Origin of the sequence: Enterobacter sp. MGH 4, assembly GCF_000534735.1 — a bacterium.
GTDB classification, from domain to species: Bacteria; Pseudomonadota; Gammaproteobacteria; order Enterobacterales; family Enterobacteriaceae; genus Enterobacter; species Enterobacter intestinihominis.
In genome coordinates this window covers 151,022-381,707 of sequence record NZ_KI973293.1, presented here as the reverse complement: position 1 = coordinate 381,707, position 230,686 = coordinate 151,022, and the positions used below count along the sequence as shown (strand labels likewise).

Here is a 230,686-nt window from a genome sequence, read left to right as displayed (position 1 = left end):
GGCCGGAGAGCATCATCTCTTTCACGTTCAGCACCTTCTCACCTTTCACCCGCAGCCAGGTTTCGCCCTGCTGGCGGTTAAGGTGATAGTCACCCATGTTAATACCGAAGCTAATGCAGCGATCGTCTGCGCCACGCACCGGCATGGTGAGTGCATCATCGGCATTCACCACGCAGACTTTGGCATTTTCATAGACACGCAGCTTGGCCGCGCGGTACTGCTGCAAGCCGAACGGGTATCTGTCCATATGATCTTCGGTAACATTAAGGATCGTCGCCGCCGCCGCATGCAGGCTTGAAGTGGTTTCCAGCTGGAAGCTGGAAAGCTCAAGTACAAACAGCTCACACCCTTTATCGAGCAGCATCAACGCGGGCAGGCCAATATTACCGCCCACGCCGACATTTTTGCCCGCCGCTTTCGCCATCTCACCCACCAGGGTGGTGACGGTGCTTTTACCGTTTGAACCGGTAATGGCAACGATCGGGGCCTGCGCCTCCCGGCAGAACAGTTCGATATCGCCAACAATCTCAACGCCTGCATCCGCCGCGGCACTCAGCGAAGGATGCGCCAGCGCCATGCCCGGGCTGGCAACAATCAGATCGGCGACCAGCAGCCACTCATCATTCAGACCACCCAGGTGGCGTTCAACCTGCTCCGGCAGCTTGTCCAGACCCGGCGGAGAGACGCGTGTATCCATCACGCGCGGCGTCACGCCACGCGCAAGGAAAAAGTCCACGCAGGAGAGGCCGGTAAGGCCCAACCCGATGATAACGACTTTTTTGCCCTGGTAATCTGCCATGATTAACGTACCTTCAGCGTTGCCAGGCCAATCAGCACCAGCATCAGCGAAATAATCCAGAAGCGCACAATGACGCGCGGCTCCGGCCAGCCTTTCAGTTCATAGTGGTGGTGAATCGGTGCCATACGGAAGATGCGCTGGCCGCGCAGCTTGAAGGAACCGACCTGCAAAATCACCGACAGGGTCTCAACGACAAACACACCGCCCATAATCACCAGCAGGAACTCCTGACGCAGCAGCACGGCGATAATGCCCAGCGCGCCGCCCAGCGCCAGTGAACCGACGTCGCCCATAAAGACCTGCGCCGGATAGGTGTTGAACCACAGGAAGCCCAGCCCCGCGCCGACAATCGCCGTACAGACGATCACCAGCTCACCAGCGTGTCGCAGGTACGGGATGTGCAGGTAGTTTGCAAAGTTCATGTTACCGGTCGCCCACGCCACCAGCGCGAAACCGCCCGCGACAAACACGGTTGGCATGATGGCCAGGCCGTCCAGACCATCGGTCAGGTTGACGGCGTTGCCGGTGCCGACGATCACAAAGTAAGCCAGCAGAATGTAGAACAGCCCCAGCTGCGGCATCACGTCTTTGAAGAACGGCACCACCAGCTCGGTGGCCGGGGTGTCTTTTCCTGCCAGGTAAAGCGCGAAGGCCACACCCAGCGCAATTACCGACATCCAGAAATACTTCCAGCGCGCGATCAAACCTTTGGTGTCTTTGCGCACGACTTTGCGGTAGTCATCAACAAAACCGATGATCCCGTAGCCAACCAGAACAGTCAGCACGCACCAGACGTAGGGGTTAGACGGATAAGCCCACAGCAGAACGGACACCACAATCGCGGTCAGGATCATGATCCCGCCCATGGTCGGCGTACCGCGCTTGCTGAAGTGTGATTCCGGACCATCGTTGCGTACAACCTGGCCGAAAGAGAGTTTTTGCAGACGGGCAATCATGCGCGGGCCCATCCACAACGAGATGAACAGCGCAGTCAGCAGGCTGACGATGGCGCGAAACGTCAGATAGGAAAAGACGTTAAAGCCTGAATAATATTTGACCAAATGTTCGGCCAGCCAAACTAACATGTCCCGTTCTCCTGTAATGCGTGCACAACCTCTTCCATGGCGGCACTACGTGAACCTTTAACTAAAACAGTCACAATCTGTTTTTCTGTAATCAATGCCTTCAGGCGTTCGATCAGTGCAGATTTATCGGCAAAATGTTCGCCAACTTCACTGGCATCGGAAATGGCCTTGCTCAGCGTGCCTGCGCTCAGTACGCGGTCAAGCCCGGCGGCTTTCGCCGCTTCGCCAACCTGTACGTGGCAGGCTTCGCTTTCATCACCCAGCTCGGCCATATCGCCAACAACCATCACGCGATAGCCCGGCATCTCAGACAAGACCTGCACGGCCGCCGTCATGGAGCCGACGTTAGCGTTGTAGGAGTCATCCAGCAGGAGTTTGTTTTCAGCCAGCTGGATTGGGAACAGACGCCCCGGCACGGCTTTTAAATTCGCCAGACCAGTTTTTATCGCAGCGTGTGAGGCCCCTACCGCCATTGAGAGCGCTGCCGCAGCAAGCGCATTGGCGATGTTATGACGACCCGGCAGAGGCAGCAGCACGTCGATGTCGCCCGTTGGGGTCGTGAGGGTGAACTCGGTGCCGTGTGACGTCACATGAATGTTGGTCGCCGAAAAATCACTGTTTGCCGCATTCGGGGAGAAGCGCCAGGTTTTGCGTGAACCAATGATGCTCTGCCAGTTCAGCCAGTCATTGTTATCGGCATTCATAATGGCGATGCCGTCATCCGGCAGGCCGGTATAAATTTCACCTTTCGCTTTCGCCACACCGGCCAGCGAACCAAAACCTTCAAGATGTGCCGCCGCCAGGTTATTCACCAGCGCCGCTTCCGGACGCGTCAGGCTCACGGTCCAGGCGATTTCGCCTTGATGGTTAGCCCCTAACTCAATCACCGCATATTCATGCTCGTGGGTCAGGCGCAGCAGCGTCATCGGTACACCGACGTCATTATTAAGGTTGCCCGCCGTATAAAGCGTGTTTCCGCACTGGCTAAGGATCGCCGCCGTCATCTCTTTAACGGAGGTTTTGCCCGACGAGCCCGTCAGCGCCACGACGCGTGTTGGCACCTGCTGGCGAACCCATGCCGCCAGCTCACCAAAGGCCAGGCGCGTATCTTTCACCACAATCTGCGGCAAATCGATATCGAGCTTACGGTTGACCAGCAGCGCACCCGCGCCGTTATCTTTAGCCTGTTGCGCAAAATCGTGGGCGTCAAAACGTTCACCCTTCAGCGCCACAAACAGGCAGCCCGCCGTCACCTTACGGGTGTCGGTGGTCACAGCCTCAATGGTCAGATCCTGACCATGCAGCATCCCCTGCAATACCGCAGCGGCCTGGCTTAACGTAATGCTAATCATGCCACCACTCCCAGCAGACGCGCTGCCGTCACGCGGTCTGAGTAATCCAGACGACGATTGCCGACGATCTGATAATCTTCATGACCTTTACCGGCCAGCAGAACCACATCGTTCTCCTGCGCCTGCATAATGGCGTTAGTCACGGCCTCCGCACGGCCTTCGACCACGCGCGCACGACCCGCATCCAGCATGCCCGCCAGAATGTCGTTGATAATGGCCCTCGGCTCTTCGGTACGCGGGTTGTCATCGGTCACCACGGGAATATCCGCGAACTGCTCAGCGATGGCGCCCATCAGCGGACGTTTGCCCTTGTCGCGATCGCCACCGCAGCCAAACACGCACCAGAGCTTGCCTGCGCAGTGCAGACGCGCCGCTTCCAGCGCTTTTTCCAGCGCATCCGGCGTATGGGCGTAATCCACGACCACCGTCGGCTTGCCCGGTGCGCTGAACACTTCCATGCGGCCACAGACCGGTTGCAAACGCTCAGCCGTTTTCAGCAGATCCGCCATCGGGTAATCCAGCGCCAGCAGCGTCGCCAGCGCCAGCAGCAGGTTACTGACGTTGAAAGCCCCCATCAGGCGGCTTTCAATTTCACCTTCGCCCCAGGTGGAAGCAAAGCGGATCGTCGCCCCGCTATCGTGGTAGTTCACTTCGACTGCCTTCAGCCAGCGGCCACGACAGTTCGGATTAATGCGATCTTCCATCGACACCGCCACCGCATCTGGCAGTTTTTCCAGCCAGCGGCGACCGACTTCGTCGTCGGCGTTAATGATTGCCTGCCCGTGGTGGTGAGTGGAATAAAGCAGCCATTTCGCCGCTTCGTAGTGCTCCATATCACCATGATAATCAAGGTGATCGCGGCTCAGGTTTGTAAAGACAGAGGCGGCAAATTTCAGTGCCGCCACGCGATGTTGTACCAGACCATGGGAGGAGACCTCCATCGCCGCGAAGGTCGCCCCCTGCTCTGCAAGGCCTGCCAGCACACGCTGCACGTCAACCGCCGAGCCTGTAGTGTTTTCCGTCGGGCTTACTTTGCCCAGAATACCGTTCCCCACCGTGCCCATGACGGCACCGGTTTCACCCAGCAGCTGAGCCCATTGCGCCATCAGCTGAGTGGTGGTGGTTTTTCCGTTGGTTCCTGTCACGCCAACCAGCTTTAACTGGTCGGAAGGTTCGTTGTAAAAACGTCCTGCCAGCGCGGAGAGACGCTCATTCAGCTGGCTGAGATAGATGACCGGCACGCCGTGCATTTCACGGATCTCACCGTCTGTTGCCTCATCTTTGGCCTCAGCAATAATGGCAGCAACACCTTGCGCAATCGCCTGCGGGATATAACGACGCCCGTCCGCCTGATGACCTACCACTGCCACAAAAAGATCGCCAGAAGCCGCTACGCGGCTGTCCAGTACCATCTCTCGCAGTGCTCGCGCAGGTAGCATAGGCACCCACGGAGCAAGAAGGTCGCGCAAATTACGATCTGCCACCTGTTCCCTCGCCTTGATTAATTACAAATTCACTTTTTTCGCCCGTCGCCAGCGCATCCGGTTCAATGTTCATGGTGCGCAACACGCCGCCCATAATAGCCCCGAACACAGGCGCGGAGACGGCGCCGCCGTAGTATTTACCCGCCTGCGGATCGTTGATGACGACCACCAGCGCAAAACGCGGATTGCTTGCAGGCGCTACGCCTGCGGTATAGGCAATGTATTTGTTGATATAGCGGCCGTCCGGCCCCACTTTTTTCGCTGTACCGGTTTTGATGGCGATACGATAGCCCTTAATCGCGGCCTTCACGCCACCACCACCGGGCAGCGCGACGCTTTCCATCATATGTACGACGGTACGAACGATAGATTCCGGGAAAACACGTTCCCCCGGAACCGGTGGATCAACTTTGGTGATCGACAGCGGGCGATAAATGCCATAGCTGCCAATCGTTGCGTAGACTCGCGCTAACTGTAAGGGAGTTACCATTAGCCCGTAGCCGAAAGAGAAGGTGGCCCTCTCTATGTCAGACCACCGTTGTTTTTGAGGATATAAGCCACTGCGTTCTCCGACCAACCCCAAATTGGTCGCCTTTCCCAGCCCAAAACGTGAGTAAGTATCTACTAACGCTGAGGACGGCATCGCTAACGCCAGTTTTGACACACCGACGTTACTCGACTTCTGTAAGACCCCGGTCAGGGTCAGTTCGCTGTAACGTGCCACGTCTTTTATTTCGTGGCCGTTAATTCGATAAGGGATCGTATTCAGAACGGTATTTTCGTTGACGATGCCCCGCTGTAGAGCCGTCATCACCACCATAGGTTTTACGGTTGAACCGGGTTCAAACACATCGGTGATGGAGCGGTTACGCATCGCATCTTTTGCTGTACCGGCAAAATTATTCGGGTTGTATGAGGGACTACTGGCCATCGCCAGCACTTCACCTGTCGCCACATCCACCAGCACGGCACTGCCCGATTCCGCCTTGTTAAACGCGACGGCGTTGTTCAGCTCACGATAGACCAGCGCCTGCAAGCGCTCATCAATACTCAGGGCCAGGTTGTGCGCGGCCTGGCTGTCTGTCGAGGAAATATCTTCAATTACGCGACCATAGCGGTCTTTACGCACGATTCGCTCGCCAGGCTGGCCGGTAAGCCACTTGTCGAAGCTTTTTTCAACGCCTTCAATCCCCTGGCTATCCACGTTGGTGAAGCCAATCAGGTGCGCGGTGACTTCGCCGGAAGGATAATAACGGCGGGATTCTTCCCGCAGATGAATGCCGGGCAGCTTGAGTTTTTTAATGTAGTCAGCCATATCAGGGTTCACCTGACGGGCAAGATAGATGAAGCGCCCTTTCGGGTTGGCGTTAACGCGTGACGCCAGCTGATCCAGCGGCATTTTCAACGCGTCTGAGAGCGCCTTCCAGCGGTTATCAAGGGTGATCCCGCCTGCGTCATGCAGCTCTTTAGGATCGGCCCAGATCGCCTTCACCGGTACGCTCACCGCCAGCGGGCGGCCGGAGCGGTCGGTGATCATCCCACGAGAGGTAGAAACTTCCTGCACGCGCAGAGAACGCATATCCCCCTGACGCACCAGCATGTCAGGCGCGATGATTTGTAGCCACGCCACGCGTCCCAGCAGGAAACCCAGCGCCAGTAAAATGCAGCCGCAAAGCAACGCAAAACGCCAACTGATAAAGTTGGCCTGTTCTTCCTGGCGTTTTGGTTTAAGCGTTTTTGCCGCTGCTTTCATGCGTCGCGTTTTCCCTTATTTTTGTACTACGATATTTTCCTGCGAAGGATCAACATGCTGTAATTGCAGTTTTTCCGTTGCGATCCGTTCAACCCGGCTGTGATCGCCGAGCGCGTTTTCTTCAAGGATCAGATTTCGCCATTCAATATCCAGCGCATCGCGTTCCAGTACCATCTGTTCGCGCTGCGCAGTTAATAAACGGGTATGGTGAGCGGTGGTTACCACCATGACTGCCGTCACAATGATGCAAATGAACAAGCAGAGTGGCAGCTTCCCAAACCGCAAAAGATCGTCGCCGATCACGCCAGGCAAGGCATGGCGCTCGTTGCTTCCTAACGATCCCTTAACTTTGCTTAGGGTCTCTGTCACTCTGCTGATCATGCGTTCGTCCTCTCTGCAATACGCAGCACTGAACTACGGGCACGTGGATTCTCTGCCACCTCTTCTTCGCCCGGCATCAACTTGCCTAATGCTCGCAACTGACGGCCTCCCAGCTTTCTGAGTTGTTCTTCCGTCATCGGCAGCCCAGCTGGAACCTGCGGACCGCGGCTCTGTTCACGCATAAAGCGCTTAACGATGCGATCTTCCAGCGAATGGAAGCTGATGATGGATAACCGCCCACCCGGGGCCAGCACGTCGAGCGAGCTTTTTAGCGCCAGCTCTATTTCCTCCAGTTCACTGTTTACCCAGATACGAACCGCCTGGAAGGTACGGGTCGCAGGATGTTTGTGCTTGTCCTTCACTGGCGTTGCCGCCGCGATGACTTCTGCCAGCTCTTTGGTACGGGTCATTGGCTCAACGCGGTTGCGCTCCACGATGGCGCGCGCAATACGTTTGCCAAAGCGTTCTTCGCCGAAGGTTTTGATCACCCAGGCAATATCCGCTTCGTCAGCAGTTTGTAACCACTCGGCGGCAGACTGGCCGCGAGTGGGGTCCATACGCATATCCAGCGGACCGTCGCGCATAAAGGAGAAGCCGCGTTCTGCATCATCAAGCTGTGGTGAAGAGACGCCAAGATCGAGGAGGATCCCGTCGATTTTGCCGGTCAGGCCGCGCTCGGCGACATAATCCGCAAGCGCAGAGAAAGGTCCATGCACGATGGAAAAGCGAGGGTCATCGATGGTTTGCGCAACGGCAATCGCCTGCGGATCGCGGTCAATTGCCAGCAGGCGCCCTTCCGCTCCAAGCTGAGAGAGGATCAAACGCGAGTGGCCACCGCGACCAAAAGTGCCATCAATATAGATGCCATCTGGACGAATATTCAGGCCGTTAACGGCCTCATCCAGCAGCACCGTTGTATGTTTATAATTTTCCATCATATTTATAGAGACAAGTCCTGCAGCCGTTCCGATAATGTTGCGGAATCAGACTGCTCAGCGTCGATATCTTCCTTGACCTGTTGATACCAGGTCGTTTCGTCCCACAGTTCAAACTTGTTGAACTGCCCGACCAGCATCACTTCTTTAGTCAGACCGGCATGTTGCCGCAACACAGGCGCAATCAATAATCGCCCGGCGCTATCCATCTGACATTCACTGGCATGTCCCAATAACAACCGCTGTACGCGGCGTTCCTGCGGGTTCATGCTCGACAGTCGCGACAGCTTTTGCTCAATGATTTCCCATTCAGGCAAAGGATAAAGCAGCAGGCAGGGGGAGTTGATGTCAATGGTGCAAACCAGTTGACCCGAAGCGTTCTCAATCAGCTGGTCACGGTATCGGGTTGGTACCGATAAACGCCCTTTGCTGTCGAGATTGACTAACGTTGCTCCACGGAACATGCCAGCCTCACCCCTCCTCACCACTTTAACCCACAAATTCCCACCTGAAGGAGTTTACGGAGCGAGGGAAAAGCTTGTCAAGCCAGGACTCTCTCTGTACGGACCCGAAAGCATCCTATTTACAGAGCAAGAGTGACCTGGCTAATAACTAAACAACTGGCGAGGCAAAATTAACGTTATGAATATTTGTAAGAAAAAAACCGAATATGCACACGAGCGTTAAGACTCACTCAATATCATCGCAGGGAAATATAAAGTGTCAGTTTGCGACGCGGGCAGCATTTTAAGGCATATCGCCGGGGGATAACAGCACCAGTTTAATCCCGAGGCAATATGGATTCGTTCGTGTGCATTGAGGCCTGGAGGGAGAGTGAAAAATGGCTGAATATTCATCGGCTGGCGCCTGTTTGTAACAAAACAATACAAAGAAATGTCAGTCAAAAATTTATAATTGTGCTTTTTAACACCAAAATGGATTCAGAAAAATAGCAGGCTATGAATCTTAGAGATAAATCCTAATTTTTATCCGGGAATTATTTATCGCAATAAATTCGCCGCAAAAGGGGCAGTTATACCGCCCCTGTGGAAATATTAATGGCGGCTCAAAATTCCGCGCCGATAGAGATTACGTTTGATACGCGTAAGTCCGGGTTTCGGCTTGCGGGGTTCATCCAGGCTTGCCAGAACAATCTCCAGCACGCGCTCGGCGACGTCGCGGTGACGCTGAGCCACGGCCAGCACTGGGCATTGCAGGAAGTCGAGCAGTTCGTTATCACCGAAGGTAGCAATCGCCAGATCGGATGGCAGCTTGCCATCGCGACGTAACGTCACGTCCATCACTCCCTGCAACAGAGCAAACGAGGTGGTAAACAACGCCTGCGGCATCGGGTGCGTTTCCAGCCATTTCTCGAACAGCTGGGCAGCCGCTTCGCGCTCATAACTGTTGGCATAGAGATAATGAACGTCACGCGGATCGTCTTTCCATGCCGTACGGAACCCTTGTTCACGCAGGAAGCTTACCGAAAGTTCAGGCAAAGCGCCAAGATACAGCACCGTTTCAGCCGGGAAGGTACGCAGCTCGGCAGCCAGCATTTCTGCATCGTCCTGATCGGCACCCACGACGCTGGTGAAATGTTCACGATCGAGCGCACGATCCAGCGCCACTATCGGGAACGGATCGTTCGCCCAGCGCTGATAGAACGGATGCTCGGGTGGTAAAGAGGTCGACACGATGATGGCATCAACCTGACGTTGCAGCAGATGCTCAATGCAGCGCATCTCGTTGTCGGGCTGATCCTCGGAGCAGGCAATCAACAGCTGATAGCCCCGCTGACGAGCCTGACGTTCCAGATAGTTGGCGATGCGGGTATAGCTGGTGTTTTCCAGGTCCGGGATCACCAGGCCAATAGAGCGGGTGCGCCCGGCACGTAAACCTGCGGCGACAGCATTCGGATGGTAATTATGCTCACGAACGACTGCCATCACTTTCTCAACGGTCTTATCGCTGACACGATACTGCTTTGCTTTACCGTTAATCACATAGCTGGCCGTGGTTCTCGACACGCCGGCGAGCCGGGCGATTTCATCCAGTTTCACAATTGCCCCTCAAAAAAAGAAAAGAGTCCATGGCCCTGTCAAGGTTATGGTTAAATATTTTAACATCTAAACGCAGAATAGCCTTCACGGCAACCGCTTTTGTCTGCGTTGTCGGCGGATTACGCAAAAAAAAGCCCGGCTTTGGCTACCGGGCTGAAAGAGGCGAACCTATTGCGCTACTCACGCATGATTTTATCGCCGCGCGAGAGGCCAACAACGCCAGAGCGCGCAACTTCAACAATTTTTGCCACATCCCTGACAGAGGCCAGGAAAGCGTCCAGCTTATCGCTCGTTCCGGCAAGCTGGACAGTATATATAGAAGGCGTGACGTCAATAATCTGCCCACGGAAAATATCCGTGTTGCGCTTGACCTCTTCACGGCCGTAACCGCTGGCCTGAATTTTCACCAGCATCACTTCACGTTCGACGTAAGCACCCTGCCCCAGCTCGCTGACGCGCAGTACGTCCACCAGCTTGTGCAATTGCTTTTCGATCTGCTCAAGCACTTTCGCATCGCCGACAGTCTGGATCGTCATGCGCGAGAGCGTAGGGTCATCGGTCGGTGCCACGGTCAGGCTTTCAATGTTATAGCCGCGCTGGGCAAAGAGCCCAATAACCCGCGACAGTGCGCCCGACTCATTTTCCAGTAATACAGATAATATCCGGCGCATATCAGGTTCTCTCCGTTTTGCTTAACCACATTTCATCCATACCACCGCCACGAATATGCATCGGATAAACGTGCTCTGTGCCATCGACGATAACGTCCATGAAGACGAGGCGATTGTTTTTAACGTGCTCAAGCGCTTCGCCGAGCTTCGCTTCCAGCTCTGACGGATTGGTTACCCGCATGCCAATATGACCATAGGCTTCAGCCAGACGGACAAAGTCCGGAAGTGATTTCATATAGGACTGGGAGTGACGGCCCGAATAAATCATATCCTGCCACTGTTTTACCATGCCGAGGTAACCGTTATTCAGGTTCAGCACCAGCACTGGCAGTTCATATTGCAGCGCAGTGGAAAGTTCCTGAATATTCATCTGTATACTGCCGTCACCCGTTACGCAAATAACCGTTTCGTTTGGCAACGCCAGCTTTACCCCCAGCGCGGCGGGCAAACCAAAGCCCATCGTGCCGAGCCCGCCTGAGTTGATCCAGCGACGCGGTTTATCAAACGGGTAATACAGCGCAGCAAACATCTGATGCTGGCCCACGTCAGAAGTGACATACGCATCGCCATTAGTCAGACGCCAGATCGTCTCGATCACCGCCTGCGGTTTGATGTTCTCACTTTGCGTGTCGTATTTAAGGCACTGACGGCCACGCCATTGCTCGATTTGTTGCCACCAGTCGCGGATCTCGTCCAGCGGTTGAGAGGCGGTCTCCTGCGCCAGCAGATCCAACATTTGATCCAGCACCTGTCGTGCGTCTCCCACGATCGGCACATCCGCCGGCACCGTTTTAGAGATAGAAGTAGGATCGATATCAATGTGCAGCACCGTCGCATTCGGGCAGTATTTCGCCAGGTTGTTCGTGGTGCGATCGTCAAAACGCACGCCGACGGCAAAAATCACGTCAGAATTGTGCATCGTCATATTGGCTTCGTAGGTGCCGTGCATACCCAGCATCCCCAGCGCCTGCCGATGCGTGGCAGGGAACGCCCCCAGCCCCATCAGTGATGACGCGACAGGAAGATTAAGCTTCTCGATCAGTTCGCGTAGTTGCGTTTCGCAGGCTGCATTGACGGCGCCTCCCCCCACATAGACCACCGGTTTTTTCGCAGCCAGCAGCGTTTGCAGCGCACGTTTAATCTGTCCTTTGTGCCCTTGCGTGGTCGGATTATACGAACGCATGCTCACCGACTCAGGCCAAAGGTAAGGCAGTTTATTCCCCGGATTGAGAATATCTTTTGGCAGATCGACAACCACTGGCCCAGGACGACCGCTGGCGGCCAGCCAGAAGGCTTTTTTCAGTACGCCCGGGATATCTTCAGTTTGTTTAACCAGAAAGCTGTGCTTCACCACGGGGCGTGAGATCCCCACCATGTCGCACTCCTGAAACGCATCATAGCCAATCAGCGACGTCGCCACCTGTCCGGAAAGAATGACCAGTGGAATAGAGTCCATATACGCAGTCGCTATGCCGGTAATGGCATTGGTCGCCCCCGGCCCGGAAGTGACCAGCACAACACCCACTTCGCCCGTGGCGCGGGCCAGGCCGTCAGCCATATGCACAGCAGCCTGTTCATGACGAACCAGAACATGATCAATACCGCCTACCGTGTGCAGCGCGTCGTAAATATCGAGAACCGCGCCTCCGGGATAGCCGAACACTTGTTTCACGCCCTGATCGATAAGCGATCGGACGACCATTTCCGCGCCAGACAACATCTCCATGCTTTGCCTCCAGGCTTTTGTTATAGACGGTCTACAGAATTCATTTCCGCGCCGTCTTCTGACAGGGTAAACCCATCTTATAATGTGCAGAGTGATGGATACCTTAACCGCTCGTTATGAGGCAGGCAATTAGCAAACGGGATGCGGGAATGGGCAATAAAAGCAGAAAAAACAGCTGACAGACACGAATATGGTGAATTCGTCTGGTATGAGTGGAGACAATAATAATTCATCTCTTAAAAAGAGGATGGATCAGGAAATCATCTATTTTTGAGCATGCATAAGTAACTGAAAAAACGAACACAGAACATAATATCGCCAGTTTTAAAAACCGCAGAATAAACCGCATGACGCCATGCGGTTTATTCACCAGAACCTAGCGACGGCAAATATTGATCAGCAGCTCTTCCATCCACTGATGCCCTTTATCCCGACCCGCAGCCTCATGCCAGGAAAGATAACAGGTACGGCTATTAAGCTTGAGCGGCAGAGGTAAAATTTGCAGATTTAGTGAATCGGAGAACTCTTCAGCAAGCCAGCGCGGCGCAATAGCGACTAACTGCGTCTGAGAAACGACATTTAATACGCTGACCATGGCCATTCCCTGATAAGCCACGCTGGCTTGTTTATCGGCGGTGTCATACCACGGCTGACTGAATGAGGCATATCTGTCAAGAGCAACAACGGCGTGTTGCTCACTGTAAACATCGTTTTCACGCAGCGGCGAATTCATACGGGGATGTTTTTTACTGGCGACTAACACCATTTCGTCTTTGAACAACGGAACACAGGCAAACTCTGGACGGCGGAACTCTTCGTATCCCAGAACAAACTCTGTTTCCTGATAACGAAGCTGGTGTTCAGTGTTTTGATTTAATGATGATTTAAAAACGAGATGAATATTTGGGGCGATCTGTTCAACTTTATTATATATAACAGACGTCAAATAATTATCTAACGGACTGCAAACACAGAGATGGAAAACCCGCTCACTGCTTAAGGGTTCAAAGCCCGAACCGGGAAGTTCATTTTGAACCAGCTGTAGCGCCTGACGAATCGAACCGAATAGCTGAAATGCACGCGCTGTGGGCTGAATTCCCCTCCCATAACGAACGAATAACTCGTCGTTAAACATCACCTTAAGTCTGGCTACGGCATTACTCACGGCAGGCTGAGACATTCCCAGAGATTGCGCTGCTCGCGTAATATTCTGCTCCTGCATCACTGCATCGAATACAGTTAACAAGTTAAGATCCACTGTGCGTAACTGAGGCTTAACCCCATCATAAGTCTGTGGTTGGTTAATATTATTTTCTGGCATTTCTGACTCCACCGTCACGCTAAATTCCCTTTGCCCAGGTACAGTAATAACTTCGAAAAATATGATTTACCATGCATATACAACAAGCGAAAGGAAATTATTTAAAATTCGGAATATATAAAGAGCCCCATTCACCGAGCGGCTTTACGCACCCCATAAATGAAGAGTTAAAAATCGTTCAAAAGATATCTCAAACTTTATTGTGAGCATGAAACCATAAACCAGACAAATACACAATCAACGCTCTCATTAATAATGACTTAAGCGTTATTAAACTATTAATAGTATACAACGCATATTCATTAACAAATTGATATCAATTTTGATAACTTACTTACCCGTAAATCATTCATGAAGTCTATAAATCAATGATATGAAACACATTCCATTTCATAGCATGTTGATGAAAATAGTATGTTCAATTGCTACCAATTATATTCAAATTATTCCAGAGATGAATCCCCAGTCCAATAATAGACAATAAAATCGGTTAGCCACGCAAAAACCAGCACAATTAGCTAATGTATTCTCCCTGCGTTGGGTCCCCGTTTTGTCGGGGAGGGGTTGACATGAGTCGGCGTATCCAGTACCACTAAAAGCATATCGCATTCACCTGGAGCAGGATTCATGATTCGCACCCTTCGTTTCACCGGTCTACTACTACTAAACGCATCCACTGTGCGCGGTAGACTGGCGGGCGAAATTCAGCGTTGAATCGTCTTCAGTAAAACTAAAAACCCGCGCCACTGCGCGGGTTTTTTTATGCTCGTAGCAAGGCGCCCTAAGACTGACAAGGACCTAACCCATGAGCCAGCAAGTCGTTATTTTCGATACTACTTTACGTGACGGTGAACAGGCATTACAGGCGAGCCTGAGTGTTAAAGAAAAACTGCAAATTGCGCTGGCCCTGGAACGCATGGGTGTAGACGTAATGGAGGTCGGTTTTCCTGTCTCCTCGCCGGGTGATTTTGAGTCAGTGCAGACCATCGCCCGCACCATCAAAAACAGCCGCGTGTGCGCTCTGGCTCGCTGCGTTGAGAAAGATATCGATGTGGCCGCGGAATCCCTGAAAGTTGCAGAAGCTTTCCGTATCCATACTTTTATAGCCACCTCCCCCATGCACATTGCAACCAAGTTGCGCAGCACGCTGGATGAAGTGATCGAACGTGCGGTGTATATGGTTAAACGGGCGCGTAACTACACTGACGACGTGGAATTTTCCTGTGAAGATGCAGGCCGCACGCCGATTGACGATTTGGCCCGTGTAGTGGAAGCCGCTATTAATGCCGGAGCCAGAACCATCAACATCCCGGATACCGTCGGCTACACCATGCCGTTTGAGTTTGCCAACATCATTACTGGTCTGTATGACCGCGTACCAAATATTGATAAAGCCATTATCTCTGTACACACCCACGATGACCTGGGCCTGGCCGTTGGCAATGCTATCGCGGCGGTGCACGCCGGCGCGCGTCAGGTAGAAGGCGCGATGAACGGCATCGGCGAACGCGCAGGCAACTGTTCGCTGGAAGAAGTGATCATGGCGATCAAAGTGCGCAAAGACATCATGGACGTGCACACACGCATCAATCACAACGAAATCTGGCGCACCAGCCAGACCGTCAGCCAGATTTGCAACATGCCGATCCCGGCCAACAAAGCGATTGTCGGTACGGGCGCGTTCGCTCACTCTTCCGGTATTCACCAGGATGGCGTGCTGAAGAACCGTGAAAACTACGAAATCATGACTCCGGAATCCATCGGTCTGAACCAGGTTCAGTTGAACCTGACCTCACGCTCTGGTCGCGCGGCAGTGAAGCACCGTATGGAAGAGATGGGCTACAAGGACAGCGATTACAACATGGATCAGCTGTACGACGCCTTCCTGAAGCTGGCGGACAAGAAGGGCCAGGTGTTCGATTACGATCTGGAAGCGCTGGCATTCATCAACAAACAGCAGGAAGAGCCAGAGCACTTCCGTCTGGACTACTTCAACGTCCAGTCCGGCTCAAGCGACATCGCCACCGCCTCCGTGAAGCTGGCCTGCGGGGATGAAATTAAAGCGGAAGCCGCCAACGGCAACGGCCCTGTGGATGCCATTTACCAGGCGATTAACCGCGTCACTGAGTACGACGTAGAGCTGGTGAAATACGACCTGACGGCTAAAGGGCACGGTAAAGACGCCCTGGGTCAGGTGGATATCGTCGTCAATTATAACGGTCGCCGCTTCCACGGTGTGGGTCTGGCGACAGATATCGTCGAATCCTCCGCGAAAGCGATGGTGCATGTCCTGAACAACATCTGGCGCGCCGCCGAAGTCGAAAAAGAGTTGCAACGCAAAGCTCAGAATAAAGAGAACAACAAGGAAACCGTGTGATGTCGAAGAATTACCATATTGCTGTGTTGCCGGGTGACGGTATTGGCCCGGAAGTGATGGCACAGGCGCTGAAAGTACTGGAAGCCGTTCGTTCGCGTTTTGCGATGAAAATTACCACCAGCCACTACGATGTGGGCGGTATTGCGATTGATAACCACGGTACACCATTGCCGAAAGCCACTGTGGAAGGCTGTGAAAATGCCGATGCCGTGCTGTTTGGCTCCGTGGGCGGCCCTAAGTGGGAACATTTGCCGCCAGCAGAGCAGCCGGAGCGCGGTGCGCTGCTGCCGCTGCGTAAACATTTCAAACTGTTCAGCAACCTGCGTCCGGCGAAGCTGTACCCGGGGCTGGAAGAGTTTTGCCCGTTGCGTGCGGATATCGCGGCCAACGGTTTCGACATTCTCTGCGTGCGTGAGCTGACCGGCGGCATCTACTTCGGTCAGCCAAAAGGTCGCGAAGGCAGCGGTCAGCATGAGAAAGCGTTTGATACCGAGGTCTATCACCGTTTTGAAATTGAACGTATCGCCCATATCGCGTTTGAGTCAGCGCGCAAACGCCGCCGTAAAGTGACCTCTATTGATAAAGCGAACGTGCTCCAGTCTTCCATTTTGTGGCGCGAAATCGTCAGTGAAGTCGCTAAGCGGTACCCGGACGTTGCGCTGTCGCATATGTATATCGACAACGCAACGATGCAGCTGATCAAAGATCCGTCTCAGTTTGACGTGTTGCTGTGCTCCAACCTGTTCGGCGATATTCTCTCTGATGAATGCGCCATGATCACTGGCTCCATGGGCATGCTGCCCTCGGCCAGCCTGAACGAAGAAGGCTTTGGCCTGTACGAACCGGCGGGGGGCTCCGCGCCGGATATCGCAGGCAAAAACATCGCCAACCCGATTGCGCAGATCCTCTCCCTGGCTCTGCTGCTGCGCTACAGCCTGGATGCAGGCGATGCAGCAACCGCAATTGAAAACGCCATTAACCGGGCGTTAGAAGAAGGCGTCCGTACCGGTGATTTAGCACGCGGCACGGCGGCAGTCAGTACCGATGAAATGGGCGACATCATTGCCCGCTATGTCGCTGAAGGGGTGTAATCATGGCTAAGACGTTATATGAGAAGTTGTTTGATGCGCACGTTGTTTACGAGACGCCAGACGAAACCCCACTGTTGTACATCGACCGTCATCTGGTACACGAAGTGACGTCTCCTCAGGCATTTGACGGCCTGCGTGCGCACAAGCGCCCGGTGCGTCAGCCGGGTAAAACCTTTGCCACGATGGATCACAACGTTTCCACCCAGACCAAAGACATTAATGCATCTGGCGAGATGGCGCGTATCCAGATGCAGGAGCTGATTAAGAACTGTAACGAGTTTGGCGTGGAGCTGTACGATCTGAACCACCCCTATCAGGGCATCGTCCACGTAATGGGGCCTGAACAGGGTATTACTCTGCCGGGCATGACCATTGTCTGCGGCGACTCCCACACCGCGACGCACGGCGCATTTGGCGCCCTGGCGTTCGGGATTGGCACCTCTGAAGTGGAACACGTTCTGGCAACGCAGACCCTGAAGCAGGGCCGCGCCAAAACCATGAAGATTGAAGTGAAGGGGAAAGCCGCGCCGGGTATCACCGCGAAAGATATCGTGCTGGCGATTATCGGCAAAACCGGCAGTGCAGGCGGTACCGGTCACGTCGTTGAGTTCTGCGGCGACGCTATTCAGGCGCTGAGCATGGAAGGTCGTATGACCCTGTGCAACATGGCCATTGAGATGGGTGCCAAAGCAGGCCTGGTGGCCCCAGACGACACCACCTTCAACTATGTGAAGGGGCGTCTTCATGCGCCGAAAGGACAGAATTTTGACGACGCGGTTGCGTACTGGAAAACCCTGAAAACGGACGAGGGGGCAATTTTTGATACCGTTGTGACGTTGCAGGCGGAAGAGATCGCCCCGCAAGTCACCTGGGGCACCAACCCGGGCCAGGTCATTTCCGTCAACGACTGCATTCCTGACCCGGCTTCCTTCGCCGATCCGGTCGAGCGCGCGAGTGCGGAAAAGGCGCTGGCCTATATGGGACTGAAACCCGGCGTACCGCTGACCGACGTGAGCATTGATAAAGTGTTCATCGGCTCCTGCACTAACTCCCGTATCGAAGATTTACGCGCTGCGGCAGAAATTGCAAAAGGCCGCAAAGTGGCACCGGGCGTGCAGGCGCTGGTTGTGCCGGGCTCCGGTCCGGTGAAAGCCCAGGCGGAAGCGGAAGGTCTGGATAAGATCTTTATCGAAGCAGGCTTCGAGTGGCGCCTGCCCGGCTGCTCCATGTGTCTGGCGATGAACAACGACCGCCTGAATCCGGGCGAGCGCTGTGCCTCCACCAGCAACCGTAACTTTGAAGGCCGTCAGGGCCGCGGTGGGCGTACCCATCTGGTCAGCCCGGCAATGGCCGCCGCTGCGGCAGTCACCGGTCATTTCGCCGATATTCGCAGCCTGAAATAAGGAGACAATCATGGCAGAGAAATTTACCCAACATACGGGCCGTGTTGTCCCGCTGGACGCCGCTAACGTCGATACTGACGCGATCATTCCTAAACAGTTTTTGCAGAAAGTGACGCGCACGGGTTTTGGGGCGCATCTGTTCAACGACTGGCGCTTCCTCGATGATAAAGGCGAAGTGCCGAACCCGGAATTCGTCCTGAACTTTCCGCAATACAAAGGCGCCTCCATTTTGCTGGCGCGGGAAAACTTTGGCTGCGGATCGTCGCGTGAACACGCGCCATGGGCATTGACCGACTACGGTTTTAAAGTGGTTATCGCCCCAAGCTTCGCGGATATCTTCTACGGCAACAGCTTCAACAACCAGCTGCTGCCGGTGACGCTTAGTGACGAACAGGTCGATGAACTGTTTGCGCTGGTGCAGGCAAATCCGGGGATGTCGTTTGAAGTGGATCTGGAAGCAGAAGTGGTGAAAGCCGGTGACAAGACCTACAGCTTTAGCATTGATGCGTTCCGTCGCCACTGCATGCTGAACGGTCTGGATAGCATTGGCCTGACGCTGCAACACGAAGAGGCTATCTCCACCTACGAGAAAAAACAGCCTGCGTTTATGGGCTAAAGGCAATGGCCCGCAGGGCGCGGGCCATTGATAAGGGTGCGTTGAGGCGTAACCACTCTGGAGAGGCGGGGAAAAACCCCGCCAATACCGCTAACGTTTTGCTTCGTAAGCCAACACTGCCGCCAGCTCTGTTTTCTCCTGTCTGAAGTGCAGCTCACACAGCGAGTCGCGCACCATCCAGGTGAAGATCAACAACGTCGTACAGATCAGAAACAAACCTAACAGCAGAGTACGTTTTGGCATTCCAGCCTCCTTATTGCTTTTCGGCAATGAAGAGACTAACCTCGCAATGTTGGTTGTGAAGTTTGTCTCCCCATCAGTTTTTTGATGTGGGACTCTCCACTGTTTGCCTCTTGCGAAAGCCTGAGGCAAACAGCCTCAAGCACCCGTCACGCACTCTATGCGCCTTCTCTGCTCCTGTCAGAAAATCGTTTCATTTCGTGAAGCCGCCTTCCAGAATCAAACGTCTTTAACCCGGCACGTTAATACAAGCGTGATGACCGAGATCGCTGCGATCACCCAGTACACGGATGCATGTCCATAGCTTTGCGACAGCGCCCCCTGAATCACCCCTGCCAGAATCACGCCGGTAGAGATACTGTTAGTAAACAGCGTGGTCGCGGAGCCTGCTCGCCCCGGCATTAAATCCTGGAACCAGAGCATGCCGATCCCGGCAACGATTCCGATAAATACCGCGTTAAATAGCTGTAACGCCAGCAAAGCTTCCCGCGAATGGAAAAGGATTAACCCCGCGTAGAACACTACCCCAGCCGCCACGGCGACGACCATCATCCGACGCTTTCCGAAACGTTTTACGTAGTAACCCGCCAGAATCATCGCCGGGATCTCCAGCCCGGCAGCGGTGCCCATCAGGATCCCCGCGAGCTTGTCGGGCAGTCCCAGATCGCTGCTGATCCACAGCGGCATATCGATAATGTACATGGTGTTGCAGGTCCACATCAGCGTGGAGGCGATAAACAACATGCGGACGTTTTTATCCTGCCAGCCGCTTACCTGGGTGATGGGCTTGTCCGTCACCTGCTCTACGCGCGCCACCGATGGCAGCACAAAGGCAATCAGCGCCAGGCTGATGGCAAAAATTCCCGCCGCGATGGTGAACATGACGGTGAAACCGTAGTTCAGCGCCAGCATGAACGCCAGCGGGGGGCCGATGACCCATGCGAGAGAGAGCTGCGCACGCATCACCGAGCTGAACATCACCACTTCCCGCGCCGAGTTGTCGGCGTACTCCCGGGCCAGGGCGAAGAGCTGCGGCATGGCGGTGTTCGCCAGAGAGGCCAACAGCACGCCACAGGTGATAAGCGTCAGGTAGTGACGATTAAAGGCAAACAGCAACGCGTTGCCCACGGCCATGGCGCAACAAAAGAGGATCAGCTTGCGGCGATCGCCCTGGCTGTCGGATCGTTTCGCCAGCCACAGGCTGACGAGGATCCCGGCAATGGCGTTGACGGTGTAGAACAGGCCTACCCAAAATGGCTGCGCCCCAACCTCACGACTGAGAAACAGGCTCAGCGTCGGCACCTGTAGCGCACCGGCCACGCCCATCATGAAGGCCACCAGCATAAAAGCGGCGTACACGCCGTTCAGGCGTCGCCCCATCGTCATCAACCAGAGCATGCGCAAGTCCTTATGAAAGCGAATCGAAATTGGGTGAAATAGTAAACGAAAAAAGCCAGCAAAAACATTTTGCTGGCGGGTGATTAGCACCAATACTCAGTCACACATGATCGAGGCGAGTTAGCGAGAAGAGGTCGGTTTCGTAACGTCCCACTGCATCAGATCTTCCAGTATTCTCAGCCGCTGCTCTGCGCACTGGCGGGCCAGCCAGGACACTCCCTTTGTCGCTGAAAAATAGTGCTGATAAAACTGACGTGCGGTAGACCTCTTCATAATTTACCTCCTCGCTTCATCGATAAGGATTATTGGCTTAATATAGGGATTAATAAATTGCTGATTTTTTGTCAGGAGTTCCTCTTTTATGCCTTCTGGTCGTCTGCAACAACAATTTATCCGCCTCTGGCAGTGCTGCGAGGGGCAATCGCAGGAGACCACGCTGAACGAGCTGGCTGAGCTCCTCAACTGCTCCCGGCGTCATATGCGTACCCTCCTTAACACCATGCAGCAGCAGGGCTGGCTAAACTGGGAGGCCGAAGCCGGACGCGGTAAGCGCTCGCGCCTGACTTTCCTCTATACCGGCCTGGCGTTGCAGCAACAGCGGGCGGAGGATCTGCTGGAGCAAGACCGCATCGATCAGCTGGTCCAGCTGGTGGGCGATAAAGCCGCCGTGCGCCAGATGCTGGTCTCGCATCTGGGACGCAGCTTTCGTCAGGGACGCCACATTCTGCGAGTGCTTTACTATCGCCCAATGAAAAATCTGTTGCCCGGTACGGCGTTACGTCGCTCTGAAACCCACATGGCCCGGCAGATTTTTAGCGGTCTGACGCGGATAAATGAGGAAAACGGGGAACTGGAAGCGGATATTGCCCATCACTGGCAACAGGTGTCTCCGTTGCACTGGCGCTTCTTTTTACGCCCCGGCATTCATTTCCACCATGGACGCGAGCTGGAGATGCGCGACGTTATCGATTCCTTAGAGCGCGCCCGCACGCTGCCGCTCTATTCGCATATCGCGCGGATCCACTCCCCAACGGCCTGGACCCTGGATATTGAGCTATCGCAGCCGGACAAATGGATTCCGTGGCTTCTGGGCTACGTGCCCTCGATGATCCTGCCTGCCGAGTGGCGATCCCTGAACAATTTTTCCAGCCAGCCGATTGGTACGGGCCCCTACTCCGTTTCACGGAACAACAGTAATCAGCTGAAGATCCGCGCCTTTGATGATTACTTTGGCTATAGGGCGCTGATCGACGAAGTCAACGTCTGGGTGCTACCGGATCTCAACGAAGAGCTGAGCGCAGGCCTGACGCTGGAAGGGCCAACAGCCGGTGAAAAGGCGTTCGAAAGCCGCCTGGAGGAGGGCTGCTACTACCTGCTCTTCGATAGCCGCAGCCATCGCGGGGCGAATCACGACGTACGCAGGTGGATCAGCCATGTTCTGGCGCCCGCTAACCTGATTTATCACGCAGAGGAGCAATACCAGACCTGGTGGTTCCCGGCCTATGGCCTGCTTCCGCGCTGGCACCATGCGCAGCCAGTACGCAGTGAAAAACCTGCCGGACTGGAGACCATCACCCTCAGCTACTATCGCGATCACATTGAACACCGGTTTATCGCAAGGATCATGAGTAAGCTGCTGGCAGCCGAGGGCGTGACGCTGGCGATACAGGAAGTGGACTATGATGAATGGCACCGTGGAGATGTTATCAGCGATATCTGGCTCAACAGTGCGAACTTCACGCTGCCGCTTGATTTTTCGCTCTTCTCTCACCTGTATGAAGTGCCCCTGATTCAGCACTGTATCAATCGGGACTGGCAGCGAGACGCCGCACGTTGGCGGGCAGGAGAAATGGATCTGGCCGCCTGGTGTCAGGAGCTGCTGGCCGGGCAGACGATCGTACCGTTGATTCACCACTGGCTGCTGATCCAGGGTCAGCGCAGCATGCGCGGCCTGCGAATGAATACCCTGGGCTGGTTTGATTTTAAATCCGCGTGGTTTGCGCCGCCGGAGCCATAACGCTTTCGTAATATTCACCAAATCATTACAATAGCGCCGTTCTCAACGGGGTGCTGCATCACTGATGTGCGCTGAGATAATACCCGTCGAACCTGATCCGGATAACGCCGGCGAAGGGATTTGAGGCTGTCTCTCAAAATCCTTTGCCACTCAACCCTGAGGTGCAAAGTGTTAAAAAACGTTCTTCCTCTGCTGGCGCTGTTTGCGCTGCCTGTTTTTGCTAAGCCTGTCCTGACGGTCTACACCTACGACTCCTTCTCCGCCGACTGGGGCCCCGGCCCGGCGGTGAAAAAAGCCTTTGAAGCCGACTGCAACTGCGAGCTGAAATTCGTGGCACTGGAAGATGGTGTCTCTCTGCTTAACCGGCTGCGTATGGAAGGCAAAAACAGCAAAGCCGACGTGGTGCTCGGGCTGGATAACAACCTGCTGCAAGCCGCCACTCAAACCAGACTGTTCGCCAAAAGCGGCGTGGCGGCAGATGCCGTCAACGTGCCGGGCGGCTGGAAAAACGACACCTTCGTTCCCTTTGATTACGGTTACTTTGCGTTTGTCTACGATAAAAACAAGCTGAATAATCCGCCCAAAAGCCTGAAAGAGGTGGTCGAAAGCGATCAGAAGTGGCGCGTGATTTATGAAGATCCGCGCACCAGCACGCCGGGTCTGGGGCTGCTGTTGTGGATGCAGAAAGTCTATGGCGACAAAACGCCTGAGGCGTGGCAGAAACTGGCAGCGAAAACCGTTACCGTCACCAAAGGCTGGAGCGAAGCCTACGGCCTGTTCCTGAAAGGCGAAAGCGACCTTGTGCTGAGCTACACGACTTCTCCGGCCTACCACATTATCGCCGAGAAGAAAGACAACTACGCCGCCGCGAACTTTGCTGAAGGACATTATTTGCAGGTGGAAGTGGCCGCCCGCACCGCCGCGAGCAAACAGCCGGAGCTCGCCGAGAAATTCCTGAAGTTTATGGTTTCACCGGCATTCCAGAATGCTATTCCGACAGGAAACTGGATGTACCCGGTCACTGATGTTGCGCTGCCGGCAGGTTTTGAGCAGCTGAACAAACCGCAAACCTCCCTGGAATTTACGCCGCAGCAGGTTGCCACCCAGCGCGCCGCATGGATAAGTGAATGGCAACGCGCCGTCAGCCGCTGATCCCCGGCTGGTTAGTTCCCGGGCTGCTCGCCGCTATACTGATGGTGGTTGTCAGCCTGGGAGCATTCCTTGCGCTGTGGTTTAACGCGCCAGAGAGCGATTTGCTTGCCCTCTGGCACGACAGCTATCTCTGGCACGTCATCCGTTTCTCCTTCTGGCAGGCGTTTCTCTCCGCGCTGCTGTCGACGCTCCCGGCCATTTTCCTCGCCCGCGCCCTCTATCGCAGACGTTTCCCCGGCAGGCTTGCCCTGCTGCGGCTGTGCGCGATGACGCTGATCCTGCCCGTGCTGGTGGCGGTGTTCGGCATTCTGAGCGTCTATGGTCGGCAGGGATGGCTGGCATTCCTTTTCAACCTGCTTGGTCTGGAATGGACCTTCTCGCCATACGGCCTGAAAGGCATTCTGCTGGCGCATATTTTTTTCAATATGCCGATGGCCACGCGCCTCTTTTTACAGGCGCTGGAAAACATTCCCGGTGAGCAGCGTCAGATTGCCGCCCAGCTTGGCATGCGCGGCTGGTCGTTCTTCCGCTTTGTCGAATGGCCGTGGCTGCGACGCCAGATTGCCCCGGTTGCCGCGCTAATCTTTATGCTCTGCTTCGCCAGCTTCGCGACCGTACTTTCTCTCGGCGGCGGGCCGCAGGCCACCACCATTGAGCTGGCGATCTATCAGGCTTTAAGTTACGACTACGATCCGGGCCGCGCCGCGCTGCTGGCGATCGTGCAGATGGTATGCTGTCTGGCACTGGTGTTACTCAGCCAGAGGCTAAGCAAAACGATCCCCGCAGGAAGCAATAACATGACAGGCTGGCGCGATCCGCAGGACAGCCTGTATAGCCGCGTCGCGGATTTTATGCTGATCGCACTGGCACTCCTGCTTTTGCTGCCCCCGCTGCTGGCCGTTATCGTTGATGGACTGAATCGCAATGTGTTGTCGGTACTGCAACAACCTGTCCTGTGGCAAGCGACGTGGACCTCCTTGCGCATTGCGCTGGCAGCCGGGCTACCGTGCGTGATCCTGACCATGATGCTGCTATGGAGCAGCCGCGAGCTGTACGCGCGCCATGCCCGCCAAGCCGGACACGCGCTGGAACTGACGGGTATGCTGATCCTGGCGATGCCGGGCATTGTGCTGGCGACCGGATTCTTTTTACTGTTCAACAGCACCCTCGGCCTGCCGGAAAGCGCCGACGGCATCGTCATTTTTACCAACGCACTGATGGCCATCCCTTACGCGCTCAAGGTACTGGAAAACCCGATGCGCGACGTCAACAGCCGCTACAGCTTGCTGTGTCAGTCGCTGGGCATGCAGGGCTGGCAGCGTCTGAAGGTGGTAGAATTGCGCGCACTGAAACGCCCGCTCGCCCAGGCGCTGGCGTTTGCCTGCGTGCTGTCAATTGGCGATTTTGGCGTAGTGGCGCTCTTCGGCAACGAGGATTTCCGCACGCTGCCGTTCTGGCTTTATCAGCAAATCGGCTCCTATCGTAGCCAGGACGGCGCCGTCACGGCGCTGCTCCTGTTGCTGCTGTGCTTTGCGTTATTTACCGTTATCGAAAAACTTCCGGGGCGTGATGTTAAAACTGACTGATGTAACCTGGCTTTATGAGCACCTGCCAATGCGTTTTACCCTCTCCGTTCGTCAGGGAGAGCGAATCGCAGTGCTTGGCCCCAGCGGGGCCGGAAAAAGTACCCTGCTCAATCTGATTGCCGGTTTTCTGCAACCTGCCAGCGGGTCGATCGTCATTGATAACGGCGAGTTTACCTACGCTCCGCCGGCTAAGCGCCCGGTGTCGATGCTGTTTCAGGAAAACAATCTATTCAATCATCTTACGGTCTGGCAGAACATCGCGCTGGGTATGGATCCGGGGTTAAAGCTCAGTGCTGCGCAGCGTCAGACGCTGGAGGCGATCGCCGAACAAATGGGCCTGTCTGCGTTTATCAACAGACTTCCGGGGGAGCTTTCCGGCGGCCAGCGCCAGCGCGTGGCGCTGGCACGCTGTCTGGTGCGCAAGCAGCCGCTGCTGCTGCTCGACGAACCCTTTTCGGCGCTCGACCCGGCTCTGCGCCAGGAGATGCTCTCGCTGGTTGAGGAGGTGTGCGAGCGCGAACAACTGACGATGCTGATGGTTTCGCACAGCATTGAAGATGCCGCACGCATCGCGCCGCGATCGGTGGTGATCGCAGAGGGACGTATTTTGTGGGATGGAGAAACAGAAGAACTTCTGAGTGGTAACGCAGGGGCATCTTCATTGTTGGGCATTCGTGCGGTCTGATGCCCTCACCCTGGCCCTCTCCCACGGGGAGAGGGAAAACACCTTAACGGCTCACCACCTTCAACAGGATCTCGCCGTACACCGGCATCAGCGGGTGGCGGATTAGCGCCACCAGCGCTACCACCGCCACGCCGAGCGTAAGTGGGGCCAGCCAGAGCAGGCGCGTGCGCGGGAGATAGCGGGTCAGGCGATCGACGCTCGCTTTCGCGCTGCGCCACAGGCGCCAGCAGAGCCAAACCGCCAGCCACAGCAGCACCGCCGTACCCAGCAGAAGCCATTTAAACTCACCGCTTTGCATACCGTCAGGAATATCAATCGCCGCGCCCGCCAGGATACCCGGCAGGAAGTAGAACGGCGGCCAGAAGACGCAGCCGATAATGTTCGGCACCACAAACTTCGCGACGGGCAGATCCAGCATCCCGGCCACCATCGGCACCAGTGGACGCGTTGGCCCAACGAAGCGCCCCACGAGGATGGTGAACATGCTGTGCTGGTGCAGCGCATGCTCGGTTTTATCCAGCAGCGCTTTGTTTTTTTTCATGAACGACCAGCGGTGCAGCGGCTTCTTAAAGCGCCAGCCCAGCCAGAAGGAGATCCAGTCCCCCAGCAAACAGCCGATAATACCGGCCATCCACGCCTGCCAGAAATTGACCTCGCCGCTGCCGATAAGCGCCCCAAGCCCCGCCATCATCACGGTGCCGGGCAGGATCAGCCCGACCAGCGCCAGCGACTCCAGAAACGCCACCAGCGCCACGGCGATGAGCGAATACATAACGGACTGGGTAATAAAATGTTCCAGCAATGCCTGCATAACTATTCCGGTCAGAAAACGAATCAGCGATTCTGCTTAGCGCCCTGCACCGCGTCAAGGCATCAATTGTCTGAATAGTTTACAAGATGCGCCTGAAGTTCACCTGAATGTTTACCGATTATTCACATCCCGCACGGAATTCGCTCGGGCTGGCACCGGTGCACTTCTTAAACACGCGAGAGAAATAGAGCTGATCTTCAAAGCCGACGTTACGCCCGACGGTGGCGATAGGCATTCGGGTGGTGCTGAGCAGCAGTTTCGCCTGGCTGATGCGCTGATCCTCGCGCCAGCTGAGTACGCTCACGCCAAGCTGCTGGCGGAACAGATGCGACAGCCGTGACGGCGACAGGCACACATGCTGGGCGACGCTGGCAATATCAAACTGGCTGTCGGCAAGGTGGTCGCTGATGTACTGGCAGGCGTCGCGGACGCGGTTGTCCAGCGGCGGATTAAGCGACTCGTTGATGGCCTCCATGCGGCGCAGCAGTACCTGTTCAAGCAGGTTGATGGCCAGCAGTTCGGCGTAGCGCCCTCCCGCCTGCCCTGCCTCAATAATCTGTGCAAACAGCTCACGGAACTGCGCCAGATGCGCCTCATCCGGGCGATAAAAACCGGTTTGCGCGAAAATGGCCGGCCACGAGAGCCACTCCTGCCAGTAGGCGCGCGGACGGAAATAGACCCACTGGTGATACCACTCTTTGGCATCCGGGTGGCGCCCGTAGTGGTGGATCTCCCCCGGCGGGAACAGCAGCATATCACCAGGGCGGCAGATAAACTGCCGATCGCCGTTTTTAATCACCCCTTCCCCGCGAACGGTCAGGTTCAGAATATACCCTTTCATTCCGAGCGGTCGATCGACGTAGAAATCGAGATACCCCTCGGCCTCAATGGGCGTCAGCCCCGCCACCAGATGGGCGTTAAATGAGTATCCCGGCAGCAGGGGATCGTTTTGCGGTTCGGCCATAGATTCAGTTCTCCCAAGGGTCCTGAAGGAAACCAATTGTCCATATCGATAAAAGCAGTATAAAAATGGCCCGCGAAAAGATCCAAAAAGCATCACGCCTCTTTTACGTCCGCCATGTTTCAGCCTTTTCCCCTGATTTCTCCGCCAGCACGGGCGGATAAGCAGTAACAAAAGTGTCTATAAGTACGGCAGAAATGTCCAAATTGAATATTTGCACGGCGTCACACTTTCAATAGTAACAGCAATTTAATCCATAAGATTAGCGGATCCTGCCTGACGATCTTTGTCCTCAGTCTCTAATGTTCTTCCATACCTGTTTTGGATGGAGCAACACCATGGCAATTGCAATTGGCCTCGATTTTGGCAGCGACTCAGTTCGCGCGCTGGCAGTGGACTGTACGACTGGCCGGGAGATAGCAACCAGCGTTGAGTGGTATCCGCGCTGGCAAGAGGGGCGCTACTGCGATGCGCCGAACAACCAGTTCCGTCACCACCCGCGCGATTACATTGAATCAATGGAAGCGGCGATCAAAACCGTGCTGGCGGAGCTGACGGATGCCCAGCGGGCCGACGTCGTGGGGATTGGCGTCGACAGTACCGGTTCAACGCCGGCCCCGGTTGATGCAGAAGGCCGCGTACTGGCGCTTCGCCCGGAGTTTGCCGATAACCCGAACGCCATGTTTGTGCTGTGGAAAGACCATACCGCCGTGGAAGAGGCGGAAGCCATCACCCGCTTATGCCACCAGCCGGGCAAAACCGACTACTCGCGCTACATCGGCGGGATCTACTCCAGCGAATGGTTCTGGGCAAAAATCCTGCACGTTACCCGCGCGGACGCGTCGGTCGCACAGGCAGCGGCGTCATGGATTGAGCTGTGCGACTGGGTTCCCGCCCTGCTTTCCGGCACCACTCGCCCGCAGGCTATTCGCCGTGGCCGTTGCAGCGCCGGGCATAAATCGCTGTGGCATGAAAGCTGGGGTGGTCTGCCTCCGGCAGAGTTCTTCGATGAACTCGACCCGATCATCAACAAAAACCTGACATACCCGCTGTTTACCGACACCTTCACCGCCGATATTCCGGTCGGCATGCTCTGTGAAGAGTGGGCGAAACGCCTCGGTCTGCCGCAAAACGTGACCATTTCCGGCGGCGCTTTCGACTGCCATATGGGCGCCGTGGGCGCGGGTGCGCAGCCTAACACGCTGGTGAAAGTGATTGGCACCTCCACCTGCGACATTCTGACGGCGGATAAAACGACCGTTGGCGACCGCGCGGTGAAGGGTATCTGCGGTCAGGTTGACGGCAGCGTGGTGCCTGATTTTATCGGCCTCGAAGCGGGTCAGTCCGCGTTTGGCGATATCTACGCCTGGTTTGGCCGGGTGCTCGGCTGGCCGCTGGATCAGCTGGCGGCCGCGCATCCTGAACTGAAAAACCAGATTACCACGAGCAAAAAACAGCTCCTGCCGCAGCTCACCGAAGCCTGGGCAAAAAATCCGTCTCTCGATCACCTGCCGGTGGTGCTGGACTGGTTCAACGGCCGTCGTACGCCGTTTGCCAACCAGCGTCTGAAAGGGGTGATTACCGATCTCAACCTGGCGACCGACGCGCCCGCGCTGTTTGGCGGCCTGATCGCCGCCACCGCGTTCGGCGCGCGCGCCATCATGGAGTGCTTCACCGGGCAGGGCATTGACGTGAACAACGTGATGGCTTTGGGCGGTATCGCCCGTAAAAACCCGGTGATCATGCAGGCCTGCTGCGACGTGCTCAACCGTCCGCTGCAAATTGTGGCCTCCGATCAGTGCTGTGCGCTGGGCGCAGCGATTTTCGCTGCCGTGGCCGCAGGCGTCCATGCGGATATCCCGGCCGCGCAACAGCATATGGCGAGCGCCGTCGAAAGTACGCTTCAGCCGCAGGCTCAGCAAGCACAACGCTTTGAACAGCTTTATCAGCGCTACCAGCAATGGGCAAAAAGCGCCGAACTTCACTATCTCCCTGTCGCCGCCCCGGCCAAAAGTACCGCGGACACTACGGCAACCCTGACACATTAAGGACACGATAATGACCATTTTTAATAATTATGAAGTGTGGTTTGTGATTGGCAGCCAGCATTTATACGGACCGGAAGCGTTGCAGCAGGTGACGAAACACGCGGAGCACGTTGTGAATGCGCTGAACGCGGAAGCCAAACTGCCGTGCAAACTGGTGCTGAAGCCGCTGGGTACTACGCCGGACGAAATCACTAACATCTGCCGCGATGCCAATTACGATGACAAATGCGCTGGCCTGGTGGTGTGGCTGCACACCTTCTCGCCAGCCAAAATGTGGATCAACGGCCTGGCTATCCTCAACAAACCGCTGCTGCAATTCCACACTCAGTTCAACGCCTCCCTGCCGTGGGACAGCATCGACATGGACTTCATGAACCTGAATCAGACCGCGCACGGCGGTCGCGAGTTCGGCTTCATCGGCGCACGTATGCGTCAACAACATGCCGTGGTGACCGGCCACTGGCAGGACGGCCAGGCACAAAAACGCATTGGCTCCTGGATGCGTCAGGCGGTCTCTAAGCAGGATACCCGTCACCTTAAAGTGGTGCGTTTCGGCGACAACATGCGTGAAGTTGCCGTAACCGACGGCGACAAAGTGGCCGCGCAGATCAAGTTCGGCTTCTCCGTGAATACCTGGGCAGTGGGCGACCTGGTGCAGGTGGTGAATGACATCAGCGATGGCGACGTTAACGCGCTGGTGGACGAGTACGAAAGCAGCTACCGCCTGACGCCTGCGGCACAGGTCAACGGCGACAAGCGCCAGAACGTGCTGGATGCCGCACGCATTGAACTGGGCATGAAGCGCTTCCTGGAACAGGGCGGCTTCCATGCCTTCACCACCACCTTTGAAGATCTCCACGGCCTGAAACAGCTCCCGGGTCTGGCGGTACAACGTCTGATGCAGCAGGGCTACGGTTTTGCGGGCGAAGGCGACTGGAAAACTGCCGCTCTGCTTCGCATCATGAAGGTGATGTCAACCGGTCTGCAGGGCGGCACCTCTTTTATGGAAGACTACACCTACCACTTCGAGAACGGCAACGATCTGGTGCTCGGCTCGCACATGCTGGAAGTGTGTCCGTCTATCGCCGTTGAAGAGAAACCGATCCTCGATGTGCAGTACCTCGGCATTGGCGGCAAAGCGGATCCGGCCCGTCTGATCTTCAACACCCGTACCGGCCCGGCCATTAACGCCAGCCTGATCGACCTCGGCGACCGTTTCCGCCTGCTGGTGAACTGCGTCGATGCTGTGGAAACTCCGCATTCTCTGCCGAAACTGCCGGTCGCGAACGCCCTGTGGAAAGCGCAACCTGACCTGCCAACCGCGTCGGAAGCCTGGATCCTGGCCGGCGGCGCGCACCACACCGTCTTCAGCCACGCGCTTGGCCTGAACGATATGCGTCAGTTTGCCGAGCTGCACGACATCGAACTGACCGTGATTGATAACGACACCCGTCTGCCAGCCTTTAAAGACGCGCTGCGCTGGAACGAAGTCTATTACGGTTCAAAACGCTAAGCCCTGAATGCCCGGTGGCATTTCGTTTACCGGGCCTACGGTTCTGTAGGCCGGATAAGCGCAGCGCCATCCGGCAGGAGACGACAATGTTAGAAGATCTCAAACGTCAGGTACTCGAAGCCAACCTGGCGCTGCCAAAACATAACCTGGTGACCCTGACTTGGGGCAACGTCAGCGCCGTTGACCGGGAAAAAGGCGTGTTCGTGATCAAGCCTTCGGGCGTGGATTACACGGTGATGACCGCGGAAGATATGGTGGTGGTCAGCATCGAAACGGGTGAAGTGGTTGAAGGCGATAAAAAGCCCTCCTCCGATACGCCCACTCACCGCCTGCTGTATCAGGCCTTCCCGACCATCGGTGGGATTGTGCATACCCATTCGCGTCACGCGACCATCTGGGCGCAGGCGGGTCAGCCAATTCCGGCCACCGGCACCACCCACGCGGACTACTTTTACGGCACCATTCCCTGCACGCGTCTGATGACCGATGCGGAGATCGGCGGTGAGTACGAATGGGAAACCGGGAACGTGATCGTCGAAACCTTCGAAAAACAGGGTATCGACGCGGCGCAAATGCCCGGCGTGCTGGTGCACTCCCACGGTCCGTTTGCCTGGGGTAAAAACGCGGAGGACGCGGTGCACAACGCGATCGTGCTGGAGGAAGTCGCCTACATGGGGATCTTCTGCCGCCAGCTGGCGCCGCAGTTGCCGGATATGCAGCAAACCCTGCTCGATAAGCATTATCTGCGCAAGCACGGCGCGAAGGCGTACTACGGGCAGTAAAACATTGTCCGGTGGCGCTGCGCTTATCGGGCCTACGGATCCTGTTGGCCGGATAAGCGTAGCGCCATCCGGCAAAACAGGCACTGTATAAAACCCCAGCAAACACCCCTCAACCAGGCTATAATCAGGCCTGGTTTTGTTTTGTGGGATAGCGGCGTGGCACAGGCGCAAGAAGGCTTTTTACTGACCCGACACTGGCGGGATACCCCTCAGGGCACCGAGGTTGCGTTCTGGCTGGCGACGGATAACGGCCCGCTGCACGTTACCCTGCCGCCTCAGGAGTCCGTGGCGTTTATCCCTGAACACCACGTCGAGAAGGTAAAGCAGCTGCTGCGCGGTGAAAACGGCTGGCGCCTCACGCCTCTTGAGCTAAAAGACTTCCACCGCCAGCCGGTTTATGGCCTCTACTGTCGCGCCCATCGCCAGCTGATGCGCTATGAAAAATTGCTCCGCGAAGCGGGCGTGACGCTCTATGAAGCGGACATTCGCCCGCCGGAACGTTTTCTGATGGAGCGGTTTATCACCGCCCCCGTCTGGGTGGACGGCGCTGAGCAGAACGGTTGTCTCGTGAACGCGCGCCTGAAGCCTAACCCGCACTATCGCCCGCCGCTGAAGTGGGTCTCGCTGGATATCGAAACCACCCGTCACGGCGAGCTTTACTGCATCGGCCTTGAAGGCTGCGGGCAGCGGGTTGTCTATATGCTCGGGCCCCCGAACGGCGATGCGTCCGCGCTGGATTTTCATCTGGAATACGTTACCAGCCGACCACAGCTGCTGGAGAAGCTTAACCAGTGGTTTGCCGAGCACGACCCGGATGTATTGATCGGCTGGAACGTGGTGCAGTTTGACCTGCGCGTGTTGCAAAAACATGCCGAGCGGTACCGCATTCCCCTGACGTTAGGGCGCGGAAACACGGAGCTGGAGTGGCGAGAGCACGGTTTTAAGAACGGCGTATTCTTCGCACAGGCTAACGGTCGCCTGATAATCGACGGCATCGAGGCGCTGAAATCCGCCTTCTGGAACTTCTCTTCCTTCTCGCTGGAAGCGGTCGCCCAGGCGCTGCTCGGTGAAGGTAAATCCATCGACAATCCCTGGGACCGAATGGACGAGATCGACCGGCGCTTTAATGAGGATAAGCCGGCGCTCGCTACTTATAACCTGAAAGACTGTGAGCTGGTAACGCAGATTTTCCATAAAACCGAGATCATGCCCTTCCTGCTGGAACGCGCAACGGTAAACGGTCTCGCGGTCGACAGGCACGGCGGCTCGGTAGCGGCCTTCAGCCACCTCTATTTCCCGCGGATGCATCGGGCGGGCTATGTGGCCCCTAACCTCGGTGACGTGCCGCCGCAGGCCAGTCCCGGCGGTTACGTGATGGATTCACGGCCCGGGCTGTATGATTCGGTGCTGGTGCTGGATTATAAAAGTCTGTACCCGTCGATTATCCGCACATTTCTGATTGATCCGGTAGGGCTGGTCGAGGGGATGGCGCAGCCAGACGATGCGCACAGTACTGAAGGTTTTCTCGGGGCACGCTTCTCGCGCGAAAAACACTGCCTGCCTGAGATCGTGGGAAACATCTGGCACGGCCGCGACGAGGCGAAACGCCACGGCAACAAGCCGCTCTCACAGGCGCTGAAAATCATTATGAACGCCTTTTACGGCGTGCTGGGTACCAGCGCCTGCCGCTTCTTTGATCCCCGTCTGGCGTCGTCCATCACCATGCGCGGGCACGACATTATGCGCCAGACCAAAGCGCTGATTGAATCCCGGGGCTATGACGTGATTTATGGCGATACCGACTCCACCTTTGTCTGGCTGAAAGCGGCCCATTCAGAGGACGCCGCCGCGCAAATCGGCAAAGAACTGGTCGCCTACGTGAACGACTGGTGGCGCGAAAATTTGCAAAAAGAGCGGTTAACCAGCGCGTTAGAGCTGGAGTTTGAAACCCATTTTGCCCGCTTTTTAATGCCGACCATTCGCGGAACCGACCAGGGCAGCAAGAAGCGCTACGCCGGGCTGATTCAGGAAGGTGACACGCAGCGGATGGTGTTTAAAGGGCTGGAGACGGTGCGCACCGACTGGACGCCGCTGGCACAGCAGTTCCAGCAGACGCTCTACCTGCGGGTGTTTCGCAACGAGCCCTATCAGGACTACGTGCGCGACACCATCGCCAGCCTGATGGCGGGTGAGCTGGATGACCAGCTGGTGTATCGCAAGCGCCTGCGCCGCCCGCTGGCGGAATATCAGCGTAACGTTCCTCCCCACGTACGCGCCGCGCGGCTGGCGGATGAAGAGAATGTTCGCCGGGGCCGTGCGCCGCAGTATCAGAACCGGGGAACGATCAAATACGTCTGGACAACTAACGGCCCGGAACCCGTTGATTACCAGCAGTCTCCGCTCGATTACGATCACTACCTGACCCGCCAGCTTCAGCCGGTAGCGGAGGGAATTTTACCGTTCATCAATGACGACTTTGCTACACTAGTGACAGGACAACTTGGGCTATTTTGACGCGTGACGAAACCGTTGCCATCCAGTACCATAGCGCCCTTTCCATTCCCGGACCCATTTTTCGACGACCGTCTTTTTTGACGGGGTCGAACTATTGCCTGCAATTAAAGATTAGAGCCGAACAACTATGCCTTTTACACTTGGTCAACGCTGGATCAGCGATACAGAAAGCGAACTTGGATTAGGAACCGTCGTTGCCGTCGATGCGCGCATGGTTACCCTCCTTTTCCCTGCTACCGGTGAAAACCGCCTGTACGCTCGCAATGACTCCCCTGTTACCCGCGTAATGTTCAATCCGGGCGACACCGTGACCAGCCACGAAGGCTGGCAACTGAAGGTTGAAGACGTAAAAGAAGAGAATGGACTGCTCGCCTACATCGGTACGCGTCTTGATACCGACGAGACGAATGTCATCCTGCGTGAAGTGCTGCTCGACAGCAAACTGGTGTTCAGCAAGCCGCAGGACCGTCTGTTTGCCGGGCAAATCGACCGAATGGATCGCTTCTCCCTGCGCTACCGCGCACGTAAGTTCCAGAGTGAGCAGTACCGCATGCCGTGGAGCGGCCTGCGCGGTCAGCGTACCAGCCTTATTCCCCATCAGCTGAATATCGCCCATGACGTGGGCCGTCGCCATGCGCCTCGCGTGCTGCTGGCTGACGAGGTGGGTCTGGGTAAAACCATCGAAGCAGGCATGATCCTGCACCAGCAGCTGCTCTCTGGCGCTGCCGAGCGCGTGCTGATTGTGGTTCCAGAAACGCTGCAACATCAGTGGCTGGTTGAAATGCTGCGCCGCTTTAACCTGCGCTTCTCCCTGTTCGACGATGAGCGCTATGCCGAAGCCCAGCACGACGCGGACAACCCGTTTGAAACCGAACAGCTGGTCATTTGTTCCCTGGACTTCGTGCGCCGCAGCAAGCAGCGCCTGGAGCATCTGTGCGACGCTGAATGGGATCTGATGGTCGTCGACGAAGCGCATCACCTCGTCTGGAGCGAAGACGCGCCAAGCCGTGAATACATGGCGATTGAGCAGCTTGCCGAGCGCGTACCGGGCGTTCTGCTCCTGACCGCCACGCCGGAGCAGCTGGGTCTTGAGAGCCACTTCGCCCGTCTGCGTCTGCTCGATCCCAACCGTTTCCACGATTTTGAGCAGTTTGTTGAAGAGCAGAAAAACTACCGCCCGGTGGCGGACGCCGTCGCGCTGCTGCTGGCCGGTAATCGTCTCTCTAATGATGAGCTTAACACTCTCAGCGATCTGATTGGCGAGCAGGATATTGAGCCGCTGCTTCAGGCCGCGAACAGCGACAGCGATAATGCGGGATCCGCGCGTAAAGAGCTGATCGACATGCTGATGGATCGCCACGGTACCAGCCGCGTGCTGTTCCGTAACACCCGTAACGGCGTGAAAGGCTTCCCGAAACGCGAGCTGCACACCATCAAACTGCCGCTGCCGACCCAGTACCAGACGGCGATTAAAGTCTCCGGCATTATGGGCACCCGTAAATCTGCGGAAGATCGCGCGCGCGACATGCTCTACCCGGAACAGATTTATCAGGAATTCGAAGGCGACACCGGCACCTGGTGGAATTTCGATCCGCGCGTGGAGTGGTTGATGGGCTACCTCACCGCTCACCGTTCCCAGAAAGTGCTGGTGATCTGCGCCAAAGCCGCTACCACATTGCAGCTGGAGCAGGTTCTGCGTGAGCGCGAAGGCATTCGCGCCGCCGTGTTCCACGAAGGCATGTCCATAGTTGAGCGCGACCGCGCTGCGGCCTGGTTTGGTGAAGAGGACAGCGGCGCGCAGGTTCTGCTGTGCTCTGAAATCGGTTCTGAAGGCCGTAACTTCCAGTTCGCCAGCAATCTGGTGATGTTCGATCTGCCGTTTAACCCGGATCTGCTGGAGCAGCGTATTGGCCGTCTGGATCGTATCGGGCAGGCGCACGATATTCAGATCCACGTGCCGTATCTGGAGAAAACCGCCCAGTCCGTGCTGGTGCGCTGGTACCACGAAGGGCTGGACGCGTTTGAACACACCTGCCCGACCGGCCGCACCATTTACGATCAGGTCCATGGCGATCTGATCGGTTACCTGGCCGCGCCTGAAAATAGCGAGGGCTTTGATGAGCTGATTAAATCCTGCCGTGAGAAGCACGACGCACTGAAAGCGCAGCTGGAGCAGGGTCGCGATCGCCTGCTGGAGATCCACTCCAACGGCGGTGAAAAAGCGCAGCAGCTGGCCGAAAGCATTGAAGAGCAGGACGACGACACCAGCCTGATCAGCTTCTCCATGAATCTGTTCGACATCGTCGGTATAAACCAGGACGATCGCGGCGAGAACATGATCGTGCTGACCCCGTCCGATCATATGCTGGTGCCGGATTTCCCGGGCCTGCCGGAAGACGGCTGCACTATCACCTTTGAGCGTGATGTGGCGCTGTCCCGCGAAGACGCACAGTTCATTACCTGGGAGCACCCGCTGATCCGCAACGGTCTGGATCTGATCCTCTCCGGCGATACCGGCAGCAGCACCATTTCCCTGTTGAAGAACAAAGCCTTGCCTGTGGGCACGCTGCTGGTGGAGCTGATCTACGTTGTGGAAGCGCAGGCGCCGAAACAGCTTCAGCTTAACCGCTTCCTCCCGCCAACGCCGGTGCGTCTGCTGCTGGATAAAAACGGTACGAATCTGGCCGGCCAGGTGGAGTTTGAAAGCTTCAACCGTCAGTTGAGCGCGGTGAACCGCCATACCGGCAGCAAGCTGGTGAATGCGGTGCAACAGGACGTGCATGCCATTCTGCAACTGGGTGAAACCCAGGCCGAAAAAGCGGCCAGAGTGCTGATTGATGCGGCGCGCAGCGAAGCCGATGAGAAGCTTTCTGCCGAGCTGTCGCGTCTGGAAGCGTTGAAAGCGGTGAACCCGAACATTCGTGACGATGAGCTGGCCGCAATTGAGAGCAACCGCCAGCAGGTGCTGGAAAGTCTGAATCAGGCGGGATGGCGTCTCGACGCCCTGCGTCTTATCGTTGTGACGCATCAGTAAGCGGAGCGCAAAATGGTAATGGAGCCCTACAATCCCCCGATGGATCCGTGGCTGGTCATTCTGTATCAGGACGAGCACATTATGGTGGTTAACAAGCCGAGCGGCCTGTTGTCCGTGCCGGGGCGTCTGGAAGAGCATAAAGACAGCGTGATGACGCGTATCCAGCGCGATTATCCCCAGGCCGAGTCTGTCCATCGTCTGGATATGGCGACCAGCGGCGTGATTGTGGTGGCTCTTAATAAGGCGGCAGAACGTGAGCTGAAGCGTCAGTTCCGCGAGCGCGAGCCGAAGAAGCAGTATGTCGCCCGCGTGTGGGGCCATCCGGCGCAGGCGGAAGGGCTGGTGGATTTACCGCTGATTTGCGACTGGCCGAACCGGCCAAAGCAGAAGGTGTGTTATGAAACCGGCAAGGCTGCGCAGACCGAGTATGAAGTGCTGGAGTACGCGCCGGATAATACCGCGCGCGTCCTGCTGAAGCCGATTACCGGGCGCTCCCATCAGCTGCGTGTGCATATGCTTGCGATGGGTCACCCGATTCTGGGTGACAGATTCTATGCGCCGCCGGAAGCGCTGGCGTTAGCGCCGCGCCTGCAACTGCATGCGCAGACGCTCACCATCACCCACCCTGCTTTCGGCAACGCCATGACGTTCAAAGCCCCGGTGGACTTCTGAAAAAATGGCCCGACACTGTCGGGCCATTTTTTTATTTAAAACCTTTCTGCTCTTTAATCAGCTCGTAGGCTTTCTGGATTTCCTGCGCTTTCTGTTTCGCCATCTCCATCATCTCAGGCGGCAGGCCTTTCGCCACCAGCTTATCCGGATGGTGCTCGCTCATCAGCTTACGATAGGCGCGTTTGATGGTCGTGACATCGTCAGAGGGCTTCACGCCGAGGACATTACAGGCATCTTCAAGCGTAGGGCCACGCTGCGCCTGCTGCCAGCCGCCACCGGACGATTGCTGTTGATAACCGCCGCCAAAGTGCGCGCCGCCCTGCATCATGCGCAGGAACTGATCGAACTGCATGCGGGAAATGCCCAGCTCTTCAGCAATTACATACAGGACGTCCCGTTCATTCGGATGCAGAGAGCCATCCGCGAAGGCGGCCTGGATTTGAATTTCCAGAAACATCCGAATTAAATCAAAGCGCCCGAAGCAGATGCTACGGAACTGCCGCATTTTTTCACGCAGCGGGTAGTTATCCGCTTTACCAATCCGGAATGCATTCTGCGCCGCGACGCGGGATTCGCCGTGCAGATTCATGCGATCCATAAAGACGCTGGCAACCTGAATATCGGCTTCCGTTACGCGCCCTTTTGATTTGGTTAAGTGCCCCATCACCTCGAAGGTGGTGGAGAAGAAGAGTGACTGGCGCTCGCGCTGGTTGGCAAACCAGGCCATTTTGCGGCTGCGTGCTTTATCAAACATATGGCCGATAATGAGGCCAAGAACAACACCCCAGAATCCGGCACCCATAATAATTGCGAACGCAACGCCGATTATTTTACCCCAATACTGCATATACTCCCCGAATGGTCATGTTCCTGGCCGACGCAACGCCATCATTACAGTGGTCGCGCCACGGTCAATTGAGGGACATCGCCTATAATTTGCATTATCATACTCGTCATTCGATAGCGAGCCTAACACTCTGGCGCGCAAACGGGCAGGATTAACGCTGGTACTGCGCTGATGAGTAAGATAGTCTCTGAGCGTTTGTAAGCCGTAGCCACTGATGACGGAACAATAAAATACAACGTATGAAAAAACGTATCCCCACCCTTCTGGCCACAATGATTGGCACCGCCCTGTACAGCCAACAGGGGCTCGCAGCCGATCTCGCCTCGCAGTGTATGCTTGGCGTCCCAAGTTACAATCGCCCACTGGTGAAAGGCGATACGAATGACTTACCCGTCACCATTAATGCCGACAGCGCAAAAGGTAATTATCCTGACAATGCAACCTTTACGGGCAATGTCGATATTAACCAGGGTAACAGCCGTCTGCTGGCTGACGAAGTGCAATTGCACCAGAAGCAGCCGGAAGGTGCTCAGGCGCCTGTCCGTACGGTGGATGCGCTGGGTAATGTGCACTATGACGACAATCAGGTCATCCTGAAAGGTCCGAAAGCCTGGTCGAATCTGAATACCAAAGACACCAACGTCTGGGAAGGTGATTATCAGATGGTCGGTCGTCAGGGGCGCGGTACCGCAGACCTGATGAAGCAGCGCGGCAAGAACCGCTACACCATTCTCGAAAACGGCTCGTTTACGTCCTGTTTGCCAGGGTCAAATACCTGGAGCGTTGTGGGCAGCGAAGTGATCCACGACCGTGAAGAACAGGTTGCAGAGATCTGGAACGCCCGTTTTAAACTCGGCCCGGTGCCCATTTTCTATAGTCCTTACCTGCAACTGCCTGTGGGTGACAAACGTCGTTCAGGCTTCCTGATCCCGAACGCCAAGTACAGCACGTCGAACTACTTTGAGTTCTACCTGCCGTACTACTGGAACATTGCGCCCAACATGGACGCCACAATCACGCCGCACTACATCCATAAGCGCGGTAACATCATGTGGGAGAACGAATTCCGCTATCTGACCAAAGCGGGCGCGGGCCTGATGGAGTTTGATTATCTGCCATCAGATAAGGTGTTCCAGGACGAACATCCGAGCGAAGGTGATAAGCACCGCTGGATGTACTACTGGAAGCACGCCGGGGTATTGGATCAGGTGTGGCGCTTCAACATCGACTACACCAAAGTCAGCGATCCGTATTACTTCAACGACTTCGACTCTAAATACGGGTCCAGTACCGACGGTTACGCCACGCAGATATTCAGCGTGGGCTACGCCATTGAAAATTTTGACGCAACGGTGTCGACCAAGCAGTTCCAGGTGTTTGATACGCAAACAAACAGCACCTACGGTGCAGAGCCGCAGCTGGACGTGAACTGGTACCAGAACGATGTGGGTCCTTTCGACACGCACGTTTACGCTCAGGCGGTCCATTTCGTCAACACCAACTCGGATATGCCGGAATCAACGCGTCTGCATATCGAGCCGACGATCAATCTGCCGTGGTCAAACGACTGGGCAAGCCTGAATACCGAAGCCAAGCTGATGGCCACCCACTATCAGCAGAAAAATCTGGACTGGTATAACAAACGCTATGGCACCGATCTTGAAGAGTCGGTAAACCGTACGCTTCCGCAGTTCAAAATGGACGGGAAGCTGATTTTCGAACGTGACATGGCTCTTCTCGCGGATGGATACACCCAGACGCTTGAGCCACGTATGCAGTATCTGTACGTGCCTTATCGCGATCAGAGCAAAATTCAAAACTACGACTCGTCCTTCCTGCAATCAGACTACAGCGGCCTGTTCCGCGATCGTACCTACGGCGGCCTTGACCGTATTGCGTCTGCTAACCAGTTAACGACCGGCGTCACAACGCGCGTTTATGATGATGCTGCCGTTGAACGTTTTAACGTTTCTGTTGGTCAAATCTACTATTTCACCGAGTCTCGTACCGGTGATGACCACATTAACTGGGAGAAAGACAACAAAACGGGCTCACTGGTATGGGCGGGCGACACCTACTGGCGTATGACGGATCGTTGGGGTCTGCGCGGTGGTGTTCAGTACGATACACGACTGGACAATATCGCGACGGGCAGCGCTGCCATCGAATATCGTCGTGATGAAGATCGCATGTTGCAGTTGACGTACCGTTACGCCAGCCCGGAGTATATCCAGGCGACATTGCCAAACTATGCGAATACAGACCAATACAAAGACGGTATTTCACAGGTGGGTACCGCCGCGAGCTGGCCTATCGCCGATCGTTGGTCAGTCGTCGGAGCCTACTACTATGACACGAATACCCAAAAACCTGCTGACCAGATGCTGGGTCTGCAATATAACTCCTGCTGTTACGCAATACGTGTCGGTTACGAACGCAAACTTAACGGCTGGGATACGCAAAACAGTCAGGGCAAATACGATAACGTGATTGGCTTTAATATCGAGTTGCGCGGCCTGAGCTCTAACTACGGTCTGGGCACGCAGCAGATGCTGCGCTCGAACATTCTGCCGTATCGTAGTTCATTGTAATGTGCTTGATTTACAACGTAATCCGCTTTGCGGTTAATTGAAATGGAAAAAGTATGAAGAACTGGAAAACGCTGCTACTCGGTGTCGCTATGGTTGCGAATACCAGCTTCGCGGCCCCACAGGTTGTCGATAAAGTCGCGGCTGTGGTTAACAACGGCGTCGTGCTTGAAAGTGACGTTGACGGTTTGATGAAATCTGTAAAGCTCAACTCGGGCCAGGCAGGTCAACAACTTCCGGATGACGCTACGCTGCGCCACCAGATCCTGGAACGTCTGATCATGGATCAGATTGTCCTGCAAATGGGCCAGAAAATGGGTGTGAAGATCTCTGACGAGCAGCTCGATCAGGCGATCGCTAACATTGCAAAGCAGAACAACATTACCCCGGACCAGATGCGTAGCCGCCTGGCCTATGACGGCATCAGCTATGCCACCTACCGTAATCAGATCCGTAAAGAGATGCTGATTTCAGAAGTGCGTAACAATGAAGTCCGTCGCCGCGTCACCATCCTGCCTCAGGAAGTGGATGCCCTGGCGAAACAGGTGGGTAATCAGAATGATGCCAGCACTGAACTTAACCTGAGCCACATACTGATCCCACTGCCGGAAAACCCAACCTCCGATCAGGCGGCTGAGGCGGAAAGTCAGGCGCGCGCTATCGTTGAGCAGGCGCGTAATGGCGATGACTTCGGCAAACTGGCGATCACCTTCTCTGCTGACCAGCAGGCGCTGAAAGGCGGCCAGATGGGCTGGGGCCGTATTCAGGAGCTGCCATCCCTGTTTGCCCAGGCGCTGAGCACGGCGAAGAAAGGCGACATCGTCGGTCCAATCCGTTCCGGTGTGGGCTTCCACATTCTGAAAGTGAACGACCTGCGCGGTCAGAGCCAGAACATTTCGGTTACCGAAGTGCATGCGCGCCATATCCTGCTCAAACCGTCTCCAATCATGACTGACGATCAGGCCCGTGCGAAGCTGGAACAAATCGCCGCAGACATCAAGAGCGGTAAAACCACCTTCGATAAAGCGGCAAAAGAGTTCTCTCAGGATCCTGGCTCTGCAAACCAGGGCGGTGACCTGGGTTGGGCGGCAGCGGATATTTACGATCCAGCTTTCCGCGATGCGTTAATGAAGCTGAATAAGGGTCAGATGAGCGCGCCAGTGCACTCCTCCTTCGGCTGGCATCTGATCCAGCTGATGGACACGCGCAACGTGGACAAAACCGACGCGGCGCAGAAAGATCGTGCGTATCGCATGCTGTTTAACCGTAAGTTCTCTGAAGAAGCCGCAACCTGGATGCAGGAACAACGCGCCAGCGCTTACGTGAAAGTGTTGAGCAACTAATGAAACCGCATCGTGTTGTGATCACTCCCGGCGAACCCGCCGGGATTGGGCCTGACCTTGTGGTTCAGCTCGCCCAGCGCAGCTGGCCGGTAGAGTTGGTGGTCTGCGCAGATGCAACACTGCTACAAGACCGGGCAGCCTTGCTCGGTCTGCCTTTAACGCTCCTCCCTTACGTTGAAGGCCAACAGCCCGCACCGCAGCAGGCTGGTACTCTCACCCTGCTTTCAGTTCCGCTCCGTGCACCTGTTGTCCCCGGTGAGTTACACATCGAAAACGGCCACTACGTTGTCGAGACGCTGGCGCGCGCCTGTGACGGTTGCCTTCAGGGCGAATTTGCCGCCCTGATCACCGGTCCGGTGCATAAAGGCGTAATCAACGACGCGGGCATTCCATTTACCGGGCATACCGAATTTTTCGAAGAGCGTTCGCACAGCCCGAAAGTGGTGATGATGCTGGCAACCGAAGCAATGCGCGTTGCGCTGGTAACAACGCACCTGCCGATCAAAGCCATTCCGGATGCCATTACGCCTGAACTCCTGCGTGAGATCATTGGCATTTTGCATCATGATCTGCAAACCAAATTCGGTATTCCACAGCCGCATGTGCTGGTTTGCGGCCTGAATCCGCACGCGGGTGAGGGCGGACATATGGGCACTGAAGAGATCGACACCATCATTCCGGTGCTTGAGGAGATGCGGGCGAAGGGGATGAACCTCAGCGGGCCACTGCCTGCCGACACCCTTTTCCAGCCCAAATACCTGGATAAAGCCGATGCCGTACTCGCGATGTACCACGATCAGGGTCTGCCCGTGCTAAAATACCAGGGATTTGGTCGCGGGGTGAATATCACCCTCGGCTTACCCTTTATTCGAACGTCCGTTGACCACGGTACTGCGCTGGATCTGGCAGGCCAAGGAAAAGCGGATGTCGGCAGTTTTATCACGGCGCTTAATCTCGCCATCAAAATGATTGTTAATACTCAATGACTAATCGAGTCCATCAGGGCCACTTAGCCCGTAAACGCTTCGGGCAAAACTTCCTCAACGATCAGTTTGTGATCGACAGTATCGTTTCTGCCATTAATCCGCAGAAAGGCCAGGCCATGGTCGAAATCGGCCCGGGTCTTGCCGCGCTGACCGAGCCGGTAGGCGAACGCCTTGACGAACTGACCGTTATCGAACTCGACCGCGATCTGGCCGCGCGTCTGCAAACGCACCCTTTCCTCGGGCCGAAGCTGACGATTTATCAGCAGGATGCGATGACCATGAACTTTGGCGAACTGTCAGAAAAAATGGGACAGCCGCTGCGCGTGTTCGGTAACCTGCCGTACAACATCTCCACCCCGCTGATGTTCCATCTGTTTAGCTATACTGATGCCATTGCCGACATGCACTTCATGTTGCAAAAAGAGGTCGTTAACCGTCTGGTTGCAGGGCCGAACAGTAAAGCGTATGGTCGTTTAAGCGTGATGGCGCAATATTACTGCAACGTGATCCCGGTATTAGAAGTGCCGCCTTCCGCGTTCACGCCACCACCAAAAGTGGATTCTGCGGTTGTGCGCCTGGTGCCACATAAAACGATGCCGTATCCGGTCAAAGACCTGCGCGTGCTGAGCCGTATCACGACAGAAGCCTTTAACCAGCGCCGTAAAACGATTCGTAACAGCCTTGGCAATCTGTTTACCGTTGACGTGTTAGCTGAGTTGGGCATCGACCCGGCAATGCGTGCGGAAAATATTTCCGTAGAGCACTACTGCAAGCTGGCTAATTACATAAGCGACAATGCGCCGCCGAAGGAGAGCTAAGCCATGATTGATTCGCCCCGCGTCTGTGTTCAGGTTCAAAGCGTCTACATTGAGTCCCAATCCACACCGGATGAAGAACGTTTTGTCTTTGCTTATACCGTAACCATTCGCAATCTGGGGCGGACGCCTGTGCAACTGCTCGGGCGCTACTGGCTTATCACCAACGGCAATGGCCGCGAAATTGAAGTCCAGGGTGAAGGTGTGGTCGGTGAACAACCCCATATCGCCCCTGGCGAAGAGTATCAGTACACCAGCGGTGCGGTCATTGAAACGCCACTGGGTACCATGCAAGGCCATTACGAAATGGTCGATGCCGACGGTAATGCTTTCCGCATTGCTATTCCTGTGTTCCGTCTCGCCGTACCTACACTTATTCACTAATCTAATGTCTACATATCTGATTGGCGACGTTCACGGTTGCTACGATGAACTGATCGCATTATTAAAACAGGTCGATTTTACTCCCGGGCAGGACACGCTCTGGCTTACAGGCGATTTAGTGGCGCGCGGCCCTGGCTCCCTTGACGTCCTGCGTTACGTCAAATCTCTGGGCGACAGCGTGCGGCTGGTACTGGGCAACCACGATCTGCATCTGCTGGCCGTATACGCCGGGATCAGCCGTAATAAGCCGAAAGATCGCATTACCCCCCTGCTGGAAGCACCGGATGCCGATGAGTTGCTCAACTGGCTGCGTCGCCAGCCACTGCTACAGATTGACGAAGAGAAAAAGCTGGTGATGGCTCATGCCGGCATCACGCCTCAGTGGGATCTTGAGACGGCAAAAACCTGTGCGCGCGACGCCGAAGCGGTGCTGGCGAGCGACTCCTACCCGTTCTTCCTCGATGCGATGTACGGCGACATGCCGAATAACTGGAGTGATGACCTCAGCGGCCTGGCGCGGCTACGTTTTATCACCAATGCTTTTACGCGGATGCGCTACTGCTTCCCGAACGGGCAGCTGGATATGTATTGCAAAGATACGCCGGAAAATGCCCCTGCGCCGCTTAAGCCATGGTTTGCGATTCCGGGCCCCGTGACAAACGAATATAGCGTGGTATTTGGGCACTGGGCATCACTGGAAGGAAAAGGCACCCCGGAAAATATCTATGCGCTGGATACCGGATGCTGCTGGGGCGGGGATTTAACCTGCTTACGCTGGGAAGATAAAACCTACTTTGTCCAGCCATCCAACCGACAGCTGGATTTAGGCGAGGGAGAGGCGGTCGCCTCCTGAAGATGTTTATCCTCTCCCTTTGGGGAGAGGATAAAAACGTTAACGACGTTCCAGAATTTCGAAGCAGTAGCTGTGCGAGTTCTGCGCATCCGCATCGTGAAACTCACTGAATACGGACTCCCACTCGTCCGGATCGTAATCCGGAAAATGGGTATCCCCTTCCACTTCCGCATCAATGTGCGTCAGATACAGTTTCTGCGCTTTTGGCAGGAACTGCTCATACACGCGACCACCACCGATCACCATGATCTCTTCGGCATCGCCGCAGGCGGCAATCGCTTCATCAACGGATTTCACCCACTGCACGCGATCGTCAGTGCCCGGCTGGCTACTGATCACAATATTCTTACGACCCGGCAATGGACGACCAATCGACTCCCAGGTCAGGCGGCCCATCACTACCGGCTTGTTTAACGTAGTACGTTTAAACCATGCGAGATCGGCAGGCAGGTTCCACGGCATGGCGTTTTCCATGCCGATAACGCGGTCTACCGCCAGCGCTGCAATCAGACTGATCATTGAAAATTTCCCGGATGCAAAAAATTGCCGCCACTATACGGAAAGCTTAATCTTTCGTCGACTGGCGGCAGGGTAAAGAATTAGAAATTTTTTAATATTGCTGGCAACTCCACTTCACGCAGAGGGTTTACTCTCCGGTTCATCCGCAGGATCACCGGTATGCTTGCCCTCTTCCGTCCCTTGCCAGCCGTGGCGCTGAACCAGCGACAGGTGATTACGATCCTCGTTGATGATTTCCGTCAGCATGGTGCTGGTGCGTTTAAACACCGCTGCGCGTTCGGTTGCCGTACTGCTCGCCATCGCCACCATCTCTTCCACCATCTCATGGTTAAAGCGGCGGAACAGATCGGCACGTTCACGCGCTTCATACGCACCAAGCCCCAGACTTTCCAGCGCCATGCGGCCAGATTTGAGCGCCCCTTCGAAGGTTTCACGTTCAGGGGCTGCCACCCCCGCCTGACGCAGCTGGATGTAGTGATCCACATCGCGCGCACGTGAGATAATGGTCAGATGCGGAAAATGTTCTTTAACCAGCTCAACCATCTGCATGCTGGTCTCAGGATCGTCGATGGCGTTAATCAGCACCTCGGCTTTCGCCGCCCCGGCGGATTCCAGCAGGTCCGCCCGGGTCGCATCACCATAAAACACTTTCATATCGAATTTACGCAGCGTATCAACATGGTCAGGATCGTGATCGAGGATAACCATTTTCACACCGCTGGAAAGCAGTAAACGGCCGGCGATCTGCCCGAAGCGGCCAAATCCGGCGATGATCACGCGAGGCTGCTCCTCGTCGATCTCATCGGCTTCTCGCTCCTGTTCGCTTCCCGTTTTTTCCAGACGCGTCAGCAGCACCAGCAGAATTGGCGTTGCGGCCATCGACAGCGCGACCGCCAGCGTCAGCGCTTTTGCCCATTCCGGATCGAGTACATTTGCCATTTGCGCGGCGCCAAAGACCACGAAAGCAAACTCACTCCCCTGCCCCAACAGCACGGCAAACCAGCGGCGTTGCGGTTTTGGCACGTTTAACGGTCGGGCAATCAGCCACAGCATCGCCATTTTAATGACCAGGAAACCCACCAGCAGAATGATGATGCGCAGCGGGTGGGTTACCAGCGTCCCGAAGTCGATAGACATCCCGACGCCGATGAAAAACAGCCCAAGCAGCAATCCTTTAAACGGCTCGATATCGCTTTCCAGCGCGTGACGATATTCGGAGCTTGCCAGTAAGACCCCTGCGAGGAAAGCGCCCATCGCCATCGACAGCCCAGCCTCTTCAAGCAGCAATCCAAAACCAAACACCAGGAATAACGCAACGGCGCTGAATACTTCGCGCAGGCCAGAGCGAGCCACAAAGCGCAGCAACGGACGCGTTACGTAGCGCCCCAGAAGAATTACCAGCGCCAGCGCACCGACAACCTTCAGCGCAGATAAGGCAAATGCCCCCAGCGTCGTTGAAGCGCCGCTGGTTGCCAGCAGCGGGATCATCGCTACCAGCGGGATGGCGGCAATATCCTGGAACAGCAGTACGGAGAAGGTGCTGCGCCCCATTTGCGAGACCGTCAGGTTACGTTCGTTCATTGCCTGCATGGCAATCGCCGTCGAGGAGAGCGCCAGCGTCATGCCAATCAGCTCTGCGACTTTCCACTCCATCCCCAGCAAAATGCAGAACCCGCCCAACAGCAGACCGCAGGCCAGCATTTGCAAAGCGCCACCGCCAAACACCGAGGCGCGCAGTTTCCACAGCCGCTGCGGATCCAATTCCAGGCCAATCACAAACAGCATCAGCACCACGCCGATTTCCGCAAAATGCAGGATTGACTCGGCATCCGTCACCAGCCGAAAGCCCCAGGGGCCAATCACACACCCGGCAATCAGATAGCCGAGCACCGAGCCCAGCCCCAGACGGACCGCCACGGGCACAATTAATGCCGCCGCGCCGAGGTAAATCAGCGCCTGTATCATCGTATGGCTATCCATTGTGCCCCTCCTGCCACTCGAGTAAGCGTTGTTTGTAGTGACGAGCCTGCGCCTGCAAGGTTTCATCGTCGCAGACAAAGGTACAGTGCATTGCAAAAGGCGGAAGCCAGTTCAGGCCACAGTAAAGGGCGGTAGCCTGGAGCGGCTGCGCCAGCACGTCAAATCCGGGGAAAGTGCCAATCTCAAAGTGGCTTTCACCCCCACCGGTGGTTACAGCCCACATCAGGCTTTTTCCCTGAAGCGCTTTGCCGTTATGTCCGTATGCCCAACCGTGCGACAAGACTTTGTCGATCCACAATTTCAGCAGCGGAGGTGTGCTGTACCACTGCATCGGATGCTGCCAGACGATCAGATCGGCACGAGAGAGCGCCTCCTGTTCGGCGGCGACATCGATACTGAAATCAGGATAGAGTTGATAGAGGGAACGTATCTCAACGTTTTCGAGCGTCCTTGCCTGCTCAAGCATCCGTTTATTCGCATGCGAATGTTGCGGATAGGGATGCGCATAAATTATCAAAACCATGAATATGCCTGTCTTTTACTTTTCTTGTAGCATTGAGTGTAGACAGTTACCACCCCGACTTAAAGGGGCTATCTAACGGTTAAAAGTAAAACGCAAGTATTGGCAACCCATCCCACCTTACCAGCGACAGTGGCGCTAAACACGAAGAGCGATACGCGAGACAAATTCATCCTACAAAATAGTTATGGCCATTCATATTATCAACAGATATTTTTAGCGAAACTTAAGTCATTATTTAATAAATCAACCTGTACATAACCTATTGAAAAAATAATAATTTTATGCTTTTTTTTGTTTTAAGCTCACGCTTTAAGACGGACTAAATACGTTTTACGCACGTTATCTAATGTTCCTTCTCACTCAAATGGATGTGTACATGAGCAACAATTTCTTTAGATTAAATCATACAACCAAAACTCTTGGAAAGATATTTCCTGCCTTGTTGATATGCACCCCTGCGGTTGCATTTTCTGCAACGATTGACCAATCAACTTCTGTTCCTCAAGATTTCTCAGCCGATGCTGAATATATTATTAATAAAAACGTGACGATCTCCTCCGCTGGTAGTGAAGCGGCGGTATCGGTCTCTGGGTTTACTCTCACCAATGTCACTAACGAAGGGAATATTTCTGGCACGGGAAATGGCCTGAATATAAATACTGGTGTACAGCGCATTGTAATTAATAACGACATCGGCGCAACCATTTCCTCCACCACCGCGAATGCGGTGAATATTCAGTCACTACTCGGTGATTTTAATAACAGTGGAAACATTACTGGCTCGGAAAATGGCATTTTTGTCAGTGAAAACTCCTCCGCAGTAAATATTACCAATACCAGCACCGGAACGATAAAAGGAAAAACAGGTCTTAGTACTCAGGTTGGCATTGGCATTAATAACAGTGGCGAAATTATCGGTACAAACGGTGATGCTATTACGGCAAATGATGGCAACACTAAGATTTTTAACAGTGCCACTGTGCAGGGAACCCAGTACGGAATCAATGTAAAAGATACAGCAAAATTAGATATCAAAAATAGCGGAACGATTAGTGGTGAAACAAACGCTATTATGTTTGCCAGCGATAAAAATAACACGCTACTGCTCGACACTGGCTCCAACCTCATCGGTGACGTAATATCCACAAATTCCAGAGGAAATACCCTGACGTTGATCGGCACCGGTACGGAAGACAGTAACTTCGTGGGTCTGAATGAAGGCGACGGTTTTGCCAGCGTAAAAATGGAGGGTGAAAGCTGGGCACTGTCGGGCGATCTCGACATTATTGGCTCTGGCGACTCCTTGCTGATAGAGACTGGCGCGTTAACCCTGTCGGGTGCGGTATCGAATACCGGTAATACGCGGGTGGCCAAAGACGCCTCGCTGCAACTGGGCGATGGCGAAAAAACTGCGGCGCTCAGCGGTGGGCTCACCAACAATGGTACCGTCATTTTTAATCAGGGTAGCGATTTCACTTTCGCCACCGACATGACCGGTAGCGGTAACGTCGAAAAAGTTGATTCCAACACGCTGACCCTGACAGGCAAAAATAGCTATACAGGGAATACGGTTCTGCACGGTGGCACCACGCTGGTCTCCACCGGAGCAACGCTCGGCGTCAAGGGCAGTAACGCCACCGTTACCGTTGAAAACGGCGCGACCTTTGCCACCGCAGGCGAAGTGAACAACAACATCGCGATTCTTAGCGGCGGTACGCTGGCGGCATGGAATGCAGTCCAGGGTAACTCCACGCTCAGCGCTTCCGGTGTTGATACCATCAACGGCAACGTGGCTAATGGCGGCACGCTGTTGCTGAGTGCGGCTGATAATAGCGTTGGCAATAATTTTACGATTAATGGCGACTACACCGGCTCTGACGGTAGCCAGATTGTGATGAACAGCACTCTGGGTGAAGATAACTCACCAACTGACCACCTCACCATTACGGGCAGCAGCTTCGGTCAGTCCGGCGTCAGCATTACCAACATTGGCGGCGCAGGCGCGCAAACCCTTAACGGTATGGAAATTGTCAGCATTGGCGGCAGTTCCGAAGCCCAGCTGACGCTGGCAAAACCGGTCGTCGCAGGCGCTTGGGAGTATAACCTCTACCAGCACAGTGACGGAAACTGGTATCTGGAATCAAAGGCGACGCCTTCTGATGATCCTTCCGACGACACCGATGACGGTGGCAATAATGATGACGGCGGTAACACCGACGGCGGTGGCAACACCGATAATGGTGGTAACACCGATGACGGTGGTAACACAGATGACGGTGGTAACGCCGATGATGGTGGTAACACCGACAACGGCGGCAACACTGACAACGGCGGCAACACCGATAACGGCGGCAACACTGACAACGGTGGCAACACCGATAACGGCGGCAACACTGACAACGGCGGCAACACCGATAACGGCGGCAACACTGACAACGGCGGCAACACCGATAACGGCGGCAACACCGATAACGGCGGTAACAGTGCCCCGGAAGTTATGGCACCTGAAGTGGGTGCTTACTTAGGTAACTACCTTGCCGCGCAGAGCATGTTCCTGCATAAGCGCGACGATCGCGACCAGCTCACTTTCCGCAATGAAGACGATCTGAACACATGGATGTACGTTAAGGGTCGCTATCATGAGAACGATGCGGGTGGCGATAAAGTCAGCTACGACACCACCACCACCGTTCTGCAAGTCGGCAGCGATTTCATGAGCAAGCCAATGGATAACGGCATCCTGCGTGCCGGTGGTATGTTCGGTGCAGGCCAGGCGAAGACCCACTCTGATGCGAAGCACAACGTGCGTGACGCACAGGGTAAAGTTGATGGCTTCAATGTTGGGCTTTACGCCACCTGGCAGGAAGATCAGAAATTACGTCTGGGCAGCTACGTTGATACCTGGGCCGCTTATAGCTGGTACAACAACAAAGTCACCAGCAATCGTAACGATGAAGATTACGATAGCGAAGGTTTCGCCGCGTGTGTTGAAGTCGGCCACGCGTGGGTTATCCAGTCTGAAAATGAACGTACATGGAAGATCGAGCCACAGGCGCAGGTGATCTACAGCTATCTCGATCAGGAAAATCACACCGATCGCGACGGCGTACGCGTAACCACGCTGGACAATGACAGCGTCTTTGGTCGTCTTGGCGTTAAAGCAAGCTACTTCCAGCAGAAGGACGTCAAGGCCTGGCAGCCATACGTCGCAGTTAACTGGTTGAAAGGTGCTGGTCAAAACGATCTGGCATTCAACGACGAAACCGTCAGCAACGATACGCCAGAAGATCGTGGTCAGTTAGAGCTGGGCATAACCGGCAACCTGAACGAAACCACAACGATCTCCCTGCGTGCCAGCGGTGAGTGGGGTGAAAACAGCTATGCCGCTTACGGCGGTCATATTTTGTTAAACCATCGCTGGTAATCGATCATTCTGACGCAAAAAAAGCAGTGGCATGTGCCACTGCTTTTTTTTTAGTTATCCAGCTCACCCATTGATTTAACCTGGTCACGGTTAATCTGTTCAGTTTGACCGGTTTCGGCGTTTTTGTACGATACCAGACCGGTATCGTCATCCACCTGCGGTTTCCCGTCAGTAACGATAGTTTTACCATCGGTGGTTTTTACGGCCTGATTTGACGAACAGCCCGCCACGGTGAACATTGCAGTGGCAGCCAGAACGGAAGCGATCAGTAGTTTATTTTGCATGGTGTTTTCCCCTGCTCTCAGTTGAATTTTCGTTATCGACCTAACCATTTTAGGCTAACTGACTGAAAGCGGATGAAAAACCAGAAGGTTCTTAAGATGGGTAAAGAAAACCGTAGGGCGGGTAAGCGAAGCGCCACCCGCCACTTGCCCGGCGGCGCTAACGCTTGCCGGGCCTACGCAGATTACTTGCTAATCTGAGCGTGCATTTCCTGCACCGAAATCACCTTCTCGGTGGCATCCGCATTCAGCGCCATGGCCGTCGCGAAACCGCCGTTCAGGGTGGTGTCGTAATGCACTTTATACTGGAGCGCGCTGCGGCGAATCAGCTTGGAGTCTTCAATCGCCTGGCGACCTGCGGTGGTGTTGATGATGTAGGTGTACTCACCATTCTTGATACGGTCCTGAATGTGCGGACGACCTTCATGCACCTTGTTCACCAGACGCGGGTTGATCCCAGCTTCACCCAGCACAATTGCCGTGCCGTGGGTTGCATCCAGCTCGAAGCCCTGTTTAAGCAGCTTGGCGGCCAGGTCAACCACGCGCTCTTTATCGCCTTCGCGAACGGAGAGCAGCGCACGGCCCGATTTTCTCATGGTGGAGCTGCTGCCCAGCTGTGCCTTGGCAAACGCTTCTGCGAAGGTGCGGCCCACGCCCATCACTTCCCCGGTAGAGCGCATCTCTGGCCCTAACAGTGGGTCAACGCCCGGGAATTTGTTGAACGGCAGCACCACCTCTTTCACCGAGTAGTACGGCGGGATGATTTCTTTCGTGACGCCCTGCTGAGCCAGCGTCTGGCCAGCCATCACGCGCGCCGCCACTTTCGCCAGCGGAATACCGGTCGCTTTAGAGACGAACGGTACGGTACGCGCCGCACGCGGGTTGACTTCAATCAGATAAACTTCGTTGTCTTTCACTGCGAACTGAACGTTCATCAGGCCGCGAACCTGTAGCTCGAAGGCCAGCTTCTGCACCTGCTGACGCATCACATCCTGAATCTCCTGGCTCAGGGTGTACGCAGGAAGAGAACATGCGGAGTCACCGGAGTGCACACCAGCCTGCTCGATGTGCTCCATGATGCCGCCAATCAGCACCATTTCGCCGTCGCAGATAGCGTCAACGTCGACTTCAACCGCGTCGTCGAGGAAGCGGTCGAGCAGCACTGGCGCATCGTTGGAAACGCTCACCGCCGTCTGGAAGTAGCGACGCAGGTCGGCTTCGTCATAGACGATTTCCATCGCACGGCCGCCCAGTACGTAGGATGGACGCACCACCAGCGGGTAACCAATCTCTTTCGCTTTCTCAACGGCCATTTCAATCGCGGTCACGGTGGCGTTCGCCGGCTGTTTCAGCTTGAGACGATCAACTGCCTGCTGGAAACGCTCGCGGTCTTCCGCACGGTCAATCGCGTCCGGGCTGGTGCCGATGACCGGCACACCTGCTGCTTCCAGCGCACGCGCCAGCTTCAGCGGAGTCTGGCCGCCATACTGCACGATCACGCCTTTCGGCTTCTCGATGCGCACGATTTCAAGCACGTCTTCCAGGGTTACCGGCTCGAAGTAGAGGCGGTCGGAAGTGTCGTAGTCGGTCGAGACGGTTTCCGGGTTACAGTTGACCATGATGGTCTCGTAACCGTCTTCGCGCAGCGCCAGCGAGGCATGCACGCAGCAGTAGTCGAACTCAATGCCCTGGCCGATACGGTTTGGACCGCCGCCCAGCACCATAATCTTGTCGCGGTCGACGGACGGGTTCGCCTCGCACTCATCTTCATAGGTGGAGTACATGTACGCGGTATCGGTCGAGAACTCTGCCGCACAGGTATCCACGCGCTTGTAAACCGGGTGCAGGTCATACTGGTCGCGCAGCTTGCGGATCTCCGCTTCACGTACGCCCGCCAGTTTAGCCAGACGCGCATCGGCGAAGCCTTTGCGCTTCAGCATGCGCAGGAAGTCTGCGTCAAGGCCGTTGATGCCCAGCTCTGCCACTTTCTCTTCCAGACGCACCAGCTCTTCAATCTGCACCAGGAACCAGCGGTCGATGTTAGTCAGGTTAAATACGCCGTCGACGGAGAGGCCCGCACGGAAGGCATCGGCGATGTACCAGATACGCTCTGCGCCCGCGTCTTTCAGCTCGCGGCGGATTTTGGTCAGTGCTTCCGGGTCGTCCAGGCTGACTTTCGGGTCAAAGCCGGTCGCGCCCACTTCCAGGCCACGCAGCGCTTTTTGCAGGGATTCCTGCTGCGTGCGGCCAATCGCCATGACTTCACCAACGGATTTCATCTGGGTAGTCAGACGGTCGTTCGCGCCGGCGAATTTCTCGAAGTTAAAGCGAGGAATTTTGGTCACAACGTAGTCGATGGACGGTTCGAAGGACGCTGGCGTGCGGCCACCGGTGATGTCGTTCATCAGCTCGTCAAGGGTGTAACCCACCGCCAGTTTCGCCGCCACTTTCGCAATCGGGAAGCCGGTGGCTTTGGAGGCCAGCGCGGAGGAACGGGACACGCGCGGGTTCATTTCGATAACAATCAGACGGCCGGTTTTCGGGTTCACCGAGAACTGCACGTTCGAGCCGCCGGTTTCCACGCCGATTTCACGCAGTACCGCCATCGAGGCGTTACGCATGATTTGGTACTCTTTGTCGGTCAGCGTCTGAGCTGGCGCAACGGTGATGGAGTCGCCGGTGTGGATCCCCATCGCATCGAAGTTTTCGATGGAGCAGACGATGATGCAGTTGTCGTTTTTATCACGCACCACTTCCATCTCGTACTCTTTCCAGCCAATCAGCGATTCATCAATCAGCAGCTCTTTGGTTGGGGAGAGATCCAGACCGCGTTCGCAAATCTCTTCGAACTCTTCGCGGTTGTAGGCGATACCGCCGCCGGTGCCGCCCATGGTGAATGATGGACGGATGATGCACGGATAGCCCACGTCAGCCGCGACGGCCAGCGCTTCTTCCATGTTGTGTGCGATACCGGAACGCGCGGTGTCGAGGCCAATTTTTTTCATTGCTACGTCGAAGCGACGACGGTCTTCTGCTTTATCAATCGCGTCGGCGGTTGCACCAATCATGGTCACGCCGAACTCTTCCAGCACGCCCTGACGCTCCAGCTCCAGTGCACAGTTCAGCGCCGTCTGGCCGCCCATGGTCGGCAGCACCGCATCCGGACGCTCTTTCTCGATAATTTTGCGTACCACTTCCCAGTGAATCGGCTCAATGTAGGTCGCATCTGCCATTTCCGGGTCGGTCATGATGGTGGCCGGGTTAGAGTTGACCAGGATGACGCGGTACCCCTCTTCGCGCAGGGCTTTACACGCCTGCGCGCCGGAGTAGTCAAATTCGCAGGCCTGGCCGATCACGATCGGGCCAGCGCCAAGGATCAGGATGCTTTTTATGTCTGTACGTTTTGGCATGGTCTTCTCAGCTCCTGATTATTTAGCAGTCTTACGGTATTGCTCGATAAGTTCGATGAAGTGATCGAACAGCGGCGCGGCATCGTGTGGGCCCGGGCTGGCTTCAGGGTGGCCCTGGAAGCTGAACGCAGGCTTATCGGTGCGATGGATACCCTGCAAGGTACCATCGAACAGTGACTTATGCGTCACGCGCAGGTTAGCTGGCATCGTCGCTTCATCCACAGCGAAGCCGTGGTTCTGCGCGGTGATCATTACCGTGTTGTTGTCGATATCTTTCACCGGGTGGTTACCACCATGGTGGCCGAACTTCATCTTGACGGTGTTCGCTCCGCTCGCCAGCGCCAGCAGCTGATGGCCGAGACAGATGCCGAATACCGGGATATCGGTTTCAAGGAAGGACTTAATGGCGTCGATAGCGTAGTCACACGGCGCCGGGTCGCCAGGACCGTTAGAGAGGAAGATGCCGTCCGGGTTCATCTTCAGAACATCTTCCGCAGACGTTTGTGCCGGGACGACCGTCAGGCGGCAGCCACGGTCAACCAGCATACGCAGGATGTTGCGCTTGGCACCAAAATCGTAGGCCACCACGTGGAACGGCAGCTCGCTTTCCGGTTTCGCTTCCGGCAGGTCGCCTTCCAGCGTCCAGCTTCCCTGCGTCCAGCTGTAGGCTTCTGTGGTAGTCACTTCTTTCGCCAGGTCCATCCCGTTCAGGCCCGGGAAGGCTTTCGCTTTTTCCAGCGCCAGCGCCGCATCGAGGTTGTCCCCTGCGATGATGCAGCCATTTTGTGCACCCTTCTCGCGCAGCAGACGCGTCAGCTTACGGGTATCGATATCGGCAATCGCCACAATGTTATGGCGCTTCAGGTAAGAAGAGAGGTCTTCGGTGTTGCGGAAGTTGCTGGCAATCAGCGGCAGGTCGCGAATGACCAGGCCTTGTGCATGTACCTGAGAGGATTCTTCGTCAGCCGCATTGGTGCCGACATTGCCGATATGAGGATAAGTAAGAGTAACGATTTGGCGAGAATAGGAAGGATCAGTGAGGATTTCTTGATAACCGGTCATTGAAGTATTGAAAACGACTTCCCCAACCGCCGAACCCGTTGCCCCTATGGCCCGACCGATAAACTGGGTTCCGTCTTCCAGAACCAATAGCGCTGACTTAATCAAAACACCCTCCAGAGAATATTCACTCACTTTATTTGCATATTAATTCATAACCATGTCATGGATCAATGCAAATGTGTTGCCAGCGGATTTTTGGCAAACGGCGGCATTCTGGGGATTTGCCATGTAAAAGTCAACTTAAAACGGGGATTTTGTTTATTCTTTTGCAGGCCTGATGGCTTGATTTCAAATTAAGCGGCAAAAAGATCAACTAAATCACTGTGGAAACCGCTTGCGCAGGCAGTTTAAAAGAAACAATCGTCTTGCGGGAATAAAAAGTGGACCAGATGGTCAAAATTTACAGTACAGCAACATAAAATAGCATGAAAACACTTACTTTAAATGATTTAAATGCAATAATCCTTTGAAATAGATAAAATAAAAGGGCAATAAAATATTGCCCTATGCAATCAAACAGTTACGACTGCAATAACCACATCACGATGGGTAATAACACTTACAAATTGTTGAGTTCGAGCACATCTCGCATATCAAAAAGACCATTTGGCTTACCTTTTAGCCACAGTGCAGAGCGTACCGCCCCGTTTGCAAACGTCATGCGGCTGGATGCTTTATGTGTGATTTCGACCCTTTCACCAATATCGGCGAACATAGCGGTATGTTCGCCGACGATATCACCCGCGCGAACGGTGGCAAAACCAATGGTGCCAGGCACGCGCTCGCCAGTGTGACCTTCGCGAGAATAGACCGCGATGTCTTTCAAATCTTTATCCATTGCATAAGCAATCGCTTCGCCCATCGCCAGCGCCGTGCCAGATGGGGCATCGACTTTATGGCGGTGGTGCGCTTCAATAATCTCAATGTCGGTATAGTCGCCCATCACCTTCGCTGCCTTTTCCAGCAGTTTCAGCATAACGTTAACGCCTACGCTAAAGTTCGCGGCGAAGACAATTGCAATGTCGGCGGCTGCTTCCTGAATGGCCTGTTTACCGGCATCATCGAAACCGGTGGTGCCAATCACCATCCCTTTACCGTGCTGGCGGCAAAACGCCAGGTGAGTCAAAGTGCCTTCCGGACGGGTAAAGTCGATGAACACGTCAAAGTCTTCTTTCACCGCCTCCAGGTTGCTCTGCACGGTAACGCCTGTCTTGCCCGCGCCTGCCAGCTCGCCTGCATCGGAGCCCAGCAGGGATGAACCTTCACGCTCCAGCGCCGCGCCAAGTGCCACGCCATCCATCTGTAGTGCCGCCTGAATCAGCTGGCGACCCATACGTCCACCCGCGCCCGCAATGGCGACACGGATCTGTGCATCATGCATAGTTATTCTCTTACGTTAAAATGATGTAAACCGTTTTCAGATTAACCAGCCTTCGCTAAGGCTGCCAACTGAAAACACCAATAATTAGAATTTAACGTGAAACCGACTCAGATATCAGTAAAAGACATGATTTTGTCGTCACGATAAGATACGAAGCAAAAAAAAGGCCAGCACAGAAGGTGCTGGCCTTTCATCAGAAAAGAAATTATTCCACTTCGCGGGCGTCGATTCGCAGCTCTTTCGGCACTTCAAAGACAATGTTCTCTTCACGGCCTTCCAGCGGCACCGCTTCGCCACCACCCAGCTCTTGCAGGCGGGCAATGACGTTTTGCACCAGAATATCCGGCGCTGAAGCACCTGCGGTAACACCGACGCAGGCCGCGTTTTTCACCCACGCTTCCTGAATGTCCGTTGCGTCGTCGATCAGAAACGCCGCTTTCCCCATACGCTGCGCCAGTTCGGCCAGACGGTTAGAGTTAGAGGAGTTTTTTGAACCGACCACCAGCACCACGTCCGCCTGTTCAGCCAACGCGCGCACGGCTTCCTGACGGTTGGTGGTTGCGTAGCAGATATCATCTTTGCGCGGCCCGACGATTTTTGGGAAGCGCTGGCGCAGGGCGTCAATCACGTCTGAGGTGTCGTCCACGGAAAGCGTCGTCTGGGTCATAAACGACAGACGCGCTTCGTTTTTCACATTCAGCGTAAAAACGTCTTCCGGCGACTCAACCAGATACATGCCCCCTTCCGGGTTGCTGTACTGACCCATGGTGCCTTCAACTTCCGGGTGACCGGCATGGCCAATCAGAATCGACTCTTCACCACGACGGCTTGCACGCGCCACTTCCATATGCACCTTGGTCACTAACGGACAGGTGGCATCGAATACGGTCAGATCGCGGCTTTTGGCTTCGTTACGTACGGCCTGGGATACGCCGTGCGCGGAGAAGATGAGGATTGCGCCGTCCGGCGCTTCGCTGATCTGCTCGATAAAAATCGCACCGCGCTCGCGCAGGCTGTCGACCACGTAGCGGTTGTGCACCACTTCGTGACGCACGTAAATCGGCGCGCCGTAAATCTCCAGCGCATTTTCAACAATGCTGATAGCGCGGTCTACACCAGCGCAAAAACCGCGCGGGTTAGCCAACAGGATCTGCATTTCAGGCCTCCAGCGCCGGATCGATCTCCAGCACTTCTACATCAAAATGAACGGTACGCCCGGCAAGCGGATGGTTGAAATCAACGGCAATGGAGTCACCGTTGATTTCGCGGATCACGCCAGGCATTTCGCTGCCGTCCATAGCGGTAAAGAGCATAATTGCCCCGATCTCCGGTTCACCCGCATCCATAAACTCACGGCGCGAGAAGTACTGAATCAGATCCGGGCTTGGCACACCGAATGCCGCATCCGGTTCCAGTGAGAACGCTTTTTTCTCACCCTCTTTCAGCCCGAGAAGCTGTTGTTCGAGGCCTTCAGACAGGGAGGTGTCGCCCAGACGAAACAGCGCCGGTTTGCCATTGTTGCGGGTGGATTCGGCCGTGGAGCCGTCATCCAGCTTCAGCGTGAAATGAACGAGAACCGCGCTGTTGCTCTGTACGGATTTAGACATGCAAATTGCTCGCTTGTTTTGGGTCACCTGTTGCCCGGTGGCGCTACGCTTACCGGGCCTACGGGGCCACAAATTCTGTAGGCCGGGATCGCTACGCGTCACCCGGCTGGTTTTGTTACGCCTGCTCTTTCGCGGCCGGTTTAGGCAAGAAGCCTTCCAGCACGATTAACGCTGCACCAACGCATATTGCGCTATCGGCGAGGTTAAAGGTCGCAAAGTGCCAGTTGCCGACGTAGAAGTCGATCATATCGACTACAAAGCCGTGCCACAGGCGGTCAAACAGGTTACCCAGTGCGCCACCAATGATCAGCGCGTAGGCGATGTTATTCAGCTTTTGCGTGGCCTTCGAGCGGTACATCAGCACCGCGAGCACGACGCAGATACCCATTGCGATACCTGCGAAGAACCAACGCTGCCAGCCACCGCTGTCGGCAAGGAAACTAAACGCCGCGCCGTAGTTGCGGGCGTAGTGCAGGTTAAGCGACGGGAACAGCGGGACCGTATCCCCCAGAGCGAAATTCTGGAGGATCAGGAACTTGCTGCCCAAATCAATAATCAGCACCACTACCACCAGCCACAGCCAGCGCAGTCCTGTTGAACAGAGAGTTTTACTCATCAGGCAAACTTACGTTTTTCGCCGTCGCCGGCGACGTTGCTTACACAGCGTCCGCAGATGTCTGCGTGTTCCGCCACCTGGCCGACATCGGAAGTGTAATGCCAGCAACGCGGGCATTTTTCACCATCGGCTTTGCTCAGTGCGACCTTCAGTCCTTTGAGCAGTTCGCTCTGCTGAGCATCAGCAGATGCCTCGGCATAATCCGCAACTTTCGCACCGGAGGTCAACAGGACAAATCGTAATTCATCGCCCAGCGCGGTCAGCTTCGCGGCCAGCTCAGGCTCTGCGTACAGGGTCACCATCGCTTCCAGAGAGCCACCGACTTTCTTGTCAGCGCGCGCCTGCTCGATAACCTTGTTCACTTCGCCACGCACTTTCAGCAGCTCGTCCCAGTAGGCGTCGTTCATTGCTTCAGTGCTGGAGAGGTCGAACAGACCTTCGTACCACTCGCCGGTGAAGACATACTTCTCACGGTCACCCGGCAGGTAACCCCAGATTTCATCTGCGGTGAAGGACATGATCGGCGCCATCCAGCGTACCAGCGCCTCTGCGATGTGGAACAGCGCGGTCTGGCAGCTACGACGCGCCACGCTGTCCGCTTTCGCGGTGTACTGGCGGTCTTTGATGATATCGAGATAGAACGACCCCATCTCAATGGAGCAGAAGCGCATCAGGCGCTGCACCACTTCGTGGAAGTCGTAAGACTCATAGGCTTTCAGAATATCTTCCTGTGCCGCTTTCGCGCAGCCTACCGCCCAGCGATCGAGCACCACCATCTCTTCCGGCTTCACCATGTCTTTTACCGGATCAAACCCGTTCAGGTTCGCCAGCAGGAAGCGCGCGGTGTTACGGATACGACGATAGCTGTCAGCAGCACGTTTCAGGATCTCGTCAGACACCGCCATTTCGCCCGTGTAGTCGGTGGATGCCACCCACAGGCGTAGAATATCCGCGCCCAGCTTGTTCATCACGTCCTGCGGAGAAACGGTGTTACCGATGGATTTGGACATCTTACGGCCCTGACCATCCACGGTGAAGCCGTGGGTCAGTACCTGGCGGTAAGGTGCTTTGCCCTTCATGGCGGTGGAGATCATCAGGGATGACATGAACCAGCCGCGGTGTTGGTCGGAGCCTTCCAGATACATGTCGGCAGCGTGACCGGCGAACTCAGGGCGCACGTCAACCACGGAGGAGTGGGTAGACCCGGAGTCGAACCACACGTCCAGGGTATCCGGCACTTTCTCGTAGTTGTCCGCGTCAGCGCCCAGGATGTCACGGGAATCGAGATCCCACCACGCCTGAATGCCGTCAACTTCAACGCGCTTCGCCACCTCTTCCATCAGTTCCAGGGTGTTCGGGTGCAGTTCCTGCGTCTCTTTATGCACGAACAGCGACATCGGCACGCCCCATGTGCGCTGACGGGAGATACACCAGTCAGGACGGTTAGCCACCATGGATTCGATACGCGCCTGGCCCCAGTCCGGGATCCACTGCACGCCTTTGATCTCTTTCAGAGACTGCTCGCGCAGGCCTTTCTGGTCCATGCTGACGAACCACTGCGGGGTCGCACGGAAGATAATCGGGGTCTTATGGCGCCAGCAGCACGGATAGCTGTGCTGCATTTTCTCAACGTGCAGCAGCGCGCCGCTGGTGCGAAGCATGTCAACGATGATGTCGTTGGCTTTAAAGACGTTGATACCGTCCAGCGCCGGGTAGGTGCCAGGCAGGTAAGAGCCATCCGGACCGACCGGGTTGGCGATTTCCAGACCGTATTTCAGGCTGATGTTGTAGTCGTCAGGACCGTGGCCGCCGGCGGTATGCACCGCACCGGTACCGGCGTCCAGCGTGACGTGGTCGCCCAGGATCGCCGGAACGTCGAAGTCCAGGAACGGGTGTTTGAAGCGCATCAGCTCCAGCGCGTCGCCTTTTACGGTACCCAGCACGCTGTAATCAGTGATGTTCGCGCGTTTAAGCACGCTTTCAACCAGATCTTTTGCCAGGATAACCGCGCGACCATCAATTTGTACCAGCGCGTACTCAAACTCACCGGACAGGGAAATGGCACGGTTGGCTGGTAACGTCCACGGGGTGGTGGTCCAGATAACCAGCGAGACTGGACCGCTTACGCCTGGCAGGCCAAATTTAGCTTTGATCGCATCCTGATCGACCGCTTCGAACGCCACGTCGATAGAAGGCGAGGTTTTGTCGTAATACTCTACTTCCGCTTCTGCCAGCGCAGAACGGCAGTCCACGCACCAGTGCACCGGCTTAGCGCCTTTATGCAGGTGACCGTTGCCGATGATTTTACCCAGCGCACGGATAATGTTGGCTTCGGTTTTGAAGTCCATGGTCAGGTACGGGTGCGACCAGTCGCCCAGCACGCCCAGACGGATGAAGTCAGCGCGCTGACCGTCAACCTGGGTGGCAGCGTATTCGCGGCATTTCGCGCGGAACTCTGCGGCGGTGAACTTCTCACCTGGCTTACCGTACTCTTGCTCCACTTTCAGCTCGATTGGCAGACCATGGCAGTCCCAGCCCGGAACATAAGGCGAGTCATATCCCGCGAGTCCTTTGGACTTCACGATAATGTCTTTCAGAATCTTGTTTACAGAGTGACCAATATGAATGCTGCCATTCGCATAGGGAGGGCCATCATGCAGAATGAAGGTTTTTTTGCCTTTTTTGGCTGCACGAATGATGCCGTACAGGTCATCATCAGTCCAACGCGCCAGCATTCCCGGTTCGCGCTTGGCGAGATCGCCGCGCATCGGGAACCCTGTTTCCGGCAAATTCAGGGTTGATTTATAGTCACTCATCAGATTCTCGGTTCCGTATTTATCACGTAGGCAGTTAAGCCGGTTCTAAAGCCCAAAAAACTCGCGGGCCGTTAATTCATCTCGCGCGATTTGCGCCTTAAGTTCATCCAGCGAAGCGAATCGCTGTTCATTGCGTATTTTTTTACGCAGTATCACATCTATATGGCGACCGTAGAGGTCCATTACAACGTCCAGCAGGTGTACTTCTAACTGTTGACGCACACCGGAAACCGTTGGACGTGTACCAATGTTGGCAACACCGTAGAAAGGCTTCTCACCCAGTCCTGCCACTTCCACCGCATAGACCCCTTTAACCGGGGAGACCTGACGACGCAGCGGTATATTCGCCGTCGGAAAACCTATCGTGCGGCCCAGCGCATCGCCATGGACCACACGACCTGAAATTGTGAACGGATGACCCAGCAGCGTTTCTGCCGTGTCCAGTTCATCGTTCGCCAGAGCCTGACGTACCGCCGTGCTGCTGACGCGCACCCCGCCCTCACAGAAGGTCATCGTACTGGTGACGTCAAACCCGTACTCCAGGCCAGCCTTCTGTAATAACAAGAAATCGCCCTGACGACCAGCGCCAAAGCGGAAATCATCGCCCACGGCGAGAAACTGCACGCCAAGCTGCCTGACCAACAGATCGCTGACAAAGTTTTGTGCGGTCAGCGCGGCAAACCGACGGTCGAAGCGTACGCACAGGACGTAGTCCACGCCGGACTCCGCCAGGTAGCGTAACTTCTCACGCAGACGCGTCAGCCGCGCGGGGGATTTCTCGCCAGCAAACAGCTCCAGCGGCTGCGGTTCGAAAATCATCACCACAACGGGCAGGCCACGCGCCTCCCCTTCTTTACGCAATCCCTGCAACAGCGCCTGATGCCCACGATGCACGCCGTCAAAATTACCAATGGTCAGTACGCACCCGTGCGGGGCTTGACTGAGATTATGTATGCCGCGTATCAGCTTCATGACTGGCTCAAAACAGTGAAAATCGCCAAAGTATACCTTGTACGGCGGTTAAGGTTAACCGGCGATTGTTCACGCGAAACAGAAAGCCGTATGATTTCATCAGGCTGACCTTTCACAGCAAAAAAATCTGCCCGAGAACTGCGATTTTTATGCCGAAAGGCTGTATTCACGAAAGACAAGCTGGTAGAATCCTGCGCCATCACTACGTAACGTAGCGTCGCTCATTAACGGCGCTTATTTGCACAAATCCATTGACAAAAGAAGGCAAAGAGGGCATATTCCTCGGCCTTTGAATTGTCCACATAGAACATATTTGGGAGTTGGACTTGGCTAATATCAAATCAGCTAAGAAACGTGCCGTTCAGTCTGAAAAGGCTCGTAAGCACAACGCAAGCCGTCGCTCTATGATGCGTACTTTCATCAAGAAAGTATACGCAGCAATCGAAGCAGGCGACAAAGCTGCAGCGCAGAACGCATTTAACGAAATGCAACCAATCGTGGATCGTCAGGCTGCTAAAGGTCTGATCCACAAAAACAAAGCAGCGCGTCATAAAGCAAACCTGACCGCGCAGATCAACAAACTGGCTTAATCGCTACTTGTTGTTGCTTGTTTGAAAGAACCCGCTTAACGCGGGTTTTTTTATGTCTTCAGATTGCCGGCGGCGTAAACAGCGCCGAGTAGTCGCGGTTGCAGATTCGCTGCACCGCCGGGTGCTGAATCATCCTTTCGGCGAATATGGCGTGATACTCTTCCATCACGTTATCCACCCTGCCAATCTCGGTAATCTTGTCGTCTGAATAGAGATCGTGCGCGTACAGCGTCGGGGCAACGAAGATAGCGTTGTGCGCCTCGCCAAAAGCCTTCATCAAAGCCGCATCGTCGAACTCACCGAGGATCTCCACGTTCAGCCCCTGCGAGTTAAACCAGTTCAGCAGCTTACGTCCGAGCATAGACCGCCTACCCGGCACCAGCAGGCGGCGCTCTTCCAGGCAAGCAGGAAACGGTTTTTCCGGCGGCGGATTAATGCACCAGAAACTGACGCCGCATTCGCCAATTTTCACCGAGAGCAAGCCTTCCTGCTGCGTGGAGTCGATTGGGCAGTCCGAGATAATCATATCCAGCTTATGCTGGCTCAGCTGTTCCAGCAGCATCTCGTGAGTGGACTCAAAGCAGCGTAAATGAATCTGTTCATCTTCCACCACCGCCGCATCCAGCACACCGCTTACCAGCCGTTTGGACAACGCATCCGCCACGCCCACGTCAAAGAGCAGGTTCGACTCTTTGCGATAGTTAACGATATCCAGCATCTCCTGGCTCAGGGTGAACATCTTGTCCGCATAGCGGAACACCAGTTCGCCCAGCTCGCTCGGCTCAATGCCACGTCCTTTCCGCTTAAAAAGCTTGCCCTGTAAGCGCTCTTCCAGGGCTTTGATTTGCCCGGTAATAGTTTGTGGTGTCAGGTAGAGCGCCTCTGCCGCTCCCACGACCGAGCCCTGCTTGTAGACATGCCAGAAGTAATAGAGATGGTTATAGTTCAAATGAGACATCACGTTTTCACTCCCTGATAGTTTATCGGGAGAAGGCTTCCCTTCTCCCGGTTTCCTGTTATGCCTGGACAGCCTGTCCGGACAACTTCACCTTCAACAAGGTATAACCAATAACCGCGGCCAGTAACGACCCGATAAGAATGCCGAGTTTCGCCCAGACGATAAGCTCAGGCGCGCTGGTGCCAAACGCCAGCGTCGAGATAAAGATCGACATGGTGAATCCAATACCGCACAGCACGCCGATGGCCATAATCTGACTAAAGGTGGTTCCGTTTGGCAATGACGCTAGCTTCAGCTTCAGCGCCAGCCAGCAGAACAGGCTGATACCCAGCGGCTTACCGATAAACAAACCAGCGATGATACCCAGCGGCAGCACAGAGGTGAGTCCGTCCAGGGTAACACCGGCCAGGGAAACACCCGCGTTGGCAAATGCAAACAGCGGCAGGATCATAAAGCCCACCCACGGATGAAGCACATGCTCCAGCTGTCTGGCAGGCGATTTGCCGTCCTGCTCCTTCAGCGGAATAAAGAAGCCAACGATGACGCCCGCCAGCGTGGCATGCACGCCAGACTTCAGCACCGCCGTCCACAGCACCATCCCCACCAGAATATAAATACCCGTGCGTCGGACGTTGAAGACGTTCAGCAACGCCAGCACCGCAATAGCCACGGCCGCCACGCTCAGCGACAGAACCGACAGATCGCTGGTGTAGAACAGCGCGATAATCACGATAGCGCCCAGGTCATCGATAATCGCCAGCGCCATCAGGAAAATTTTCAGTGCTACCGGGACGCGGCTACCGAGCAAGGCTAAGACCCCGAGCGCAAACGCGATATCCGTTGCGGCCGGGATCGCCCAGCCGTCACGCGCAACCGGATCCTGCCACGCAAACGCGAGAAAGAGCAACGCGGGAACGATCATCCCGCCAATCGCCGCGATCACCGGAAACGCCGCGCGCTGTCGGCTGGCAAGAGAACCGATCACCAGCTCACGTTTGACCTCCAGGCCTACCAGCAGGAAGAACACCGCCATCAGCGCATCGTTGATCCACAGCAGCATGTTCTTGTTAATTTCCAGCGCCCCGACCTTCAGCTCGACGGGGGTTTCCAGAAATGCGTGATAGAGATCGCGCGTCATGCCCATATTGGCGAGCAGCATGGCGGCTGCAGCAGCAATAATCAGGATGACGCCGCCGGATGCCTCACTGCTAAAGAAACGGTGTAGTAATTTCACGTTTAAACTCTCTTTTACAACAATACCTCGGTAAAACCATAATATCAGCGCAAACAGATCGGTAAAAACAGATTAATATTGGTTATAGATTCAGTTTAACCGAGGAATAACGCTATAAAGCAAAAAGCCCGGAATCGCTTCCGGGCTTTAAAGGATAGTAACCAGCTGGCAGGTTAGCGGGTTAAATCGTCGAAGAATTTTTTGACGCCATCGAAGAAGCTTTTGGAGCGCGGGCTGTTTTTCTCACCCGTCGGGCCACCAAAACTCTCCTGAAGCTCTTTCAGCAGCTGTTTCTGCTTGTCGTTCAGGCCGACCGGCGTTTCAACGACCACGCGGCATAACAGGTCACCCTGCGCGCCACCGCGAACGGATTTAACGCCTTTGCCGCGCATGCGGAACAGCTTCCCGGTCTGGGTTTCGCCAGGGATTTTCAGGTTAACGCGGCCGTCCAGCGTCGGCACTTCGATTTCGCCGCCCAGCGCCGCCATCGCAAAGTTGATCGGCACTTCACAGTACAGGTTGTTACCTTCACGCTCGAAGATGGCGTGCTGTTTAACCTGAACCTGAACGTACAGATCCCCTGCCGGTGCGCCGTGCTCGCCAGCTTCCCCCTCACCTGCCAGACGGATGCGGTCGCCCGTATCTACGCCTGCCGGGATCTTAACGGACAGCGTTTTGGTTTTCTCCACGCGACCGTGACCGTGGCATTTGGTGCACGGATCTTTAATCAGCGTACCGCGACCATGACAATGCGGACAGGCCTGCTGCACCGCGAAGAAGCCCTGGCGCATCTGCACCTGACCGGAACCGTGACAGGTTGGACAGGTCTGTGGCTGAGTCCCCGCTTTCGCGCCGCTGCCGTGGCAAACGTCACACTCTTCCAGCGTCGGGATACGGATCTCTTTGGTTACGCCACGAACCGCTTCTTCCAGTGTCAGGTCCATGTTATAGCGCAGATCTGCGCCGCGCGCCGCGCGCTGACGACCACGACCGCCGCCGAAGATATCGCCAAATACATCGCCAAAGATGTCGCTGAAATCAGCGCCGCCGCCGAAGCCGCCGCCACCAAATCCACCGCCGCCCATGCCGCCCTGTTCAAAGGCCGCGTGACCATACTGGTCATAAGCCGCACGTTTTTGTGCATCGGTCAGGACTTCATAGGCTTCTTTAATCTCTTTAAATTTGGCTTCAGCCTCTTTGTCACCCTGATTACGGTCAGGGTGGAATTTCATGGCCAGGCGCTTATATGCCTTTTTGATTTCACGCTCTTCCGCAGTTTTCGGAACGCCTAAAATCTCGTAATAGTCTTGCTTTGCCATTGGTTTTTTTAAGCCCCTTAACATGCGAGCACGGGCGTGGAGAATACTCCTACGCCCGTGCCGATTAATTACCCTGCATCAGGGCGATTATTTTTTATCTTTCACTTCTTCGAACTCAGCGTCGACAACATCGTCGTCTTTCGCGTTGTTCTGGGAAGCATCAGCGCCCGCCTGCTGCTGTGCGTGCTGCTGCTGAGCGATTTCCATCAGCTTCTGAGAAACCTGTGCCAGCTCCTGCATCTTCGCTTCAATGTCCGCTTTGTCTTCGCCTTTCAGAGACGTTTCCAGCGCGCTCAGTGCAGTTTCGATCGCAGTTTTGTCTTCCGCTGGCAGTTTATCGCCCGCTTCTTCAACCTGCTTACGGGTGCTGTGCAGCAGATGGTCACCTTGGTTACGGGTCTGAACCAGCTCTTCGAACTTACGGTCGGATTCCGCGTTAGCTTCGGCATCACGAACCATTTTTTCGATTTCCGCTTCGTTCAAGCCAGAAGATGCCTTGATGGTGATCTTCTGCTCTTTACCGCTGTTTTTGTCTTTCGCAGACACGTGCAGGATACCGTCAGCATCGATGTCGAAGGTGACTTCGATCTGTGGCATGCCGCGTGGTGCCGGGTTAATACCGTCCAGGTTGAACTGACCCAGAGATTTGTTATCCGCCGCACGCTTACGCTCACCCTGAATCACATGGATGGTTACCGCAGACTGGTTATCTTCAGCGGTAGAGAACACCTGGCTGTGTTTCGTCGGGATAGTAGTGTTTTTGTTGATGAGCGGAGTCATCACGCCACCCATGGTTTCGATACCCAGTGACAGCGGAGTAACGTCCAGCAGCAGTACGTCTTTCACTTCACCCGTCAGAACACCACCCTGAACCGCAGCACCGATAGCAACCGCTTCGTCCGGGTTCACGTCTTTACGTGGCTCTTTACCAAAGAATTCAGCAACTTTCTTCTGAACCATTGGCATACGAGTCTGACCACCTACCAGGATAACGTCCTGAATATCAGACACGGACAGGCCAGCGTCCTGCAATGCAACTTTCAGTGGCTCGATAGAACGGTTCACCAGATCTTCTACCAGGCTTTCCAGTTTCGCACGGGTCACTTTGATGTTCATGTGTTTTGGACCGGTCGCGTCTGCGGTGATGTACGGCAGGTTCACGTCGGTCTGCTGAGCGGAAGACAGTTCGATCTTCGCTTTCTCAGCGGCTTCTTTCAGGCGCTGCATGGCCAGCGGGTCGTTACGCAGGTCAATGCCCTGATCTTTCTTAAACTCGTCAACGAGGTAGTTGATCAGACGGGTATCGAAGTCTTCACCACCCAGGTGGGTATCACCATTGGTTGCCAGAACTTCGAAGGTTTTTTCGCCGTCAACGTCGTCGATTTCGATAATAGAGATATCGAAGGTACCACCACCCAGGTCGTAAACCGCGATAGTACGGTTGCCAACTTCTTTATCCAGACCGTAAGCCAGCGCAGCTGCGGTTGGTTCGTTGATGATACGTTTTACTTCCAGACCTGCGATACGGCCAGCATCTTTGGTTGCCTGACGCTGAGCATCGTTGAAGTAAGCAGGTACGGTGATAACAGCTTCAGTTACCGGTTCACCCAGGTAATCTTCCGCGGTTTTCTTCATTTTCTTCAGCACTTCAGCAGAGATCTGCGGAGGTGCAGTTTTGGTGCCTTTCACATCAAGCCATGCATCGCCGTTATCGGCTGCGATGATTTTGTAAGGCATGATGGAAACGTCACGCTGAACTTCTTCGTCCTGGAAGCGGCGGCCAATCAGGCGTTTGATTGCAAACAGGGTGTTTTGCGGGTTTGTCACTGCCTGACGTTTAGCCGGCTGACCAACCAGAGTTTCACCATCCTGGGTATAAGCAATGATAGAAGGCGTGGTGCGATCGCCCTCGGCGTTCTCCAGCACACGTGCAGTAGTGCCATCCATAATCGCTACACAAGAGTTGGTAGTACCCAGGTCGATACCAATAATTTTACCCATCTAAACGTCTCCACTAAAAATTCAGTCAACATGTGGTTGTGTACCTGTAATAAGGGCAGAACGTGCTTTTTCAACTGCCCAGATTTGATTTTTTTCAGGTCCACACACTGCGGTTGCTTACAAGATGGGGTCACAACGGCATCCATCAAGGGGGAAGGATAAAAAATTTTTTAATTTCACCCCGATGAGATCATAGACGGCGCCGATGCCGCCCATTATGATGCCGCGCCCCGTCAGGGAGAACTGGCGCGGGTTTAACCATTTCACCATATTAATGATGATTTTTTTGAGGACTTATGGGCAACACTAAGTTGGCTAATCCGGCTCCGCTGGGCCTGATGGGTTTTGGCATAACCACCATTCTGCTGAACCTGCACAACATCGGGATGTTCCCGATGGACGGCGTAATCCTGGCGATGGGCATTTTTTACGGCGGTATCGCGCAAATTTTCGCGGGCCTGCTGGAATATAAGAAAGGCAATACCTTCGGCTTAACCGCCTTTACCTCTTACGGTTCGTTCTGGCTGACGCTGGTCGCCATTCTGCTGATGCCTAAAATGGGCCTGGCAGATGCTTCAAACGCCCATTTCCTGGGCGTGTACCTGGGACTGTGGGGCGTGTTCACCCTGTTCATGTTCTTCGGCACCCTGAAGGCGAACCGCGCGCTGCAATTCGTCTTCCTGAGCCTGACCGTGCTGTTCGCTCTGCTTGCCGCGGGTCACCTGGCGGATAACGAAGGCATCGTTCACGTTGCCGGCTGGGTCGGTCTGGTGTGCGGCGCAAGCGCTATCTACCTGGCAATGGGTGAAGTGCTGAACGAGCAGTTCGGCCGCACCGTATTACCGATTGGTGAAAAACACTGATCCCTCTGTCGTGCCCGCGTCGCGGGCACGACATCCCTCTGACTGGCGAAGCCACATCCCCAATACCAGCCCCATCAGCGATAACGCCAGCACGTACCATGCAGGTGCAAGGGGTGACAGCCCCATCAACACCGTGACCACAATCGGGGTCAGCCCACCGAAAATGGCATACGAGACGTTATAAGAGAAAGAGATGCCGGTGAAGCGTACCTCCGGCGGGAAGGCGCGGACCATTACGTACGGTACGGCGCCAACGACGCCCACGCACAGCCCGACGATGCCGTACAGCAGGAACAACTGTTCAGGATGGCTGCCCGCAAGATGGTAGAATGCCCAGCTCGACGCGGCCAGCAGCAGGCTGCCGACAATAAAGGTCACGCTGGCACCGAAACGATCCGCCGCCAGTCCCGCGGCCAGACAGCCAAAGCAGAGCATAATTGTCGCGATACTGTTCGCCTGTAACGTCACAGCAGGCGCAAAACCGTACTGTTTTTGCAGCCAGACCGGCGACATCAAAATGACCACCACGATACCCGCAGACAGCAGCCAGGTCAGAAGCATCGACACGACTACCGCTTTTTTATGCCGCACTACTACGGTTTTTACCGGCAATTCTTGCGCCAGCGCCTTCCGCTGCTGCATTTCCAGAAATACTGGCGTCTCCTGCAACCAACGTCGCAGGTACATTGCCACCAGCCCAAACGCCCCGCCCAGCAGGAACGGGATACGCCAGCCCCAGTCGTGAACGGCCTGTTGCGTCATGCTGGTATTGATGATGGTTGCAACCACGGAGCCAAGCAGGATCCCGATCGTCAGTCCTGCGGTCAGGGTTCCGCACGCAATGCCGATGCGGCGCACCGGGACGTGCTCAGCGACAAACACCCACGCGCCCGGCACTTCCCCGCCGATGGCCGCGCCCTGAAGAATACGCATCAGTAGCAGCAATAACGGGGCGATAATGCCCATCGACTCATAGGTAGGCAAAAGGCCAATCGCCAGCGTCGGCACGGCCATCAGCAGGATGCTGAGGGTAAACATCTTCTTGCGCCCAACCAGATCGCCAAAGTGCGCCATAACAATGCCGCCCAGCGGACGCGCCAGATACCCGGCAGCGAAAATGCCGAAGGTTTGCACCTGACGCAGCCATTCAGGAATATCCGCCGGGAAAAACAGCGCCCCCACGACGGCGGCGAAGAAGACAAAGATGATGAAGTCGTAAAACTCCAGCGCGCCGCCCAGAGCAGCGAGCGTGAGGGTTTTGTAGTCCTGTCGATTCAGAGGTCGGGTGTTATGTGACATAGCGAACCATTGTGCATGTGTTGTGGATTATTTTTTACAGCAATCGTAAAGAAAAAATTACTATATCGTAAATCCATTTACACGCTACTGCGGCTGGCGCTAATGTCACATTTAAAGCATTTTCAGGAGATTGTTTCGCGGCGAGCGCTTTTAGGGCGAAATGCTGCTACCACGTTGCCGTCAGTTTCCACGTACGGACCGTCAAGCAGTTGTATACAATACGGTACACTTGCAAAGATACCGTGGACGATAACGCTGCCGTCTTCGGCTTTTACTCCTTCCAGCGTTTCTTTTATCGACTTCGGCTGCCCCGGCAGGTTCAGGATCAGCGCCTGTTTGCGGATCACTCCGACCTGACGGGAAAGAATGGCCGTCGGGACAAAGTGTAGACTGATCTGGCGCATCTGTTCACCGAAGCCCGGCATTTCACGATCGGCGATAGCCAGCGTCGCGTCCGGCGTTACATCGCGGCGCGCGGGGCCGGTTCCGCCCGTCGTCAGCACAAGGTGGCAGCTCATCTCATCCACCAGCTCACACAGGGTCTGCTCGATGATCGGCTGCTCGTCCGGGATCAGGCGAGTCTGGATCTCAAACGGGGTAGTGAGCGCGCTGCCCAGCCACGCTTCCAGAGCAGGGATGCCTTTATCCTGATAAACACCGCTGGAGGCGCGGTCAGAAATCGACACTAAGCCGATGCGTAAGGTATTCATATCCATTCCATTCAAAAAGTACTGATTAAAGGGAATGATACACGCAGAGAGAAAATTCAGACAGAGGCGGGGGAAAGAGGCGTGACCGGGAACCCGGTCACGCAGAATGATTACAGCAGGTCGCCGATCATTTTTTCCAGTTTTTCCTGGTCGATAGCAAACTTACGGATACCGTCCGCCAGTTTATCTACGGCCATTGGATCCTGGTTGTGCTGCCACAGGAACTCGGACTCGGTGATGCGCTCTGGGCGCGCTTTCACTTCACCGGTGTAGGACAGTTTACGCTCGATAGCTCCTTCGCTTTCTGCCAGCTCTTTCAGCAGCGCAGGGGCGATGGTCAGGCGGTCACAGCCAGCCAGCTCAATGATTTCACCGACGTTACGGAAGCTTGCGCCCATAACAACGGTCTCATAGCCGTGCTGTTTGTAGTATTCGTAGATTTCCGTCACGGAAATCACGCCTGGATCTTCAGACGCCGCATACTCTTTCTTGTCGGTGTTGGCTTTGTACCAGTCCAGAATACGGCCCACAAACGGAGAAATCAGGTATACGCCAGCTTCGGCACATGCACGCGCCTGTGCGAAGGAGAACAGCAGAGTCAGGTTACAGTTGATCCCTTCTTTTTCCAGCTGTTCAGCGGCGCGAATGCCCTGCCAGGTAGAGGCCAGTTTGATCAGGATACGGTCGTTGCTGATGCCCGCATCGTTGTACAGTTTGATCAGGCGTTTTGCTTTGGCAATAGACGCTTCGGTGTCGTAGGACAGGCGAGCATCAACTTCAGTAGAGATACGGCCAGGAACGAGCTTCAGGATTTCCAGACCGATGTTTACTGCCAGTTTGTCAGTCGCATCCACAACCTGCTGCGCGCGGTCATTGCTCTGTGCTTTTGCCCAGGTCACCGCCTCGTCGATCAGTTTGCGATACTCAGGGATCTGCGCGGCGTTAAGGATCAGAGAAGGGTTGGTTGTAGCATCCTGCGGCTGGTACAGCTTCATTGCCGCAATATCTCCGGTGTCAGCGACGACAGTGGTGAACTGACGAAGGGAGGTCAATTTATCCGTCATGATAGTGTTTCTCTTTTAACGTTCCCTGTATAATTCACACTACCGACAGCCTGCCAGCAGCGGAAAAATGACAGGTTTACTTGTTAGGGGGATGTAACCGGTCTGCCCTGATGATAACACGAGTGAGAGGCAGCGCAACCGCAGACAGTGCGCTTAGGCAGAGTATGATAAACTCAGAATATTAACAGGCTGCTAAGTAACAGCATGCACAATCAGTGGTAGCGCTTACATATTCACGTTGGCATCAACAAGAGGGACGTTAGTGCCTGATTTCTTTTTCTTTATTAACGAAGTCCTCTGGGGTTCTATCATGATATACCTGCTTTCAGGAGCAGGTATCTGGTTTACGTGGCGCAGCGGACTGATTCAGTTTCGCTATATTCGCAAATTTGGCAGAAGTCTGAAAAACAGCGTCACACCACAGCCGGGCGGCCTGACCTCGTTTCAGGCGCTCTGTACCAGCCTGGCCGCGCGCGTCGGCAGCGGTAACCTGGCCGGTGTCGCGCTGGCAATCGGCGCGGGCGGTCCGGGCGCGGTATTCTGGATGTGGGTGACGGCGATTATCGGTATGGCCACCTCCTTTGCTGAATGCTCGCTTGCGCAGCTCTACAAAGAAAAAGACGGCAACGGTCAATTTCGCGGCGGCCCCGCCTGGTATATGGCTCGCGGACTGGGAATGCGCTGGATGGGCGTCCTATTCTCAATCTTTTTACTGATGGCCTATGGTCTTATTTTCAATACCGTTCAAGCTAATTCCGTCGCCCACGCGCTGCGCTTTGCCTTCAATTGTCCGGAGTGGCTGACGGGCAGCGCGCTTGCCCTTCTCACCCTGCTGACCATTGTGACCGGGCTCAGAGGGGTTGCCCGCCTGATGCAGTGGCTGGTTCCGCTGATGGCGCTGCTGTGGGTGTCAACCAGCCTGTTGGTATGCGCGATACATATCGACGAAGTGCCGAACGTCATCGTCACTATTTTCCAAAGCGCGTTCGGCTGGCGCGAAGCGGCTTCCGGCGCGCTGGGTTACACCCTTAGCCAGGCGCTCACTGCGGGTTTTCAGCGAGGCATGTTCTCCAACGAGGCGGGAATGGGCTCCACGCCGAATGCCGCCGCAGCGGCCGCATCCTGGCCCCCGCATCCCGCCGCGCAGGGCATTGTACAGATGATTGGCGTCTTCACAGACACCATTGTTATCTGCTCCGCCAGTGCGATGATAATGTTGCTGTCCGGCGCCGTTGAACATCCATCCGGCAGTACAGCAGGCATTCACTGGGTACAACAGGCGCTGGTCTCACTCGTCGGCGGTTGGGGCGCAGGCCTTGTCGCCCTTGTCGTGGGGCTTTTTGCCTTCAGTTCTATTGTGGTGAACTATATCTATGCCGAGAACAACCTTATTTTCCTGAAAGTTGACTCGCGTCTGGCCCGCAACATCCTTCGCGCGGGTGTGCTGGCGATGGTATTTGTCGGTTGCCTGCTCAGCATGCCGATGATCTGGCAACTGGCGGATGTCATTATGGCGCTGATGGCCATCACCAATTTGACGGCAATTTTGCTTCTTTCACCGGTTGTAGCGCTGATCGCGCGCGATTATCTGCGTCAGCGCAAGCTCGGCGTACAGCCCGTCTTTGACGCCTCACGCTATCCCGAAATCGAATCACAAATTGCTCCTGGCACCTGGGATGATTTGCCGCGGCAATAACAGCTATCGATCAATTCAGGGCGATTTTTTGTTAAAGTCGCTCTAAATTTCCTGCAAGGACTGGATATGCTGATTCTGATTTCACCTGCCAAAACGCTCGACTACCAGAGCCCGCTCGCCACTGAGCGTTATACCCAGCCGGAATTGCTGGACTACTCGCAACAGCTGATCCACGAGGCGCGTAAGCTTTCGGCTCCGCAAATCGCTTCGCTGATGAGCATCAGTGATAAACTCGCCGACCTGAACGCCACCCGTTTTCATGAGTGGCAGCCTGACTTCACGCCCGCCAACGCCCGCCAGGCGCTATTGGCCTTTAAAGGTGATGTCTACACTGGCCTGCAAGCAGAAACGTTTAGCGAAGCCGATTTCGATTTTGCCCAGCAGCATCTGCGCATGTTATCCGGCCTGTACGGGGTGCTGCGCCCGCTGGATCTGATGCAGCCGTATCGTCTGGAGATGGGTATCCGCCTGGAAAATGCTAAAGGCAAAGATCTGTACCAGTTCTGGGGCGATGTCATTACCGATAAGCTTAACGCGGCGCTGCAAGCCCAGGGGGACAACGTGGTGATCAACCTGGCCTCCGATGAGTACTTCAAATCGGTGAAGCCGAAAAAGCTGGATGCGGACATTATCAAGCCGGTGTTCCTCGACGAGAAAAACGGCAAATTTAAAGTGATCAGCTTCTACGCCAAAAAAGCGCGCGGTCTGATGAGCCGTTTCATCATTCAAAACCGCCTGACGAAGCCAGAGCAGCTCACTGGCTTTAACAGTGAAGGGTATTTCTTCGACGAGGCATCGTCAGTAAAAAACGAGCTGGTGTTTAAGCGTCACGAGCAATAAAAGACAACCCCGCCAGCTGGCGGGGTTTGTGTTAATGGTGCTTCCGGTCCGGCCCCGGGCGATGATCGTCATGACGGTGATGATCGTGACGATCGCGATGTTCATCGTGCGGACGCCAGTGGTTATCGCGCCAGTCATAGTGCGCTTTCCACCAGTCATGGTCGCGCCAGCGGCCGCCATCCCAGTAGTGTCCGTTATTATCCCGATCGCCAATTTGCAGTTTTACCGCAGGGACGAGGGTGATCTCAGCTGCCTGCACCGCCATGGGAGCGACCAGCATCAGTGAAAGCGCGATAAGTGCAGGTTTCAGTGTAGACATAGGTGACTCCTTATTCTTCTTGCCCAACGTGGGCCGATGTAAGGAGAGTACGTGATGGGAACGGTGGATGTTATTCTCTGCAATCCTAAACCCTAAGTGACCGCATTTATTGGGAATTTCTGCTTTTTTCCTGCTGTTTTTCTCCTTATTTTCTCCATAAAAAAGCCGGGTGGCGGCTTCGCCTTACCCGGCCTACTTTCTGAAATGTTCCAGGCCCGGTAAGGCGTAGCCGCCACCGGGCAATAAACTCACGCTCGGGTCATCATCAGCTTACGCAGTGCGGCAAAGTCTGCGGGCAGCTCATGGGACAGCAACGGCAGGTCGGCGCGCTCGGCCAGCTCTTTTGGCAGCGGCAGCGTTTCACCCAGGATCGCTTCCACGCTCTCTTTGAACTTGGCCGGATGGGCGGTACCGAGGAACAGGCCATACTCACCCGGTTGAAGCTGATCGCGCAAGGCACGATAGGCAATCGCCGCGTGCGGCTCAGAGGTATAGCCCACCGCTTTCAGCTCGCGCATGGTGGCTTTCGTGGTTTCGTCCTTCACCGCTGCGTAGCCCAGGTCGCCCAGACGCCAGACCTTACGGCGGAACAGCTCTTCCACACGCGGCCAGTTGTTAGGCTGTGACACATCCATCGCATTGGAGAGCGTGGCCTGCGTCGCGTTCGGCGCCCATTTTCCGTCCTTCAGGAAACGCGGCACGGTGTCGTTGGCGTTGGTAGCGGCGATAAAGCGCTTCACCGGCAGGCCGAGTGATTTCGCCAGCAGGCCCGCCGTCAGATCGCCGAAGTTCCCGCTTGGCACAGAAACTACCAGCTGATTGCGCGCGTCCTGCGGCAGCTGGGCCACCGCTTCGAAGTAGTAGCAGATCTGCGCCAGCAGACGGCTGATGTTGATGGAGTTGGCAGAGTTCAGCCCCAGCGCCGCCTTCAGCTCTTCGTCATCAAAGGCCTGCTTCACCAGCGCCTGGCAGGCATCGAAATCGCCGTCGATCGCCACGGTTTCAATGTTGCCCCCAAGAGTGCAGAACAGTTTTTCCTGAAGCGGGCTGATTTTGCCTTTCGGATAGAGGATCACCACGCGGACGTTTTTCAGGCCGTAGAACGCATGAGCCACCGCCGCACCGGTATCACCTGAGGTCGCGGTCAGGATGGTCACCGGTTTGTCGCCGCTGATGTGGGTCAGCATCTGCGCCATAAAGCGACCGCCGAAATCTTTGAACGCCAGCGTCGGGCCGTGGAACAGCTCCAGGCAGCCAACGTCAGGCTCCACCTGCTTCACCGGGGCCGGGAAAGCAAACGCCGCGCGCACGCGCTCTTCGAGCAGCTCCCGCGGGATTTCGTCGCCAATAAACGCAGACAGAATTTTGGTGCTGCGGGTGACAAAGTCCTGCTTAAGCAATTCATCGATTTCAGTCAGTTGAAATTCCGGCAGGTCGTGGGGGAAGAACAGCCCCTGATTTTTGCCCAAACCCTGCGTTACCGCCTGCGCAAAGCTGACCTGCTCGTTATGATCTTTAAGGTTGTAGAGTTTCATTCGTTATCCCAGTACTCGTGCGCCAGCCGTGTCCAGACGGCAAATATGAACAAAGCCTTCCTGATTTTGCAGGTAGTGTTTAGAGAGCCAGTCCGCCACGCGCTGCGCGGTGTCTGGCTTGTCGCATAAGGCGAACAGCGTCGGGCCGGAGCCGGAGATGCCGCACGCCTGTGCGCCGATATCCATGGATGCCTGTCGCGCTTCGTTAAAGCCCGGCAGCAGCTTCGTGCGATACGGCTCGGCAATAACGTCTTTCATCAGTTTCGCCGCCAGCTGCGGCTGTCGGGTATAGCAGGCATGAATAAAGCCCGCCAGATGACGCCCGTGGGCGATACAGTCCTGACGACGATACTGCGCCGGCAGGATCGCACGCGCTTCGGCGGTAGAAACCTTAATGCCCGGATAGGCAAGCACCCACAGCCACTCATCAAACCCTGGCACCTGCTGGCTGATGATGCCATTTTCTTCAATCATCAGCTGCATGCCGCCAAGGAAGCACGGCGCCACGTTATCATAATGAATGCTGCCGGAGATGCGCCCTTCCAGCTCGCCCATCAGCGCCAGCAAGCGGCTGTTGTTCAGCGGCTTGCCGCAGTGCTCATTCATCGCCACCAGCGCGGCGACCACCGAGCAGGCGCTGGAGCCGAGTCCCGAACCAATCGGCATGCTCTTTTCCAGCGTCATGGCGACCGGCACGTTTTTACCAATCTCCTGACAGAAGCGTTCCCAGCACTGATAAACGATATTCTCACGCGGTTCAGGCGGCAGCTTGCTGGCAAAACGGCCGACGTTATTCAGGCTGAAGCGCTCTGCCGCCTCAACCGTTACCGTATCGCCCAGCAGCGAACCATCCACCGGCGTAACCGCCGCGCCCAGCACGTCAAATCCGACGCTCATATTGGCGCTGGAAGCCGGGGCATATACTTTAACCATCTTAAACTCCTAACTTCCATGACAGGGTACGCAGCAGATCGGCAAACACGCCCGCCGCCGTCACATCATTCCCTGCGCCATAGCCGCGAAGTACCAGCGGCAGTGGCTGATAATAATGGCTGTAGAACGCCAGGGCGTTCTCGCCGTTTTTCACCTTGTACAGCGGATCGTTGCCATCCACTTCGGCAATCTTCACGCGGCAGACGCCGTCTTCTTCAATATTGCCAACATAGCGCAATACCTTACCTTCATCACGGGCTTTCGCAACGCGGGCGGCAAAGGCGTCGTCAAGCTGCGGTAACCTGGCCATAAAAGCGCTGACGTCGCCGCTGTCATCAAATTCTGCTGGCAGCACCGGCTCAATCACGATATCCGAAAGCTCCAGCTCGCGGCCGGTTTCGCGCACCAGGATCAGCAGCTTACGCGCCACATCCATACCGGAGAGGTCGTCGCGCGGATCCGGCTCGGTGTAGCCCAGCTCGCGCGCGGCGCGGGTGGCTTCCGACAGGCTCATCCCTTCGTCCAGCTTGCCGAAGATAAACGACAGGGAGCCGGAGAGGATGCCGGAGAAACGCTGTAGTTCGTCGCCCGCGTTCAGCAGGTTTTGCAGGTTCTCGATGACCGGCAGGCCTGCGCCCACGTTGGTGTCATACAGAAACTTGCGGCGCGACTTGCTCGCCGCCAGACGCAGCTGGTGATAGTAATCCATCGACGAGGTGTTGGCCTTTTTGTTCGGCGTCACCACATGGAAACCTTCGCGCAGGAAATCCGCGTACTGATCGGCCACAGCCTGGCTGGAGGTACAGTCGACGATCACCGGGTTAAGCAGGTGATACTCTTTCACCAGACGGATCAGACGACCCAGGTTGAACGGCTCTTTCGCCTCTTCCAGTTCCGCCTGCCAGTTTTCCAGGTTCAGACCGTGGACGTTAGTCAGCAACGCTTTCGAGTTCGCAATTCCGCAGACGCGCAAATCGATATGTTTCTTCTTAAGCCACTCCTGCTGGCGCTTTACCTGCTCCAGCAGCGCGCCGCCGACGCCGCCGACGCCCACCAGGAACAGCTCAATCACCTGGTCGGTGTTGAACAGCATCTGATGCACCACGCGCACGCCGGTAGTGGCGTCATCGTTATCCACGACAACGGAAATTGAACGCTCTGATGAGCCCTGGGCAATCGCCACGATATTGATATTGGCCCGCGCCAGGGCGGCAAAGAATTTGGCGGAGATTCCGCGCAGGGTGCGCATGCCGTCGCCTACCACGGAGATCACGGCCAGACGCTCCTGAATCGAGAGCGGCTCCAGCAGCTCTTCTTTCAGCTCCAGGTAGAACTCTTCTTCCAGCGCGCGACGGGCGCGCAGGCAATCGCCCTGCGGGACGCAGAAGCTGATGCTGTATTCGGAAGAAGACTGCGTGATCAGCACCACGGAGATCCCATTACGGGACATGGCCGCAAACACGCGTGCCGCCATGCCAACCATACCTTTCATACCCGGGCCAGAGACGCTGAACATCGCCATGTTATTAAGGTTCGAAATGCCTTTTACCGGCAGGTCATCTTCATCAGCGCTGGCGCCAATCAGCGTACCCGGCGCCTGCGGATTACCGGTATTTTTAATCAGGCAAGGGATCTGGAACTGGGCAATCGGGGAGATGGTACGTGGGTGAAGCACTTTGGCGCCGAAGTAGGAAAGCTCCATCGCTTCCTGGTACGACATCGACTTCAACAGCCTGGCGTCCGGCACCTGGCGCGGGTCACAGGTATATACACCATCAACGTCAGTCCAGATCTCACAACAGTCTGCACGTAAACAGGCCGCCAGCACGGCAGCGGAGTAGTCAGAGCCGTTACGCCCCAGCACCACCAGTTCGCCCTTCTCGTTACCGGCGGTGAAGCCTGCCATCAGGATCATGTGGTCAGACGGGATTTTGCTCGCCGCAATGCGGCGTGTCGACTCGGCAATGTCGACGGTGGATTCAAGGTAGTGCCCCACAGCCAGCAGTTTTTCAACCGGATCGATGACCGTCACGTGGTGACCGCGCGCTTCCAGCACGCCTGCCATGATGGCGATAGAGAGTTTTTCACCCCGGCAAATCAGCGCCGCGTTGATGCTGTCCGGGCATTGACCCAGCAGGCTGATACCGTGAAGAACGTGTTTAATCTGGGCAAATTCGAGTTCAACGGTGGTTTTCAGCTGCGCCAGCGGGAAGCCAGGCTGGGCGTCTGCCAGCCCCTGAAGCAGTTCAGCGAAGATACGTTCGGCGTCGCTGATGTTCGGAAGTGCATCCTGGCCACCGATGGTTTTTTCAATCATCGCCACCAGGTGGTTCGTGATTTTTGCCGGGGCAGAGAGCACGGTAGCAACCTGCCCCTGACTGGCGTTACTTTCCAGGATATCGGCAACACGCAGAATACGCTCTGCATTTGCCACTGATGTACCGCCGAACTTCAACACTCGCATGGTTCTACCTCATTTCCTTTAGCCGAAAAAAAAGCCCGCACTGTTCAGGTGCGGGCTTTTTTCTGTTTTTCCTGTACGCGTCAGCCCGCATCGTTACCTGTGGTAATGATGATGGTTGTAGTAATGGTGGTGATGCTGATGCGTTTCATGGATGTTGTGTACTCTGTCATTATTATCTGTCTGTGCTCTATTCTTTTAGGGTTAAAGGATCGGACACCTTAAGTCAATGAATTTTTAATTTGATCACAATTCGGGACATTCTCACGTCCCGCTGCGTGCAGATTTATTTTCATCGGAATACCCCAGATGCAACCCCAGACATCAGCAGGATCGGCCATAATAAAAACCTATGACACTATTTTACTCGGCTAATTTTTTTTCAATATCATGAAGCAATCGGTGCAGCATTGCCGTGTCGCGCTGTTCAAGACGCCCCAGGCGCTGCTGTAACCAGTCCACCATTTTTTGATCGTCAGCGACGCCCAGTTGCTCGAGAAGCTTATCTGCACGAATACGCAGCGCCGCCAGCTGGTTTTCATCCGTTACTGACGCTGGCGGCTGAGAAATTTGTATTAAGGATGCTAATTGATAGCAGTACACCATCACCGCCTGCCCCAGATTGAGTGACGGATAATCCGCCACCATCGGCGCGCCCGTCAGCACGTCAGCCAGTTCCAGTTCTTCGTTAGTCAGCCCGGAATCTTCTCGCCCAAACACCAGCGCGGCTTTCTCCAGCCACTGGCTTTTTTCTTCCAGCATTGGCACCAGTTCAGCAGGCGTGGCGTAATAATGAAACTTCGCCCGGCTGCGCGCGGTCGTCGCGACGGTAAACGAAATATCGTGCAACGCCTCAGCGAGCGTAGCGTAAGTGGTTATATTATCGAGAATATCACCCGAACCGTGCGCCACCCATCGCGCAGCAGGCTCCAGATGTGCCGCGCTGTCTACGATACGCAAATCGGTAAAACCCATGGTCTTCATGGCACGCGCCGCAGCGCCAATATTTTCAGCTCTTGCTGGTGCCACCAGCACAATCGACAGATGCATTTATGCTCTCTTTTTAATCAGTTAGCAGGTAAAAATGTGATTCACTTCAACATATTACGCAGCACGAATTTACAATTTTGCAACACAAATCACCGAAATAGCGTTTCATAACAATTAAAAAAAGCTAAACTATTTTGTGGCTGAACAATCAGTTAGAATGTTAACAGAAGTCCATTATCCTTATGTTTTGTAATGATAATGACCTTATGAATACTCTTTTCCGATTGGATTCGTACCGTTTATCAATCAATGTCCGCAACTAGTTGGTTTATTGAAAAATTGTGACAAAGGCTAGCATTCAGCTACGATGATTTCATCAAACTGTTAACGTGCTACAATTGAACTTGATATATGTCAACGAAGCGTAGTTTTATTGGGTGTCCGGTGTCACTTAGCCTGTTATGTTGCTGTTAAAATGGTTAGGATGACAGCCGTTTTTGACACTGTCGGGTCCAAAGGGAAAGTACCCACGACCAAGCTAATGATGTTGTTGACGTTGATGGAAAGTGCATCAAGAACGCAATTACGTACTTTAGTCACGTTAAGCCGATCATGTTAATTTGCGACATGCATCAGGCAGGTCAGGGACTTTTGTACTTCCTGTTTCGATTTAGTTGGCAATTTAGGTAGCAAACATGCAGACCCCGCACATTCTTATCGTTGAAGACGAGTTGGTAACACGCAACACGTTAAAGAGCATTTTCGAAGCAGAAGGCTACGATGTCTTTGAAGCGACCGATGGCGCAGAGATGCATCAGATCCTTTCTGAAAATGATATCAACCTGGTGATTATGGATATCAATCTGCCGGGCAAAAACGGGCTTCTTCTGGCGCGCGAACTGCGTGAACAGGCGAACGTCGCGTTGATGTTCCTGACAGGCCGTGACAACGAGGTTGATAAAATTCTTGGTCTGGAAATCGGCGCGGATGACTACATCACCAAGCCGTTCAACCCTCGCGAGTTAACCATTCGTGCACGCAACCTGCTGTCCCGCACCATGAATCTGGGTACGGTCAGTGAAGAGCGTCGTAGCGTCGACAGCTACAAATTCAACGGCTGGGAACTTGATATCAATAGCCGTTCGCTGATTAGCCCGAACGGTGAGCAGTACAAACTGCCGCGCAGTGAATTCCGCGCGATGCTGCACTTCTGCGAAAACCCGGGCAAGATCCAGTCCCGTGCAGAACTGCTGAAGAAAATGACCGGTCGTGAGTTGAAGCCACACGATCGTACCGTTGACGTAACCATCCGTCGTATTCGTAAACATTTCGAATCTACGCCTGATACGCCGGAAATCATCGCCACGATCCATGGTGAAGGCTATCGTTTCTGCGGTGACCTCCAGGAGTAATCCTCCCGTCACGCAGTAAAAAACGGCGCTTTTGCGCCGTTTTTTTTATCAATGCCACGGCATAATCGGCACCGCGCTAATCGCGTTTTTCGGTGAGCCTTCCACGACTTTGTCGGAATAAGCCAGATAAGCCAGTGTGTTACGCTTCGCGTCATAAAAACGGACCACCTGTAGCTTTTTGAACACCAGCGAGGTCCGTTTCTGGAATACAACGTCGCCCTGCGCTTTGCCGTTTTTAATTTTGTCACTCAATTCCACCGGACCAACCTGCTGACAGGAGATGGCCGCGTCAGACGTGTCTTCAGCCAGCCCCAGGCCGCCTTTAATCCCGCCGGTCTTCGCCCGGCTGACATAGCAGGTGACGTTTTTAACGTCCGGATCGTCAAAGGCCTCCACCACAATTTTGTGGTCCGGCCCAAACATTTTAAACACGGTGTCCACGGAGCCAATTTGCTCCGCCTGTGCCACGCGCCCTGCCATCAGCGCCATTGCTGCAAAGACTAAAACCTTGTATTTCATATTGTTACCATTCATAAAAATTACGCTGAGCGATTATTCAACAGGTTAGATAAAAATGTAGCAAGATCACAGGATTAGAATATATCCGCACTTAAATCACCACAAAAAGCATTTATGCGCAAAAAAAACACTGAATGCTAAAACGTCAAAAAATGCTATTATCCGCTAACCTGTAAACAGGCACCTGCGGCAGTTTTAAGGATGAGGATAGTATATGGATCAGGCTGGAATTATTCGCGACCTGCTCACCTGGCTGGAAGGTCATCTCGACCAGCCTTTGTCACTGGATAATGTGGCGGCAAAAGCAGGCTATTCCAAGTGGCATCTGCAAAGGATGTTCAAGGATGTCACCGGTCATGCTATCGGTGCCTATATTCGCGCACGTCGTTTATCAAAGTCTGCTGTCGCGTTGCGCCTGACCGCGCGACCAATCCTGGATATTGCCCTGCAATATCGTTTCGATTCACAGCAAACCTTCACTCGCGCCTTTAAAAAACAGTTCTCGTTAACGCCAGCGCTTTATCGCCGCTCGCCGGACTGGAGCTCCTTTGGTATGCGTCCGCCGCTGCGTCTGGGCGAGTTTGCGATGCCAAAATATGAAATCATCACCCTGCCGGAAACGCACCTGGTCGGCACCACGCAGAGCTACTCCTGTTCCCTGGAGCAGATCTCCGAGTTCCGCCATCAGATGCGCGTTCAGTTCTGGCGCGAATTTTTAAGCCACGCTCCGGCGATCCCGCCGATTCTGTATGGCCTGAACGAAACGTATCCAAGCCAGGAAAAAGACGACGAGCAGGAAGTGTTCTATACCACGGCGCTGACGCCTGACATGGCGAACGGTTACATTCATGGCTCGAAGCCTGTCGTGCTGGAAGGCGGCGAGTATGTGATGTTCTCATACGAAGGGTTAGGAACGGGCGTTCAGGAGTTCATCCTGACCGTTTACGGGACCTGCATGCCAATGCTGAATCTGAATCGCCGTAAAGGTCAGGACATTGAGCGCTACTATCCGGCGCAAGATGCAAAACCGGAAGAAGGCCCTATCAATCTGCGTATGGAATTCCTGATTCCGGTACGTCGTTAACGCTGCAACTCATCCAGTGCAGGGGCATCAAGATGCGAAATGTCCCCTGCCATCTCAACCACCCACCCCGATGCCAGCCAGGCACTTTCCTGATAGTCGATACGGGAAATGGAACAGTTGCGCAGACGCAAACGGCGCTCGGCGTAAGCCGGCAGCCCCAGAATGGTACTCACCAGGCAACCCAGCGCGATACCGTGGCTCACCAGCAGCGGTCGGCTACCTGCCGGGAGTTTCAGGCACTCGGCCAGCGCGGCATGCATGCGCACGCTCAGCTCCTGCATGGATTCCCCCTCAGGGATGCGACCATCTTCAGTGCCGTTCACCAGCGTGCGACGCCAGCCTTCTTCGGTTTCCGTCAGCGTATCGATAGGGCGTTTTTCCAGCACGCCCATATCCAGCTCGCGCAGGCGCGGTTCAAGGGTCACGTCGCAGCCACAGGCATCGGCGATGATGCGTGCCGTCTGCTGCGTGCGGCCTAAATCACTGGAGATGACGTGAGTGATACCCAGCGTTCTGGCGCGCTCCGCCACCTGCCACGCTTGCTGCACACCTTTGTCGGTGAGAGGACTGTCTGACTGGCCTTGAATACGTCGCTCGGCGTTCCACTGCGTTTCACCGTGGCGAACAAGGTATACCTGTAACATGCTTTTTTTCCGTTATACTGCGATGAATTTTTTAAATCGAGCTTAATTATGCACCATGTTGTCTCTGCTACCACCAATCCTGCCAAAATTCAGGCAATTCTAAGGGCATTTGAAGAGATCTTCGGCGAAGGATCCTGCCATATTGATGCCGTCGGCGTCGAGAGCGGTGTGCCGGAACAGCCGTTTGGCAGCGAGGAAACACGCGCTGGCGCACGAAATCGCGTGGCGAATGCAAAAGCCGCCGCGCCAGATGCTGACTTCTGGGTCGCGATTGAAGCAGGTATCGACGAAGGGGCGACCTTCAGCTGGGTTGTCATCGAAAGCCGCGAGCAGCGCGGCGAAGCGCGTTCAGCCACGCTGCCGCTGCCGGAGGTCATACTGGAGAAAGTCCGCGCGGGTGAGGCGCTGGGGCCGGTAATGTCGCACTACACCGGCATTGATGAGATTGGTCGTAAAGAGGGGGCGATTGGCGTCTTTACCGCGGGCAAGCTCACCCGTTCGAGCGTTTACCACCAGGCCGTTATTCTGGCGTTAAGTCCGTTCCATAACGCGATTTATCGTTAAGTTTGTAGGCCGGATTAGGCGAAGCCGTCATCCGGCGTTTTTAAGCAATACCGCTTCCAGCCACTGACGCAGTTCAACCGGCGCCGACTTCAGGCTGTTTGAACCCCGGGTAATCGTCGCGATGCCCGCGCCCAGCTCGTTTTTCAGTTCACGCTGGCTCATTTCGCCACGCAGCAGTTCCTCAATAATGCGTACCCGTGTACCCAGCGCTTCACGCTCGTCTGGCGTCAGCATCAGCTGTAGCAAGGGTAAATGCAGATCTTTGTCGTAAGACTGGCGGAGCAACTCCACAAAACGAAGCCACTCCTGATGACGCTGTTCGGCCATGGCCGAGGAATACGGGGAATGCTGGGTCATGTTATGCTGCCTCTTGTACTCATTAGCGAGTACAGCATAACACAACCCGCGCCGATCAGTAACGTCTCTGCCACTCGGCATCGCTCATCAGGGCATCTTTCTCCCCCATGAAGTGCCGATAGTAGGCGTCATACGCCAGCACGTTCTTCACATATCCGCGCGTTTCCGAGAACGGAATGCTCTCGACGAACGCCACGGCGTCGAGCCGCCCTGCGCTGTTGCCAAGCCATGTCCGCACGCGGCCTGGCCCGGCGTTGTACGCGGCTGACGCGAAGATGCGGTTATTACCGAACTGCTGATAGACGTACTGCAAGTAGCTGGTACCGATGTTGATGTTGGTCTCCGGATCCAGCAGCTGGGACGGGCTGCTGTAGCCTGGGATATTAAACATCTTCACCGTGTGCGTCGCGGTGCCCGGCATAATTTGCATCAGGCCGCTGGCCCCCACCGGCGAACGCACTTTCGGGTTCCAGGCGCTTTCCTGACGGGCAATGGCCATCGCGTAGCTTTGCGGAATATCTTTGCCGCTGGTGTAGCGATCGAACAGATCCTTATAAGCCAGCGGGAAACGCTCTTCGAGATGATCCCACAGCTTGCCGGCGATCGTCGCCTGCACGCTCAGATCCCACCAGCGATTATCAAACGCATAGCGGGCAAGCTGCGCCTTCTCGTCGGTGGTACGGCTGGTGACCAGGTTGGCCCATTCGCTGCGCGCGGTATTATCCAGATTCCAGTACATCAGCTCGCGCACGCGCGCCATTTCCGGACCCTGCGTCAGCGCCTGGTTCGCGTTGGCTGGCGCTTTGTCGATCTTCAGGGTGTACTCCTCGCCCAGACGCTGCGCCGCCGCCATCGGGTAAAAGCCGCGCTGCTGCATCAGGGAGTGGAGGATCGCTTTGGCTTCGTCTTCACGACCACGCTCCAGCAGCAGGTCCGCCTGCCAGTAACGCCATTCATCTTTCTCTTTGGCATCCATCGGCAGGCGCGCCAGCCAGGTATTGAGGCCACGACGATCGCCCGTTCCCAGCGCCATGCGCACGCGACGCTCCACCAGCGAGACAGAGTTTGAACGCATTACCGCATCGTCACGCCAGCGCGCCTGTTCGTCGGTGACATCTGTTCCCATCAGTCGCCATGCCACAATATCGCGCAGTTCCTGGGTTTGATCGTCATTAAGCTGCTGGGCCTGCACCAGCTGCGGGATCATCAGCCGGGCGTTTTCCACATCCTCACGCGCCACGCTGGCAAAGGCCACCGCCGCCATCTGGCGGGTAAAATCGGTCGCGCCGGTGGTACGCGCAAACGTCAGCACGGTATTGGGATCGTTTGCCAGACTGATAACGGCAGAGGCAATGGTCTGATAATCCGCGGGCATCTGGCCCGCCAGCACGGTGACCAGCCGGGTGTTACCGGCCTTCATCGCCAGGCGAATACGTTCCAGGTAAGAGAGCGGATCCTGCTTGCCCGAGGCGCGCCAGGCGCTGAACAGCGGGTCACAGGCGTTTGGCTGGCTTTTGCCCGTCAACCACAGCTCTTTCGCGCCGGTCCAGGCTTCCTCCTGCTGACCGGTCGCCCATTTCGCATAATAGTAATTACACTGCGCTTCCGTCGCGCCCGGTTTATCCGGGCTGAAAGCCAGCAGGCCGCGCCAGTCTTCGCGACGGGCCAGCTCGTTCACAAACCGGGACTTCAGGCTACGCGCAGGCGGCAGTGTCGGGTTCGCCTGAATGAAGTTATTTACGGTGACGGTCGGTTGATTCATGAGATCATCAGTGATCTGACGATACTCCAGATACGGATACAGCGGATAATCCTTCAGCGTCGGCATCAGCGCCTGCACGGTATCCATCTGCTTGTTGTCCCATGCCTGCTTAATCTGGGCATAGCGGTTACGTTGTTCATCCAGTGAATCGGCATGCACCGCCTGGCTTACCGCCATTACGCATACGCTGGCAGCCAGCAGACGCCAGACCACCCGTTTGGCTTTTTCCACAAGCTCTTCCTCATTGTTTTTCGTCAGTTGCAGCGTCTTGCCACGTTAAAGTTACCTCAACTTATGCTAACCAGGCATCCCACAACGCGCCACGTCATGGACACTTTTTTACCTTTCTTGCGCGTTTTAACACTCCCGACGTTCCTGGCTGGGATTAGGGCGTGAAAAAGGCTACACTTCGAGGCTGAAATTCATTCTCATCACGATAAAAGAGGCGAAGTCCAACGTGGCTCAATTCGTTTATACCATGCATCGTGTCGGCAAAGTTGTCCCGCCGAAACGTCATATTCTTAAAAATATCTCGCTGAGCTTTTTCCCGGGCGCAAAAATCGGTGTTCTGGGTCTCAACGGTGCCGGTAAGTCCACCCTGCTGCGCATCATGGCCGGCATCGATACAGACATCGAAGGTGAAGCCCGTCCGCAGCCTGGCATCAAGATCGGCTACCTGCCGCAGGAACCTCAGCTGAACCCGGAACACACCGTGCGTGAATCCGTTGAAGAAGCGGTATCCGAAGTGGTTAACGCCCTGAAAGGTCTGGATGAAGTGTATGCCAAATACGCCGAGCCGGATGCGGACTTCGACAAACTGGCCGCTCAGCAAGGCAAATTTGAAGAGATTATCCAGGCGCACGACGGTCACAACCTGAACGTGCAGCTGGAGCGCGCGGCAGATGCCCTGCGTCTGCCGGACTGGGATGCGAAAATCGCGAATCTCTCCGGTGGTGAACGCCGCCGCGTGGCGCTGTGCCGCCTGCTGCTGGAAAAACCAGACATGCTGCTGCTCGACGAACCGACCAACCACCTGGATGCGGAATCCGTGGCGTGGCTGGAACGCTTCCTGCACGACTTCGAAGGCACCGTGGTGGCAATTACCCACGACCGTTACTTCCTCGACAACGTGGCGGGCTGGATCCTGGAGCTGGACCGCGGCGAAGGCATTCCGTGGGAAGGCAACTACTCTTCCTGGCTGGAGCAGAAAGATCAGCGTCTGGCGCAGGAAGCGTCTCAGGAAGCGGCGCGCCGTAAGTCTATTGAGAAAGAGCTGGAGTGGGTTCGTCAGGGCGCGAAAGGCCGTCAGTCCAAGGGCAAAGCCCGTCTGGCACGCTTCGAAGAGCTGAACAACACCGAATACCAGAAGCGTAACGAAACCAACGAACTGTTTATCCCGCCTGGAGCACGTCTGGGGGATAAAGTGGTTGAAGTGACCAACCTGCGTAAGTCATACGGCGACCGCCTGCTGATCGACGATCTGACCTTCTCCGTACCGAAAGGCGCTATCGTCGGCATCATCGGTCCGAACGGCGCGGGTAAATCCACCCTGTTCCGCATGATGTCCGGTCAGGAACAGCCTGACAGCGGCTCTATCACCCTGGGTGAGACCGTGAAGCTGGCCTCCGTTGACCAGTTCCGTGACGCGATGGACAACAGCAAAACCGTGTGGGAAGAAGTCTCCGGCGGTCTGGATATCATGCGTATCGGCAACACCGAGATGCCAAGCCGCGCCTATGTTGGCCGCTTTAACTTCAAGGGCACCGACCAGGGCAAACGCGTGGGCGAGCTGTCTGGCGGTGAGCGTGGTCGTCTGCACCTGGCGAAGCTGCTTCAGGTTGGCGGCAACGTTCTGCTGCTCGATGAACCTACCAACGACCTGGACATCGAAACCCTGCGCGCGCTGGAAAACGCCCTGCTGGAATTCCCGGGCTGCGCCATGGTTATCTCGCACGACCGCTGGTTCCTTGACCGTATCGCAACCCACATTCTGGACTACCAGGACGAAGGTAAAGTGGAGTTCTTCGAAGGTAACTTCACCGAATACGAAGAGTACAAGAAACGCACGCTGGGCGCAGACGCGCTGGAGCCGAAGCGTATTAAGTACAAGCGTATTGCGAAATAAAAGCAAAACGGCAACTTCGGTTGCCGTTTTTTATGTTTGTTCCCTCTCCGCGTGGGAGAGGGCCTGGGTGAGGGCATCAGGCCGCACAGTGTGCAGGCCGGGTAAGGCGAAGCCGCCACCCGGCTTTTTTATTTGCCCACGTAATACCGCTTCACCTCATCAAACTGCATCGCAAAGTCGATATAGCTCATCAGCGCAGGCGAATTGAGCTTACGGCTCGGATAGGCCAGCCAGAGATCGTTCCCCTCAACGCGCCACTCCGGTAGCACCTTTACCAGCGCGCCCTTTTCGATTTTATCTTCCAGCAGGAATGCGGGTAACAGCGTGATCCCCGCCCCGGCAATGGCGCATTCTCGGGCGTACACCAGGTTATCCGTCATGTGGGCGTTATCCGGCAGGTAGCGGTAATCCTCACTCTCGCTTCGCAGAAGCCACTCCGACCATGCCCGGTGCGTAATGCAGCGGTGATCCACCAGCTGTCGGGGATGGATTAACGGCGCCCGACGTGCCAGATAGTCAGGCGAGGCCAGCATGTAGCGCGGACAGTGCCCAATCATGCGACCAATCAGGGAAGAATCCTGCGGTTTGCCGGTGCGCAGCGCCACGTCAAAACCCGACTCGACCAGATCCACCACATCGTCTGAAATTGATACATCCAGCGACACGTCAGGGTAGCGAAGCTGGAACTCGGCATTCATATGCGCCAGCAGCGTCGCGCCAATCCCTGCCGGACAGGTGATCCTCAGCCGCCCGCTGGGGTTTTCTCGCAGCCGCTGAATGGCATACTCCGCGCGCTCGCTGGCCGCCAGCATCTCGCGGCAGTGCACCAGATAGTGCTCGCCCGCAAACGTCAAGCTTATTTTGCGCGTCGTGCGGTTAAGCAGGCGGATCCCCACCTGCTGCTCCAGCTGGCTAATGCGTTGGCTGACGCTGGATTTCGGCAGTTCAGCCTTCTGCGCCGCCGCAGTAAAGCTGCCCATCTCAGCCACCAGCGCAAACAGCGCCATATCCTGTAGCTGTTTAAACATGATTGTTCACCCTGTACGAACGCTGAGTTCTTGATTGTCCATCTTATCATGCAACTGACCACTTAATAGACTAGCCTCAACACAACGCATTCATTGAGGAGAACACCATGTCTGTTAAAGCCATTGCCGTTAACCCAGAAAATCCCTCCACCTTCGTTGAAATTACCCCGCCGATGCCGCAGCCCGGCGAGTACGATCTGCTGGTGGAGGTGAAAGCCGTCTCCGTAAACCCGGTGGATACCAAAGTACATGCAGGCATTGCCAAAAGCGGACTGAAGGAGCCGCGCATTCTCGGGTGGGATGCCAGCGGGATCGTCAAAGCCGTCGGGGCTGGCGTCACCGGATTCAAACCGGGTGACGAAGTATGGTACGCGGGGGATATCACCCGACCGGGCAGCAATACCACGCACCAGCTTATCGATGCGCGCATTGTCGGGCACAAGCCTGCAAACCTTGGCTGGGCCTCTGCGGCAGCACTGCCGCTGACGGCGCTCACCGCGTGGGAAGGCCTGTTTGAACGGCTGAAGATTCAGGATGCCGACGCAGATAAAACGCTGCTGATAATTGGCGGCGCGGGTGGAGTCGGATCGCTGGCGATCCCGTTTGCGAAGCACAACAGCAAGGTGAAGATCGTCGCAACCGCCTCACGAGAAGATTCCGCCCGGTGGTGTCGCGATCGCGGGGCTGACGTTGTCGTAAATTACCGCGACCTGAAGGGTGAACTGGCGAAACAGGGGCTCACCTTTGTGGATTACATTTTTATCCTCAACGACACCGACGGGCACTGGGATGCGGTCAGCGATCTGATTGCCCCTCAGGGACACATTTGTTCCATCGTTGAAAATGCGCATCCGCTAAACCAGGACAAGCTGAAGTCCAAATCTGCCGCCCTGCACTGGGAATTTATGTACACCCGCAGCATGTACCAGACCGCGGATATGGCGCGCCAGGGCGAGATTTTAAATGAGGTGGCGAAGCTGGTGGATAACGGCGTGGTGGAAAGCTCGCTCAGCGAAACGCTGTACGGGCTGAGCGTGGAAAGCATTACCGAAGCGCACCGCATGGTGCTGGAGGGGCATATGCGTGGGAAAGTGGTGGTTGAGTATTGAGTGGTTTGTTCCCCCTCACCCTGCCCTCTCCCCACGGGGGAGAGGGTAAAGACAGCTCCGTGCGATCCCCTCTCCCCTTTGGGGAGAGGGTTAGGGTGAGGGGTAAGTTTTTTACCCCTGCTCACCCATCATCTCTTTCACCAGCTCGACGCAGCGCAGGAAACGGGTGTCGTAATCCGACTCTTCCACATGCACAAACTCAACGTTGTTCTCGTTAAGCATCTCCACCAGCATGGTCTGGAACTCACGCCTGTCTACCGAGCTGCCCAGGCTGCGCATACCGTCGGCTACCCATGGCGTGTTGTTTTCCAGCAGGATAACCAGATCAAAGCGGTATTCATCAATCAGCGCCTGCACAAACGGGTGCTCACGTCCTTCGTACTTTTTACAGAACGCCTGCGTGGTGACGAAATCGGTATCAATAAAGGCGACTTTATTGGCGTATTTCACCGCGAAATCAATGTATTGGGCATGACCGAGCGCGATTTTATCGTAGTCGGAATACTGTAATGCCATCTCGTCACCACCGAGGTGTGAGAAGACGTAATCGCGGCCATACTCCCACGCACTGGTGGTATTGAAGATATTCGCCAGCTTATTCACCAGCGTCGATTTCCCGCTCGACTCGCCGCCGAGGATCGCCACCGTACGCACGAAGAACGGCTTCACCTCGGTCGGAATGTAGTCCCAGTAGCGGAACGGGTTCTCGCGGATCTGCGCCCCGCTGATGTTCATAAAGGTGCGTTTAGGATCGATCAGCACGGTTTCGATGCCCAGATGCTCGCGGAACTGCGGCGCGTCGGACTCTTCAGAGGTGTAGATCCAGTTAGGCGCAATGCCCTTCTCTTCCATAAACGCTTTGATGCCGTTGCTCCACACGTCCCAGCCGTGCGGGTACGGCTCCATGCCCTCTTCGTTAAAGGCATGAATACGAATATTTTTCTGATACTTAAAGGTCTGAAGCAGCCAGCGCAGGCGATCCGGCACGGTGGGCTGCTGCGACATGGCGCTATCTTCAAACAGCTGGCGATCGCGGGTTTCATCATAACCCATGATGATATGCAGCTCGTCGACCTGGCTACAGGCGCGCTGGATCAGATAGATATGCCCGGTATGCAGCGGGTAGAACTTACCGAACACCACGCCAATGTTCTTTTGCATCCGCGGAAATTCAAGCCCCAGAAAACGGTGCAGCGCTTCCAGCTTCTGCGCGCTGGGGCTTTTGATTTTGGCGTTCAGCAGTTGGCTCAGGTAGCCCTTGGTCATGCCGCTGGCGTCCGCTACCTGCTGTAACGTGCAGCCCTTCTGGCGGATAGCGGTCTTGATGTAGTCAAATGATGACATAAATTACGGTGCCTCCTGCAAAATCGAATACGTAATTATAAGTCGTCAAAGACATTTAACGCATCTGCGAGTTTTTTAACGCCAAAAACCTGCATCCCTTCCGGGATTTTTTTCGGCACGTTGGCGGCCGGAACAATTGCGCGGCGGAAGCCATGTTTTGCCGCTTCGGAGATACGCTCCTGACCGCTCGGCACCGGGCGAATTTCGCCCGCCAGCCCTACTTCGCCAAATACCACCAGATCCTGCGGCAACGGTCTGTCGCGCAGGCTGGAGACCATCGCCAGCAACAGCGCCAGATCCGCGCTGGTTTCCGTAACCTTCACCCCACCAACCACGTTGACGAACACGTCCTGATCCGCCATTTGCAGGCCACCGTGACGGTGCAACACCGCCAGCAGGATCGCCAGGCGGTTCTGTTCCAGACCGACCGCCACGCGCCGCGGATTACCCATCATCGAGTGATCCACCAGCGCCTGAATTTCAACCAGCAGCGGACGCGTCCCCTCCCACAGCACCATCACCGAACTACCGGACGTAATCTCGTCGCCACGGCTCAGGAAGATGGCCGAGGGGTTGCTGACTTCGCGCAGCCCCTGCTCGGTCATGGCAAACACGCCCAGCTCATTCACCGCGCCGAAGCGGTTTTTATGGCTGCGCAGGGTACGAAAACGGGAATCCGCATCGCCGTCGAGCATCACCGAGCAGTCGATACAGTGCTCAAGCACTTTCGGGCCGGCCAGCGAGCCGTCTTTGGTGACGTGGCCCACCATCACTATCGCTACGCCGCGCGTTTTGGCAAAGCGCGTTAAGTACGCAGCCGTTTCACGCACCTGCGCCACGCTCCCCGGTGACGACTGAATGTCCGCCATATGCATCACCTGAATGGAGTCGATCACCATCAGTTTCGGCTGCTCTTCTTCGGCAATCATGCAGATCTGCTCGATGCTGGTTTCCGAGAGCATATTCAGATTGCCGGTCGGCAGACCGAGGCGGTGCGCGCGCATCGCCACCTGCTGGAGTGACTCTTCGCCCGTGACGTACAGGGTTTTCATCTGTTCGGCGAGCTTGCAGAGCGTTTGCAGCAGCAGGGTCGATTTACCCGCGCCCGGGTTACCGCCGATCAGAATAGCGCTGCCCGGCACTACGCCACCGCCGAGCACGCGGTCAAATTCTTTGAATCCGGTTGAGAAGCGCGGCAGCGCCTCAAGGCTGATATCCGAAAGTTTTTGTACCTTCGACACGCCTGCATTGCCCGCATAGCCGCTCAGCCGTTCATTGCGGGCCACGCTCGGCGAAGCCGCCACACCACGCACTTCGGTGATGGTGTTCCAGGCATGACAGGCGCTGCATTGCCCCTGCCAGCGCGGATAATCCGCACCACATTCATTACAGACAAATGCGCGTTTTGGAGCTTTCGCCACGGTTTACCTCGTTATTTCTGTGCGGTCTGCGCGCCGGATAGCGCTGACGCTTACCCGGCCTACAAAAGCAGGCCGCTATTTTTGATTAATGCTGCCGGAGAGAATGCAGAACACGCCCATCAGGTCAGCATGACGGATAGTGACTTCCGTCTTTTCATTCACTTTCGGCTTGGCGTGGTAGGCAATACCCAGTCCGGCAACTTTGATCATCGGCAGATCGTTCGCGCCATCGCCGATGGCGACGGTCTGTTCGACCGGAATGGCGTATTTCTCCGCCAGACGCGTCAGCGTATTGGCTTTGTACTGCGCATCCACGATGTCGCCAATCACTTGTCCGGTGAGTTTGCCGTCCATGATCTCCAGCTCGTTTGCCACCACGGTAGTCAGACGCAGCTTGTCACGCAGGTAATCGGCAAAGAAGGTGAACCCACCGGAGGCAATCGCCACTTTCCAGCCGAGCGTCTCTAGCTTGAGCACCAGCTGCGTCAGCCCTGGCATCAGGGGCAGTTCATCGCGCACCTGACGCAAAATGTTAGCATCGGCCCCCTTCAGGGTCGCCACGCGCTGTCTCAGGCTGGCGGTGAAATCCAGCTCGCCGCGCATCGCGCGCTCGGTGACTTCCGCCACCAGCTCGCCGCTGCCCGCCAGTTTAGCAATCTCGTCAATACACTCGATCTGAATGGCGGTGGAGTCCATGTCCATCACCAGCAGGCCAGGCGTTTTCAGGTGCGGAATTTTGCCGAGCGGGGCTACGTCCAGCCCGGCGTCGTGCGCCAGACGCGTGGCGCGCTGCGTCAGGGAACCCGCCAGGCGAATAACCTGATAATCTTCCACGCACCAGGCCGCAACGATGACCATCGCTGCGGCCAGTTTAGTTTGATACTGGGTGAGGCGTTGCTTATCCAGGCCGCGTCCGTACAGCAGCCAGCCGCTACGGCCAGCGTGGTAATCGAGAGGCATCACCTCATCGCCACTTAAAGAGAGCGGCAATCCTGGCCATAAAGAGACATCCGTTGGCAGGTCGCACCAGGTAATGTTCGGCATTGAAGCTCCTGTAATTTCGTTCGCGCCGGAAGGTTCCAGAGGGAAAATAACGCATGAGGCTACCCTGTAACCATCACTTCTGGCAACATTAAGCCGTAAATTTTAAGCAGGTGGAATATGGCTCGCGCAAAACTGAAATTCCGGCTTCATCGCGCCGTGATTGTCCTGATCTGTCTCGCACTATTAGTGGCGCTTATGCAGGGGGCATCCTGGTTTAGCCAGAATCACCAACGACAGCGTAACCCGCAGTTTGAAGAACTGGCCCGTACGCTGGCGCGCCAGGTGACGCTCAACGTTGCGCCGTCTATGCGCACCGAAACGCCGGATGACAAGCGGATAGCCCAGGTATTGCGCCAGCTTACGGAAAACAGCCGCATTCTGGATGCGGGCGTGTACGATGAACAGGGCGACCTGATTGCCCGCGCGGGTGAGCATGTCGACGTGCGCGACAGGCTGGCACTGGACGGCAAAAAAGCTGGCGGTTATTTCAATCAACAAATCGTTGAACCCATTCAGGGCAAGAATGGCCCACTCGGCTATTTACGTCTGACACTCGACACCCACACCCTGCCAACCGAAGCCAAACAGGTGGATAACACCACCAATATTTTGCGCCTGATGCTGCTGCTCTCGCTGGCGATTGGCGTGGTACTGGCGCGCACGCTGCTGCAAGGCAAGCGCACCCGCTGGCAGCAGTCGCCGTTCCTGTTAACCGCCAGCAAGTCAGTTCCCGAAGAGGAAGAGAGCGAGAAGAAAGAATAGTGATAAAGTAGGCGGATGATTCGGAAAAGGAACTCTGCCATGTCGACGTTACGCCTGCTTATCTCTGACTCTTACGATCCCTGGTTTAATCTCGCGGTGGAAGAGTGCATCTTCCGCCAGATGCCCGCCACCCAGCGCGTCCTGTTTCTCTGGCGCAACGCTGATACGGTCGTTATTGGCCGCGCGCAAAATCCGTGGAAAGAGTGTAACACCCGCCGTATGGAAGAGGACAACGTCCGCCTGGCGCGCCGCAGCAGCGGCGGCGGTGCGGTGTTCCACGATCTCGGCAACACCTGCTTTACCTTTATGGCGGGCAAGCCGGAATACGACAAAACCATCTCGACCTCCATTGTGCTCAACGCGCTCAATTCGCTCGGCGTGACGGCTGAAGCCTCGGGTCGTAACGATCTGGTGGTGAAAACACCTGAAGGCGACCGGAAAGTGTCAGGCTCAGCCTACCGCGAAACGATGGATCGCGGATTCCACCACGGCACATTATTGCTGAATGCCGATCTGAGCCGTCTGGCAAACTATCTGAACCCGGACAAGAAAAAGCTCCAGGCGAAAGGCATTACCTCCGTGCGCGGTCGCGTGGCGAATCTGGTGGATCTGCTGCCGGGGATTACTCATGAGCAGATTTGCGACGCGATCCGTGAAGCCTTCTTCGAACATTACGGTGAGCGGGTAGAAGCTGAAGTGATCTCCCCTGACAAAACACCGGACCTGCCCAACTTCGCGGAAACCTTTGCGCGCCAGAGCAGCTGGGAGTGGAACTTCGGTCAGGCACCGGCGTTTTCACACCTGCTGGATGAGCGATTTACATGGGGCGGCGTTGAGCTGCACTTTGACGTGGAGAAGGGCCATATTACCCGCACGCAGGTCTTTACGGATAGTCTCAATCCTGCACCGCTGGAGGCGCTGGCCGCACGTTTACAGGGCTGTCTGTATCGGGCGGATATGTTGCAGCAGGAGTGTGATGCATTAATTGGGGATTTTCCGGAGCAGGAAAAAGAGCTGCGGGATGTATCGGCGTGGATTGCTCAGGCCGTGCGCTAGTAAAAAAGCCCGCTGGCGCTGCGCTTAGCGGGCCTACAAAACCGTAGGCCGGGTCAGGCGAGGCCGCCACCCGGCACAACAGCTCTTACTCTTTATCGCCCAGCAGAACGGATTCCAGCGCGATTTTAATCATGTCGTTGAAGGTGGTCTGACGCTCGGCAGCGGTGGTCTGCTCGTGAGTACGGATATGGTCAGACACGGTGCAGATGGTCAGCGCTTTCGCACCGAATTCAGCCGCCACGCCGTAGATACCGGCCGCTTCCATTTCCACGCCCAGAATGCCGTATTTTTCCATCACGTCGAACATGTCGCCTTCTGGCGAGTAGAACAGATCGGCAGAGAACAGGTTGCCCACGCGCGCGTCAACGCCCAGCGCTTTTGCTGCGTCAACCGCGTTACGCACCATGTCAAAGTCAGCGATGGCCGCAAAGTCATGATCTTTAAAGCGAATGCGGTTGACTTTAGAGTCGGTGCACGCGCCCATGCCGATCACCACGTCACGCAGCTTAACGTCCATGCGCACCGCGCCGCAGGAGCCGACACGGATGATTTTCTTCACGCCGAAATCGGTGATCAGCTCTTTGGTGTAGATGGAGCAGGATGGGATACCCATGCCGTGACCCATCACGGAGATTTTGCGGCCTTTATAGGTACCGGTGAAGCCCAGCATGCCACGCACGTTGTTCACTTCACGCACGTCTTCCAGGAAGGTTTCTGCAATGTGTTTCGCGCGCAGCGGGTCGCCCGGCATCAATACGACGTCAGCGAAATCACCCATTTCTGCATTAATGTGAGGAGTTGCCATCTTCAGTTCCTTTTACATTGTTGTTTTTGCCGGGTGGCGGCTGCGCCTTACCCGGCCTACATTCTCTTCTCCCTCTCCCTGTGGGAGAGGGTCGGGGTGAGGGCATCAGACCTCACCCAATCCGTTTAGAACATAGCCTTGCCATATTCCATGTCAGACGTACCAAAGTATTTCGCAATCGTCTGGCCGATGTCCGCGAAGGTTTCACGATGACCCAGCGAGCCCGGTTTGACTTTCGGGCCGTACACCAGCACCGGAATGTGCTCACGGGTGTGGTCGGTACCGGTCCAGGTCGGGTCACAGCCATGGTCAGCGGTCAGGATCAGAATGTCATCTTCCCCCACCAGCTCCATCAGCTCTGGCAGACGGCGGTCAAACAGCTCCAGACCCGCGGCATAACCGGCAACGTCGCGACGGTGACCCCAGGAGGAGTCGAAGTCCACGAAGTTGGTGAAGACAATGGTCTTGTCGCCCGCTTCTTTCATCTCTTTGATGGTGGCGTCGAACAGCGCATCCAGACCGGTCGCTTTGACCTTTTTGGTGATGCCGCAGTTAGCGTAGATGTCCGCGATTTTACCTACGGAAACGACCTGGCCGTCTTTCTCGTCGACGAGTTTTTGCAGCACGGTCGGCGCCGGTGGCTCCACGGCCAGATCGTGACGGTTGCCGGTACGCTGGAAGTTACCCGCTTTGTCGCCGATAAACGGACGCGCGATAACACGGCCAATGTTGTAGCCGCCTTCGGTCAGCTCTTCACGGGCGATCTCGCACAGCTCGTACAGTTTATCCAGGCCAAACGTCTCTTCGTGGCAGGCGATCTGGAACACAGAGTCAGCAGAGGTATAGAAAATCGGTTTGCCGGTTTTCATGTGCTCTTCGCCGAGCTGATCCAGAATCACGGTACCGGAAGAGTGGCAGTTGCCGAGGTAGCCCGGCAGGTTGGCGCGCTTCACCAGCTTATCAAGCAGCTCCTGCGGGAAGCTGTTCTCGTGATCGGAGAAGTAACCCCAGTCAAACAGCACCGGCACGCCAGCGATTTCCCAGTGACCGGAGGGCGTATCTTTGCCGGAAGAGAGCTCGTGCGCCCACGCGTAGGCGCCCACCACTTCCGCGTTTCCGTCCATACCGGCTGCAATTTTACCGGTAGAACCTTCATGCGCTTTTACCAGCCCGAGGCGGGTCAGGTTTGGCAGGTTCAGAGGGCCTTTACGACCGTTGTCCGCTTCGCCTTTTGCACAGGCTTCCGCGATGTGACCCAGGGTATCGGAACCCACGTCACCAAAACGTTCTGCATCTTCGGTTGCGCCGATGCCGAATGAGTCCAGCACCATAATAAATGCACGTTTCATAATTGTTCTCCGTACTTAGTGCTTCATAAAAATGCGATCAGATCAGTATACCGCTATTCAGTGATACGACGATAGACCGTCGGTGTGGTTTCCGGTACTTTATCGTCAAGAGTTATTGCCGCCTTCACCGCTTTCGCCGCGTCCTGCCAGCTGGCTTCGTCTTTCGCGTGGATCACCGCCAGCGGACGTTTGCCGTCAACGCTGTCGCCCAGACGGGCCATATCGGTAAAGCCGACGCTGTAATCAATGGTGTCCGATGCCTGACGACGACCGCCGCCCATAGACACGACCGCCATGCCGAGCGCGCGGGTATCCATAGCCGAGACAAAGCCTTCACTGTCCGCATAGACCGCTTTGCTGAGCATCGCGGTGGGCAGGTATTTCGCGTAGTTTTCCACGAAGTCGGTCGGGCCTTTCTGCGCCGCCACCATCCGACCAAAGATCTCCGCCGCTTTGCCGTTGTCCAGCACCGCCTGAAGCTTCGCGCGCGCGTCAGCGTCGTCTTTGGCCAGCTTGCCGGAGATGAGCATCTCAACGCACAGCGCCATGGTGACATCGAACAGGCGCGGGTTACGGTATTCGCCTGTGAGGAACTGCACGGCCTCGCGGACTTCAACGGCGTTACCGGCGCTGGACGCCAGCACCTGGTTCATGTCCGTCAGCAGTGCGGTGGTGCGCACGCCCGCGCCGTTGGAAACGCCAACGATCGCTTCAGCCAGCGCCTCAGAGAGTTCATAGGTCGGCATAAACGCGCCGCTGCCCACTTTCACATCCATCACCAGCGCGTCCAGCCCTTCCGCCAGCTTTTTGGCGAGGATAGAGGCGGTGATCAGCGGGATGGAGTCTACGGTCGCGGTAATGTCACGCGTCGCGTAGAAACGCTTGTCTGCTGGCGCAAGAGAGCTGGTCTGGCCGATAATCGCCACGCCAACGTCTTTAATAATGTCGCGGAAGCGGTTGTCATCCGGGAAGATATCGAAGCCCGGAATGGCTTCCAGTTTGTCGAGCGTACCGCCGGTATGACCCAGGCCGCGCCCGGAAATCATCGGGATGTAACCGCCGCAGGCTGCCACCATCGGGCCAAGCATCAGGGAGGTCACGTCGCCCACGCCGCCGGTGGAGTGTTTGTCCACAATCGGGCCGTTGAGGTTGAGGCTTTTCCAGTCCAGAACGGTTCCTGAATCTCGCATCGCCATGGTCAGGGACACGCGCTCAGGCATCGACATATCGTGGAAGAAAATGGTCATCGCCAGAGCCGCAATCTGCCCTTCAGAGATGGTGTTATCACGAATGCCGTTGATAAAGAAGCGGATCTCTTCGTCGCTTAATGCATGACCATCACGTTTTTTACGAATAATTTCTTGTGCGAGAAACACGGTAACCTCCATGCGGAATCGGGTGAATGGCGGCGGGTATGTTGACCCGCCCTACGATCCTGTAGGCCGGGTTAGCGTAGCGCCACCCGGCAATTCAAACTTAGTAGCTGCTTGCGCTCTTACCGTCACCGTGACCCAGCGCTTTCAGCAGGCTGGCCAGCAGGCTGGACGCGCCGAAGCGGTAGTGGCGGGAGTCCGCCCAGTCGGCGCCGAACAGCTCGTCGGCAATAGCCAGGAACTGCTGCGCGTCTTCTGCGGTACGCACGCCGCCTGCCGGTTTGAAGCCAACGGTTTTGGACACGCCCATATCACGGATAACTTCCATCATGATGCGCGCGCTTTCCGGAGTCGCGTTGACCGGCACTTTACCGGTAGAGGTTTTAATGAAATCCGCGCCCGCTTTGATAGCGATTTCAGACGCTTTACGAATCAGCGCCTCTTCTTTCAGCTCGCCGGTTTCGATGATCACTTTAAGCAGCACGTTTGCCGCCGCACATGCGTCTTTACAGGCTTTCACCAGGTCAAAACCGACCTGCTCGTTGCCGGCGATCAGCGCGCGGTACGGGAATACCACGTCAACTTCGTCTGCGCCGTACGCAATCGCCGCGCGGGTTTCCGCCAGCGCGATCTCGATGTCGTCATTACCGTGCGGGAAGTTAGTCACGGTCGCAATGCGCACGTCCGGCGTGCCCTGTTCTTTCAGCGTTTTGCGGGCAATCGGGATAAAACGCGGGTAGATACAGACGGCGGCGGTATTACCCACTGGCGTTTTTGCCTGATGGCACAGGGCGATGACTTTTTCATTGGTGTCGTCATCATTCAGGGTGGTCAGGTCCATCAGTTTCAACGCGCGCAGGCTGCTTGCAGTTAAATCGGTCATAACATTCTCCAACGGCAGTGCCGTATAAATTTTACCTTGCGGGTCTGTGAGTATTCTAACATTCACCCGCATCCACACTTCGACATTCATCACAGTTAATGAAAACTGTGTGCAAATTTGCATTACTGTAATGAGATCTTCTTCAAACTTTCATGCGTCAACCGCCGACAAAAGCAGCGATACCCCCTGTCGGATCAAAAGCCCCGGCAGGCTGGCTTCTTACAATTCGTTCACCATCCGCAGAACCCTCAAGGAAGTTGAACATGCCCGACGCCCTGCAACAACGATGCCAGCACATTGTGACCAGCCCGGTGTTAACCCCGGAACAAAAACGTCATTTTCTGGCGCTGGAAGCGGAGAACAATCTGCTCTATCCCGCTCTGCCAGAGGCGGCCCGCGCCGCGCTGGACGAGGGATACATCTGCGACATGTTCGAAGGTCATGCGCCTTACAAACCGCGGTACGTGCTGCCGGACTACGCTAAATTTCTGGCTAACGGCTCAGAATGGCTGGAGCTGGAAGGGGCGAAAGATCTGGATGATGCCCTGTCACTGCTCACTATCCTTTATCACCATGTTCCGTCCGTCACATCGATGCCAGTCTATCTGGGTCAGCTCGATGAGATACTCAACCCATATGTTAAAATTCTAACACAGGATGAAATCGATAGCCGAATAAAACGTTTCTGGCGTTACCTGGACAGAACCCTGCCCGATGCCTTTATGCATGCCAATATCGGCCCGGCGGATACGCCCGTCACGCGTGCCATTTTGCGAGCGGACGCAGAGCTGAAGCAGGTCGCGCCGAACCTGACCTTTATTTACGACCCGGACGTCACCCCTGACGATCTGCTGATGAGCGTGGCGAAAAACATTTGTGAGTGTAGTAAGCCGCATATTTCCAATGGCCCGGTAAATGATAAAATTTTCACAAAAGGTCGCTATGGCGTGGTGAGCTGTTACAACTCCCTGCCGCTGGCGGGCGGCGGCAGCACGCTGGTGCGCCTTAACCTGAAAGCGATTGCGGAGCACAGCCGCTCACCGGAAGACTTTTTCACCCGTACCCTTCCCCACTACTGCCAGCAACAAATCGCGATCATCAATGCGCGCTGCGATTTTTTATATGAACAATCCGGCTTCTTTGAGAATAGCTTCCTGGTGAAAGAGGGGCTGATTGATGCCGATCGTTTTGTACCGATGTTTGGCATGTACGGTCTGGCCGAAGCGGTAAACGTGCTGTGCGAGAAAGCAGGCATTACGGGACGGTACGGTAAAAACGAGCAGGCCAATGCGCTGGGTTACCGCATCAGTGAACAGCTGGCGGCGTTCGTTGAAAACACGCCGGTGAAACACGGCTGGCAGCACCGCGCGATGCTGCACGCGCAGTCAGGGATCAGTTCTGATTCAGGCACCACGCCGGGGGCGCGTCTGCCGTACGGTGACGAGCCAGATCCCATCAGCCACCTGCTGGCCGTAGCCCCGCACCATAAACACTATCATTCGGGGATCAGCGATATTCTCACCCTGGATGAGACGGTTAAACGCAATCCTCAGGCGGTGGTGCAGCTGTGCCTGGGAGCGTTCAACGCCGGTATGCGTGAGTTCACCGCGAATGTGGCCGGAAACGACCTGGTGCGCGTCACCGGGTATATGGTGCGGCTCTCCGACCTGGAGAAATATCGGGAGGCCGGCTCGCGCACCAACACCACCTGGCTCGGCGAGGAGGCCGCGCGCAATACCCGTATTCTGGAACGTCAGCCACGCGTGATAAGCCATGAACAGCAGATGCGCTTTAGTTAGTCAGGTTATTCCCTTCTCCTGCGTGGACGGGCCGGGCAGCCGCCTGGCGCTGTTCCTCCAGGGCTGTAACCTGCGCTGCAAAACCTGCCACAACCCGTGGACCATCGGGCGCTGCAACGACTGCGGCGACTGTGTTCCCCACTGTCCTCATGATGCGCTGACGATTCAGGCCGGGCGCGTCTGGTGGCAGGAGAGTCACTGTCAGCAGTGCGATACCTGCCTGCACCTGTGTCAGCAGCAGGCGACGCCGATGGCGCAGCGATACAGCGTCGAGGAGATCCTCTCACGGATCCGCACGTCCGCGCCGTTTATTGAGGGCGTGACCGTCAGCGGGGGTGAAGCCACGACGCAGCTGCCGTTTGTGGTTGCGCTGTTCACCGCGATCAAAGCCGATCCGTCCCTGCGCCATCTGACGTGCCTGGTGGACAGCAACGGCCTGTTAAGCGAAACCGGCTGGCAAAAGCTGTTACCGGTGTTTGACGGCGCGATGGTGGATCTGAAAGCCTGGGGCAATGAACATCACCGTTTTCTGACCGGGCGCGAAAACACGCTGATCAAGCAGAGCATCCGCTGGCTGGCCGATCGTCATCGCCTGACGGAGCTACGCCTGCTGGTGATCCCCGATCGGTGTGATTATCTGCAACATCTGTCATCGCTGACCGCTTTTATCCACGCGTTGGGGAACGTTCCGGTGCGGATCAACGCGTTTCATGCCCATGGGGTTTACGGGGAGGCGGCGCGATGGCGGAGCGCCGCGCCGGAGGACATCGAGCCGCTGGCGCAGGCCCTGGAACGACAGCAGATCACGGTGATCCGCCCGACCCTTTATCTATAGCGTGATGCCGAAGACCGCGCGGGTATTTTCCAGCAGCGCGCTGGCAATCACATCTTCAGGCTCCTGACGCAGCTCACACAGCACATCAAAAACGCGCGCCGCCTGCTCCGGGCGGTTGGGCTGGCCCTGAAAACCATTCAGCGGCATGTCAGGGGCATCCGTTTCCAGCAGGAGCGAAGACAGGGGGAGTTGCGCCATCACATCCCGGGTTTTGCTGGCTCGCGGATAGGTGATGGTGCCACCGACACCAATTTTATAGCCCAGCTCGATAAAACGCTGCGCCTGCTGAAGGCTTCCAGCGAAACCATGGACCACGCCCCTGCGCGGCACGTCGATGCGCTTCAGGTGCATCGCCAGTTTGTCATGGGTACGCCTGGAGTGGAGGATCACCGGCAGATCGTGGCGCTTTGCCAGCCGGAGCTGCGCATCCAGGATCGTCTGCTGGCGCTCAAACTGCGGATCTTCACGATAGAGATCGAGGCCGATCTCACCGATGGCAACCAGCTTCGTATCCGCGTTTTGCAGCGTGGCATCCAGCCTGTCGAGATGGTCATCAAGATGGTGCTCAATCACGATCGGATGCAGACCCAGCGCGGCATACAGCGCATCGTGACCCTGGGCAAGCGCCAGGACTTTCTCGAATCTCGCCGCTTCAATAGCGGGCACAATAATGGCTCTCACACCGGCCTCAGCCGCACGCGCAATACTTGATGTTTCCTCCCCGCTAAACGGCGGGAAATCAAAGTGGCAATGGGTATCGATAAAAGAGTGCGTCACGCCAGGTCCTCGTTATCGAGTATGCCGTCGTTGGCCTGCGGCGCGTCCACCAGCGGCATCGCCACCGCGTCATTGGCCACACTAGCGGGTGGCAATATGATGCTTTTATGCCGATGAAGAGGCGGTTGCTCGGCCAGCATTTTCCCGACGGTCGCCAGGAAGTATCGCCCGCATAGCCGCCCCGTTTTGTAATCCATACGCAACGCAGGCAGCCGACTGCCCAGCGCCATGCTCAGCAGCGGCTTCGGCGGGTAAATTTCAAAGATGCGCAGCTTGCCCGGTGGTTTTTCAATAAAACGCTGCATCGCGCCGTAGGTGGTTTCATGCTGCTTCGCGATATTCACCAGCGGTTGCAGGCTGCTGTCGCCCAGCCAGCGTTCCATCCGCTTAAACCACTGTGGGGTGTAATACATCTGAGAAGGCACCGTGCGGATCACCACAATGGTTTTCGCCCCGCGCCGTGCGGCCTCCTGTACCGGCACCGCGTCGCTGATACCGCCGTCAAGATAGTTTATCCCCTCCAGCAGCGCGCCGGTACGGTAGAAACCCGGGATCGCGCTGGAAGCGCGAATGATATCCAGCCAGTTCTCTTTCTGCGGCGAAAAGTAACCCGGTGAATAGTCATCGCCACGGCTGGCGCACATCCAGAACGCTTTGCCGGTATCGAACAGTCGTGACGCGGTATCCATGGCCAGCGGCATCTGGCTGGAGGTGGCATCCAGTAACCAGTCGAGATCGATCAGGTTCCCGCCGCGCACGAAGCGTACCGGATTGAAGAATTCTTTGGAGGTGGTGTAGCGCATAATCACTTTGCGCGCATAGCCGGGCTGGTTGCAGACATAGGCGGAGAGGTTCTGCGCCCCGGCAGAGGTACCGAAGTAGAGATCGAACGGGTTGAATTGCGCGCGCATAAATTCGTCGAGCACGCCGGCGGTAAAAATACCGCGCTGCCCGCCCCCTTCACAGACCAGCGCAAGCTGGCCTGCATGAAACGGTTTTAACGTCAGCGGCGCAATATTGCCGAGCGTCACGGGAATTCGTTGCCCCACCTCTGCCTTCCTGTTTTCATTATTTTGATGAGACACAGTAACGCACATTCCCGATGGTTCTCAAACGAGAAAAAGCCAGTCACGAGGACTGGCTTGAGTTTGTTTAATAACTATTGCGTTTGCTACGGGCGACGTCGACCCGTAAACAGGCTGACCAGGAACAGAATAATACCGACGACGAAAACAATTTTCGCTGCCCATGCCGCGGTACCCGCCAGTCCACCAAAGCCCAATGCGGCGGCAATTAACGCGATAACCAGAAATATAATGCCCCAACGAAACATAAGCCTCTCCTTTACCATAGTTAATGTCGGCCGCTAAACGTGAGCGCTCAGGTCACTCACCGGCTTTTCCAGAGTCGTTTTTATTTCGCCCGCGGTTTTCAGCCAGACGGGCGAGTGGTACTGCTTTACTTCGTTTTCAGATCGTTTTTGACGCTTTTCACACCATCAATAGCTTTCGCAATTGACTCGGCACGATCGCTTTGTGCCTGGTTCTCAACCGTACCGGACAGCTGGACCACACCATCGGTGGTTTCAACTTTCACCATACGGGATGGCACGATGTCGTCAGCTAACAGTTTAGCTTTGATTTCGCTGGTAGTTGCTGCATCTCCGGCATAGCCCTTCACCGACGATTCTTTGCTGTCACGTACGTGCAGTTTGTCGCTTACAGAGCTTACGCCCTCAACGCCTTTCGCTACTTTAACGGCCTCTTCAGCCTGAGTCTGGCTTTCAACGAAACCGCTCAGAGTGACAACCTTGTTGTCGGTTTTAACAGAAATATCGGTGCTCTTAATGGATTCATGATCCACCAGTGCGGCTTTCACTTTTGCTGTGATAGAGCTGTCATCCATGAAATTACCGACTTTATTCATAGAGCTATCGATTTTTTCCCCTGCGGTATTAGCGGTATTTTGCGCTTTATCCATGGTGCTGGATTCCGCCAGAGCAGAACCGCTTACCAGGACACTACCCAACGTTACAGCCAGCAGAGTTTTAGAAATCTTCAGTCTTGTCATATTCATCGATTTATTCCTGTGTTTTGCCCGTTATTTGGGCGACATACTTCCCTAAATCTTGGTTTTATATATTGCGAATTAACACACGGGCGAAATGGAGAACCAGTGGACATGCATTGAACAGTTAATTCATCCACGCCCGGTGCTAAACACTGAGTTAAATATAGATCACAATCAGAGGGGTGCATTCAGAATTGGGGAAAAAACGAACGAATAGCGAAAAATTACGTTGAATTAAGAACATTCCGCAAGGGTTTAATAACACTGGAATTAAAGAAGAGCACGGCGGCTGCCGTGCTCTGTGAGGGAATTAATGCTCGCGCGTTTTGCGGAACTGAACGTCGGGATAACGTTCCTGCGTCAGGTTCAGGTTAACCATAGTCGGGGCGATATAGGTCAGATTATCGCCACCGTCCAGCGCCAGCTGAACTTCGTTCTTACGCTTAAACTCTTCGAATTTCTTCACGTCTGAACATTCAACCCAGCGCGCGGTCGCCACGTTCACCGATTCGTAAATCGCTTCCACGTTGTACTCGCTCTTAAGACGGGCAACTACCACGTCAAACTGGAGCACACCCACCGCGCCCACGATCAGATCGTTGTTGGCGATAGGGCGGAACACCTGTACAGCCCCCTCTTCCGAAAGCTGGACCAGGCCTTTCAGCAGCTGCTTCTGCTTAAGCGGATCGCGCAGGCGAATGCGACGGAACAGTTCCGGCGCGAAGTTCGGGATACCGGTGAACTTCATCATTTCGCCCTGCGTGAAGGTATCGCCGATCTGAATGGTACCGTGGTTGTGTAAACCAATGATGTCACCCGGATAGGCTTCTTCCACGTGGGAACGGTCGCCCGCCATGAAGGTCAGCGCGTCGGAGATCACTACGTCTTTACCAATACGCACCTGACGCAGCTTCATGCCCTTTTCGTACTTACCGGAAACCACGCGCATAAAGGCGACGCGGTCGCGGTGTTTCGGGTCCATGTTGGCCTGAATTTTAAAGACGAAGCCGGAGAACTTCTCTTCCTTCGCTTCTACTTCGCGGGTGTCGGTTTTACGCGGCATCGGCTGCGGGGCCCACTCAACCAGACCGTCGAGCATATGGTCAACGCCGAAGTTGCCGAGTGCGGTACCGAAGAAGACCGGGGTAATGTCACCGCTCAGGAACAGTTCTCTGTCGAACTCGTGAGAGGCGCCTTTGACCAGCTCAAGCTCATCGCGCAGTTGCGCGGCCAGCTCTTCACCGACAGCGGCGTCCAGCTCCGGGTTGTCCAGCCCTTTCACGATGCGGACTTCCTGAATGGTGTGGCCCTTACCGGTCTGATACAGGTAGGTTTCGTCTTTATAGAGGTGGTAAACCCCTTTGAACAGCTTGCCGCAGCCAATCGGCCAGGTGATTGGCGCGCAGGCGATTTTCAGCTCGTTTTCCACTTCATCCATCAGCTCCATCGGATCACGGATGTCACGGTCGAGTTTGTTCATAAAGGTGAGGATCGGCGTATCGCGCAGACGAGTGACTTCCATCAGCTTGCGGGTACGATCTTCAACACCTTTCGCGGCGTCGATCACCATCAGGCAGCAGTCCACCGCCGTCAGGGTACGGTAGGTATCTTCGGAGAAGTCTTCGTGCCCCGGGGTGTCCAGCAGGTTCACCAGGCAGTCATGATACGGGAACTGCATCACGGAGGTGGTAATCGAAATACCACGCTGCTTTTCCATCTCCATCCAGTCGGATTTAGCATGCTGGCTGGAGCCACGGCCTTTAACGGTACCCGCGGTCTGGATCGCCTGTCCGAACAGCAACACCTTCTCGGTGATGGTCGTTTTACCGGCATCCGGGTGCGAGATAATGGCAAAAGTGCGGCGTTTGGCCACCTCTTGCAGATAAGGAGACAACGTCATAATCAATTCTTCTTAGGTAAGCGCGGCAGCAGGCCGCGCATCATGGAATACGAAAAATGCGGCTATTTTACCCATCAACAGGGGGCAGGCAATCATTGTTTACACAGGAGCTGCTCCAGTTCGTTCAATGACGTAACGGTCCAGGTCGGCTCGATGCCTTCCGGCAGCGTGCGGCCATGCGCATTCAGCCAGACGGTCGACAGGCCCGATCTCATACCTCCCAGAATATCAGATTCTGCCGTATCCCCCACCATCAGCACGCGATCGCGGTCAGGATTGCCCGCTTGCGCCAGCGCATAATCGAAAATACGCGGATCCGGCTTCGGCACGCCTACCTCTTCGGAGATCACCAGCGCGTCGAAATGATCGCGCAAGCCAGTGCGTTCAAGGCGGATCTGCTGAAGCGCGGTAAAGCCGTTGGTGATGATCCCAAGCTTCACCTTCCCTTTCAGCGAATCCAGCAGAGAAACGGCGCCGGGCAGCGGCGCGCAGATATCCGCCATCGCATTCAGGAAGGCCTCGTTCAGCACCCCAGGACTGATGTTTAACCGTTCAGCCCAGACGTCAAAACGCTGATGCTGAAGCTGTAACGCGGTGATGGCACCGTTCTGGTAATCCACCCACAGCGGCTTGTTCACCGCCTGATAGTCCTGAAAATCTTCCGCGGTGAACGTCACGCTATAGTCGAGAAACATCCGCTGTAGGCCGCCGAACGAGTCAAACGTAAACAGCGTTTCGTCGGCATCAAAGAAAATCCAGTCCCATTTCATCGTTACAACCTTATTTTCGTTATCCAATCGGCAGAGCCATGATAATGGCGTCTTCACGTCCCTCTGCGGTGGGGTAGTAGTTACGGCGGATAGTCGCCTCGTTGAAGCCTAAGCTTTCATAGAGCGCGATGGCGGCGACATTGGACGCGCGCACCTCAAGCCACAGGGTGAAAACGTCACGGGTTTCCAGCTCACGAATGAGGTGCTCAAGCAGCTCCCTGCCCAGCCCGCGGCGCTGGTAAGCGGGATCGACCGCGATATTAAACAGCGTCGCCTCGTCCAGAACGACCTGCGTGATGGCGAACGCGGCCATCGCACCGTCAACGTCCAGGCGGAGATTTAAATAGCGTTCGCCCTGATTGCTGGCAAACGTCTTTTCGCTCCACGGAAAGGCATGGGCGCGTGTTTCAATCGCGAACGCGGTGGCCAGGTCAGCCGTCGTGAGGGAAGAAATCGTGTTCATATTCGCAAATTTGTTGCCATAGCGCGCTACGCGCTTTTGGGTTGGCTTTCAGTTCGTCCAGCGCTGGCGAGCTGATCTGGCTTCCTTCAAGAGGTAGCTCATCCACCGCCCCGATTCGCCAGCTGTTACAGCGGCTGTCAGGGGGAAGCATCGCGACGCTTTCGGGCGCCAGCTGTAATACCTGATCGTTTGTCACCTTCAGGGTGCGAAGGACATCCTCAATCAGGGGTTCGTTCAGGGCAGGCGGCGCTTCTGCCACCATCACCAGGCGGACATGCGCAGGGATGGAGATGGCTATTTCGCCCCGCAACGCCGTCGGGCGACGCAAAGCCCACTGGGTGATGCCCAGCTGCTGCAACTGCCAGTCTCGTCGGGATGTCATAGCGAAAACTCCTGTCTCTCAGGCGCGCAAATATAGCAAATGTGTCGAAACTGCGCCATCTACCTACTATAATCCCCGCCTGAGTTTATTGAGGAACAATTCATGTCTGCATTTACCCCGGCAAGTGAAGTCTTGCTGCGTCACAGTGATGATTTCGAAGAAAGCCGTATTCTGTTTGCCGGAGATATGCAGGATGACCTGCCCGCACGTTTCGACTGTGCTGAAAGCCGTGCCCACACCCAATACTACCACCACTGGCAGGTGCTGAGCCGCCAGATGGGCGAGCGCGCACGCTTTAGCCTGGTGGCGGAGCAGAGCGATATTGCTGACTGCGATACGCTCATTTACTACTGGCCGAAGAACAAACCGGAAGCCCAGTTCCAGCTAATGAACCTGCTTTCTCTGCTGCCGGTCGGCTGCGATATTTTTGTCGTCGGTGAGAACCGCAGCGGGGTGCGAAGCGCAGAGCAGATGCTCGAAGGCTACGCGCCGTTGACGAAAATCGACAGCGCCCGACGCTGCGGCCTGTATCATGGCCGTCTGGAAAAACAGACCACTTTTGATGCCAACACCTTCTGGGACGAGTACCAGCTTGACGGCCTGACCATTAAAACCCTGCCGGGTGTGTTTAGCCGTGACGCGCTTGATACGGGCAGCAAGCTGCTGCTGTCCACCCTGACGCCGCACACCAAGGGCAAGGTGCTGGATGTCGGCTGTGGCGCGGGCGTGCTGTCAACGGTTCTCGCCAGCCACTCACCAAAAGTGCGTTTAACCCTGTGTGACGTGAGCGCCCCGGCGGTAGAAGCCAGCCGCGCCACGCTTGCTGCGAACGGCATTGAAGGCGAAGTGATTGCCAGTAACGTCTTCTCCGACGTGACCGGTCGCTTTGACATGATCATCTCTAACCCGCCGTTCCACGACGGGATGGAGACCAGCCTTGAAGCGGCGCAAACGCTGATCCGTGGCGCAACCCGTCACCTTAACAGCGGCGGTGAGCTACGTATTGTGGCGAATGCCTTCCTGGCGTATCCGAAAGTGCTGGATGAAACCTTCGGCTTCCACGAAGTGATCGCCCAGACAGGCCGCTTTAAGGTGTATCGCACCGTGATGACGCGCCAGGCGAAAAAGTAATTCCCCTGCCCGGCGATGGCTGACGCTGCCATCGCCCATTTTTGCAGCAATCAAAACAACGTGCGCAATTTTCTGTTGACGTAAAGCTGAAAACATCTAGAATGCGCCTCCGTGGTTACGATACTTTTACAGTGTCGATGGTATGCGAAGGTGGCGGAATTGGTAGACGCGCTAGCTTCAGGTGTTAGTGTCCTTACGGACGTGGGGGTTCAAGTCCCCCCCCTCGCACCATAAATCACGTTGATATTGCTCGCACTGGGCGAAGGTGGCGGAATTGGTAGACGCGCTAGCTTCAGGTGTTAGTGTCCTTAGGATGTGGGGGTTCGAGTCCCCCCCCTCGCACCAACGAGGCGATATCAAACCAGTAAGATGACTGTGCGAAGGTGGCGGAATTGGTAGACGCGCTAGCTTCAGGTGTTAGTGTCCTTAGGATGTGGGGGTTCGAGTCCCCCCCCTCGCACCAACGAGGCGATATCAAACCAGTAAGATGACTGTGCGAAGGTGGCGGAATTGGTAGACGCGCTAGCTTCAGGTGTTAGTGTCCTTACGGACGTGGGGGTTCAAGTCCCCCCCCTCGCACCAATTATCTTACATCCCTTCAGCAGTACCTCTTTTTTTTCCCTTTTATTTCAAACTCATCAGAATCACCAGCAGTCCACTGATTAGCGCAACGCATGATGGCAACAGCACGTAATGCCGTAACTGTTTGTGCCAGATCATCGCGGATGTCACCAGCAAGCCCGAAACAATCATTGCTTTCCAGACATCAATGGGAAGATCGGCAAACATCAGCCCACCGATAATGGAACCAGGCAGCAATATTCCCCACCCACTTCCCAGCGCTTTGCTCAACATGGTTTCACCTCTCGCACTGATAATGATAACCAGTATCATATGATAGTAATTATCACTTGTCAGCATCCGACGTAAGAAATTGCGCCAGCAATTGCTTTCCCATAATGACAGAGAATGTGTAAGGTGATAAATTGCCCACCTGTTAACTTCCGATAACGTTTTTCTGATAATAAAAATTCAATTTTGTAGCGACCAATAATACATAACAACACCTTGCTCATTGTTTTAATTGAGTTTTAATAAAAACGCACGCATATGACATCACAATCCTGGCTGTCCTTAGTCAACAAGAAATATCAGCTTTCTTTACGTTTATTTTTATTTCTGAACGCTGCATCAGCATTGTTCTCGGTAACAAACCCTCTCTATTCCGTTCGTGTGTTATCAGTCCCCCTGTTTGCCGTATTGACTGCCAGCACTGGCTTACTTATCTGGCACTGGAAAAATAGCACGCGAAAAATAAATATCCCTGCTGTTTCAGCTATTTTTGGGTTTTTATGGGCATGGCAGATCGTCTCAAAATTTCTGTTAATAACGCACGATCACGCAACCTATTTAATGATGGCGCTATTAACAGTGCTTTTTATAGGGTCTCTGGCTTTCGCCAGTAATATTAAAGCCTTTACGTTACATTCATTTCCCGCTTTTATATCCTGCCTGTGGCTTAGCCCGTCCGAAAACTGGCTGAGAATGGCCTATTTTTTCGCGCTGCCGGTGGTCGCCATTGGTATCCATCATGTTCTTCAGCGGCGTAATGACCGTTTCGCCCAGGAGCTGCTTTCCGAACTGCTCGAAGAGCGTGAAACCCTGACCGATCTCAGCATGATGGACCCGCTCACCGGCCTATATAACCGTCGCGGGCTGCAAAGCCGGCTTGAGAACCTCCCCAGGGCTGACGCTGGCGAGCACTTTGTGCTGCTGATGGATATCGACCATTTCAAAGCCTACAACGATCATTACGGCCATATGATGGGCGATCAGGCCTTGATCAGGGTCTCGGCTGCGATCCGCGACGCCGTGCGCTCACGCGATGTTGTCGCCCGGTTTGGCGGGGAAGAATTTATGGTGCTGTTAAGTAACATCCCACTGGAGCAAGCGCGCCAGACAGCTGAACGCATACGTCAGAAGGTTTACGATCTCAAAATCCCCCACATGTTTAACGAAAGCGTCGCCACTAACGTGACCATCAGCATTGGCATAGCCATGTTCGAAGGTGAAGACGTTGATGGCGCACTGGCGAAAGCCGATAAAGCCCTCTATGAAGCCAAGCATATGGGACGCAACAGCATTCTGCTGAGCGACGAGCTTCATATCGCCTGAAACCGCCTTCACAGCGCCAGGATAAAACGCTTGCGCTCGGTTTTATCTATAGTTAGGATTGGCAATCATTATCATTTAGATTTGTAATCCACACTATGGCGACTCGTAACGCACACATCGTTGAGCCACTGCTCTGGCGAGCTCCACTCTCCGCCGGAGAAACGACGCTTGCGGATGCCATTCGGGAAAAAATCGCCGTAACACGCGCCCATCTGCTGGATTTCATCAAACTGGATGAAGCACCGCCGCATCATGCTCTGACGCTGACTCAGTGGCAACGACCTGCCGAGCTGCGGTCACTGCTGGCAACCTATTCCGACCATATTTATCGTAACCAACCGACGCTGGCGCGGGAAAATAAACCGCTGCTTTCCCTCTGGGCACAATGGTATATCGGGCTGATGGTGCCGCCTGTCATGCTGGCCCTGTTGACCCAGGAAACGATGCTCGATCTCTCGTCGGAACATTTCCACGTCGAATTCCATGAGACCGGACGCGCCGCCTGTTTCTGGATTGATGTACACGAAGATCCGAGCGCGAGTCACCTGTCAGCGCAGGCGCGTATGGAACGGTTGATTACAAGAGCGCTGGTTCCGGTCATTGATGCGCTGGAAGCGACGGGGGAGATCAACGGCAAACTGATCTGGAGTAATACCGGGTATCTTATCCACTGGTATTTAACGGAGATGAAGCCGCTGCTCGGCGACGAGAAAGTGGATGCGCTGCGTCAGAGCTGTTTCTTTGCCAGACAGCTGTCGGATGGGCGGGATAACCCTCTTTACCGCACCGTGGTTCCGCGTGAGGGACTTCTGGTGCGTCGTACCTGCTGTCAGCGCTACCGTCTGCCGGATGTCCAGCAGTGCGGCGATTGCACGCTTAAGTAGTCTGGCCCTGCCTGAAACCCGCAGAGAGAGGGAACAAACACTAAAAACGGCAACCTGCGTTGCCGTTTTGCTTTTACCTAAGCGACCTGCTGATTTTCCTCTTCCCCATTACGCTGTGCTTCTTCCGCTTCCTGCTGAAGCAACTGTTTCTCATACACCTTGAAGAACGGGAAATAGATAATGGCGGAAACGCAGGCCAAAACCAGCACCAGAATGGCTGCACGGAAATCCCAGCCCAGCGCCCAGGCGGCACCAACCGGAGCCGGTGCCGTCCACGGCACAACGGAAATCACGCGGCCAATCAGATCAAACTTCATCGCTGCCCATGCCAGCACGGCATTGACCATCGGCGCCAGCAGGAAAGGAATAAAGAACACCGGGTTCATCACAATCGGCGTACCAAAAATCACCGGTTCATTGATATTGAAAATGCTTGGCACCACGCTCAGACGTCCAATGGAGCGCAGGTGCGCGGAGCGGCTACGCAGGTAACAGAACACCAGCCCCATCGTCGCTCCTGACCCACCGATCACAATAAAGAACGTCCAGAAGGCTTCCATAAAGATGTGTGGTAAAGGCAGGCTCGCCGCCAGCGCGGTCTGGTTCGCCCCCAGGTTCGTCAGCCAGAACATTTGCAGCATACCCGAGACAATCGCTGCGCCGTGGATCCCGGCAAACCACAGCAGGTGGCCAATCAGCACCGCCAGCAGGATCGCTGGCAGCGAGTCCGCCGCAGAGACCAGCGGTTTGAATATCGACATGATGGCCTGTGGGATCAGCATACCGAACTGCGACTGGATCAACAGACTCAGCGGATAAAGCGTCAGCACCACCACCAGCACCGGGATCAGCAGGTCAAACGAGTTTTTGATCATCGGCGGAACCTGGTCTGGCAGACGGATCCCGATATTGTGTGCTTTCAGGAAACGCATCATCTCAACGCAGTAAATCGCCACCAGGATCGCGGTGAAAATCCCGGTCCCTCCAAGGCTATCAACCGGTAAGGCGCCTTTGGTTTTAGGCGCGGCGACCAGCAGGAACGCCATCAGCGACAGCATCGCGCACATGAACGGATCCAACTGATGGGTTTTAACGTAATGTTTGCCCAGGTTGTAGGCGATAGCCGCACAGATATAGAGGGACATCACCCCCATCGTCATATCAAACGGCGTCAGAATTTGACCTTCAAACTGCTTCGCCATATCCAGCCAGGCGCGAGCAAAGCCCCAGGTGGTATCTGGCGAAAAAGGTGGGTAAGCGAACACTAATAAAAACGACCCGACAATCATAAACGGCATTGCCGAGATGAACCCGTCACGAATCGCCATAACGTGACGCTGGGAAGAGATGCGCCCGGCAATAGGGCTGACATAATTTTCAACGAAGCGGAAAATCAGATTAAATGCAGCATGGTTGGCAGACATAGCAGATCTCCTGTCAGACGTTCGTTTCGGACGTTCTCACGTCACACGTTGTTCCATACATCAGCGTCACAACCTTGCCGGATCGTGTACCTGCGGTACTGCTCAAACGGAATGGTTTCATAATTAGCTCTTATTATTAGATACAGGGGAAGTTACACACTCAGTATTAATCTCTGCATCACGCTCTGCAACCGGTTACTGTAACCGGTTTCTGTGAATGTGAAGGCGATCCAGAAATCGCCCCTGACGGATATTTGTTACTTAAGGGATATTTACAGCAACTAAATTCTTATGACAGATTACGGAAGATATTTGTCAGGAGGAATCAATGAGTTTGCAGTCTGTACAGCAGTTTTTCGCCGAACACGCTCCGGATATAGAAATCATCGAGCTTAACCAAAGCACAGCGACTGTTGCCCTTGCTGCTGCCGCGCACAACGTTGAACCCGGCCAAATTGCCAAAACGCTGTCACTGAAAATTAAAAATGATGTGATTCTGGTGGTTGCAAAAGGCGATGCGCGTCTGGATAACAAAAAGCTCAAAGAGACATTCGGCGCAAAAGCCCGCATGCTCAGCTGCGATGAGGTAGTAACCCTGACGGGTCATCCTGTTGGCGGCGTCTGCCCTTTTGGACTGGAAAATCCGCTCTCTGTTTACTGTGACATCACTTTAAAACAGTACGCCGAAGTGTTACCCGCAGCGGGCGCCATCCACAGTGCGGTGCGTATATCGCCCGACAGAATGGCGGAACTGACCGCAGCAAAATGGGTTGATGTCTGTATTTGAACGTTGCGCCAGAAAAATTCTGGCGCATCACTTAACACTACGAGAAAGAAGGAACGGTGAGAGCGGAACGGCGAATTTCCCTGACCGGGAGATGCGCCAGGATATCTGCCGCATCCAGTAATCCCACATCAGAATTGACGCCCAGCTTTACCATTGCGTTAAACTTATGCGCACGGATGGTTTTGATATTGCGTTCAAGCTGTGCCGCAATTTCAGGGATCGAAAAACCCGATGACATATATCGCAGAATCGCCCTTTCAGTTGGGCTTAGCATACGATGCTGGCTCACACACCAGTGATTGTACACGTTGTCGTTCACGTGATGCGTTTCGCTGAGTAATGTCTCCAGCCCCTCCATTAACTGCTTCAGCGGAACCGATTTACTGATAATTCCATGTAAGCGAGAAGGCGAAAGATGGCTGACCAGTCTCGCCTCCATTTCATCAGAGGCCAGCACAATACGCTTGACGTCGCTGTGGGTGAAGGTAAGATCCCGCAAACAGGCCAGACAGTTTCGCCGCTCCTCACGCTCATCGGACAATGAATAAATTACGGCAAAGAATGAGATTTCCGAGAGCGCCGCTTTGAAGTTGTCAAATCTGGCAAACAGGTGCACCTGGTAATGGCTCAGGGCGGGCATCGCAAAAAGATGCTTCAGCCCCATAGCGCTCATTGAGCAGCTTTCGATGACGGCGATATGTTTTGTTGCAGTGGTCTTTTCCATTCCTCAAACTCTCCATAAGCCGACATTAAACTGAGTTCTCGCATTCCCTGGGTACTGCTTATCCACGCGTACATATCGGCATTACTGCGAAGTGATAAGCGACGCATTGCACTGTTTTTCTGTGCACTGATCGTTTTATTACTTTTATTAAGTAGCGTGGCTATTTGGTTGATTCCCCAACCTTTACCTAACAAACGCAACACCTTGCGTTCAGAGTGGGTAAGCGCAATCATTTGCTCACTCTCCTCTTCAATATCAGGATTTTCCGGTATCAATAACGTCTGGCTTATTCGCTCGGCACGTTCACTCCCCGCGCGAATAGCGTTAATTACGCCTTCAATGGGTTCCATATCCGAAAGCAGCGTGCTTTCCGGACGCATAAGAAGCTCTACTGCAAGTGGATAAAGGGGGCGCGAAACGAGGAATATCCAGTGAATATCCCGGTACTGATTCATTAACCCATAATATTGCTCAAGCGTGCCGCGTGGATTACGATACTCACCCGAAATATCGGCAATAACGACCTCAGCGCGACGCAATTGTAATAACGTCAACTCCTGCATCGAACGGCAGTACGTTATCTCAAAATCGGGAAAATGACGCGACATGACGCCACCTAACCCATTTTGCATAACCGGTACTCTGCTGATCACCACTCCGTGTTTACCATTCAATGGCAACATAGACCCTCCCTGTCATGAATTCTTTATTTAAGAACGAACTAACCCTGCAAGGTTAAACACGTTTGCATTCCGAAGTACAAACGGGTTAATACTCGCAAAATAGAACAAATATCACATGGGTTAAGAAACGCCCAATACAGGCCTAATATCGCATAAAGACCATTTAAATTTAATTCAAATTGCGTGAAAAGATCGAAAATATGAAATTAGAAATACTTAATATATTGTTTTTATAAATCCTAATTTCACATTCATTAAATAAATAACAATGCTGTCTTTCCTCCGCCCCCATCGCGCCACTGATCGCACAAATGTTGATCTGGCCCAGCGCAAAGGGCCCTGCACTTTGTGTTAAAAGTAAGCAATCTCTCTTCTCTTCAGGGCGTTTCATGCAGGCAGATCGGTCTACGCAACGTGCCACCACGCGGCTATGTATTCAGTGCGGGCTTTTTCTCTTACAGCACGGCGCAGAAAGCGCCCTCGTCGAAGAGCTCTCCACACGCCTTGGGCTGGCGCTGGGGATGGACAGCGTTGAGAGTTCCATCTCGTCAAATGCCATTGTGCTGACCACCATTAAAGACGGACAGTGCCTGACCTCCACCCGTAAAAATCATGACCGCGGCATTAACATGCACGTCGTGACGGAAGTGCAGCACATCGTGATCCTTGCTGAACACAAGCTGCTCGATCTCCGGGAGATAGAAAAACGTTTCAATCAAATCAAACCCCTCCGGTATCCGCGCTGGCTGGTTGTGCTGATGGTGGGACTGTCCTGCGCCTGCTTCTGCAAGCTCAACGCGGGCGGCTGGGACGGCGCTGTCGTGACCTTCTTTGCCAGCAGCATCGCAATGTATGTCCGCCAGCTGTTGACGCACAGACAGCTACATCCGCAAATTAACTTCTGCATCACGGCATTTGTGGCGACAACCGTATCCGGCCTGCTTTTGCGCCAGCCCTACTTCGCCAGCACGCCTACTATTGCGATGGCCGCCAGCGTATTGCTGCTGGTGCCAGGTTTTCCCTTAATTAATGCCGTCGCTGATATGTTCAAAGGCCATATCAACACCGGTCTGGCGCGCTGGGCGATAGCCAGCCTGCTGACGCTGGCGACCTGTATCGGGGTGGTAATGGCCATGACACTCTGGGGGTTACGCGGATGGGCGTGATGGATTTTATGCTCGCACTGGCACAGGACATGCTCTTGTCTGCCCTTCCCGCCGTTGGTTTTGCGATGGTGTTTAACGTCCCACAGCGTGCATTACCCTGGTGTGCGCTGCTGGGTGCCATTGGCCACGGCTCTCGTATGATCATGATGACAGCGGGCTTTAATATTGAATGGTCGACGTTTATCGCCTCCATGCTGGTTGGCAGCATCGGTATTCAGTGGTCCCGCTGGTATCTGGCGCACCCGAAGGTATTCACCGTGGCGGCAGTGATTCCTATGTTCCCGGGCATTTCAGCCTATACGGCGATGATCTCCGCCGTCAAAATCAGCCATTTTGGCTACAGCGAACCCCAGATGATCCTGCTCCTGAGCAACTTCCTTAAAGCCTCGTCGATCGTGGGTGCGCTCTCCATCGGCCTGTCGATCCCCGGCTTATGGCTTTACCGCAAACGTCCACGCGTATAATAAAATCGCTTGCAATTGTATCGCGCACTATCTATATTCATTTCATGGACGCAAAAACGAACGACACCACCAACGCGCTTCTGCTGGATAACCAGCTCTGTTTTGCCCTCTATTCGGCAAATCTGGCGCTTAACAAGCTGTACCGGCAACTGCTGGCGCCGCTTAACCTGACCTACCCGCAATACCTGGTGATGCTGGTGCTCTGGGAACAGGATGATATTACGGTGTCAGACATTGGCGAGCGGCTGTTCCTGGATTCCGCCACGCTGACTCCCCTGCTGAAACGCCTGGAAAGCGCAGGATTGATCCTCCGCCAGCGTTCCCGTCAGGATGAGCGTCAGGTCGCCGTCACCCTGAGCGACGCGGGTCGGGCGCTGCAACAGCAGGCTGTGACGATACCCCACGCCGTGGGCTGTGCAGCGCAGTGTGATACCGACACCATGCTGGCGCTCAAGCAACAGCTCGAAAGTTTGCGCCAACAGCTGCATCACGCGTAAGGCTGTACTTTACGCGTCTAATTTTAACTTAAAACATCGCGCGCTATTTAATAGCGCATATAAACGTAAGATGAGGAACCTGCCATGTCTTTAGAAAAAGTTGTCTACACTGCCAAAGCCAAAGCAACCGGAGGCCGTGATGGCCGCGCCACGTCTTCCGATGGCGTTCTGGATGTCAAACTGGGTGTGCCAAAAGAGATGGGCGGCATGGGGGGTGAAGTAACCAACCCTGAACAGCTGTTCGCTGCGGGCTACTCCGCCTGCTTCCTGGGCGCAATGAAGTTCGTTGCGGCACGCGATAAATTCGCTCTGCCAAAAGACGCTTTTATTGAAGGCGAAGTAGGGATCGGCCCGCTGCCAACCGGTTTTGGTATCGAAGCGAAGCTGAACATCCACGTTGAAGGGATGGACGCAGCGGAAGCCAAAAAACTGGTGGATGCGGCGCACATCGTCTGTCCGTACTCTAACGCGACGCGCGGCAATATCGACGTGACGCTGAACATCATCGCGTAACCAGCCCCTGTGATTTTAGCCCCGGTAAGCGTAACGCCACCGGGGAAATCCTCTCCTTTCCTCCCCTCTCTCTGTGCTACCATAACCCTCAATCACGCCCGTAGTAATCAGTTGAGAAAGTGTTATGTCCTCCAGAATTCTGACCACCAGCATTGCTGGCATTGATGCCTTTATGCGCGATCCTCGCGGTGTGTTGACGCACGCCGAAGGCGGCACGCTCGCGGTATTTGCCGACAACGCCCCGGCGTTTTATGCGGTCACGCCGGAACGTCTGGCGCAGCTTCTGGAAATTGAAGCGAAGCTGTCGCGCCCGGCGAGCGATGTCATGCTGGATAATCAGTTTTTTGACGAACCCGCCAGCGCCCCGGTGGCCGTTCCAATGGGGAAATTTCCCATGTACGCCGGTTGGCAGCCGGACGCCGATTTTCAGCGGCAGGCGGCCTTATGGGGAATAGCCCTCTCGCAGCCCGCAACACCGGAAGAGCTGGCAGCCTTTACCGCATACTGGCAAGCTGAAGGAAAAGTCTTCCACCATGTTCAGTGGCAGCAAAAATTCGCGCGCAGTCTGCAAATCAACCGCGCCAGCAACAACGGCCAGCCAAAACGTGATATCAATGCTTTTTCAGAACCGGACAAAAAAATCCCTGATGGATTCCGAGGTGCGAAATGAAAAACGTCGGCGACCTGATGAAACGTTTGCAGAAGATGATGCCTGCCAACGTGAAGCCCGCCTTCACCACCGGTGAAGAGCTGCTGGCATGGCAAAAAGAGCAGGGTAAAATTCGCGCGGCAGCCCTCGCCCGCGAAAACCGCGCGATGAAAATGCAGCGCACCTTTAACCGCTCGGGCATTCGCCCTCTGCACCAGAACTGCTCCTTCGAGAATTATAAGGTCGAGTCTCAGGGGCAGATGAACGCCCTTAACCAGGCGCGCCAGTACGTGGATGAATTTGACGGCAACATCGCCAGCTTCATCTTTAGCGGAAAACCCGGCACCGGGAAAAATCACCTCGCCGCCGCTATCTGCAACGAGCTGCTGCTGCGCGGGAAGTCAGTGCTGATTATCACCGTGGCCGATATTATGTCCGCCATGAAAGACACCTTCAGTAATCGCGAAACCAGCGAAGAACAGTTGCTGAATGATTTAAGTAACGTGGATTTGCTGGTCATCGACGAGATCGGTGTCCAGACGGAGTCCCGCTACGAAAAAGTGATCATCAACCAGATTGTCGATCGCCGTTCGTCGTCAAAACGCCCAACCGGTATGTTGACGAACCACAATATCGACGAGATGACCCGACTTCTTGGCGAGCGGGTGATGGATCGCATGAAGCTGGGTAACAGCCTGTACGTCATCTTCGACTGGGACAGCTACCGCAGCCGCGTCACCGGCAAAGAGTATTAAGATATTTCCAGGGAGCGCCGGAAGAGCAGAGGTATATACTGAACCCACTTCTGGCCCAAAACGGACCTTGTTGAGTAAATCATTATGAAAAAACAATTTCTTATCAGCATCCTTACTGGCGCCCTGCTGGTGACTGGCGCAGCGCCGGCCGCATCATGGCAGGAGTCGCTCTCCAGCGCAGCAAGTGAGTTAACCAAAGAGAGCGGCACGTCCCAGGGCGGACTGTCAGCCTCGTCCCTCACCGGCCTGCTGGGCAACAGCTCCCAAAGCCTGAGTGCCGGAACGATGAACAACGCCGCGGGTATTCTGGAATACTGCGCGAAGCAGAAACTGGCTTCCGTCACCGATACCGAAAACATCAAAAACCAGGTGTTGGGTAAACTGGGACTGGACACCCAGGAGCAGAAAGCGGACACCAACTATATGGACGGTATTCAGGGCCTGCTTAACGCGCAAAATGGTCAGCAGCTGAACCTCAGCACCCTTGGAAATTCATCTCTGGCGAAACAGGTGAAAACGAAAGCCTGCGATCTGGTGCTGAAACAAGGCGTTAATTTCCTCTCCTGATTGTCCCCCTTTTTCTGCCACAACACGCCGCGTTTATTACATTAGTCTTATACCGCGGCGTGAAGTGCGTTTTTTTACCCCCTGCCACCACCTCAGCCTCCGTATGCCACGATGCGACTGTATTCAAAAATCCGATTTTATAAACCAAATCCTAACAACAGCACACTTTCGTGACACTAAAATTGCAGCTAAGCGACATCGCAATTACATTGTATTACCCAAAAAATAAGCAATTAGCCGGCTAAGCGTCCGGCATGATGAGGATCTGCTGTTGTCAGAGTTAATGTCCCTTGTCCTTTTCCTGGCTTCCATCGGCGTTTATGCCTGGAAAGCCGGTCGTCACACCTGGTGGTTTGTGGCCACCCTGGTGGTGCTCGGTATTTTTATTGTTTTAAACATTACGTTATATGCCAGCGATTACTTTACCGGCGACGGTATTAACGACGCGGTGCTCTACACGTTGACCAACAGCCTGACCGGCGCTGGTGTGGGTAAGTACATCCTTCCGGGTCTGGGGCTGGTGGTCGCCCTTGTGGGTATCTTCGCCGCGCTGGCCTGGGTTCTGCGCCGTCGCCGTCACCGTCCGCATCATCATGGCTACAGCCTGCTGGCGCTGTGCCTGGCGCTGGCCTCCGTGGATGCCAGCCCGGCCTTCCATCAAATTACCGAGCTGGTAAAATCCCAGTCGCGCGATGGTGACCCGGACTTTGCGGCCTATTACAAAGAACCCTCGAAGAAGATCGACAATCCCAGACTCAACCTGGTCTATATCTACGGCGAAAGTCTGGAACGCACCTATTTTGATAACGATGCTTTCCCGAACCTGACGCCAGAGCTTGGCGCGCTGAAAAACCAGGGCCTCGACTTCAGCCACACCATGCAACTGCCTGGCACGGATTACACCATCGCCGGGATGGTGGCCTCCCAGTGCGGCATTCCGCTGTTCGCTCCGTTTGAAGGCAACGCCTCCGCCTCGATGTCGAGCTTCTTCCCGCAGAACATTTGCCTCGGCGATATCCTGAAAAACTCGGGCTATGAAAACTACTTTATGCAGGGCGCTAACCTGCGTTTTGCCGGGAAAGATGTGTTCCTGAGATCCCACGGTTTCGATCACTTATATGGTTCCGAAGAGCTGAAAACCACGGTCGCCGATCCGGCCTACCGCAACGACTGGGGCTTTTACGACGATACCGTTCTGGATGAAACCTGGAAGAAATTCGAGGAGCTTTCCCGCGCCGGTAAACGCTTCTCGCTGTTTGCGTTGACCGTCGACACGCATCATCCGGATGGTTTCGTCTCACGCACCTGTAAACGTCAGGGCTACGACATTGACGGTAAAAACAACAAGTCGTTCAGCGCTGTGACCTGTAGCCAGGAACATATCGCGGCGTTAATCGAGAAAATCAAAGCGTCGCCGTATTTCAAAAATACGGTCATCGTCGTTTCATCTGACCATCTGGCGATGAAAAACAGCGCCTGGGATGAGCTGAATAAGCTGGATCGCAGCAACCTGTTCTTTGTGCTGCGCGGCGATAAACCGCAGCAGGAGATCATTGCCGCTAAACGTAACTCGATGGATAACGGCGCTACCGTGCTGGATATTCTGGGTGGCGATAACTTCATTGGCCTGGGCCGCAGTACGTTGTCGGGCCAGTCCCTGTCGGAAATCTTCCTCAACATGAAGGAAAAAATCCTCGCCTGGAAGCCGGATATCATTCGCCTGTGGAACTTCCCGAAAGAGATAAACGACTTCACCATCGATCAGGATAAAAAAATGATCGCGTTCTCCGGCAGCCATTTCCGCCTGCCTCTGCTGCTGCGCGTGTCGGATAACCGCGTCGAGCCGCTGCCGGAAAGCGAATACTCCGCGCCACTGCGCTTCCAGCTGGCGGAATTCGCCCCGCGCGATAATTTCGTCTGGGTCGATAAATGCTACAAAATGGGCCAGCTCTGGTCACAAGAGCTGTCACTGTCCACCGACTGGTGCGTCTCACAGGGGCAACTCGGCGGCGAGCAGACCGTGCAACACGTTGATAAACCGCAGTGGCAGGGGAAAACCGCGTTTAAAGATACGGTCATTGATACCGCACGCTATCAGCGCAACGTTGACCTGCTGAAAATCGTCGACAACGACATCCGTTATAAAGCTGACAGCTTTATCTTTAACGTTGCCGGCGCGCCTGAAGAGGTGAAGCAGTTCAGCGGTATTTCACGTCCCGAATCCTGGGGGCGCTGGTCTAACGCGCAGTTAGGTGATGAGGTGAAAATTGAGTATACCCATCCGCTGCCGGAGAAATTCGATCTGGTGATCACCGCCAGGGCATTTGGTCCCAACGCAAACCGTCCTGTGCCGGTGCGCGTCGGCGATAAAGAACAGATGCTGACGCTGAGCAATGATGTCACCACCAGCACGCTGCATTTCGATAACCCCACGCGCAGCAATACGCTGGTCATTGTGCCGCCCGAGCCGCAGTCCACTAACGAAGGGAATATTCTCGGTCACGCTCCGCGCAAGCTGGGAATCGGCATGGTGGAGATTAAAATTGTGAGCAGCGCTGGCTGATGACGGCGTTCACCCTTCGCCCGACGCGCATCGACGACGTCGCTGCCCTGCCCGCCATTGAACGCGCGGCGGGGCAGCGATTTCGCGACGTTCCTGAGCTGGCCTGGCTGGCAGACAGCGAGGTTATTTCCGTTGAAGATCACCTCGGTTACGCCGGACACGGATTAAGCTGGCTGGCGCTGGCTGACGACAGGCCCGTGGGCTTTATTCTCGCCGAAGCCCAGCCATCTTCGCTGTTTATTGTGGAACTTTCGGTTCATCTGGACTGGCAGGGACGAGGTCTCGGACGCCGGTTGATTAACCGTGTCGCAGAGCATGCCCGCACGCTGGGGCTAACCTTGCTGACGTTAACGACGTTTCGTGATGTCCCGTGGAACGCGCCCTACTACAGGCGATTAGGGTTTGAAATGATGACGACGCTGACGCCGGAAATGCGCCAGAAACGTGAAGAAGAGACGGCACACGGTTTAGCGTATGGTTCCCGCTGCGCCATGCGCCTGCCTCTGTAAAATCGCCCGGTGGCGCTGCGCTTACCGGGCCTACAAAACCCAATTCCGCAGGCCAGGTCAGACGCAGCCGCCCCCGACAAAACCCCCAATCAGTAGGCCGGGTAAGGCGCAGCCGCCACCCGGCAAAACCCACAATCCGTAGGCCGGGTAAGGCGTAGCCGCCACCCGGCAAAACGCACATCCCGTAGGCCGGGTAAGGCGCAGCCGCCACCCGGCAAAACGCACATCCCGTAGGCCGGGTAAGGCGCAGCCGCCACCCGGCGAAACGCACAACGTCAGAACGTTTCCCAGTTATCGCCCGCATCTGCGGTCGCCGGTTTACGCGCCACTACCGGTGCGACAACGCTTTTCGCGGAGGCGAACTCGCGCGCCTTCATCTGTTCCTGCTGAATACGGAACACCGCAACGGCCTGCGTCAGACGGCTCGCCTGCTCTTCCAGTGCCGCCGCGGCCGCCGCAGACTCTTCCACCAGCGAGGCGTTCTGCTGGGTCACGCGATCCATCTCCGCCACCGCCAGCCCCACCTGGTCGATACCGCGGCTCTGCTCATCAGACGCAGACGCGATTTCGCCCATGATGTCCGTCACGCGCGTTACCGCATTCACGATCTCACCCATGGTTTCACCGGCGCTTTCTACCAGCGTTGATCCCAATTCCACGCGCCCCACGGAGTCTTCAATCAGGCTCTTGATCTCGCGAGCCGCCTGGGCGCTGCGCTGCGCCAGGTTTCGTACTTCACCTGCAACCACCGCAAAGCCGCGGCCCTGCTCGCCCGCACGTGCCGCTTCTACCGCCGCGTTCAGCGCCAGAATATTGGTCTGGAAAGCAATCCCGTCGATCACGCTGATAATATCGGCGATTTTCTGCGAACTGCCGGCGATGTCGCGCATGGTCTGCACCACGTTATCCACCACTTTCCCGCCTTTCTGCGCGGTTTCGGATGCGCTCAGGGCCAGGTTGCTCGCCTGACGGGCATTCTCGGCGTTCTGCTTCACGGTGGCGGTCAGCTGTTCCATACTGGCGGCGGTCTCTTCCAGAGAGGCAGCCTGCTGCTCGGTACGGGATGAGAGATCGTTATTGCCCATCGAGATTTCGCTCGCACCGCTGTAAATGGCGTTTGCGCCGTTACGCACGTCACCCACGGTACGCACCAGCTCGCCCTGCATATGGCGCAGGGAGTCAGCCAGTTCACCCATCTCGTTGGAGCCTTCCACGTCGATGCGCTTCACCAGGTCGCCGCTGGCGATATGACGAATGCTGTCAATCAGACGGTTCAGCGGCGAAATCAGTGCCTGACGAATACCCAGCCAGACGGCAACAATCACCACCAGCACCGCAGCCAGCACGCTAATCAGCACCCAGATAGCCTGGCGGTAAGAGCTGTTGCTGTCTTCAACCGCGGTCTGATAGAGCGCGTCGTTTTGTTGCAGATAGCTGACGTACTGCTTCTCAAAGCCATCCTGATAGCTCTGGGTCGGCTGGTCGAAGAACTCGTTGATCTTGCCCGCCCCCAGCAGCTGGATCAGCTCGGCCAGCGCGCCGTGGTAGATATCGTAATTACGTTTGATTTCCAGTGCCGCAGCGTCGCTCTGACGCGGGTCACGCGGAAGTGCTTCGTAATCCGCCCAGTTTTTTTCCGCCTGTTTCAGAGACGCAGAGGCAATCTGCATCAGCTCGGCGACGGTTGAGCCGCTGCCGATATTGTTCTGATCCATCATGTAGCGGATACCCGCGCGGTTCAGGGTGTTACGGGTTTGCAGCAGCGCCACCCAGCTACCGTTCAGGGTGGATTGTTGCTGGCGAATGGTTTGCAGAATGGTGAAATTCTCTTTGTCATGCTTCAGGGCATTGAAGAAAAGACCACCGGATGTGAGTTGTAAAAGGCCAAATATCGCTAAAACCAGCAGTAAGCTGGTGACAATCTTGATACGATTTAACATGTTTTCTCTTTCCTCAGACAGATACAGAATTTTCGGCCTGGAAAGGGAAAACTTTACGAAAATCATCCTGGATTTTAGGGTTTTTACTCTTCGTCCCGCGCGGCAATATGTCGGTTTCCGAGTTCAATAAACTCTTCCAGCAGCGCCGTGAGCTGCTTCATCTTCTCCGGGGTATATTCCGCCTCAATCTGCTGGTACGCCTCTTCCACCTGAGCCTGAGCACGCTGGTACAGCGCGTTGCCTTCTTTCGTCAGCGATACGTACAGCTTGCGCTGGTCATTCACCGGCTTTAAGCGCAGCACCAGACCGTCGCGCTCCATCCGCGTCAGAATGCCGGTCAGGCTTGGGCGCAAAATGCAGGTGCGGAACGCCAGATCGTGAAAATCCATTGAGGGATGCTCGACCAATACGCGGACGATACGCCACTGCTGTTCAGTCAGATTATGCCGTTTCACTATCGGGCGGAAGTAGCCCATCGCCGCTTCACGCGCCTGCAACAGCGCGATGGTTAATGAATCATGCATCACCTTCCCCTTACATCATTAACAAGTAAACAATTTAAAACAGATGCTTTTATAGACAATACGTTGTAACCCAAAAAGTCTAACAGAAACAACGTCATTTTTTTAATGCATTGATTTAAATGATAATTAACCCATTGATGTAAATTTATTGTTATTCATATCACAAATTATTCACTTCTGATTGCGAAACGAACAGCAAAAGCATAAAACCAGATCATTAACATATTAATGAAATCAAAACCGGACAGCCGGTTTGAGGAGTATGGGAATGAAAGGTACTGTTTTTGCCGTAGCGCTAAACCACCAAAGCCAGCGTGCGGCCTGGGCTGAGGCGTTTGAAAAAGCCCCCTATAACGCGCCGCCAAAAACGGCGGTGTGGTTTATCAAGCCACATAACACCGTTATTCGCGCAGGCGAGCCGATTCCCTTCCCGCAGGGAGAAACCGTGTTAAGCGGCGCAACGGTGGCGCTGGTGGTGGGCAAAACCGCCAGCAAAGTACGCGTTGAAGAGGCGGCGGCGTACATCGCCGGCTACGCGCTGGCCAACGAAATCAGCCTGCCGGAAGAGAACTTCTACCGCCCGGCTATTAAAGCCAAATGCCGGGATGGATTTTGCCCGCTCGGCGAACCTGTCGCCGTTGATAACGTGGACAACCTGACCATCATCACCGAGATCAACGGTCGCGAAGCGGACCACTGGAACACGGCCGATCTGCACCGCAACGCCGCCGAACTGCTGAGCGCCCTGAGCGAATTTGCCACCCTGAACCCCGGCGATGCGATATTGCTCGGTACCCCGCAAAGCCGCGTCGAAATTCGCCCGGGCGATCGGGTACGCATTCTGGCAGAGGGATTTCCGCCGCTGGAAAACCCGGTGGTGGAGGAACGCGACGTTGCCATCGCTTCGCGCACGCCGCCGCACGCCACGCTGTTCGCCCTCGGCCTGAACTACGCCGATCACGCCAGCGAGCTGGACTTCAAACCGCCCACCGAGCCGCTGGTGTTTATCAAAGCGCCGAACACCTTTAACGGCGACAACCAGACCTCGGTGCGCCCAAACAACATTGAATACATGCATTACGAAGCCGAGCTGGTGGTGGTCATCGGTAAAACCACGCGTAAGGTCAGCGAAGCCGAGGCGATGGACTATGTTGCGGGCTACACGGTGTGCAACGACTACGCCATCCGCGATTATCTCGAAAACTACTATCGCCCGAACCTGCGGGTGAAAAGCCGCGACGGGCTGACCCCCATCAGCCCGAACGTAGTGCCAAAAGAAGCCATCCCTGACCCGCACAACCTTCGTCTTCGCACCTACGTCAACGGTGAACTGCGTCAGGAAGGCACCACCGCCGATCTCATTTTCAGCATCCCATTCCTGATTGCGTATCTGAGCGATTTCATGACCCTGCAACCGGGCGACATGATTGCCACCGGCACGCCGAAGGGGCTGTCCGACGTGGTACCGGGCGATGAGGTGGTAGTGGAAGTGGAAGGCGTAGGCCGCCTGGTAAACCGAATTGTCAGTGAGGAGACTGCAAAATGAAAAAGATTAACCACTGGATCAACGGGAAAAACGTCGCCGGAAGTGAGTACTTCCAAACCACTAATCCGGCCTCCGGCGAGGTGCTGGCAGAAGTGGCCTCTGGCGGCGAAGCCGAAATCCATCAGGCCGTTGCCGCCGCCAAAGAGGCGTTCCCGAAATGGGCCAACCTGCCGATGAAGGAGCGTGCGCGCCTGATGCGTCGCCTGGGGGATCTGATTGACCAGAACGTGCCGGACATTGCCGCGATGGAGACCGCCGACACCGGCCTGCCGATCCACCAGACCAAAAACGTGCTCATTCCACGCGCCTCGCACAACTTTGAGTTCTTTGCCGAGGTGTGCCAGCAGATGAACGGCAAAACCTACCCGGTCGATGAGAAGATGCTCAACTACACCCTCGTGCAGCCGGTAGGCGTTTGTGCGCTGGTGTCGCCGTGGAACGTGCCGTTTATGACCGCCACCTGGAAGGTCGCGCCGTGCCTGGCGCTGGGTAACACCGCGGTGCTGAAGATGTCCGAGCTCTCCCCGCTGACCGCCGACCGTCTGGGCGAGCTGGCGCTGGAGGCGGGCATTCCGGCGGGCGTTCTGAACGTAGTGCAGGGCTATGGCGCCACGGCGGGCGACGCGCTGGTGCGTCATCATGACGTGCGCGCCGTCTCCTTCACCGGCGGCACCGCCACCGGGCGTAACATCATGAAAAACGCCGGGCTGAAGAAGTATTCCATGGAGCTGGGCGGCAAATCTCCGGTGCTGATTTTTGAAGACGCGGACATTGAGCGCGCGCTGGACGCCGCCCTGTTCACCATCTTCTCCATCAACGGCGAACGCTGCACCGCCGGCTCGCGCATCTTCATCCAGCAGAGCATCTACCCGGAGTTCGTCAAACGCTTTGCCGAGCGCGCCAGCCGCCTGCGCGTGGGCGACCCGACCGATCCGAACACCCAGATTGGCGCGCTGATCAGCAAGCAGCACTGGGAGAAGGTCTCCGGCTACATCCGCCTCGGCATTGAAGAGGGGGCAACCCTGCTGGCGGGCGGCCCGGACAAACCGACCGATCTGCCTGCGCACCTGAAAGGCGGCAATTTCCTGCGCCCGACCGTGCTGGCGGATGTCGATAACCGCATGCGCGTGGCGCAGGAAGAGATCTTCGGGCCGGTGGCCTGCCTGCTGCCGTTTAAGGACGAAGCGGAAGGCCTGCGCCTGGCAAACGACGTGGAGTATGGCCTGGCGTCGTACATCTGGACGCAGGACGTCAGCAAAGTGCTGCGTCTGGCGCGCAACATCGAAGCGGGCATGGTGTTCGTCAACACCCAGAACGTGCGCGACCTGCGCCAGCCGTTTGGCGGCGTGAAGGCCTCCGGCACCGGGCGTGAGGGCGGCGAGTACAGCTTCGAGGTCTTCGCGGAGATGAAAAACGTCTGTATCTCCATGGGCGACCATCCGATTCCAAAATGGGGGATCTGATCATGGGAAAATTAGCCTTAGCAGCAAAAATCACCCACGTGCCGTCAATGTATCTCTCTGAACTGCCGGGCAAAAACCACGGCTGCCGCCAGTCAGCCATCGACGGGCATAAAGAGATCAGCAAGCGCTGCCGCGAGCTGGGCGTCGATACCATTATCGTCTTCGACACCCACTGGCTGGTGAACAGCGCGTATCACATCAACTGTGCGGACCATTTTTCAGGCGTCTACACCAGCAACGAGCTGCCGCATTTTATTCGCGACATGACCTACGACTACGACGGCAACCCGGAACTCGGCCAGCTGATCGCCGACGAAGCGGTGAAGCTTGGCGTGCGCGCCAAGGCGCACAACATCCCGAGCCTCAAGCTGGAGTACGGCACGCTGGTGCCGATGCGCTACATGAACGCGGATAAGCACTTCAAAGTGGTCTCCATCTCGGCGTTCTGTACGGTTCACGACTTCGCCGACAGCCGTAGGCTGGGCGAGGCCATCGTCAGCGCCATCGAAAAATACGACGGCACCGTGGCGGTGCTCGCCAGCGGCTCGCTGTCGCACCGCTTTATCGACGACCAGCGCGCGGAGGAAGGGATGAACAGCTATACCCGCGAGTTTGACCGCCAGATGGATGAGCGGGTAGTGAAGCTGTGGCGCGAGGGGCAGTTCAAAGAGTTTTGCAGCATGCTGCCGGAGTACGCCGACTACTGCTACGGCGAAGGCAACATGCACGACACGGTGATGCTGCTGGGGATGCTCGGCTGGGACAACTACGACGGTAAGGTGGAGTTTCTCACCGAGCTGTTCGCCAGCTCCGGCACCGGCCAGGTCAACGCCGTTTTCCCGCTGCCCGCGTAAGGAGCCACCATGCCGCACTTTATTGCTGAATGTACCGACAACATCCGCGAGCAGGCCGACCTGCCGGGGCTGTTTGCCAAAGTGAACGAGGCGCTCGCCGCCACGGGTATTTTCCCGCTCGGCGGTATCCGCAGCCGCGCCCACTGGCTGGACACCTGGCAGATGGCCGACGGCAAGCACGATTACGCCTTTGTGCATATGACGCTCAAAATCGGCGCCGGGCGCAGTCTGGAGAGCCGGAAAGAGGTCGGTGAAATGCTGTTTGCGCTGATCAAAACGCATTTTGCAGCGCTGATGACCGCCCGCTATCTGGCGCTGTCTTTCGAGCTCGACGAGCTGCACCCGACACTCAATTACAAGCAGAACAACGTGCACGCGTTGTTTAAGTAGCCGTCTGCTCGCCCGGTGGCGCTTCGCTTACCGGGCCTACAACGGCTCGAACGTAGGCCGGGATCGCTACGCGCCACCCGGCAACAACAGGATATCGCCATGCTCGACAAACACACCCATACCCTGATCGCCCACCGCCTGCATCAGGCGGAACAATCCCGGGAGCAGATCCGCGCGATCTCGCTTGAGTATCCGGAGATCACCATTGAAGACGCCTACGCCGTCCAGCGCGAATGGGTGAGCCTGAAAATTGCCGAAGGCCGCGTGCTGAAAGGCCACAAGATCGGCCTCACCTCCAAAGCGATGCAGGCCAGCTCGCAGATCAGCGAGCCAGACTACGGCGCGCTGCTGGACGATATGTTCTTCCACGACGGCAGCGACATTCCCGTGGATCGCTTTATCGTCCCGCGCATCGAAGTGGAGCTGGCCTTTGTGCTGGCAAAACCGCTGCGCGGCCCGAACTGCACGATCTTCGACGTTTACAACGCCACGGATTACGTCATCCCTGCCCTGGAGCTGATCGACGCCCGCTGCCACAACGTTGACCCGGAAACCCAGCGCCCGCGCAAGGTATTCGACACTATCTCCGATAACGCCGCCAACGCGGGCGTGATCCTCGGCGGCCGCCCGATTAAACCCGACGAACTGGATCTGCGCTGGATCTCCGCCCTGCTCTACCGCAACGGCGTGATCGAAGAGACCGGCGTGGCCGCAGGCGTCCTTAATCATCCGGCGAACGGCGTGGCGTGGCTGGCGAACAAACTCGCGCCATACGACGTGCAGCTTGAGCCAGGCCAGATCATCCTCGGCGGCTCGTTTACCCGCCCGGTTGCCGCCAGCAGAGGCGACACCTTCCACGTCGACTACGGCAACATGGGCTCCATCAGCTGCCGCTTTGTGTAAGGAGATGATCATGCAAAACGCATTCAAAGCGGCGCTGAAAGCGGGCCGACCACAAATCGGGTTATGGCTGGGGCTAACCAGCAGCTACAGCGCTGAGCTATTGGCCGGGGCCGGTTTTGACTGGCTTCTGATCGACGGGGAGCACGCGCCGAACAGCGTACAGACCGTTCTGACTCAGCTACAGGCCATCGCCCCTTATCCCAGCCAGCCGGTGGTGCGCCCGTCGTGGAACGATCCGGTGCAGATCAAGCAGCTGCTGGACGTGGGGGTGCAAACCCTGCTGGTGCCGATGGTGCAAAACGCCGACGAAGCGCGGCTGGCGGTCAGCGCCACCCGCTATCCGCCCGCGGGCATTCGCGGCGTCGGCAGCGCGCTGGCGCGGGCGTCGCGCTGGAACCGTATCCCGGACTATCTGCATCAGGCTAACGACGCCATGTGCGTGCTGGTGCAAATCGAAACCCTAAGAGCGTTAAAAAACCTGCCGCAGATCCTGGACGTGGACGGCGTCGACGGCGTGTTTATCGGCCCGGCGGATCTGAGTGCCGACATGGGCTTTGCCGGTAATCCGCAGCACCCGGAGGTGCAGGCCGCCATTGAGCAGGCGATCGCGCAGATACGCGCCGCCGGTAAAGCGCCCGGCATCCTGATGGCGAACGAGCAACTGGCGAAACGTTACCTTGCACTCGGCGCGCTGTTTGTCGCCGTCGGCGTCGACACCACCCTGCTCGCCCGCGGCGCGGAAGCGCTGGCGGCACGTTTTATCGAACAACCGGTTACGTCAGTTAATAACAATAAATCCGTCTACTAAACGTAAGATCTGGAGCGCAGCATGACGACCTCTACCCTGCAAGATAAGAAAGCTATAGAACATCGCGTTATCAACAAGCTGTTCCGTCGTTTGATCGTGTTTCTCTTTATCCTGTTTGTCTTTTCGTTTCTCGATCGCATCAACATCGGCTTTGCCGGGCTAACGATGGGCAAAGATCTGGGCCTCACGTCGACCATGTTTGGCCTGGCCGCGACCCTGTTTTACGTCACCTACGTGCTGTGCGGGATCCCCAGCAACATCATGCTGGCGAAAATCGGCGCGCGGCGCTGGATCGCCGGGATCATGGTGGTGTGGGGCATCGCCTCTACCTGCACCATGTTCGCCACCAGCCCGGAAACGCTCTACGTCCTGCGCATGCTGGTGGGCATTGCCGAAGCCGGTTTCCTGCCGGGGATCCTGGTCTATCTCACCTGGTGGTTCCCGGCGTATCACCGCGCCCGCGCCAACGCGTTGTTTATGATCGCCATGCCGGTGACCATGATGCTCGGCTCGATCCTCTCCGGGTACATTCTGGCGATGGACGGGCTGTGGAACCTGAAGGGCTGGCAGTGGCTGTTCCTGCTGGAGGGGCTGCCGTCGGTGGTGCTCGGCGTGGTGACCTGGTTCTACCTTAACGACACCCCGGATCAGGCCACCTGGCTGGATGATGATGAAAAGCAGGCACTCAAAACGATGATCGCCCGCGAGCAGGAACTGGCCATTGCGCACGTCGCCACGCCGCGATCGACGCTGCGCGAGGTGCTGACGCCCGCCGTACTGCTCTACACGCTGGCCTACTTCTGCCTGACGAATACGCTGAGCGCGATCAACATCTGGACGCCGCAGATCCTGCAAAGCTTCAACACCGGCAGCAGCAATATCGTGATTGGCCTGCTGGCGGCGATCCCGCAGTTTTGCACCATCCTCGGGATGATCTGGTGGAGCCGCCGCTCCGACAGGCTGAAAGAGCGAAAAAAGCACACCATCCTGCCGTATCTGTTTGCCGCGGCGGGATGGATGCTGGCCTCGGCGACCGATCACAGCCTGATCCAGCTGCTTGGCATCATCATGGCCTCAACCGGATCGTTTACCGCCATGGCGATATTCTGGACCACGCCGGACCAGGTGATTAGCCTGCAATCCCGCGCGGTGGCGCTGGCGGTGATCAACGCCATCGGCAACGTCGGGTCTGCCGTCAGCCCATTGCTGATTGGTATTCTGCGCGACGCGACCGGCAGCTTCAGCTCAGGACTGTGGTTCGTGGCAGGTCTGCTGGTGGTGGGCGCACTGGTGCTGACGCGCATTCCGATGACGCAGCGGGTTCAAAAGAGGAACGATCATGTGCCAGAGCCCTATCGCCAACATTGATATCAGCAAGGAGTACGACGAAAGTCTGGGCACCGACGATGTGCACTACCAGTCGTTCGCCCGCATGGCGGCCTTTTTTGGCCGCGACATGCAGGCGCACCGCCACGACCAGTATTTTCAGATGCATTTTCTCGACACCGGGCAGATTGAGCTGCAGCTCGACGACCACCGCTACTCGGTGCAGGCGCCGCTGTTCGTTCTGACACCGCCGTCGGTGCCGCACGCGTTTATCACTGAATCCGACAGCGACGGCCACGTGCTGACGGTGCGCGAGGATCTTATCTGGCCGTTGTTAGAAGTGCTCTACCCCGGCACGCGGGAGGCGTTCGGCCTGCCGGGGATCTGCCTGTCGCTTGCCGACAGGCCTGACGAGCTGGCGGCGCTGAAGCATTACTGGCAGCTCATTGCCCGGGAATCCACGGAACAGCTGCCGGGCCGTGAGCATACGCTGGTCCTGCTGGCGCAGGCCGTATTTACCCTGCTGCTGCGCAACGCGAAGCTCGACGACCACGCTTCAGGCGGCATGCGCGGCGAGCTGAAGCTGTTTCAGCGCTTTAACCAGCTGACAGATGCGCATTACCACGAGCACTGGACGGTGCCGGAATACGCCAGCGAACTGCATCTTACCGAATCCCGCCTGACCGATATCTGCCGCCGCTTTGCCAACCGCTCGCCGAAACGGCTGATCTTCGACCGCCAGCTGCGGGAAGCCAGGCGCTTGCTGCTGTTTTCCGACAGCACAGTGAGCGAAATTGCCTGGCAACTGGGGTTTAAAGATCCGGCCTATTTCGCCCGTTTTTTCAACCGACTGACGGGGTGCTCACCCAGCGCATACCGGGCGCAGAAAGTACCGGTTTCCTGAACGCATCACGGTTCGTAGGGCGGGTAAGCGCAGCGCCACCCGCCGAAAAGCCGCACAGATCACAAAACAACATCCCACCCGAAAAGTACCTGCCGTTGTCCCAATCGTCCCTTCACGTTCCGCCCCTCTCACGCTTCAATTAAACAACAAAAACAAAACATAAATTTAACAACCATCTTCCGATACGAGGTCCCTATGAAGCCTGAAGATTTCCGCGCTGATGCCAAACGTCCGTTAACCGGTGAAGAGTATTTAAAAAGCCTGCAAGATGGCCGTGAGATTTATATCTACGGCGAGCGCGTTAAGGACGTCACTACCCACCCGGCATTTCGCAATGCGGCGGCGTCCATCGCCCAGATGTACGATGCCCTGCACAAGCCAGACATGCAGGATACCCTCTGCTGGGGCACCGACACCGGCAGCGGCGGCTACACCCATAAATTCTTCCGCGTGGCGAAAAGCGCCGACGATCTGCGCCAGCAGCGCGACGCCATCGCCGAGTGGTCGCGCCTGAGCTACGGCTGGATGGGCCGCACGCCAGACTACAAAGCCGCGTTCGGCTGCGCGCTGGGGGCAAACCCTGCCTTCTACGGTCAGTTCGAGCAGAACGCACGCAACTGGTACACCCGTATTCAGGAAACCGGCCTGTACTTTAACCACGCCATCGTCAACCCGCCTATCGACCGCCATAAACCGGCGGACGAGGTGAAAGACGTTTACATCAAGCTGGAGAAAGAGACCGACGCCGGGATCATCGTCAGCGGCGCGAAAGTGGTGGCCACCAACTCTGCGCTGACCCACTACAACATGATTGGTTTTGGCTCTGCGCAGGTGATGGGCGAAAACCCGGACTTCGCGCTAATGTTCGTCGCGCCGATGGATGCCGAAGGGGTGAAGCTGATCTCCCGCGCCTCTTACGAGATGGTGGCAGGGGCGACCGGCTCCCCGTACGACTACCCGCTCTCCAGCCGCTTTGACGAGAACGACGCCATTCTGGTGATGGATCATGTGCTGATCCCGTGGGAAAACGTGCTGATCTACCGCGATTTCGACCGCTGCCGTCGCTGGACGATGGAAGGTGGCTTCGCCCGCATGTACCCGCTTCAGGCCTGCGTGCGTCTGGCAGTGAAGCTCGACTTCATCACCGCTCTGCTGAAGAAGTCACTGGAGTGTACCGGCACCCTCGAGTTCCGCGGCGTGCAGGCGGATCTCGGCGAAGTGGTGGCGTGGCGCAACATGTTCTGGGCGCTGAGCGACTCCATGTGCTCCGAAGCCACGCCTTGGGTAAACGGCGCGTACCTGCCTGACCACGCGGCGTTACAGACCTACCGCGTGATGGCGCCAATGGCCTACGCGAAAATCAAGAACATTATCGAACGCAACGTGACCTCCGGGCTGATCTACCTGCCGTCCAGCGCGCGGGACCTGAACAACCCGCAGATCGACCAGTATCTGGCGAAGTATGTGCGCGGCTCCAACGGGATGGATCACGTCGAACGCATCAAGATTCTGAAACTGATGTGGGATGCCATCGGTAGCGAGTTTGGCGGACGTCACGAGCTGTACGAAATCAACTACTCCGGTAGCCAGGATGAGATCCGCCTGCAATGCCTGCGTCAGGCGCAAAGCTCCGGCAACATGGACAAGATGATGGCGATGGTTGACCGCTGCATGTCCGAGTACGACCAGCACGGCTGGACTGTACCGCACCTGCACAACAACACTGATATCAACATGCTGGATAAGCTGCTGAAATAACGCAGCGGGAGGTTTCAATGCAATCTGAAGAACGCCTGCGTTTTCGCGACGCGATGGCCAGCCTGTCGGCGGCGGTGAATGTGGTCACCACCGAGGGCGATGCGGGCCGCTGCGGCATTACTGCTACCGCCGTCTGTTCGGTCACGGATACCCCGCCCTCGGTCATGGTCTGCATCAACGCCAACAGCGCCATGAACCCGGTCTTCCAGGGCAACGGCAAACTGTGCGTCAACGTGCTGAACCACGAGCAGGAGATCATGGCCCGCCACTTTGCCGGGATGACCGGCATGGCCATGGAGGAGCGCTTTGCTCTCTCCTGCTGGCAGAAAGGACCGCTGGCGCAGCCGGTGCTGAAAGGCGCCCTGGCAAGCCTGGAAGGTGAGATAACCCAGGTGCAAACCATCGGCACCCATCTGGTCTACCTGGTGGAGATTAAGAACATCATCCTCAGCAGCGAGGGGCACGGCCTGATCTACTTCAAACGCCGTTTCCACCCGGTGATGATGGAGATGGAAGCCGCGGTTTGATCCCGTTGCACAAAAAAACGCTAAGGTTTCCGCAAAGGTGCGCCGTTAACTATCCATAAGATTAATTTTCCGGGGCGGCTGACGACGTCGTCAGCCGCCCCCTTAACGCTGGAAAGTCTTATGGCCTCTTCACCCCGAAGCCGCTCGGCTGAACGTCTGGTTGACATCATTATTGCTCTGCACCGCAACGGAAGCGTTAATCGCCGCGATCTGATGCAAAAATTTGGCATTACCGAACGTACGGTGTACCGCGATCTACAGGCCCTTTCCCCGATTATCGAACACGACGGCAAAGGACGCTATCAGCTGCTGCCCGCATATCAGCCCTGCCGCTGCACGCAATGCCCTGATGCGAACGACGAAACCCCGCAGGGCTAGATTATTCTCAGTGATCTCAATCACATATTTTCTCCCGCCGGGGGTGAGCCTTAACCACTCACCCTCGCTTTTGACCGCTCACGCATCGCTTTCAACCACTCACCCATTTACCGTGCTTTACACGCGCGAGGATCTGGCACGATCGCTCCAGCATTAATCAATACCTCCTCACAACGAACCCTGACCCTTTTTTCTTTACATAAAAAACCAGGTCTTACTATGGATACTAAAAAACTACTTAAGCACGTGCCCTGGGCCATCCTCGGGATCATCGGCGCTTTCTGTCTGGCGGTTGTCGCATTACGCCGGGGCGAGCACGTCAGCGCCCTGTGGATCGTGGTCGCGTCGGTTTCCGTCTATCTTGTGGCTTATCGCTACTACAGCTTGTACATCGCGCAGAAGGTCATGAAGCTCGACCCGACGCGCGCCACCCCGGCGGTCATTAACAATGACGGCCTGAACTATGTGCCAACCAACCGTTACGTGCTGTTTGGTCACCACTTCGCCGCCATTGCAGGCGCGGGTCCGCTGGTCGGTCCGGTGCTGGCTGCGCAGATGGGCTACCTGCCGGGTACGCTCTGGCTGCTCGCGGGCGTAGTGCTGGCGGGAGCGGTGCAGGACTTTATGGTGCTGTTTATCTCCTCGCGCCGTAATGGTTCGTCGCTGGGCGAGATGATCAAAGAGGAGATGGGCCGCGTGCCGGGCACGATCGCCCTCTTCGGCTGCTTCCTGATCATGATCATCATCCTGGCAGTGCTGGCCCTGATCGTGGTGAAAGCGCTGGCCGAAAGTCCGTGGGGCGTCTTCACCGTCTGCTCTACCGTGCCGATTGCGCTGTTCATGGGCATCTACATGCGCTTCCTGCGCCCTGGCCGCGTTGGCGAGGTGTCGGTCATCGGTATCGTGCTGCTGGTCGCCTCTATCTACTTCGGCGGTGTGATTGCCCACGACCCGTACTGGGGCCCGGCGCTGACCTTTAAAGACACCACCATCACCTTCGCGCTGATCGGTTACGCGTTCATCTCAGCGCTGCTGCCGGTGTGGCTGATTCTGGCTCCGCGTGACTACCTGGCGACCTTCCTGAAAATCGGCGTGATCGTCGGGCTGGCAATCGGGATTGTGATCATCAACCCGGAGCTGAAAATGCCGGCGGTGACGCAGTACATTGACGGTACCGGTCCGCTGTGGAAAGGTGCCCTGTTCCCGTTCCTGTTTATCACCATTGCCTGCGGTGCCGTGTCTGGCTTCCACGCACTGATCGCCTCCGGCACCACGCCGAAGCTGATGGCCAACGAAACCGACGCGCGCTTCATCGGTTACGGCGCAATGCTGATGGAATCCTTCGTGGCGATCATGGCGCTGGTTGCGGCGTCGATTATCGAGCCTGGGCTGTACTTCGCGATGAACACCCCACCAGCGGGTCTCGGCATCACCATGCCAAACCTGCATGAGATGGGCGGCGAAAATACCGCGCTGATTATGGCGCAGCTGAAAGACGCCAGCGCACACGCGGCGGCGACCGTCAGCTCCTGGGGCTTCGTGATTTCGCCTGAGCAGATTATGCAGACCGCGAAAGACATCGGCGAACCATCCGTGCTGAACCGCGCAGGTGGCGCACCGACGCTGGCGGTGGGTATTGCACACGTGTTCCACAAAGTGCTGCCGTGGGCGGACATGGGCTTCTGGTACCACTTCGGTATTCTGTTTGAAGCGCTGTTCATCCTCACCGCGCTGGATGCCGGTACGCGTGCAGGCCGCTTCATGTTGCAGGATCTGCTGGGTAACTTTGTGCCGTTCCTGAAGAAAACCGACTCTCTGGTAGCAGGTGTTCTGGGTACTGCGGGCTGCGTAGGTCTGTGGGGTTATCTGCTGTATCAGGGCGTTGTAGACCCGCTGGGCGGCGTGAAGAGCCTGTGGCCGCTGTTCGGCATCTCTAACCAGATGCTGGCGGCTGTGGCCCTGGTGCTGGGCACCGTTGTCCTGGTGAAGATGAAACGCACCAAATACATCTGGGTAACCGTGGTGCCTGCGCTGTGGCTGCTGCTCTGCACTACCTGGGCGCTGGGTCTGAAACTGTTCAGCACCAACCCGCAGCTGGAAGGCTTCTTCTTCATGGCTAACCAGTACAAAGAGAAGATTGCCGCAGGCGGCGCGGATCTGACCGCGCAGCAGATTGCCAACATGAACCATATCGTGGTGAACAACTACACCAACGCGGGTCTGAGCATTCTGTTCCTGGTGGTGGTGTACAGCATTATCTTCTACGGCATTAAAACCTGGATGAAAGTGCGTAATGCCGATGGCCGTACGGACAAAGAAACCCCGTACGTGCCAGTGCCGGAAGGCGGCGTGAAGACGTCTTCACACCATTAATAAAATGGCGGGTGGCGCTGCGCTGACCCGCCCTACAACGTTACTGTAGGCCCGGTAAGCGTAGCGCCACCGGGCTTTTTCTTATCAGGACACGTTATGTTTGGTAACTTAGGCGAAGCAAAAAAATACCTCGGTCAGGCGGCGAAAATGCTGATTGGCATTCCGGACTATGACAACTACGTTGAGCATATGAAGACCAACCATCCGGATAAGCCGTACATGACCTACACTGAATTCTTCCGCGAGCGTCAGGAAGCGCGCTACGGCGGAAGTGGAGAAGGCGGCGTCCGCTGCTGCTAAAGGAGAAACCATGACCCCGATTGCCGTTACCCTGCTGACCGGTTTTCTCGGTGCCGGTAAAACCACCCTGCTGCGCCACATCCTGAATGAACAGCACGGCTTCAAAATCGCCGTCATTGAAAACGAATTTGGCGAAGTCTCCGTTGACGATCAGCTGATTGGCGACCGCGCCACGCAGATCAAAACCCTGACCAACGGCTGCATCTGCTGCACCCGCTCCAGTGAATTAGAAGACGCCCTGCTGGACCTGCTCGACAGCCGCGATCGCGGTGACATCCACTTCGACCGTCTGGTGATCGAGTGCACCGGCATGGCCGACCCCGGCCCGATTATTCAGACCTTTTTCTCCCACGACATTCTGTGCCAGCGCTACCTGCTGGACGGCGTCGTCGCGCTGGTGGATGCGGTACACGCCGACGAGCAGATGAACCAGTTCACCATCGCCCAGTCTCAGATTGGCTACGCCGACCGCATTCTGCTGACCAAAACCGACGTGGCGGGTGAAAGCGAAAAACTGCGAGAGCGCCTGACGCGCATCAACTCGCGCGCACCCATTTATACCGTGACGCACGGCGATATCGACCTGTCTCAGCTGTTCAACACCAACGGCTTTATGCTGGAGGAGAACGTCACCGCGAAACCGCGCTTCCACTTTATGGCAGACAAGCAAAACGACGTAGCGTCGATTGTGGTGGAGCTGGACTACCCGGTGGACATCAGCGAGGTCTCGCGCGTGATGGAGAACCTGCTGCTGTCGTTTGCCGACAAACTGCTGCGCTATAAAGGAATGCTGTGGATCGACGGCGAGCCGAACCGCCTGCTGTTCCAGGGCGTGCAGCGCCTGTACAGCGCCGACTGGGATCGTCCGTGGGGCGATGAACCGCCGCACAGCGTGATGGTGTTTATTGGAATACAGCTGCCGGAAGAGGAAATTCGGGCAGCGTTTACGGGACTGAAAAAGTAAATCGTCGCTCCCCTTTAAACAGTAAAGGGGGCGTATTTCATTAGGGCAAAATGCGGGTTTCGCCCTTTCTGTTTGCAATATTGTCTGTTAATGTTCTTATCATGAATGAAATCATGCTTTGATTAATATTGGTTACAATATTAATTAATTGGATTCATATAATTTTCATGAATTGGTAGGCGTAATATGGCAATCATTATTCCCACGGTTAGCAGCTGTAGCGAGAAAATTACGGCAGGAGAAAAAAGACTGGCAAGGCTTCTGGAGGGTGGGCTCAGCGAACAATGTACTTGCTGGTATGATACCCGAATGGGAGACAAAGACGATCATCCTGATTTTGTGATTCTGGCCCCCGATAAAGGGCTGCTGTTTATAGAAGTGAAAGACTGGTATATCACAAAAATAAAATCGGCTAATAAAACCCATATTAATTATGAAACCAAAAACGGCATAGAGCCGTTGAAGAACCCACTCGAACAAGTTCGGCAATATACCTTTCATATCATCAATAGCCTGAAAAAAGATCCCCTGCTTCGCCAGAAACAGGGAGAGCATGAGGGCGGTTTGATTATGCCGTATGGATACGGTGTTTATTTGAGCAACATCACTCGGGCACAGCTGGAAAAGAGTTTTACACCTGAGGAGTTGAATGAAATATTGCCCGCCAGCCAGGTGATATGCAAAGACGAACTCAACGAGTTTATGACTCGAGAACAAATCTCTGGCCGGCTCGAATCCCTTCTCAAACATCACTTTGTTCATAACACAACACCACAGCAGCTCGACCGCATCCGGTGGCATCTTTATCCCGATGTCCGCATTAACCCATCCGTTACGCGGGTTGACCTGGATAATTTTACTTTCCACACCCCTGATGTGGTATGCATGATGGACAGGAACCAGGAACAACTCGCCAGAAGTATGGGGGCGGGACACAGGGTAATTCATGGCGTGGCAGGTTCGGGCAAAACGCTCATTTTGCACCACCGATGTATTGAGCTTGCCAACAACATTGAAAACACCAAACCGATACTGGTGATTTGCTACAACATTACGCTGGCTAAAAAACTCAAAGCGCAGCTCGAACAGCATAGCCTCAGACTTCCCGTCGAAGTTATCCATTTCCACGCCTGGTGTTATCAGCAATTAAACGCGCATCGGCGTCTTCCCCCCAGGAGCAAAAACTTTATTGAGCTGATGGAGAATGCGCTGACGGTGGCATTTGAAGAGGGAGCAATCAAACCGGAGCAGTACAGCGCCGTTTTGATAGATGAAGGACACGATTTTAAACCGGAATGGCTAAGAATCCTCGCCAAAATGCCGGACAATAAAGATAGCTCCCTGCTGTTTCTGTACGATGACGCTCAGTCAATTTATCAGAAAAAGAAAGCTCTCGATTTTACCCTGTCCAGCGTCGATATAAAGGCTCAGGGCCGTACAACTATTTTGGATACCAATTATCGCAACACCCGGCAAATACTCCATTTTGCCAGCAGCGTAGCATTTAATTATCTCAATAATCACATAGAAGCTTCTCTCAAATACCAGCAGCCTGCCGCAGGTGGCCTGTCCGGGAAGTATCCCGCGCTGGCCAGCTTTGATAATCAGGACGAGGAGATTACGCGCGTCCTCGATTGGGTCACAGAGCAGCGACAGGAAGGTGTTGCGTGGTCAGAAATCGCCATACTGTGCCCCTCAACCTACAGCATTTCAGGCATGCTCGCGCCAAGGCTTGAAGCCCGCAAGATCCCATACCAGATGATTGTCTCCAGCGATGATAAAAAGCACTGGTCCCCGCAGAATGATTACCTCTGCGTCATGCCGCTGCCCAGCAGCAAGGGGCTTGAGTTTAATTCGGTCGCCATTATGGATGCGGCAAAGGAAAGGGACAGTGAAGATCTGAGTGACGATATCAAGCGCCTTTACGTCGGCATTACCCGCGCACGACAGAATCTTCTGGTGACAATGCACGGAACCGGAAGCCTGCGAGATCATCTGGTCGAGACCTGGGAAAAGAGCGTTAAGTCGATCTAACTATTCCGCGTTGAAAAGTATCTGCACCGAACAATCCCCTCTCTCCTGTGGGGAGAGGGCCAGGGTGAGGGGTAAAGCCCAATATTATTTCAACGCCTCCGGCAGCGTCACAATCCACAGCTCGCTGTCGGACTCCGGCTTCTTCAGTGGCTTGACGCTGAGAGTAGTTTCAACCGCTTTGTCATCCAGCGTCAGCTTGCCTTCCGCGTTCACCCGATAATCCTTGAGCTTCTTGCCCTCGGCCGGGTTGTGCATCGCCACCTTCACGCCAAAGTCATTATCGTTCGCCACCGCCAGCGTTTTGTCGTCAATCAGCGCCAGCCCTTCGGCTTTTTCCTGCTGCCAGCCCAGCGCACGCAGATCGACCACCTGCGTTTTTTCAGCAAGTGTAATGCCGCGCTGCGCCAGCGTTTTCTCATCGTCAAATTCCGGGTATTCGCCCGGCTTGTCGAAGGCGGCCAGATCGCTCGCCTTGCTCAGATCCACCCTGTAGATGAGGTTACGCATTACGTCGTTTTTATCTTCGCCCTGTTCAATCAGCAGGATAGTGTGGTTATCCAGCGCCACGATATCGCCGATTTTGGCGTCGCTGTTTTTGCTGTAGGCCGCGCTGTCGACAGGGTAGCCGTACATCGCGGTTTTTCCGGTCGCCGGATCGAAGCTGACCAGTCGCGTAAACAGCGCCTGCTTTTTGCTCTTCCCGTCGATATCCAACGTACTCTGGACAGCGGCGATAATACGTCCGTCCGGCATGCGGGTCAGGCCTTCAAATCCCCGGTTTGCCTGGCGCCATTTGATAACATTTGGCAGACCGCCCGCGATGGATTTCTCCCCTTCCGCCGCCTGTGGGCCGTGGATCGCGAGGATTTTCCCTTTACTGTCAATATTAATCAGGAACGGGCCATACTCATCGCACAGCCAGTAGCCGCCCTTCCCGTCCGGCGTGATGCCTTCCGTATCCAGCCCGCGGTTATCGCCTTTCAGCACTTTTAAGGTGTCGCTTAGCGCGATTTCATTGGTGGAACCAATCACGCCACTTTGCAGCGGCAGACCGTTGATTTCGCCTTTATCGTCATGCAAAGGACGCGCGTCCACGGCCTCCGCTTTACCGTTTTGCACGCGGATCGTCATTAGCTGCGGGGCGAAATCCGGGGTAACAAAGATTTTAGCGTCATTTTTCCCCATTTTTGGCGAATCCGCGTTAGGACCGCGATCGGTCACGGTCATAAACGTCAGGGCGTCGCCCTGCTTGCCCATAAACAGCAGGCCAGAGCCAATCCCCACAGGCAGCCCGTTCGGAAACGCGCTGGCAAACGCACCGCTGTATTTGACATGCGAGCCTTCGGGAAAACTGACGACGTAACGCTCCGCGGTTGGCTGTGCCGCCAGGCCAGAGAAAGAGAGCGCACAACCAATTAGCACAGGAATGATTTTTCTTTTCATAGTGTTAGCACCCAGTAAGTGAAGCCAACAACGTAATGAAGAAACGTGTCAGAAAAATGACATGGTGAAAGCGGTTCGGCACAACGGGGCGTATAGCCACCTCCAGAAATGTAAACCTGTGTCTTTATCTGTGACAACTGAAACACTTTTGGAAATTATTAGAAACTCAATTAATTCATCCTGAACTAATTTTTCCGACCCGTTCAGCGTACGTTTAATGTGAATCCTGAACCCTTCCTAAACGCGAATGCATTACGTATTGACTCCTTGCCGGGTCAACATTCGAACAACATTTAAAATTCAAAAACCAAACAAAAACAGCATAAAAACGTGACAAGCATCGCATTTGCAGAGATAAACAGCTCTTGTTAAGGTGCCCTCAGATTAATTTGATGACGAGGAAAAACTCATGAAAAAGCTCAACGTTCTCCTTCTTTCCGCTCTGACTGCCGTATCGGGCTCCGCACTGGCCATGGGCGGCAGCATTGAGCAGGGTAAAAACTTTACCAACCTGAATGTGGAAATGGGGAAATCAACCTCCGGTCTGTACACCGAAGGTAGCTGGCTGAAAAACACAGATGACGGCACCACAACCGGTGGCGTAGGAGCAGGCTACAACTTTGAAGTCGGCCCGGTGATGCTGAACGCAGGCGCTAAGGCCCTCTACGTTGGCCCGAAAAAAGGCGATAACGGCGTGGCGTTCCCGGTCGGCGGCGGTGTGAACGTTGCCCTGACCGACAGCATCAGGGTATTCGGTGAAGGCTACGTTGCGCCAGACGGCCTGAACAACAGCGTGAAAAACTACGTTGAAGCGAATGGTGGCGTAAGCTGGACGCCAGTGAAGCCGGTGACGCTGAAGGTGGGTTATCGTCACGTGAGCGTTGATGGTAAAGACGGTCGTCCTAACCACACGCTGATTGACGGCGCATATGTTGGCGGTGGCGTGTCCTTCTAAGCCTGTTTGCCCGTTTCGCCCGGCGGCGCTACGCTTGCACGGGCCTACAATGAAGGGTGCAATTTATGAATATTATTGCACCTTGTAGGCCGGGTAAGCGCAGCGCCACACGGCAAAAAAGGCGATGAGACTGTTAATAAAAAAACCTGCCGGATGGCAGGTTTTTTTATGTCCGACATTACTTGCGAACGACCACCAGCTTCTGGTTCACAAACTCTTTGATCCCCAGGTCCGACAGCTCGCGTCCGTAACCCGAACGTTTTACGCCGCCGAACGGCAGTTCTGCCGCCGTATCGGTGAGCCAGTTGATGTACACCATCCCGGTCTCAATACGCGATGCCATCTTCTTCGCGCGCTCAATATCCTGGCTGAACACCGCTCCGCCCAGGCCGTAGTGGGAGTCGTTCGCCAGCGCGACCGCCTCGTCGTCGTTTTTCACCACGTAAATCTGCGCTACCGGGCCAAAGAACTCTTCGAAGTACGCCGGGTTGTCGCGTGAGATGTTGGTCAGGATGGTCGGCTCAAAGAAGCTCCCGTCTCGCTGCACAGGTTTGCCGCCATAGTGCAGCGTAGCGCCGTTTTTCACCGCCTCGTTAACCTGTTTGGTCAACGTGTCGAGCGCGTCTTTAGAGGACAGCGGCCCCAGCGTGGTGCTTTCGTCCAGCGGATCGCCAATCTTCACCTGCTTAAATGCCTCGGTGAATTTGCTCAGGAAGGCATCGGCAATCTTTTCATGCAGGATAAAGCGCTTCGCCGCGGTACAGACCTGCCCGGCGTTGTTGAGCCGCGCGTTAACGCCGATCTTCACCGCTTTATCCAGGTCCGCATCGTCGAGCACCACGAATACGTCGTTACCGCCAAGCTCCAGCGTGGATTTCTTAATGTGCTTCGCCGCCTGGGCCGCTACCACGCTGCCCGCTTTTTCTGAACCGGTTAGCGCCGCGCCCTGTACGCGATCGTCAGCGATGATGTTCGCCACCTGATCGGACGAGATAAACAGGTTGGTCCACGCCCCTTCCGGCGCGCCCGCCTCACGCACCAGATGGGCGAAGGTTTCCGCACAGTGCGGCACAATGCTGGCGTGTTTAGCGATGACAGGGTTACCCGCCGCCAGGTTTGGCGCAAGAACGCGCATCAGCTGATAGTACGGGAAGTTCCATGGTTCGACGGCCATCAGCACGCCGATGGGGTGATGTTCAACCCATGCTTCCCCGAGTTCAGAGTCATACTTCACCGGGGCCAGGAACTGCTTCGCGTTGTCCGCATAGTAGCGGGCGATTTGCGCGCACAGCTTCACCTCGCCGCGGCTCTGTTCGATGAGCTTACCCATCTCCTGGCTGGCGATTTTCGCCAGCTCCTCCACGCGTTCGTCGATCAGGTCCGCCAGCTTATGCAGTACCGGCAGGCGCTGGCTTATGTCGCCTTTCGCCCAGTCGGAGTGATAGAGCGCATCGGCTGCCTTCAGCGCCGCTTCAACATCTGCGTCAGTGTGGGAGGGATATTCTTTGATGAGCTGGTTAGTGGCAGGATTTACTGTCTGATAAGCCATATCGAATCTCCATGTTTTACCGCTTAGGGTATTAAGGGTAGTCAACATGACTGGCTATGGACGTAAAGTTGGGTATATCCGGAAGGTTCTGAGTAAAGCGATGCCATACCGTGGCTGGCGTGGTATAAAAAACCTTCAGAAGGAGTTGCTATGACCGATACCCGCCACATCCGTCAGACCTTTCACCGCGCCTCGGGCCTTGAACTACGCAGCACGTGGCAGAGCATGCAGGCGTACAAACGCCATTGCCACCCTCAGCTCTCCATCGGCGCAATTGTGGAAGGCCAGACATGCTGCGTGTGTAATGGCAGAGAATACATCCTCCAGCCCGGGGACCTGATTGTGATCCCGGCTTATGTCCCACACAGCTGCAACCCTGTTGCCGGGCAGCCGCGTAGTTATCATATGCTTTATATCGATACGGACCTTCCCCTTGCGGTTCAGGTGATTCGCAACGCTACGCTGTTTATGTATTACCGGGAAGTTGTTGAGAGGATGTCCCCTGCGTCCGTGGACAGGCTGCTTACTGCCCTTCCCCATTGCATGGATGAGGCAGAAAAACCTGGATCAACCAGCCAGCAGGTTCAGCAGGCATTTCTTTCCAGTCTTTCCAGCCCGCCTTCCCTCGACGCACTTGCGCAACGATTCTCGCTGCGAAAGGAGACGCTGATCCGTACCTTCAAGAAGGACACGGGCCTGACGCCTGGCAGCTTCCTCAATATCTCCCGCGTAGAGTACGCCAAAGCGCGGCTGCGTGCCGGGGATGATATCGCCGATGTCGGCTACCAGAGCGGGTTTGCCGACCAGAGCCATTTTCATAAGACCTTTGTGCGCTACACCGCCGCCACACCGCGCCAGTACGCTACGGGCCGATCAATATCAGACAATAAATAGGTTCTGTGTTTTCGTAGTCTGGCCCCAGTTTTGCATTCTGAGGTCGCTATGGAACTGTTCTTCCCTTCCGCTTTTCTCGCCCTGGCGCTGGCGCATTTTGTTGCCCTGTTAAGCCCGGGCCCGGATTTTTTCCTGCTGATGGGCTACGCCGCCCGCTACCGACTGCGCGGCAGCGCCGGATTGTGCATCGGGATAGCGGCAGGAAATGGGCTTTACATTTTGCTGGTCATTATGGGATGGAGCGCGCTGCGTCAGTTCGCGTGGCTGTTCACGTTGATTGAATTATCCGGCGCACTGTATTTGCTCTGGATCGGCTCGCATCTTGTACGCAGCCGACCGCAGACGCTGGCGCTAAATGAAACACATGAGCGCTGCCCCTCACTGCGTAAGCAGATCCTGCTGGGGCTGGGTTCGGCGCTGTTGAATCCCAAAAACGCATTGTTCTACCTGGCGCTGATGACGGCGTTACTCGGGCCGGACGTCACGCTGCTTCAGCAGGCGACCTGCGGCGTCTGGATGGTGATGGTAGTACTGGTATGGGATTTTGCGCTGGTGTCGCTGATGGGGTTACCGGCGGTTCAGCGAAAGCTCAGCCGTTCGCTCTGGCTGATAGAGCGCACGGCGGGGGTGGTATTGATGGGGTTTGGTGGGTGGGTGCTGTGGCGGTTTTTGCACTTTTCTCCCGTATCCCTCTATCCTTAACCCATGGAAAAACATACCGAACTCAAACGCGCCAAGCTTCTCGCGCTGTCGCTGCTGCTGATTGCCGCTGCGGCCTTTATCACTACCCTGTTCCTGCCGCAAACCTTCTGGGTACGCGGCGCAAAAGCTATTGCCGAGGCGGCGATGGTCGGCGCGCTGGCGGACTGGTTTGCCGTTGTCGCGCTGTTCCGCCGGGTGCCAATTCCCTTTATCTCGCGCCATACGGCGATTATCCCGCGCAATAAGGACCGCATCGGCGACAATCTTGGCCAGTTCGTGCAGGAAAAGTTTCTGGATACCCAGTCGCTGGTCGCATTAATTCGCCGCTACGAGCCGGCCCAGATGATTGGTGCCTGGTTCAGCAAGCCCGACAACGCCCAGCGCGTCGGGCTGCATTTGATGCAGGTGATGAGCGGTTTTCTTGAGCTGACTGACGACGGGCGCATTCAGCGCCTGCTCAAACGCGCGGTGCATAAGGCTATCGACAAGGTCGATTTAACCGAGACCAGCGCCGTCATGCTGGAAAGCATGACCAAAAACAACCGTCACCAGGTGCTGCTGGACGCCATCATCAACCGTCTGATTACCCTGATTCAGCGCGAGAGCACGCGGGAATTTATCTCTGACCAGATCGTCCACTGGCTGAAGACCGAGCATCCGCGCAAGGCGATGGTGCTGCCCACCGAGTGGCTGGGCGATCAGAGCGCAGAGATGGTGTCGAACGCGGTGAACACGCTGCTGGATGATATCAGCCACGACCGCACGCACCAGATCCGTCGGGCATTTGACCGCGCCACGCTGAAGTTCATCGACAACCTGAAAAACGACCCGGAGATGACGGCCAAAGCCGACAATATCAAGCACTATCTGAAGAATGATGAAGCATTTAACCGCTACCTGGGTGAAATGTGGGCTGACCTGCGCCAGTGGCTGAAAAATGACATGCAGAGCGACGATTCCCGCGTGAAGCAACGTATCGCCAACGCCGGGCTGTGGTTTGGTGAGACGCTGTCGAATGATGCCAGCCTGCGTGCGTCGTTGAACGAGCATCTGGAGCAGGCCGCGCACCGCGTCGCGCCGGATTTTGCGGCATTCCTGACGCGCCATATCAGCGACACGGTGAAAAGCTGGGACGCCAAAGATATGTCACGCCAGATAGAACTCAATATCGGTAAAGATCTTCAGTTCATTCGCGTAAACGGTACCCTGGTAGGCGGAACGATTGGCCTGATTCTGTTTTTACTTTCTCAGTTGCCCGCCGTGGTGGGGCATTAATCCGCTTTTGGCGGCGCGATAACGTAGCGCGTCGCCTCGAAGCGGTTCAGGATCAGGTGCACCAGAAAGACCATCGTCAGCGTGACCACCAGCGCGAAGGTAACGGAGGTGATGCGGTACAGATCGCTGAACACCAGATCGCTGTCCGGATGCATGTTTTGCCCGAACATAATGCCGATGGTGGTAATGCTGGAAAATCCCACCCCGGCCCCGACCTTCTCCATCACGTGCAGGCGCGCGCCAAATGCCAGCCCGAGGCCGATCAGCGGCATCATCAGCAGCATATGGCTGCTGTGATCGTACAGGATAAGCTGAACGACGAGGATATAGAGACAGCCCAGCACCACGCCGACCACGCGCCAGATGGAGCTCATCACCGCGCCGCGGTAGTGCATCGGGAACAGGATCAGAATGCCCGCCATCAGCGCCGAGAGCGAATCGCTTAAGTCGCTCATCTGAAATACCACGAAAATCAGCGTCGCCACGGTGCCGGAGAGCAGCGACTCGTGGCGCACGCGGGCATCGTCTTTCTCTATCAGCGGCGGCGGCTTACGTGGCTCCACGTCCGGCAGCAGGTAATTCATCAGCGCGCTCAGACACACCGCCATCACGCTCGCTTCAATGTTGGAGAACAAAAGCGTGTGCCAGTTGGTGGTGGGGTAGCTCATAAAGTTGAGCATTACGCTCTGGCACACCACGCCCATCGAACCGAACAGAAACAGCGGCCCCTTGCTCATAAAGCGAAAGCGCATCACGTACAGGGCAAAGACCACCAGCGTCATAATGACCGGCCATTGCGACAGAAAGCCGATGATGATCACCATTTCGACGCAGTTGAGCGATGCGCTGAAGATAAACTGCTTCGCCACGTGGCGGTTAAACACCGGCACCAGCGACAGCAGCATGATCGGGTAGACCACAAAAAACACGCCGTAGCTGGTGTTATAGAAGCTCGAAATACTGAGCGCAATCATCCCGGCAAAGACAATGCGCAGGGTCTGGCGGAAGTCGTTTGCCGTGTAGACGATGTTGCCGTGCGGGGTAAATACCCGCGCCAGAGTGCTAATAGACATAGTGAAGCAGGCTCACCAGATGGATTTGCATCCCGGAGAAGAAGCGCGCAAAGGGCCCTTCGCTGTTGTAGAGCTGCACGGTGGCGCGCGCGCCGGTCGGCAGCGACTTCGGTAAGGCTTCGTCCAGCGCCACGTGAATGCGCATTCGCTGGGCATCGCGCACCCAGCGGTTAGAGGTTTCCGGTTCAGAAAGTTGACCGTTAACGGCCTCCTGACCGGCGAGGATCCCCGCGTCACTGCTGGTCACGTGGGCGCGGAAAACCCGTCCCGGAAAGGCGTCAAACACCACGGCGGCGTCGGTCCCCTGGTGGGTATGACGCAGGCTCTTCTCGCGGAAATCCGCCACAATATCCGTCTGCGTATTCACCAGCGCCAGCGCTGCCGAACCGGACGAGGCGTAAAAACCGGGGCTTAATTGCAGATTACTCACCGTGCCGTCCGCCTCGGCGTAGACCTTCGTCCAGCCAAGATTCAGCTCCGCTTCATCCAGCGCGTTACGGTATTTTTGCAGCGTCACGTTACGGTGTTCATTCCGCTCGCCGCGCTGAATGCGCAGGTTATGAATATTCGCCTGAATCGAGCTGACGGACTGCTCGCTGCTCTGCCAGGTAGTGCGGACCTTATCCAGATCCGCCTGCGACACGTTCTGCAGGGTGCTCAGTTTCTGGTAGCGGTCGAAAGTCACTTTGTCGTTACGCGCGGTCAGCACGGCGGTCTTCAGGCTGGCCTGCGCGGCGGCGATCTGCGCGTCCAGTTGTTCGTTGGAAAGGCGAGCCTGCTCGAGCGCGATCTGCGCCGCTTCCACTTTATTGCGAAACGGGGTGTCGTCGAGCTCAAACAGCAGATCGCCTTTCTTCACCTGGCTATTGTTGTGGACATGGACCGCCGCCACATAGCCGGAGACACGGGCAGACACCGGCGTCACCACGCGCATCACGGTGGAATCCGGCGTCAGCGGGATCCAGATATCCGCGACGATAAAGTAGACAAACATCAGCAGGAAAGAGGCAATACTTACCCTTACCCAGCGGGCAAACTTTTGTTCAGGAGTCATTATTTTTCGGTCTTGTTATCTTCTTCGCGGATTGTCCGCAAATTGCAGGCGATTTGATTCAGGGTGGCGCTGAAAATGTCGAGATGTTCAGGCGCGATGTTTTGCGATACGCGCGTCTGAAGCGTCTCAATTACCTGGGTGAGCCTGTTAAGTACAGCTTTTCCCTCAGGCGTCAGCGTCAGAAGCCGGATGCGCTTGTCATACGGCGAGACGGTGCGCAGCAGGTAACCCTGTTTTTCCAGCTGTGTCAGGGTGCGCATTAGCGGCGGCAGTTCAATGCCCTGCACCTCCGCCAGCTCACTCACCGAGACGTTATCCCCGAGCTGATGCAGCTGCATCATCACCGTCCAGCTCGACTGGGTTAACCCGGTATCGAGAATGGCGTCGTCAATGACGGCACGCCACTGGCGCACGATCATCGCCATCCGCATGCCCATCGGCCTGCGGCTAAACAGTTCTTCTTCACTCATGGGGAAACCTCTCGTCACACGCGGTCACGATAATAGTTATCAGGGTAAGTATCAAGAAACGAGAAGTTAAAGCGCAGGAATTGCGAAATGAGATTCTCCCTCTCCCTGTGGGAGAGGGCCAGAGTGAGGGCACAGCCCGCAGCGGAGTTTAGCGGCTAAAATGTCTGGTGATGGCGCCCTGTCCTGAAGCCGTCACAACCACCTCCCTGTACCCCGCCACCCGCTGGATCCACCCTTTGCTTTCCAGATAAATAAGCAGCGCCGCGCCGGCTTCGCCTCCGAGATGAAACCGCCGCTCGCTCCAGTCCAGGCAGGCGCAGCACGCTTTTCGGCGCGAATGAGCGCTTAACGAAACGCCGAGCTTCAGAAACTGCTCCCGACCATACGGCGTGAGCGCTGAACCGTCTGCCTCCAGCCAGCCTGCTGCCTGCATGAAATCGTAGATCTGCACCGCCACCGCGCCTGCGAGATGGTCGTAGCAGGTCCGGGCTTTACGCATGGCTTTCGGCGCGGTAGTTTCCGGCGGGGTAATGCGGCTCCACGAAAGCCCCATCATCTGTTCCACCAGCGCCGCCACGTCGTGCCCGGCAAGACGATAATAACGATGCCGCCCTTGCGACAGGCAGGTAATCAGTTTGCCGTCCATCAGCCGGGCGAGATGCCCGCTGGCGGTCGACGGCGCAACGTCTGCCGCCGCACTCAGTTCGGTGGCCGTCCACGCCCGCCCGTCCATTAGTGCACAGAGCATTTTCACGCGCGACGGATCGGCCATTGCAGCCGCTACAGCGGCAATGGCCTTTTCCAGCATCGCGCTGTTATCAGAGGGTAAGCTCGTCTTTAACATTTGTCGCCCAGGGTGTGGTGATCTCAGCGGCCAGCTTATCATCATCCGTCAGCAGAATAAGGTGATTCGCGTGGTCGCTGTACTGAGTCAGGATAGACACGCCCTTTGCGGCCAGCGCCGCCGCTATCTCGCCCAGCTCGCCAGGACGCTCCTGCTTAAGCTTTCTGATCACCGGCTTTCGCAGCGCCTGCACGGTAAACCCGGCGTCGAGCAGCACACGGCGGGCTTTTTCCCCGTCCTCCACCAGGAAATGGGCATCCGTACCGAAAACGCCGCCCCCCTCCAGCCCCACGCCGTTGCGGCCTAACAGCTGTCCAAAGCGCGCCAGCTCGCCGGGTCTGTCGCTAAAAATCACATGAACGTCATACATCCGCGTGCCCTCTCGTTTCGGAGCTGTACTCCCGCACCAGCTGCGCCACACGAATACGGTAGAAAGAAAAAATCGACTCCCGGCCTTCGGCCTGCGCGGCCTGATGGAAGACATTCTGCTTCCAGCGGCGGACGGCCTCTTCATCCCGCCACCAGGAAAGGGACAGGATTTTGCCGTCGATGCTCAGGCTCTTAAAACGTTCTATATCAATAAAGCCGTCGATGTCCGCCAGCAAAGGCTTGAGTTCAGCGGCAAGCTGCAGATAGCGCGCCTGATGATGAGGCTCCGCTTTGGCTTCAAAAAGGACTGCGATCATGGGTGTCTCTCCGTTGTGAGGGTGTGGAGAGAATGCAGGAGGAAAAACCACAATGCTTCGGTATGGAGCGAAGTGTTTGCCGGATGGCGCTGCGCTTATCCGGCCTACGGGCTCATGTAGGCCCGGTAAGCGTAGCGCCATCCGGGCAGGGTTTAACCCACCATCGACTTCGACTCCATAAACGCCCCAATCCCCCACTCGCCTGGATTACGGGCGCTGGTGGCGATGATCCGCGAGCGCAGAATTATTCCAGGTTAGCCTTGTTCAGACCGTAAGCCGCATCCAGCGCGCCCGGCTCCATGCGGGAGGTAATGCCCAGGCGGTTCCAGGCGTTGATCGCTACGATGGCGAAGTTCAGCTCTGAAATCTCGACATCCGAGAAGTGCTCCGCCACGCTGCGGTACAGCGCATCGCTCACGCCATGTACGCCAATCTGGGTCAGCGCTTCGGTGAAGGCCAGCGCCGCTTTTTCACGGGCGCTAAACAGCGGGGACTCGCGCCAGGCCGCCAGATGGTACAGGCGCAGCTCGCGCTCACCGGCGATTTTAGCCTCTTTCGAGTGCATATCCAGACAGAAGGTGCAGCCGTTCAGCTGCGATACGCGAATGTCGATAAGGTGCTTAAGCGCCGGGTCGATGGAGGTTTTCGCCACCTCCATGCTCAGGGCAGAAAGCGCGTTGGCAAGTGCAGGTGTGGCTTTGTGGTGGTTTACGCGGGTGCTCATTGTCTTTCCTCTTTTTGTGCCGTTTTTTTCATGCGATAAGGCAAATCTACGCCGTTAATGACATAGTAAAAAGACACAAAAAGCGTGAAATGAGGTAGGACATGAAGCCGGGCTATCACGAGATTTATTCCCGCTATCGCGACAACATCACGCGCGGCGTGCTGAAGCCGGGCGATAAAGTGCCTGCCATCCGCGTGCTGGCCGAAGAGCTTAAGGTCGCGCGAAAAACCGTCGAGACGGCGTATGCCATTCTGACGGGCGAAGGGTATCTGGTAAGCCAGGGCGCGCGCGGGACGCGGGTGAACCCGGATCTTCTGCTGCCCACGCAACACGCCCCCACAGAACAAACGACCGGCACGCTGCCGGCGTCGTTGATTAGCCAGCGCGAACGGGCCGGTTTTCTGCGCCCCGGCATTCCGGCGCTCGACAGCTTCCCCTATAAAAAATGGCTGCTGCTGGCGGGCCAGGCGACGCGCGCCATGCGTCAGGATGAAATGCTCAACCCGCCGGTGCTGGGCTGGTATCCGCTGCGCGAGGCGATTGCCCGCTATCTCAATATCTCGCGCGGGTTATCCTGCACCGCCGAACAGGTACTGATCACCAGCGGCTACAGCGTCAGCCTGCGCCTGATCCTTGACACGCTTGCCAGCCGCAGCGACAAGGTGGTGTTTGAGGATCCGGGCTATTTTATGGGCCAGCAGCTGCTCAAGCGGATCGTGCCCCGCCTGCACACCGTGCCGGTTGATCGCTGCGGCATCGATACGGACTACCTGCTCCGTCATCATCGCGACGCGCGTTTTGCCATCGTTACCCCGTCGCATCAGAGTCCGCTGGCGGTGACGCTCTCACTGCCGCGCAAGCAGCAGCTGCTCGACTGGGCGTCACAAAACGAGGCGTGGATTATCGAAGACGATTACGACGGGGAATTTCACTATACCCGCAAAGTGCTGCCGTCGATGAAAAGCCTCGACCAGCATGACAGGGTGATCTTTATGGGCACCTTCAGCAAAACCATCATGCCTTCACTGCGCATGGGCTACGTGGTGATGCCCGCCAGCACCGTCGGGACCTTTACCGACTGCGCGGACATTACCACCAGCGGCCAGCCGGTGCTGACGCAAAAAATCCTCACCGCATTTCTCAACGAAGGGCATTTTTTTCGTCATCTGAAAAAGATGCGCGCCCTGTATCAGATCCGCCGCGACTGGATGATTGCCGCCCTGGGTGAGGTCTATGGTGACCTGTTCTTCACCGAGCAAAACGACGGTGGAATGCATATTGTCGCGTTCCTCGCAAAGGGAAGCGCTGACCGGGAGATCGCCCGCTGCTGGCAGGAACAGCAACTACAGGTTAATGCGCTTTCGGAGTGGTATCGCGGGTCGGGCAAACGCTACGGGCTGGTGATGGGCTATAACAACGTGCGGTCATATCAGGAGGCGGTTGAGCTGCTGGAAAGGCCGAAACGGCAGACGCTTGCGCTGTTGAGATGAAAACCGCCGGGTGGCGGCTGCGCCTTACCCGGCCTACGGTCTCCTGCAGGCCCGGTAAGCGTAGCGCCACCGGGCAACCCTATGCTTACACATCATATCGCGATAACCCAACGTCCTTGAGCTGCTCGTCGCTCATCTGGCTCAGAATGCGGCGGGTACGGTTGATGCGATACCAGTTACGCAGCGTTTTCGCTACCCAGACAAACGCGATAAACGGACGTTTTGAACGATTCTCGTAGAATTCCATGATGCTCTCCTCGCTGTGCCAGTGGGGTTATCATCATGGAAAACGGCCAGTACAATACAGATTCAAAAACTGCTTTTGTTTACCATACAGATCCGCTAAAACGGTATCTGCATGGCGTTTTACCCACCAGTCTGTACTGGTTTAATAATCTGTATGGTGAAAACAAAGGATACAGCATGACGCGCTATCAACATCTGGCCAACCTACTGGCGGAACGTATCGAACAAGGGCTGTATCGCAGCGGCGAACGTCTGCCGTCGGTACGCACGCTGAGCCAGGAACACGGCGTGAGTATCAGCACCATACAGCAGGCCTACCAGATCCTCGAAAATCTCCAGCTGATCACGCCCCAGCCGCGCTCCGGTTATTTTGTCTCGAAACGCAAAGCGCAGCCGCCCGTACCGGCGATGACGCGCCCGGTGCAGCGCCCCGTGGACGTCACCCAGTGGGATGAGGTGATGATGCTGCTGGACGCCCGCGCCGACAAAGAGATGATCTCCTTTGGCGGCGGCTCGCCGGACATCAACCAGCCGAGCCTGAAGCCGCTGTGGCGCGAGATGAGCCGCATTGCGCAGCATAACCCTGGCGAAATGCTGAGCTATGACGTGCTCGATGGTCGTCTGGAGCTGCGCGAGCAGATCGCCCGCCTGATGCTGGACGGCGGCTCCACCGTGGCGGCAAACGAGATTGTGATCACCAACGGCTGCCACGGCGCGCTGTCGATCGCCCTGCTCTCGGTGTGCAAACCGGGGGACATCGTGGCGGTCGAGTCGCCGTCGTTTCACGGCACCATGCAGATGCTGCGCGGATTCGACATCAAGGCGATTGAAATACCTACCGATCCCGAGACCGGGATCAGCATCGAGGCGTTAGAGCTGGCGCTGGAGCAGTGGCCGATCAAAGCGGTGATCCTGGTCCCCAACTGCAATAACCCGCTCGGGTTTATCATGCCGGAAGCGCGTAAAAAGCAGGTGCTGGCGCTCGCCCAGCGGCACGATATTGTGATTGTGGAGGATGATATCTACGGCGAGCTGGCCGCAGAGTACCCGCGCCCGCGCACCATTCACTCGATGGACATTGATGGCCGCGTGATCCTCTGCAGCTCCTTTACCAAAACCGTGGCGCCCGGGCTGCGCGTCGGCTGGATTGTGCCGGGGCGCTATTACGACCGGGTGATGCACATGAAATACGCCGCGGGCGGGTTTAACGTGCCGGGCACGCAGATGGCGGTGGCGGCGTTTATTCGCGACGGTCATTACCATCGCCACGTGCGGCGCATGCGCCAGATTTATCAGCAGAATATGGAGACCTACACCTGCTGGGTGCGGCAGTATTTTCCGGCAGAAATATGCGTTACCCGCCCGCAGGGCAGCTTCCTGCTGTGGGTCGAGCTGCCGGAGACGGTCGACATGGTGTGCGTCAGCAAGCAGCTGTGCCGTCTGAAGATCCAGGCTGCGGCCGGGTCGCTGTTTTCCGCCTCCGGTAAGTACCGCAACTGTCTGCGGATCAACGTGGCGCTGCCGCCGACGGATAAACATCGCGAGGCGTTGAAAAAGATGGGTGAGGCGATTGTGATTGCGATGGAGGGGTAGTGCGGCATTTTGCCCTCACCCCGGCCCTCTCCCACAGGGAGAGGGTGAAAACCGATCCCGTAGGCCCGGTAAGCGCAGCGCCACCGGGCATTGGCTAACGACTCAGAACGTCCACGAAACGCTGCCGACAATGCTGCGCTCTGCACCGAAGTAGCAGTAAGAGAGCGAGTTACACGCCGCAACGTAGCTTTTGTCCGTCAGGTTATTGACGTTCAACTGCGCGCTCACGCCCGTGAGCCCCACTTTCGACAGGTCATACCCCACGACCATATCCACCAGGGTGTATGACGGTAGCGTATGGGTGTTCTGACGATCGCTGGCGATCCCGTTGACATAGCGCACGCCGGAGCCGACGGTCAGGCCGTCCAGCGGGCCGCTTTTGACGTCGTAGCTCAGCCAGGCGCTGGCCATGTTACGCGGGGCATAGACGGCGCGCTTGCCCTCCTCTTCCGGGCTGCTCTTCTTGTAGCGAATATCCGTATAGGTGTAGGCCGCCTGCATGCGCAGGCTGTCGGTCAGCTGTCCAATCGCCTCCAGCTCAACGCCTTCGGATTCGATTTCACCGATGGAACGGTACGGATCGGTCGGCTCCTCTTTAGTGGCAATGTTCTTCTGGTTGATGCGGAACACCGAGGCGCTGAACTGGCTGTTCATCCCCTCCGGCTCATACTTCACGCCCGCTTCCCACTGCTTGCCCTTCATCGGATCCAGGATATTCCCCTGCTCGTCGGCAAAGCTGGTCGGCGTAAAGGCGGTGGAGTAACTGACGTACGGCGCGACGCCGTTATCAAACAGATACAGCAGCGCCGCGCGGCTGCTGAAGTTGTTTTTATCCAGATCGCTGCGGGTATGGTTGAAGTTGTCGACGTTCGACACGCTCACCTGGTCGTAACGCCCACCCAGCGTGAGGCGCCAGCGGTCAATGGACATCTGATCCTGCAGGTAGTAGCCGGTCTGGCGCAGCTTATGCTTTTCCCTGCTGTACTGGGTGATGTAGTCCGGCTTCGCGCCATAAGCAGGATGGAAAGCGTCAATCGGCGGGAAGCCGCCGTAGTAGCCGGTGACGTTGTTGGTGCGGTCCTGGTAGTCAATGCCGATCAGCACGCGGTGGTTCACCTCGCCGGTATCGAAGCTGCCGTCGACCTGGTTATCCAGGGTGATGGCGTTCATCTTCTCGTCGGAGCCGGAATAGCCGCGGTTCAGCTCGGTGTCGTTCAGCCAGCCTGCGGCATACACCTGGTTCAGCTCGACTTTGGTGTGCAGGTAGCGCAGCTTCTGACGCACGGCCCAGCCGCTGTCAAACAAGTGCTCGATGTTATAACCGACCATGTTTTCCCGACGATCGTACTTGTCGTAATCGTCTTCACCTTCAAAAAAGGTGTTGGAGATTTTCTTACCGCTGTGCGGCACGACGGTGCCCTCATACGGCAGGCCGGAGTGGCTGCCGCCTTCCGGATCGCGGTGCAGGTAGGCCATCAGATCCAGACGGGTATTATCGGTGATACGCCAGGTCAGGCTCGGCATCAGCGCGTAACGCTCTTCTTTGAGCGGATCGAACTGGGAATCGGCATAGCGGGTCATCCCGCTGAGGCGCACCGCCACGCGGTCGTTATCATCAACCGGGCCGGTGACGTCGAACATCGCCCCGCGCTGGTTATTGTTACCGGCGAAGAGCTTGATCTCCCCGCCCGGATCGAACGATGGCTTACGGGAGGTGAGCGCCACGATGCCGCCCGGCGATGAGCGACCGTACAGCACGGAGGCCGGGCCGCGCACGACTTCGACACTGTCCAGGAACCACGGATCAACCACCAGCGAGCTGTGGGAATTGGTGTCGCCCATCATCTTCAGTCCGTCGAGGTAGACGTTGTCCAGGCTGCCGTCCGAGAAGCCGCGCAGCACCATGTAGTCGAAGCGGTTTGATGCCCCAATCTGGTTGCTGTATACCCCCGGCGTGTAGCTCACGGCCTGACGCACGCTGGTTGCGCCCTGCTCTTCGAACTGCTCGCGGGTGACGATAGAGACCGATTGCGGGGTTTCAATATCCGGCGTTTCAAGCTTGGTGGCCGCAGACTGCATCTGCGAGGTCACCACCACGGTGTCAGTTTTTTGGGCATCCTGCGCCAGTAAAGGAAAAGCGACGCTACCGGTAACCCATCCCACCAGCAGTGCCAGACGCGATTTAGCAAACATAACCCTCTCCAGAGATATTTCTTATTGTTAATAAGAATTATTACCTTTTTGAGGGTGCAAACAGCTATGCGCGCCGCCAGGTTATGTATGCGCGATGCTAAACCGCACGGGATACGTTCGCGCGATGGACAAAATTACGTTAGCGGAGTTTGCGCACGTCACCCGGTGAAATCCCGTAATGACGACGAAACGCGGTGGCGAAGTTGGTGGCATGCTGATACCCGCACATCCAGGCGGCCTGCTGTACGCTATGGCCTTCCAGCAGATAGCGACGCGCCAGCGCAAGGCGACAGTCGCGGAGATAATCGAAGAGTGTGCAGCCGTAGCGTTGACGGAACTTGCTGCGCAGGCTGCTTGGGCTCATGGCAGCAAGGGCTGCCAGCTGCGCGAGTGTATGGTCACGTTCAGGAGACTGTTCCAGCAGGCACCGGACGCGTTCCAGACGCGCATGCTCAGGGCGGCTCGGACAGGGCAGCTGGCACTGGTTCAGGCCGTGGCCGAGCAGCTGGTACATGAGCCCCTCCAGCAACAGCTTACGCGAGAGCACGCTTCCCCCCTGCCGCTGTGCATGCTGAATGCCTGACATCACAAACTCGGGAACGTGCCAGACAAACGCGGGGGTATTCAGGCTTTGCCATTCCAGCAGCAGCGACTCAAGCAGGGCTTCACGTCCGGCATCGTGCGGGTACACGCCAAACGAGAGCGTTTTCAGCGTGCTGTCAGCATCGTGACGCGCGCTCATCACCTGATCTTCACTCAGACGCGAGCTGAACGCCATGCCCGGGCGGACGGGATAATCGATACCATTGAGCGTGAGCGTCACGCACCCTTCCAGCACCACCAGCATATAAAGCGGGCTGCTGTGGCGAGAGGTGGTTTCATAGGGCTGTAATACACGTACCTCGGAATGGGTCAGTGAAATGCCGGACGAGAGCGTCATCTCTTCAACATTCCCCTGCAACACGGGGCTGCCGCTGACCTGCTCATCTTTTAGCTGCGGGAAACGGTAGTCGATGCCGTAGCGCTCGCCGAATATTTGAAAATCCTCAACAAAAAAAATGCGCTTCGCTGATGTATTTTCACTCTGGAGCATAATTCGGAGCCTGCATCGGGGAAAGGACAGGCAAAACAGTACCATTCATTTGCCATGGCAGCAATCACCGGGCGCAGACACTATTACGCTCCGGACGAAGCCGGAGCGAAGGCGTATATTTCTTTACGAGAAATATATTTATGCTTCCTGCCACTCAGCAAAAACCTCTTTATGGTTTTTGGTCAGGACAACTTTATTATCTTCGACCTTATCGACCCAGCCGAGAGGAATAAAGTGGTGCTTGCCGCCTGATTCCGGATCGCTCTTCGCAAGCTTGATACGCTCACCATCAAGATGGTCCACAACCCCGACATGCGTTCCGCAGCTGGCGACAACCTGAGTGTGATCCTTAATTGCGCTTTTATCTACCATATTAATTCTCCTGTTTCGGTTATTTGCCTGTTGCACGAAATTAACTGTAGCGCATAAATTCGGACCTGAAATGCGTATTAGCATTTTGAAACATCATTGACAGAACCGAATATTATGTCTATTTAGCGCCGAATTGAAAAAAAATAAGAATGAGATGAATTATTAGCGACTGATTATTTTCCGTTCATAATTAAAGTATCGCAACCAACGAGGAGGTATTTATGACGATTCGCAACAATCGGACAGAAATTTCGCTGGCTCTTGGTGAAGCGGTCTTAGACATCGTGCAAAAAGGCCATGAGGTATCGCGAGAAAATCTCGCCCAGGCGATGAAAATTAAAGCGGAAAAAGAGCGCGACGATGAGCGGCTTCTGAACTACTGGAAGGCCTGTAATATGCTGGTTTAAACGTAGCGGCGTTTAGTCTGACTAAACGCCGCTGTCTGTTACTCGTCGAAGTACCAGTATCCCTGGTTAATCAATCCGGTCAACTCTTCCACAAACGCCGGATTATTCAGCGCTACACCCAGCTCGGCCTGGCCGAGCTGGGTGTAGCGGGACAGCGCGTCCGCCCCGTTCACATCCACCGTCTCCAGCTGTTCGCTGTTGATAAAGAAGCAGCCGTTGATGTTCAGCACGCGCAGCCCGCTCAGGCGTGATAGCGTTTCGCCCCCTTGCAGCGCGTCGAGCACCTCGTCTGCGGAATACGGCGGCTCGGCGGCGGCAATATCCAGCTCGTGACGCGGCGTGGAGACGAAGCTGCCGAACCATTTTGTAAAATCATCCGGCTTGCTAATCATGTCGATCATCATCTGGCGAATGCGATCGAGCTCGTACTGCTCCACGCGGCCCGGGTGTTCGCGGCAGGTCAGATCGGGATCGCTGTAGTGCTCGCCACCCAGATCGTTTTCCAGCGCGTAATCGGCAAAGCTGCTGATCAGATCGCGACCGTTCGGCCCGCGGAAACCGACAGAGTAGTTGAGCGCGGTTTCATGGGTGAAGCCGTCATGCGGGAATCCAGGCGGAATATAAAGGATATCGCCCGGGGCCAGATCTTCGTCAATGATTGGCTCAAACGGATCGACGTGCAGCAGGGCCGGATGCGGACAGAACTGACGCATCGGCAGCTTGTCACCCACGCGCCAGCGACGGCTACCCATCCCCTGAATAATAAACACATCGTACTGATCGATATGCGGCCCAACGCCGCCGCCCGGGACGGAGAAGGAGATCATCAGGTCATCGAGACGCCAGTCCGGCAGGACGCGGAACGGACACACCAGCTCTGCGGCGGGCATATGCCAGTGGTTCACCGCCTGCGCCAGCAGAGACCAGCCGGTTTCACCGAGGTTATCGAAATGCTCAAACGGGCCATTGCTCGCCTGCCACTTGCCGTTAGCATGGCTTACCAGGCGGCTATCGACTTCCGGCTCCATCGCCAGACCCGCCAGTTCATCAGGGGTAATGGGGTCGACAAAATTCGGGAAGGCATTTTTCAGCACAACGGGTTGTTTTTGCCAGTATTTCTCAAGAAATTCCGGCCAGTCGAGGTTCAGTTGATACGCCATGGTTAGCACCAGTGAGAGGGGAGACAGGCGCGATTATAGAAGAGACAGCCAGGGGGGAACTTGTCATGGGTCAATCGAGCGCGCGTAGGTCGGGTAAGGCGAAGCCGTCACCCGACGCACGCGCGGGCTAAAACTTAATCCAGGTTCAGCTCGTCATAATGGGTGATCAGTTTGCCCACGATGCCGTAGTCCAGCGCTTCCGCCGGTGACATCCAGAAGTTACGGTCGGTGTCCTTCTTCACTTTCTCCAGCGGCTGGCCGGTGGCGTCAGCAATCAGTTTGTTTACGCGTTCCAGCATGCGGATAATCTCGCGCGCTTCGATTTCGATATCCGTTGCCTGACCGCGCACGCCGCCCAGCGGCTGGTGGATCATAAAGCGGGTATTCGGCAGCGAGTAGCGGTGCTCTTTTTTCGCCGCCAGGAAGATGGTGATCCCGGCGCTTGCCACCCAGCCGGTGCCAATGACGTGCACTTCCGGTCGGATAAACTTAATGAAGTCGTGGATGGTGTCGCCCGCTTCCACGTGGCCGCCCTGGCTGTTGATGTACAGCTTGATCGGATCGTTGCTGACGCTTTGCAGCAGGATCATCTGAGTGATGACTTTCTGGGCCAGTTCCTGGTTGATCTCACCGGAGATGACAATCGAACGGGATTCCAGCAGTTTTTGCTGTAGAGCGCCCGCGCCGCTTGTTCCTTCCGCTTTTTCTTTATCGTCACTGCTTTTCAGTGTGTAGTGCATCGTTATGTCCTCAGCTTGTCGCGCTCAAAATCAGAGTGTAGCCTGTTTTACCCGTCGGCGTCCTCACACAAAACATCGTGGCTCAGGATGAATATCGCCTGTGTCACGCTCTGGCTTCGCAGCCGGAAAGGTCTCTAAAAACAGCGTTCCGATCCTAACCAATTCGCCACATTTTTATTACACTTTCATATCATCTTCATATTGCCGAATGATAATAATTATTAATGTGTTAGTATGAATGAGGATAGCAAACAGTCGCTTACGTTCAAAAAGGCGCATTTTATTCTCGATGGTTTACTGATCACACCGGGGCGGTGAATGGAACACATTGTTTATGTGGTTGATGACGATGACGCAGTCAGGCAGTCCGTGGTTGGGCTGCTGGAATCAGCGGATATACACGCCCTTGGCTTTTCCTCAGCAGAAGCCTTTCTCAGCCATCCCTTTGAGGATCTGCCCTCCTGCGTGATCCTCGATATGCAAATGCCCACGATCACCGGGTTTGATGTCGCAGATGCGCTGAAAGCCAACGGGCGGGAAATACCGATCATCTTTCTCACCGGTCACGGCACTATCCCTATGTCCGTCCGGGCGATCAAAGGCGGGGCCTACGAATTTCTCACTAAACCCGTTGAATCCAGCGCCCTCATTGGCTCTATCGAATCCGCGCTCAGGCTGGCACAGCACAACGCCGCCCGCGTCAAAGAGCACTACGCCCTGAAACAGCGCCACATGTCCCTCACGCCGCGCGAGCATGAGGTGCTTGAGCTTGCCATCAGCGGCAAGCTCAACAAGCAGATCGCCGCCGAGCTGGGCGTCAGTGAGATTACGGTGAAAGTACACCGCCGCCGGGTGATGGAGAAAATGCAGGTCCGCTCCGTGGCCGAGCTGGTCAGGGCCGTCGAGCGCCTGACCAAACATCAGCCAGCGGAATAACCGTTACGCCTCCTGTCCGGCAAGCGGCAACGCGAAGGTAAACACCGTCCCGTACGGATCTCTGCGGCGCGCGCTCAGTTTTCCCCGGTGCCGTTCAATGATGCTGGCGCTGATGGTCAGCCCCATCCCCATTCCCTGCGCTTTGGTCGAATAGAACGAGTCAAAGATCCGCTCGGTGAGCTCCGGCTCAATGCCGCTGCCGGTATCGGCGATCTCAAAGATCACCTTCCCTTCGGCGCAGTTCGCGGTGGCGATCGTGATGCAGCACGGGCGATCCGTCACTTCCGCCATCGCTTCCATCGCATTCATCACCAGGTTAAGCAGCACCTGCTGGATCTGCACGCTGTCGCCGATGATAAAGCTGTCGTCAGCGTTCAGGAGATAATCAACGCTTATGTGTCGCAGCTCAAGTTCGCTGCGGGAGAGCATAATGATGTGGTGGATCAGGAAGTGCAGATCGATGCGCGTAAACGTGGGGTCCTGTTTGCGCGTCAGAGATTGAATGCTGCGGATGATCTCCCCTGCCCGCTCGCCCTCGGCGGCGATCTCCTCCAGCCCCTCTCGCACTTTGTCCAGCCGCGCCGGATCGCGGTTGAGCCAGCGCAGGCTCGCGCCGGCGTTCGAGACAATCGACATCAGCGGCTGGTTGATCTCGTGCGCGATCGAGGAGGTGAGTTGCCCGACGGTGGTGGCCCGTGAGACTCGCGCCAGATCCGCCTGCGCCACCCGCATCGCATCCTCCGCCGCCCGCTGGCTGGTGATGTCGGTAATGATGCCGTAATACTCATTCACTTCGCTGCCCACGCCCACCGGATCGCCAATCCCGAGAATGTAGCGAACGGAGCCGTCGGTGCGGATAATGCGAAACTCCGCGCGCATCGACAGTCCGTCACGCACGCTCTGATTAACGAGGTTACCGATCCGGCCATAATCATCCTCATGCACGAAGGTCAAAAACTCCGCCATTGAGATCATCTTTTGCTGCTCCGGCAGGCCAAGAATACGGGCGTACTCTTCGGACATAAACATCAGATCCTGCACCAGCTCCCAGCGCCAGCTGCCGGTATGGCTGATCTGCTCACCCAGCATCAGCGAGGTCTGGCTGGCGCGCAGCTCTTTCTCCACCCGTCGGCGGTGGATGTTTTCCGCCAGCAGCTCGGCGTAGAGCCGTGCCGTCTCCAGCGAAACGGCCGCCTGCGCGCCCAGCAGGCTGACCACGCGCGAATGTTCGGCGGTAAACACTTCCGGCATCAGGCGGTTTTCCAGATACAGCACCCCCACCAGTCGCGCCTGTTTGAACATCGGGACACACATCACGGCGGCGCCGGACGTCACCAGATAAGGATCCTGGCTGAACGGGTGAAATTCCTCCGGTTTGCCGGTGCGGATCTCCTGCCCGGTGCGGATCACCGCGGCCAGCACCGACAGCGGCATGTCCGTCGCCATCGGTGTCTCTTTCAGGATGCGAACCCGCACCCCGTCGGTGCTGGTCCAGGCGCTGGCTTCGATCTCCGGGATGTGATTATCGCTGACGCGAAGCAGCAGGCCACGCTGCGCCCCGGCCCGTTCAAGCAGCAGCGTCATCAGGTTTTCAATTAAACGCTCGAGGTTGATTTCTTCGGACAAGGCGCGTGAGGCTTTGATGACGCTCTGTAAATCGCGGATCACCTCGTTCTGGGCAAATGCCACGGTGTCGTACGCGCGGCTCTGCCCGGAGGCCAGCAGATGCGGAAAATCCTGCTCCAGCTGACGCACCTTGGCCTGCGCCCCGGCGCGGCCCCAGGCGGCAATCGAACCGCGGAAATGGGCGTCGGAGGCGGTCGGGTAGCCGCAGGCCAGCGAGAAACGCCCTGCCAGCTCGTGGGCCAGGGCATTGATCGGGTTAAACCCGCCCTCCCGCGAGAGCCGCACCGCCTTTTCATACTGCTCCAGCGCGATGCTGTTCATGCCGTCCAGACGGACGATTTCGGCATAAATCAGCGCCTCTTTATCGGCAAACGTGCCCGGATTGATCCGCGCCCAGAGGGCAATTTTGTCGTAATGGTGATGAATACTGCGGCGATAATCCGCCGAGAAGGTCTCCGGCGAAAGCTGGCGGGAGAGCGCCAGCGCGCTGTAAAAATGGTAATCCAGCAGATGGATATGGCCCGGCGCGGACCACGCATACCAGCCCGCCCTCTCTAAATCCGCCTGCGCGTCGGCGTATTCGCCGCAGGTAAAGTGCGCCATCCCGCGATAGAGCCAGTACCAGAACAGCATGGTCGAGGTCTGCTCGGGCGCCTGCTCCGGCGGTGCGGGCAGCAGATCGTCAGGCAGCGCCTGGGCGGCGTTCCATGTGCCCGTCACCGGCGTGCGTAAAAACTCCACGTAGCGGCGCTGAATGTGCAGAACGGTTTCAATGTCCTGATAATCCGTTTTACGCACAAAAGCCAGACCGCGATCGATGCTGGTCAACACGCCGTCCAGATGATCGCCCCGGGAGAGGAAGTTAATGATCTGATGACAAGCCGCGAAGCAGGCCATCGTCATGTCGCCGTGGGTCACCGCCGAGGTAAAGCAGGCCTTGGCGCACTCGATAGTGTACGACAGCGGCTGGGTCCAGACGCTGAGCTGGTCGAGCGGCAGCAGAGTTTTAGCTTCATAGGCATCATAGCCGTGGCGGTTCACCAGCTCGCGAGCCAGCGTGCCGTACTCAAACCCGAGACGGTATTCGGCATAGCGGTGGCCAATCAGCACGCCAAACCAGGCCATCGCCGTGGTGGATGCGCCGGTTATGCCGCGATCGAGCGTGAGGTGCATCATCCGGCACAGGAGTAAAAAGTGCAGGCGCGGGCAGGTAAAGCTGGCGAAAATACTGGCGCTGTAAAGCAGGTTCATTACCGCTTCGGTCTCCGCGCTCTCCATCAGCTTAAGCTGAGTAAACGGGTTCTGCGGCGCGTCGGCGGTGCGTTGACAGAACTGCTGCCAGGCCTCGTCACATTCGGCATTTTCCGGGTAGCGGCTGATCTGGATCCCGAACACGCCCAGCCAGCATAACGACGCCTCCAGCGCCAGGCGGATCTCCGACTGGCGCATATAGACTTCCGCCAGCAGGTTAGCGGCCAGCGCTTTCTCCGTCAGCCCGCCCGGTGAGCCGAGGATCGTATCGCACAGCGCGCGCGTGCGCTCCAGGTGCCCGAGCGCGAACTCACAGCCCGCCTCTTCGATATCCAGCATAAAGTCCGAGACCGGACCCGCGTTCCCCAGCGCTCTGGCGGTCTGGATGTAACTTAAGGCGGAAAGGTAATCGCCGGTACGCTTCGCACGCCGCGCGGCCTGGAGGCTCAGCTCACGGAATCTCTGGCGCTGCGGCGCAGGCTGGATGCAGTCCAGCGCGGCGCTGACGTGGTGAACCGCGCGGAACAGTAGTTCGTTACCCGCCGTCTGCCGCGCGGCATCCGCCAGCAGGCTGGCGGTGGTCAGGTGCAGATGGCTTTTCTCGCCCTCATCCAGCAGGGCAAAGGCGGCTTCCTGCACCCGATCGTGGGTAAAAGCGTACTCTTTCTCCGTCAGCACAATCAGCTGAGCGGTAACCGCCGGATGAAGGGCGTAGCGGATTTCCGCCGCCGACTGCCCCACCACGCGGCACAGCATCTCCAGCTCGCCCGTGCAGCCGAGGCAGGCGATGCTGCCCAACAGGCGGCGCGTCTCGTCGGGCATCTCTTTGAGCTGTTCTAGCACCAGCGTCACCACGTTCTCGGTGTAATGCCGGGCGCGGATGGCCTGGAGATCGTAATGCCATTTCCCCTGATATTTGTTGTGCACCACCAGTCCGTCATCGACGATGCGGCGGAAAAATTCCTGAACGAACAGCGGGTTGCCGCCGGTTTTTTCATGGATCAGCGTGGCAAGATCGGAGGTGCCGGTACTGCGGGCATGAAAAATCCCCCCGAGCCAGCGTGCCACGGCCTTCACCGACAGCGGCTGCGGCACGATCGTCATGGCATGCTGCGCCGCCTCCGGCAGGCTCGCCAGCGCGGTCTGCAAGCTGGGATCAGAAAGCGAACTGAGATCGCGGTGCGCCACCACCACCAGCAGCGGGATGGCGCCGCAGGCGCGCAGCAGGTGATCGAGCGTTTGCAGGCTGGCGGCGTCGATCCACTGCACATCATCCAGCAGCAGCACCAGCGGCGCGCCCTGGGTGGCGAAGGTTTTCACCAGCGCCAGCACCATATGGCTGAAGCGCGCCCGCGCGTCGATGGAAAATGTATCCGCAGAGAAACGCGGTTTATTCTCAAGAAATAAATTCAGCTCCGGCACCAGGCTGACAGCCAGCTCCTCGAAGCCTTCCAGCGCACGCGACAGGCGGATTTTCCACGTCGCCACCTCCCCGGCTGGCAGCCCGAGCAGGTGCAGCGTGAGCGTCCGAAACGCCGAACTCAGCACGCCGTAGGGCAGCGTGGGAGAGTATTGATCGACCTTGCCCACCGCCAGCAGCACCTTGCGCTGTTGCAGCGATTTCAGTGTGGTGGCGATCACGGAAGATTTGCCGATCCCCGACGGACCGCCAATCGTCACCAGTTCCGGCGCACCGCTCTGGCTGACCCGCTCAAACGCGGCGATGACGTCGCTGGCCTGCGGATGCGCAGAGAAAAGCGAATCGGCAAGATGGATCGCCGGAGAGCGATCCTGCTGGCCGGGAATAAAGTCGACGATCTCACCTTCGGCGGTCAGCGTCGCCTGGCAGCGCCTGAGGTCGGCAATCAGCCCGTCGACGGTCTGATAGCGATTCTCCGGATTCTTCTCCAACAGCTTAAGGATAATGGTCGACAGCATGCCGGGCACGTCCGGACGCACCCGGCCCGGCGCAAGCGGCTCAGAGGCAATGTGGTAATGCGCCCAGTTAGTCTGGTCATCAGCGCTCAGTTCAAACGGCAATCGCCCGGTCAGAAGTTCATAAAGCACGATACCCAGACTGTAGAGATCGCTCCTGCTGTCGACGGCGCGCCGGGTACGCGTGGTGTGTTCCGGTGACATGTAGGCGGGCGTGCCGCCAGACGCGGCAAGCCGGGACTGGGAGAATGCGTCGGAGGTGGCGCAGGAAAGACCAAAGCTGCACAGACGGCTGGTGGCGTCGTGATGAACGAAGATCGACCCGGGTTTGATATCGCCGTGGATCAGGTTGTGCAGATGCATCTGGCGCAGGGGACCGCAGATGCGGATCGCCATCTCGATAAAGCGGGCGATCCCGGAAATCGCCTTACCTGCCCGGCACGCCAGCAGTTCAAAGCAGAACGGCGCGTAGACCAGCGCAAAACGTCCGCGGTACTGGGTTGAAGCGACGGGCCGGATAGCCCAGCCGTCATGAAGTCGATCGCGCAGGGCAAACTCGTTTTTAAGCAGCCGCGTTGCCCGCTCCTCTTCTTCATCGCTGACCGCGGTGGCAATAATAAACGAACCGCCTGACTGGGGATGCCGCCCGTTCATCCAGGAGATGCCGCCCTCCTGCGCCAGCACGGTAAAAATAACATCCTCTTTCAGAACAAAAGCCCGCCCTTCATGGAGACTTCCCCGGGCGGGCCAAAATGCAGGCGACGTTTGTTCGTTCATCCGCGATCCTTATTGTCGGCGGGTCAGCTCCCGCTGAATATGATCCAGCAGAATATCGATGTTAATCGGCTTACGCAAAAATGCAGCGGCGCCCAGGCTGAGTGCATACCGCTGCATATTTTCATCCGCATGGCCGGAGATAAACAGTATTGGCGGCGGCGGCGTGGCCAGCAACCGCAGCTTCTCAAACAGCTCGATCCCGTTCATGCCGCGCAGCTTGATGTCGGTGATCACCAGCGACGCGCCGGACAGGGCGAGAGGGTGGCTCAAAAACACCTCTGCCGAATCGAAGGTATCGGTAGCATACCCTTCCGATTGCAGCAGGTTACTGAGCCCGCTGCGAACAGAGCGTTCGTCATCAATGATGGCAATGCGCCACGGCAGCGTCATGCTGTCTTTCCTCAAACAATTCGTTACGCGTCGCGGCTTTCCTTCGCGGGCGCTGGGGGCGCGGTACCGCTGATTTTCGGTACGCATTCATGACGAAACCAGGCCAGGGTCAGCGGTTCGCGGCTCACCAGACGCCGTCCGATGGGGATCAGTTGTTCACCCACCAGCATGCCGAACAGGCCAAGCAGCGCGACGACCGGCGGCGCCGGGGAATGCACGTCGAGCAGGGCGTAAATTACCCCAGCCGCGACCCCGCACACCAGCGAAATAATCCAGGCCTTCATGATGACGCTCCGGTCAGGTGCTGAACGTGGGGAACCGTCACCTGCACGCCAGCGGGATTATCGCGGGATAAAAGATGACGCATCGCCTGTTCCCCTGCCAGCATACCCAGCAGGCCAATCAGCGCCAGCGCGGGCGGCGCGGGGGAACGCACCTTCAGCACGGCATACATCAGGCCAATCAGCACGCCTGCCGCGAGGGATATCAACCCTGTACTCATTGTGAACTCCAGAGAAAAAGGCAGTGACGAGCCGGATGAGGGACCAGCCCGCCGCCGGGATTTAGCGTGCCGGAACCGGCGCTAAGGTACGGTGCTCGCTCTTCTGGCGAGACGGCGCTTTGTGCACCATGGTGTAGGCATAATCCACGCCCATGCCGTACGCACCGGAGTGCTCGCGCACGATATCCATCACCGCGGTGTAGGTCTCTTTATGCGCCCAGTCACGCTGCCACTCCAGCATCACCTGCTGCCAGGTCACCGGGATCACGCCCGCCTGGATCATGCGCTGCATCGCGAAGTCGTGGGCTTCTTTGGAGGTGCCGCCGGACGCGTCCGCCACCATATAAATTTCGTAGTCCCCTTCCAGCATCGCGCACAGGGCAAAGCTGTTGTTGCACACTTCGGTCCACAGGCCCGCGACAACCACCTTCTTCTTGCCGTTAGCCTTCAGCGCGTCGCGCACCTTCTGGTCGTCCCAGGAGTTCATGGAGGTACGCTCCAGAATGTCCTGGCCCGGGAACACGTCCAGCAGCTCCGGATAGGTGTTACCGGAGAAGCTTTCGGTCTCTACGGTGGTGATGATGGTCGGGATGTTGAACACTTTTGCCGCTTTCGCCAGCGCCACGGTGTTGTTTTTCAGCACCTGGCGGTCAATAGACTGCACGCCAAACGCCATCTGCGGCTGGTGGTCGATGAAAATGATCTGACAGTTGGCTGGGGTTAAGACTTCGAGCTTTGTAGTGGTCATAAGATTATCCAGTGAGGTTAAAGGTTAAAATCGCCGCGAACAGCACGCCGATAAAATCGCATTCATCCTATGACCCACGCCGCTGGCGCGTAATTATCTCTTCGTATAGTTAACCTAAGGTATAGTTATACTTTGGTATACCTATCCTATTGTATAACTGGATCTTTCCCGAAACCGGTTCCCATAATCCTGACCATTCCCCTCTCAGTCTGGAGCAGTTATGGTTACCCTCGGTAAAGCCGATCTCATTCTGGTTAACGGCCAGTTTCACACCGTCGATCGCGAGAACCCTCTCGCGGAAGCCGTTGCCGTGCGCGACGGGAAATTCCTGGAAGTGGGCACCGTCGCCGAGGTGATGCAACACCACTGCGACGGCACTAAGATGGTCGACTTAAAAGGCCACACCGCCATCCCCGGCCTGAACGACTCGCACCTGCACCTGATCCGCGGCGGGCTGAACTACAATCTCGAGCTGCGCTGGGAAGGCGTACCGTCCCTGGCAGATGCCCTGCGCATGCTGAAAGAGCAGGCCCTGCGCACGCCGTCGCCCCAGTGGGTGCGCGTGGTGGGCGGCTGGAGCGAGTTCCAGTTTGCCGAGCGCCGTATGCCAACTTTAGACGAGATCAACGACGCCGCGCCGGATACGCCGGTTTTCATCCTGCACCTGTACGACCGCGCCCTGCTCAACCGCGCCGCGCTGAAGGTGGTCGGCTACACCAGGGACACGCCGAATCCGCCGGGCGGGGAGATCCAGCGCGACGCCAACGGCAACCCGACCGGGATGCTGATCGCCCGCCCGAACGCCATGATCCTGTACTCAACCCTCGCCAAAGGGCCGAAGCTGCCGCTGGAGCAGCAGGTCAACTCCACGCGCCAGTTCATGCGCGAGCTGAACCGCCTGGGGCTGACCAGTGCCATCGACGCGGGCGGCGGCTTCCAGAACTACCCGGAAGATTACGAGGTAATTGCCGAGCTGCACGAGAAAAAGCAGATGACCATCCGCATCGCCTACAACCTGTTTACCCAGCGTCCGGGCCACGAGCTGGAAGACTTTGAAAAATGGACCGACATGCTCACGCCGGGCCAGGGCAGCGACTTCTTCCGCCACAACGGCGCGGGCGAGATGCTGGTCTTCTCCGCCGCCGATTTTGAAGACTTCCTCGAGCCGCGCCCGGATCTCGCGCCGGGCATGGAGGACGAGCTGGAGCGCGTGGTGCGCCATCTGGTCGAACACCGCTGGCCGTTCCGCCTGCACGCCACCTATAACGAATCCATCAGCCGCATGCTGGACGTGTTCGAGAAGGTGAACCGCGACATTCCGTTCAACGGGCTACACTGGTTCTTCGACCACGCCGAAACCGTGTCACAGGCCAACATCGACCGCATCAAAGAACTGGGCGGCGGCATTGCCGTGCAGCACCGCATGGCCTTCCAGGGGGAATACTTCGCCGAGCGTTACGGCATCGAAGCCACCCGCCACACGCCGCCGGTGGCGAAAATGCTGGAGACCGGCGTGCCGGTGGGCTTAGGCACCGACGCCACCCGCGTGGCGAGCTATAACCCGTGGACCGCGCTCTACTGGCTGGTCTCCGGCCGCACCGTTGGCGGGATGCAGATGTACGATCACAGCGCCCGTCTGGATCGCGATACCGCCCTGATGCTCTGGACCCAGGGCAGCGCGTGGTTCTCCAGCGAGCAGAACCAGAAGGGGCAGATCAAAACGGGCCAGCTCGCGGATCTGGCGGTGCTCAGCAAAGATTACTTCCGTGTGCCGGAAGAGGAGATCAAGGGCATCGAGTCCGTCCTCACCGTGGTCAACGGCGATATCGTCTACGCCGCTGGCAGCTTTGGCCCGCTCGCGCCGCCCGCCATTCCGGTCCTGCCCGAGTGGTCCCCGGTGGTGAAGGTGCCGGGCCACTACCGCAGCGCGCCGCCGCAGGCCGCACGCGTCGGCATGAGCGCCGTCCACCACTGCAGCGGCCCGTGCGGGGTTCATAGCCACCAGCATGATTTCGCCCGCACGTCAGAGATGCCGGTGTCCGACGATAACGCTTTCTGGGGGGCGCTGGGCTGCAGCTGCTTTGCATTCTGATGAAACATAATGACGCTTCGCCCCGGATCGATCCGGGACTGTTCTTCCTGCGCCTGACCGGCAGCCTGCTGCTGCTTTACGTGCATGGCCTGCCTAAGGTGCTCCACTTCAGCGAAGAGCTGACGCGCATCGAAGATCCGTTTGGTTTCGGACCTTACGCGAGCCTGATCCCGGCGATCGTCGCCGAGGTCATCTGCCCGCTGTTTATCATTGCAGGGGTTTACACCCGCCTGGCGTGCCTGCCGATTATCGCCGTACTGCTGGTGGCGATGCTGGCGGTGCACCCGGACTGGTCGATTGCCGAAGGGCAGTTTGGCTGGCTGCTGCTGATTATCTTCACCACCCTCGCCCTCACCGGACCGGGCCAGTGGCGGCTGCAGCGTAAGACGACGGAGAGGTTCGCATGACCCAGGTTAACGACGTTCGCGACGCACACGTCGAGACGACGCCCGCATCGGCGGCTTCGCCCTGGCAGCCGCTGAGCCAGCCGGTGTTCCGCATGCTGTGGATCGCCACGGTGGTCTCTAACGTCGGCTCATGGATGAGCGACGTCGGCATCAACTGGAGCATGCTGACGCTCAGCGCCGATCCGCTGGATATCGCGCTGGTGCAGGCGGCCAGTAGCCTGCCGATGTTCCTCTTCGCCCTGCCGTCCGGGGTGATGGCGGACATCGTTGACCGACGAAAATACCTGCTCTTCTCCCAGCTATGGGTATTCATCGCCGCTGCCGGGCTGACGCTGCTCTCTTTTACCGGATACGTCACCCCCACCGTTCTGCTGGCGGCAACGTTTCTGCTGAGCGTGGGCGCGGCCATGAGTTCGCCGCCGTTTCAGGCGATTGTGCCTGACCTGGTGAGCAAGCCCGAGCTGGGTTCCGCCGTGGCGCTTAACTCGCTCGGGGTCAACATCAGCCGGGCGATTGGCCCGGCGCTGGGCGGTTTCCTGCTGTCGCTGGCTGGGCCGTGGATGGTGTTTGCGCTTAACGCGCTATCCGTGGTCGGCGTGGCGTGGGTGCTGTGGCGCTGGCGTCCGGCGCCTTCCGTGCAGCGGCTGCCGCCGGAGCACTTCTTCTCCGCGGTGCGCTCCGGCATTCGCTACGTGCACGCCGCCCCGGTGCTGCGCAACGTGCTGGTGCGTACCGTGGCGTTCTTCGTTTTCGGCAGCGCGGGCTGGGCGTTACTGCCGCTGGTGGCGCGCCGCGAGCTGGGCTTAGGCCCGGCGGGCTACGGCGTGATGCTGGCGTGCATTGGCCTGGGGGCGATTGCCGGGGCGATCCTGCTGCCGCGCCTGCGTCAGCGGCTGAATGCCGACCGCCTGATGGTGGCCGCCAGCCTGACGTTTGCAATCACCATGCTGGCGCTGGCGTTCGTGCGCCACTTCTGGCTGCTGAACCTGTTTGAGTTCTTTACCGGCTTCGCGTGGATTGCGGTGCTCTCCACCCTCAACCTTGGCGCACAGCGCAGCGCCGCCCGCTGGGTAAAAGCCCGGGCGCTGGCTGTGTATCTGACGGTGTTCTTCGGCTCGATGACCGCAGGCAGCGCCGTCTGGGGGCAAATCGCCTCGCAGTTCGGCACCCCGACCTCGCTGGTGGTTGCCACGCTGGGGATGGTGCTGGCAAGCGCGACGGCGTTCCGCTGGAAGCTGGAGAAAGATCCGAATTTAAATCTCGACCTGAGCGGGCAGCCGCTGGACGGCGTGGAGATTGAACTCCCGAACGAGCGCGGCCCGGTGCTGGTGTCGCACGAGTACATCATCGACCCACAGAACGCGAAAGCGTTTTTGCAGGCCGTGCACGAGCTACGCCGGGTGCGCCGCCGCGCCGGAGCGATGAGCTGGGCGGTGTACGAGGATATCGAACGTCCAGGGCTGTTTATCGAGACCTTCCTGATGGGTTCCTGGATTGAGCATTTGCGCCAGCAGGAACGCCACACCATGAATGACCTCCTGTTGCAGAGCCGCGTTCTGGCTTTTCATCAGGGCACAACATCACCGGCAATTCGCTATCTGGTCGCGCCGGTATAACCATAACAATCACCTGCACAGGAACACACTATGGCACTGTTTAAGGCAAAAGACGGCACGCAGATTTACTACAAAGACTGCGGCGCGGGCAAACCGATCCTCTTCAGCCACGGCTGGCCGTTGGACGGCGACATGTGGGACAGCCAGCTGAACTACCTGGCCGAGCGCGGCTTCCGCGCCATCGCCTTTGACCGTCGCGGCTTTGGGCGTTCGGATCAGCCGTGGAACGGCTATGACTACAACACCTTTGCGTCCGACATTAACGACCTGATTACTACCCTGGATCTGCGCGACGTAACGCTGGTGGGCTTCTCCATGGGCGGCGGCGACGTGACCCGCTACATCAACAACTACGGCAGCGAACGCGTGGCTGGTCTGGCGCTGCTGGGCGCGGTCACTCCAATCTTCGGTAAATCGGATACCTTCCCGCAGGGTGTGGATCAGAGCGTGTTCGACGGCATCCGTGACGGACTGCGTAAAGATCGCGCCCAGTTCATCAGCGACTTCGCCACCCCGTTCTACGGCACCAACGCCGGGCAGACCGTGTCCGCAGGCGCGCTGACCCAGACGCTGAACATCGCCCTGCTGGCATCCCTGAAGGGCACCATCGACTGCGTGACCGCCTTCGGCGAAACCGACTTCCGCCCGGATATGGCGAAAATCGACGTGCCGACGCTGGTGATCCACGGCAGCAACGACCAGATCGTGCCGTTTGAAAGCACCGGCAAGCTTGCGGCGGAGATGATCAAAAACGCCACGCTGAAGGTGTACGACAACGCCCCGCACGGCTTCGCGCTGACCCACCAGGATCAGCTCAACGAAGATCTGCTGGCGTTTGTGAAGTCGCTGTAACGTCGTCCAGGGGCATGTTGATCCGGCATGCCCTTATAGATCACTGTTTTAGGTAGTTATTCACTCAGGCTTGCAATCCCGTAAAATTCATTCGCCAGGTTACCGAAGCCTGTAATTTTACTGGAGAGCATATGGACGCAGTTGAGCAAGACGTCAGATTCGAATGGGCAGACTTTTATCAGGCTTTTGCCTCTCAGCTACTGACCTGGCGAAATCGAAGAGAGGAGTTGGTGGCGGGTATTCACCGCATTGCTGCTGAGATTGGTAGTATGTCACACCTACAGGACAAGCCCGCTAATGGCGTCCCCCATCCTTTGAAAGACATTTGTCCTTTCACCACTATGGGCTTGTTTAATCGCTCGCTTACCGTTACCAACCGAAGAAATATCGCAGCCAGCCTGGCAAAACTGATAGGCGTACGCGAAAAGGTTCCTGAATCGTTCGACGGTATTCCGCTACTTAACAATCAGAAATCATGGTTCTTTGGCTATGAGAAATCACGTAAGCCTGAAGACATCGATACGCTGTGGGAAATGTTTTCTCAGGCAATCTCCTTCGCCGACACCCCAAACGCCGATCCCGCTGACTTCCTCTTTTCTTATGACGCCGCATCTAACGTGCGCAATGTGGGCTGGAACCTGACAATGGGATTGTACTGGCTACGCCCCTGGTTCTACCCTACGCTGGATAGCCAGTCTCAGTACTACATCCAGAAAGTCCTGAACATTAAAATCATTAAAAAAGGTGCCAAAGGGCGCTGTAGCGGACACAACTATCAGACCGTAGCCCTGGCGCTCAAAAAGGCTTTTACCCAGCCAAACTATCCGGTTCACTCCTTCCCTGAACTCTCTCTGGCGGCATGGAATATCGATTTGCAACAGTCAAATGATGAAGTCGAGCGGATGACATGGAAAGCGTATTTGCTCAATAAGATCAAGGTGCTGTGCCTACGAAAAGACAGCCCATTTTTCTCTTTGAGGGAGTTAAAAGAGGCCTATCTGGATGAGATTAAGGCGGATTATCCCAATAACAATACTATTGAATCATCCATTTCATATTATCTGCAAAAACTACGTGATGATGATGAACTGGAGTTTCAGACCCCCGGCAATTATGAATACCTCAACTTCGATAAAGGTGAATTGCAGAGCATCACCGAGGAAACGGTTGAAGAGAACGTGCCCGCAGAAATCCCCCACAAGCCTTACGCGATAAGCAATTTGATCGATGAGGGCTGCTTTTTAGAAGAGGAAAAAATCCAATTCATCCTTCAGCGGTTACAGGCCAAAAAAAACCTGATCCTTCAGGGCCCGCCGGGAACCGGTAAAACCTGGCTTGCGCGCCGTCTGGCGTATTGTCTGATGGGCGAGGAAACCTCTAAGCGCATCAGCGCGGTGCAGTTCCACCCTACCCTCTCCTACGAAGACTTTATTCGCGGCTGGCGTCCTAACAATGAAGGACGTTTAGCACTGGTAGACGGGCCTTTTCTCCATGCAATCGACAAAGCAGTAAACGATCCGACAACTAAGTACGTGGTCATTATTGAGGAGATTAACCGGGGCAATCCTGCGCAAATTTTTGGCGAAACGCTGACGCTGATGGAGGCGGATAAACGTACGCCGAATGAGGCGCTTGAGCTCTCATATCGATCTGATATGGATGAAAAAACCTACATTCCTGAAAACCTGTATATCATCGGGACGATGAATATCGCTGACCGCTCGCTTGCCCTGCTAGACCTGGCATTACGGCGCCGCTTTGCGTTTATTGATCTAAAGCCCGAGTTTAACGACGCGTGGAAAAAATGGGTTAACCAACGGTTTAATGTGAGCCTGGACACATTAGCCCTTATCGAATCCAAATTAACCGCTTTAAATGAAAAATTGTCCAGGGATGCGGCCCTGGGACCTCAATTTTGTATCGGGCATAGCTATGTAACCCCACCTGCGGGGTTGAAAATTGACGACGGGATGACCTGGTACGAGCAGATTGTCGAAACCGAAATCTGCCCTTTACTTGCCGAATACTGGTTTGATACGCCGGAGAAAGTCCAGGATTCCAGAAAGGAGCTTCTCAGCGTATGACCGATCTTGCTGAACGTGACGATACGCAGGCTCGGGCAGCTGTATCGCGTATTCCTTTGCGGAATATCTGGCTATTGATGCTGTACGCCTCCAGTCTGTTTCGCCACCACGGGCGCAGCATGGTTGCCGCTGAAAACAACCCGGAGGAGATCCCGGCGCTGGTGGCCAGGATCCTGCTTCACGAAGTGGAGCAGCGGCTGTTAAGGCATTTAAGTATGGGATACCAAACTCGCCGCGCCACGCTTAACAGGGTAAGGGGACGCATTGATGTTCTGCGCACAACTAGTCGACAATTGCTTGAGCGGGCACAGGTAACCTGCCAGTTTCAGGAAATGACGCTGGACACACCACGAAATCGCTATGTTCGCTCTGCGTTAGAGCACCTTGTTCCGCTGCTCAGCAACGGCACGCTGGCTGCACAATGTCGCACAATGGCAATCAATTTGCGTCGTCGTGGTATTGAGGGGGGTATGCCCGGCAAAGGTGAACTGCCGTCAATCACACGTTTTGGCCGCCATGATGCGGCGGATAAAGCCATGGTCGATGCCGCGAAGCTGGCATTTGAATTATGGCTACCAACCCAAACTGCGGGGCAAAAACTGTTGCCAACGCCTTCTGATGACCCTTATTGGATGCGCAAGCTCTTCGAGAAAAGTATGGCGGGTTTCTATCACTTCCATCTTCCCAAAAAAGACTGGACAGTCGCTGCCGGAAAAGAGTTGAAATGGGGATTAACGTCTCAAAGTGCAGGGAGCGAAAGTATTTTCCCAACCATGAACTCGGACATTATTCTTGAGCACAAGCAACCTCCACAGCGCGTCATCATCGACACCAAATTCAATAACATTCTGACTAAAGGCTGGTATCGCGATAAGAGCTTACGCAGCGGTTATATCTACCAGATTTATACCTATCTGCGAACGCAGGAGAACCGAACAGACCCATTATCTCTCTGTTCAGCTGGATTATTACTTCATCCAGCCGTCGATGTAATGCTCTACGAATTCGTTGAGGTACAGGGGCATAAAATCCACTTTGCCACCTTAGATTTAGCAGCAGATGCCGCCACAATGACTCAGCAATTATTGAAATTAGCGCGTGATTGCTGTGGGATAACTGACGTGAATTAAGTTCTGAAGTGGACGCCTGCATGACAGGCGCCCATTTCTCTTAGTTCGCCGGGGCCGGACGCTCCAGCCGCTCATTCTCCGCACGGCTATTTTCTACATGATGCCGACGCTCCGCCAGCAACCGACAAACCTCCGCATGCTTCTCCTCGGTAAAGGTAAAGCGCGACATAAAGCCCATGCGGATCAGCGACCCAATCGCCGGCAGCAGGCAAATCCCGAAGAACAGCCCCGACAGCACGCCTTCGCTCTGGATTTGCGCCTGCGGCACGTAGCCGATCATCGTCAGAAACACGCCGATTAACCCGCCACCCACCGCCACCGACATCTTGCCGGTAAAGGTCTGCCCGGAGAAGGTGATCGCCGCGCAGCGCTTGTTAGTGTGGTACTCCGCGTACTCGATGGTGTCGGCAATCATCGACGAGGTGAGGATGTTGGTCATCATCACGAACAGCGTGCTCAGGCCGAGGAGAATAAACAGCATCGTCACCTGTTGATACCCGACAAACCACATCACCACGCGCACCGCCACGTCCAGCCCGCAGAGGATCATAAACAGCTTCCGCTTCTGCATCCGGCGCGTCAGCATCGGGGCGACCAGGCACAGCACCGCCGCCACAATGCCCATCACGCCAATCGCCATCTGCAGGCTGCCGTCGCCCAGGTTGTTGATAAAGAAGTAGATATACAGCCCGCCCGCAACGTTGTGGAACACGCAAAAAAAGAACGACAGCAGGACGATAAACAGCGGCTTGTTCTGGCGCAGGTTGTGGAAGGTGTCGCGCATCGTCACCTTTTCCGGGCTGGGCGGGACGCGCTCTTTGATCTGCATAAAGCCGTTGAGCATCAGCGGCAGGCCCACCAGCATCATCACCAGCGCCGCCATAAAGTAGCCTTTATCGTTGCTGTACTGGGCGAAGAACGCCGCCAGCTTCGGGAAGAAGATATTGGCGCAGGCAATCCCGGCGTTCACCCCGAGCATCGCCGCCGTCACCGCGCGGGTGCGCTGGGCGGAGTCGTTGGTCATCACCGACGACATCGACCAGAACGGGATATCGGAGATGGCGTACAGCGTCCCCCACAGGATATACGTCACCCCGGCGTAGAGGATTTTGGTGGTCATGTCCGCTTCGATTTTATAGAACGACAGCAGCGTGACGCCGGTGATCAGCAAAGGCGCGATCAGCAAAAAGTGGCGAAACTTGCCGAACCGGCTGTTAATCGTGTCCATTATGCTGGCAAACAGCGGATCGTGAACCGCGTCCCACGCGCGGGCAATCAGGAAGATGGTGCTCGCCGCCAGCGCCGAGATCCCCAACACGTCGGTGTAAAAATAGTTAATAAACGAACCCACTAAACCAAAACTAAAACACTGACCTAAACCATAGCCAAAATAAGACCACAACTCGCGAGACGGTATTTTCATTGTCGTTGCCATAGTGCGTACCTGGTTGCCCGGCGACAGCGCGCCGGGTCGTTATTATTAGCCCTGCGGATTCGGGGCGATTTTGCGCAGCTTCTGCATCAGCGCAATTTCAGCGCGTGAGAACGGAATGCCGTTCTCCTCAAACACGTCGTGGAACCAGAGGCGACAGTAGTCCGTGGACTCCTTCATCACCACCGGCCACGGCAGCCACGTCTGGGTTTTGCCGCGCACCAGCCCCCACTGATACGGCGCAACCTTCGCCATGTACATCAGCGGAAGCTGCTCTTCAATCGTGCTGCCCACGTGGCGCGCCAGCCATTCGGTGCAGAACAGCGGGCGACCGAGCGCTTGCAGCTGCTGAATCATCGCCGTCATGCGCCCCGTGTGGGTGTAGGCGTGGAAGCTCACCACGTCCGAGAGCGCCAGCGCGGTCTGGTCCAGCGGGTGCTGGAAGAACGTCTCGCCCTCCTCTTCCGGCGGGACGCGCCACGCGCAGACGGTGAGCGGCTGGGTCGGGTCTTCTTCACGCACCCACTGGAACGCCAGCTTCATCAGCGCGTGGGCGCAGGTCTCCAGCTTCGCGTCGTACTGCACCTCCTGCGTGCCCGTCGCGAAAATGCCGCGGTTGCCCGGCTCGTTATACAGATCCCACAGCAGCACGCGCCTGTCGTCGCGGAACTGGCGGACAACGTCGCGGATATAGCGTTCAATGTCTGCCCAGCAGTCCGGATCGCACACCTTATCGCGACCGGGGCTCGCCGCCGCCTGGCTGTTGTGCTTGCCCGGCACCGGCGGCTTTTGCGGGCCGAGGTACGGCTCGTCACCGGAGAAGCCGCAGTCGTCCATCAGGGTCAGCATGGTGCTGAACCCGTGACCGTCGGCAATCGTCAAAAAGCGGTCGATGCGCGCCATCAGCCCGTCGCGGTCATGCTCCCAGACGATAAACGGCAGGTTGATGCGCAGGGTGTTATAGCCCGCCTCAGCCGCCCAGCCCAGCTCGCGGTCAATGGTTGCGGCATCGAAGGTCTCTGCCTGCCAGATATCGGTCCAGTTCACCGCCGTCGACGGCAAATAGTTAAACCCGCACAGCCAGCCCTTCTGCTGATACCACGCCTGTGCCTGCTCCCTGCTCCACTGCTCTTTCATTACGCATCCTCTTACTGATAATGTTTAGCTAATAAATATTAGCTGCGGGATAAATGCGCAAATTACGGCGTTTAGAAAAGCGATGCCCCTCACAAAGTTCACGCTTCGATGAATGAGAAACGTGATCGACGGCGCTAAAGCGTGCGGTTAGGGTATGATGCGAAGTCGCGAAAGGGAGAGGACGGATGAAGCGAAAAACAAAAGTGACGATGAACGATATTGCGCGGGCGGCAGGGGTGTCGCAGGCGACGGTATCGCTGGTGCTTAACCAGTCCCGCAACATCAAGCTCAGCGACGACACCCGCCAGCGGGTGATTAGCGTCGCCACCGAGCTCGGCTACGACCGCCTCCCCACCGTTCACGCCCCGCGCAACCAGGAAGAGATCGCCCTGCTGGTCAGCTCGCTGCAGAGCTTTGACCCGTTTATCGACGCCATCAGCCAGGCGCGGGAAGCGGCGTGGCGCAACGAGACCCTGCTCACCGTCTACGACTACGGCGACGACGTGGAGCTGGCGCTGAACATTATCCGCCAGCTTGAGAAGCGCAACTGCATCGGGATTATTCTCGCCTCTCCGGTCACCACGCTGGTGGACATGACGGCGTTTCACGACTGTACCCGCATCCCGCTGGTGCTGCTCAACCAGCGAGACCCCGGCTCGCCGCTGCTGCCGTCGTTTATCCCGGACGACTACGCCAACGCCTTCCAGGTCACTAAACACCTCATCGCCTGCGGGGCCACGCGCATCGCCCACATCACCGGCGAGAGCTGGATGGAGGCCTCCCGCCAGCGTCTGGCGGGCTACCGGGCGGCGCTACATCAGGCCGGACTCGCGTGCGACGACGGCCTGGTGCGCCAGACCAACTGGCAGTTCAGCGAGTCCTTTACCGCCACCACGGCCCTGCTGGAACTGACCGAGCGTCCGGACGCCATCTTCTGTGCCAGCGACTGGCTGGCGATTGGCTGCTACCAGGCGCTGGCGGTGAATGGCGTGCGTATCCCGCAGGACATGCTGCTGGCGGGCTACGACGACCAGAAGATTTCCGAACAGCTCACCCCACCGCTGACCAGTATCCAGCTGCCCTACAGCGAGCTGGGACGGCTGGCGGTGGAGTACCTGTGCAATCAGGAAGATGCCGCCACACACGTGACGCTGGCGGGCAGGCTGAAGGTGCGCGCCTCAAGCCCCGTCTGAAGTAAATACCATGCCCGCATAGGGCTTCTCGCGACACGCCGCCAGCCGCGCGGCGAGGCTGCCCACGTGCAGCTCCAGCTTGTGCCCGTCCGGGTCGAGAAAATAGAACGACGCCCCCTCGCTTTTGTTCTGCTTCCAGACGGTGACGCCCGCCTGCTCAAGCCTTTGCGAGAGCGGTTCAAAATCCGCTTCCGCCACGGTAAACGCGTAGTGGGTGTAGTCGCTCTCCTGCGGTGGCACGTACTGGCGCGCCTCGTCGTAGGACAGGCAGACCCATAGATCGCCGCAGGTGAGATAGGCCCCGGTATTCCAGCGGGCGTGCAGCGCAAGCCCCAGCAGCTCGTGCCAGAAGGTGACGCTTTTTTGCAGGTCGCTGACCGCGAGGGTCAGATGGTTGAGTGATTGCAGCATGACGTGCCCTTTTGTTTTTCGCGCCGGACGTGATACGGTAATGAGATGAACATAAACCACGCCGTGCTCACCGTAAACCGCTGGTGGCTGCCTTCTTAAGGCGGCACGGAGTAGTTTTCCCCATTTTCAGATAGCCGCCGAAAGGCGGCTTTCACATTTCTAAGACCCCTTTCGGCATGACAACGTTAAGGAGTCTTTATGAACGCACCAACCATCCTCACCGGCGACCGCCCAACCGGCCCACTGCACCTCGGCCACTTCGTCGGATCGCTGCGCCAGCGCGTGGCGCTTCAGCAGACGCACAACCAGTTTGTGCTGATTGCTGACCTTCAGGGGCTGACCGACAACGGCAGCAACCCGCAGAAGATCCGCGACAACATCCCCGAAGTGCTGGCCGACTACCTCGCCGCCGGTATCGACCCGAACCTGACCACGATCTGCCTACAATCCGCCCTGCCCGCCCTCGCCGAGCTGACGATGCTGTATATGAACATCGTCACCGTCGCCCGCGTGGAGCGTAACCCGACGGTGAAAAACGAGATTGCGCAGAAGGGCTTCGCCCGCTCGCTGCCGGTCGGGTTTATGGCCTACCCCATCAGCCAGGCAGCGGACATCACCGCGTTTAAGGCCGAGTGCGTGCCCGTCGGCGACGACCAGTTGCCGATGATTGAGCAGACCAACGAGATTGTGCACAAGATGAACAGCCTGCTGCCCACCCCGGTGCTGCGCCACTGCAAGGCGATGCTGAGCGACACCAGCCGCCTGCCCGGCATCGACGGCAGCGCCAAGATGTCGAAATCGCTGGGCAACACGCTGCACCTGTCGGCCAGCGAAGAAACCATTCACCGTGCGGTAAGCGCCATGTACACCGACCCGAACCACCTGAAGGTGAGCGACCCGGGGCAGATTGAGGGGAACGTGGTGTTTACGTATCTCGACGCGTTTCACCCGGACAAGGAGAAAGTGGCGGCGATGAAGGCGCATTATCAGGCGGGCGGGCTGGGCGACCGGGTTTGCAAGAACGAGCTGGAGGCGTGTTTGCAGGAGCTGATTGCGCCGATGCGGGAGCGGAGGGCGATGTATATGCAGGACAAGGGGGAGCTGATGGCGATGCTGAAGCGCGGCACGGAACGGGCGCAGGGGGTGACGCAGGAGACGTTGAGGGAGGTGAAGGTTGGGCTGGGGGTGCCGGTGTTTAGTTAAAGTAGGTTTAGCGGTGAAGTGCGGGGGATTGGCATGAAGCCGCTAACTTGATTATTGCGTAAATAAGCGAGGCGCAAAAAATTCTTAAATGCATTATTAGCCATTTTCGTTTGTCATTCTGTTAAGAGCGATATATTCATAGACTCTTTATTTTTTTAACCGTCTCGGTAAATGCTATGGGCAAGTTTATTATTTACATGCTGAATATATTATTCTGTGGTTATGTACTGGTTACATGCCTCATTTCTTTGGTTGGTTTTGATAACTGGGAGGACCGTACAATCGCAATAACAATCATATTAGGAAGTGCACAACTTATTGCGACATTACTTAATCGGGCACTGCCTCATAAGTTACATATTTTAGGAGGGATAGCTGAACTGATAGAAGGTCCGCTATTAGTTATTGGCGCAATTGTGTGTCTGGATGTGTTTGAACCCAGGCCTATGAAGATTATTGGAATGTTCGCGTGGGTTATTTTTATGATGTTTCGGCCATCATTTACGAAAAGGAATAAAGAATGATATTCCCTGCCCGCACAAACGAAACGCTGGCGGGCAAGTTCAACATAGAATCAAGCAGCGGAACCCGATGTTGGACGTTCGTTCCACGCGTCGTGCGCTAACAAGTTACCGTCCTTGTACAAATGGGTAATCTTCTCATAATTAAACGCCACTTCCTCCATATGCCCCGTCCCCGGACAGCCTCGGGTGTCGTACATTACTGGACTCACAGAAATGACCTTAACGTTCTCGAGCGTGATTCGGTAATACTCCTCCTCCTGCCCGGAATAGTTAATATGGTAAAACCTGAATTCAGCCGTTTTAAGGGTCTGACCCGTTGCTGCCGCTTTGAACAGATAGGGCGAAGAGCTATCCAATTCCTTGGCAAACTGAAACGGCGAATGTTGGCGAGTGCCAGTGACCTTTCCCGTTGCCGAGTCGGTTGGCAGGCTGAGGTTATGTTGTAATCCTCTTAGCTCAATACTTCCCTCCCTTTGTGCAACGTCACAAGAACCACAAATCATTGTGCCGCCGTCATTGGTTAAAAAGAGATGTACAGGTACGGCCATTCTATTGCTCCTTGCGTTTTAGTCGTATAACCATTTGCCCGCTTTTGCGGATTCGATAAGCATTCCAATAGTGAAATCTGGAACCATCACCACCGGGAATTTTTTGAATGGATTCCATGAAAAAGGCTCATCAGGGTAGTAGGTGTTTATGTTAAAATTCCCTCTATCAACATCAAATTCTTTAAAAAATTCTTCCATTAAATCTTCTGCTTCAGTGACATCAAGCTGCATGTCAGTATCCAAATCAGTTTTTGCATTCAGTAATTTCTGCTTCGCTTCGTTATTCATCAGATAAACGCCGTTATAGCGTCTGGCTAAGGCGTAGATGCGCTGCTCAATATCCTCTACCATAGTTTGTCGCTGCCCCGTGCGATTCGATTATAATCACGTATTGCAGCATAGGTGATTAGCGATACATCAGCGACTAATATCACCATACCAACTAATGGAATCGTTCTTCCGATAAACGTACTGATTTGTGAAACCATCCTACAGCGTACAGTCCATGGCGTGTAGCCGCCAATCCATGTCGGGAGCCTAATGCCATACGGGAACTTAGCTTGTTTGAAATAGCGCCTCATGGCTTTCGAGGCTCGGGACGTTCCTTCCTTCGCTCCCGCGGGTTTCTTTCTGGTCTTCTGATTATTAGCACCGCTATATAACGCAGCAATACCAGCGACATCGTCAATACTAAAATGATCGGCAATTGACTCACAGTAAATCATAAAGAAAAGGCCGCCAGCGGTAAGATTTGTTCTGCCAGCATAAAAATACGTTCCATTTAGTTCTTCGGTTGTGTTCATAGTTCATTCCATTGAGTTGCTCCAGGAAGAATCATAAATGTTGGACAATAATTAAATTGAGATCTCTAACATACTTCTGAAAAAACCCCCTATATAACCACAATGATAAGAATACAGCCATATCATTCAGTTCAATAATATTATTGAAAAAACAGATTACCCCTTCCACTAATTTAAACACCCTCGCTTCAGGAACAAGGGTGTTCCAATACGTTATTATTTTGCTTGGCCTATATTGCGCTTAACTAACGGGATATCTCCAGTATCATTCAGCGCTCCCGGAAACGTCTTCAACCACTGCGCGACTTTTTGCTTATTTATATTCACCACACTCATACCTTCCAGGCATCCCCATAATTCTCTTGTATGTTGTGGCGTAATCACAATGCAGTCTTTCATGGCGCGGATTTTCACCGGCATGCCGTCGATAAAGCCCGCACGTTTTAACCAGTCGCCGCCCAAAAGAAGGTATTTCATATCGATGCGTGCATAGAGTTCGCAGCAGGCGGCACTGTCCTGCGGCGTTTCCGCGCGGGGATGAATGGGTGCCGCGTTGGGTTGGTTGCCGTGAAGACGGCGGGCGCTGTTTTTGCGTACCAGCTCGCGGTTTTCAATCATGCCGGTGAAAGCGTCTGATTCTGTTTTGCAAACAGTAAACTCTGGCTTAAAATTCGTCGCAGCCATTTTCAACTCCTTTTCAGTTGCTGGTGGTTAGCGGTATGGGGGTGTTGCAGCACCTTCATATCGCGAATTCTTCTTCAAATTCTCTTTGATACTTCCTTTGCCGTTCGGCGTAATTTCTGGTGCTCATTATACAGGACTGAATATAAATACAGCGGTTTGGCGTGGGGTAAATTTGGAATTTGCGAGGGGGATTCAGGAAATAGGGTTATGTGCGGTAAGGTCATGTTTTTGTTGATTGTGGGTTGATTGGTCTGGGTTTTGCGAGCATTATCGCAATTATTTACCCTCTTCCGTAACGCGATGGCTTCCAGCAAAACTCTCGAGCAGGCAATTGCCGACATCACCATCTGGCGCAAAGGCGAACAGCGTGCGCCGCATAAACCTTTATTGCTTCTGTACGTGCTGGCGAACTATCAGCATGGGCATGCGCGATTGTTTGACTATGGAACCGAAGTCCACGAACAGTTGCTTAGCCTGCTAGAACGGTTTGGCCCACAGAGGAAGACGCATTACCCGAATATGCCCTTCTGGCGGCTCAAGGGGGACGGGTTTTGGGATCTTCAGAATACTGAGTTCTGTTCGACCACGGGCAGCAAACAGCCGCCTGTTAAAGAACTTGTGGAGCAGAAGGTCGCAGGCGGGTTTGATGAAGAACACTTTGCGCTGCTGAATAAGAACAAAAATCTGATCGGCTCGCTGGCGCAGCAGATCCTTGAAGCGCATTTTCCTGAAAGCATTCAGGAAGAGATCGCGGATGAGATGGGTTTTGATATCCAGCAGATCCGTAAGATTCGCGATCCGCTATTCCGCCAGCAGGTACTGCGTGCTTAAAACTATGAATGTGCCATCTGCGGATTCAACATGCGACATGATAACGCCTCCGTTGGACTTGAAGCCGCGCATATTAAATGGAAGCAGTTTGGCGGGCCGTGTGAGATCCCGAACGGGCTGGCGCTGTGTGCGATTCATCATAAGGCGTTTGATAAAGGATCGATTGGGCTTGATGAGAGTATGCGGGTGCTGGTGTCCGAGGCAGTGAATGGGAATGGGATCGTTGGGCGGTTGTTCTGGGATTTTGCAGGAAAGCAAATTGCGCTGCCGGTGGTGAAAGGGAATTATCCAGGTGAGGGGTTTGTAGAGTGGCATCGGAGGGAGGTTTTTAGAGAATGAGTGCGAAGGCCGGACTCGAACATCGCAACTATCCTTATGATCATAAGAGATTAAAAATTTTCATATTGGACATGATACCAACATTGATACCATCAGTCCCTATTGGTGATAATCGAACAATCAATGTAGAAACATTAGACCAGTATTCATAGCTTCACATCTATTGAGAAATTATAAATGACAATCAAAAATGTACAATAACCAATTGACGACCAATTACCTTGAAAACAACTATGATGAATAATTTTTTCTGCCAACATAATAGTTTTATTAAGAATAGCCACAAAAACGCCACATAAAAATATATGTTAACTATTAGCCAATACATTCCCTATATTAAGAAGATAATTCCAAATCTATAAGATTTATGATATAATGGAATTAGGTAATATATACACTTGGAACTAAAATGCAAAAGAAACTTCCAGAAGAATCACTACTTGAGAAACTAACAAAAGAAGAACTTCTTAAGCTGGTTAAAGAGATGCATGAAGATAAAAAAATGCATGCTATTTTCTCTACGGACGCAGATTTGTATGCTAATGATGCAACTCTAATGTGGCAGGGTCGGAACAGATTCTTAGCTGAAACAGTAACACCAGTCACGATAAAGAGCGATGCGAAAAAGAGCTATCCTGAAAAAATCGGTGGAAATCATCGAATCATTGATGGTGATAATTTAGCTGTGATGCGCTCATTAATTAATGAATTCCGTGGCGGACCGAACACTGGATTCGATGTGGTATATATGGACCCGCCATATAACACAGGAAGTGATGCATTTATTTATAATGACAATTATAGATTTTCAAAGGCTGAAGTAGATAAATTAAAAGATGCTATTGGAAGAGTTGAAAAGGGTGTTTCACTTGATGACCCATCCCGACATACTAAGTGGATAAATCATATTGCTCCTCGCCTTTGGGCAGCAAGAAAACTACTAAAGCATACTGGTGTACTCATAATATCTATCGATGAACATGAATTACCAAGACTGTGGATGCTTCTAGAAGAAATGTATGGTGAAAAAAACCGTATTGCCACACTTATTTGGGAAAGGTCAAGGAAAAATGATGCAAATTATATTTCTGAAGGCCATGAGTATCTATTAGTTTGGGCCCGCGACAAATCTGCTCTCGATTCAAAAATGAAAGAACTTGCTAAAAACAAGAAATGGGAGAGATACAAAGGAAAATGGAGAAAGCCCAAAGAAGGTGCAGAAGATATACTGACAGCATACTCTGATGCTAAAAAAATATTTTTGGATGATATTCCTAAAATCCAAAAATATATGAATGATTTTTTCAAAAATCTGCCAGAAGATCATCCTGCAAAGAAAATTCGTTATCGCAAAGTAGACAAAAATGGCGTCTATAATGACGACGGTAATCTAAACTGGCCAGGCGGTGGTGGCCCTCGATACGATGTAGTACACCCAATTACACATAAACCATGTAAAGTCCCAGCATCTGGCTGGAGGATTGCTAATCCTGAGGTAATGCAAGCTTTAATTGATGCCGATAAGATTGCTTTCAAAAGCGATCACAATGGTATTCCGAGAATGAAAACCTATTTACATGAAATGGAATCAGAAGTCGCAACTTCAGTGATTAGAAGAATGGGTCAAAGAGCGGTAGAAACCGTAACAAATATTCTTGGAAAAAATTCATTCGATAATCCCAAAGATCATGAAATGCTGGCAGAACTCTTCAACCTTGTTACTTGGAGAGATCCCAATGCAATTATTTTCGATCCTTATGCAGGAAGTGGAACTACTGGTCATGCTGTTTTGACTATGAACTCTGAGGATAATGGTCAGAGAAAATTTATTTTAGTAGAAAATGGTGATCCTTCAAATAAAAAAATCAACCGCGATCACTATGTGAATAATATAACGGCTGAACGAATTAGAAGAGTCCTTTCCGGTAATTGGGCTGACAAATCTCAGCATCCCAAAATCAATGAAGGATTCAATTTTTATGAAGCTAAAAAGACTGTCAGCAAAACAGTCATCATGGAATCTAATAGAGAAAATTTAGCTGATATTATTTTACAGGTTGTTGAAGATGATTCTAACCGTTTAGATTGTCGCATGGATGGCTATAAATATCTAATTGGAAAGACAAAACTTGGCTTTGGAATTGCATTGGTGTGGGAAGCAGGCAAAGCCAATGGACATCAGCCCTTAACAAGAGAAATCCGTTCAGTAATTATGGATGAGGCTAAGAAAGCGAATGTGAACAGACCTGTTTATATTTATGCTGTAGCTAATGTATCTCCGTTGAATGATCAGCTTTACCGCTTCCAGCAGATTCCTGATTCAATTCTGGCGAGATTAAATTTACTGGAAGAAGAGTAATCATTTTGAAACTAACAATAGACACACTCAAACCATTTCAAATTAAAGCAGCAAGTGAAATTGCTGAGATGATTGCAACTTACCCTAACCCTCCTTACAAAAGGAGGTTTGATCCCGAAACCGGTATGTCGCTTCCCTTCCTTTGCAGGCTAAAAGCTATTACGGGGAGTGGTAAAACGCCGATACTTTCACTCGCATGTAACAAAATCGGTGATGGTATTATCCTTTGGACTACTAACAGAGGAGCAGTAATCTCACAAACAAAAAATAATCTTAGTGTTGGAGGAAAATACTCTAATTTACTTCCTGACGATGTAAATATCCTGAATTTAAATGAGATTACGGAAACTGATTGGGTCGATATTTGTCGTGCCAAAAAAGGCTTAACAATTATCCTTGCTACTGTTGCTTTATTTAATAGGGATGGAGATGCTTTAAATGTTCATAAAGACAGAGATGGCATTAGTCATTGGGATGTTCTTTCAGGAAAGGGGCCGGAAGGTAGAAATCGCCAACTTTATGTAGTCTACGATGAAGCTCATGGTGGTACAAAAGCTCAGTTCTCAAGATTGAAAGAACTCAATCCTCGTGCATTTATTTTAGCATCTTCCTCCGAAATGTCGGGCGATCTCATTGATCTTTTGCCTGGGAACAATGTGGATGAAAAATCTTTATCTTTAAAAAATCAAACAGTAGTAGTTTCGACACCATTAGTTGTTAAAGAAGGGCTATTAAAGACCCGTCTTTATCTTGTCGATTGTAACACTTCTCGATTAGATGCATTAACCGAAGCTAATACTAAATGGCAAGAACTTAGCACTAAACTAAGTAGCTTTAATACTTGGCCTGTAATTTGTTGCATCGTAAATTCAACATTAGCAGGCTTAGAAGTTTGGGAATCGTTGGTCAGTCAGTTAAAAGTTGATCCAAAAAGAATTGCCGTTCATTTAGCAAATGTAAATTCCAACTTAGCTAATGTTAATCCTAATGCACCATGGAGCTTATTAGTCGATACTCATAAAGCGAAGAAAAGCCCTGAAGATTTACATGATGAAGGTTATTCACATATCATCTGGAATTTATCATTAAGAGAAGGTTGGGATGAACCATGGGCTTATGTAGCTTATCTTGATGGGTTAGGTAAATCTACTACTGATATCTCACAAAAAATTGGTCGTTTTTTGAGACAACCTAATGCTACTCCTTTTGATGATGGAGACTTAAATTCAGCATACTTTTATTTTAATGTTCCAGATAAAGATTTTTCAGAACTTGTTAAAACTACACAAAATGACCTAAGTGATTCAGGTTATGAAATAGTCTCAATCGAAAGTAACAGTCCGAGACCACAAATTTCGAGAGAAGTGCCTGTTAAAAAGGAAGTGTTTGTTTCTAAAGTCGCAGAAACTTTCGGTGAAGACCTTGAAATATTAGACCAAATACTACTTTCAAATGTGCCTCTTTTTTCTGATGAAAGCCTTCGTTCAAAAGGAAAAATGCATACACGAGTTTTAGATTTAGTTAACAGTTGTGAAGATTTGGATCTTAATAAAGAAGAAACTAAGGATGACAATGCTGATATTTCTGTATGGGAATATTTAGTCTCAAGATTAGGAACTTATGATAACCGTATAGCCCGGAAATCAGGGACATGTTTTACTCCTTTTGTAAAAAATGATCCTAAGATGAAGCAGCGGATGCAATTTGGCTCAGATGCAATGTTGCAAATCAATAATAATCTATCAAATATTACTCGTCTGCTTAATAATGAGTTCCATCTCGAATATGAATACGATGACATATATGCGGTAAAGTCATTTAATTTAGTTTCACCAGACTATCAATATGAAGACTTAAATAAAAGAAACAGATACAAAGTTAATGCCTTTAAAAATGCCTTGCATTCTGAATATAATGGCCTAAATAAATTTGAGTTAGAAATTGCAGAATCAATTGATTCATTAGGAGTTGATTGGTGCAGAAATCCATCAAAAACAGGTTATAACATTCCTATCCCTGAAATTGGTCAAGGGACTTCTAATTTCTTTCCTGATTTTTTATTATGGACTAAAAATCAAGTGTGGGCTTTAGATCCAAAAGGTTCACATTTAATTAATGATGCGATTTTTCTAAAGCTCATGGCTGTATCAGATATAAATGATAAAAGATTGAGATTAAAGGTCGGATTTGTATTAGAAGGCGAATATATACTTGGTATCAATAATCGTCCCCAACTACAGAGTAAGAATGGTTGTACTTTAATTTATAAAAAGAACTCATCGATCAGAGCTAAATCATACCCGACGTCAAAAGAACTGGCTAAAGATTTGCTTGTTTTATAATGAAATTAAATGTGTGTTAGATGACAAATTTAGGTGGCTCATCTAACACTTATTTTTCAAAAATCTAAAGTTTTGTTATGCAGTGCATTTAAAATCATGAACACATAGCTTTATCATTTTTTTAATAATTATGCTGAGGAAAAAAATGGAATATACATTCAACATTTTTGAAGAAACAGATGAAAAAAATCATAACCATTATTTAGTTTTTGATTCATTTAATACTTGCCTTGGTTATTTCAATAATATCGATTTAGCATATGGTTTGATAAATATCTATTTAAGGTATTTAGAAGAAATCTATGAAGATAGCTCACATTTTAAACTTAAAAGACAGATAGCACAAGTTTCAGATGAAATTAAAAAGCAAAATAATAAAAAACTTGACGAAACAATATATATTGATGGATTAATCACCTCACTGCACTACATAGAAATAAATAAGGAAAAAGAATTCCTATTTACTGAAAAACATAAATTATTCTCTACCATACCTACTTTACTAAATGAAAAAAATTTTAAACTGGTCTTCAGTAGTGAAGATATCAATACCTTGCACAAGCGATTTCTTTCCACATTGATTGAAGAAAAATATACAAATGGTAGTATGGTTGAGACTTTGAAAAATGCACTTTCTGATAAATTTGAAGAAAATGACCTTGCTAATTACTTCCCATTTTTATTTCAAAAAAATGAAATAGATAATGAATTAATCGAGTCGATAAAACCACCAAAATTAGGTTCATGATTTTTATTTATAATTACTATTGACTTCTCCTTTTTTTATTTTATTAATTTATAAAAAAGGAGATTTCAATAGTGGCCGAACATTACGATTCAATACAATCCGTTTTCTCAGAGTTGATTAGACAATATAGCAACCCAAGTAATAAAAATGAAAAAGGACAAAATCTTATTTTTAAAGATTACACTTGGAATATGAATGATTTAGAATCATTAACAAAAAACGGATTCAATATCAATAGCATTGATAACTTTGGTAAAACTCCTATTTTCTATTGCAAGAATAAAATTCAATTTAGATTGCTTTTACTTTTTGGGGCTAATATTAATCATGTGGATAACGAGGGGAAAAACCTTTTGTTTTATGTTAATGAGCCTGAAAATGTTGAGTTGATGTTGAAGTTCGATATAAATAAAAATTTAACTGATATCAAAAATCATTGTTTTTTATCTCATGAGTTGTTTCACACGATACCAGATATATTTTCGCCACACCTAAAACCCACCAACAAAAAAAATATAGAAATTTTCCAAGTGTTCAAAAACACACATGAATGCTTAAGACTACTTAATGAAAAAGAAATTAAGTTTTTTCTTTCAAAAAAAGCTCATATCAATTTTGATCCTCTTTCAAATCCAGTGCCATTTAAAAAAACTCTTGATTTATTGAAAAAAACAGAAGCCTCACCAGATACAAAGTTTACATTCTACTCTGATGAAAATAAGATATGTAATTTATACACACTTCATCAATTAGAGAAAGAGATAAGCAAGGGCTAACTCATCGAAGCGCTACGCTGCTTCTTCGAGTTTCCCTTGTTTTTTCGCCCTTCGGTTGAAAAAAATTAAACGCAAAATCAACACACTGCATTGACATTATTCGCCTCTATTATATAAATAAATTAAGCATAAGGAATATGCTTTTATTTAATTATATGAAAAGGAGTTCATATGGTCGAAAATAATACTTTTAATAAGATCGTTGTAAGTAAGCATTCCCGTAATAAAAGCGTTAACGAAGCGAAGCTCTCACAAAGCCAGCTTCGTTCTCATTGCGTCAGTGTCAGATTAAATGATGCAGAGCTAAAGCTTCTCAATGAGAAACGTGGCCGTCATCGTAAAGGTGAATGGGTTCGTTTAGCCCTCATTGAAAAGCTTCCAGTAACTGTCCCTCCTATCAACTTAGAAGCATGGAAATCTCTGAGCGAAATATCACAGAAGCTGAACAAGCTTGTCGCTCATCTGGATAACAAAAGCCAGGGAAGCTCTCTGACGCAAACAGAACTATTCGCAGTGAAGCGCCAGATATCTGAGCTTCGCATGAAGCTGATTACTGCTGACTTATGGAAATAAATCAATGAAGGGGATGCAGAAGATAAAGCGAGGTAAGAACTTCGCTGGCGTAGTGTTTTATGCATTGAGACCAGCTTCTCATCACAAAGTTGATCCAGTTGTCGTAGGTGGCAATATGATGGGGAGCCTCGCTAAAGAGCTAATAGCTGAGTTTGGTGCTACAAAAACACTTCGCCCTGATGTGGCTAAACCCGTTTGGCACAACTCGCTTCGCTTACCTAAAGGTGAATCACTAACGCCTGTGCAGTGGTCCTACATCGCAGATGACTACATGGCAAGAATGGGGTTTTCTGAAACGCATCTCAGATGCTACGTCCTACATGACGACGAAGATGGCCAGCACATCCATATCATCGCCAGCAGAGCGTCTCTTGATGCCGGAAAGCTCTACCTTGGGAAGAATGAGAATCTTATCAGCACACGTATCATCCAGGAACTTGAAAAAGACTATCAGTTAACCAGAACCAAAGGACCGAAAGCATCTCCGGCAGCGCCCTCACCTAAACCGAAGCTCAAAAAATCCCGTAATGAGATGATGATAGAAAAGAGAACTGGTGAGCTATGCCCAAAAGGAATCATCCAAAACGCCCTTAACGAACTGCTTGATACCAGGCAATCGATTACCGACTTCGTGCAACAGCTTGTGGCACAAAATATCAGGCCAATCCCTAACATTGCCTCTACTGGACGCATGAACGGCTTCTCATTCGAATACAACGGGATTGCTTTCAAAGCATCTCAATTGGGAAAAGGGTATTCCTGGTATGCTTTGCAAAGCAGAATCGACTACCAACCGGAACGTGATAATGCTTTCCTGTTTGAACTGAAAGCATCTGTCAGTGAAGCGCCTTGTACGTTCATGACTACAGATGCTCCTGAAATCACAACAAGAGAGGTTCACAGCCCCATAGAAGCGCTTATCCATGATAACCGTGCTGGGCAGGACGAATACACTAACGCTTCTGTAAAGCAGTTTCACTTAGAAGCTGGTGCTAAAGAATCGTTAAAAGAAGCCCCCGACCGAAGCTATGCAGTTTCAGCATTCAGGTGGTTGGAGTACATCCCCTACCTCGATTTAATTTATCGTATGTTGAAAAACCTCAAAATACCAACCCTTAAACGCCCTCGAAAACACAAAACCATCACTGGCGTGAGAGTGGTAGAGATTATGCCTATCCCCAAAAAAAATCTCATCGAATCAGCACCTCAATCCAGAAGAACATCGCTTTCGATGTAAGGCTGGCAAACCTTTTTTGATAAATATAGCCCAATATATTGATCGTTTATACCGATCGATAATCTAGTGTTGATAGGCTATATCTATCATTAATTCATAATCGATCGGTACAAGTGATTTGCGTTTCTTACGAACTAAGTCAAAATGTCAATTTACATGCAATCATCTAACGATATGATTTAACTAGTCTATTTACTTATTCATTAGCTCAAACGCAGGGTTTGAAATGGCAACTACCATCTCAACTGTAAGCCTGGACGGTTTCATACATCACCGAATATGACTTCATTTTGAACACTAAGGAACTTGTATGAGCATCTCCGCTACGAAAAGCAGGAAGAAAGAAGCTGAAGCTGGTCTTTCTGATGATCCTCGGCAAACGGAAATCACGACACCCAATTTTGTGCTGTTTGACGAAACTTTCACATTTATTGAGACTTTCTCTGCCACTGTCATCAACTCCGATCCAGGCAATGGTCATATCTGGGTAAAAACCAACACAGGGGATGAGAAGCAGATTTCTGACTATGGTATCCCTTTCAGAAGTTCACACACTATCCATAAATACGAACTTCGCCAATACAGTGAGGATGGTTCGTATGATGCATATAAAGATGCGCTTATCGTTAATAAGAAAACGGGTGAACACGAGGTAAACTTAAAAAGAAAAACCATTATTATCCCCGCTTTTCTGACAATGCTATTTCATACTGCCTCCACAGCATCGTATTACAGAGCAATGCCTGTTCCAAAGTTTCTCACCGTTATTTTCATTTTACTTTGTGCTGCTGCACTTATTTCATTTCTCACACTACCCTGGGGATTTAAAGACGGCTACATGTGGAGCGACCACAAATACATGTGGTTTACATATCTTTTCTCAAGAGTTGGAAGTTTTATTTGTATCAATTTGATGAAAAGACGAAGCCAGAAATTTGAAAAAGAACTTAGAAATCTTGACCTGCCCCCACGATTAGATACAACACTCAGTTAGTAACGTCGGAATCTTCATTCTCAGAATGACCCTTTCTCCAGCCCGCTGCAAATTCAGACGGTGTCTGATAATTCAGCGTGGAGTGCGGGCGGCATTCGTTATAATCCTGCCGCCAGTCATTAATAATTTTCCTGGCATGAACGATATCGCTGAACCAGTGCTCATTCAAACATTCATCGCGAAATCGTCCGTTAAAGCTCTCAATAAATCCGTTCTGCGTTGGCTTGCCCGGCTGGATTAAGCGCAACTCAACACCATGCTCAAAGGCCCATTGATCCAGTGCACGGCAAGTGAACTCCGGCCCCTGGTCAGTTCTTATCGTCGCCGGATAGCCTCGAAACAGTGCAATGCTGTCCAGAATACGCGTGACCTGAACGCCTGAAATCCCAAAGGCAACAGTGACCGTCAGGCATTCCTTTGTGAAATCATCGACGCAGGTAAGACACTTGATCCTGCGACCGGTGGAAAGTGCGTCCATGACGAAATCCATCGACCAGGTCAGATTGGGCGCCGCCGGACGGAGCAGCGGCAGACGTTCTGTTGCCAGCCCTTTACGACGTCTTCTGCGTTTTACGCCCAGGCCACTGAGGTGATAAAGCCGGTACACGCGCTTATGATTAACATGAAGCCCTTCACGGCGCAGCAACTGCCAAATACGACGGTAGCCAAAACGCCTGCGCTCCAGTGCCAGCTCAGTGATGCGCCCTGATAAATGCGCATCAGCAGCCGGACGGTGAGCCTCATAGCGGCAGGTCGACAGGGATAAACCTGTAAGCCTGCAGGCACGACGTTGCGACAGACCGGTCGCATCACACATCAACATCACGGCTTCCCGCTTCTGGTCTGTCGTCAGTACTTTCGCCCAAGAGCCACCTGAAGCGCCTCTTTATCCAGCATGGCTTCGGCAAGCAGCTTCTTGAGTCTGGCGTTCTCTTCCTCAAGCGACTTCAGGCGCTTAACTTCAGGCACCTCCATACCGCCATACTTCTTACGCCAGATGTAAAACGTGGCATCGGAAATGGCATGCTTGCGGCAGAGTTCACGGGCGGGTACCCCAGCTTCGGCTTCGCGGAGAATACTGATGATCTGTTCATCGGAAAAACGCTTCTTCATGGGGATGTCCTCATGTGGCTTATGAAGACATTACTAACATCGGGGTGTACTAATCAACGGGGAGCAGGTCAAGTTTTCTTTATCCAGTTGCCATTTCTTATCTGCCAATTTGAAACTATACCTATTTATCTTAGCAAAAAATATTTGCTCATTTTCAATACATTTTATTTCCACACTAAACCCCACTAATTATTTTACTTACTGATTTATAGACCTTTAGGACGACATCTTTTTCTTGTTGGGATATATATTTAAAATTGTATCTATCACACATGATTGACTCTTTTGACCAACCCATGAGATAATTCCTTAAATCTTTCCTTCTACTATATTCTAATTCAGCACCTTCTATTCCTTTAGAGTACATATAATTCCAGGAGTGCCTTAGCCTATGACCTGAAAGATTATATAGCTCTGGACTTGCTCGTTTCAGTGTTGATATCACCTTCTCATAAGCTGAAATGCTTAAGGGTTCCCCTGCGTTTTTTCCGGTGCAATGAGCCACCAATAAGAAATTATGCTTTTTCCTTTTTGTCATTTTTTCTCTGCTATTACTTATGTAATCAAAAATTTCACAGGCTAATTCATCAGATAACGGAATAACCCTTTCTCCAGTCTTTACTAATGGTTGATAAGATCTTCCATCTTCTTTTGAATCATGTCTTCTGACTACACTTAAAGTGTTGTCTCTGAGATCAAAATCATCTATTTTAAGATTGAGCAACTCTCCAGCCCTTAAACCTAAATTTAAGAGCAAGGTAAATATTAGTCTGTTCCTGACCTGTACTTCCTTATGGAAAGGGTTTTCAATCCCGCCAATTTCTAATAGACGGAAAAGCACTTTGATCTCTTCTTCATTTAACGATTTTTCAGACATTTCATTCATATTCAATGAACTGTTTCTTGGAATATGTGCTCTGATACTTTCAATAAATACGTCTACTTCATACTTTGCATGAATCCCCTTTGACGAATGAACTAATCCACATAACCACTTAAGGTAGCGTGAAAAAACATGTATTCTATAACTAAAGGTTCTCTTCGCAATAAACCTATTACTTGCTGATTTTATATTTATAATTTTTTGTCTATCGAATCTTTGTTTCGCATATCTTACCAGATCATCTATTTCTGCAACGCTGAGATACTTTTTAAGCTCAATTCTCTCAACTATATTAATTTTCCTACTATCTAAAAAATTACTAAAAATTAGTAAGTTAGTTGCAACTATTTCCATAGTTGAGGCGGTTGCGCCTCTATTTCTTATGTCTGTAGTAAGAAATAGATTTTGATAGTAAGCTGGTAGACTACTATTTTTATCAAGGATCAGGCATCCTCGCTCCCCATTACTCATGATGAATTTCTTTACTTTATATCCCATTTTGACCTCATTCTTTACAAATTAATATCACTCTCACTTATTAAATATATTCCAATTCAAAATAATTCAAATTTTTTACAATGACTTTAGTTTATTTGGTATATATATTAATGGCTTGAAAAAATTTATTTGACGTCAAATAAACAGGTACGGCTAGTAAGAAGTATCCATACCCGATATTAAGAAAACCATCTCTAAGTCTTATAGCAAAAGCTCTGCCAGAAAAAAGGTAAAGAATTACGTCAAATATATTCTTTTTTTCAAATGCAAACTTTACAAAGCCTCGTTGTTTCAAACCCACTACGTAAACTCACAAAATCTGTAAATTTCTTTTTCTTAATACATTATCAAAAGTTAAAAATCGATGAAGCAGCATTTTTGTTAAGCGACATGCTTTCTTGAATTTTCGATAATTAATTGAATCCATTCATCGATTTCACTTTCGACAAAAGCGGTAGCACGAACACCGATCTTTACTGGCTGTGGAAACCTATTTTGGCTGATAAGACGATAGATCCACGCTTTACCAAATCCAGTTTTCTTCATGACTTCTGGTAAACGGATGAGACGAGCTTGATTTTCCATATGTATGTCCTCTGTTGTTTCTACAGGGATACAGTACAAATGAATTTCGAATGGATGAAGCGAGATTACGAACACCAGAGCCATCCCTGGTTCGAAACTATGAGTCTCTGGAGATTCATATCACTCAGAATCTGAGAGTTTCATAACATCCGAAACCCTCACATCAATAGGCTACAGGTAGAAAACAGTTCTTTCATTCACCTAAATTTTCACAAGATCGAAAGCCTTTACTCACTAGATTTGAGCTTAGAGAAGATAACCATCTGTTCAATTGCGTATTAAGGTAGCCTCTAATTATGTATTTTTCTTCAATAAGCCGTTGGATTGAAAAATATATTTTTATAATAAAAACCTTCTAAATTCTATTGCATAATAGTTTTGACATGTTATTTTATTATAACAATAGTTATTAAGGACCCAAAAATGATTGATATAAAAGGGAACATAGATCACATCAGAGTGTATTATTATAGCAATGAGCATCTTTTCAGAAGTGAATTAATCAAACTTGGTAGTTATGAATTCTATGATAAATACCTATGTAATCTAACACCAAGAGAATATCTTGATTTCTTACAACTTCTAATTGATGATATAATTGAACGAACAACGATAATACCAGATGAAATAACCTCTTTAATTAGTTATATGCTCGGCAAAGAAATATTAACAAAACAGGAAGATAATTCATTTGCTATATCTGAAAATATATTCACAGAGAACTATCAAGATCTGACAAAAAAATCTATTACATTAAATAACATACACACTGCTAAAAGAGAAAAAAATATAATCGAATCCAAAATTCATAACAAAAAATCTCTAAACAAAACTAAAAAGAGGCTATAGAATAGCCTCTTTACTGTCAGATTTTTCCTGATATTACATCAATTATGTGCTGTATGTGGTGTCTAATCTGATATTCTTTATTTTTCCCCAAACCGGGAAACGTTCTGCTTTTATAATGCTCGTTATATTTTTCTAATGCTTTATTAGAGCCGTACTCTGTGGCCCTTGTTCTAACTTCCTTTTCAATTTTATCTGTCATTTGTAAGAATTTTGACGCTACGTCGCCAATGTCTCTATCAGTATCATTCGAAACAAAATGTTCTATCCATATATCACCGCTTGCAGGATGTTTATAAATTAAATGAGATGCAACGGCACCAGCCTTGCCACCACCAATCTCAAGTTTTTTCCCGACTATAGTGAAATCACCGATACCTAATACTGTTTTACCAATTTTTTTATGTTTATCCGTGAAAACTTCTTGGCCAGAGTAATCTGCATTCTTATCTAATTTGACGAAGTTATCTTTCACTTCAATAAGTTTATTTTTAGGGATTTCATTAAATTGAAAATCGGTAACATTACCATCAATAGTGATATGAAATTCAATAACTTTTAATTTTGTTAACTTGGAAAATTCCACATCGCTAATACTTGGCTTGTTGTATATTAAAGCAACATTTGAACCTTCAAATGCTTTTAAGAAACCATTAAGGGTTTCAATTGCTACACTTGAGTCAACTATAAGGGTGGGGATAAGCGTTTTACATTTATCTAAATTATTTTTAATCGTTGCTACAAATTTTCTTCGAGCCTCTATATCTTTACTAAACTCATGTTGTTTTGGATTGATGACTAACATGACCCTCTTGTTTTTCTCTGAAAGTATCTCTAAACAACGTATAAGTTTATCGGTTTTGGTTAGCACAGGTTCAATTATCGGTATAAACAACTCAGCATTAGTACAACTTGTTGCCAATTCTCTTAGCGCTAACAGCTCAGAACCACGACCATATAGATATGGACTATACATATGACTCCCTCCAGAGAGAAAAATGATCACATAAAGTTAAGCATCTCTACACTATCCCCAAAACCGTGAGGATCTTTTTACGTTGAACACTTGATAAAGCAGATGACATTCCCAACACACGAAGGCAACTAGGAAGGCAATTAACAAAGCTTACAATATCATCACTTGTCGTTCTGCCTCTCATTGCATTAATGTAAATATTGTGAGCTATATCCTGAGGGATTTTTTTAAATATATCCTCGCAGAATGCATAAATAAGCCCGTTGGGTAAATTGATCTTCTCGCCAATGAATTTTTCTATTGCTGGAAGGTATTCACTTCTTTTCAGCATACGAAAAATATATAATATATCAACATTAGCTAAATTTGACTCAGCATTTTTCACTATTTTAAGGCTACCTCTATTATTTAATGCAATAACACCAACTTTATCTGGAACAATCTCAGCATATTTTTCAGATAAATTTGGATGAGTAACCACATAAATTTTATCGAATGCTTTTAAATAATCTGGGGTTTGGGTTTGCAATCTACGCGGGGTATCATATTCCGTTTTAATTTCATACGCTGTAGATGTTCCGTTAAAAATTGCAATATCAACAATAGACTTTCCGACATGAAGCTCACTTAATAAGGATGAGGTCCGGGGACTATGCCTCCCAAAAACTATTCGATTGGCTACTTCTGTTTTGTAAACATACTCATTTCTATAATTTCTGGATAACTCTTTATAACATTCACTAAAAAATGTATGTAATGGCTGCCCATCCTGCTTCATTTCATCAGAGAAAGACACAAAATCCAAGACATTAGACGGTTCTCTTCCCTTGGCTAAAGCCTCGAAAACTGGGCGGCTGAACACCCTTGAAAAAACTCTTATATTATCGATACTTAGCGCCATTGGGAAATCCATCATAATATTCACTGTTATATAATAGCACAATCATACCGTGAAAAAAATTGTCATATCTCGCATAATCGTTACTGCATTTCAAATCATTAAAATACTCTATTTCCAGTAAAATCTCTCTTAAAATATATTTATCAACCATTACAATATAATCAGTCAGCGTCTGTAATTTTCATTACATCATAAACGCTCATCTCTTTAATATGTCTGTTTTTATTTATAAAAAAGTAGAATTGGCGTAAAAAATCATTTTCTACTACTTTCATAGCTAAAGGTCGGTCTGCATCTCTAATATGATACCCTTGTCTAATTACCTTATCGTCATCTTCATCTCTATAAATCAATCGTGATATTCTATCATCTGACAGAAGCACTTTCTTTCTTTCTGACCAAGCAAGTAAATCAAGCATTGGTATTATTCTATAGCTCATTAACTTTTTTATTGTCCCATAACCAAATCTTACTGCATCAAGCGGTGCAGGTTTTACACCCTTAACTTTTCGCCATTGTGGTAATGATATTCGCAGTGCCTCTGCTATCTCATCATCACTTCCAGCCGCAAGATCGATTTCTAACATAATTGTAGTAGGAAACTGTTCAGGGATTTTTTCGGATATGTATTCGTTCTCAATAGTGGAATCAATCTTATATTGTTCTGAATTTGCTCTTATGAATAAAGCCTTTTTCATACAAGCAAAACTGATATTTGCTATTCGATCTACCGTGGTTATAAAAAAGTATGGCGGTTGATAAAGTTGATTTTCAGCATCCATATAATTCAAGTCTTTCTCTTTGATGAGAAAAGGATTACCTTCTAATATCTGCATATAATTTTTCAATACTGTTTTCTGCATTCCTTCTTCTATTACTGGTTTGAAGAAATATGTCCTCGCCCATATTTCATGGTAAAGCATATTAATTGAAATGTTTTCAAACTCTCGATATCTGTCCAAATCAAACCATGTTTTCACTGCTTTGGTGTCTTCTGATGTCCAACTATTCATTTTTACCCAAGATTTCATTAATGCCACTCCGTTGTAAAAAGTTTTACTTCGTAATAGCACATAAATCGCAAATAAAAAAATAGCGCCTCAATTTTTTATTGAGCACGCCATTTTATTAATTAAAATCAATTAGTTATCAAAATCAAAAGGTGCAATTCTTCTCTCAGTTGTTTCATCAAGATAATCAGCCCACCACTGCAACATCAACCTACGCTCGTCCAAATGCTCAGCTTTATGAATGTATGCGGCACGAACGGAGTTCCGCTCCTGATGGCTCATCTGCCTCTCAACAGCATCTCTCGACCACTTTCCTGACTCGATCAAAGCACTACAAGCCATCGCTCTAAAACCATGCCCACATACCTCAACAGTTGTGTCATAACCCATCGACCTTAGTGCCTTGTTGACTGTGTTTTCGCTCATAGGTTTTCTGAAATCATGATCGCCAATGAATACAAGGTCGCATTCTCCGCTGATTTCTCTGATGGCTTTTAGAAGTTCTAAAGCCTGACGACTTAACGGCACGAGGTGTGGGGTCTTCATTTTTGAACCTCGATGGGAATGTTTGACTCCTGGCAATGGCTCGCGTTCTCCAGGGATAGTCCACATCGCATTTTCAAAGTCGATCTCCGACCATCTTGCGAATCGGAGTTCACTGGAACGAATAAAAATGAGCAATGTCAGCTTTACGGCTAACTTCGTGAGTTTCCTACCTTTGAAGTTATCAATTCGTTCTAAGAGTTCTGAAAATCGTTCGAATGGCAAAGCAGGCCTGTGGATTCTTTTGGCTACAGCAATAGCTCCTGCCATCTCCTGAGCAGGGTTGTAATCTATCAGCCCGTTCTGGACAGCATATCGCATTACTGCCGTCGTCCTTTGCTGTAGTCGGGAAGCAACTTCCAGTCGCCCGGAAGCTTCAACAGCCTTGATAGGGGCAAGAAGATCTCTGGTATTAAGCTCGGATATTTTTCTTTTACCAATAGTAGTAAAGAGACCATCTTCCATGCTTTTTAGAACTCTCTCGCTGTGGGAATCAGACCATTTCCTTTTACAGGCAGTATGCCAGTCCCTTGCGACAGCCTCGAATGTCAGGGCTTCACTTTGCTCGATCTTGTCGGCTTTTTTCTTCTCAGAAGGATCAATACCAACAGATACCAACTTTTTGGCCTCATCTCGTTTCCTGCGAGCTTCACCAAGAGAGACCATTGGATAAACACCCAATGCTAAAACTTTCTGTTTGCCATCGAAACGGTATTGGAGTCGCCAGTATTTTGAACCATTGGGGTTGATCAGCAGGTGCATACCCTGCCCATCTGTGAGTTTGAAAGGTTTGTCGGAGGGCTTGGTAGTCCTAACTTTGATATCAGTGAGTGCCATCAGTTGATACCTCCGCTGTTGGTATCAAAATCAATCGAACCGAAGATACCACCAGTTATACCATCATTCGTTGGTATATGTGGATAGAAGTAAGTAGACGTGGGCAGACTAAGAAAAGCCAAAACCCTTCTTAACTTACTGTTTTTATGGACTAAAGTAGACGTTAGTAGACTTGAAAAAAGCTTTGTATGGTGCCGAAGGCCGGACTCGAACCGGCACGTATTTCTACGGTCGTTCGCTTGTCTTACAAGCTCCTGTAATCCTTTGAATCAACTGGAAAAACAGGTAAAGACTTCGACATTTCACACTATTCAAAATCATGTGCAAAAGCCCTGACAAAATAGCTGGGGTGAACATGATTTACAAGCGAGATCGTTACTTAGTTTTAGATCCATGCGGAAACTATCTGGTGAGGATCGCCATACCAAAGTACATGCGTCATCTGTTCGGAGGAAGACATAACTATGTGAAGAGCACAGGCACACGCGATGTGCGCGAAGCCCGTCTCTTTCGTGATGCGGTTGCTCTGGAGTGGTTTAAGATTCGTAACCTGATAAAGCCACAGCGTGATCGAGGCTCGAAGGTAGAGCAAATCCTCAATGAACTACGTCAAGTTGGTACGTATGCACATGCAGCACCGGAGCCATTAAGCGCCCCTGTAATGAGTTGCCCTTCCCTCTTGAGGATGCGGGATCAATACATTCTCCAGTTCAGCGAGAAGCGCAAACTCACCACGCTATCAAAGACAAACAAGGCTGTAGAAGTGCTCTTAGAACATCTGAAAAAGCGCGATGTTCAGCTTCGTGACATTAACCGGACCACCGTTACAGGTTGGCTTGATAAGCTCAAGACGGAGAAAGCACCACAGACCATACAAAACTATGTCAGCGCACTGGCTCAAATCTGGGATCTGGCTCGTAACAGATATCACGATGCACCACAGGAAAACATCTGGCGCGGTCATGCGCTGGAGGCCAAAAGTAGCAAGGTGAGCTATGAGGTGTTTGAGCCTGGAGAATTGGCGAAAGTATTCTCTGTGATGGCAGATGATGAAGAGATGCAAAATGTAACGCTGATCGGCATGTATAGCGGTATGCGCCTGAATGAAATTTGTTCATTACGTGCGGCCAACATCCGAGAGATTGAAGGGGTGTTATGTTTCGAAGTGACGGAGGGGAAGACCAAATCAGCAGCCCGTATTATTCCGGTGCATAGCCTGATCACTCCGTTGGTGTTATCGCTTCGTGAGAAGCCCTACAACGGATTTTTGTTCTATCGTGCGTCAATCATTGACCGTGCAGACGGAAAGCGCTCTACGTGGCATTCACAGCGTTTTACGAGGGCTAAACGAAAGGCTTTAGGCGAAGCGGGATCAGAGTTGAAAGTTTTTCACTCGTTACGCCACCAAGTGGCGCAAATGTTCGATAGAAATCAAGTGGTTGAGGACAGAATAGCCCTTCTGCTCGGTCACGAGCGCGGCTCTACAGAGAGTTTCAAGACGTACAGCAAGAATGCCGCCTCTCCTGTTGAGCTACGGCAGTATATAGAATTGCTACGCTATCCAGAGATAGAGAATCAATAAAAAAGGGGCGTAAGCCCCTCGTTAACTTATCGAATAGAACATTATTACATTACTTATATATTTATGTGAATATGTGACCTGCTCCCCGTTGATTAGTACACCCCGATGTTAGTAATGTCTTCATAAGCCACATGAGGACATCCCCATGAAGAAGCGTTTTTCCGATGAACAGATCATCAGTATTCTCCGCGAAGCCGAAGCTGGGGTACCCGCCCGTGAACTCTGCCGCAAGCATGCCATTTCCGATGCCACGTTTTACATCTGGCGTAAGAAGTATGGCGGTATGGAGGTGCCTGAAGTTAAGCGCCTGAAGTCGCTTGAGGAAGAGAACGCCAGACTCAAGAAGCTGCTTGCCGAAGCCATGCTGGATAAAGAGGCGCTTCAGGTGGCTCTTGGGCGAAAGTACTGACGACAGACCAGAAGCGGGAAGCCGTGATGTTGATGTGTGATGCGACCGGTCTGTCGCAACGTCGTGCCTGCAGGCTTACAGGTTTATCCCTGTCGACCTGCCGCTATGAGGCTCACCGTCCGGCTGCTGATGCGCATTTATCAGGGCGCATCACTGAGCTGGCACTGGAGCGCAGGCGTTTTGGCTACCGTCGTATTTGGCAGTTGCTGCGCCGTGAAGGGCTTCATGTTAATCATAAGCGCGTGTACCGGCTTTATCACCTCAGTGGCCTGGGCGTAAAACGCAGAAGACGTCGTAAAGGGCTGGCAACAGAACGTCTGCCGCTGCTCCGTCCGGCGGCGCCCAATCTGACCTGGTCGATGGATTTCGTCATGGACGCACTTTCCACCGGTCGCAGGATCAAGTGTCTTACCTGCGTCGATGATTTCACAAAGGAATGCCTGACGGTCACTGTTGCCTTTGGGATTTCAGGCGTTCAGGTCACGCGTATTCTGGACAGCATTGCACTGTTTCGAGGCTATCCGGCGACGATAAGAACTGACCAGGGGCCGGAGTTCACTTGCCGTGCACTGGATCAATGGGCCTTTGAGCATGGTGTTGAGTTGCGCTTAATCCAGCCGGGCAAGCCAACGCAGAACGGATTTATTGAGAGCTTTAACGGACGATTTCGCGATGAATGTTTGAATGAGCACTGGTTCAGCGATATCGTTCATGCCAGGAAAATTATTAATGACTGGCGGCAGGATTATAACGAATGCCGCCCGCACTCCACGCTGAATTATCAGACACCGTCTGAATTTGCAGCGGGCTGGAGAAAGGGTCATTCTGAGAATGAAGATTCCGACGTTACTAACTGAGTGTTGTATCTAATCGTGGGGGCAGGTCATATGAACCAGTATCAAACAAAAAACCGAGCAAAAAAACAACCAGAAAAACATTGCAAGACTAATATATAACAATCAGCAAACACCCACTATAAAGCAGAAAGGTATGTGATATCAATCACTTAGTCAAAGCCATACATCCGTACCACAAATTTTGGCAATACTATTGCTTTATTGTGATAAAAATTACAATATAATTTTAATTAAAATTTAAGGTATTTGTTATGGATACTACATTCATTGCTGAACCTATAGTGAGCATTGACGAGAGGTTGTTAGGCGTTGAGCTTCTCACTCGCTTCATTACCTCAGATGGACGTCACCTTCACCCTGAGTTCGTAATTTCATCTTGGGATTTAGATAGGAAGCGGCTTTTCCTATACGAACAATGTGGAAACATTGCCATTAAGCAAACGTGGTTCGAGCAAAAGAATCTATTTTGTACACTGAACATTGATCAGCAAATGGCTTTTCTGATACGTCATGACTACATACTTAGACAAACTTTCGAATCGATGCCATTCATCAAACTTGAACTTTCTGAGCATTTCCCTGGTTTGGATAAGGGATTGAAAAGTCCCTTATTAAAATCGCTGAGCCAGGGTGTAAATGGGCTATGGCTCGATGACCTTGGCGCAGGAAACGCGAATGTAGTTAGTTTGATCGAAGGATACTTTGAGGTTGTAAAGGTAGATCGCTGCTTCTTTAATGAACAGGTGCAGAAACCAACCTTCAACCCGTTGATTGCATCAATCAAAAAACACTGCGACAAAATTATTATTGAAGGGATTGAGAATAGAGATCATATGGGGTTACTGCGTGAGGTGGGAATTTGGGGATTACAGGGCTATCTTTTTAAATCTGTCCCTTTTAAAAATGTGGATTCATTGCTTTAGTATTGAAACCATCAAAAAAGGGGCATAAGCCCCTCATTTTTTAAACTCCGTCGTAACAGTGTCAGATTCAGTTTTCTTAGGTGCATTGTTCACCACCTTCTGTTTCACCGTACCGCCTACAGATTTATTTCCCTGCGTTTTAGTTGCAATAACATTAACTGTAGCTTTGCTAACAAGTCTGATCTGTTCAAATTCAAGATCGAATTGCATCGCGTATTCAGATTTATAATCGTAGGAAATGCCGGAGAGAATAACATTCTCGTACACTTTGTGCTCTGTCACTAATGTGATGGGCTGGCGACTGTCAAACATCTTATCGAGGTATTCGATAGCTTGACTGATACGAGTGCCATTCACACCAGCGCTGTATAACAAATCCTTTTCCAGCCTCACCGGAGTTTCGGAAATAATCCCCGATAGCTTGAATGTATTATTCTTAATCTGAACGTGATCGCTCACCTCTGCCCCGCTCTCAACGGGATAGCTGGTAATGTCAGCCTGTCTGCGTATTCCCGTATCCGTCACGGCATCAAACACTATCGCCTGATAGTTTTGAATGTAGCTATCTGAGGACGAATTATATACAGATGCAAGGATGGTGAAGCCGTTATCACCTTTGGTGCGGGTAGCACTGCTGTTATTACTGTTCTGAGTTGAATTGATTCGGGAGGCATCGCTGCCCCCGATAGTTAAACTTCCAGGTGTTGCCATTTAGCCCCCCGTCCCTTGTCCAGATGAAACAGCCAACACCATACGCTGATTGTTATCACTGATACGCTGATCAACGGTAGCATTAAGCATGTTTCCGAATGTCGGATCAGGAGAAATAGTTAGATGGATAAGCCCTTCCGGTAGCTGATTCTGCAATACTACAGGCTGCATGATCGGCGCACTGGCTGGCTTAGCTGGCGCTGCTGCACTCTGTTTCAACATTGAAACAGGAGAGTAATCTCCATTGGTGCTCTGCGCGTAGCTGCTCACGTCCTTAGCGTCGCTTGTCCCGTTCCACCAATCATGGAATGTATCGAACACATTAGGCTGGTGTGTGCCGTCTGCTTTCGGCTGGCTGGCTCCATAGGCGTTAGCCACTGGATTACTTCCAGGCTGTGCAGGTGCTGACGTTGTGCCGTAATGCTGGCTCACCGCCTCTTTAGTGGTGTTGTCACCGTTCAGAAGGTTTAGCTTTCCAGTGATCCAGTTGGTTAGCTTCATCAGACCATCCACCACATCGCCCGCAGCCCGTCCGACACCCTGAAAGAAGGGTAACGCCTCCTGCATAGCTTCCTTAAACTCTCGCATGGTTTCAGGGTCAATCTCTGACATAAACCCTTCGAAGAATGCCAGCTTCTGGCTATCGGAGAGAATGCTAAGCTCCTGGTTAAACTTACGGTAGGCTACAAGCTGATCCTGCTGTTCCTGGTTCAACCACTGACCATTACGTTTGAGCACGTCCACCTGATCAGTGAGTGCCTTCCCGCCGTTCATAAAGGCTTTGGCGTAAAGCCCGAGATCATCCCCGAGGTCTTCGAGATTGTGCAAAATTTCCTGTTCACTCAATCCCTTAGATTGCATTGTGTTGGTGTATGAAGAGACAAAACCAAACGGATTTTTAGCCCATTCTTTAAGCTGTTTAGGCGTATACCCCATGTTCAAAGCAGTGTTAATGCCTGTTGGTGCTCCTGTCCATTCACCTTGTTTATTACGTTTCGCATTCAACGCACCATCTGCGAGCTTTTCGGAGACATCTTTTGCTACATCGAGGTTTTTTCTGGCTCCCTGGGTTCCCATCCCACTATCGATACCATTAGCCTGTGCAAATTGGCCTAACGATTGTAAAAAGTTATAATCTACACCGCCCAATCTGGCACGCTGCACAATCTCGCTGCGCTCTTCCTGTGCTGCAACAGCCTCTTTCCCCCATGAATAAGCACCGTAAGCCGCCGCACCAATACCAGCGCCAGCCAGCGCACCAGTGCCTAAGCCCATCAGAGAGCCAGAGATCGCCCCTGTAGCTTTACCACCGCCAGCAAGAGCGTTAGCTCCTCCCGCCTTTGCTGCTGCCCTACGCTCTGCGTTAATGCGTCTGTAGCTCTGCTGGAGGCGCTTAATCTCGCTGTTCTGGCGTTGTAGAGAGATAGTTCCTGCTGCATAGGCTTTGGTGATCCGTGACGCTGCAAGCGCGGCCTGTGTAAGCTCAACATTGGTAAGATGTTGCATTGATTTAAAGCTGCTGGCTGTATCTAAGAGCCGCAATTCAGCCCGTTCACGACGAGCCGCCGAACGTGCGGCCTCTTTCGCAGCCTGTGCCTCTGCTCTCGCTTTAGCCTTTGCTGCTCGCTCTGCTTCACGCTGGCTGTTATCACGAGGCTTTGACGCTTTCTTATTCAGCTTATCAAGTTCCCTTTCAGCAGACTTTAGCCCCTGGCTGAATCTCTTCATGTTCATCGTAGGGTCTTTAATGCCTTTGGCTTTCTTCTGAATCTGGTCAAAAGCATCAAGGGCTGTCTTCATAGAATTGCGGTCAACACTAAATGTCACCGTGTTATTAATTTTAGAAGTGTTAATCTCAAGCATGATTATTCACCGCCTTTCTTTTCGTTCACAAGGTAATTAAGTGCATCTGATACACTCATTCCTCTGAAAATAAGTTGCCTTAGATGTGAATGACTAACATCAAGCGCTCTCGACACGGCTGCTAAATTGAGTATTTGCTCTGCGTTTGTATCATTAAGTTGTAAATGCAAACCTCGACTCTTTAGGATAATTTCCAATTTTATCTTTCCTCATTATTCTGGAAATAAAAAAGGGCGGGAACACTGGGGAGATGTTCCCAACGTTCACACGCCCTATTCAAATAGTTCTTCTTTATTTCAGACGGTTAGAACTACCGTCTACGCTCGTTAAGCGCTCAAGCTACCGAATACAATCGACTGTGCCACCACTTGTGGGATGAACGGCAGGAATGAAGACTCGGAACAGATAGAAGGGAAACCAAATTGCTGATCAACCACAACGTATTGATGAACCAGATCAGCACCCTTGCCCTGTGTAGCGTGGCGAGTACCCACACCGCTATGCAGAGTGAAAGCATTGTTATCAAGCAGTGGGATCGCTACGAAACCATCAGCGCCAATGCGGGAGGCAATGGAAGGGATTCCGGTAACATCGATCACGGTAACGCCGTTTAACTGCCAGGACTCAAGCCCAGGGTTATCGGTCTGCACTTTGGTAAAGAAGTTATCAGGATTGTTAACGCTCAGGGTGTAGGTCATAAACTTCGAAATGCTTGAATGGTAACGGAGGGCGCTTGCGGCCTTTCCTGCTGCCAGAATCACCATACCACGGCGTTGTTTTGCCAGCCCTTCACCCAGAGTTACCGACTGAATACGGTTAATCTGCGTTAGCTGTTCAAAGATATTCGCTGTGTCGCTTGCATCAAGCGTGAACTGCGTTTTAGCACCACCTGCAAGGAAATCTAAGTTTCCCTGATCGGTGTAGTCGCTGTCCTGTTTCAGATCCAACAGGGCTTCACAAAGTGCAAGCTCGATACTGTTTTGAATCTGACTGTATTGGGCGGCAGAGAAATCAGCCAGTGCCAGCGTAATCTGATCGCCTACATCTGGAATTTGACGGCTGCGGTACTGTTCCAGATCACGCGAGGTTACGGAGTTTAAAGAGTTCACGTAGCGAAGACCATAAAGCTGAGTGCTGAACTCTGGACGGCGTGCCGTACCCCAGGCGCTTTGTGCGTAGGCTGGCTGTTCCGGTGCAGTCAGATTATCAGAGATAATGCTGGTATCAATTGCAATGCGGTTTAGCTGGTGATGTTCAATCTTAAATAGATTTAAATTCGAGATGACATTATTGGGGGCAACGCTGATCTCGAAGGGAGAGGCGAAATCATACATTTTCCCAGAAAATAGATCGGTGTAAGACATTATGTTGTTATTCCTTATTATTCTTATGTGGTACGCAGTGCAACAGTGCCATAATCGGCAAAGACATAGCCTTTAGCTAAAAGGGTCGCCACGACAGAAGCGTGATCGAGAGATGTTTCCAGAGCTTCCGCATTCAGAACCACCATTACCGGATTGGCAACAATCAGATATTTATCCCCTGCTTTCGCTGGTTCTACGAGTACATACGCAATTGAGCCAGTGCTTGCGGCTGATTCGCCGTCTTCGTCCACCACAGCCCCGACAGGGAGATCGGTAGAGATACCAGCATCCAGTTTGATTAAAGAATCCTGCAAAATACCATCTGCTGCGTAGCAAACCACTGATGCTCGGATTAGGTCGTTAAATGACATTGTGTTATCAGTCCTTATTCTTTGCCGCTAATGCTGATAACTTGTCTTTCAATCCGTAGGATGTATCTTTATTAGCTGCTTTGGTTTTAAATAAACGTTCAGTTTCTTTGATTAGCTCTTCTTTAGAAATGTTAAGTAGCTTAGAAACTGCCGTAATAGTTTCATCAGAGAGTGTCAAACTCTCACCTTTATTCATCAGAAACATTGTCGTTTCCTCGTATTTATAACGTTTTTGTTACTGTGGGTAAAAAGAAAGCGGCAATAAAGCCGCTTCTTTGGGACAGCTGGAAATCTTATAAACCAGCCTGGGGATCATTCCGTGTCGTTGCAAAACACGCTTAGGATGAATGATCGCCTATTGGAATTTCTTATCACTACCAAGCCTTTCGACTTAATAATTAATAAGGAGACAATACAACTCGACTAAAGAAAAATGTTCCAGTGTCTGAATTCTCTGTATTGTCTGACAACTGCGCATTATAAAGACGTATAACGATTTCAGTTGTAAAGAGCAGGATTGCTCTTCTATAAAATCACTCGTTGTGAATTACTACCCTTAGAAGGTGCTCTCCACCGGATATCCCCTATTTACTGTGACAAGCAATAAATAAGGCAGTGGAGATCCCTTGTTAGAAACAAACGTAGACGTAGCAATAAAGGACACAACCAAAAATCACAGAAGGAATGATTTTAGAGAAGAGGGCTACCCTACAAGGGAGGAGTAGCCATCTACGGGAGAAGTGATTCGAATACTATCCCTACTTCTTATTCTATAACATTTCTGTTAATTTGTCAATACCCAAATCGACATTTTATTCACTTTCCTTGCATTTTTATTCAAATTCACTTACTGCGTATTTCTCGGCAATGGCTCCTGCCAGTTCCGCAAGTTCGGCGGTGATGTATTGCAGGGAGCAAGCAAGCTCTTCAAGGTCATTCGCAATGCGCCACGCCTGATCCACGGTGACGGTATCCCCGTTCATCTGCACCAGGTGCTCTACAGCAGCGTTCCAGTGTTCAAGGGCGGTGATTGCCTGTTCAGTGTATTGTATCGCTTCCAGAAGCGCGGAGGGCGTTCTCTCACGCCACGCTGCATTAACAAGCTGCAATGCTGGTAGATGCCAGATATCGTGGAAAGAGTTAATAAGGTTGTTCACGCTGTTCACGGTGTCCATAGTGTTAAGAGTCATAATGTTCCTTGGTATCAAATAGGGTGTCAAAGTCGCGGGTTAAATTGTTAAGGTGATTAACCGAAAGCCAGCCGCAATAATGTTCGTATGAGGAGAAATTAAGAATTTGCCATTTGTGGAGATTTGAAGAATCCACATTAAAGATTTTCATCTTCCTGGGTTTCCAAAATGCACCAGGGCAGCTATTGAGAATATCCTGTAATGCGCCCATCTCGTCAGGAGACATTGCAGGGCTATTCTCTTCAATTATTGTAGTTTGCCATTCACCAGGAACAGAATTGTATTCCTTCGAAAGGCGAGATAGATTTTGAAAATCAGATGTTCGTAATAATGATTGTGCGTTTCGTTCAAATTTTGTAACTACGTTACGTTTTCTTTTTCCCATTCATTCCTCGTAGAGGGAAACTTCCGTGTTTTCTCGTTAATGTCCATACTGCGTAAAATGCAAATAACCAATACATAGCGATGATCATAAAAGTTTCCCGTAGATTTTATTAGTTGTTTGAGTAGATGATCTCATAATCCGAGATCATTGATTTTACTGTTACGTCAAAATAGCCAGTTTCTTTAAAGTCGATCACACCGAATGATTTTAACGTGTGAAGCCAGAACATCACACCGCCCTGCGAACATCCAGAACGTTCGATAATGTCACCAAGTCGGATCTTGGTTGGTTTGGATCTGTAAAAGTATTGCAGGGTTTCTAATACGCGCTTTCCAGCGTCGTTAATCTGAATACGGTCAACACCGTATTTCACTAAGTATTGGATCATAATCCTCCTGGTTAAAATGGTAGATCTTCGAATTCGTCGAAGGTTTCATTCGTTGGTACGGTTAAAATAATCTCACGTCCAAGATGTTTGGTCGCTGTCTGGGAAATAAGTCGGTAGGCTGCTTCCTCATCGCCCATTGTCTCTGTTAACGCCCATTTCAAAGCGGCATCAATGGGATCGCCATTCGGTTTGCAGATAGCTACACCGCCCCAGGGAAGGTCTGGCTTGTCCTGCTGAGTGGGGATCGTTGGTGTTGGTGCTGGCGGCTCCAGGTATTCTGGAGCATCCCAGACAAACGGAAGATCATCAAAATCAGGAACTGAATGCTCCTCTGCGGCCTTCACTGGCTCAGGGGCTGGCACTTCGTCAGACGCTGCTACAGGCTGCACTGTCAGTGCTTCTGGTGGAGTAATGTGCGCATCAGTGATCGGAAACGTGCGGTAAACTTTGGAACGATAACCAGGGTTTTTCTCTTTCGTGATTAGCCCTGCATCTTGCAGCTTCTGAATGAGTTTGCAGGTGTGCTCCCTGGATAAATCGATCACCTTTCCAAGTTCTGTCTGGCTTTCGTAACAGAAATTCCCTGAATTTTCCCATCCCTGAAAATAACAGTACAACTTTTGCGCCTTCGGGCAAAAATCCATGAAACCATTTTCGAGATTGGGAGAATAAATACGTGGAATCTCTCGGAAGTAATGCGGGATGTTGATTGTACGATCTCTTACTTTTCCATCTTTATCGGTGTATTGGTATTTTGGATCTGCCTTAATCTCGGCGAGGGTTTTTGCCATTGTTCTATGCTCCTATGTATGCTCAGTAAATTACGAATGCTTATCATTTGGTTTTCTCCGCTTCTCATTCGTGGGGTGGGTTTTGACGCTGTTTCGTAGTTGTTACGCGCCAGCTTTCGAATATTTAACCGCCAGGTTTTGACACTCTTCAAGAAGTAGTGCGCTTACGCTCATTTTTCGGCGCTTTGCTTCTTTGAACAGAATCTGGAATGTGGCATCCGGGATCATTAACGATGTGGACGGCGGTAGTTTGGTTTTCTTCTCGATCATTCTGGTTTCCTCCTTCTGGTTTATTCGTTGGTGGTCGAAGTGCGGATTTCATCCCAGCGCTTCAATACTTCTGTGAGAAAGGCTTCCCTCTCGTGGTATCCACGAGCGCGGCAAGCGTTGCGTAGTGCTCGGATGCGGTAACGGTTGGTGGTTCCGTCTTTCAATTGTTGAAGTGTGTCTTCAACGTCAAAGTATCTCAGTGTGGCCTCCTATGGTTGGCGTAAATAAAAAGACACCTTGCAGCCTGACGGCTCAAAGTGCATTAAGAGATTATGTGGATAAAGTTTTATGCTATATGGGTATTCTAACCTATTTCTAAACTTTTGTCAACCCCTTAACGGTGATTATTCGAAATTTTTTTGATCATTTTCAATGCGTTGTATTTTTGCTTTGCGATTTGTGCTCTTTATACACAAAATAAACAGTGGATGTCAATCTGTTTTTGTGGTAGAACTTGCCACCAGAGAAGACAGCCACAAGAACAACGAAAAACAGCCTGTAACGCTCTCTGCGGCGTTCTGACGCTTTCAGGCTACCATTGCATTCCCTACCCTGTTTAAATCGCTCTACGGGCTTCCTGTGCGCCCTCTGGCACTTACCGAAACCAATAGCACAACTACAGAGGGATAACGGTAGTTATCAGGATAGTAGGTGTTGGTATTGGATTGAGGCTGGATGAACTGGAGCCATCAGCGAACAGTGAAGCCTTAGCCACTGACTTACTGAAACCTTGCATGGGTGAACGTTAGTTCATGAATGGATGGTTGAAGTTAGTCAGCTTATCAGATGGACAATCAACGGTAGTTGGTTGGTCAGATGGTAATTCCGCGCACAGCGCAATGGTATTCGCCCACGGCGAAAGCGATCTCTTGCCGATGGCAAATAATCGTTCGTGCCTGACTCTCGTCAGAAACGAAGTTTGCACGAGTCCAGAAGGTAAAGAGTAACGCTTTGCTGCGTCGTGAGCAGGAACGGGGGTGTTCGGGAAGCCACCAAACGGCGTACCAGGACATTTCCCCTTGAGTGACGGCGATTGACGCCAGGCAAATGATCTTTGCGACCAGCGCAAAAGGTCAAATCCACAAACATAGTCTTATAGATCTTAGTATTATAGTTAGTTAGTCTTATAGAGTGACGTTACGTCACAGATAACGTGCCTCATGTGTGGCGCTGCGTCACAGAAGTAGCTTGTTGATGTGACATTACGTCACAGACAGGATGATTCGTATGTGTGACACTCCGTCACATAGCAGGGTTTTTCCCGTATGTTCTCACGCTGAAAGTGACAAAACGTCACTCCCCAACGATTAATCATCACCCTGCTCACTCCGAATCGCACATACAACAACACCTAAGATTAATCTTAGATTAACCAAAGGTTATCCCTATCAAACTGGAGCGTAATCCGCTGGTAATTCGCAGGTAAAGAAGGCCATTAATACGGGGGAAAGTTGCCATAGCCATCAAGATAGTAACAAATGAAACTATCACTCATGTTACATAAAACCTTACGCCGTGCGGCTCACAGCGATCATTGTCCACAATGAACACTTTCATGGTAGGTGCAATTTGCTTAACGCCTTTTTCTAAAATTGAAACATCGGTTTATTTTCATGCCGAAACCCATCAATTAATTAGCATTCTAATCATTTCTTGGTGCAATCAACTCAGGTGAGAATTATTATCATCTACCGTGCAAATCCCTCCCGATTCGATACACTTTAGCAAAGTGTATTTTGTAACTCATTGATTTAACTAAGTCAGTACGCTTTTCCATCACTTCACCGTGCAAACAGGGGTAACTCCCCGCCATCGAAAATAAATTTCTTGACATAACCACCGTTTCATGAACTATGAGATCAAATTTATTTTCATCTATTTTTCAATCACTTACTGATATTTGCCAAAATCCGCGCCTGGAATTGGGGAAGTGCCTCGGGCGGTGTTCGATAGGTCAAGCAACCGCGCACACCTCTTGATCATTTCGTGCTCTTCATAAACAAACGTATCGTGCAACATATTGAAAATGATCAATTTCTGATCAATGATAATTTCAACGAAACGAACATAAGGAGGGTAAAGATGAAAGGCATTAGCCAGGCGCTAAAGAGCGCAGATGAAGTTAAGGCAGTGGCGGCAGAGCTACAGCGCAACACCACCACCAACCTGTTTTATTGCCTGTGGGTGTTTATGTATGAATCAGGCTTGCGTATCTCTGACGTGCTCAAACTCCGGTACGAAGATGTAGAAGGGCAATCTCACCTCAAGGTGAAGCAGGAGAAAACTGGAAACGTGGTGAGGCCAAAAGTTACAGCGTCCATGCTGTCAGTGGTGGCACAACGCAAGGCAGAGCAAGCCGACATGCCAGTGAAGACAGATTTCATCTTTAGCAAGGGCGATCTACGTAGCAAAGGCAACGCCGTAACCCGTAACACGGTATTCACTGAATTTGGGAAGATGGGACGTAGAGCCGGATTCTCTAACGTTGGATGCCATACGCCGAGAAAAAGTCGGGGGCGAATTCTTCATCAAGCTGGGGTGCCGATTGAAACTATCGCCCATTTCCTGGGGCAGACAGATCCACGTTCAACCATGTATTACATCGGGTACGGTCAGGACGTGCAGGACGATTTAACAGAGGAGTTTTCTTTAGAATGGTGATCACCATGAAAAGTTTGAATGTGCTGACGTTGGCAGTCTTGCCATCCTTGGCGAATGTCAGACGACTATAAACAAATGTTACATAACGTCAGTTTGTCTTTGGGAATATTTCTGAAAATGAATGGGTACAATTGCAGAATGATAAGGGGAGTGATTAACTGCAAGCCTAATTTATTATCGATACTCACAGTAAGCTGAACATGAACAGCAAAAATAGAATTCAAAAAAAACTGCTGAAATATCATCACATTGACCTTAAGAACCCTCGTCACCAGTCGGATCTGGCAGGTTCGGACCTGCGGTTTATGGATCTTAGGAGGTTTAACTTGCGTAATATTAATTTATCGGGTTGCGATCTTTCGTTCAGCGATCTTCGGGGAGCCGATTTCTCATATGCCTCTCTGAAAGGGGCAAATCTCAGCCACTGTAAAACGGAAGGGGCGATTTTCAGTCACGCGAATTGTACCGGAGTGGACTTTTCAGGAAGTGACATACAAAAAGCTACTTTTACTGGGACACTGACAGAGCGTGTGGATATTAGCAGCGACACGCTGTCATCCCGACCGCTCATCTCCGTCTATATGCCTACTTGGAACCGTGAAACACTGACGATCAGGGCTATACAATCAGTATTGAAACAGGATTATACACACTGGGAACTCATTATTATCGATGATTTCTCATCGTCATTTGATAAGCTTCAGACTTATATCGCCGATCTGAATGACCCGCGCATTACCTACATCCGCAATGAATTTAATTCCGGAGCCTGTGCCGTCCGGAATCAGGCGATACGAATGGCCAAGGGATATCTGATAACGGGTCTGGATGATGATGATGAATGGCTGCCGACACGCCTGTCCTCCTTTCTTGCCTGCCAACATAAACTTCAACAGCACAGCTTCTTATACGCTGATGATTACCTTTGCGACAGCACCGGATACAAGCACCTTAATGAATTACAGGTTTACCCTAAACCTCCCTATAAAAAGAACCTGTTTGATAAGCGGAATATTATTGGCAACCAGATGCTTACTTTAACCAGCCGGATGCAGCAGGTTCTGTTTGATGAACACCTGACCGCCGCTCAGGATTATGATGCATTCTACCGGTTGGCTGAAACCTATGGCGATCCTTTCAAACTGGACGTGATAACTCAGGTGCTATATGTCAATCACGGTGAGGTCCGCATCACCTGCTCAGGACGTAAGTTTTCAGGTTATCTGGATTTTTACCGGAAGCACAAAGCCAAATTAGACGTATCGAGTAAAAAATATCAGCTTTTCACCCTATACTACATTCGAAATAAAAGGATGCGTCCACAAACGCTAATAAAGCTGATGACACTACGCAATCTGAAACGCTATCTGATGATGTATTCCAGCTTTCGGAACAGGAAGTTCTAACACGTACAAATGATGAGAGGATAGTCTTTAACACTCCAGGGGCGCAACGCCCCCTTTACAGCTATACGTCCCACGCAAAAGTTTTCTTTTTCCATCTTGGTTATCCTTTGCTGTGGGTAATCAAAGGTAGCGTAGCGCAAAATTTGGACAATACAAGCCATAAAGCCCCGTTAGTGGTACAAGCAACAAGCGGAGCGTAGCGACTTCATCAGATAGTCAGAGGGATCACACCTTATCAGGGTGCTCGTGTACCGTTAGGAGCGTGAGCGAAGCGCTGGCAGAGCCTGCATGTCGTGTGCAGGTACGTTTACCACTATTCACCTGTTTACGCAGCCACAAGGCTGCACATCGGGCTTAAATGCGTGTGATCAGTCTGTTTTGGTATAGGTTTAGAGACGGCGGCACGTCTTCCAGCTTCAAAGGGAAAAGCGATACGAGGTTGAGCTTGGGAACTACTCGCCACTATGTGCTAACATACCAAAGCCATTAACAAACACAGTGGCTTTTGTACGTGATGAAGAATTGACATTTTCAACTGGTCAATGAGACGGAATTTTCACACTAACTCTTTGATTTAAAAGAAAATAAGGTACTGAATGCCGAAGGCCGGACTCGAACCGGCACGTATTTCTACGGTTGATTTTGAATCAACTGCGTCTACCGATTTCGCCACTTCGGCACTGAAGGGGATGCGGAAACGTTGTGGATTATACCTGTCGCGCGCCGCCATGCAAGCGACGACGCGCGAAACCCGCGCTAAGTGCCCAAAAAACCAGCGCCCTTCGTCACTCCAGCTCAGACACCGCCAGCCGAATCACCCCTGCCGCCTTCTGCTCCGGCAGCGCCAGCACCTTGGCCCACATCTCCTGCACCATATCGCAGGAGAGCTTCTCTTTGCCCGCCGCCTTCTCCGGCATCTGCAGCAGCTGGATGTCCTCACCGTACTTATCGGCAAGCGCTTTCATAATCGGCCGCACGTCCTCGACTGCCGCCTCGCGTTCGGCTTGGGTCACGGTGTGGCGATTTTTTCCGTAGGCCGCGCGCATCATGTCGGCGTCGGCCTGCATGCGCCGCGCCATCAAATCTTTATCCAGCATGCGCATCGGGTTGATGCCGCCCTTCACCATCGGGTAGAGGAAGCGGAAGCAGGCGTCGTCGCTCACCTTCTGGATGGCGGCGGTCTGCTCCATGTTGATGGTCATGTAGTTCACCACGTTGGCGTCCGGGGCGTTTTGCAGGCGCGTCATCTGCAGATGCAGGATCTGCGGCTGGATGGTGTCGATAATCTGCTGCTCCGGCTCGCCCGCTTTTTGCAGGGCGGCCATCTGGTCGAGGATGCGCTGATGCAGCGCGGGCTCCTGCTCCTTAATCACCTGCCAGGCGGGCATCGCGTTGAGGGCGTTATCCATCTGCCGTTCCGGGGCGCGCTGCCTGTCGAAAAACACCCAGAACGCCACGGCGGCAGCCGCAATGACGATAATCACAATACGGGTCCACTTTTTATTCATCTCGCATCCTTATCCTTGAGTTATGCCGGTTTACACCGGCACGCCGCTGTGGAAGCGAAACTCGTGGTCCGGTGTCGAGATAAGTGTGGCTTCAATTTCGCCAAAAAGCTGTATGCGCGGTGAGATATCGTCGTCGCTCACCTGCTGAGCCAGCGTCAGGTAGTCCTGATAATGGCGCGCTTCCGAGCGCAGCAGCGAGAGATAGAACTTCTGCAGGTCGTCGTCGAGGAACGGGGCCAGCGCGGCGAAGCGTTCGCAGGAGCGGGCTTCGATGTAGGCGCCGCAGATGAGCTTGTCGATTAGCGTCAGCGGTTCGTGGGTGCGCACGTCCTTCAGCATCCCTTTGGCATAGCGGCTGGCGGTGATTTTGACGTAGGGAATGTCGCGGGCCAGCATCGCCTCGCGCACCTGCCAGAAGTGGTGCAGCTCCTCTTTAATCAGCAGCACCATGCTGTCGATGAGCGCCTGTCCCCACGGGTCGTCGGTTTTGGGCATCACGCTTTTGCCAATCTGCCTGTGCAGGGCGATGAAGTCCGGCTCCGGGCCGTCGCGGAAGGTGAACTGTTCGTAGGGCTTGAGCCAGTCGAGCAGCGCATCGGCACCGCTTTCGTCGGCGACGTATTTACGCACGAGTAACAGCGCGGTCTGGGCGGCCTTGAGCTCGCACACCATATGGTCGGTGAGCAGCAGCGGCAGGTTCGCCGGGTCGCGGGCTTTATCAATCCATGCTTGCGGGGTCGGGCACTGGAGGAAGTTGAGTACGGGGGCGAGTATCTGCGGGTAATCCATGGTTCTGCCTTGAAAAAAGCGGTGGCGCGTGCCACCGCCTGAAACGCTTAGTGACGCACGCCGTCGTCGTCTTCGTCGACGTAATCTTCGTCGTCGCCTTCTTCGCCGTCTTCACCGTTCGGATCTTCGAAGTAGGTTCCCCAGCCGTCGTATTCCACGTCAAACTTCTCGGCCAGGTTCATCAGCTGTTCTACCTGCGCGTCGATCAGCTCCGCCTTCAGCGCGCCTTCGCTCAGGATATCGCAGCAGATGACGGTGTCGCCCTCTTCCACTTCCAGCTCTTCCGGCTCGGTCACTTCGTAACCCAGCTTGAAGGCTTCCACGGCCATTTTTTCCAGCGCTTCAAAGTCGTCCGCAGAGAAATGGTGTTCGATGGTGTACAGCGCGTCCGGATCGCTACCGTCTTCCAGCAGTTCTTCAATAATCAGACGTGTCTCTTCGCGTTGCTCTTCCAGTAATTCCGGGTTTGCCATGGGTCAATCCTCTTTAAAGTGCGGCAGATACTTCTATTTTCACACACGGACGGGTTTGCCTCCACCTTTGTTGGAAAGATTTGTGAAACGGGGTTGCAAATGAATAATTACACATATAAAGTGAATTTTAATTCAATAAGTGGCGTTCGCCATGCGAGGATAAAATGTCTGATCTGTACAAGAAACACTTTCTGAAATTGCTCGACTTTACCCCTGCACAGTTCACTTCTCTGCTAACTCTTGCCGCACAGCTCAAAGCCGATAAAAAAAATGGCAAGGAAGTACAAAAGCTTACTGGAAAAAACATCGCGCTCATCTTCGAAAAAGACTCAACCCGTACACGTTGCTCTTTCGAAGTTGCCGCATTTGACCAGGGCGCACGCGTTACCTGGTTAGGGCCGAGCGGCAGCCAGATTGGGCATAAAGAGTCAATTAAGGATACCGCACGCGTGCTCGGGCGGATGTACGATGGCATTCAGTATCGCGGTCACGGCCAGGAAGTCGTCGAAACGCTGGCGCAGTATGCGGGCGTGCCGGTGTGGAACGGGCTGACCAACGAGTTCCACCCGACGCAGCTGCTGGCGGATCTGCTGACCATGCAGGAGCACCTGCCGGGCAAGGCGTTTAACGAGATGACGCTGGTCTACGCGGGCGACGCGCGCAACAACATGGGCAACTCGATGCTGGAAGCGGCGGCGCTGACCGGGCTGGATCTACGCCTGGTGGCCCCGAAAGCCTGCTGGCCGGAAGAGAGCCTGGTGGCGGAGTGCAGTGCGCTAGCGGAAAAGCACGGCGGGAAAATCACCCTGACGGAAGACGTGGCGGCGGGCGTGAAGGGCGCGGACTTTATCTATACCGACGTCTGGGTGTCGATGGGCGAAGCCAAAGAGAAGTGGGCGGAGCGGATTGCGCTGCTGAGGGGGTATCAGGTGAACGCGCAAATGATGGCGCTGACCGGCAACCCGAACGTGAAGTTCCTGCACTGTCTGCCGGCGTTCCATGACGACCAGACTACGCTCGGCAAGCAGATGGCGAAGGAGTTCGATCTGCACGGCGGGATGGAAGTGACGGACGAGGTGTTTGAGTCGGCGGCGAGCATCGTCTTCGACCAGGCGGAAAACCGGATGCATACGATTAAGGCGGTGATGGTGGCGACGCTTGGGGAGTGATTGACTCCTCTGCGGTCTGGTGCCCTCACCCCGGCCCTCTCCCACAGGGAGAGGGAGAACACCCAGCCCGTAGGCCCGTGCAAGCGCAGCGCCGCCGGGCGAATCAGGCGACGATGCGGCCTGATGCCCTCACCC

General features: G+C 54.0%; 211 protein-coding genes, 5 tRNA genes, 4 pseudogenes, 1 riboswitch and 1 other annotated feature (1 of these 222 only partly in view). Of the genes and pseudogenes, 100 read left to right on the top strand and 120 right to left on the bottom strand.

Annotation, left to right across the window (positions count from 1 at the left end; all coding sequences use genetic code 11):
- The 12 genes from murD to leuO form a co-directional block, all read right to left on the bottom strand.
- Window positions 1-799: the 5' portion of a UDP-N-acetylmuramoyl-L-alanine--D-glutamate ligase gene (murD, locus tag L350_RS08870; protein WP_023299321.1), read on the bottom strand. The gene continues 518 nt to the left of window position 1, outside the view; 799 of the gene's 1,317 nt are visible here — the first part of the coding sequence; the start codon lies at window positions 797-799; its stop codon lies beyond the left edge, outside the window.
- A gap of 2 nt (window positions 800-801) precedes the next feature.
- Window positions 802-1,884, bottom strand: coding sequence for a phospho-N-acetylmuramoyl-pentapeptide-transferase (mraY, locus tag L350_RS08875; protein WP_003856353.1), 1,083 nt, complete (start codon window positions 1,882-1,884; stop codon window positions 802-804).
- A complete protein-coding gene (gene murF / locus L350_RS08880; RefSeq protein ID WP_032625484.1) occupies window positions 1,878-3,236 on the bottom strand; it encodes a UDP-N-acetylmuramoyl-tripeptide--D-alanyl-D-alanine ligase in 1,359 nt (452 codons plus the stop codon). The genes mraY and murF overlap by 7 nt, the downstream gene beginning before the upstream one ends.
- Window positions 3,233-4,720 (bottom strand): UDP-N-acetylmuramoyl-L-alanyl-D-glutamate--2,6-diaminopimelate ligase, encoded by a 1,488-nt coding sequence (murE, locus tag L350_RS08885; protein ID WP_032625481.1) that lies wholly within the window; start codon window positions 4,718-4,720, stop codon window positions 3,233-3,235. Before murE ends, murF begins: the two co-directional genes overlap by 4 nt.
- A complete protein-coding gene (gene ftsI / locus L350_RS08890) occupies window positions 4,707-6,473 on the bottom strand; it encodes a peptidoglycan glycosyltransferase FtsI (RefSeq protein ID WP_022647040.1) in 1,767 nt (588 codons plus the stop codon). Before ftsI ends, murE begins: the two co-directional genes overlap by 14 nt.
- 15 nt (window positions 6,474-6,488) lie before the next feature.
- Window positions 6,489-6,854, bottom strand: a complete 366-nt coding sequence (gene ftsL, locus L350_RS08895; protein ID WP_003856363.1) for a cell division protein FtsL — start codon at window positions 6,852-6,854, stop codon at window positions 6,489-6,491.
- Entirely contained in the window at window positions 6,851-7,792 is a 942-nt protein-coding gene (gene rsmH / locus L350_RS08900) for a 16S rRNA (cytosine(1402)-N(4))-methyltransferase RsmH (RefSeq protein ID WP_003856366.1), read from the bottom strand. The genes ftsL and rsmH overlap by 4 nt, the downstream gene beginning before the upstream one ends.
- 2 nt (window positions 7,793-7,794) lie before the next feature.
- Window positions 7,795-8,253, bottom strand: coding sequence for a division/cell wall cluster transcriptional repressor MraZ (gene mraZ, locus L350_RS08905; RefSeq protein WP_014830641.1), 459 nt, complete (start codon window positions 8,251-8,253; stop codon window positions 7,795-7,797).
- 591 nt (window positions 8,254-8,844) lie between these two features.
- Entirely contained in the window at window positions 8,845-9,849 is a 1,005-nt protein-coding gene (gene cra, locus L350_RS08910) for a catabolite repressor/activator (protein WP_003856369.1), read from the bottom strand.
- A gap of 176 nt (window positions 9,850-10,025) precedes the next feature.
- Window positions 10,026-10,520 carry an acetolactate synthase small subunit gene (ilvN, locus tag L350_RS08915; protein ID WP_001252742.1) on the bottom strand — a complete coding sequence of 165 codons (495 nt, stop codon included), beginning with the start codon at window positions 10,518-10,520 and terminating at the stop codon, window positions 10,026-10,028.
- Between the two features lies 1 nt (window position 10,521).
- Window positions 10,522-12,246 (bottom strand): acetolactate synthase 3 large subunit, encoded by a 1,725-nt coding sequence (ilvI, locus tag L350_RS08920; protein ID WP_032625479.1) that lies wholly within the window; start codon window positions 12,244-12,246, stop codon window positions 10,522-10,524.
- Window positions 12,247-12,622: 376 nt separating this feature from the next.
- A complete protein-coding gene (leuO, locus tag L350_RS08925; protein ID WP_032625477.1) occupies window positions 12,623-13,567 on the bottom strand; it encodes a transcriptional regulator LeuO in 945 nt (314 codons plus the stop codon).
- 627 nt (window positions 13,568-14,194) lie between these two features.
- Here leuO and leuL point away from each other — a divergent pair.
- From leuL to leuD, 5 genes are all read left to right on the top strand, one after another.
- Window positions 14,195-14,281 carry a leu operon leader peptide gene (gene leuL, locus L350_RS24875; RefSeq protein ID WP_057979999.1) on the top strand — a complete coding sequence of 29 codons (87 nt, stop codon included), beginning with the start codon at window positions 14,195-14,197 and terminating at the stop codon, window positions 14,279-14,281.
- Between the two features lie 91 nt (window positions 14,282-14,372).
- Window positions 14,373-15,944, top strand: a complete 1,572-nt coding sequence (leuA, locus tag L350_RS08930; RefSeq protein WP_022647035.1) for a 2-isopropylmalate synthase — start codon at window positions 14,373-14,375, stop codon at window positions 15,942-15,944.
- Window positions 15,944-17,035, top strand: coding sequence for a 3-isopropylmalate dehydrogenase (gene leuB / locus L350_RS08935; protein ID WP_032625475.1), 1,092 nt, complete (start codon window positions 15,944-15,946; stop codon window positions 17,033-17,035). The genes leuA and leuB overlap by 1 nt, the downstream gene beginning before the upstream one ends.
- Window positions 17,036-17,037: 2 nt before the next feature.
- Entirely contained in the window at window positions 17,038-18,438 is a 1,401-nt protein-coding gene (gene leuC / locus L350_RS08940) for a 3-isopropylmalate dehydratase large subunit (protein ID WP_032625472.1), read from the top strand.
- Between the two features lie 10 nt (window positions 18,439-18,448).
- Complete coding sequence (gene leuD, locus L350_RS08945) at window positions 18,449-19,054, top strand: 3-isopropylmalate dehydratase small subunit (protein WP_022647032.1); 606 nt, start codon at window positions 18,449-18,451, stop codon at window positions 19,052-19,054.
- 90 nt (window positions 19,055-19,144) lie between these two features.
- Here the strand turns inward: leuD and L350_RS08950 are convergent, their stop codons facing one another.
- The 3 genes from L350_RS08950 to sgrT all read right to left on the bottom strand — a co-directional run bounded on the left by L350_RS08950 (window position 19,145) and on the right by sgrT (window position 20,965).
- Window positions 19,145-19,297 (bottom strand): Hok/Gef family protein, encoded by a 153-nt coding sequence (locus tag L350_RS08950; protein ID WP_010427008.1) that lies wholly within the window; start codon window positions 19,295-19,297, stop codon window positions 19,145-19,147.
- Window positions 19,298-19,513: 216 nt separating this feature from the next.
- Window positions 19,514-20,692, bottom strand: coding sequence for a sugar efflux transporter (locus tag L350_RS08955; RefSeq protein ID WP_032625470.1), 1,179 nt, complete (start codon window positions 20,690-20,692; stop codon window positions 19,514-19,516).
- A 120-nt stretch (window positions 20,693-20,812) separates the two neighbouring features.
- On the bottom strand, window positions 20,813-20,965 hold the full coding sequence (gene sgrT, locus L350_RS08960; RefSeq protein ID WP_003856388.1) for a glucose uptake inhibitor SgrT: 153 nt from the start codon (window positions 20,963-20,965) through the stop codon (window positions 20,813-20,815).
- A gap of 88 nt (window positions 20,966-21,053) precedes the next feature.
- Here sgrT and sgrR point away from each other — a divergent pair, with 88 nt between their 5' ends.
- The 4 genes from sgrR to thiQ all read left to right on the top strand — a co-directional run bounded on the left by sgrR (window position 21,054) and on the right by thiQ (window position 26,132).
- A complete protein-coding gene (sgrR, locus tag L350_RS08965; RefSeq protein WP_032625468.1) occupies window positions 21,054-22,709 on the top strand; it encodes an HTH-type transcriptional regulator SgrR in 1,656 nt (551 codons plus the stop codon).
- Window positions 22,710-22,745: 36 nt separating this feature from the next.
- A riboswitch (TPP riboswitch) is annotated at window positions 22,746-22,846 on the top strand.
- A gap of 31 nt (window positions 22,847-22,877) precedes the next feature.
- Complete coding sequence (gene thiB, locus L350_RS08970) at window positions 22,878-23,861, top strand: thiamine ABC transporter substrate binding subunit (protein ID WP_032625466.1); 984 nt, start codon at window positions 22,878-22,880, stop codon at window positions 23,859-23,861.
- On the top strand, window positions 23,837-25,447 hold the full coding sequence (gene thiP / locus L350_RS08975; protein WP_032625463.1) for a thiamine/thiamine pyrophosphate ABC transporter permease ThiP: 1,611 nt from the start codon (window positions 23,837-23,839) through the stop codon (window positions 25,445-25,447). Before thiB ends, thiP begins: the two co-directional genes overlap by 25 nt.
- Window positions 25,431-26,132 carry a thiamine ABC transporter ATP-binding protein ThiQ gene (gene thiQ / locus L350_RS08980; protein WP_032625461.1) on the top strand — a complete coding sequence of 234 codons (702 nt, stop codon included), beginning with the start codon at window positions 25,431-25,433 and terminating at the stop codon, window positions 26,130-26,132. Before thiP ends, thiQ begins: the two co-directional genes overlap by 17 nt.
- A gap of 43 nt (window positions 26,133-26,175) precedes the next feature.
- Here thiQ and L350_RS08985 read toward each other — a convergent pair whose 3' ends face one another.
- The gene (locus tag L350_RS08985; RefSeq protein WP_017383796.1) at window positions 26,176-26,943 is read right to left on the bottom strand and encodes a DedA family protein; all 768 of its coding nucleotides are present in this window, start codon (window positions 26,941-26,943) and stop codon (window positions 26,176-26,178) included.
- 118 nt (window positions 26,944-27,061) lie between these two features.
- Window positions 27,062-27,907, bottom strand: coding sequence for an arabinose operon transcriptional regulator AraC (araC, locus tag L350_RS08990; protein WP_032625458.1), 846 nt, complete (start codon window positions 27,905-27,907; stop codon window positions 27,062-27,064).
- A gap of 335 nt (window positions 27,908-28,242) precedes the next feature.
- Between araC and araB the strand changes: the two genes are divergently transcribed.
- The 6 genes from araB (at window position 28,243) to rluA (ending at window position 38,467) form a co-directional block, all read left to right on the top strand.
- Window positions 28,243-29,952 (top strand): ribulokinase, encoded by a 1,710-nt coding sequence (araB, locus tag L350_RS08995; protein ID WP_032625455.1) that lies wholly within the window; start codon window positions 28,243-28,245, stop codon window positions 29,950-29,952.
- A 10-nt stretch (window positions 29,953-29,962) separates the two neighbouring features.
- Window positions 29,963-31,465 carry an L-arabinose isomerase gene (gene araA / locus L350_RS09000; protein ID WP_032625453.1) on the top strand — a complete coding sequence of 501 codons (1,503 nt, stop codon included), beginning with the start codon at window positions 29,963-29,965 and terminating at the stop codon, window positions 31,463-31,465.
- A gap of 86 nt (window positions 31,466-31,551) precedes the next feature.
- Window positions 31,552-32,247, top strand: coding sequence for an L-ribulose-5-phosphate 4-epimerase (gene araD / locus L350_RS09005; RefSeq protein WP_022647024.1), 696 nt, complete (start codon window positions 31,552-31,554; stop codon window positions 32,245-32,247).
- Window positions 32,248-32,403: 156 nt separating this feature from the next.
- Complete coding sequence (gene polB / locus L350_RS09010; protein ID WP_032625590.1) at window positions 32,404-34,761, top strand: DNA polymerase II; 2,358 nt, start codon at window positions 32,404-32,406, stop codon at window positions 34,759-34,761.
- A 127-nt stretch (window positions 34,762-34,888) separates the two neighbouring features.
- A complete protein-coding gene (gene rapA / locus L350_RS09015) occupies window positions 34,889-37,795 on the top strand; it encodes an RNA polymerase-associated protein RapA (RefSeq protein WP_032625451.1) in 2,907 nt (968 codons plus the stop codon).
- A 12-nt stretch (window positions 37,796-37,807) separates the two neighbouring features.
- The gene (gene rluA, locus L350_RS09020; protein ID WP_003856412.1) at window positions 37,808-38,467 is read left to right on the top strand and encodes a bifunctional tRNA pseudouridine(32) synthase/23S rRNA pseudouridine(746) synthase RluA; all 660 of its coding nucleotides are present in this window, start codon (window positions 37,808-37,810) and stop codon (window positions 38,465-38,467) included.
- 31 nt (window positions 38,468-38,498) lie between these two features.
- Here rluA and djlA read toward each other — a convergent pair whose 3' ends face one another.
- Entirely contained in the window at window positions 38,499-39,314 is an 816-nt protein-coding gene (gene djlA, locus L350_RS09025; RefSeq protein ID WP_023299305.1) for a co-chaperone DjlA, read from the bottom strand.
- Between the two features lie 239 nt (window positions 39,315-39,553).
- Here djlA and lptD point away from each other — a divergent pair, with 239 nt between their 5' ends.
- The 6 genes from lptD to apaH are packed head-to-tail and all read left to right on the top strand — an operon-like array spanning window position 39,554 to window position 46,283.
- Complete coding sequence (lptD, locus tag L350_RS09030; RefSeq protein ID WP_032625449.1) at window positions 39,554-41,905, top strand: LPS assembly protein LptD; 2,352 nt, start codon at window positions 39,554-39,556, stop codon at window positions 41,903-41,905.
- A gap of 53 nt (window positions 41,906-41,958) precedes the next feature.
- Window positions 41,959-43,245 (top strand): peptidylprolyl isomerase SurA, encoded by a 1,287-nt coding sequence (surA, locus tag L350_RS09035; RefSeq protein ID WP_032625447.1) that lies wholly within the window; start codon window positions 41,959-41,961, stop codon window positions 43,243-43,245.
- Window positions 43,245-44,231, top strand: coding sequence for a 4-hydroxythreonine-4-phosphate dehydrogenase PdxA (pdxA, locus tag L350_RS09040; RefSeq protein WP_022647019.1), 987 nt, complete (start codon window positions 43,245-43,247; stop codon window positions 44,229-44,231). The genes surA and pdxA overlap by 1 nt, the downstream gene beginning before the upstream one ends.
- Window positions 44,228-45,049, top strand: a complete 822-nt coding sequence (gene rsmA, locus L350_RS09045; RefSeq protein WP_022647018.1) for a 16S rRNA (adenine(1518)-N(6)/adenine(1519)-N(6))-dimethyltransferase RsmA — start codon at window positions 44,228-44,230, stop codon at window positions 45,047-45,049. The genes pdxA and rsmA overlap by 4 nt, the downstream gene beginning before the upstream one ends.
- Window positions 45,050-45,052: 3 nt before the next feature.
- Window positions 45,053-45,430 carry a Co2+/Mg2+ efflux protein ApaG gene (apaG, locus tag L350_RS09050; RefSeq protein ID WP_032625445.1) on the top strand — a complete coding sequence of 126 codons (378 nt, stop codon included), beginning with the start codon at window positions 45,053-45,055 and terminating at the stop codon, window positions 45,428-45,430.
- A 4-nt stretch (window positions 45,431-45,434) separates the two neighbouring features.
- On the top strand, window positions 45,435-46,283 hold the full coding sequence (gene apaH / locus L350_RS09055) for a bis(5'-nucleosyl)-tetraphosphatase (symmetrical) ApaH (protein WP_022647017.1): 849 nt from the start codon (window positions 45,435-45,437) through the stop codon (window positions 46,281-46,283).
- A 39-nt stretch (window positions 46,284-46,322) separates the two neighbouring features.
- Here apaH and folA read toward each other — a convergent pair whose 3' ends face one another.
- From folA to kefF, 3 genes are all read right to left on the bottom strand, one after another.
- A complete protein-coding gene (folA, locus tag L350_RS09060; protein ID WP_003856431.1) occupies window positions 46,323-46,802 on the bottom strand; it encodes a type 3 dihydrofolate reductase in 480 nt (159 codons plus the stop codon).
- Between the two features lie 114 nt (window positions 46,803-46,916).
- Window positions 46,917-48,782, bottom strand: a complete 1,866-nt coding sequence (gene kefC / locus L350_RS09065; protein ID WP_022647016.1) for a glutathione-regulated potassium-efflux system protein KefC — start codon at window positions 48,780-48,782, stop codon at window positions 46,917-46,919.
- On the bottom strand, window positions 48,775-49,305 hold the full coding sequence (gene kefF / locus L350_RS09070) for a glutathione-regulated potassium-efflux system oxidoreductase KefF (protein ID WP_032625442.1): 531 nt from the start codon (window positions 49,303-49,305) through the stop codon (window positions 48,775-48,777). The genes kefC and kefF overlap by 8 nt, the downstream gene beginning before the upstream one ends.
- A gap of 376 nt (window positions 49,306-49,681) precedes the next feature.
- Here kefF and L350_RS09075 point away from each other — a divergent pair, with 376 nt between their 5' ends.
- Complete coding sequence (locus L350_RS09075; protein ID WP_032625439.1) at window positions 49,682-52,729, top strand: autotransporter family protein; 3,048 nt, start codon at window positions 49,682-49,684, stop codon at window positions 52,727-52,729.
- 50 nt (window positions 52,730-52,779) lie between these two features.
- On the opposite strand, the gene L350_RS09080 is transcribed toward L350_RS09075, so the two are convergent.
- From L350_RS09080 to L350_RS24870, 10 genes and pseudogenes are all read right to left on the bottom strand, one after another.
- The gene (locus L350_RS09080; RefSeq protein WP_003856439.1) at window positions 52,780-53,013 is read right to left on the bottom strand and encodes a YgdI/YgdR family lipoprotein; all 234 of its coding nucleotides are present in this window, start codon (window positions 53,011-53,013) and stop codon (window positions 52,780-52,782) included.
- Between the two features lie 182 nt (window positions 53,014-53,195).
- Entirely contained in the window at window positions 53,196-56,420 is a 3,225-nt protein-coding gene (gene carB, locus L350_RS09085) for a carbamoyl-phosphate synthase large subunit (protein ID WP_032625437.1), read from the bottom strand.
- An 18-nt stretch (window positions 56,421-56,438) separates the two neighbouring features.
- Window positions 56,439-57,587 (bottom strand): glutamine-hydrolyzing carbamoyl-phosphate synthase small subunit, encoded by a 1,149-nt coding sequence (carA, locus tag L350_RS09090; RefSeq protein WP_023299297.1) that lies wholly within the window; start codon window positions 57,585-57,587, stop codon window positions 56,439-56,441.
- Window positions 57,588-58,041: 454 nt separating this feature from the next.
- On the bottom strand, window positions 58,042-58,863 hold the full coding sequence (gene dapB, locus L350_RS09095; protein WP_022647011.1) for a 4-hydroxy-tetrahydrodipicolinate reductase: 822 nt from the start codon (window positions 58,861-58,863) through the stop codon (window positions 58,042-58,044).
- Between the two features lie 205 nt (window positions 58,864-59,068).
- A complete protein-coding gene (ispH, locus tag L350_RS09100; protein WP_032625434.1) occupies window positions 59,069-60,019 on the bottom strand; it encodes a 4-hydroxy-3-methylbut-2-enyl diphosphate reductase in 951 nt (316 codons plus the stop codon).
- A gap of 1 nt (window position 60,020) precedes the next feature.
- A complete protein-coding gene (gene fkpB / locus L350_RS09105; protein ID WP_032625432.1) occupies window positions 60,021-60,470 on the bottom strand; it encodes an FKBP-type peptidyl-prolyl cis-trans isomerase in 450 nt (149 codons plus the stop codon).
- Between the two features lie 115 nt (window positions 60,471-60,585).
- Window positions 60,586-61,086, bottom strand: a complete 501-nt coding sequence (gene lspA / locus L350_RS09110; RefSeq protein ID WP_022647008.1) for a signal peptidase II — start codon at window positions 61,084-61,086, stop codon at window positions 60,586-60,588.
- Complete coding sequence (ileS, locus tag L350_RS09115) at window positions 61,086-63,902, bottom strand: isoleucine--tRNA ligase (RefSeq protein WP_032625429.1); 2,817 nt, start codon at window positions 63,900-63,902, stop codon at window positions 61,086-61,088. The genes lspA and ileS overlap by 1 nt, the downstream gene beginning before the upstream one ends.
- A 45-nt stretch (window positions 63,903-63,947) precedes the next feature.
- Window positions 63,948-64,874: a bifunctional riboflavin kinase/FAD synthetase gene (gene ribF / locus L350_RS09120; protein WP_023299293.1), complete on the bottom strand. Its 927-nt coding sequence runs from the start codon at window positions 64,872-64,874 to the stop codon at window positions 63,948-63,950.
- A 7-nt stretch (window positions 64,875-64,881) separates the two neighbouring features.
- A pseudogene (locus L350_RS24870) lies at window positions 64,882-65,099 on the bottom strand (DUF2575 domain-containing protein).
- 101 nt (window positions 65,100-65,200) lie between these two features.
- Between L350_RS24870 and rpsT the strand changes: the two are divergent.
- Window positions 65,201-65,464 (top strand): 30S ribosomal protein S20, encoded by a 264-nt coding sequence (gene rpsT / locus L350_RS09125; protein WP_003856458.1) that lies wholly within the window; start codon window positions 65,201-65,203, stop codon window positions 65,462-65,464.
- Window positions 65,465-65,522: 58 nt separating this feature from the next.
- On the opposite strand, the gene nhaR is transcribed toward rpsT, so the two are convergent.
- From nhaR to dnaK, 4 genes are all read right to left on the bottom strand, one after another.
- The gene (nhaR, locus tag L350_RS09130; RefSeq protein WP_032625426.1) at window positions 65,523-66,422 is read right to left on the bottom strand and encodes a transcriptional activator NhaR; all 900 of its coding nucleotides are present in this window, start codon (window positions 66,420-66,422) and stop codon (window positions 65,523-65,525) included.
- Between the two features lie 58 nt (window positions 66,423-66,480).
- Window positions 66,481-67,656 (bottom strand): Na+/H+ antiporter NhaA, encoded by a 1,176-nt coding sequence (gene nhaA, locus L350_RS09135; RefSeq protein ID WP_032625424.1) that lies wholly within the window; start codon window positions 67,654-67,656, stop codon window positions 66,481-66,483.
- Window positions 67,657-67,829: 173 nt separating this feature from the next.
- Window positions 67,830-68,975: a molecular chaperone DnaJ gene (gene dnaJ / locus L350_RS09140; protein WP_008502040.1), complete on the bottom strand. Its 1,146-nt coding sequence runs from the start codon at window positions 68,973-68,975 to the stop codon at window positions 67,830-67,832.
- Window positions 68,976-69,062: 87 nt separating this feature from the next.
- Window positions 69,063-70,976 carry a molecular chaperone DnaK gene (gene dnaK / locus L350_RS09145; RefSeq protein WP_006810169.1) on the bottom strand — a complete coding sequence of 638 codons (1,914 nt, stop codon included), beginning with the start codon at window positions 70,974-70,976 and terminating at the stop codon, window positions 69,063-69,065.
- A 296-nt stretch (window positions 70,977-71,272) separates the two neighbouring features.
- On the opposite strand from dnaK, the gene satP reads away from it, so the two are divergent.
- On the top strand, window positions 71,273-71,839 hold the full coding sequence (gene satP / locus L350_RS09150; protein ID WP_032625422.1) for an acetate uptake transporter: 567 nt from the start codon (window positions 71,273-71,275) through the stop codon (window positions 71,837-71,839).
- Here satP and L350_RS09155 read toward each other — a convergent pair.
- From L350_RS09155 to tal, 3 genes are all read right to left on the bottom strand, one after another.
- Window positions 71,816-73,138 (bottom strand): MFS transporter, encoded by a 1,323-nt coding sequence (locus L350_RS09155; RefSeq protein ID WP_023305417.1) that lies wholly within the window; start codon window positions 73,136-73,138, stop codon window positions 71,816-71,818. The two genes, satP and L350_RS09155, sit on opposite strands and share 24 nt — an antisense overlap.
- 122 nt (window positions 73,139-73,260) lie before the next feature.
- Window positions 73,261-73,848, bottom strand: a complete 588-nt coding sequence (gene mog, locus L350_RS09160; protein ID WP_003856479.1) for a molybdopterin adenylyltransferase — start codon at window positions 73,846-73,848, stop codon at window positions 73,261-73,263.
- Window positions 73,849-73,958: 110 nt separating this feature from the next.
- Window positions 73,959-74,912 (bottom strand): transaldolase, encoded by a 954-nt coding sequence (gene tal, locus L350_RS09165; RefSeq protein WP_003856481.1) that lies wholly within the window; start codon window positions 74,910-74,912, stop codon window positions 73,959-73,961.
- A gap of 262 nt (window positions 74,913-75,174) precedes the next feature.
- Between tal and L350_RS09170 the strand changes: the two genes are divergently transcribed.
- Both L350_RS09170 and yaaA read left to right on the top strand, forming a co-directional pair.
- On the top strand, window positions 75,175-76,608 hold the full coding sequence (locus tag L350_RS09170; protein WP_023299289.1) for an alanine/glycine:cation symporter family protein: 1,434 nt from the start codon (window positions 75,175-75,177) through the stop codon (window positions 76,606-76,608).
- Window positions 76,609-76,674: 66 nt separating this feature from the next.
- Window positions 76,675-77,448, top strand: a complete 774-nt coding sequence (gene yaaA / locus L350_RS09175) for a peroxide stress protein YaaA (protein ID WP_022647000.1) — start codon at window positions 76,675-76,677, stop codon at window positions 77,446-77,448.
- A 31-nt stretch (window positions 77,449-77,479) separates the two neighbouring features.
- On the opposite strand, the gene L350_RS09180 is transcribed toward yaaA, so the two are convergent.
- The 7 genes from L350_RS09180 to yjjY form a co-directional block, all read right to left on the bottom strand.
- Entirely contained in the window at window positions 77,480-77,767 is a 288-nt protein-coding gene (locus tag L350_RS09180) for a DUF2502 domain-containing protein (protein WP_022646999.1), read from the bottom strand.
- A 248-nt stretch (window positions 77,768-78,015) separates the two neighbouring features.
- On the bottom strand, window positions 78,016-79,302 hold the full coding sequence (gene thrC / locus L350_RS09185) for a threonine synthase (RefSeq protein WP_032625419.1): 1,287 nt from the start codon (window positions 79,300-79,302) through the stop codon (window positions 78,016-78,018).
- A 3-nt stretch (window positions 79,303-79,305) separates the two neighbouring features.
- Window positions 79,306-80,235 carry a homoserine kinase gene (thrB, locus tag L350_RS09190; RefSeq protein WP_023299286.1) on the bottom strand — a complete coding sequence of 310 codons (930 nt, stop codon included), beginning with the start codon at window positions 80,233-80,235 and terminating at the stop codon, window positions 79,306-79,308.
- Window position 80,236: 1 nt separating this feature from the next.
- Window positions 80,237-82,699 (bottom strand): bifunctional aspartate kinase/homoserine dehydrogenase I, encoded by a 2,463-nt coding sequence (thrA, locus tag L350_RS09195; protein WP_032625416.1) that lies wholly within the window; start codon window positions 82,697-82,699, stop codon window positions 80,237-80,239.
- 24 nt (window positions 82,700-82,723) lie between these two features.
- Window positions 82,724-82,841 (bottom strand) — a sequence feature (Thr leader region).
- Window positions 82,780-82,848 (bottom strand): thr operon leader peptide, encoded by a 69-nt coding sequence (thrL, locus tag L350_RS23360; protein ID WP_015572623.1) that lies wholly within the window; start codon window positions 82,846-82,848, stop codon window positions 82,780-82,782. It overlaps the preceding feature by 62 nt.
- Before the next feature lie 211 nt (window positions 82,849-83,059).
- Complete coding sequence (locus L350_RS09200) at window positions 83,060-83,746, bottom strand: tRNA/rRNA methyltransferase (protein ID WP_032625413.1); 687 nt, start codon at window positions 83,744-83,746, stop codon at window positions 83,060-83,062.
- A gap of 399 nt (window positions 83,747-84,145) precedes the next feature.
- The gene (gene yjjY / locus L350_RS24290) at window positions 84,146-84,286 is read right to left on the bottom strand and encodes a YjjY family protein (protein ID WP_001541509.1); all 141 of its coding nucleotides are present in this window, start codon (window positions 84,284-84,286) and stop codon (window positions 84,146-84,148) included.
- Between the two features lie 95 nt (window positions 84,287-84,381).
- Between yjjY and arcA the strand changes: the two genes are divergently transcribed.
- Window positions 84,382-85,098, top strand: coding sequence for a two-component system response regulator ArcA (gene arcA / locus L350_RS09205; protein ID WP_003856501.1), 717 nt, complete (start codon window positions 84,382-84,384; stop codon window positions 85,096-85,098).
- Window positions 85,099-85,146: 48 nt separating this feature from the next.
- Here arcA and creA read toward each other — a convergent pair whose 3' ends face one another.
- Entirely contained in the window at window positions 85,147-85,617 is a 471-nt protein-coding gene (gene creA / locus L350_RS09210) for a protein CreA (protein WP_032625411.1), read from the bottom strand.
- A 214-nt stretch (window positions 85,618-85,831) separates the two neighbouring features.
- Here creA and robA point away from each other — a divergent pair, with 214 nt between their 5' ends.
- Window positions 85,832-86,701, top strand: a complete 870-nt coding sequence (robA, locus tag L350_RS09215) for an MDR efflux pump AcrAB transcriptional activator RobA (protein WP_022646995.1) — start codon at window positions 85,832-85,834, stop codon at window positions 86,699-86,701.
- Here robA and gpmB read toward each other — a convergent pair.
- On the bottom strand, window positions 86,698-87,345 hold the full coding sequence (gene gpmB / locus L350_RS09220) for a 2,3-diphosphoglycerate-dependent phosphoglycerate mutase GpmB (RefSeq protein ID WP_006810187.1): 648 nt from the start codon (window positions 87,343-87,345) through the stop codon (window positions 86,698-86,700). The genes robA and gpmB overlap by 4 nt on opposite strands.
- A 48-nt stretch (window positions 87,346-87,393) precedes the next feature.
- On the opposite strand from gpmB, the gene yjjX reads away from it, so the two are divergent.
- Window positions 87,394-87,909, top strand: coding sequence for an inosine/xanthosine triphosphatase (yjjX, locus tag L350_RS09225; RefSeq protein ID WP_022646994.1), 516 nt, complete (start codon window positions 87,394-87,396; stop codon window positions 87,907-87,909).
- 27 nt (window positions 87,910-87,936) lie between these two features.
- Here yjjX and trpR read toward each other — a convergent pair whose 3' ends face one another.
- The gene (gene trpR / locus L350_RS09230; RefSeq protein WP_003856511.1) at window positions 87,937-88,266 is read right to left on the bottom strand and encodes a trp operon repressor; all 330 of its coding nucleotides are present in this window, start codon (window positions 88,264-88,266) and stop codon (window positions 87,937-87,939) included.
- A 55-nt stretch (window positions 88,267-88,321) separates the two neighbouring features.
- Window positions 88,322-90,259, bottom strand: a complete 1,938-nt coding sequence (sltY, locus tag L350_RS09235) for a murein transglycosylase (RefSeq protein ID WP_032625409.1) — start codon at window positions 90,257-90,259, stop codon at window positions 88,322-88,324.
- A gap of 226 nt (window positions 90,260-90,485) precedes the next feature.
- On the opposite strand from sltY, the gene ettA reads away from it, so the two are divergent.
- On the top strand, window positions 90,486-92,153 hold the full coding sequence (gene ettA, locus L350_RS09240; protein WP_014882470.1) for an energy-dependent translational throttle protein EttA: 1,668 nt from the start codon (window positions 90,486-90,488) through the stop codon (window positions 92,151-92,153).
- Window positions 92,154-92,281: 128 nt separating this feature from the next.
- Here ettA and L350_RS09245 read toward each other — a convergent pair whose 3' ends face one another.
- Window positions 92,282-93,181, bottom strand: coding sequence for a LysR family transcriptional regulator (locus tag L350_RS09245; RefSeq protein ID WP_032625407.1), 900 nt, complete (start codon window positions 93,179-93,181; stop codon window positions 92,282-92,284).
- 107 nt (window positions 93,182-93,288) lie between these two features.
- Between L350_RS09245 and L350_RS09250 the strand changes: the two genes are divergently transcribed.
- Window positions 93,289-94,290, top strand: coding sequence for a zinc-binding alcohol dehydrogenase family protein (locus L350_RS09250; RefSeq protein WP_032625404.1), 1,002 nt, complete (start codon window positions 93,289-93,291; stop codon window positions 94,288-94,290).
- A gap of 111 nt (window positions 94,291-94,401) precedes the next feature.
- Here the strand turns inward: L350_RS09250 and nadR are convergent, their stop codons facing one another.
- From nadR to serB, 3 genes are all read right to left on the bottom strand, one after another.
- Window positions 94,402-95,634 (bottom strand): multifunctional transcriptional regulator/nicotinamide-nucleotide adenylyltransferase/ribosylnicotinamide kinase NadR, encoded by a 1,233-nt coding sequence (gene nadR, locus L350_RS09255; protein ID WP_003856522.1) that lies wholly within the window; start codon window positions 95,632-95,634, stop codon window positions 94,402-94,404.
- Window positions 95,635-95,669: 35 nt separating this feature from the next.
- The gene (radA, locus tag L350_RS09260; RefSeq protein WP_003856523.1) at window positions 95,670-97,055 is read right to left on the bottom strand and encodes a DNA repair protein RadA; all 1,386 of its coding nucleotides are present in this window, start codon (window positions 97,053-97,055) and stop codon (window positions 95,670-95,672) included.
- Window positions 97,056-97,130: 75 nt separating this feature from the next.
- Window positions 97,131-98,099 (bottom strand): phosphoserine phosphatase, encoded by a 969-nt coding sequence (gene serB / locus L350_RS09265; RefSeq protein WP_032625401.1) that lies wholly within the window; start codon window positions 98,097-98,099, stop codon window positions 97,131-97,133.
- A gap of 117 nt (window positions 98,100-98,216) precedes the next feature.
- Between serB and L350_RS09270 the strand changes: the two genes are divergently transcribed.
- Together L350_RS09270 and lplA are read left to right on the top strand one after the other, a co-directional pair.
- Window positions 98,217-98,861 carry a YtjB family periplasmic protein gene (locus L350_RS09270; protein ID WP_015572615.1) on the top strand — a complete coding sequence of 215 codons (645 nt, stop codon included), beginning with the start codon at window positions 98,217-98,219 and terminating at the stop codon, window positions 98,859-98,861.
- Window positions 98,862-98,900: 39 nt separating this feature from the next.
- Window positions 98,901-99,917: a lipoate--protein ligase gene (gene lplA, locus L350_RS09275; protein ID WP_023305408.1), complete on the top strand. Its 1,017-nt coding sequence runs from the start codon at window positions 98,901-98,903 to the stop codon at window positions 99,915-99,917.
- An 85-nt stretch (window positions 99,918-100,002) separates the two neighbouring features.
- On the opposite strand, the gene deoD is transcribed toward lplA, so the two are convergent.
- From deoD to deoC, 4 genes are all read right to left on the bottom strand, one after another.
- Window positions 100,003-100,722 (bottom strand): purine-nucleoside phosphorylase, encoded by a 720-nt coding sequence (gene deoD / locus L350_RS09280; RefSeq protein WP_003856538.1) that lies wholly within the window; start codon window positions 100,720-100,722, stop codon window positions 100,003-100,005.
- 125 nt (window positions 100,723-100,847) lie between these two features.
- Entirely contained in the window at window positions 100,848-102,071 is a 1,224-nt protein-coding gene (gene deoB, locus L350_RS09285) for a phosphopentomutase (RefSeq protein WP_022646989.1), read from the bottom strand.
- A 53-nt stretch (window positions 102,072-102,124) separates the two neighbouring features.
- Window positions 102,125-103,447 carry a thymidine phosphorylase gene (deoA, locus tag L350_RS09290; protein ID WP_032625399.1) on the bottom strand — a complete coding sequence of 441 codons (1,323 nt, stop codon included), beginning with the start codon at window positions 103,445-103,447 and terminating at the stop codon, window positions 102,125-102,127.
- A gap of 100 nt (window positions 103,448-103,547) precedes the next feature.
- Window positions 103,548-104,327: a deoxyribose-phosphate aldolase gene (gene deoC, locus L350_RS09295; RefSeq protein ID WP_022646987.1), complete on the bottom strand. Its 780-nt coding sequence runs from the start codon at window positions 104,325-104,327 to the stop codon at window positions 103,548-103,550.
- Window positions 104,328-104,590: 263 nt separating this feature from the next.
- On the opposite strand from deoC, the gene L350_RS09300 reads away from it, so the two are divergent.
- Both L350_RS09300 and L350_RS09305 read left to right on the top strand, forming a co-directional pair.
- Window positions 104,591-106,126 carry a YjjI family glycine radical enzyme gene (locus L350_RS09300; protein WP_032625398.1) on the top strand — a complete coding sequence of 512 codons (1,536 nt, stop codon included), beginning with the start codon at window positions 104,591-104,593 and terminating at the stop codon, window positions 106,124-106,126.
- The gene (locus L350_RS09305; RefSeq protein WP_032625395.1) at window positions 106,101-106,961 is read left to right on the top strand and encodes a YjjW family glycine radical enzyme activase; all 861 of its coding nucleotides are present in this window, start codon (window positions 106,101-106,103) and stop codon (window positions 106,959-106,961) included. Before L350_RS09300 ends, L350_RS09305 begins: the two co-directional genes overlap by 26 nt.
- On the opposite strand, the gene L350_RS09310 is transcribed toward L350_RS09305, so the two are convergent.
- From L350_RS09310 to L350_RS09345, 8 genes are all read right to left on the bottom strand, one after another.
- Window positions 106,956-107,738 (bottom strand): TatD family hydrolase, encoded by a 783-nt coding sequence (locus L350_RS09310; RefSeq protein ID WP_022646984.1) that lies wholly within the window; start codon window positions 107,736-107,738, stop codon window positions 106,956-106,958. The two genes, L350_RS09305 and L350_RS09310, sit on opposite strands and share 6 nt — an antisense overlap.
- Window positions 107,735-108,787 (bottom strand): patatin-like phospholipase family protein, encoded by a 1,053-nt coding sequence (locus tag L350_RS09315; RefSeq protein ID WP_023299272.1) that lies wholly within the window; start codon window positions 108,785-108,787, stop codon window positions 107,735-107,737. Before L350_RS09315 ends, L350_RS09310 begins: the two co-directional genes overlap by 4 nt.
- A 122-nt stretch (window positions 108,788-108,909) precedes the next feature.
- A complete protein-coding gene (locus tag L350_RS09320) occupies window positions 108,910-109,071 on the bottom strand; it encodes a DUF1328 domain-containing protein (RefSeq protein ID WP_003856556.1) in 162 nt (53 codons plus the stop codon).
- Window positions 109,072-109,196: 125 nt separating this feature from the next.
- Window positions 109,197-109,814, bottom strand: coding sequence for a molecular chaperone OsmY (gene osmY, locus L350_RS09325; RefSeq protein ID WP_022646982.1), 618 nt, complete (start codon window positions 109,812-109,814; stop codon window positions 109,197-109,199).
- 304 nt (window positions 109,815-110,118) lie between these two features.
- Entirely contained in the window at window positions 110,119-111,708 is a 1,590-nt protein-coding gene (gene prfC, locus L350_RS09330; protein WP_022646981.1) for a peptide chain release factor 3, read from the bottom strand.
- Window positions 111,709-111,800: 92 nt separating this feature from the next.
- On the bottom strand, window positions 111,801-112,478 hold the full coding sequence (gene yjjG / locus L350_RS09335) for a pyrimidine 5'-nucleotidase (protein WP_022646980.1): 678 nt from the start codon (window positions 112,476-112,478) through the stop codon (window positions 111,801-111,803).
- A gap of 19 nt (window positions 112,479-112,497) precedes the next feature.
- Window positions 112,498-112,941, bottom strand: a complete 444-nt coding sequence (gene rimI / locus L350_RS09340; protein WP_032625392.1) for a ribosomal protein S18-alanine N-acetyltransferase — start codon at window positions 112,939-112,941, stop codon at window positions 112,498-112,500.
- Window positions 112,910-113,323, bottom strand: coding sequence for a DNA polymerase III subunit psi (locus L350_RS09345; RefSeq protein ID WP_022646978.1), 414 nt, complete (start codon window positions 113,321-113,323; stop codon window positions 112,910-112,912). Before L350_RS09345 ends, rimI begins: the two co-directional genes overlap by 32 nt.
- A gap of 102 nt (window positions 113,324-113,425) precedes the next feature.
- On the opposite strand from L350_RS09345, the gene rsmC reads away from it, so the two are divergent.
- The 5 genes from rsmC (at window position 113,426) to L350_RS09370 (ending at window position 115,036) form a co-directional block, all read left to right on the top strand.
- Window positions 113,426-114,454: a 16S rRNA (guanine(1207)-N(2))-methyltransferase RsmC gene (rsmC, locus tag L350_RS09350; protein WP_032625390.1), complete on the top strand. Its 1,029-nt coding sequence runs from the start codon at window positions 113,426-113,428 to the stop codon at window positions 114,452-114,454.
- A 144-nt stretch (window positions 114,455-114,598) separates the two neighbouring features.
- Window positions 114,599-114,685: transfer RNA gene (locus L350_RS09355), tRNA-Leu, on the top strand.
- Window positions 114,686-114,713: 28 nt separating this feature from the next.
- Window positions 114,714-114,799: transfer RNA gene (locus L350_RS09360), tRNA-Leu, on the top strand.
- A 32-nt stretch (window positions 114,800-114,831) separates the two neighbouring features.
- Window positions 114,832-114,917: transfer RNA gene (locus L350_RS09365), tRNA-Leu, on the top strand.
- A 32-nt stretch (window positions 114,918-114,949) separates the two neighbouring features.
- Window positions 114,950-115,036: transfer RNA gene (locus L350_RS09370), tRNA-Leu, on the top strand.
- Window positions 115,037-115,078: 42 nt separating this feature from the next.
- On the opposite strand, the gene L350_RS09375 is transcribed toward L350_RS09370, so the two are convergent.
- Window positions 115,079-115,348, bottom strand: a complete 270-nt coding sequence (locus L350_RS09375; protein ID WP_026080652.1) for a DUF1435 domain-containing protein — start codon at window positions 115,346-115,348, stop codon at window positions 115,079-115,081.
- A 216-nt stretch (window positions 115,349-115,564) separates the two neighbouring features.
- Here L350_RS09375 and L350_RS09380 point away from each other — a divergent pair, with 216 nt between their 5' ends.
- Both L350_RS09380 and fhuF read left to right on the top strand, forming a co-directional pair.
- Window positions 115,565-116,629, top strand: coding sequence for a GGDEF domain-containing protein (locus L350_RS09380; protein ID WP_032625386.1), 1,065 nt, complete (start codon window positions 115,565-115,567; stop codon window positions 116,627-116,629).
- Between the two features lie 95 nt (window positions 116,630-116,724).
- Entirely contained in the window at window positions 116,725-117,513 is a 789-nt protein-coding gene (gene fhuF / locus L350_RS09385; protein WP_032625384.1) for a siderophore-iron reductase FhuF, read from the top strand.
- 77 nt (window positions 117,514-117,590) lie between these two features.
- Here fhuF and L350_RS09390 read toward each other — a convergent pair whose 3' ends face one another.
- Complete coding sequence (locus tag L350_RS09390; RefSeq protein WP_006810218.1) at window positions 117,591-118,937, bottom strand: PTS cellobiose transporter subunit IIC; 1,347 nt, start codon at window positions 118,935-118,937, stop codon at window positions 117,591-117,593.
- 328 nt (window positions 118,938-119,265) lie between these two features.
- Between L350_RS09390 and L350_RS09395 the strand changes: the two genes are divergently transcribed.
- Entirely contained in the window at window positions 119,266-119,724 is a 459-nt protein-coding gene (locus L350_RS09395; protein ID WP_022646971.1) for a YbaK/EbsC family protein, read from the top strand.
- Between the two features lie 37 nt (window positions 119,725-119,761).
- Here L350_RS09395 and bglJ read toward each other — a convergent pair whose 3' ends face one another.
- The gene (bglJ, locus tag L350_RS09400; protein ID WP_032625381.1) at window positions 119,762-120,397 is read right to left on the bottom strand and encodes a DNA-binding transcriptional activator BglJ; all 636 of its coding nucleotides are present in this window, start codon (window positions 120,395-120,397) and stop codon (window positions 119,762-119,764) included.
- Complete coding sequence (locus tag L350_RS09405) at window positions 120,394-121,131, bottom strand: helix-turn-helix transcriptional regulator (protein WP_032625379.1); 738 nt, start codon at window positions 121,129-121,131, stop codon at window positions 120,394-120,396. Before L350_RS09405 ends, bglJ begins: the two co-directional genes overlap by 4 nt.
- Before the next feature lie 389 nt (window positions 121,132-121,520).
- Between L350_RS09405 and L350_RS09410 the strand changes: the two genes are divergently transcribed.
- The 9 genes from L350_RS09410 to L350_RS09450 all read left to right on the top strand — a co-directional run bounded on the left by L350_RS09410 (window position 121,521) and on the right by L350_RS09450 (window position 128,814).
- Window positions 121,521-122,297 carry a threonine/serine exporter family protein gene (locus L350_RS09410; protein ID WP_032625377.1) on the top strand — a complete coding sequence of 259 codons (777 nt, stop codon included), beginning with the start codon at window positions 121,521-121,523 and terminating at the stop codon, window positions 122,295-122,297.
- Window positions 122,288-122,761 carry a threonine/serine exporter gene (locus tag L350_RS09415; protein WP_032621429.1) on the top strand — a complete coding sequence of 158 codons (474 nt, stop codon included), beginning with the start codon at window positions 122,288-122,290 and terminating at the stop codon, window positions 122,759-122,761. The genes L350_RS09410 and L350_RS09415 overlap by 10 nt, the downstream gene beginning before the upstream one ends.
- Window positions 122,762-122,805: 44 nt before the next feature.
- On the top strand, window positions 122,806-123,258 hold the full coding sequence (locus tag L350_RS09420) for a MarR family winged helix-turn-helix transcriptional regulator (protein WP_032625375.1): 453 nt from the start codon (window positions 122,806-122,808) through the stop codon (window positions 123,256-123,258).
- 84 nt (window positions 123,259-123,342) lie between these two features.
- Window positions 123,343-123,771, top strand: a complete 429-nt coding sequence (locus L350_RS09425; protein ID WP_003856578.1) for an organic hydroperoxide resistance protein — start codon at window positions 123,343-123,345, stop codon at window positions 123,769-123,771.
- Window positions 123,772-123,895: 124 nt separating this feature from the next.
- The gene (dnaT, locus tag L350_RS09430; RefSeq protein WP_022646965.1) at window positions 123,896-124,441 is read left to right on the top strand and encodes a primosomal protein DnaT; all 546 of its coding nucleotides are present in this window, start codon (window positions 123,896-123,898) and stop codon (window positions 124,439-124,441) included.
- Window positions 124,438-125,175, top strand: coding sequence for a replicative helicase loader DnaC (dnaC, locus tag L350_RS09435; protein WP_003856580.1), 738 nt, complete (start codon window positions 124,438-124,440; stop codon window positions 125,173-125,175). Before dnaT ends, dnaC begins: the two co-directional genes overlap by 4 nt.
- Before the next feature lie 84 nt (window positions 125,176-125,259).
- Window positions 125,260-125,742, top strand: a complete 483-nt coding sequence (locus L350_RS09440) for a YjjA family protein (RefSeq protein WP_032625373.1) — start codon at window positions 125,260-125,262, stop codon at window positions 125,740-125,742.
- A 271-nt stretch (window positions 125,743-126,013) separates the two neighbouring features.
- Window positions 126,014-128,305 carry a phosphatidylglycerol--membrane-oligosaccharide glycerophosphotransferase gene (gene opgB, locus L350_RS09445; RefSeq protein WP_032625371.1) on the top strand — a complete coding sequence of 764 codons (2,292 nt, stop codon included), beginning with the start codon at window positions 126,014-126,016 and terminating at the stop codon, window positions 128,303-128,305.
- A complete protein-coding gene (locus tag L350_RS09450) occupies window positions 128,305-128,814 on the top strand; it encodes a GNAT family N-acetyltransferase (protein WP_032625367.1) in 510 nt (169 codons plus the stop codon). Before opgB ends, L350_RS09450 begins: the two co-directional genes overlap by 1 nt.
- 275 nt (window positions 128,815-129,089) lie before the next feature.
- Here the strand turns inward: L350_RS09450 and tsr are convergent, their stop codons facing one another.
- Complete coding sequence (gene tsr, locus L350_RS09455; RefSeq protein ID WP_022646961.1) at window positions 129,090-130,754, bottom strand: methyl-accepting chemotaxis protein; 1,665 nt, start codon at window positions 130,752-130,754, stop codon at window positions 129,090-129,092.
- 83 nt (window positions 130,755-130,837) lie between these two features.
- A complete protein-coding gene (gene hpaR, locus L350_RS09460) occupies window positions 130,838-131,278 on the bottom strand; it encodes a homoprotocatechuate degradation operon regulator HpaR (protein ID WP_032625365.1) in 441 nt (146 codons plus the stop codon).
- Window positions 131,279-131,546: 268 nt separating this feature from the next.
- On the opposite strand from hpaR, the gene hpaG reads away from it, so the two are divergent.
- The 15 genes from hpaG to L350_RS09535 all read left to right on the top strand — a co-directional run bounded on the left by hpaG (window position 131,547) and on the right by L350_RS09535 (window position 147,806).
- On the top strand, window positions 131,547-132,824 hold the full coding sequence (gene hpaG / locus L350_RS09465; RefSeq protein WP_032625363.1) for a 4-hydroxyphenylacetate degradation bifunctional isomerase/decarboxylase: 1,278 nt from the start codon (window positions 131,547-131,549) through the stop codon (window positions 132,822-132,824).
- Window positions 132,821-134,287 (top strand): 5-carboxymethyl-2-hydroxymuconate semialdehyde dehydrogenase, encoded by a 1,467-nt coding sequence (hpaE, locus tag L350_RS09470; RefSeq protein WP_032625361.1) that lies wholly within the window; start codon window positions 132,821-132,823, stop codon window positions 134,285-134,287. The genes hpaG and hpaE overlap by 4 nt, the downstream gene beginning before the upstream one ends.
- Window positions 134,288-134,289: 2 nt before the next feature.
- Window positions 134,290-135,141, top strand: coding sequence for a 3,4-dihydroxyphenylacetate 2,3-dioxygenase (gene hpaD, locus L350_RS09475; RefSeq protein WP_022646958.1), 852 nt, complete (start codon window positions 134,290-134,292; stop codon window positions 135,139-135,141).
- A gap of 9 nt (window positions 135,142-135,150) precedes the next feature.
- On the top strand, window positions 135,151-135,531 hold the full coding sequence (locus L350_RS09480; RefSeq protein WP_032625358.1) for a 5-carboxymethyl-2-hydroxymuconate Delta-isomerase: 381 nt from the start codon (window positions 135,151-135,153) through the stop codon (window positions 135,529-135,531).
- A 99-nt stretch (window positions 135,532-135,630) separates the two neighbouring features.
- Entirely contained in the window at window positions 135,631-136,434 is an 804-nt protein-coding gene (gene hpaH / locus L350_RS09485; RefSeq protein WP_015572593.1) for a 2-oxo-hept-4-ene-1,7-dioate hydratase, read from the top strand.
- Between the two features lie 10 nt (window positions 136,435-136,444).
- Window positions 136,445-137,242, top strand: a complete 798-nt coding sequence (gene hpaI / locus L350_RS09490) for a 4-hydroxy-2-oxoheptanedioate aldolase (RefSeq protein WP_022646955.1) — start codon at window positions 136,445-136,447, stop codon at window positions 137,240-137,242.
- Between the two features lie 21 nt (window positions 137,243-137,263).
- Window positions 137,264-138,610 (top strand): 4-hydroxyphenylacetate permease, encoded by a 1,347-nt coding sequence (gene hpaX / locus L350_RS09495; protein ID WP_032625355.1) that lies wholly within the window; start codon window positions 137,264-137,266, stop codon window positions 138,608-138,610.
- A complete protein-coding gene (hpaA, locus tag L350_RS09500; RefSeq protein WP_022646953.1) occupies window positions 138,582-139,472 on the top strand; it encodes a 4-hydroxyphenylacetate catabolism regulatory protein HpaA in 891 nt (296 codons plus the stop codon). The genes hpaX and hpaA overlap by 29 nt, the downstream gene beginning before the upstream one ends.
- A gap of 195 nt (window positions 139,473-139,667) precedes the next feature.
- Window positions 139,668-141,230, top strand: coding sequence for a 4-hydroxyphenylacetate 3-monooxygenase, oxygenase component (gene hpaB, locus L350_RS09505; protein WP_010427196.1), 1,563 nt, complete (start codon window positions 139,668-139,670; stop codon window positions 141,228-141,230).
- 17 nt (window positions 141,231-141,247) lie between these two features.
- A complete protein-coding gene (locus tag L350_RS09510; protein WP_003856606.1) occupies window positions 141,248-141,757 on the top strand; it encodes a 4-hydroxyphenylacetate 3-monooxygenase reductase subunit in 510 nt (169 codons plus the stop codon).
- Window positions 141,758-141,877: 120 nt separating this feature from the next.
- Complete coding sequence (locus tag L350_RS09515; protein WP_023305395.1) at window positions 141,878-142,135, top strand: HTH domain-containing protein; 258 nt, start codon at window positions 141,878-141,880, stop codon at window positions 142,133-142,135.
- A 219-nt stretch (window positions 142,136-142,354) separates the two neighbouring features.
- Window positions 142,355-144,508 carry a carbon starvation CstA family protein gene (locus tag L350_RS09520; RefSeq protein WP_022646950.1) on the top strand — a complete coding sequence of 718 codons (2,154 nt, stop codon included), beginning with the start codon at window positions 142,355-142,357 and terminating at the stop codon, window positions 144,506-144,508.
- A gap of 96 nt (window positions 144,509-144,604) precedes the next feature.
- Window positions 144,605-144,808 (top strand): YbdD/YjiX family protein, encoded by a 204-nt coding sequence (locus L350_RS09525; RefSeq protein WP_003856610.1) that lies wholly within the window; start codon window positions 144,605-144,607, stop codon window positions 144,806-144,808.
- Between the two features lie 10 nt (window positions 144,809-144,818).
- Window positions 144,819-145,772, top strand: coding sequence for a GTPase (yjiA, locus tag L350_RS09530; RefSeq protein ID WP_022646948.1), 954 nt, complete (start codon window positions 144,819-144,821; stop codon window positions 145,770-145,772).
- 186 nt (window positions 145,773-145,958) lie between these two features.
- The gene (locus L350_RS09535) at window positions 145,959-147,806 is read left to right on the top strand and encodes a 3'-5' exonuclease (RefSeq protein ID WP_032625354.1); all 1,848 of its coding nucleotides are present in this window, start codon (window positions 145,959-145,961) and stop codon (window positions 147,804-147,806) included.
- Window positions 147,807-147,890: 84 nt separating this feature from the next.
- Here the strand turns inward: L350_RS09535 and L350_RS09540 are convergent, their stop codons facing one another.
- Window positions 147,891-149,249, bottom strand: a complete 1,359-nt coding sequence (locus L350_RS09540; protein WP_032625353.1) for an esterase-like activity of phytase family protein — start codon at window positions 149,247-149,249, stop codon at window positions 147,891-147,893.
- Between the two features lie 409 nt (window positions 149,250-149,658).
- Between L350_RS09540 and L350_RS09545 the strand changes: the two genes are divergently transcribed.
- Window positions 149,659-150,204: a YfaZ family outer membrane protein gene (locus tag L350_RS09545; protein WP_023299248.1), complete on the top strand. Its 546-nt coding sequence runs from the start codon at window positions 149,659-149,661 to the stop codon at window positions 150,202-150,204.
- 178 nt (window positions 150,205-150,382) lie between these two features.
- Here L350_RS09545 and L350_RS09550 read toward each other — a convergent pair whose 3' ends face one another.
- A complete protein-coding gene (locus L350_RS09550; protein WP_023305391.1) occupies window positions 150,383-151,753 on the bottom strand; it encodes an NAD-dependent succinate-semialdehyde dehydrogenase in 1,371 nt (456 codons plus the stop codon).
- 150 nt (window positions 151,754-151,903) lie between these two features.
- Between L350_RS09550 and L350_RS09555 the strand changes: the two genes are divergently transcribed.
- The 3 genes from L350_RS09555 to L350_RS09565 are packed head-to-tail and all read left to right on the top strand — an operon-like array spanning window position 151,904 to window position 154,624.
- Complete coding sequence (locus L350_RS09555) at window positions 151,904-152,647, top strand: helix-turn-helix domain-containing protein (RefSeq protein WP_022646943.1); 744 nt, start codon at window positions 151,904-151,906, stop codon at window positions 152,645-152,647.
- Window positions 152,648-152,695: 48 nt separating this feature from the next.
- Window positions 152,696-153,349: a LysE family translocator gene (locus L350_RS09560; protein ID WP_022646942.1), complete on the top strand. Its 654-nt coding sequence runs from the start codon at window positions 152,696-152,698 to the stop codon at window positions 153,347-153,349.
- Between the two features lie 3 nt (window positions 153,350-153,352).
- A complete protein-coding gene (locus tag L350_RS09565) occupies window positions 153,353-154,624 on the top strand; it encodes a DUF445 domain-containing protein (protein ID WP_032625349.1) in 1,272 nt (423 codons plus the stop codon).
- Here L350_RS09565 and L350_RS09570 read toward each other — a convergent pair.
- The 7 genes from L350_RS09570 to L350_RS09600 form a co-directional block, all read right to left on the bottom strand.
- On the bottom strand, window positions 154,621-155,697 hold the full coding sequence (locus L350_RS09570) for a DUF2955 domain-containing protein (protein ID WP_022646940.1): 1,077 nt from the start codon (window positions 155,695-155,697) through the stop codon (window positions 154,621-154,623). The genes L350_RS09565 and L350_RS09570 overlap by 4 nt on opposite strands.
- Window positions 155,687-156,754 (bottom strand): HlyD family secretion protein, encoded by a 1,068-nt coding sequence (locus L350_RS09575; RefSeq protein WP_088581776.1) that lies wholly within the window; start codon window positions 156,752-156,754, stop codon window positions 155,687-155,689. Before L350_RS09575 ends, L350_RS09570 begins: the two co-directional genes overlap by 11 nt.
- The gene (locus L350_RS09580; RefSeq protein ID WP_022646938.1) at window positions 156,751-157,221 is read right to left on the bottom strand and encodes a MarR family winged helix-turn-helix transcriptional regulator; all 471 of its coding nucleotides are present in this window, start codon (window positions 157,219-157,221) and stop codon (window positions 156,751-156,753) included. The genes L350_RS09575 and L350_RS09580 overlap by 4 nt, the downstream gene beginning before the upstream one ends.
- Before the next feature lie 148 nt (window positions 157,222-157,369).
- Window positions 157,370-158,065: an ArsR/SmtB family transcription factor gene (locus L350_RS09585; protein ID WP_032625346.1), complete on the bottom strand. Its 696-nt coding sequence runs from the start codon at window positions 158,063-158,065 to the stop codon at window positions 157,370-157,372.
- Window positions 158,040-158,435 (bottom strand): amino acid-binding ACT protein, encoded by a 396-nt coding sequence (locus L350_RS09590; protein ID WP_022646936.1) that lies wholly within the window; start codon window positions 158,433-158,435, stop codon window positions 158,040-158,042. Before L350_RS09590 ends, L350_RS09585 begins: the two co-directional genes overlap by 26 nt.
- Complete coding sequence (locus L350_RS09595; RefSeq protein WP_023299242.1) at window positions 158,428-158,751, bottom strand: antibiotic biosynthesis monooxygenase family protein; 324 nt, start codon at window positions 158,749-158,751, stop codon at window positions 158,428-158,430. Before L350_RS09595 ends, L350_RS09590 begins: the two co-directional genes overlap by 8 nt.
- A 244-nt stretch (window positions 158,752-158,995) precedes the next feature.
- Window positions 158,996-159,475, bottom strand: coding sequence for a carboxymuconolactone decarboxylase family protein (locus L350_RS09600; RefSeq protein WP_022646934.1), 480 nt, complete (start codon window positions 159,473-159,475; stop codon window positions 158,996-158,998).
- Window positions 159,476-159,576: 101 nt separating this feature from the next.
- Here L350_RS09600 and L350_RS09605 point away from each other — a divergent pair, with 101 nt between their 5' ends.
- A complete protein-coding gene (locus tag L350_RS09605; RefSeq protein WP_032625344.1) occupies window positions 159,577-160,965 on the top strand; it encodes a MocR-like pyridoxine biosynthesis transcription factor PdxR in 1,389 nt (462 codons plus the stop codon).
- A gap of 85 nt (window positions 160,966-161,050) precedes the next feature.
- On the opposite strand, the gene L350_RS09610 is transcribed toward L350_RS09605, so the two are convergent.
- On the bottom strand, window positions 161,051-161,212 hold the full coding sequence (locus L350_RS09610; protein ID WP_003863073.1) for a DUF1127 domain-containing protein: 162 nt from the start codon (window positions 161,210-161,212) through the stop codon (window positions 161,051-161,053).
- Window positions 161,213-161,388: 176 nt separating this feature from the next.
- Here L350_RS09610 and L350_RS09615 point away from each other — a divergent pair, with 176 nt between their 5' ends.
- Window positions 161,389-162,804 (top strand): aminotransferase-like domain-containing protein, encoded by a 1,416-nt coding sequence (locus L350_RS09615; RefSeq protein WP_022646932.1) that lies wholly within the window; start codon window positions 161,389-161,391, stop codon window positions 162,802-162,804.
- 102 nt (window positions 162,805-162,906) lie between these two features.
- Here the strand turns inward: L350_RS09615 and foxA are convergent, their stop codons facing one another.
- The 3 genes from foxA to L350_RS09630 all read right to left on the bottom strand — a co-directional run bounded on the left by foxA (window position 162,907) and on the right by L350_RS09630 (window position 166,462).
- The gene (foxA, locus tag L350_RS09620; RefSeq protein WP_115504204.1) at window positions 162,907-165,015 is read right to left on the bottom strand and encodes a ferrioxamine B receptor FoxA; all 2,109 of its coding nucleotides are present in this window, start codon (window positions 165,013-165,015) and stop codon (window positions 162,907-162,909) included.
- A 121-nt stretch (window positions 165,016-165,136) separates the two neighbouring features.
- Window positions 165,137-166,090 carry a helix-turn-helix domain-containing protein gene (locus L350_RS09625; protein WP_032625340.1) on the bottom strand — a complete coding sequence of 318 codons (954 nt, stop codon included), beginning with the start codon at window positions 166,088-166,090 and terminating at the stop codon, window positions 165,137-165,139.
- A gap of 138 nt (window positions 166,091-166,228) precedes the next feature.
- Window positions 166,229-166,462, bottom strand: a complete 234-nt coding sequence (locus tag L350_RS09630) for a DUF2171 domain-containing protein (protein WP_003863067.1) — start codon at window positions 166,460-166,462, stop codon at window positions 166,229-166,231.
- A 221-nt stretch (window positions 166,463-166,683) separates the two neighbouring features.
- On the opposite strand from L350_RS09630, the gene L350_RS09635 reads away from it, so the two are divergent.
- Window positions 166,684-166,869 carry a hypothetical protein gene (locus tag L350_RS09635; protein WP_010427252.1) on the top strand — a complete coding sequence of 62 codons (186 nt, stop codon included), beginning with the start codon at window positions 166,684-166,686 and terminating at the stop codon, window positions 166,867-166,869.
- Window positions 166,870-166,907: 38 nt separating this feature from the next.
- Here the strand turns inward: L350_RS09635 and L350_RS09640 are convergent, their stop codons facing one another.
- Together L350_RS09640 and L350_RS09645 are read right to left on the bottom strand one after the other, a co-directional pair.
- Complete coding sequence (locus tag L350_RS09640) at window positions 166,908-168,029, bottom strand: ribosomal protein uL16 3-hydroxylase (RefSeq protein ID WP_032625338.1); 1,122 nt, start codon at window positions 168,027-168,029, stop codon at window positions 166,908-166,910.
- Between the two features lie 134 nt (window positions 168,030-168,163).
- Window positions 168,164-168,769 carry an ATP-dependent Clp protease proteolytic subunit gene (locus L350_RS09645; RefSeq protein ID WP_022646928.1) on the bottom strand — a complete coding sequence of 202 codons (606 nt, stop codon included), beginning with the start codon at window positions 168,767-168,769 and terminating at the stop codon, window positions 168,164-168,166.
- 318 nt (window positions 168,770-169,087) lie between these two features.
- On the opposite strand from L350_RS09645, the gene L350_RS09650 reads away from it, so the two are divergent.
- Window positions 169,088-169,705 carry a response regulator transcription factor gene (locus L350_RS09650; protein ID WP_022646926.1) on the top strand — a complete coding sequence of 206 codons (618 nt, stop codon included), beginning with the start codon at window positions 169,088-169,090 and terminating at the stop codon, window positions 169,703-169,705.
- 3 nt (window positions 169,706-169,708) lie between these two features.
- Here L350_RS09650 and L350_RS09655 read toward each other — a convergent pair whose 3' ends face one another.
- The 5 genes from L350_RS09655 to L350_RS09675 form a co-directional block, all read right to left on the bottom strand.
- Window positions 169,709-175,294, bottom strand: coding sequence for a trifunctional serine/threonine-protein kinase/ATP-binding protein/sensor histidine kinase (locus L350_RS09655; protein WP_032625336.1), 5,586 nt, complete (start codon window positions 175,292-175,294; stop codon window positions 169,709-169,711).
- 9 nt (window positions 175,295-175,303) lie between these two features.
- On the bottom strand, window positions 175,304-175,684 hold the full coding sequence (locus L350_RS09660; RefSeq protein ID WP_006810275.1) for a response regulator transcription factor: 381 nt from the start codon (window positions 175,682-175,684) through the stop codon (window positions 175,304-175,306).
- A gap of 23 nt (window positions 175,685-175,707) precedes the next feature.
- Window positions 175,708-175,968 (bottom strand): XapX domain-containing protein, encoded by a 261-nt coding sequence (locus tag L350_RS09665; RefSeq protein ID WP_006810276.1) that lies wholly within the window; start codon window positions 175,966-175,968, stop codon window positions 175,708-175,710.
- Window positions 175,965-176,186: a DUF1427 family protein gene (locus L350_RS09670; RefSeq protein ID WP_022646923.1), complete on the bottom strand. Its 222-nt coding sequence runs from the start codon at window positions 176,184-176,186 to the stop codon at window positions 175,965-175,967. Before L350_RS09670 ends, L350_RS09665 begins: the two co-directional genes overlap by 4 nt.
- 61 nt (window positions 176,187-176,247) lie before the next feature.
- Window positions 176,248-176,934, bottom strand: coding sequence for a hydrolase (locus tag L350_RS09675; RefSeq protein WP_022646922.1), 687 nt, complete (start codon window positions 176,932-176,934; stop codon window positions 176,248-176,250).
- Between the two features lie 220 nt (window positions 176,935-177,154).
- Between L350_RS09675 and L350_RS09680 the strand changes: the two genes are divergently transcribed.
- The 6 genes from L350_RS09680 to mcrC all read left to right on the top strand — a co-directional run bounded on the left by L350_RS09680 (window position 177,155) and on the right by mcrC (window position 185,115).
- On the top strand, window positions 177,155-179,026 hold the full coding sequence (locus L350_RS09680) for an amidohydrolase (protein WP_022646921.1): 1,872 nt from the start codon (window positions 177,155-177,157) through the stop codon (window positions 179,024-179,026).
- Complete coding sequence (locus L350_RS09685) at window positions 179,026-179,433, top strand: DoxX family protein (RefSeq protein ID WP_032625334.1); 408 nt, start codon at window positions 179,026-179,028, stop codon at window positions 179,431-179,433. Before L350_RS09680 ends, L350_RS09685 begins: the two co-directional genes overlap by 1 nt.
- Window positions 179,430-181,049 carry an MFS transporter gene (locus L350_RS09690; RefSeq protein WP_032625331.1) on the top strand — a complete coding sequence of 540 codons (1,620 nt, stop codon included), beginning with the start codon at window positions 179,430-179,432 and terminating at the stop codon, window positions 181,047-181,049. Before L350_RS09685 ends, L350_RS09690 begins: the two co-directional genes overlap by 4 nt.
- Window positions 181,050-181,079: 30 nt before the next feature.
- Entirely contained in the window at window positions 181,080-181,901 is an 822-nt protein-coding gene (locus L350_RS09695) for an alpha/beta fold hydrolase (protein WP_032625329.1), read from the top strand.
- 131 nt (window positions 181,902-182,032) lie between these two features.
- Window positions 182,033-183,985, top strand: a complete 1,953-nt coding sequence (locus L350_RS09700) for an AAA family ATPase (RefSeq protein ID WP_032625327.1) — start codon at window positions 182,033-182,035, stop codon at window positions 183,983-183,985.
- On the top strand, window positions 183,982-185,115 hold the full coding sequence (gene mcrC / locus L350_RS09705) for a 5-methylcytosine-specific restriction endonuclease system specificity protein McrC (protein WP_032625325.1): 1,134 nt from the start codon (window positions 183,982-183,984) through the stop codon (window positions 185,113-185,115). Before L350_RS09700 ends, mcrC begins: the two co-directional genes overlap by 4 nt.
- Window positions 185,116-185,155: 40 nt before the next feature.
- Here mcrC and L350_RS09710 read toward each other — a convergent pair whose 3' ends face one another.
- A complete protein-coding gene (locus L350_RS09710; protein WP_032625323.1) occupies window positions 185,156-186,550 on the bottom strand; it encodes an MFS transporter in 1,395 nt (464 codons plus the stop codon).
- Between the two features lie 45 nt (window positions 186,551-186,595).
- Entirely contained in the window at window positions 186,596-187,684 is a 1,089-nt protein-coding gene (locus tag L350_RS09715; protein WP_032625321.1) for a cellulase family glycosylhydrolase, read from the bottom strand.
- Window positions 187,685-187,869: 185 nt separating this feature from the next.
- Here L350_RS09715 and L350_RS09720 point away from each other — a divergent pair, with 185 nt between their 5' ends.
- Window positions 187,870-188,877: a LacI family DNA-binding transcriptional regulator gene (locus L350_RS09720; RefSeq protein ID WP_032625319.1), complete on the top strand. Its 1,008-nt coding sequence runs from the start codon at window positions 187,870-187,872 to the stop codon at window positions 188,875-188,877.
- Here L350_RS09720 and fosA read toward each other — a convergent pair.
- Window positions 188,863-189,288, bottom strand: coding sequence for a FosA/FosA2 family fosfomycin resistance glutathione transferase (fosA, locus tag L350_RS09725; RefSeq protein ID WP_032625316.1), 426 nt, complete (start codon window positions 189,286-189,288; stop codon window positions 188,863-188,865). The genes L350_RS09720 and fosA overlap by 15 nt on opposite strands.
- 198 nt (window positions 189,289-189,486) lie before the next feature.
- Here fosA and trpS point away from each other — a divergent pair, with 198 nt between their 5' ends.
- Window positions 189,487-190,491, top strand: a complete 1,005-nt coding sequence (gene trpS / locus L350_RS09730) for a tryptophan--tRNA ligase (protein ID WP_032625314.1) — start codon at window positions 189,487-189,489, stop codon at window positions 190,489-190,491.
- A gap of 574 nt (window positions 190,492-191,065) precedes the next feature.
- Here the strand turns inward: trpS and L350_RS09740 are convergent.
- From L350_RS09740 to L350_RS23935, 4 genes are all read right to left on the bottom strand, one after another.
- Window positions 191,066-191,563: an Hcp family type VI secretion system effector gene (locus tag L350_RS09740; RefSeq protein ID WP_032625308.1), complete on the bottom strand. Its 498-nt coding sequence runs from the start codon at window positions 191,561-191,563 to the stop codon at window positions 191,066-191,068.
- Between the two features lie 18 nt (window positions 191,564-191,581).
- Window positions 191,582-191,914 (bottom strand): DUF1493 family protein, encoded by a 333-nt coding sequence (locus L350_RS09745; RefSeq protein WP_032625306.1) that lies wholly within the window; start codon window positions 191,912-191,914, stop codon window positions 191,582-191,584.
- On the bottom strand, window positions 191,908-192,366 hold the full coding sequence (locus L350_RS0122475; protein WP_032625305.1) for an STM2901 family protein: 459 nt from the start codon (window positions 192,364-192,366) through the stop codon (window positions 191,908-191,910). The genes L350_RS09745 and L350_RS0122475 overlap by 7 nt, the downstream gene beginning before the upstream one ends.
- Window positions 192,367-192,582: 216 nt before the next feature.
- Window positions 192,583-193,050: a SymE family type I addiction module toxin gene (locus tag L350_RS23935; protein WP_080686362.1), complete on the bottom strand. Its 468-nt coding sequence runs from the start codon at window positions 193,048-193,050 to the stop codon at window positions 192,583-192,585.
- 300 nt (window positions 193,051-193,350) lie between these two features.
- Here L350_RS23935 and L350_RS0122465 point away from each other — a divergent pair.
- From L350_RS0122465 to L350_RS09775, 8 genes and pseudogenes are all read left to right on the top strand, one after another.
- Window positions 193,351-194,220, top strand: a pseudogene (locus tag L350_RS0122465) (phosphorothioated DNA-binding restriction endonuclease).
- Between the two features lie 409 nt (window positions 194,221-194,629).
- A complete protein-coding gene (locus tag L350_RS09750; protein WP_032625303.1) occupies window positions 194,630-196,579 on the top strand; it encodes a site-specific DNA-methyltransferase in 1,950 nt (649 codons plus the stop codon).
- A 5-nt stretch (window positions 196,580-196,584) separates the two neighbouring features.
- Window positions 196,585-198,921 carry a DEAD/DEAH box helicase family protein gene (locus L350_RS24285; RefSeq protein ID WP_144300342.1) on the top strand — a complete coding sequence of 779 codons (2,337 nt, stop codon included), beginning with the start codon at window positions 196,585-196,587 and terminating at the stop codon, window positions 198,919-198,921.
- Window positions 198,922-199,066: 145 nt separating this feature from the next.
- Window positions 199,067-199,669 carry a hypothetical protein gene (locus L350_RS09755; protein WP_032625301.1) on the top strand — a complete coding sequence of 201 codons (603 nt, stop codon included), beginning with the start codon at window positions 199,067-199,069 and terminating at the stop codon, window positions 199,667-199,669.
- Window positions 199,670-199,740: 71 nt separating this feature from the next.
- The gene (locus L350_RS09760) at window positions 199,741-200,445 is read left to right on the top strand and encodes an ankyrin repeat domain-containing protein (RefSeq protein ID WP_032625300.1); all 705 of its coding nucleotides are present in this window, start codon (window positions 199,741-199,743) and stop codon (window positions 200,443-200,445) included.
- Between the two features lie 171 nt (window positions 200,446-200,616).
- Window positions 200,617-201,018 carry a hypothetical protein gene (locus tag L350_RS09765; protein WP_032625299.1) on the top strand — a complete coding sequence of 134 codons (402 nt, stop codon included), beginning with the start codon at window positions 200,617-200,619 and terminating at the stop codon, window positions 201,016-201,018.
- A gap of 4 nt (window positions 201,019-201,022) precedes the next feature.
- On the top strand, window positions 201,023-202,255 hold the full coding sequence (locus tag L350_RS09770) for a relaxase/mobilization nuclease domain-containing protein (protein ID WP_032625297.1): 1,233 nt from the start codon (window positions 201,023-201,025) through the stop codon (window positions 202,253-202,255).
- Between the two features lie 310 nt (window positions 202,256-202,565).
- Complete coding sequence (locus tag L350_RS09775; protein WP_032625295.1) at window positions 202,566-203,249, top strand: hypothetical protein; 684 nt, start codon at window positions 202,566-202,568, stop codon at window positions 203,247-203,249.
- Here L350_RS09775 and L350_RS09780 read toward each other — a convergent pair.
- From L350_RS09780 to L350_RS09795, 4 genes and pseudogenes are all read right to left on the bottom strand, one after another.
- A protein-coding gene (locus L350_RS09780) for an IS3-like element ISSen4 family transposase (protein WP_096147877.1) occupies window positions 203,242-204,362 on the bottom strand; the annotation gives its coding sequence in 2 pieces (ribosomal slippage) (window positions 203,242-204,104 and window positions 204,104-204,362; 1,122 coding nt in all). The genes L350_RS09775 and L350_RS09780 overlap by 8 nt on opposite strands.
- Window positions 204,363-204,434: 72 nt before the next feature.
- Window positions 204,435-204,536: pseudogene (locus L350_RS24700) on the bottom strand (hypothetical protein); the annotation flags it as partial.
- Window position 204,537: 1 nt separating this feature from the next.
- On the bottom strand, window positions 204,538-205,743 hold the full coding sequence (locus L350_RS09790; RefSeq protein ID WP_032625293.1) for a site-specific integrase: 1,206 nt from the start codon (window positions 205,741-205,743) through the stop codon (window positions 204,538-204,540).
- Window positions 205,744-206,124: 381 nt separating this feature from the next.
- Window positions 206,125-206,328 carry a helix-turn-helix transcriptional regulator gene (locus L350_RS09795; RefSeq protein WP_016190490.1) on the bottom strand — a complete coding sequence of 68 codons (204 nt, stop codon included), beginning with the start codon at window positions 206,326-206,328 and terminating at the stop codon, window positions 206,125-206,127.
- A gap of 423 nt (window positions 206,329-206,751) precedes the next feature.
- Here L350_RS09795 and L350_RS09800 point away from each other — a divergent pair, with 423 nt between their 5' ends.
- Window positions 206,752-207,177, top strand: coding sequence for a hypothetical protein (locus L350_RS09800; protein ID WP_032625288.1), 426 nt, complete (start codon window positions 206,752-206,754; stop codon window positions 207,175-207,177).
- A 16-nt stretch (window positions 207,178-207,193) separates the two neighbouring features.
- Here L350_RS09800 and L350_RS09805 read toward each other — a convergent pair whose 3' ends face one another.
- From L350_RS09805 to L350_RS09820, 4 genes are all read right to left on the bottom strand, one after another.
- Window positions 207,194-208,150: a sce7725 family protein gene (locus tag L350_RS09805; protein WP_032625286.1), complete on the bottom strand. Its 957-nt coding sequence runs from the start codon at window positions 208,148-208,150 to the stop codon at window positions 207,194-207,196.
- A 46-nt stretch (window positions 208,151-208,196) separates the two neighbouring features.
- Window positions 208,197-209,051 (bottom strand): sce7726 family protein, encoded by an 855-nt coding sequence (locus L350_RS09810; RefSeq protein WP_032625284.1) that lies wholly within the window; start codon window positions 209,049-209,051, stop codon window positions 208,197-208,199.
- Window positions 209,052-209,212: 161 nt separating this feature from the next.
- Entirely contained in the window at window positions 209,213-210,082 is an 870-nt protein-coding gene (locus L350_RS09815; protein ID WP_032625281.1) for a DUF6387 family protein, read from the bottom strand.
- Window positions 210,083-210,193: 111 nt separating this feature from the next.
- On the bottom strand, window positions 210,194-211,441 hold the full coding sequence (locus L350_RS09820; RefSeq protein WP_001218959.1) for a tyrosine-type recombinase/integrase: 1,248 nt from the start codon (window positions 211,439-211,441) through the stop codon (window positions 210,194-210,196).
- 355 nt (window positions 211,442-211,796) lie between these two features.
- Here L350_RS09820 and L350_RS09825 point away from each other — a divergent pair, with 355 nt between their 5' ends.
- The 3 genes from L350_RS09825 to L350_RS09840 all read left to right on the top strand — a co-directional run bounded on the left by L350_RS09825 (window position 211,797) and on the right by L350_RS09840 (window position 215,212).
- Complete coding sequence (locus L350_RS09825; RefSeq protein WP_032625585.1) at window positions 211,797-213,023, top strand: site-specific integrase; 1,227 nt, start codon at window positions 211,797-211,799, stop codon at window positions 213,021-213,023.
- Window positions 213,024-213,168: 145 nt separating this feature from the next.
- Window positions 213,169-214,289, top strand: a protein-coding gene (locus L350_RS09835; RefSeq protein ID WP_096147877.1) for an IS3-like element ISSen4 family transposase whose coding sequence is annotated in 2 segments (ribosomal slippage) — window positions 213,169-213,427 and window positions 213,427-214,289 — 1,122 coding nt in all. Because the reading frame shifts where the segments join, the coding sequence is not laid out codon by codon here.
- Between the two features lie 251 nt (window positions 214,290-214,540).
- Window positions 214,541-215,212, top strand: a complete 672-nt coding sequence (locus L350_RS09840; protein WP_032625276.1) for an EAL domain-containing protein — start codon at window positions 214,541-214,543, stop codon at window positions 215,210-215,212.
- A gap of 33 nt (window positions 215,213-215,245) precedes the next feature.
- Here the strand turns inward: L350_RS09840 and L350_RS09845 are convergent, their stop codons facing one another.
- The 10 genes from L350_RS09845 to L350_RS24475 form a co-directional block, all read right to left on the bottom strand.
- A complete protein-coding gene (locus L350_RS09845; RefSeq protein ID WP_032625273.1) occupies window positions 215,246-215,923 on the bottom strand; it encodes a phage baseplate protein in 678 nt (225 codons plus the stop codon).
- A complete protein-coding gene (locus tag L350_RS09850; RefSeq protein ID WP_032625271.1) occupies window positions 215,924-217,786 on the bottom strand; it encodes a hypothetical protein in 1,863 nt (620 codons plus the stop codon).
- Between the two features lie 326 nt (window positions 217,787-218,112).
- Window positions 218,113-219,150, bottom strand: coding sequence for a hypothetical protein (locus L350_RS09855; RefSeq protein ID WP_032625270.1), 1,038 nt, complete (start codon window positions 219,148-219,150; stop codon window positions 218,113-218,115).
- A gap of 23 nt (window positions 219,151-219,173) precedes the next feature.
- Entirely contained in the window at window positions 219,174-219,521 is a 348-nt protein-coding gene (locus tag L350_RS09860; protein ID WP_032625268.1) for a hypothetical protein, read from the bottom strand.
- Window positions 219,522-219,528: 7 nt separating this feature from the next.
- Window positions 219,529-219,726: a hypothetical protein gene (locus tag L350_RS09865; RefSeq protein WP_032625265.1), complete on the bottom strand. Its 198-nt coding sequence runs from the start codon at window positions 219,724-219,726 to the stop codon at window positions 219,529-219,531.
- Between the two features lie 628 nt (window positions 219,727-220,354).
- A complete protein-coding gene (locus L350_RS09870; protein WP_129541593.1) occupies window positions 220,355-220,711 on the bottom strand; it encodes a hypothetical protein in 357 nt (118 codons plus the stop codon).
- Window positions 220,701-221,096, bottom strand: a complete 396-nt coding sequence (locus L350_RS24280) for a hypothetical protein (RefSeq protein WP_032623407.1) — start codon at window positions 221,094-221,096, stop codon at window positions 220,701-220,703. The genes L350_RS09870 and L350_RS24280 overlap by 11 nt, the downstream gene beginning before the upstream one ends.
- 109 nt (window positions 221,097-221,205) lie before the next feature.
- Window positions 221,206-221,484 carry a hypothetical protein gene (locus L350_RS09875; protein ID WP_032625260.1) on the bottom strand — a complete coding sequence of 93 codons (279 nt, stop codon included), beginning with the start codon at window positions 221,482-221,484 and terminating at the stop codon, window positions 221,206-221,208.
- A gap of 11 nt (window positions 221,485-221,495) precedes the next feature.
- Complete coding sequence (locus L350_RS09880; protein WP_032625258.1) at window positions 221,496-222,275, bottom strand: helix-turn-helix domain-containing protein; 780 nt, start codon at window positions 222,273-222,275, stop codon at window positions 221,496-221,498.
- Between the two features lie 102 nt (window positions 222,276-222,377).
- Entirely contained in the window at window positions 222,378-222,545 is a 168-nt protein-coding gene (locus L350_RS24475) for a hypothetical protein (RefSeq protein ID WP_022649293.1), read from the bottom strand.
- Window positions 222,546-224,627: 2,082 nt separating this feature from the next.
- On the opposite strand from L350_RS24475, the gene L350_RS09885 reads away from it, so the two are divergent.
- The 3 genes and pseudogenes from L350_RS09885 (at window position 224,628) to wcaA (ending at window position 226,612) form a co-directional block, all read left to right on the top strand.
- Window positions 224,628-225,206 carry a tyrosine-type recombinase/integrase gene (locus tag L350_RS09885; protein ID WP_032625257.1) on the top strand — a complete coding sequence of 193 codons (579 nt, stop codon included), beginning with the start codon at window positions 224,628-224,630 and terminating at the stop codon, window positions 225,204-225,206.
- A 200-nt stretch (window positions 225,207-225,406) separates the two neighbouring features.
- Window positions 225,407-225,709, top strand: a pseudogene (locus L350_RS24695) (pentapeptide repeat-containing protein); the annotation flags it as partial.
- A 48-nt stretch (window positions 225,710-225,757) separates the two neighbouring features.
- A complete protein-coding gene (wcaA, locus tag L350_RS0122455; protein WP_072202517.1) occupies window positions 225,758-226,612 on the top strand; it encodes a colanic acid biosynthesis glycosyltransferase WcaA in 855 nt (284 codons plus the stop codon).
- 597 nt (window positions 226,613-227,209) lie between these two features.
- Here wcaA and L350_RS09890 read toward each other — a convergent pair.
- From L350_RS09890 to rraB, 4 genes are all read right to left on the bottom strand, one after another.
- A tRNA-Leu gene (locus tag L350_RS09890) sits at window positions 227,210-227,291 on the bottom strand.
- A 106-nt stretch (window positions 227,292-227,397) separates the two neighbouring features.
- Complete coding sequence (locus L350_RS09895) at window positions 227,398-228,120, bottom strand: hypothetical protein (protein WP_032625255.1); 723 nt, start codon at window positions 228,118-228,120, stop codon at window positions 227,398-227,400.
- A 30-nt stretch (window positions 228,121-228,150) separates the two neighbouring features.
- Entirely contained in the window at window positions 228,151-228,909 is a 759-nt protein-coding gene (gene miaE, locus L350_RS09900; protein WP_032625253.1) for a tRNA isopentenyl-2-thiomethyl-A-37 hydroxylase MiaE, read from the bottom strand.
- Between the two features lie 47 nt (window positions 228,910-228,956).
- Window positions 228,957-229,382, bottom strand: a complete 426-nt coding sequence (gene rraB, locus L350_RS09905; RefSeq protein WP_032625251.1) for a ribonuclease E inhibitor RraB — start codon at window positions 229,380-229,382, stop codon at window positions 228,957-228,959.
- A gap of 99 nt (window positions 229,383-229,481) precedes the next feature.
- Between rraB and argL the strand changes: the two genes are divergently transcribed.
- On the top strand, window positions 229,482-229,577 hold the full coding sequence (gene argL / locus L350_RS24555) for a putative translational regulatory protein ArgL (protein WP_213083700.1): 96 nt from the start codon (window positions 229,482-229,484) through the stop codon (window positions 229,575-229,577).
- A complete protein-coding gene (gene argF, locus L350_RS09910; protein WP_032625248.1) occupies window positions 229,547-230,551 on the top strand; it encodes an ornithine carbamoyltransferase in 1,005 nt (334 codons plus the stop codon). Before argL ends, argF begins: the two co-directional genes overlap by 31 nt.
- The last annotated feature ends 135 nt before the right edge of the window (window positions 230,552-230,686 follow it).

Bases quoted from the DNA above. Each gene is read 5' to 3' on its own strand.
- mraY (WP_003856353.1), bottom strand. From the start codon at position 1,884: ATGTTAGTTTGGCTGGCCGAACATTTGGTCAAATATTATTCAGGCTTT.
- murF (WP_032625484.1), bottom strand. From the start codon at position 3,236: ATGATTAGCATTACGTTAAGCCAGGCCGCTGCGGTATTGCAGGGGATG.
- ftsI (WP_022647040.1), bottom strand. From the start codon at position 6,473: ATGAAAGCAGCGGCAAAAACGCTTAAACCAAAACGCCAGGAAGAACAG.
- ftsL (WP_003856363.1), bottom strand. From the start codon at position 6,854: ATGATCAGCAGAGTGACAGAGACCCTAAGCAAAGTTAAGGGATCGTTA.
- rsmH (WP_003856366.1), bottom strand. From the start codon at position 7,792: ATGATGGAAAATTATAAACATACAACGGTGCTGCTGGATGAGGCCGTT.
- mraZ (WP_014830641.1), bottom strand. From the start codon at position 8,253: ATGTTCCGTGGAGCAACGTTAGTCAATCTCGACAGCAAAGGGCGTTTA.
- ilvN (WP_001252742.1), bottom strand. From the start codon at position 10,520: ATGCGCCGGATATTATCTGTATTACTGGAAAATGAGTCGGGCGCACTG.
- ilvI (WP_032625479.1), bottom strand. From the start codon at position 12,246: ATGGAGATGTTGTCTGGCGCGGAAATGGTCGTCCGATCGCTTATCGAT.
- leuO (WP_032625477.1), bottom strand. From the start codon at position 13,567: ATGCCAGAAAATAATATTAACCAACCACAGACTTATGATGGGGTTAAG.
- leuL (WP_057979999.1), top strand. From the start codon at position 14,195: ATGATTCGCACCCTTCGTTTCACCGGTCTACTACTACTAAACGCATCC.
- leuA (WP_022647035.1), top strand. From the start codon at position 14,373: ATGAGCCAGCAAGTCGTTATTTTCGATACTACTTTACGTGACGGTGAA.
- leuB (WP_032625475.1), top strand. From the start codon at position 15,944: ATGTCGAAGAATTACCATATTGCTGTGTTGCCGGGTGACGGTATTGGC.
- leuC (WP_032625472.1), top strand. From the start codon at position 17,038: ATGGCTAAGACGTTATATGAGAAGTTGTTTGATGCGCACGTTGTTTAC.
- leuD (WP_022647032.1), top strand. From the start codon at position 18,449: ATGGCAGAGAAATTTACCCAACATACGGGCCGTGTTGTCCCGCTGGAC.
- L350_RS08950 (WP_010427008.1), bottom strand. From the start codon at position 19,297: ATGCCAAAACGTACTCTGCTGTTAGGTTTGTTTCTGATCTGTACGACG.
- L350_RS08955 (WP_032625470.1), bottom strand. From the start codon at position 20,692: ATGCTCTGGTTGATGACGATGGGGCGACGCCTGAACGGCGTGTACGCC.
- sgrT (WP_003856388.1), bottom strand. From the start codon at position 20,965: ATGAAGAGGTCTACCGCACGTCAGTTTTATCAGCACTATTTTTCAGCG.
- sgrR (WP_032625468.1), top strand. From the start codon at position 21,054: ATGCCTTCTGGTCGTCTGCAACAACAATTTATCCGCCTCTGGCAGTGC.
- thiP (WP_032625463.1), top strand. From the start codon at position 23,837: ATGGCAACGCGCCGTCAGCCGCTGATCCCCGGCTGGTTAGTTCCCGGG.
- thiQ (WP_032625461.1), top strand. From the start codon at position 25,431: ATGTTAAAACTGACTGATGTAACCTGGCTTTATGAGCACCTGCCAATG.
- L350_RS08985 (WP_017383796.1), bottom strand. From the start codon at position 26,943: ATGCAGGCATTGCTGGAACATTTTATTACCCAGTCCGTTATGTATTCG.
- araC (WP_032625458.1), bottom strand. From the start codon at position 27,907: ATGGCCGAACCGCAAAACGATCCCCTGCTGCCGGGATACTCATTTAAC.
- araB (WP_032625455.1), top strand. From the start codon at position 28,243: ATGGCAATTGCAATTGGCCTCGATTTTGGCAGCGACTCAGTTCGCGCG.
- araA (WP_032625453.1), top strand. From the start codon at position 29,963: ATGACCATTTTTAATAATTATGAAGTGTGGTTTGTGATTGGCAGCCAG.
- araD (WP_022647024.1), top strand. From the start codon at position 31,552: ATGTTAGAAGATCTCAAACGTCAGGTACTCGAAGCCAACCTGGCGCTG.
- rapA (WP_032625451.1), top strand. From the start codon at position 34,889: ATGCCTTTTACACTTGGTCAACGCTGGATCAGCGATACAGAAAGCGAA.
- rluA (WP_003856412.1), top strand. From the start codon at position 37,808: ATGGTAATGGAGCCCTACAATCCCCCGATGGATCCGTGGCTGGTCATT.
- djlA (WP_023299305.1), bottom strand. From the start codon at position 39,314: ATGCAGTATTGGGGTAAAATAATCGGCGTTGCGTTCGCAATTATTATG.
- lptD (WP_032625449.1), top strand. From the start codon at position 39,554: ATGAAAAAACGTATCCCCACCCTTCTGGCCACAATGATTGGCACCGCC.
- surA (WP_032625447.1), top strand. From the start codon at position 41,959: ATGAAGAACTGGAAAACGCTGCTACTCGGTGTCGCTATGGTTGCGAAT.
- pdxA (WP_022647019.1), top strand. From the start codon at position 43,245: ATGAAACCGCATCGTGTTGTGATCACTCCCGGCGAACCCGCCGGGATT.
- rsmA (WP_022647018.1), top strand. From the start codon at position 44,228: ATGACTAATCGAGTCCATCAGGGCCACTTAGCCCGTAAACGCTTCGGG.
- apaG (WP_032625445.1), top strand. From the start codon at position 45,053: ATGATTGATTCGCCCCGCGTCTGTGTTCAGGTTCAAAGCGTCTACATT.
- apaH (WP_022647017.1), top strand. From the start codon at position 45,435: ATGTCTACATATCTGATTGGCGACGTTCACGGTTGCTACGATGAACTG.
- folA (WP_003856431.1), bottom strand. From the start codon at position 46,802: ATGATCAGTCTGATTGCAGCGCTGGCGGTAGACCGCGTTATCGGCATG.
- kefC (WP_022647016.1), bottom strand. From the start codon at position 48,782: ATGGATAGCCATACGATGATACAGGCGCTGATTTACCTCGGCGCGGCG.
- kefF (WP_032625442.1), bottom strand. From the start codon at position 49,305: ATGGTTTTGATAATTTATGCGCATCCCTATCCGCAACATTCGCATGCG.
- L350_RS09075 (WP_032625439.1), top strand. From the start codon at position 49,682: ATGAGCAACAATTTCTTTAGATTAAATCATACAACCAAAACTCTTGGA.
- L350_RS09080 (WP_003856439.1), bottom strand. From the start codon at position 53,013: ATGCAAAATAAACTACTGATCGCTTCCGTTCTGGCTGCCACTGCAATG.
- carB (WP_032625437.1), bottom strand. From the start codon at position 56,420: ATGCCAAAACGTACAGACATAAAAAGCATCCTGATCCTTGGCGCTGGC.
- dapB (WP_022647011.1), bottom strand. From the start codon at position 58,863: ATGCATGATGCACAGATCCGTGTCGCCATTGCGGGCGCGGGTGGACGT.
- ispH (WP_032625434.1), bottom strand. From the start codon at position 60,019: ATGCAGATCCTGTTGGCTAACCCGCGCGGTTTTTGCGCTGGTGTAGAC.
- fkpB (WP_032625432.1), bottom strand. From the start codon at position 60,470: ATGTCTAAATCCGTACAGAGCAACAGCGCGGTTCTCGTTCATTTCACG.
- lspA (WP_022647008.1), bottom strand. From the start codon at position 61,086: ATGAGTAAAACTCTCTGTTCAACAGGACTGCGCTGGCTGTGGCTGGTG.
- ileS (WP_032625429.1), bottom strand. From the start codon at position 63,902: ATGAGTGACTATAAATCAACCCTGAATTTGCCGGAAACAGGGTTCCCG.
- ribF (WP_023299293.1), bottom strand. From the start codon at position 64,874: ATGAAGCTGATACGCGGCATACATAATCTCAGTCAAGCCCCGCACGGG.
- nhaR (WP_032625426.1), bottom strand. From the start codon at position 66,422: ATGTCTCATTTGAACTATAACCATCTCTATTACTTCTGGCATGTCTAC.
- dnaJ (WP_008502040.1), bottom strand. From the start codon at position 68,975: ATGGCAAAGCAAGACTATTACGAGATTTTAGGCGTTCCGAAAACTGCG.
- dnaK (WP_006810169.1), bottom strand. From the start codon at position 70,976: ATGGGTAAAATTATTGGTATCGACCTGGGTACTACCAACTCTTGTGTA.
- satP (WP_032625422.1), top strand. From the start codon at position 71,273: ATGGGCAACACTAAGTTGGCTAATCCGGCTCCGCTGGGCCTGATGGGT.
- L350_RS09155 (WP_023305417.1), bottom strand. From the start codon at position 73,138: ATGTCACATAACACCCGACCTCTGAATCGACAGGACTACAAAACCCTC.
- mog (WP_003856479.1), bottom strand. From the start codon at position 73,848: ATGAATACCTTACGCATCGGCTTAGTGTCGATTTCTGACCGCGCCTCC.
- tal (WP_003856481.1), bottom strand. From the start codon at position 74,912: ATGACGGATAAATTGACCTCCCTTCGTCAGTTCACCACTGTCGTCGCT.
- yaaA (WP_022647000.1), top strand. From the start codon at position 76,675: ATGCTGATTCTGATTTCACCTGCCAAAACGCTCGACTACCAGAGCCCG.
- L350_RS09180 (WP_022646999.1), bottom strand. From the start codon at position 77,767: ATGTCTACACTGAAACCTGCACTTATCGCGCTTTCACTGATGCTGGTC.
- thrC (WP_032625419.1), bottom strand. From the start codon at position 79,302: ATGAAACTCTACAACCTTAAAGATCATAACGAGCAGGTCAGCTTTGCG.
- thrB (WP_023299286.1), bottom strand. From the start codon at position 80,235: ATGGTTAAAGTATATGCCCCGGCTTCCAGCGCCAATATGAGCGTCGGA.
- thrA (WP_032625416.1), bottom strand. From the start codon at position 82,699: ATGCGAGTGTTGAAGTTCGGCGGTACATCAGTGGCAAATGCAGAGCGT.
- L350_RS09200 (WP_032625413.1), bottom strand. From the start codon at position 83,746: ATGCATCTGTCGATTGTGCTGGTGGCACCAGCAAGAGCTGAAAATATT.
- arcA (WP_003856501.1), top strand. From the start codon at position 84,382: ATGCAGACCCCGCACATTCTTATCGTTGAAGACGAGTTGGTAACACGC.
- creA (WP_032625411.1), bottom strand. From the start codon at position 85,617: ATGAAATACAAGGTTTTAGTCTTTGCAGCAATGGCGCTGATGGCAGGG.
- robA (WP_022646995.1), top strand. From the start codon at position 85,832: ATGGATCAGGCTGGAATTATTCGCGACCTGCTCACCTGGCTGGAAGGT.
- gpmB (WP_006810187.1), bottom strand. From the start codon at position 87,345: ATGTTACAGGTATACCTTGTTCGCCACGGTGAAACGCAGTGGAACGCC.
- yjjX (WP_022646994.1), top strand. From the start codon at position 87,394: ATGCACCATGTTGTCTCTGCTACCACCAATCCTGCCAAAATTCAGGCA.
- trpR (WP_003856511.1), bottom strand. From the start codon at position 88,266: ATGACCCAGCATTCCCCGTATTCCTCGGCCATGGCCGAACAGCGTCAT.
- L350_RS09245 (WP_032625407.1), bottom strand. From the start codon at position 93,181: ATGTTTAAACAGCTACAGGATATGGCGCTGTTTGCGCTGGTGGCTGAG.
- L350_RS09250 (WP_032625404.1), top strand. From the start codon at position 93,289: ATGTCTGTTAAAGCCATTGCCGTTAACCCAGAAAATCCCTCCACCTTC.
- nadR (WP_003856522.1), bottom strand. From the start codon at position 95,634: ATGTCATCATTTGACTACATCAAGACCGCTATCCGCCAGAAGGGCTGC.
- serB (WP_032625401.1), bottom strand. From the start codon at position 98,099: ATGCCGAACATTACCTGGTGCGACCTGCCAACGGATGTCTCTTTATGG.
- L350_RS09270 (WP_015572615.1), top strand. From the start codon at position 98,217: ATGGCTCGCGCAAAACTGAAATTCCGGCTTCATCGCGCCGTGATTGTC.
- lplA (WP_023305408.1), top strand. From the start codon at position 98,901: ATGTCGACGTTACGCCTGCTTATCTCTGACTCTTACGATCCCTGGTTT.
- deoD (WP_003856538.1), bottom strand. From the start codon at position 100,722: ATGGCAACTCCTCACATTAATGCAGAAATGGGTGATTTCGCTGACGTC.
- deoB (WP_022646989.1), bottom strand. From the start codon at position 102,071: ATGAAACGTGCATTTATTATGGTGCTGGACTCATTCGGCATCGGCGCA.
- deoC (WP_022646987.1), bottom strand. From the start codon at position 104,327: ATGACCGATTTAACTGCAAGCAGCCTGCGCGCGTTGAAACTGATGGAC.
- L350_RS09300 (WP_032625398.1), top strand. From the start codon at position 104,591: ATGCCCGACGCCCTGCAACAACGATGCCAGCACATTGTGACCAGCCCG.
- L350_RS09305 (WP_032625395.1), top strand. From the start codon at position 106,101: ATGAACAGCAGATGCGCTTTAGTTAGTCAGGTTATTCCCTTCTCCTGC.
- L350_RS09320 (WP_003856556.1), bottom strand. From the start codon at position 109,071: ATGTTTCGTTGGGGCATTATATTTCTGGTTATCGCGTTAATTGCCGCC.
- osmY (WP_022646982.1), bottom strand. From the start codon at position 109,814: ATGAATATGACAAGACTGAAGATTTCTAAAACTCTGCTGGCTGTAACG.
- prfC (WP_022646981.1), bottom strand. From the start codon at position 111,708: ATGACGTTGTCTCCTTATCTGCAAGAGGTGGCCAAACGCCGCACTTTT.
- yjjG (WP_022646980.1), bottom strand. From the start codon at position 112,478: ATGAAATGGGACTGGATTTTCTTTGATGCCGACGAAACGCTGTTTACG.
- rimI (WP_032625392.1), bottom strand. From the start codon at position 112,941: ATGAACACGATTTCTTCCCTCACGACGGCTGACCTGGCCACCGCGTTC.
- L350_RS09345 (WP_022646978.1), bottom strand. From the start codon at position 113,323: ATGACATCCCGACGAGACTGGCAGTTGCAGCAGCTGGGCATCACCCAG.
- rsmC (WP_032625390.1), top strand. From the start codon at position 113,426: ATGTCTGCATTTACCCCGGCAAGTGAAGTCTTGCTGCGTCACAGTGAT.
- L350_RS09375 (WP_026080652.1), bottom strand. From the start codon at position 115,348: ATGATACTGGTTATCATTATCAGTGCGAGAGGTGAAACCATGTTGAGC.
- L350_RS09380 (WP_032625386.1), top strand. From the start codon at position 115,565: ATGACATCACAATCCTGGCTGTCCTTAGTCAACAAGAAATATCAGCTT.
- fhuF (WP_032625384.1), top strand. From the start codon at position 116,725: ATGGCGACTCGTAACGCACACATCGTTGAGCCACTGCTCTGGCGAGCT.
- L350_RS09390 (WP_006810218.1), bottom strand. From the start codon at position 118,937: ATGTCTGCCAACCATGCTGCATTTAATCTGATTTTCCGCTTCGTTGAA.
- L350_RS09395 (WP_022646971.1), top strand. From the start codon at position 119,266: ATGAGTTTGCAGTCTGTACAGCAGTTTTTCGCCGAACACGCTCCGGAT.
- bglJ (WP_032625381.1), bottom strand. From the start codon at position 120,397: ATGAGCGCTATGGGGCTGAAGCATCTTTTTGCGATGCCCGCCCTGAGC.
- L350_RS09405 (WP_032625379.1), bottom strand. From the start codon at position 121,131: ATGTTGCCATTGAATGGTAAACACGGAGTGGTGATCAGCAGAGTACCG.
- L350_RS09410 (WP_032625377.1), top strand. From the start codon at position 121,521: ATGCAGGCAGATCGGTCTACGCAACGTGCCACCACGCGGCTATGTATT.
- L350_RS09415 (WP_032621429.1), top strand. From the start codon at position 122,288: ATGGGCGTGATGGATTTTATGCTCGCACTGGCACAGGACATGCTCTTG.
- L350_RS09420 (WP_032625375.1), top strand. From the start codon at position 122,806: ATGGACGCAAAAACGAACGACACCACCAACGCGCTTCTGCTGGATAAC.
- L350_RS09425 (WP_003856578.1), top strand. From the start codon at position 123,343: ATGTCTTTAGAAAAAGTTGTCTACACTGCCAAAGCCAAAGCAACCGGA.
- dnaT (WP_022646965.1), top strand. From the start codon at position 123,896: ATGTCCTCCAGAATTCTGACCACCAGCATTGCTGGCATTGATGCCTTT.
- dnaC (WP_003856580.1), top strand. From the start codon at position 124,438: ATGAAAAACGTCGGCGACCTGATGAAACGTTTGCAGAAGATGATGCCT.
- L350_RS09440 (WP_032625373.1), top strand. From the start codon at position 125,260: ATGAAAAAACAATTTCTTATCAGCATCCTTACTGGCGCCCTGCTGGTG.
- L350_RS09450 (WP_032625367.1), top strand. From the start codon at position 128,305: ATGACGGCGTTCACCCTTCGCCCGACGCGCATCGACGACGTCGCTGCC.
- tsr (WP_022646961.1), bottom strand. From the start codon at position 130,754: ATGTTAAATCGTATCAAGATTGTCACCAGCTTACTGCTGGTTTTAGCG.
- hpaR (WP_032625365.1), bottom strand. From the start codon at position 131,278: ATGCATGATTCATTAACCATCGCGCTGTTGCAGGCGCGTGAAGCGGCG.
- hpaG (WP_032625363.1), top strand. From the start codon at position 131,547: ATGAAAGGTACTGTTTTTGCCGTAGCGCTAAACCACCAAAGCCAGCGT.
- hpaE (WP_032625361.1), top strand. From the start codon at position 132,821: ATGAAAAAGATTAACCACTGGATCAACGGGAAAAACGTCGCCGGAAGT.
- hpaD (WP_022646958.1), top strand. From the start codon at position 134,290: ATGGGAAAATTAGCCTTAGCAGCAAAAATCACCCACGTGCCGTCAATG.
- L350_RS09480 (WP_032625358.1), top strand. From the start codon at position 135,151: ATGCCGCACTTTATTGCTGAATGTACCGACAACATCCGCGAGCAGGCC.
- hpaH (WP_015572593.1), top strand. From the start codon at position 135,631: ATGCTCGACAAACACACCCATACCCTGATCGCCCACCGCCTGCATCAG.
- hpaI (WP_022646955.1), top strand. From the start codon at position 136,445: ATGCAAAACGCATTCAAAGCGGCGCTGAAAGCGGGCCGACCACAAATC.
- hpaX (WP_032625355.1), top strand. From the start codon at position 137,264: ATGACGACCTCTACCCTGCAAGATAAGAAAGCTATAGAACATCGCGTT.
- hpaA (WP_022646953.1), top strand. From the start codon at position 138,582: ATGTGCCAGAGCCCTATCGCCAACATTGATATCAGCAAGGAGTACGAC.
- hpaB (WP_010427196.1), top strand. From the start codon at position 139,668: ATGAAGCCTGAAGATTTCCGCGCTGATGCCAAACGTCCGTTAACCGGT.
- L350_RS09510 (WP_003856606.1), top strand. From the start codon at position 141,248: ATGCAATCTGAAGAACGCCTGCGTTTTCGCGACGCGATGGCCAGCCTG.
- L350_RS09515 (WP_023305395.1), top strand. From the start codon at position 141,878: ATGGCCTCTTCACCCCGAAGCCGCTCGGCTGAACGTCTGGTTGACATC.
- L350_RS09520 (WP_022646950.1), top strand. From the start codon at position 142,355: ATGGATACTAAAAAACTACTTAAGCACGTGCCCTGGGCCATCCTCGGG.
- L350_RS09525 (WP_003856610.1), top strand. From the start codon at position 144,605: ATGTTTGGTAACTTAGGCGAAGCAAAAAAATACCTCGGTCAGGCGGCG.
- yjiA (WP_022646948.1), top strand. From the start codon at position 144,819: ATGACCCCGATTGCCGTTACCCTGCTGACCGGTTTTCTCGGTGCCGGT.
- L350_RS09535 (WP_032625354.1), top strand. From the start codon at position 145,959: ATGGCAATCATTATTCCCACGGTTAGCAGCTGTAGCGAGAAAATTACG.
- L350_RS09540 (WP_032625353.1), bottom strand. From the start codon at position 149,249: ATGAAAAGAAAAATCATTCCTGTGCTAATTGGTTGTGCGCTCTCTTTC.
- L350_RS09545 (WP_023299248.1), top strand. From the start codon at position 149,659: ATGAAAAAGCTCAACGTTCTCCTTCTTTCCGCTCTGACTGCCGTATCG.
- L350_RS09550 (WP_023305391.1), bottom strand. From the start codon at position 151,753: ATGGCTTATCAGACAGTAAATCCTGCCACTAACCAGCTCATCAAAGAA.
- L350_RS09555 (WP_022646943.1), top strand. From the start codon at position 151,904: ATGACCGATACCCGCCACATCCGTCAGACCTTTCACCGCGCCTCGGGC.
- L350_RS09560 (WP_022646942.1), top strand. From the start codon at position 152,696: ATGGAACTGTTCTTCCCTTCCGCTTTTCTCGCCCTGGCGCTGGCGCAT.
- L350_RS09565 (WP_032625349.1), top strand. From the start codon at position 153,353: ATGGAAAAACATACCGAACTCAAACGCGCCAAGCTTCTCGCGCTGTCG.
- L350_RS09570 (WP_022646940.1), bottom strand. From the start codon at position 155,697: ATGTCTATTAGCACTCTGGCGCGGGTATTTACCCCGCACGGCAACATC.
- L350_RS09580 (WP_022646938.1), bottom strand. From the start codon at position 157,221: ATGAGTGAAGAAGAACTGTTTAGCCGCAGGCCGATGGGCATGCGGATG.
- L350_RS09585 (WP_032625346.1), bottom strand. From the start codon at position 158,065: ATGTTAAAGACGAGCTTACCCTCTGATAACAGCGCGATGCTGGAAAAG.
- L350_RS09590 (WP_022646936.1), bottom strand. From the start codon at position 158,435: ATGTATGACGTTCATGTGATTTTTAGCGACAGACCCGGCGAGCTGGCG.
- L350_RS09595 (WP_023299242.1), bottom strand. From the start codon at position 158,751: ATGATCGCAGTCCTTTTTGAAGCCAAAGCGGAGCCTCATCATCAGGCG.
- L350_RS09600 (WP_022646934.1), bottom strand. From the start codon at position 159,475: ATGAGCACCCGCGTAAACCACCACAAAGCCACACCTGCACTTGCCAAC.
- L350_RS09605 (WP_032625344.1), top strand. From the start codon at position 159,577: ATGAAGCCGGGCTATCACGAGATTTATTCCCGCTATCGCGACAACATC.
- L350_RS09610 (WP_003863073.1), bottom strand. From the start codon at position 161,212: ATGGAATTCTACGAGAATCGTTCAAAACGTCCGTTTATCGCGTTTGTC.
- L350_RS09615 (WP_022646932.1), top strand. From the start codon at position 161,389: ATGACGCGCTATCAACATCTGGCCAACCTACTGGCGGAACGTATCGAA.
- L350_RS09625 (WP_032625340.1), bottom strand. From the start codon at position 166,090: ATGCTCCAGAGTGAAAATACATCAGCGAAGCGCATTTTTTTTGTTGAG.
- L350_RS09630 (WP_003863067.1), bottom strand. From the start codon at position 166,462: ATGGTAGATAAAAGCGCAATTAAGGATCACACTCAGGTTGTCGCCAGC.
- L350_RS09635 (WP_010427252.1), top strand. From the start codon at position 166,684: ATGACGATTCGCAACAATCGGACAGAAATTTCGCTGGCTCTTGGTGAA.
- L350_RS09640 (WP_032625338.1), bottom strand. From the start codon at position 168,029: ATGGCGTATCAACTGAACCTCGACTGGCCGGAATTTCTTGAGAAATAC.
- L350_RS09645 (WP_022646928.1), bottom strand. From the start codon at position 168,769: ATGCACTACACACTGAAAAGCAGTGACGATAAAGAAAAAGCGGAAGGA.
- L350_RS09650 (WP_022646926.1), top strand. From the start codon at position 169,088: ATGGAACACATTGTTTATGTGGTTGATGACGATGACGCAGTCAGGCAG.
- L350_RS09655 (WP_032625336.1), bottom strand. From the start codon at position 175,294: ATGAACGAACAAACGTCGCCTGCATTTTGGCCCGCCCGGGGAAGTCTC.
- L350_RS09660 (WP_006810275.1), bottom strand. From the start codon at position 175,684: ATGACGCTGCCGTGGCGCATTGCCATCATTGATGACGAACGCTCTGTT.
- L350_RS09665 (WP_006810276.1), bottom strand. From the start codon at position 175,968: ATGAAGGCCTGGATTATTTCGCTGGTGTGCGGGGTCGCGGCTGGGGTA.
- L350_RS09670 (WP_022646923.1), bottom strand. From the start codon at position 176,186: ATGAGTACAGGGTTGATATCCCTCGCGGCAGGCGTGCTGATTGGCCTG.
- L350_RS09675 (WP_022646922.1), bottom strand. From the start codon at position 176,934: ATGACCACTACAAAGCTCGAAGTCTTAACCCCAGCCAACTGTCAGATC.
- L350_RS09680 (WP_022646921.1), top strand. From the start codon at position 177,155: ATGGTTACCCTCGGTAAAGCCGATCTCATTCTGGTTAACGGCCAGTTT.
- L350_RS09685 (WP_032625334.1), top strand. From the start codon at position 179,026: ATGAAACATAATGACGCTTCGCCCCGGATCGATCCGGGACTGTTCTTC.
- L350_RS09690 (WP_032625331.1), top strand. From the start codon at position 179,430: ATGACCCAGGTTAACGACGTTCGCGACGCACACGTCGAGACGACGCCC.
- L350_RS09695 (WP_032625329.1), top strand. From the start codon at position 181,080: ATGGCACTGTTTAAGGCAAAAGACGGCACGCAGATTTACTACAAAGAC.
- L350_RS09700 (WP_032625327.1), top strand. From the start codon at position 182,033: ATGGACGCAGTTGAGCAAGACGTCAGATTCGAATGGGCAGACTTTTAT.
- mcrC (WP_032625325.1), top strand. From the start codon at position 183,982: ATGACCGATCTTGCTGAACGTGACGATACGCAGGCTCGGGCAGCTGTA.
- L350_RS09710 (WP_032625323.1), bottom strand. From the start codon at position 186,550: ATGGCAACGACAATGAAAATACCGTCTCGCGAGTTGTGGTCTTATTTT.
- L350_RS09715 (WP_032625321.1), bottom strand. From the start codon at position 187,684: ATGAAAGAGCAGTGGAGCAGGGAGCAGGCACAGGCGTGGTATCAGCAG.
- L350_RS09720 (WP_032625319.1), top strand. From the start codon at position 187,870: ATGAAGCGAAAAACAAAAGTGACGATGAACGATATTGCGCGGGCGGCA.
- fosA (WP_032625316.1), bottom strand. From the start codon at position 189,288: ATGCTGCAATCACTCAACCATCTGACCCTCGCGGTCAGCGACCTGCAA.
- trpS (WP_032625314.1), top strand. From the start codon at position 189,487: ATGAACGCACCAACCATCCTCACCGGCGACCGCCCAACCGGCCCACTG.
- L350_RS09740 (WP_032625308.1), bottom strand. From the start codon at position 191,563: ATGGCCGTACCTGTACATCTCTTTTTAACCAATGACGGCGGCACAATG.
- L350_RS09745 (WP_032625306.1), bottom strand. From the start codon at position 191,914: ATGGTAGAGGATATTGAGCAGCGCATCTACGCCTTAGCCAGACGCTAT.
- L350_RS0122475 (WP_032625305.1), bottom strand. From the start codon at position 192,366: ATGAACACAACCGAAGAACTAAATGGAACGTATTTTTATGCTGGCAGA.
- L350_RS23935 (WP_080686362.1), bottom strand. From the start codon at position 193,050: ATGGCTGCGACGAATTTTAAGCCAGAGTTTACTGTTTGCAAAACAGAA.
- L350_RS09750 (WP_032625303.1), top strand. From the start codon at position 194,630: ATGCAAAAGAAACTTCCAGAAGAATCACTACTTGAGAAACTAACAAAA.
- L350_RS09755 (WP_032625301.1), top strand. From the start codon at position 199,067: ATGGAATATACATTCAACATTTTTGAAGAAACAGATGAAAAAAATCAT.
- L350_RS09765 (WP_032625299.1), top strand. From the start codon at position 200,617: ATGGTCGAAAATAATACTTTTAATAAGATCGTTGTAAGTAAGCATTCC.
- L350_RS09770 (WP_032625297.1), top strand. From the start codon at position 201,023: ATGAAGGGGATGCAGAAGATAAAGCGAGGTAAGAACTTCGCTGGCGTA.
- L350_RS09775 (WP_032625295.1), top strand. From the start codon at position 202,566: ATGAGCATCTCCGCTACGAAAAGCAGGAAGAAAGAAGCTGAAGCTGGT.
- L350_RS09790 (WP_032625293.1), bottom strand. From the start codon at position 205,743: ATGGGATATAAAGTAAAGAAATTCATCATGAGTAATGGGGAGCGAGGA.
- L350_RS09795 (WP_016190490.1), bottom strand. From the start codon at position 206,328: ATGGAAAATCAAGCTCGTCTCATCCGTTTACCAGAAGTCATGAAGAAA.
- L350_RS09800 (WP_032625288.1), top strand. From the start codon at position 206,752: ATGATTGATATAAAAGGGAACATAGATCACATCAGAGTGTATTATTAT.
- L350_RS09805 (WP_032625286.1), bottom strand. From the start codon at position 208,150: ATGTATAGTCCATATCTATATGGTCGTGGTTCTGAGCTGTTAGCGCTA.
- L350_RS09810 (WP_032625284.1), bottom strand. From the start codon at position 209,051: ATGGCGCTAAGTATCGATAATATAAGAGTTTTTTCAAGGGTGTTCAGC.
- L350_RS09815 (WP_032625281.1), bottom strand. From the start codon at position 210,082: ATGAAATCTTGGGTAAAAATGAATAGTTGGACATCAGAAGACACCAAA.
- L350_RS09820 (WP_001218959.1), bottom strand. From the start codon at position 211,441: ATGGCACTCACTGATATCAAAGTTAGGACTACCAAGCCCTCCGACAAA.
- L350_RS09825 (WP_032625585.1), top strand. From the start codon at position 211,797: ATGATTTACAAGCGAGATCGTTACTTAGTTTTAGATCCATGCGGAAAC.
- L350_RS09840 (WP_032625276.1), top strand. From the start codon at position 214,541: ATGGATACTACATTCATTGCTGAACCTATAGTGAGCATTGACGAGAGG.
- L350_RS09845 (WP_032625273.1), bottom strand. From the start codon at position 215,923: ATGGCAACACCTGGAAGTTTAACTATCGGGGGCAGCGATGCCTCCCGA.
- L350_RS09850 (WP_032625271.1), bottom strand. From the start codon at position 217,786: ATGCTTGAGATTAACACTTCTAAAATTAATAACACGGTGACATTTAGT.
- L350_RS09855 (WP_032625270.1), bottom strand. From the start codon at position 219,150: ATGTCTTACACCGATCTATTTTCTGGGAAAATGTATGATTTCGCCTCT.
- L350_RS09860 (WP_032625268.1), bottom strand. From the start codon at position 219,521: ATGTCATTTAACGACCTAATCCGAGCATCAGTGGTTTGCTACGCAGCA.
- L350_RS09865 (WP_032625265.1), bottom strand. From the start codon at position 219,726: ATGTTTCTGATGAATAAAGGTGAGAGTTTGACACTCTCTGATGAAACT.
- L350_RS09870 (WP_129541593.1), bottom strand. From the start codon at position 220,711: ATGACTCTTAACACTATGGACACCGTGAACAGCGTGAACAACCTTATT.
- L350_RS24280 (WP_032623407.1), bottom strand. From the start codon at position 221,096: ATGGGAAAAAGAAAACGTAACGTAGTTACAAAATTTGAACGAAACGCA.
- L350_RS09875 (WP_032625260.1), bottom strand. From the start codon at position 221,484: ATGATCCAATACTTAGTGAAATACGGTGTTGACCGTATTCAGATTAAC.
- L350_RS09880 (WP_032625258.1), bottom strand. From the start codon at position 222,275: ATGGCAAAAACCCTCGCCGAGATTAAGGCAGATCCAAAATACCAATAC.
- L350_RS24475 (WP_022649293.1), bottom strand. From the start codon at position 222,545: ATGATCGAGAAGAAAACCAAACTACCGCCGTCCACATCGTTAATGATC.
- L350_RS09885 (WP_032625257.1), top strand. From the start codon at position 224,628: ATGAAAGGCATTAGCCAGGCGCTAAAGAGCGCAGATGAAGTTAAGGCA.
- L350_RS09895 (WP_032625255.1), bottom strand. From the start codon at position 228,120: ATGAATAAAAAGTGGACCCGTATTGTGATTATCGTCATTGCGGCTGCC.
- miaE (WP_032625253.1), bottom strand. From the start codon at position 228,909: ATGGATTACCCGCAGATACTCGCCCCCGTACTCAACTTCCTCCAGTGC.
- rraB (WP_032625251.1), bottom strand. From the start codon at position 229,382: ATGGCAAACCCGGAATTACTGGAAGAGCAACGCGAAGAGACACGTCTG.
- argL (WP_213083700.1), top strand. From the start codon at position 229,482: ATGAATAATTACACATATAAAGTGAATTTTAATTCAATAAGTGGCGTT.
- argF (WP_032625248.1), top strand. From the start codon at position 229,547: ATGTCTGATCTGTACAAGAAACACTTTCTGAAATTGCTCGACTTTACC.